The following is a 230686-nucleotide window of genomic DNA, read 5'->3' as shown; positions in this document are numbered from 1 at the left end:
TTGCGTTGTTCTACTGTATCATCATGCCCGTGGGTGAAGTATTCGCCTGGGATAAACTATCCCTGCAAACTAAACCTGTGGAGAGTGAGTGGAATACCCTGTCGCTGCGGGTGTTGCAGATACACCTCTGCCTTGTATATGTTGCTTCCGGTGCTGAAAAAGCTATGGGTATACAATGGTGGAACGGAGAAGCTATCTGGCAGACCCTGATGCAGGCCCAATTCTCCCGCTTTGATATGCGTTGGATGGCCAACTTCCCTTTACTGGCGAAAGTAATTGGCTGGAGTACCCTCGCCCTTGAAATAGGATATCCCTTCTTTATCTGGTGGCGTCGTACGCGTCCTTACGGTTATGTTGCTATCGTATTGTTACATGCCAGTATTGCCATCTTTATGGGGCTGCAGCTCTTCTCTGCTATTATGATCATCTTTAATACAGCAGCCTTCGGATGGCCCTATCTGAAAAGCGCCTACTATTCACTGGTGCAACCCCTGCGGGAAAGAAAGCGGCTGCAAAGGGCAGAATTGCTGGCAACGCACGCTTTTTCCCATGAGTTTGAGATGTAGTATATTCGAAGGAAAGGAGGTGTTGTGTCATGCTCAAAACAATCCTGAAGGCGGACTGTATCCTTGGCGGTGTTACCGCCATTACAGGACTGGTATGCAGTCACTGGTTGTCTGACTTCCTGGGTTTACCGGCTGACCTGATCCTTATTATTGCCATTATTACCCTGGCTTATGCCGGTGTTGCATTAACCCTGGCGCTTCAGCAGGAAGTAATAATTCCCTTACTGAAGATATTGATCTATGCCAACTGGGTATGGGCTTTTATTAGCCTGGGTATACTGTATTACTATAGCCCCGGCGCTACTATCTATGGAGTCATCTTCCTCGTATTACAAGTGATGGTCGTAGGCCTGCTTGCCTACCTTGAAGGGATATATATGCGTGGTTAGCTTAATGCCTTAACCCGGCCACCAGGTTGATCGTCATCGCCACTACAAAGGTGTTTAACAGGAAGGAGATCAATCCGTGCAACAATCCTATACGCCGTAACTTACGTGCACTGATCTCTACATCCGATACCTGGAAGGTCATCCCGATCACAAAGGAGAAGTAGGCAAAGTCTAGGTAGTCCGGGTTAGGCTCCTTTGTAAATTCCAGTCCGCCGGCATGCTTTTTTGCATTATTCTCATCATCATCATAGTAAATATGTGCATAGTGAAAGGTAAACATTGTATGCACCATTGCCCAGGATAACAGGATACCGGCAATAGCTACCGGTACGTACAGCAGCTTGTCGGTTTGCTGCGCTTCGTCAGACAGCATCAGTAGCAATACCATCAGCATACTGGCAAAACAAGCCAACACGATGATAATGAAGACAAAGAGGCGGCTGCCATCCTCTTTTCGGGCATATCTGCGGATATCTTCTACCGTACGGCTGAATAAGACAATCCAGCAGGTAATATTGTAGATAAGGGCAAAAACGTCCCATAACAGGACAACACGTATCAGGGGAGTCAGGGATGCGGCCTGCGTCAGTAGAAAAACGATTCCGGCAATGCCCGCACTGATCAGGACCCGGTGTATGGGATGTAATTTGACAAAGAGGTTGCTCTTCATGGAGGAACAGAATTGTCTTTAAAGGTAGGTTATTAAGAATTAGTGCGCCAGTACCACGCTCCTTTGTCAGGTAGTAATATTATCTTTGCCGAATGAAGTTTGAGCAGTATAATATTTCCGAAGACATTAAAAAGAGCCTGGCAGAACTGGGCTTCAAACGTCCTACGGATATTCAATTTAAGGCGATCCCCTCTATTCTGAAGGGGGATGACGTATTGGCCATTGCGCAGACAGGAACGGGTAAAACGGCCGCTTTTGCTATTCCTGTGCTGCATAAGTTGCAACAATACCATCCTCGTAAAAATAAGGGCGAGGTACGCTGTCTTGTAATGGTTCCTACCCGGGAACTGGCTGTTCAGATATCAGAAGTATTTGAGAATATCGGAAAATACACCAGACTTAATATACTGGGTCTGCATGGCGGCGTAGACCAGGCCCCTCAGCTGAAGAAGCTGGCGCAGGGAGTAGACGTCCTGATTGCAACGCCCGGCCGTATGTTTGATCTTATCAGTCAGGGCTTTATTGACCTCAGCAATACGGGCATCCTGATACTGGATGAGGCAGATCATATGCTGGACCTCGGGTTCATCCGCGACATCCGCGATGTACTGAAGCATTTGCCCCGAAGACACCAGACACTGTTCTTCTCTGCCACCATTGACGCCGATATTAAGGACCTGGCGTATTCCGTAGTAAATAACCCTATCAGGATCCAGATCTCTCCGCAGGACCCCGTTTCTAAAAACGTACAGCATGCCGTAGCTTATGTGGGTATGGACGATAAACGCTTCTTCCTCGAAAGACTGGTGAAAGAGTTTCCTGAAAACAAGATACTGGTCTTTGTACGTACCAAAGTACGGGCAGAAAGAGTGTCTGCCGCTATGGAGCGTGTAGGAATCAAATCTCTGACCATGCATGGTGGTAAGGAGCAGGATAACAGGCTGCAGGTAATGGAAGAGTTTAAAAACGGAGACATTAAGCTGCTGATTACAACAGATGTAAATGCCCGTGGGATAGATATCCCGAATGTGGAGTATGTCGTAAATTACGACCTTCCCGACGTCCCTGAAAACTATGTACACCGCGTGGGTCGTACCGGCAGGGGCGTACAGAAAGGGCAGGCCGTTTCTTTCTGCAGTGATGAAGAAAAACCGGTGCTGGATACTATCCAGAAATACCTGGGTAAAGAGATCACTGTTATGAAAATCGATAAGAATGACTACCGGGAAACAATCAGTTTCTCTGAAGATATACCCAACGACAACTGGCAATTGCTGCTGGATGAACATAACAAGCAGCAGGAACAGCTGAAAAAGAAAAAAAAGAAGAAAAAGTAAGCCGCTATCAGTAGCGGTTTACTACTCTTTTCTGAGCTGGAAGGTTTTCCTGACGATATTATGCGCCAGGTCTTCCATCTTTTTATAGGTTTCCGGAGCAATGTGGTAGTAATATGACTGAAACAGACTGCCTTCAAATGCTTCTTTCTTTTGGATAGAGAAACATAGAGAAATCAACCGGAATACGTCCTGCATATTCCTGTTTTCAACCACCCCCGCCTCTTTTAATACCCTGAATAAAGCTGCCAGCTCCGGCAGTGTCAATGACGTCTGTAGCTTGAAATTCTCAGGCAGGCTATTTAGTTTTTTAGCATGACGGCCTGTGTTGCCTTTACGTCTGGTTTGCAGATATTTAGTCTCTACCAGCAACCACTCCTTCAGCAGTGATATGATGGAAGGGGAGTCGTAGCTATAGGCCAGCCCTGGCTTCACCGGTAGCTGAGACAGCGTCTTATGGATAAATGACAGCAGGTCCAGCTGGGTATGTACGTCTGGTAGTTCCATTAACTGCTGGCTGATATACGACGTGCAGTAGTGGTAATAGTCAGTGCTGTTGAAATTAAGCGTGAACAGCAATTGCTGCAGCGTGCCATGGTCCAGGGAGTTGTCTTCCTGTGCCCAGTGCTTCAGCAATGCCTGCTGTAATTCCCGCAGGAAGTCCAGCTGATAGTAGTTCATCCGGTTGGGGAGCTGCGGATCGAAAGCGTCATAGAGGTTAAGCAGCATCTGTTGTAGCTCCCGGCAGCCTTCATCTTTTTCGTTGAACCAGTTACGGATCACAGAAAGACCGGGATTGATGCGTTGCCGCATCAGTTCCCGGTATACATTTGGCGCGATCGCCATTTTGTTGTAGTACTTGGCATAGGTGAACATAAGGTAGATGATGAGATCTTCCAGCTGATGACAGATGTCGTTGCAGAGGTAACGCCACTCGTCATATTGTACCGGGGCGGCAGTTTCCACTTCCAGCCAGCTGAAAGGCACATCATTGCAAAGCGTTGTGATCTTTTCCTGGCAAATACGCACGTATTTTCTGATAGTGGCTTCACTCACTCCGGCAGCCAGGCATTCATCAAACGCAATGGTAATATCTTCTATAGCGGTAAGGGATTGCCTGTGCATAAAGCTGGCAATTTCATAAACAGCCGGATCATCGGGGCGTGGGGGGTGCTGCAGGCTTTCCAGCAGTTGCTGCAGCGGTAACAATGGCGTTCGCATATACAGGTGGTAATTAGGAATTAGGAATGATGCGTCAGGAATTACACTTATAGTATCAGGATCGCTGAAGTATAGCTATATACAATCTGGGCAGGAGCGTATCAAAGATAAGATCCTGGTTCCTGATGGATAATGCCTGATAGTTTGATGGTTGCAGAAAATAGGCCCAGAGTATGTGGGCCAGGCCGATTTCCTACAGCCGGGTCAACGATCAGCGTAATCGCGACGCTGAAGGAAACAAGTGGTATGAAGCGCCGGATAAAACTCTAATTGGTTACAAAGGGGAATTTTATTCTGTTAACCTCGCATTAACTTATTTCGATCATGAAAGGCTTATCATTGCATCCTGATTGAATTTTTTTAGTCTGTATACATGTAGCCGGGCACTCCTGTCCGGCTAATTCATGTAACATTTTCTGATCAGGCATGTTGGCCCGTTTTCTCTGTTTTTTCTTCATGATATTCCTGTTCCGTATTAATGGACCAGAGATTATCTTTCCCCGTTTCTCCGGCAATGATATTGTCCACAGCAACCATAGCGGTGAGCATGGAATGGTCTGCATTATTGTATTTGTGCATACCATTTCTGCCTACCAGGAAGAGGTTTGGAAAGGTGTTGACATATTTCTTTACTTCATCAAATCTTTCATAAGCGCCGAAATAAGCAGGATAGGTTTTCTCTACACGCAGAACCGTAGAGTCTAATACATCGCTGGCATTGGCTAATCCTATCTTCTGCAGCTCCCGGATGGCAAGTGCGGCGATTTTATCATCAGGCATTTTCCAGAAATCATCTGTTTCATTGCAGAAGAACTCCATCCCTACCCATGCCGTATTCGGATCGTTTACTAGGTAAGGACTCCAGTTATTGAACAATTGCAGACGCCCTACTTTTACATCTTTCTCCTGGATATAGATCCAGGTATCTTTCAGCTGCAGGGGCTTCCATTTACCTGTGCGTTTATCCTGTTCTGATAGGTTCTTCAGTAATATACCCACTGTGATGAAGTCCCGGTATTGTAGTCCGGAGGCAACTTCCTTCACGTTGTGTGGTACATCGGCTTCCAGGCTGGCAATCAGTTCTTTTACCGGCATGGTACTGAAGAAATAGTCGCCTTTCAATTCTATTGTCTGCAGGTCTGTTTTGTTAAAGGCCTCAATAGAGACGATCTTTCCTTCCTGCGCATTCACTGCAATTACGTCATGATGCATCAGGATGGTACCGCCCATTTCCTGTACCTGACGGGCTACTTCTTCCCACAACTGGCCAGGGCCTAGTTTAGGATAAAGGAACTGTTCGATCAGGCTGGTTTCGGTATCTTTCTGGGAGATATCCTGTGATTTCTTCTTCTTTTTAACAGATGATTGGATGGCATGCTGTATAGCCTTACGGATACTTACCCCTTTGATACGCTGAGCGCCCCATTCTGCAGGGATCTCATGACAAGGTACACCCCATACTTTTTCTGTATAATCTTTAAAGAAGAGATTATACAAGGTCTTGCCAAACCGGTTGATCATGAAGTCTTCCAGACTTGTTTCGGGCTTCCGTGGCGATGCCTGTGCCTGAAGGTAGGAAACCAGGATAGAGATGGTGGTGCCTACTCCCAGTTTCCTCAGTGTATCAACAGAAAGCTGAATTGGATAAGTAAAGAACTTACGCAGGAAGTAGATACGGGAAAGCCGTTCCCTTACCAGCATGACTTTATCGCTGTTGGCGGCGGTCACGCTGTCTCCTGGTGCTACCTGTCTGGATTTATTCTGATAGCTGATTGTAAATTGCTCGTTACCAGTGTCCTGTGCCGGTAGTATATTCAACCACCAGTTCATGACACGGTCTGATTTCGAGAAGAAACGGTGACCGCCAATATCCATACGGTTACCTTTATAATTAATGGTCTTTGAGATACCACCAATATCGCCTGACTTTTCCAGGATGACTGGAATGATATCTGTTCTTTTCAGTAATTCATACGCGGCTGTTAATCCGGCGGGACCGGCTCCGATAATAATGGCTTTTCTTTTAACAGGAGCTTCGGTATTTGTTTGTGGTATTAAAATAGGCTGATCCATGGGCTAACTTTTGGAGAGACTCTAAAATGGTAATGACGCAGTTTTCGTACGTTTCAAAGGTATGGGAGGAGGTCAGAAGTGAACTTAGGAGATGAGGAGAAAAACTTTGGAGGGAGGGTAAACGGATAGTAATAAAAAAAAGCTCCTGACGGAGCTTCCTGATAAACAATGCAAAACGATCTTTACATGCTTCTACGTAATGCAGCAATATTACAGTTGTAGTATTTTTCTACTTCACGTATTAGTTCTTCGGTAGTTTTATAACCTGTTAACTGGGCAATGTCCCTGAGTGAAACCGATTGCTGCATCAGGCTATTGTAGGCCAGCATCATTTTTAGCATATGGAGGAAAGCGTGGATACCTACACTAAACTGCTGCCGGAATATCTGTGCAAGTTTCACACCCGGCATATCAAACATCTTTGCTACCTGGTCTGCATTGTTCGCCATGTGCGGATGGTCTACCAGGTACTGGAAGATCTCATGATAAAGCATGCTTTGTGCTTCGTTCGGTATCCTGATCTCGTCAGCCATTGCGTCCTGCATGGCAAAGTTGAGGAATAGGTCCAGGCAGCAGCGCTCCATGAAATGTCTTGCCTGTGACTCTATATAACGGCAGGATATAATGTTCCGTATCAGCATATTACACACAGCATTAATACGGTATGGCTTCTCATTAATAATACTGGAATGCTTATGGATCGTCTTGTTAGACAATGAGTTCAGTCCCGGATAGCGCTGCGCAAGCTGCATAAACGCAGACGGTAATATATTGATATGGAAGGATAATATCTTTTGTCCGGCAAACATCGGTACCCGGTGCATATCTGCATAGAGGTTGAACAGGTTACATTCTTTTTCCTCTAATGTGAATCCGTTTGTTTTAAACGTGACCGCCCGTAGGGTATCCTCATACATAAAGTGCAGTGCCCACAGGTGAAACGGTGCATAAGGGCAAAGCACAATGTCTTTGCGTGCAAAGACATCATGCAGCCACAATGAGAAGGGGCCCAACGGAATATGCTGAGAGAGCATATTATAGTCGTTGTCCTGCTCAAAGTACAAGCCAGCATAAGGTATGATAAGGGGAAGATATTCAGAGGGTATATATGTTGCGGGTAGATATGACTGCTCAAGGCGGTCTATCAATAGTAGTTTGTTCTCCTCAGATAATGTAGGGTACATAATCACGTTTTAACGGTATCTTTTGATGACTACACATGAACTTGACAGTATACCAGACAACAATAGGTGCTAATTTACCGAGGCTGGTTACTGGAACAATGCGATATCGGCGCCGGTTATATCGATGAATTTTATGGGAAAATGTCGCACAACAATCACTACTTCTGTTATAACAGCTAAGCTAACAAATTGAGAAGGGATCTAAGTTAATGAGATGTTAACGAGTGTAAAAAAGTCTGGACCGTTAATCCGGAAAGATAAGTATATACTTCTTCGAGGGTTGTTAATATCTTGTCAGTGTCTTCACCAGGCAGTCCGGCGACGGTCACCACTACCCGCTCGCCTTTTTGTACAGCTGTATACGCCGGATACTCTCTGCTTACTCCAACTTCATAATATCGCCAGCTATGTATATCCGGCATGATCAATCGTATGCTGAACGCGGATAACGGTGCTCCTGCACCCGCTTCAAAACTACCTGTTATCGTTACCGCAGGACTAAACTGCTCATACGTCAGCTCCAATCCCTCCATATCCTCCCAGTCAGTATCAGACGTGATCCTGCAAATAGCCGCCTTCAGCTCAGCAATACGCACACTCTGCACCTGCATGATCTGCCTGTTGTACGCCTCGTAAAGCTGAATGAAATCGTCTATCTGCGCTGCATATTCGTGGAAGAAGCTGGCCAAATTTTCCGGTGGTAACATACCCATTTGTTTAATGAAGTTGGAATAGTCGTTTTTCATAAGTCAGGGATCCATCATTGGTGTACCACTAAACTAATCATTCAAAAATAAAAAGAAGTTAACGCTAGGTTAATGTGAAAGCGGCTCATCATATGATGAGCCGCCGAGGTATTCAGGAGTTAAACGGGGTATTAAATTAGTTCCAGGTTTTTTCGCCGCGTTTCATCTTGTTTAGTGTCTCTTTGAAAACGTCATCTCCAGGATTAACATCCAAAGCCTTCTGCTCCCACTTGATCGCTTCCTGCTGATTGCCTAACTTATGTAGCAGATTGGCATACGTATCAAACAGCTCAGGTGCCTGTGAAGACTCCATGCTATACTGACTCCAGGTCAGTGCTGTCTTCAGCTGATTGGTATCTGTCACATTCTCAAATATCGCCCAGGCAAATGTGTTCAACATGTCTGACGGAACATTACTTTTGTACTTATCCACCAGACGCTGCGCCGCCGGGAAGAAATTACCCCAGTCCTGGTGGTTTACACAATGTACCGCCTGACTAAACAATACCGCTTCCTCTCCTGCTAACCCATACTTTGATGTAATCTGGGATTCCAGCGTTGTCCAGTTAATATCCTTATTCTCGGTTGATACATGTGGCTTGATCTCGCTATTAAATATCAATATCCTTAACTTGTTCTGTATCCTTTCATTACCTATCAGCTGTGCTGCCGCAGTATGATTTTTTAACAGTATCGGGAAACCAGGATCACTGGTCTCATTAGTGAATTTCAACAGGAAATTCAGGTTGCTCAGCGTCACCGGGTTATTCATCTTCTTGATCGTTGCTGCACTCAATTCCGGAATGCTCTTTTCATCCTTTACCCTCACTGCCATTACCGTCAGGTCCCGCAGGAACTCAGGGTCGTTCTTCCCATTCCTGAACTGCTCCAACAAACTGGCATACTGCAGGTCCGGATTCGCTGTATCTGCCACCTTTGCCTGAAATACTCCCGGCGCTGCTGCATAGCTATTCGCCTGCGTCAGTATCTGACTGTGTATCTGACGTAAGTCTTCCGGTGCAATTTTGATCACCTCACGGTCGTAGGTCATCATTCCATTTTCTTCTGTTTCTACGTCGAATGGCTCTGTGTAGATAGAGCCGGACAAGCCCTGGGCTTCCAGTGTGCTCAGCTTCTTTACCATAGAGTCATACTTCAGCTTAAACACGGATGCTGGTACCTGTATATATCCCCATCCTTCCATATCATTCCATTGGTGCTTCAGGGTTGGTACTCTTACGCCACCCCATTCGCCCAGTACCCGTGCTTTACCTGCTAATGCCGGCGGAATGCCAGGGCCAGGATAGTCATGAATATCTGTCATATCACTACTCGCCCATTTCTGGTTCACATCTTCCGGGGAACCGCGGTCATAGTTCTCGCCGGTGTGACCATCTACCACTCTTGAAGGATCTTCCTGTTTCATCCATTCTGTCAGGCGTTTCTGATCATACCGTGCCCAACCTTCGTTGAACAGCACCCAGATCACAATGCTCGGGTAGTTATACAGCTGTGCGATGTTTTCTTTGTTCTCTTTCTCAAATGCCGCTTTTGCCTCCGGCTTATCGCTGGCACAGGTCACCATATCCTGCCATACCAGCATACCTGCTTTATCTGCATGGTAATACCAGCGGGCTGGCTCCAGTTTGATATGCTTACGGATGGTGTTATAGCCCATATTGCGTATGGCCATTACATCAAACTTCAACGCTTCATCTGTTGGCGCTGTATATAGTCCTTCCGGCCAGAAACCCTGGTCCAGCACACCCAGGTGATATACATATTCGTTATTAAGGAACAGGCGCTCCACCCCTTTATCGTCTTTCTTCACTTCAATCTTCCGCATACCGAAGTAACTGCCGATGGTATCTACCACCTTACCCTTGTTCAGGAGTTTTACAGTCAGGTTATACAGGTTAGGCTGATCGGGGCTCCAGAGTTTGGCATCCGGTACAGGCAGGAGCAATGTAGTACCTGGTTTGCCTTTGGTCTTTTTACCGTTGGAGGCGATTGCCTCTACCGTGTAATCGCCGGTTTTGCCAGCTGTCAGTACTTCCAGTTTCAACTGGCCTTTATCAATATCCGGGGTGATGCGGATGTTGTTGATATATGCTGCCGGCACTGTCTCCATCCATACCGTTTGCCAGATACCACTGCTGGCGGTATACATGATGTTCTGGGGATTCAGCACCTGCTTCCCATGCGGATTCGCGCCCTGATCTGTAGGATCCAGCACTGACACTTCCAGTTCATTTGCACCGTCTTTCAGGACGTCTGTAATATCGAAAAAGAAGTTCTGATAACCGCCGGTATGGCCGCCAATCTCTTTACCATTCACATATACTTTCGCATCCCAGTCCACCGCGCCAAAGTGCAGCAGCACTCTTTCATCGCTGCTGACAGCAGGTTTATTGATGCTACGCTTATACCACAGCCGCTGTGTAGGTTGCAACTGCCGCTGTACGCCTGACAAAGCTGACTCAATAGGGAAAGGTACCAGTATCTGACCATCAAAATGAGCAGGCTTTCCGGCATCTTTATCGGTGATGGCATACTGCCACAAACCATTCAGGTTCTGCCATTCGTTTCTCACCATCTGCGGACGAGGATACTCCGGTAATACATTCTGGGGATTTACATCTTTTGCCCATCGGGTCTGGATGCTGACCGGCTTCATCTGCCAGGTGGAATTGTTGGGGACTGTCTGCGCGTAGATGCTGTTATACGATGCACAGAACAATGCAATGGCAGCCACTGCAGTATGCATTCTCTTCATGTGTTGTTGGTTTTTGTGAGATGAACCGGCCTGTCTCGGAGGCCATACAATACTCAGGTGCAAGGGAATAGTTGCACTCACCACTTATTCGTAACAACCATTGAAGATATAACGCGCTTATTTTTTAATCCTGAACTCGTAATATTGCTCTACAGCATCCACCAGCGTGTCGGCATCACTAAAGCCTGCCGCATCTGCAATCACCTCATGCGACCACTGCACCTGATGAAGGGCATTGTATGCCATCATCATCCGTAACATATATGTGAAGTCATGTATGGTCATGGCATAATGCTGCACAAAGCCTTTCTCCAGCTTCGCCATTGGAATATTGAATATCAGTGACAGCTCAGACACTGAACATTGCTTGTGCGGATGCTCTACCAGAAACCGGAATAGCTGCCGGTATTCGTCCTGGTATTCCAGGCTGCTGAAAAGGAAAGGCTCGTCTGCATGTGCTTCCTGTGTGGCAAAGTTCAGCAGCAGTTCCAGGCAGCAACGATAGATAAAGACATGCGCCTGCTGACCTGTATACCTGCAGGTCAATATTTTCTGAATCAACAGGTCGCAAACCGGGTTAACAGGATGCGGCCTCGCATTGACAGCGCTTGTTCCGGTAGTAGACTGACGGGTCAGCAAGGCCCGCAGCTGCGGATATCGCTGTGCCAGCGCCGGCAGAAACGCAGGCCGGATGTTAATATGTACAGACAGTACCTTCGTATTGTCTGCCACTGGAATGCGATGCAGCCCCGGATCGAGGTTGAATAAATTACATTCCCGTTCTTCCAGCGTATAAACGGCTTTCTGTGTTCCTTCCACTACCAGCGTATCCTCATACATAAAATTCAACGTCCATATGTGATAGGGCGTATATGGTAACAGCATTATCCTGTCTTTGGCAAAGATGTCATGCATCCAGAGGGAGAAAGGCCCCACGTTAATATGCTGGGAAAGGATCTCACACTCTTTGTCTCCCCGGAAGTATAGTCCGGCGAAAGGCATGATCAGTTTGAGGTACTCTACTGGCAGACTGCTGGCTGGCACATATGATGGTTTATTCTTCTCGATCAGCAGTAGTTTGTTCGCTTTAAATAAGATAGAATGCATAGTAGTGGTAGTTTACGGTCGGTGTAACAAATGCAGTACGGTGTCTCCCGTTTCAAACCTGTAGTCTATGTTGTCAATTGATTTCAAACGTGTCAGGAATGTCTTCAATGGTTCGTCTTTTTCCAGGCGGGATGTATATGTTCGCTGGCTGGTCGCTTCAGAATCAAGGACTACCCTGATCCGGTAATTCCTTTCCAGTACTTTGCTGACTTCCGCTACCGGTGTGCTCCGGAAGGTGTAGTAACCCTGCTTCCAGGATAATACTGCCATCAGATCCCTGTCCACTATCTGCGGTCGCCGGCCTGGCTGATAACTGACTGCCTGCCCTGGTTGCAGCACGATATCGCCGTCTTTGGTTTGCATACGTATAGCGCCTGTCTCCAGCAGTACCTGTTCTGCTGTGCTATCATAGGTGTTTACATTAAAAGCCGTTCCCAGTACCTGGATGGTACTATTGGGTAACTGTACCCTGAACGGTTGCTGCGCATGCTGGGCTACCTGCAGATAAGCCTCTCCGCTAACATGTATCTCCCGTCTGCTGGTAAATGCCAGTGGGAACTGCAAATGGCTGGCTGCATTCAACTGCACCGTTGTACCATCAGGTAATTGCACGGTATATTCCTTACCCGGTGGTACGCGTATAGTTGCCAGCCGGGCGTCGTCGTTACCTCCCGACCAGGACAATCTTCCCGCTACTTCACGGAAGGAGATCCCGTTCTCTATAAACTGCTGCTGCCCGCTGCCCAATTGATAATAGCTACCATCGGGCAGCTGCAGTACAACAGATTTGAGGGCGAACGATGGGATAGGCTCCGGCGACACTGGCTGAAACGCCGGAAACATTATCTTAGACATCATCAGCGCCAGCAGCAGCATAGCTGCTACGCCTATGGTAGTATTGACAATTATTGTACGCCGCCTGCGCCTCCTGGCTGCAGTAATAATGTGCGCTGACGGCAACTCCTGCGGAAGGGCTTCTACTACTGATTGTATATCAGCTCCTGTCAACGCCGCATGCATACGCTCCCAAAGAGCCTGCGCGGCAGGATCCTGTTCAAGGAGTTTTTTGAGGGTGATACTGTCCTCAGGAGAGATATGCCCCGTCAGTTCTTCCAGTATCAATTGTTCAATGTAGTCGGGATCTACCGGCATGATAATCCTATAAAGTGATAAACACACTTCTAGTAGCTGCCGATGCAAAAAAAGTACTGTGGGAAATTCAAATTTTCTTCAGATGCTGACGCAACACCTTTAATGCCTGCTGTACATGGTTCTTCACCGTCTGTACCTTGATGTTCATAATGCCGGCAATCTCTTTCGATGTCTTCCTTTCAATATAAGACATCTCAAACGCCCTTCTGCTGGTAGGGCTGATTAACGCCATGGCAGCCTGGAGCTGGCTGTTTAGTTCCTTGATCTCTAAGTCGGAAGAATGGGTCACTGATGTATACAAAGCGGCATAGATCTGCTGACGGTTACGCATGCTCACCTCCTTACGCAGCAAGGCCACACACCTTTGCCGCACCGCACCCGCCAGGTATGCCTGTAAACTACCCCTGATAGCCAGCGTAGACCGGTTGTTCCAAAAATAAATCAGCACATCCTGTACCGCATCCTTGGCCGTAGCCTCGTCCTGCAACCTGAAATATGCCTGCAGATATAACATATTAACATAACGATTGTAAAAGGCGTCAAATGCCGCCTCACTGCCCTGCCGGATCAATAGAAATAGCTCGTCTTCTGAATGGTTGTTACTCATTGGACTCATAATAAAGACTCTATTTTCTTTATGAGTAAATGTATCTTAATCTGATACACAGATGAGTTAATTCGTTGTTAAGGAGAAAAAAATAAACACAGGAGTACTTTTGTCTATTTTCTGCTACTTATTATCCAATACCGACATATTCCTTATGGGAATGCCCACATGTGCCACACGCTGTACGCTACTGCTAGTACTGTTTACCTGTTGCCTCTTACAGGTAAAAGGACAGCTGGAACAAACAAAAGTCTCCGTCTCCGGTAAGCAACTGCCCCTTCAGCATATCTTCAACACTATCCAGGCACAAACTAATTTCTACTTCAGCTATAACGCTGATATCGATGTTACGCAACTGATGGATGTACATTTTGTCAATACGCCCCTCAGCATCGTCCTCCATACCATCCTGCGTAATAAATACGCCTGGACGCTCGATGGGCACTCTATCAACCTCAGAAAGCTCCGGCAGCAATTACCCCCTGCCACACCTTCTCCTCCGGCAGATACGCCAAAACTCCTCATCGGAAAAGCACTCGATGAAACGGTCGTTATCGCCTATGGTACTACCACCCTCCGCTTCGCCACCGGCAATCTCACCGCCATCAAAGCTGAAAACATCGCCGGACCTGCCGGCGCTAACATCCTGCTTGCGCTGCAAGGCCGTGTACCTGGTCTGCTCATCACACAAACCGGCGGTATAGGCGGTATGGCGATGAAGGTGCAGCTCCGCGGACAAAACAGTCTCGTTAATGGTACCCAACCCCTTTACATCGTTGATGGCATCCCTTTTAATCCGGTGCTGACCGGCGGACTCGGTTCTTTCATATGGGGTGAAAACGCTTCCGCTTTCAACTTCATCAACCCCGAAGATGTAGAAAGCATTGAGGTGCTGAAAGACGCTGACGCTACGGCCATTTATGGCTCCCGCGGCGCTAACGGAGTAATACTGATCAATACCCGCAAAGGCCGCATTGGTAAAACCCGCCTGCGCCTTAACATCGCCAAGGGCATCACCCACACTGCCCGGAAAGTTAAGCTCCTTAACACTGCCCAATACCTCGAGATGCGCCGTGAAGCCTTCCTCAATGACGGTGTCGCTCCCAACGAAAGAAATGCTCCCGACCTCCTGCAGTGGAACCCTCACCGCTATACCGACTGGCAACATGCCCTCATCGGTGGTACGGGCAACAATACCTCTGCTCATGCGGCTGTTTCTGGTGGTACCACCCATGGCCAATACCTCCTAAGTAGTCACTACCGGAAAGAATCCCTGGTATTCCCCGGTGCCTTCGGTAATACCCGCGGCGGTATGCACATCAGTACCAATACCTGGACTCCCGACAACCGCTTCAACGCGGCCTTTACAGGTAGTTTCCTGGCAGATAGAACCATGCTGCCCGGCTTTGACTTCACCAGCAGGATCATGCTGCCGCCTAATACGCCGCCGCCCTACCTGGAAGACGGTAGCCTCAACTATGCCTGGCTCAATCCTTACATCGCGCTGGTCGGACCCACCTTCGATGCCCATGTTACCAACCTGCTGGCTAATGTCGGTCTGCAATACCGCCTGTTGCCAGGTCTGTCGCTCAAAACCACCATGGGCTACAACTGGCTGACGGGTCGCTCTTCCATCCTCACACCGTTAGCCATCTATCCTCCTGCTATCCGTAATACCCGCACGGGCTCTTCCCGGCTTGCACACTACGAATCTGTCTCCCGCATTATCGAACCGCAGGTAACCTATACGCATGATAAAGCTGACTGGTATATACAGGCGCTTGCCGGTGGCACCCTCCAGGGATATAATGAGTCCCGCGAAACACTCAACGCCGATGGCTTTAAAGATGATGCGCTGCTGCACAATATCTATTACGCCGATACGGTCTATGGTAAAAAGGAAGGTGCTATCTACCGCTATCTCGCTTTATTCGGTCGCCTCAGCCTCCGCTATCACAACCGCTACCTGCTCAACCTCAGCGTACGCCGCGATGGCAGCAGCCGCTTCGGCCCCCGTAAACAGTTTGCGGTCTTCGGGGCTGTAGGCGCTGGCTGGATCTTTACGGAAGAGAAATTTATGCAGCCCCTCCGGCATATACTCAGTTTCGGTAAACTACGTTCCAGCTACGGCACTACCGGTAACGACCAGATAGGCGATTATCAATACCTTGGGCAATATAACCCCACTGACGGCACTTACCAGGATGTGACAGGACTAACCCCCGCCCGGCTGTTTAACGCCGATTTTGCCTGGGAATTGACCCGTAAATCGGAAGCAGGCATTGAGCTGGGCTTCCTGCACGATAAACTGCTCTTCTCTGCCAGCTATTACGTATACCGCTCTTCTAATCAGCTGGTGTCCTATCCCTTGCCGGATATTACCGGGGCCGGAAATATCATTGGTAACCTGCCGGTACTGATCCGTAACAGCGGACTGGAACTTGCACTCACTACGCAACACATCAAACGCCGCCGGTTTGAATGGGCCTCTTCTTTCAACATTTCTTTCTGCCACAATAAACTTATTAACTACCCTGATCCTACTATCCCTATACAATCATCCTTTCAGTTTGTAGAAGGACAAGCCTTGTCTCAGCAATATGTTGCTGATGCCATGGGCGTTGACCCGCTAACAGGCACTTACCTGTTTGCTGATGCCCATCATCACCCCGTGCCGGCGGATAAGGCTGCCGAAACCCACCCGGTAGATGTCATACCTGTATGTTATGGCGGCTGGCAGCACGATTTCCGGCTGGGTAACTTCGGACTGCAACTCCTGCTGCAATTCACCCGCCAGCAGGGTGTCAACACCACTTTCGATCCTGACTATATGCCGGGCTATCAGCGTAACCAGTATGCAGCTGTACTATCCCGGTGGCGGCAACCAGGCGACGTTGCCACTCACCAGCGATATACCCAGCTTACAGGACTGCGCGATAGTTATAAACAGGCTATCTCCAGCGATATGGGTTATGAAGATGCCTCCTATATCCGGTGCCGCTTCATAGAAGCTAACTGGTCGCTACCCGCTGCCCCTTTGGCCCGGTTGCATCTACACGACGTGAAGCTGTACCTCCAGGCTCAAAACCTGTTTACACTCACCCGCTATTCAGGTCTCGATCCGGAAACGCAGTCCAGAACAACCTTGCCGCCATTGCGGGGGCTGGCCTGCGGACTGAAAATAGCGCTCTAAACATATACGCCATGCGATGGAAACATATATTGCTCACCGGAATGCTGCTGCTATGCGGATGTCGTAAGATGCTGGACGTAGGCACACCGATAGACCGTACCACTACCAATGCTGCTTTCGATACAGATGTCAGCGCCGCTGCCGTACTAACCGGCCTCTATTTCACCATGAGCACCAGCGGTGCTTTCATGGGCAATACCGGTATGTCTTACCTCTGTGCACTCTCCGCCGACGAGTTCCTGCTGCAACAGGAAGATCCGCTATCCCTGTCCCTATATCAGAATGATATCCGGACTACGCACGTTCCCTTCTGGCGGGTACTGTTCCAGTGCATCTATGTGGCAAATGCCGCTGTCGAAGGACTGTCCGCCACCACCCGGCTAACGCCGGCCATTCAACGGCAACTACTGGGGGAAGCCCGGTTCATGCGCGCCTTCTGCTACTTCTACCTGGTCAATCTCTTCGGAGAAGTACCCCTCGTAACTACCACTGATTACAAAGTGAACGCCGGCATGCGCCGCACGCCTGTTACCCGCATCTATGCACAGATCATTGCCGACCTGAAAGAAGCCCGGCAACTGCTGGCTGCTACCTACTTCAAAGGCGATATACTCTCTGAAAGCCAGGAACGGGTACGCCCCAATAAGTGGGCAGCTACCACGCTGCTGGCCAGGGTATACCTATACCAGGAAAACTGGGCCGAAGCCCTCGAAGCCGCGACTGCCGTACTGGATAACCGCGATAGTTACAATATGGTCAGCCTGCCGCAAGTCTTTCTGAAAGACAGTAAAGAATGCATCTGGCAGTTACAACCTGCCAACGAAACCTTCACTGATGACGGAGCTCTCTTTATTGACCAACGCCCGGTGCAGATCAGCGCCAGCCTGCTACACGCCTTCGCATACAATGATCAGCGCAAACGCTATTGGCTGAAAGGATCCACATCGCCCTATCCTGCTAAATACCTGGCTGCTGACTTATCTGCTACTGCAAAAGAGTACCTCGTAGTACTACGACTGGCAGAAGTATACCTGATAAGGGCTGAAGCACGTGCGCATACCGGCGACATCTCCGGTGCACGGGCAGACCTGAACGTGATCAGGCATAGGGCCGGATTACCCGTAACAGATGCCGGCGATACCGATATGCTGACAACCCTTATCCTGCAGGAACGCCGTATAGAACTGTTTGCAGAATGGGGCCACCGGTGGATGGATCTGAAACGCACGCGCACCATACAGCAGGTCATGCCGGCAGCAGCAAGGGCGAAGGCTGCAAACTGGCAATCCTATGACGCCTTATATCCTATCCCTGTCAGTGAAAGACTGCTCAACAAAAACCTCTCTCAAAATGAAGGTTATCCGGATTAATCGTTGTCTCCAAAATCACACGTTGCTGTCCTAATTCTTTTCCATTTTAGTAATTCTATCTTAGTGCAAACACATTTTCTTTATGCACAAAGCCAGGATTATTTTAACGTTGATCGCCCTGTTGGCAGTAGCCGGAGGTATTATGTCTTTCAAAGCCGGAAAGCGCATGCAACAGGCAAATCTCTTCTATCCGACTACCGGCGATTTTTTCCATAATGGTGCGTCGCGTAATCTTATGTATGCCTATCTGGCTCCTTACAGGACTTTCCAGACTGACATTCTGGAACCGCCATTGAACATTACCCGTGCCCTGTACACCAGAACAGTACAATCCACCACAACTATCGGCGGCGCTTTCTATTTCATTACTGTAGTAACTGGTGCACCATGGCCTACCCTGGCCGGCATTTATGATGATAATGGTCAATGACCCTTCATCCAGTCCGGCATCGGCTGTCCTTTCAGATAGTGATCAAAGAACTGCTGCTGCCGGACTGAAAAGTCATGCTTATCTTCATTTCTGTACAACTGGTGTCCTTCTCCCGCATACTGGAGCAGCCATACCGGCCGCTGTAAACGCCGCAATGCGGTGAAAAACTCTATGCCCTGTGCAAAGGGTACTGCGTTATCATTGTCATTATGCAGCATCAGTAATGGCGTGTATACCTTATCCGACCGCATCACCGGCGAATTGTTCAGGTACCGCTGCGGACGCTTCCATGGTGGCGTCGCCATCTTGTTCTGCCCCTGCTCATATAAGGGTTGCATCGCTGTACCTGTTAATTTCCTGACAGCGCCATATCCGCTAATGAAATTTACCGGTCCGGCGGAAGCTTGTGCTGCTGCGAATCTCCGCGTATGCGTTATCACATAGTTGGTGACATATCCCCCGAAACTATGCCCCTGCAATCCCATTCTCTTTTTATCTGCCCAAGAGAAACGGGATACATACCGTGCAGCACGTATCACTGCACGGGCGGCACTTTTGCCGGTACGCGTTGCCTTCGTCACTATATGTGGTACAAATACAACATAACCGTTGCTGACGTACCAGGGGATATTAAGCCCACCTTCACTTAATGCCGGCGGTACATACCGATGCAGCTGATCTTTACTGCCCTCATAGTAATGAAAGATGACAGGATACTTTTGCTGCGGATAGAAGTCTTGCGGTGTATATAACAGGCCATGTTTTGTTAATGTAACACGCAGCCAGTTGTATTTCTTCTCCGGATATACTTCCCTCAATGGCAGAAAGGATATAAAGTCTGTTGTGAATAGCAATACCGGACTGCCATCAGCGCGCATACGCGTTATTAACCAGGCAGCAATATCTTTTGCTTTAACGGGTTTATAATGATCCAGCGGATACACCGGCATGTAATACAGGGCGTCTGTCATACCACAATTCACCAGTGTATGCTGCCTGATCCGCCAGTAACCGTTTGCTTTGGTCTTATTGTCAAAAGCAGTTAGCACGTCGGGTGTCAGCATCCTGAATGTCAGCCGGCGTGATTGTCCGCGTGTAAGATGTTCTGCCGGTCGCTTTCCCCGTGGATCTATCGCCCACACCTCCCGCTGTGTATGCATAAATACGGTGCTGTCGCCTGCTGCCCATTGCGCGATGCCAATGCTTTTCATCAGCCGGCGGCTACGGCCTGTGCCTATCTCATAGCTGTATATATAACCATCTGATGGATCATACCAGGTCATGAATTGTTCACCCGGTGAGACGGCCGGCTGCAGTAATAGTTTGTCTGCATTAGACACTACCTGCCGCTGCGTACCGGTATGGGTATCGAACAGGTATAGCGTTGCGGTGCGCTGTTTATTCCAATAGTACTCCTGGTGATGCAGTATGTTTTGCGTAACGATATACCGTCCTCCCTGTTGCCAGGCGATCTGCGTACTATCCGTAGTAACGGGGTACACCCGCTTTGTAGCCAGTATCATCACCATGGTTACCGGCATCGGTGGTGGCTTTTGCAGATAGTAATCCTGATAATGCCAGATACGCAGTTTTGCTGTGGCAGTCGCCTGTGGCCGGGGGAGCTGGTATAGCAGGTGTTTACCATCTTTTAGGAACTGTAATCCGCCGGCACAGTTGTATAGCAGTAAGGTGGTACTATCTGTTAGGGGCTGATAATGCCTGAGATGGCCGTTTTCAACAAATGCCAGTTGTGTGCCGTCGAATGCGATGGCCTGTACAGTCCCGTGCCATACCGTTTTCGTCGTATTGTGCCGCAGGTCTTTCCAGAACAGGGTATCGCTCTGCTGAAGGACGAGTTGATCAAAATGCGCCTGATAAGACTGCACGTTTGGCAGGTATTGTATGCTGTCTCCATCTGCGATGACCAAAGTATCGCCCGGCAGCTGACAAAGGAAATAGTTTGCTGAGAAGGCGGCGTTGAACCCCTGCGGAAAAGTCCGGTAAAAGGAATGGTGTATCGCCTGGTATACCAGGGTATCACCTGCTGTTGGCGAACCATATTGATACCAGCAATAGCGGGCATCATGCCGCAGTGCGTAGTCTGCGGATAGCGTCATCCACGTACGCCAGCTATCATGTGTCAGCGGTGGCAGCTGGGCCTGTACTGTGAGCGGATAGCTGTAAAGCAATATTAAAATACATAAACGGGTTAACACAGTAGTTCTTTTTATGATGTTGAAATAAGTTAGGTTTTAACTATTAACTTTAATTTGTCTGAAAAATATTCTCTATCTCCAAAGTATTGGATGGATCTGGTAGTTTAAATTCCTGCATATTATGAGAATGCAATTCCTGAGATATGTCTATCTGGCAATGTTCACCATGCTGCTGCAATTTATTGCCTTTAAGTATTTTTATCCGTTTCCCAACTTTATGCAGGATTCTTACAACTATCTGCGTAGCGCTACAGAGAATATTGATGCGAATATGTGGCCGGTTGGATATGCGAAGCTGATCCGGTTTGTCGGCTTTTTTACGCATACTGATACGGTCCTTGTCTTTGTACAATACTTTTTCTATCACCTTTGCGCCTTATATTTTTTCCTGACATTGCTGGATCTCAATACTTCCAATCCCTGGACGCGGCGTATCATTTTCTGTTGCCTGTTCTTGAATCCTGCTATTCTTTACCTCAGCAATTATATCACCAGCGACGTCTATTTTATCGGACTTAGCCTGGTCTGGATATCCCAGTTATTCCGCCTGGTGTATGAGCCCTCACGCTGGCTGCTGGCTGCGCATTTACTGGTGTTGGTGCTTGCGTATACCATTCGTTATCATGCGCTGATCTATCCGGTGATCAGTATAACAGTGATCGTATTCTGCCGGTTTTCGGTCCGGCTGAAGATAGCCAGCGGACTGCTGATGATCAGTATGATCGGCGGCTTTATGCTGTATACTGCGGATGCCAATCTGCGTGTAATGGGCGTACGTCAGTTCTCTGCTTTCAGTGGCTGGCAGATGGCAAGCAATGCGGTTTATGCGTATGCACATATGCCCGAAAGACCAGCGCTGGAAGTGCCGGAGCAGTTTACTGTTATCCACCGTAAAGTGACGCATTACCTGGATTCACTGCAACAGGTTCCTATGTCCCAACGACCAGATGGGTGGCCAATGATGGCGTTTTACCTATGGGATCCCGGGTCGCCGTTACAGCCTGTACCGGGTGCAGTGAACATAGCAGATAATGCGGCACATCTACAGCAGATGGCGGTAGTGGCCCCTTTGTACAATGATTATGGTAAATACCTGATCAGCCAGTATCCGCTGCAATATTTCCGGTATTATCTCCTGCCTAATTTTATCCAGTATGCTTATCCGCCGGCAGAGAACCTGGCCGTGTACAACGACGGCCGCGACACCGTATGGCCGGTTGCACAGGCCTGGTTCCACTATCCTTCCAACAAAGTTAATACCCGTTCCGGCAAGCAGGAGCTGCAGATATTTGACTATTACCCTGCGGCGATGGTAGTGATCATCCTGTTTTTTATTTCAGGGTGGATTGCTTACTACAGCGCCGGCGGACCATCATTCGCAGACACCCGTTTCAGAAGTGCTTTGCGGATAGGAACATTTTACTGGATCATACACTATGGTTTTAGTGTGCTGGCATCTCCGGTGGTGCTGCGTTATCAGTTATTGAATATGGCATTAGGATCAGTATTCGGTGTTCTCTTGTGGCAGGTTGCCCGGGATCGGATACGTTCAGTCCGAATGGCAGAACGGCTGCAATTGTAATAGCGCTGCTTTTCACTTTCCAGTCCTGCCCGTACAGATCTGCTGCGAATAAGACAAACAGGGGTGCCTGACTGTCCCGCGTTATCTGCAATTTAAAGTCAAGTGTTATTTCACGGTTCTTTTTAACGGGGCGTATACCGGAGGTGGACTTATGCAATCTGAAGTCCATTTTCTGAAAATCCATCTCAGCGATGGCTACCTGCAATTCATACTTTGCGACGCCTTTGATAGTTTGTACATTCTCATATAAATCAGGATGATATACCCTGATATTAGCTGTTCCGCTGGACCTGCTGACGTCAACGTTTGCAAAAGAGAAGCAGAAGATGTCGTTAAATAACGTCCCGGTATTCAGTTCCAGCTCCCGCAGTAATGTCAGGTCAGTATTGGCGATGGTGCGTTCTCCGGCGGCAGATGAAGTATCAGTACGCAGCAAGGTGCTGAAGCTTCTTGTCAGCATGGTATGTCTGGCGCGATCGTGTACAGGGCCCTGTACACTTTCCATAGCAGTGCGCAGTAATTTGGCGCAGCGTGCCGCGGTGGTGAAGTCCTGCCAGTTGGCGCGTACCTTTTTGAAGGCCGGGTCGGTGGCTAACCTTTCTTTTGAGTGGCCACGGAATTTTTTTAAAGTATGTCTGTTGTTTGTATTCTTTTGCATGATAATAAGTTTTTATTGTAAATAATTTTTGCGTTTATCGGCTGTATTAGCCGGAAATGTGATTCTGTTGAACATCTCGCGGAACCTGCTTCTGATGCCTGTTCCGTACTTCTCTTCCAGTTGTAGGGTATTCAGGGCAGAGGTAACATGGGTGATGATGCCATGTTGCACAAACAGTTCGTACCGGGCCAGCAGTATCTGTTGCATGATATTGCAGGAGGTGCCGTAGTGTTTGGTATTGATCTCTTTACCCAGGTCATCAAAGCAGCAGACAGCCTGTATACTGCTATTTTTGCTGAGGCAATCGTAAGAGTAGCGCATAATGGTCTGGGTACCGGATTTACCGAAGTCCAGTGCTATCTTCGGACAACTATGCACGGCATATTCGTATGGGCTGTATACGATACAGCGCATGAGTTGCATCAGCTGTGTTTTACCGGTACCGATATCTCCACCGAGGAAGATACCTTTGTTCAGATCTATCCTGCATTGACTGGCAACCACGTCATCGCGCAGCATCCAGGCAACGATGGGCACGATAATAGGCAGATCTGGTTTATGCAGCTTGAAGTGTGGTCCGAATAGGCTGCGTCCTTTCTGCTGCAGTCGCCGCAGGATATCTTTGTAATCAAAAGGGCTCGTGATAGAAGCCGGCACGTCTACTGCCATTGTTGTTGTTGTCATTTTGAGGGATATTATTGTACTCGTGATAATTTACCGTTTGGTTTGTTACAGTTTTATATTCCTGTTTAAGAATATGTCCTACATGTGATACCGGTAGTGTATCATTTGCAGACCGCTGTGGTACCTGATCTGGTACACGGGCAGGCGTTTGTGTTGTGTTATGAAACGGTATCATGGTTACGCTGGCAGATTCAAACCTGTTCTTTGACGGGTGGTATTGAATAAAGCCGGCAGCAGTCAGATCTTTCATACAGGCGTAGTATGTTTTTTTTGATCCGATTTTTGCTTTCGCCATCATGACGTCTCGATATATTTTCAATTCATTTTTAAACTTAGCCTGGTTCCACATTCTGAAGAGGGCGAGGTATAAGCTCTGGTGATAGGGCGTAAGCCACTCTTCGCTTTCTGCTTTCGCAAAAAACGTGTTCAGATGAATGATATAATTCATGCCGATATCGTTATGCCGGTAATCCGTAGACAGGCAATGACGTGATTGTACAGCGACAGTCAGCTGCCTCCGGATGATCGGCGCAGTTAATAAATATTATATAGTCGAATAATTGGTGAATCCCTGGTGGTCGTCCGGGGGATGGACGTTTACGCGAGGCGTTGTAACGGCACTTTCAATAGCTAATATAAAAGCGTTGTGAGAGGCCATGGTACAGCCGCCGGCAGTAGTGCCTGCGATTATAGGGATAGTAGTAGGGGTAGGGGTAGTCGTAGTAGCAGGAGGGAGAGGAACAGGGTCAGGGACAGGCGGGAGGTGAGGTTAGCGGTAGCATTGACAGACTGCATCGGCAGTCGCTCGAGGAGATCGTTTAATCGATTTTCATTAGGACAATTGCGCAAGCGCAAGGAAGTTGTCTGTTCCATCTGTTTTGATTTTTTTTATTGTGGCGGTAACCTGTTATTGTTAATGAGCTATTCTGGATAGTTAGTCTATAGTATTCTCTTTGTGCTGATTGCGTTAGCGTTTATTCAAATGGGGAAACCAAACAAGACAGGTTAACGTCCGGTTGATGATAAATAATCCCAACTAAGATACGAAAAAAGGAAGCGCAACCGATCATTTCGCTCACATTTTTCTCAAAAAAATCCGCTGAAAAAGTTTCGTCGCACACTCACCGCGTCATCGTCGCAATGTTGACGCAGTGGCGTCTATTTGGTCGCAGCATATCAGCAATTCGTCGGTATTATTGCACTGTTGACCGGCAATGAAGAGGCAGCGTCCGGGGTAAAAGAGAGACGCCTTTTACTCCACTCTGAATGGCAGGTCGATGGAAAAGTCAGCTGCTGATCCGGAGCAACAAGCGACGAACTAGCGACGGCGAAGCGACGAACAAGTCGCCTCCCGATACTCCGCCAGCAGCATTGTTCATCTTTAAAACTATTAACAATGGCACAATCAACAGATAATGTATTGCTCAAAGGAGCATCCGGAACCATCGGTGATCAGATCACTATCACACGTAGAAAGTCAGGCAAGACCATCATGGGCAAGAAACGCCGCTCCAGCGATCTGCCACCAACAGATAAGCAACTGGTCATCCAGCAGCGCTTCAAAGCCGCTATACAATATGCAAAAGCTGTATTGGCAGACCCGGTAAAGAAGGCTATGTACGCGGCATTTGCAGGCCCCGATCAAAGCGCCTATAACATGGCTATGAGAGATGCCTTTAAAGCACCCGTGGTAGATAGTATTGATACTACCAACTATCAGGGCAGAACAGGTAATCCTGTCATTATACAGGCTTCAGATGATTTCAAAGTAACCACCGTTAAAGTGATCATTCGTACCAACGCAGGCGCTGTCATCGAAGAAGGTGAAGCCACCCTGCAAGATAATGGCCTGGATTGGTTGTACACCGCTACTGTGAATAATGCCTCCTTAACAGGTAGCGTAATTACAGCAGTAGCCGTGGATACACCAGGTAATGAGACATCGAGAGAAAGAGTGTTGTAAGGAGAAGTAGGATGATTTATTTGGGAATAGGCCTCCGCGTGAGCGGAGGCTTTTAGTGTAACAGAAGAAAATGACGATCAGAATGTCGCACAATTAACCTAATTTGTGCCTGATTTCTATAGAAGTTTGCACAAACAGTACACAGGTATGTTTTTTGAGTTAAGAAGGATCCAGACACGGATTTCAGATTGATTATATATGGCAGCAGCAGATCAAATAAAAGGTCTAATAAGATCATTCGCTGAAGGCGATGAAGCAGGGTTTTATGCTACTGCAATGCAAATTGCTGCCTCTGAAGCAAGAAGTGGACACCTAGTACTGGCAAACGAACTGAAGAAGCTGATTGATAAGGCTAAAAGCACTAAATCATCGCGTTTAGGAATTGTAAAACCTTTTCCTATAAGTGCCAGCCAGAAGGAGCTCAATGATCTGTTAGAACTTATTCAACCTCATGAAAGGCTTCAGGAGATGATACTGGAGTCAAAAGTGCAGAAGTCGTTAAGGCGCGTGTTAGATGAGCAACATAAAGTAGAGCTTTTACGCAAGAATAATCTATCACCCAGGAAAAAGTTGCTGTTTGTCGGGCCTCCGGGCTGCGGAAAGACAATGTCTGCAAGAGTATTAGCTACCGAGTTAGGCTTGCCGCTTTTTATTATCCGTCTTGACGGTCTGATTAGTCGTTACATGGGAGAATCCATTGCTAAGTTGCGATTGATATTCGATGCTATGAATCAATTCAGAGCAGTCTATTTTTTTGATGAATTTGATAGTATCGGAACAACAAGAAATCAGCCTAATGACGTTGGTGAAATAAAGCGTGTGTTGAATACGTTCCTGCTACAGATAGAAAAGGACAATTCAAATAGTTTAGTGATCGCAGCTACGAACTTCCCTGAGTCTTTGGATCAGGCACTATTTAGGAGATTTGATGATATTATTCAATTTCCGCTTCCTGATCTTCAAGAAATTATTGCGCTATACCAGAAAGAATTAGCTGATTTTAAGCTTTCAGACACATTCAATATTCAAAAAATTGCTGCAGCATCTGTAGGATTAAGTTATTCAGATGTTCATCGTGTATGTAAAGATATTGTGAAGGATTTTCTTGTCTATGGGCCTGATGAAGTTTCTGAAGAACGTTTAATTATTTATGCTCAGCAGCGAAGACATCCATTTTAAATAAATTGTAACACCTCAAATGCCGTTACGCCACATCATTATCCACGGAAGAACACAGGCATTATCCTATAAAAGTATACAATCGGGTGGACGCTCTATCCCTTTAAAGGGAAGCGTTGATCGCAATAGACATGGAAATGCAATTAGAACAAAATTTAACGCAGCTATAGCTGGATTTCATCCAGATACAGATACTGATTTTGTGTGTCTGGTATTTATTTCGTCGCCAGGCTTTTTGATCGATATCGACAAGCTTGATAAAGGCGATTATAAATTGGCCAATTATAGGATTCTGGATAGACCTTGTCCCGATGGGACGAGCCAGAAAGTGGTAGAGGCTACGGTTTATCTGAATAAAAGGGCAGTTGCTAACTTTTTGAAAAGAGTTAATGATTATATCTACAAGAATACTGTAGAAGGAAACCCTAAAAATCAATCACTTATTGTCAATATTGAGGATATTCAGGCGGCCGTAATAGAAAGTTTCTGGCAGGAGCCGGAGCTTCCGTTTCCCGATCATAATGAAGTAATATGGTGGGAGATGTGGATGGATCGCGATGAAGATGATAATGCAGAAGATCCGCTACTTCCAATCTGGCCGATACTTGAAATGTCCGAAGTATATGTAAGTAACAGGTTCCTCAAATTTCCTGAGCATTTTGTTTATCTGGTCAAAGGAACTGCAAAGCAGCTGGCAAATTCATTTTTGTATACAGATCGACTGGTTGAAATAAGAAAGCCGAGAGAGACCGCCGATTTCTTTACAAGCCTAGAGCGTCAGGATCAGCACAACTGGATACAGCATCTGGCCGCAAGAACTACGACTGCCAGTGAAGGAAATGCAGTGTCGATTTGTCTTTTAGATACAGGGGTTAACACGGCGAATCCGCTATTGTCGAATTTAATTTCTGATAGTAACCTTGATGTGGTAGAACCTGCCTGGACAAAGTATGATACACACCCTGCTGGTCATGGTACTGCAATGGCTGGACTCGCATTATACGGAGATCTCACGGATGCTTTTGATACAAATGATCTGGTGCAGATTAATCATCATTTGGAAAGCATTAAACTAATTGAAAGAGGGTATCAGCATGACCCTCTTTTGTATGGATCAGTTACACAGGAAGCTGTAGCAAGAGCTGAAATAATGAATCCTGGTTTCAGACGCATTGCCTGTATGGCTGTTACGGTTGATGATATGACACATAAAGGGCGTCCTTCTTCTTGGTCATCTGCTATTGATCAGATTGTATTTGGGACTGCTGATAACCCAAATGAAAATACGCTCTTCTTTGTTTCATCCGGAAATTTATACCTGGATGAAAGAATAAACTATCCTTTATCTAATGCAGGTACGTCTATTCATGATCCTGCGCAATCCTTTAACGCGATTACTGTCGGTGCGTATACACTAAAGGACACAATAGATGCAGCAATGCACCCAGGGGCGGAACCTCTGGCGAAAAGAGGAGCCATTGCACCTTCCAATACATCTTCAGAGTCATGGTGTAATGAATGGTGCAGGAAACCTGATATTACGATGGAGGGTGGAAACCAGGCGTTACAAAATGGTAGTGTTATTGATCCTGAATCATTGTTGGTGCTTAGTACGGGTAGTGGTGGCATCGGACGCTCTTGGTTAACAAGTTTTGGAGAAACAAGTGGCGCAACGGCGCTCGCATCTAAATTTGCAGCAGAGTTGTATACCCATTACCCGACCTTATGGCCGGAAACAATAAGAGGATTGATTATACACTCGGCTGATTGGACCCCACAGATGTTAGGGAATAGAGCTATAGGAGAATTAACGTCTGAAGAGAGAGTCAGGTTGATTCGTAACGTGGGGTATGGTGTTCCTAACCTGGAAAAGGCGAAGTATAGTGCTGCAAATTCATTGTCATTAATAGCAGAAAGAAGTTTAAAGCCCTTTAAGCTTAATGGTAGTAAGACAGAACCAGATCAGTTTCATTTGTTTGACTTGCCTTGGCCTACTGATGTATTGCAGGATTTACTGGCTACAGAAGTGAGATTTAAAATTACTCTTTCTTACTTTATAGAGCCTAATCCCGGAAACAAGCAATATGATCTGGCTACCAGTTATCGTTCTCACGGCCTGAGGTTTAAGATGAAAGGTCCGAATGAAAGTTTGGCTGCTTTCAAAGCAAGAGTTAGTAAAGATATGCGTGACGCAACGTATATAGCAGAGGGGAAAGAAAGCTGGATGATTGGAGCTGCGGTAAGAGATAAAGGCAGTATTCATAAAGATATATGGATAGGCACAGCAGCAGCTCTCGCTACCAGGAATGCGATTGCTGTATATCCGGTTTCAGGATGGTGGCGAAACAGGAGAAAGCACAACAGATTTAACCATAGCGTGCGTTACTCATTGATTCTCACAATAGAGACACCCGATATAAATATGGATGTTTATACACCCGTGTTGAACATGGTGAGTATTGAAGTTTAGTGATTCGCTATGAGGTGTGGACAGATGCTGAGACTGTAAATCTCATCACTGCGCTTTATGTATAGTACCTTTTTTCTTACGGCTTTTGCAGCACATACATCTATCAGGATATTTCGTATTCGAGATCTGTTATCAGCTGAGATACAGTCTATGGTGACATTACTACCTGTCGCTTTCGAGCCAGAAGTAATGCCTTGATCTTTTTATATTCAGAGATCGTCACCAGCCAAATTTCAGATGTGCATTGCATCAGTATACTTCCTACTTACCTAATTCCCATTCGCCGCCACTTTAAACCCATAAAAACCTTCCACTTCGCTGATCAGTTCCTCCGTACTCAACCCAACTTTAACTGCGATCTCTCCCGGTTTATAAGTTTGTTGAACGATCATATCAAACGCTGTTATCATCTTCAGCATGTGATGACATTCTTTGATAGGGATAGAGAAATGTGCCAGGAACCCGGCTTCCATTTCTGTTTCACTGATCCGGAATTTCCAGCAAAGGTCATGTAGATCGAAGTGCAGATGCGGGTTGTTACGCATGTAATCGAATACCTGATCATACTTCCGGTTATCAGCGGGGGATATGACGATGGTGCCTTTGTATTGGCGACAGAACAGTCGGAAGAGGTCTGCGCAGCATCTTTCAAGGAACACACCTGCGTAGGTAACGAGGTAGCGGCAGGTCAGTATTTTAGATATAAGTAACCGCGAGAGGGCGCTGACAGGGAAAGGCTGTTTGTTAAGGACCTGGTATCCGGTACGGTTCTGCAGGATGCGTTTGTTGAGTTCCGGGAAGTCTGCAGTTAAGGCCGGCATATATTCCGGGAGTATGTTGATATTGACGGAGAGTGCTTTGGCGTCTTCCTCAAGAGGCAGCTGACTGATGCCGGGTTCCAGGTAGAAGAGGTTACAGGTATCTTCTGCGAGGTGGTAGGGGGATGCGTCAGGCAGCCGGACGTTCAGTCCGCTTTCAAAGAGGAAGTGCAGCGTGTAGAATGCGTGTGGGACGTACGGTAGTATATGTTGTTCCCCGTTGGATATAACATCGTGTATCCAGAGGGAATACGGTCCGAGGATGATGTGCTGGGAGAGTATATATACCTGGCCCTGTTGCCAGCAATGTATGGTGGCAGAGGGCAGCAGTAGTTGCAGATACTCTTCGGGTATCCTGGCTGTATTGGTGTTGCCTATCCGTTTGCCTTCCAGGGGTAGTAGTCTCGCATCTTCTGGTGACAGTGCGGGCATGAGTATTCGGTTTGCATTATAACACGCTGTTTGCCAGAATAGTTCGGACTATTCTTTCTTCGTGGCTTCCCTGATCAGGTATTCCATGAAAAGGAATGCAAAGGAAGTCATGATGAGGATGGGGAACATCTGGAACCGCAGGGCGATGGGGGAGGCAAAGACACTGAAACCGAAGTTGGTCAGCCAGAGGCAGACGACAAGCAGCAGTCCTTTACCGAGCAGGGAGTGCTGTTTATACCCCTGGAGCAGCAGAAACCCTAGCATGCCCAGGAAGAAGATGACGTTCATGGTACCTACCAGGATAGGGTAATAGTTCAGGATGTCTACTTTGAAGTCTTTGAACTTGGTTTCGACCTTATCGCTTTTGTATTCAAACCAGGTTTGGGCGATGGGGTGAACGGTTTCCTGGTTGGTGCTGTAATATTCCAGGAACTCGATGGGAGGCGCGTAGTACTTCAGGGCATTGGGCAGCAGGTAGAACTTGGCAAAGGGGATAGGGTACTGTTTGATGATATACTTGCCGTATTCCTCATATAGAGGCGCTACAGTCGCCCAACGCTTCAGTTCCGGGGCCAGTGTGTCTTTTTTGAATTGATTCTGCATATAAGTCCTTAAAGGGGCTCCTGGGGTCCACATGTAGATGGTACTGGCTACCAGGTCTTCTTCAGGGTGCCGGGGATTACCGACCGTACTATCAAAATATTCACGGATCATACTATCCAGCACCTGGTACTTTTTAGGTACAGGTTTGCGTTCCGCTTTGGGCACAAACTTATAGGCATACATGGCGTTATTGGCCATCTGCCAGCCTGTAAAGGGGGTAAAAATGCTCTTTTTGCTGATCTCGTAGTATTTGTGCTTATTATATTGGATAAAGCTGCCGATCAGGATCACACAGATAACCAGTCCCAGTACCTTTTGCAGGATAGGTTGTCTGGATAGGAGGAAAGCGATACCGGCTATTAAAGGGTAATACAAGGCATTATACCGTACGGTAAAGGCAAGGAACAGTACAATGGCATGGTAGATCATCAGCTTCCTGGAGGGGCGGTAGATGATCCATAGCAGGATGTTAAACCAGGTCAGGCTGAGTGACAGGAATAGCGTGTCGCTGGATACATAGTTGGCCAAGTACAGGAATACCGGGTTGAATAGCATGAATCCGAAGAGGCCAATCCGGGTATATCTGTGAGGGTTGTAGAAGTAGAACAGGGTAAATACCAGGGAGAGTATGCTTGCCTGGAGCATCAGGTACTGGAACACGACGAGCGCCGTATCCGAGTGTGTAAAGACGCTGAACAGGCGGATAAACATGGAATAGCCTACCGGATAAGTATTAATAGACAGGTTCTGGTGGGCGGTCTCCATATAGGCGTAAGAGTCGCCGTTAATGAAGCTGGCATATGGATACAGGTATTTGAAAAAGATCAGTTGGATTAGGATCCCGATAATGGCAGTCCATACGTAGGGGCGGTTATTGGGATCTTTAAATATGTAATCTTTGAGGCTCGGGTTACTCATGGGGAGCTTGATTGTGGTTAACGGGTTTTTTAAAGTTAGGTGGTACGCCGGGACGAATAGTTAGGAGATAAGGACAATTTATGATAATCGCTATCTCCTAACTAATATCCGCGTGAATGCAGTTATATTACCCGTTGTTAACCATCACTACATTATGAAACAGCTACTCCTTTTGTTTGTCCTGGGGCTTGCCAGCTGTGCCCAGGTTCCTGATGCCGCCGATATGCCAAAAGATCCTAAAGCATTACCACCGATCATTCTACTTAAAGGCGATACCGTCTCTAAGTACAGTACAGATAGTCTTGCGAAGGGGCGTCCTACGCTATTGTATTATTACGGACCAGCCTGTTTACCGTGTGATACATTGACACAGAAGATGCTGGCGGCGATAGATACGTTGAAGGATGTGAATATCTTCTTCCTGAGTGCCGGTAGTTTTCACGATGTGAAGTTGTATGAGAAGAAGTATGGGATGGAGAAGTTTCCGAACGTGCAATTAGGGTTGGATTATAATAATACATTCTTCCGGTATTACGGCGGACAAGCATATCCGCTATTGGTATTCTATGATAAGGAGCGGCAGATAAAGCGTGCGAATCTTGGTTCTTTACCAATAGATACCATCCGGGCAATCATTGATAAGTAGTGCTTCTGCTGCAGGCGTAGTAGTCAGTCACCTGCATAATCATGTTCAGGGTATTGGGAAATTCTGTGATGCGGGCAATTTCATCCATGGAAATAACTTGTTTCTGCATCAGGTCATAGATAAACATCATCCTGGACATGTGCATGAAGTCGTGTATAGATACGGCAAAGTGTTGTTTAAACTCAAAGGCCAGTTTCTTGCCGGTTGTATTGAACATATATCCCAGCTGGGTGATTGTATGCTTCTTGAATGATTGTTCGCGGAGATAAGCAAACAGCTGCAGGATATTGTTTGTATTAAGCACGCTATCTACCATTAGCGGCTGATGGGCAGCGGCTTCCTGTGCAGCAACATTCCTTAGGAGGTCTATGCAGATGCGGAAGAGGTAGGGATAGGCTCTTTTAAGGGGGTATTTGCAGGAGAGTAGTTTCTCCATCAGGAAATCGCAGATTGGGTTACTGTGATAGGGATACGTGTTAAGCGGACCGGGATCGTGACGGTTGAGTTTAGTAAGAGGTGCCAATCCGGGAAATTCGTCTATCATTGTCAGCAGGGTATCCTGTCTTATATTGATGTGTATGGATAGGATCTTTTTTCCTGCCGCAATGGGAATACGATGTATACCGGAAGGGAGATTGAAGAGATTAAATTCTTTTTCTTCGAGGAGGTAGCTGGGCGCTTCCGTGTTTTCGAGGTGGAGGCTATCTTCATAGATGCCGTGTAGTGACCATATCTGAGAGGGGATAAATGGACAGACTACTATGTTTTTATTGGCCCATATATCGTGTGTCCATAGTGAGAAAGGGCCGAAGTTAATGTTTTGTGACAGGATTTCACTTTCCCTATCTTCACGGAAGTAGGTGCCGGCAGCGGGTATGATCAGTGATTCATATTCGGCTGGAATAGCTGTTGGCGTGATGTAGGATGGGGTAAGTCTCTCGAACCGCAGCAGCTTGTTAGCACCAGGTAGCGACGTATGCATATATGGTTATTTAGTGTCTATGGATAGACCGGGACCAGATACTTATACTACTTCACGCAGGCGGGTACGGATGACTTTCAGTGCACGGCTGACCTGGTTTTTTACCACTTGAGGCTGAATGTTCATATCCTGTGCAATTTCTTTATGGCTCCAGTCTTGCAGGTATAATAGTTCAAATACTTTTCTGCAGGCAGGTGCGGAGACGTAGGTAGCTGCTTTCCGGATTTGTTGTCCCAGTTCTTTGTTTTCGAGATTTCGTGGAACAGCACTTTCTGCGGAGGTGTAATAAGTATGTGAGACGAACCTGCGGGCTACCTCGTTGCGCCGGCATTTATAAGCATATTGAAGATGTACGGCCCTGGACAGATAGTGTTTCAGGGAGATTGTGATTGCCAGTTCTCTGCGTCGTTGCCATAAAGAAGTAAAGATCTCCTGTACCATATCTTCCGCTTCCTGTTGATTGCGTACTTTGTGGTATGCTTCAGTCAGCAGTTGCGGGCGATACTTTTCGTAGAGTGTAGCAAAAGCGTTTGCATCTCCGTTTTTCACAGACAATAATAGTTCTTCCTCGTGAAATAACATCATTTTACATTCAAAACTGCATAACAAAAAATAAAGGTCCTGTAACGTCACTTAATGTGTAAGACACTGTCATTATCAAAGTAATAATTGAAGTGTCCAGTGAACTCCAGATCGTCCAGGAAATGGCGCATAGGCCTGGATTTGTCGATATACCCTGTAAAGCGGCGTTGGCCTGTATTGGGATTGTCATACACGACAGTTATTCCATACCATCTTTTCATCACCTGGCATAATTCGTCTATAGTCGTTGCCCGGAACACATAAGTACCCACTCTCCATGCTAATAATTCTTCCGCATCAAAACGTTCGACTGCTGCATCTTGACCCTGCTGGTATTTTACAGAGAATCCTGGTTTCAGCATGATCGTTGTGGAATCAGCTTCTAGTTTGATAGCGCCTTTAACGAGTGCGATTTGTTCAAAAGTTTTATCGTAGGTATTGACGTTAAATTCTGTACCGAGTACCTGTACGGTACTTTTGGGGAGGCGTACGATGAACGGTCTTGTAGGGTCGTTAGCGATAGAGAGGTAGGCTTCACCCTGGATAGTGACTTCCCGGGTATTGCCGTCGAAGGTTACAGGGAACTGCATCTGGGAGGCCGAGTTGAGTTGTACTTCAGAGCCATCTGCCAGTTTGATTTTATAGTCTTTTCCGGGAGGAACGATGATAGACGCGAGGCCCTTTCCGGCAGATTTGCCTTTGAGGGAAAGTTGTTTTTGTTGTGCATTGACGGTAAGATCACCTATCTGCACTTGTTGCTGCGTGCTGCCCAGATTAACGACTTCGCCATCGGGCAGCTGCAGTGCAACAGTTTGGAGGGACAATCCATGGACAAATGCCGTAGGCCTTCCGGGCTTTGCAGGCTTGATAAATAGTATGTAGACACTCGGTGCAGCCAGGGCGAGGAGTGCTAAGCTTAATGTTGTGCGTATAACGACGCGTATCCATTTCCTCTTCCGGATCTTTGCCCATACTTTTTCGACGGGCAAATGTTCGGGCAGCAGGGCGAGAAACGCTTGTTCCTCGGGGCCTGAGAACTGATCGTAGATGGTGTTTCGGATAATGCGTGCTTCCGGTTCGTCTTCGAGCAGTTTTTTGAGGGTGGCACTGTCTTCGGGAGTTATGATACCACCCAATTCATCCAGTACCAGTTGTTCTATTTGGGTTTCGTCGATCATAGTAATGAAAGAGTCGAAAGAAACGCCAAAAGGTACTTATGATAAGCTGTGTTTCAGATTCTCGCGCAGGACTTTCAACGCGCGGTGGATATGGTTTTTCACAGACTGGACGTTGATATCCATTTGATCTGCGATTTCTTTGAGGCTTTTTTTGTGGAGATAAAGTTGTTCAAAGGCGAGCCGGCTGGCGGGAGTAATGCTATCTATTGCTATAGCTAGTTGCCGGCCCAGTTCTTTTGTCTCGATGGGCGTGGTGGTGGTGTAGGTATCCGCAAGCCAGGTATATTGTTGTTTTTTACTTCTGGTACTGGTCTTCTTCCTGATCAGGTCGATGCATTTGAATCTTACTACCTGTATGAGGTAAGCTTTTAGGCACTGAGGTGTTTTCAATGACCTGCGTTTGTCCCATAGCCAGCAGAAGACTTCCTGGACAATATCATTGCCCTCATCTTCATCCTGCAGGCGGGTATATGCTTCCATATATAAGCGGCGGCTGTAGCGGCTGAAGATAGTATTGAAAGCGGCTTCGCAGTTTTCCTCCTGTAGGAGGGCGAACAGATGTTCATCGTTGTAACCGTCAAGTGCGTGCATACCAGTGTCAGAATGAATAGTTATACAATAAGCTGTATATGGACTTCAAGGGATAATAATGAGCTTTTGGGGATTTACAGACAATGATGAACGTATTTTGTACACTTGCTAAGCTACTGAATCTCAGATTGTCAGTAGTTAATACGGTGTTAACAGCCCGTTTTTTTTTCAGTATTTAAATTTCTGTTAAATCTGTGGAGTACTTTTTATTTTTCGTTCCGACTGAAGGAAGAGACTCAATGCAAATCATACTAATTAACTGACCAACCAATCATCTGAACTAACTGGCTAATAACTGAACAATTGTCGTGTGAATCAACGGCGCTGATTACTGTATTCTTTATTCGTTGTCAAAAACTAACTCCAACACTTATGCGCATCTCTACGCCTCGCAGTAACCTGCTAGTCAGGTTTTTGTCTGTATTCTTATTTGTTTTCACCTCCGCCTTTGCTGAACTTGACCAGACCGGCAAACAAAAAGTGACCGTCATCGCCGCTGACGCAACACTGGAAAGCGTGTTTAAACAAATCGAGAAACAGACCGGGCTGAGATTTATGTATGCCACTGAAGCCATCGACATCCGCGACCGCATAAGCGTCAACTTCGATAAAGTTGCACTAGATGATGTGTTAGGAGAGGTGCTTGGTAAACGCGGTTTAGAGTGGCTGTATAGAGATGGAGTAATATCGCTAAAACGTGTTATTGCGCCTGTTAGTAAACCAAGCTCCTTCCTCGAAGCACAGATTACACTAAAGGGCAAAGTGATGGACGAAAAAGGTACGCCGATACCAGGTGCGACGATCCAACTTAAAGGGACCACTAAAGGAACCACAACAGATAATAATGGTCACTTTGTGCTTGAAGATGTTCCAGAAGGCGCAATGTTGATTGTCAGTTTCATGGGATTTACAACAAAAGAAGCAAAGGCAATTGCGAACCCAATGAATATCTATCTTGCTGAGTCAGTTAATAATTTGAAGACAACTATTGTAAGGGGCTATTATCGGGAGTCTGAATATTATAGGATCGGAAATGCAACCACAGTTACTGCTGCAGATATTGAGAAGCAGCCTGTCTCGGATCCGTTATTAGCGTTACAGGGCAGAGTGCCGGGCATGACAATTACACAGACTACAGGAGTGCAAGGTGGCGAGGTGAAGGTGCAGATAAGGGGAAGGAATAGTTTGAATAGTGGTGTTGTACCATTATTTGTAATAGATGGGATACCATATTCGCCAGCAATCACTGCACCTGTATTTACTAGTTTTGGTGCAATAGGTAACGTCTTATCTGCCTTAAGCTTCATAAATCCTCGAGATATTGAGACGATTGACATATTGAAGGATGCTGATGCAACAGCAATATATGGATCTCGAGGGGCAAATGGTGTTGTACTCATCACAACAAAAAAAGGGAATATTGGCAAGACCAAAGTTGACTTAAGTTTTACTAGAGGAATAAGTAAGTTAATTCGTAAAAGGCGTTTGATGAATACATCGCAATACTTGCAGATGAGATATGAGGCTTTTCGGAATGATAACGTTATTCCGAGCGCAGATAAATATGATATCGGATTTGCACCTGATCTAAAGGTTTGGGATACAGCCAGATACACTGATTGGCAAAAAGAACTCCTGGGGCAAACAGGATCATACGCTGACCTTCAGGTTTCTGTCAACGGTGGAAATACTAACGTTCAATACTTAATTGCTGGCAATTATCACAAAGAGACAACGATATTTCCAGGGAACTTTTTTAGTGGAAATGGTGGAGCGCATTTTAATATTACTGGCACGTCAACTGATATGAAATTAAGAACATCTTTAACAGGTTCTTATAGTCGTAGGAAAACTAACTTGCCTGGAGTTGATCTTGCCCGGCATGTCAATTTACCTCCTAACGCTCCGGAAATTTACGACAGTGCTGGACGGCTAAACTGGGCTAATTCAACTTGGGAAAATCCATTTTCAAATTTGATAAGTAATAAACTAGATGCTAATACATCAAATCTTGTAACCAGTTTGAATATTAATTATTTTATTGTCCCTAAACTTGCATTATCTGGGAGTTTAGGTTACAACGAACTAAGAAATGATAACTTTTCAGGTTTCTTAATTGCAGGTTCAGCGCCAGAATTCCAATCTGTCACATCCGCAAGGGCTATTTACTCCACAACGCTATCTAAGAGTTGGAATTTCGAGCCGCAATTATCTTATAATGCAAAAATTGGCAATGGAAATTTAAGTGCACTTGCAGGGGCTACTTTATTAGGAAATGACTTTTCGCAGCAAACAATTGTTGCATCTGGAATTCAAGACGATGCCCTTATCCGTAATCCCGCAGCGGCTTCTGAGTACTCAGTTAGGGATTCTAATAGCAAATATAAGTATTTGGCAATTTTTGGAAGGCTAAGTTATATTTTTAGGGATAAATACCTTGTGAATTTTACAATGCGGAGAGACGGAAGTAGCAGATTTGGGCCAAGAAGCCAATTTGCTTCTTTCGGATCTTTGGCTACTGGATGGATTTTTACACAAGAAAAATTTGTTAGCCGCACCTTGCCATTTTTAAGTTATGGGAAATTACGTATGAGTTATGGTACTACTGGTAATGACCAGATAGGAGATTATCAATATCTTGATAGGTATAACTTCCAAGATATGAGATATCATGGTGTAAAGGGATTGGAAGTTATCGGAATATTTAATCCTGATTTCTCTTGGGAACTAACCAGAAAATTTGAGATGGGAATAGAGATAGGATTTCTTAATGATAGAATCTTTTTTTCCAATAGCTTCTATCGTAATAGATCTTCTAAACAGTTAATTGGGTATCCGCTTCCTTCTATGACAGGTGCTGGATACATCACTGGAAATCTACCTGCAGTGATTCAAAATGCTGGACTTGAAATTTTAATTAGATCGAAAAACGTTTCCTCTAAGGATCTCGATTGGACAACCTCATTTAATATCTCATTAAATCGCAACAAGTTAAGATCATTTTCTGGCATAGGCGCAGTGTCCGCAACTGTAGGTAAGTCATTGTCTACGATCGATGTAAATAGGTATTTGGGAGTTGATCCACAAATAGGAACTTACTTATTTTCGGACAAGGATGGGAGTCCAACAATTGTTGAAGGAGCTGCTAGAATTGCATCAATTGATATAAATCCAAAATACAGTGGTGGAATTCAAAATTCCATAAGATACCGAAGTTTTCAAGTTGATTGCTTTATTCAATATGTAAGACAAGTGGGGGCAAGTGGAGTTTTGGATCCCTCTGCTATACCAGGCATGGCTAAAAATCAGTCTACTGCCTTGCTTGACCGTTGGACTCAAAAGGGAGACATTAGTACATATCAAAAATATAGTCAGAACTATGAGTTGATAAATTCGTATTTAGGTCATCTATCTAGTGATAAGGGATATGAGGATGCTTCCTTTATAAGGTGCAAAAACATCTCCATATCATGGACACTGCCGACTCTTTTATTAAATAGAATACATATAGATCATTGTCGGATATATGTCCAGGGACAAAATTTGTTCACATTTACAAAATATTCAGGATGGGATCCTGAAACACAGTCTATGACAGCAATTCCTCCTCTTAGAGTTGTCGCTTGCGGGGGACAGATTACTTTTTGAGTATTATTATTATCTGTTAAAGATTACAACCGATGAGTAAATATATTTTTTTTCTTTTATTAATAGCATTGCTAATTCCAGGGTGTCGAAAGTTTTTAGAGATAGGCAATCCAACTATTGAAATTGTTGCCGATAAAGTATATAATTCTAACACATCTGCGGCTGCAGTTCTAACCGGAATGTATTATACAATTGGTCGGGATGGGAGTTTCGGAGACGGGCAAGGTGGGATATCTTTTCGTTGTGCGCTGTACGGTGACGAGTTAGCGGCCTTAGTTCCGGTATATCATTTCACTGACGAATACCAAAATGCAAAGAGTCCTGATTTCTGGGCAAACCTATTTGGGTTAATATACAGAGCGAATGCAGCAGTCGTTGGATTAAATAAGTCAAATACATTATCGCCTGACATTAAGAAGCAACTCTTGGGTGAAGCCAAATTTCTTCGTGCCTTTTGTTATTTTTATTTAACAAACTTTTATGGTGATGTGCCACTTCTACTAGAGCCAGAATATAGGATAACATCTAGTGCATCGAGGTCAGAAGAATATCTTGTTTACAAACAAATAGTTCAAGATTTGATAGAATCAAAAAGCCTTCTTAGTACTAGGTTTTTAGCTGCCGACATCATTTCAGAAACTGAAGAGCGTGTACGTCCTACTAAATGGGCTGCTGCAGCTCTTTTGTCGCGCGTCTATTTATATAGAAAAGAATGGAGGTCGGCTGAACTTGAAGCTGATACTATTTTGGGTAATTTAATGTTTGATACGGTGTCTGTACATAATGTTTTTATAAAAAATAATCGGGAAGCAATATGGCAGATTCAACCTGTTGACGATCGAAATGGCTTTCTAAATACCGCGGATGCAAGAATTTTTGTATTAAATAACGGTGTCAATTCTCAAAATCCGGTTTGGTTAGGCGAAAATGTAATGAAGGCGTTTGAGGAAGATGATTTGCGATGTAAATATTGGATAAAGTATACAGCAAACGACGCTTTTAAAAAGTATCCATATCCCTTCAAATATAAGAGTTATGATAGAAGCGATATTTCCAAAGAGTATATTAGTGTATTGCGATTAGCCGAGGTGTATTTAATCAGAGCTGAAGCTCGTGCTGAAACCGGTAATATTGTCGGAGGTAAAGAAGATCTAAACATAATCAGACGAAGAGCTGGAATTAGGTTAGCCGAAACCCTTACAAAGAAAGCTTTGTTAGATGCAATTATGCATGAGCGACAAATTGAATTTTTTACCGAATGGGGACATAGATGGCTTGATTTAAAAAGACGTGGGAATCTTAGTAAGGTAATGGAGATTTACGTGCCTTTAAAGGGTGGAATTTGGGTGGCCTATAAAGCTCTTTTTTCCCTTCCGCTGGAGGATATTAGACTGAATCCTAATTTAGTACAAAATGAAGGATATCCAAGTTACTAACCTGATCCGGGTGACTTAATAATGTTCAACTACAAGTGCCCTTTAAATGTTCATGTTAGATAGGATCTGATCAGTGAAGCTAATTAACTCCTTGATCAGATCCGTATTTAATGTTCTAGTGAAACTTGATCCGTATGGTTATGGAATTGTTGTAACCCATCCACTAATTGTTGGACAAGACCTATAAAATATAACCGAAACTCCAGCGATAGTAGTTGAGTATGGCAACGCGCCTAGGGTTGTTTGATAAGCGAGCGTAGTTCCTCGCTCCGGAAGTGCAGTAAAATGCGCGGGATTTACGGTAGAAGAACAAAATGGATTCGCTACAGGAGCCGTAAATGTATACGTACTTCCGTTGATAAGAGTCGACACCAACGTCGTTGTTTTGTAAACTCGGAAATTATTGAATTTACTAGCGTTAAACGCGAATGCAGCACCTAATATTGCAAACGCAGCTATTACTGTAAGCACTATTTTTGCTTTTTTCATAATAAATGGGCTTTTTGGGAGAAAGCTAACCTTGTAATTATATCTACGCTTTTAGTCAATTATTAAATAGGTGGTAGAAGATAACCTAAATAATAATTCTCTGGCCAGATGAGTTTTTTAAATAATTGAGGACAATATATATATCCATAAATTTATTCTTTCTGCGATTGCACTTCTTTAGTAATTATTAAATGCAATCTATATTTGAAACATGCTGTTCATTATATAGCTAAATTAGTCTAAAATGAGAGTTCTGTCCGTAATAAGTCGTGATATTTACACATGCTTATCCAAGATTCGATTTTAGTTTCATTCTTTTTATATGAAGTTTTACGTCGTTAGTTTCTTTATCAAAGATAGATATGATGCACACCACAATATTTACTAACTATAATTTTTATTTAGTAGTTTGGGAATATGTTATTAGTCCCAAACGTAATTGAAGTTGTAGGCTTCCCAAAACTTCGACCATGGGACTTAGAGTTATCAATTGATTTATTAACTTTAATCACATGAAACGAAAGAATTTCACAGAAAGTCAAATCGTATCAGCCCTCAAGCAACAAGAAGGCGGAATTCCAGTTAAAGATATTGCCAGGAACCTGGGGATAAGCGAAGCTACCTTTTACAACTGGAAAGCTAAGTATTGAGGAATGGAGTCAAGCGACGTGAAACGTCTTAAAGACCTTGAATCTGAACACGCTGAGTTGAAGAAGATGTATGCGGAGTTATGTATTGAAAATCGGGCAATGAAGAATCTAATTGAAAAAAAGCTCTAACGCCCCAGGCCCAAAGGGATGCAGTTGATTATCTGGTCGAACAGGGGCAACTGAGTGTCCGCAAGGCGTGTAAAATAGTATCTATCCCACGTAGTACATATAATTATCAGCCAATACCTAAAAATGATGTGGTTGTAGAGGAAGCACTTACAACATTAGTCGAAAAACATGTTGATATAGGATTCTGGCAATCATATTACCGGTTAAGGAACAAAGGATTTACCTGGAATCATAAGAAAATCTATCGCGTGTATACTAATCTTAAACTCAATATGCGAAGGCGAGTCAAGCGTCGTTTACCTGCTCGGGTAAGGGAAGCATTGTTGATACCTGAGTCTCCAAATGAGGCATGGAGCATCGACTTTATGTGTGATGCGCTGGTAGACGGTAGAAAATTCCGGCTTTTGAATGTGATAGATGACTTCAATCGGGAATCATTGGCGATCGAAGTAGACACCTCATTGCCGTCTTTACGTGTAATCAGGGTATTGGAACGGATTTTAGAAACTCGCAGTTTACCTCGTTGTATCAGGACTGACAATGGCCCGGAGTTCATAAGCCATAAGTTACAACAGTGGTGCGAAGGCAAAGGGATCAAGCTAACGTACATACAGCCCGGAAAACCGACCCAGAATGCCTTTATAGAGCGCAAAAATGGCAGCTTGCGTCGAGGACTATTAAATGCATATTTATTCCACAGTTTATCGGAGGTACGTTTTATGGCTGAGGAATGGCGGGCTGACTATAACAGCCAAAGGCCTCACAAAGCGCTTGGATACTTATCGCCCAATGTTTACACTGAGCGGTATTATCAAGAGCAATTAACGAAAAAGCTCCAATCACCCTTGGCCTAGTTTTAAGGGAAGCTTACATTAACATTGGCGAATTTAGATTGAGATAATTAGCCTTGGACTACTTGATAATAGGTTGTGTGTCAGCAATTTATAATTTTATGAAGCGAACGAATACTATGTATATTAGTCTCTCGATATTTGTACTTCATCTCAGTGTTATTCATAAAAGTGATTAAATTAATCGACTTGATTGAATAACTTTTAACAATTTTTCATCCTATATCGAAAATTAAGCGAAGTATGCCTTGGCGTCTTAAGATGATAGAAATCTTGTGCAGTTATAAACAAAATGTAATCTAAAACTGGATGTTATACTGATTTTATTTGCAACAAATTATATAATCCTTAAGGTGTTTACAAAATGAAATATTTGGTTAAGATATTTATTGTGCTAATTCTTTTTACAGGTACCAGCCATAGCATAGCTCAAATAAAAAGGATAGATACTGACGCTATTAAGTCTTGGTTAAGATTGGAAACATATGAAATAAGTAACAACGGTAATTATGTATGGTATAGATATGGGTCAGAGATGATTGGGTCTACATTAGTACTTTGTGATTTAAAGAATGGATCGACACATAAATTTGACAAAGTAAGTTATAGCAAATTTGCTGATAATAATCAGTACTTAATATTTATTAGGAATGCGGAGCTTAATATTTTGTCGCTTAATGGAGGGGCACGACAAACGGTTAATAATGTAAGCCCCGTTGGCTATTACACCACAGGAAATTGGATCAGTTACAATAAAAACGATACGTTATATATCAGAAACCTTATAACAGGCAAGGAAAAAGAGTATATACTAGCAAAATCATTAATATTTGACAAATCTGGGAGCTTAGCTCTTCTAAAATTTCCAAATTATTTAAAGCTTGTCGACTTAATTAATCAAACAGAGAAAGTCCTAACTTACGGCCATATAGGAACTATATCCTTCGATGACGATGGGCATCAAGTTGCTTTTCTTGTTGAAAAAAATGATACTTTATCGATAGGTTATTATCACGTAGGGTTAAAGAATGGAATGTATAAATCTATCAATCCAATTGTGGGGTTACAAGATGCATATGTTGCCTTAAACTCACCATTAACATTCAGTCAAGATGGAAATTACCTGTTCTTTAATGTAAAAGCGAAGGATGGCATTCAAAATAAGGATTCAGTTATTACTGCCCAAGTTGATATTTGGAACTATAAAGACATATTTTTACAATCTCAACAAATAATTGATCTATCAACCTATAAAGATAGAACTTACCAGGCAGTGATAGCCACTAAATTTACAAACAGTAAGGTAATTCAAATAGAAAATGATAGTTTTGAACTGTCTTTCCCTCCTGGTAATAAGTTTGCAATAAGAAACAACGTCTTTAACCGAAGTGAACTATACTGGAACAACGTTAAAATACCTAGCTATCAGTTATTATCCTTCAAAACAAATGAAATATGTATTTTGCCAATCAATGGAAGTTGCGCAACAAATATAATGTTATCTCCAAACGAGATGTTCGTTACATGGTTCGACCAATATGAAGGTGCGTATTATTCATATGAAATATCCTCTAAAAAGGTTACAGAAATAGGCGCTGATGTAAAACATTTCCTAGTTGAAAGAACTATGAACAGAACTTATCCAATTCATTACGGAATAGGAGGATGGCTTAAAGGAGATGAAAGCTTACTAATCTACGATAAATATGACAGTTGGAAAGTAGATCCTAGAGGTAGAAAAAAGAGTTGCAATATTAATAAGTATTATGGCAGAAATAATAATATCGAATTTAGGCTAGTAAAATCTTATAATGAGGGCGAGCGGAAATACATTAACAGAAGTGAAATATTAGAAACTGGATTTCATTGCGATAAAAAAAATAATGTTTTCGCCAAAGCAGACTTAACCCAAAAAAGACTTTCTTTTTTTGAGCCCAAAATTCCTGGTACGTACTATAATCCTATAGTATCTGAATATCCCATAAAAAGATCGAAAGATAAAGAGTTGTTTATTTTATCCTTTCAAACGGATTCTTTTGCACCAAATGTCTGTGTAACTACAGATTTTAAGACGTATAATATTTTGTCTGATATACATCCGGAGAAACAATATAAATGGCTTACAGCAGAGTTAGTTAATTGGAATATAGATAACAATAAATTAGGTACCGGTATATTATACAAGCCGTCTGATTTCGACAGTTTAAAGAAATATCCCGTTATATTTAATTATTATGAATATCGTAGCTATGAACGATATAAATTTTTGGCTCCGGCACTAAGTTCGGGGGAATTGAATATACCATGGTATGTAAATAATGGATATCTTGTTTTTGTGCCTGATATATTCTTTAGAGTTGGATCAACAGCAGAAGATATACTTAAAACTATAACATCAGCAGTACAAATCTTGTCAAGAAGATGTTATATAGACACATCAAAATTAGGATTACAAGGTCACAGCTTTGGTGGATTTGAAACAAATCTTATCATCGCAAATTCTAACCTCTTCGCAGCGGCGCAAGAATCAGCTGGGATTGTTGATCCAGTCAGCTGGTATGGGGATGTAGGATTTGGAGGGAGAAGCCATGCTGCACAGTATGAAGTAGGCCAGTCAAATTTTGGAGCTACACCATGGGATAATGTAGATGTTTATTTGAAAAATTCGCCAATTTTAAAAGCAAAAGACATTTCAACTCCATTGTTAATAATGCACAATAATTTAGATGATGCCGTCTCATTCAAACAGGCACTTCAAATGTTCACAGCGTTGCGACGACTATGTAAGCCAACGTGGCTTTTACAATACGATGGAGAAGATCATACCATAAATCAGACGGATAATAAACTAGACTTTACAATTAGACAACAACAATTTTTTGACTTTTATTTGAAAGATGCCAAGAAGCCTGTTTGGATGATAGAATCCATTCCCGCATCCCAAAAAGGTATCAGATCTGGCTTGTCATATTCTTTGTAATTAATCAATATTGTCCGGGTAAAAAAACAAGTTAAGGCATAAAATTAGGGGGCAAAGCCCCCAATAGTTTATAAGTTTGAGGATGTATCAAAAATAAACGAACGTTCTCAGAATTGCTTAAATGACTACCTGATTCCATTAGGCGCCCGAATAAAAAGAGGCCGCTCAATACTTTTGAGACAGCCTCAATAGTTTATAGGTTTGGGTTACCACATTCAAAACTATAAACTTGGATAAAGATGGAAAATTTACCGGACAGCCGGTATTATCTCGGATATTATCAGTGATATCAACGAAGCTGATATGAGAGGCTGCTCACAAGCATCATAGCAATCGCTATGATAAAAATCTTCCAGATCGCCTACACCTGGTGAGTTTATTATACGGTGTATTTAGCTACTGTAATGGTTTACAGGAGCTGTGTGAAGGGCTGCTGGCTTTGAAGGGAAGCTATCACATCTAGGATTTGACAAGGCTCCAGCAAGAAGTAACCTTTCAGATGTAAACAGCAGTAGAAGCTATTTGGTATTTGCAACAATTTATAAGCAGTTACTTGAGAAGTACCTGGATTTATCTCGGACAGCCGGTTAAAGGGGGTGAGCATAAGTAATCTCAAGATCATTGACAGTAGACCATAAGCTTGTTTGGAGATATTCTGCGTGGGGTAGTCCAAGATTGTACGGGGTACGGCGTAAAGGTGGAATCAAAGCGCATGATATGATGGATGCTTTAGTGGAGTCACCGAGTTTATGCGCATGACACCTGCTAAATTACATGACCGGCAGTTCCTGTTAAAGCTGAAGTTACCGAAGGAAAGCTTTATCGTATTTGATAAGGCCTTTAGTTAAAAGCATTACTGCTTAGTGAAAGTTTCAGAACGATATTTCACTCAGAAAGGGGCGTACAATATACTTTTCAGGAATTTAGAAATTTGCTTAAGGACACGTTTGCAAGGCAAAGTATGAGTCGGAAGGGCAACTGCTGGGATAATGCCGTAAGCGAAAACTTCTTTAAAATACTCAAGTCAGAAACCGGCTATAATAGTGTGTATGACTCAATAAAAGCAGCTAAAGGAGAACTATTCGGGTTCATCGAAATATGGTATAATAGGCAGCAAAGACGTTCCGCGCTCGGTTATCGAGACTATAAAATATATTGTGTAAACAGATAGTCAACTGATCAAATTCGACATCTGTTTTCAAAGATAGTAATATATTGATGGAGCACCAGCCCCCAGTTATGGAGCGGCATGCTCCATTTCTTTTCAATGTTCATTATAGCCAGGTAAACGGCCTTTTGAGCTGATGCATCGTCCGTAAATTGAACTTTGGTCTTAGTATATTTACGGATGCCCCTGTTAAGATTTTCGATGGTATTTGTGGTATACATGATTTTTCGGATCTCCATGGGGAAGTCAAAGTAGCTGGTAAGATTCTCCCAGTTGTTCTCCCAGGATTGGATTGCATGTCTGTATTTGGCTCCCCACTTATCAGAACAAGCGGCTAGCGCATGCTCTGCAGCTGCGCGATTAGGTGCTCCATAAACTTCCTTCAGATCAGCACAAAACTCTTTCCTGTCCTTCCATACCACATATTTACAGCTATTGCGTATCTGATGGACAACGCAAAGCTGAGTAATTGTTTGTGGGAATACGCCTTTTATAGCATCTGTAAAGCCTTTTAAGTTATCAGTGCAGGCAATCAATATGTCCTCGACACCACGAGCCTTTAAATCAGTTAAAACGCTCATCCAGAATGAGGCAGATTCGGTTTCTGCCATCCACATACCTAACACCTCTTTCAATCCATCATTTTTCAGTCCGATCACCAGGTAGATACATTTGTTGATGTATTTACCGTTTTGCTTGACTTTCAGCACTATTCCATCCATCCAGACCATGAAGTAAACAGGTTCAAGCACCCTGTTTTGCCAGCTTTTTACATGCTCTGTGATACGATTAGTTACATTAGAAATAGTACCCTCGCTTACGTCAACCCCATACATCTCTTTGACCTGATCGCTAATGTCTGAGGTTGTCATTCCCCGACTATACATACCAATAATAACCTCTTCCAGCTTATCACTCATCCGCTGCCCTTTGGGGATCAGGACTGGCTCAAACTCACTGTTCCGGTCACGGGGAATATTAAGGGCAAGGTCTCCAAGGGTTTCTGTCTTTATCTTCTTCTTGTAGGATCCATTTCGGCTGTTTCCGGAGTTACGGCCCTCAGGGCTATGTTTTTCATAACCGAGGTGTTCGTCAAGTTCAGCTTTCAACATCTCCTCCACACCCTGCTTAAACAGGCTATTAAAGAAGGATTGAAATTCTTCTTTACTCTTAAACTGCTTGAAAAACTCTTTTGAGAATTGTGGTTCTTGTTTGTCCATGGTACTGTATTCAAAGTTAAAAAATATCGGGGCAAATCCAGCCGCCGTACCCAGCAGGTGTCGTTTCGTTCGGCTCCGCTACGCTCCGCCTCACTTCACGACACCTGCTGGTGGTATTAACTCGATACAGTTGATTATATACTTACACAAAGAATTTTACACTACCCGGTTATCTGGACCTTGAAGAATTTGGCAAATCTATTTTTAAACACGCAACTTAATTATTTGTCCAATTTTTTTATTGCAAATCCAAATCGTATAACGGATAATCAAAATTATTCTCGATCTACTAACTGAATTTTATTTGTGATCTTTAATTTTATCATCATGTTAACCTAACTTCATGTCAAAAGCGACCCAATTATTTCCTCTAGATTTTCTGAAAAAAATGCAATTGGACTCAGAGAGTAAATGGTTATTGCTTACCTCGTCGCTATCGAGTATAATTACTTTGGTATTAATCTTACGGCTTTACCCATACCCCAACTTCCTCCCTGACTCCTACTCCTACATCGACGCTGCCCACAACAACGTCAACATCAACATGTGGCCGGTGGGCTATTCAAAATTCCTCCGTTTCATAAGCGTCTTTAACCGGTCCGATACCGCCCTTGTCATCATCCAATACTTCTTGTTACAATTTTCCATATTGTTTTTATTGTTTACAATCAAGTATCTACTTCAGCCGGGCAAGTGGCTGATGCGCATTATTTTCGCATTACTCATTTTGAACCCGCTCTGGTTGTACATTGCCAACTTTGTGTCCAGTGATGCCTTATTCACGACATTTAGCTTACTGTGGCTAACGAGCCTTTTCTGGCTCTTATACCAGTTTAACTACAAGATGCTGATCTTGCATGCATTGGTACTTGGATTTGTATTTTCTGTGCGTTACAACGCGCTTTATTATCCATTTATCAGCATGCTGGTTATCTTGGTGACGCAAGGCGGATGGAAGGCGAAGGTGCTGAGGATTGCAATTGTATTGCTCCCAGTAACCTGGTTTATTCTATATACCACAATGACTTTCAAAGAAAGAATGGGAGTAGCGACCTTTTCCCCATTTGGTGGATGGCAAATGGGAAGTAACGCGTTATTCATGTACGCCCATGTCCCTCCACAGCGGGATAACGTCCCTAAACAGTTCGTCACCCTGCATAACATTACCGTAAAACACATGGATTCTTTGAATAAGCTGCAGCAACGTCCTGACGGAGAACTTGGCATCTATTACTTATGGGATGAAAAAGCTCCTTTAAAGCTTTATTTAGAGCAGAAGTATAGAAAGGATAGTACGACCCCTTATCTGAAGCGTTGGGCCTCTGTATCGCCTTTATATGGGCAATACGGGGCGTGGCTGATCAAGCAACATCCTGCCGCCTATCTCAAATACTACATCTGGCCTAATTTCATCAATTATTATTCTCCTCCTACCGAGTTCCTGGGTATCTATAACATGGGCAGCGACACTGTTGACCAGGGGGCCGTCGATTGGTTCGGATACAAGTCTAATAAAGTGCATCACTTTTCCAAGAATAAGATCATCATCCTGACATCGGTGTTCCCGCTGCTCCTGGCAATGATTAACGTTATCTTCTTTTTCGGATTTATCGGATTTATTGTGCTCGGCGGGTTCTCAAAAGTGTCACCTTATTACAGGAAAGTCCTCTGGCTAATGGTACTCATCTGGTTAGGAAACCTGGCATTCAGCGTCCTGGCATCGCCCATTGTTCTCAGATACCAGGCATTCCCATTCATCTTTACGCTGACCTTCGCTGTATTGCTAATAGGCTTCGTAATACAGGAAAGCCGCCAGGAGTCGAAACCAATAGCCGAAAACCCACTCCCAGACCCTGCGGTATAATATCCGCTTTCTCCTAACAAATCTGAATAAATACTGTGGTATTTTAGAACAGTTAACCATGACCCGCTAGAGGCGCCCTGTTTTAAATTATCAATACCACATTATGGAGTCTAAAAGAAAAGCCATTATCATAGGTGCAGGTCCTGCCGGATTAACTGCCGCCTATGAGATGTTACAACGTACAGACATCATCCCTATTATATTGGAGAAAAGCGGAGATATCGGTGGTATCTCCAAGACAATTAATTACAAAGGCAACCGCATGGATATCGGCGGACATCGCTTTTTCTCAAAGTCTGACAGAGTGATGCAATGGTGGTTAAATATCCTGCCCCTGGAAGCTGGAAATGACAGCCATACCATCAGCTATCAGAATAAGACCCGACAAGTTGATAGAAAGGACTTCCCAGATATCAAAAGTGATAATCCTGATAAAGTGATGCTGGTCCGTAACCGGCTATCCAGGATTTACTTCCTGCGTAAGTTTTTCACTTATCCCATTACCTTGTCGGTAGAAACATTGCAGAAGCTAGGTGTAGCCAGAACAATCGCTATCCTCATCTCTTATTTATGGGCCCAATTATTCCCTAAAAAGCCGGAAAAGAGCCTGGCTGACTTTATGATCAACCGGTTTGGCAAAACGCTCTACCTGCTCTTTTTTAAAGATTACACGGAGAAAGTATGGGGCGTCCCATGTGATGAAATTCCTGCCGAATGGGGCGCACAGCGTATTAAAGGCGTCAGTATCAGAAAGGCCATCGAACACGCTATTCAGGAGTTGTCCAAAAAGAAAAAGAAAGCTAATGGAGATATCGCGCAAAAGGATACTGAAACCAGCCTGATAGAGAAGTTTTTCTACCCTAAACTTGGGCCAGGACAATTATGGGAAGAAGTAGCACGACAAGTCCAGGAAATGGGCGGTATTATACACATGCATTGCGACGTCAAAAATATCTACACAGAAGATAATAAGGTAACGGCTGTTACAGCTGTCAATAATAAAACCGGGGAAGAAATACGTCTGACTGGAGACTACTTCTTTAGCACTATGCCTGTGAAAGAGCTCATTGGCGGCATAGTAGGTAATGTACCAGCAAATGTAAGTGACATCGCTTCCAGGTTACAATACCGAGATTTTATTACTGTAGGTATCTTATTACGTAAGCTTTCCTTCCTGGATAAACATACTGGTGAGTGGAAACCGCTTAAACTGGAAGATACCTGGATATATATACAAGAGAAAGACGTGAAAGTAGGTAGACTCCAGCTGTTCAACAACTGGAGCCCTTACATGGTTAATGATCCAAATACTGCCTGGGTAGGAATGGAGTTCTTCTGTAATGAAACAGACGACTTCTGGAAACTCCCCGATAGTGAAATAGCAGCCATTGCTATAAGGGAATTGGAAAAGATTGGCTTAGCCTCCACCGAAAACGTCCTGGATAGTACCGTGTTAAGAGTAGAGAAAACCTATCCTGCTTACTTCGGTGCTTATGCCCAATTCGATCAGGTGAGAGCTTATACTGATAAACTGCAAAACCTTTTCCTCGTAGGCCGTAATGGCATGCATAAATACAATAATGCTGACCATTCGATGCTGACAGCCATGGTCGCTGTGGATAATATTATTGAGGGAGTTGTCTCCAAAGATAACATATGGGCTATCAATACCGAGCAGGAGTATCATGAAGAGAAATCAGGAGATGCTGCCCCGGTTGCAAAAGAGCCTCAAAGACTACCGTCATTTAAAGAGTTTCTTTGGGATCTTCCATGGAACAAAGCCCTGATCTGGTTTGCTGCCCTGGCAGTAATTCTTCAATTCCTTTTATATAAGCACTTTTATCCTTCTGCGGGTTTTATTGACGGAGATTCCTATGTATATCTCGAGTCTGCATATGGTAACTTTAATATCAATACTTACCCTATTGGCTATTCCAAGTTCTTAAGGCTTTTTAGCATCATTACGATCTGGGATACCGCTTTAGTAGGCTTTCAGTATCTGTTGTTACACCTGAGTGCATTGATGCTAGTGTTTACCCTTGCATATTTTTACAAGCCAGGTAAAGTGATATTTGGTTTGATATTCTTTGGCATGGTGTTTAACCCGGTGTTCTTCTACATAGCAAACTATGTATCCAGTGATGCGCTGTTTCTAAGCCTGAGTCTTATCTGGTTCACCTTGCTCCTCTGGATATTGCACAAGCCCAATAAACAATTAATTATCTGGCATGCCATCATTATACTCTTAGCATTTACAGTCAGATATAATGCATTGTTCTATCCAATAGTCGCCGCAATTGCCTTTGTCATCAGTCGTCAGCCTTTGCGGATGAAAGTGATAGGAATGATATCAAGCCTTGTTTTAATTGCAGGGTTTATCTATCATACCAGTAATCAATACGATCGCTTAACAGGTATTCGCCAGTTCTCTCCTTTCAGTGGCTGGCAAATGGCTAATAATGCCTTGTACGCATATCGATTCGTACAGGATGAGCCCCCGCCAAACATGCCGGCCAAGTTTAAAGAACTCGACAAAAGAGTAAGGACCTACTTCGATACTACCAGGAATGTCTTTCTGCATCCCCAGGAAATGATGATCGCAAATACCTGGTACATGTGGGATCCAAAATCTCCTTTGCAGCAATTTATGTTTGATAAGTTTCAAAAGGATTCTACTGCGCATATATTGAAGAAGTGGGCTTCCATGGGACCGCTATATTCGGAATACGGGGCTTATCTCATCAAACAATACCCCGTGACATTCACGCAATACTACCTGCTGCCTAATACTATGAAGTATTATGCTCCCCCCGTCGAATTTCTTGATACTTACAATATGGGGAAAGATAGTATAGCTCCTATCGGTCAGATGTGGTTTGGCTACGAATCCAGAAAGTTAAAGACTCACTTTAAAGATTTGAAAGTTACCATTCTTTCATTCTATCCGATTCTGGTTGGTATGATGAATGTCGTATTCATCTTCAGCCTCTTCGGATTCGTGATGCTCAAAGGCTTCCGGTATAACAAGGCGTTATCAATTGGATTGCTTCTAGCCTTTGGCCTCTGGATAGTCAACTTCGGCTTCAGTGTCTTTGCATCACAAATAGCGCTGAGATTTCAGATGCTGCCAATATTAATATTTTTCTCCTTTGGCTTACTGCTGATAGATTATATCTGGAAGGCCGCCAATAATAAAATTGAATAAAAGATGAGAATATTGTTTTTAGCCCTGATAGTAATTGCTATAGTAAGCTGTACAAGACAACAACGTCCTTTACCTAAAGGGATCGATAGAGAATTGCCTGAGTTTACCATCCAGTTGCAGGATACATCGGTAAGATTTAACACTACAAAAATTCCTAAAGGACAACCGGTTGTTTTATTCTTCTTTGGTCCTGATTGTCCCTATTGTCAGTCTATGACCAGAGAACTGGTGAAGCGTATGGATGAGTTCAAGGATACTCGATTTTATTTGGTGACTGTCGCTGACTTCAAAGAGATTCATTTTTATGATACCTTATTCAAATTGGATAAATATAAGAATGTAACTTTAGGAAAGGATGTGAATAGCTTCTTCTTCAACTATTACAAAGCGCCTGGCTTCCCTTATCTGGCTGTTTATGATAAGAGAAAAGAGTTCAGGGAAATTATTTTAGGCGGAGTAAGTATCGATTCTTTAAAGAAGGTGATTAGATCTTGATTGGATTGGAAGATTTAGACTTTCACTCAAGTTAATGATAGTATTAACGAAGAAAATAATCTATACTCCGGTAACTTTAATGTAACATCATTAAGCTAGGGAGTATAGATTATAAATGTAGCTTAAGGTATTGTAGCGCACCATCCTGTTATATCGGGGCAGCTTCTATATAACGTAATGGTCTTCCCTGCTATTACTGTTGTAAAGATTTGTGCACCGATAGTTGTTTTATAGCGAGACGTTGTGCCTATTTGGGGAAGTGTAACGTAGCATCGCGGCGTTACGGTGGATGAACAGAAAGGATTTGCTAACCCAGTTGTAATTGTATATGTGCTACCGTTTATGATAGTCGTAATAGCAGTGGTAGCTCTATAAATTGGCGTTGCATTATATTTGTTTGCTCTAAATGCAATCACGGCACCAGAAATTGATATTAGGCAAATTCCTAATAGTATTAATTTTGCGATACTCATAATTTTAATTTTTTTGTTGGTGTGTATAAAAACGTCCAAATTCAAGCTGTCAGCAGAGGTTACCTCTAAAATCTAGTCCGTATTACAAAATAACTTTCTTATCTATTTTAGGTGTGCATGCTCGTGCTTAACAATATTATCTATACATTTTGTGAGAATAGTAATTAAGATATTCAAATCGATAGCCTAGTCAGGAAATTTCAATTGCGATGAAAATAATTGGTGAATAACTCTAGCCTTCTTCATAACAAATCAGCTTTTTAAGGCAAAAAGCTAACCTTTGTGGTGAACAATAAAAAGTATCTCCCACAAAGATCCCTCAACTCCTTATTCTCTCACATAGTACCCCCTTTTTTCACCTGAGACCCACAGAAATTTCCTCCCCCTTCAACCACCTCCCAAAAAACTCCTCCTGCCGCCGCGTAAAATCCACCTGACTCTCCCAATCATACAACACATGACCTTCCCCCTCATATTCCACCAGCCACACCGGCTTCCCCAACCGCCGCAAGGCATTGAACAACGCTACCGACTGCAAAAACGGTACGGCGCCGTCTTCCTTGTTATGCATCATTAACAGCGGAGTATTAATCTGCTGTGCATATACGACTGGCGATCCCTGGACGTATAGGCTGACGTCCTCCCACGGGGCGGCTCCCTGATTCATCTGACCTACTTCAGAAATGTAGTGGTAGCTGCGACCGCTGAAGCCCAGCCCTCCATGAAGGCCTAGCAGGTCGGCCGGGGCGGCAGACGACTGTGCGGCAGCAAACAGGTTGGAGTGGGCAATGATATAGTTAGTTTCATAGCCGCCGAAGCTATGGCCCTGCAGACCGAGGCGGGCGGCATTGACATAGGGGCGGCTGGATAGATAGCGGGCGGCTGATTCGACGGTGTTGAGTATAGCGGGACCGTTCTGTCCTGTCGGACGAACAATATCAGGTACGAAGACGAGGTAGCCATTGCTGACATACCAGGCGATGGTCAGCGCGCCTGTGCTCAGGCGGACCGACGGGAAAAGGTGCAGCTCGTTGGAACGCTCTTCATAGTATGTGAAGATGACGGGATATCGTTTGTTGGGGTCGAAGTCTTCTGGTTTGTAGAGGATGCCCGTGCCGGTACCGGCTGACGGTATCGGCCAGCGGACCAGCTCCGCCGTCAGCCAGTTAAAGACCTGCTGCGGTTGTATATCTGACAGGGGCTGGAAAGTGTGGAAGTCCGTGGTGAAGACCAGGTTGGGAGCCGACGTAGCATGCTGCTTCTGCAGGATATATATGCCTGCCTTTTTTGCCTTTACCGGCGCGGAAGGCTCAAATACTACCAGGGCGGGAAAGTGATACGCGACCGGCTCCATGGTGGCCGGAGCAATAGCCGTATTCGTACCTAGTTTTACCTGCATAAAGCCATTCCGCTTGTCACTATCCAGACAGGCTATCAATACGGGGTCGTTGAGTTGTTGTGTGGATAACAACTGCGGATATACCATCCGCAGGATCGTCTGATGCTTTACGCCATAGTAATTGGTGATGTTGACAGGAGGAACTTTACCCATTGGGTCCAACTGCCAGATGTCATAAGCGTCGTATACCAGCAGCCGCTGATCGTTTGCCAGCCAGCCGGCACTGCCCGCTGGTTGGATCTCCATCCTGCTGAAAGACTCTTTCGCCAGACAGGCACGTACGCCCTTTGAAATATTCCTGCGGATGCCGGTATGGATCTCATAACTGAAGTACTGTTTTGTCAGTACATCAAACCATACCACGAAGCGCTCCCCCGGAGAGAGCTGTATGCCGGCGACTCTTTGCGGTGACTCCACCACATGCCGCTTGCTGCCATCTGCCAGCGATACCAGGTCGTATCCTTTTACCTGCTTATCATTCCAGTAAGCATCTTCGTCATTGACTACATTCGATACCAATGCATACCTGTCACCAGGCATGCCTACCAGGGAGGTGTCAATGTTTTCCAGCCTTACTAGAGGGCCGCCGGTCACTGGTACCTTTGCAGTAAACGGACTATATTCATCTGGCGCTGTCTGGGATTGCAGCCGTACATCGCGGTAATCCCAGACACGCACTTTGCTAGTAGCCGGTGGTGGAGTGGCCGCTTTGGCTTTCAGAAGCCTGAAGAACACTGATTTGTTGTCTTTGCTGAATTGCAGCCCCATATTTGCCAGATCAGGAAGTGACCCAGGCAAGATGTCACAGGCGCTGTTCATCCCCTTCCGGTAGTACCGCAAACGCACCTCTGGCTGTACGCCACTGGTAAATGCCACCGCCGTATCTGAATGATCAAACAGAACATTGTCACCGCCGCTCATACCGATGGCTTGCATCGTATGCAGGTCTATCCAGAGTAAACTATCCTTCTTATTCAACACCAGTACATCGCCGGCTTTGTTAAACAGCGACGCCCGCACGCCCGTATAACAATACTCCTTTCCATGATGAAGGTCTTTCAGTACCAGTGTGTCGGCCTGCCTGGCTGCCAGCCATTGCCCCGTCCCACGTTCCGGCAATTTGTAATGCGTAAAGCGCTGATCATAGGTGGCGATTGTACCACCCACAGGCAACACTGCCAAGCCCTGTTTAGATACGAATACGAGATGCCGGCTATCTGCCGTAAAGGCGGCATCCAGCACGCCGGTAAAGATCTTGCTGTAATTGCCCTTTACCGCTCTTACTACCAGCGAAGTTCCTGTCAGCTCCGAGCCATACGTATACCACACATACCTGCCGTCATCGGAAATATTATAATGTAATAACGTCTCCCAGCTCTTGTACGTCATATTGGTGATAGGTGGCTTCTGTGCAACAAGAATGTGGTGCAGTACAAGCAGTAACAATATAAGCGTATATCTCATAAATTCCGGGGTAGCTGGATGTTAACAGAAATGTTGACTAGTGATGGTATTTATACTACAATTATTATACCTCTGCTGTTAAATCTCCCCCTATCTCCAAAGCAATTTCCCTTTCTACTGACTAACTTCTACCTTGACATGCTCCACTATTTATAATTATTCTAAACCCATTCCAATTATGAAAAAAGCCAGATTGTTATTAACCGCGCTGATCATCCTGACGCTCACCGCCGGATTCCTGTCCTTCAAAGCCAGCAGATTCACCAGCATGCCTGCCTGGAGATATACGAACATGATTGTCAGTAACGGTATACCTTACTATACTACCAGTATGTTCTGTACTTCCCACGATGCGTCTTATTTCTTTACCAGCTGGAGTCCTTATTTCTCTAATACCTACTTCCAAACGGGCGATCCCGGGGGTAGTCTCTATCTGACTTCTCCCAATGGATGGTATATTACCCTCCGTAGTCAGCCTTGTACGGTATGGGCTACTTACCTGACCACTGCTTTCTAAAAACATGGAAGCCGGGGAATGTTAATCCCCGGCTTTAAATATCTGTTCATTCACCCGCCGCATCTCTGCTGTTTTCATCTTCACTACTTTCCTGTCATACGTCATCAGTCCGTTCTCTTCAGATTCTACGTCATAGGGCTGGGTATAGATCGCGCCGGATAAACCCTGCTGTTCATACCGCCGTAGCTTGTCCATCATGGTGGTATACCTGGCAGCAAATTTATCTGCCGTTACCTGTATATATCCCCAGCTGGTGGCCGGTGCCCATTGATGCCCGGGCGTGGGTACGCGTACGCCGCCCCATTCGCCCAATACCCGCGCCTTGCCCGCAAACGCCGGCGCTATGTAAGGCCCGGGGTAGTAGTGTACATCTGTCACGTCACTGCTGATCCAGCGGTCGCGGAGTGGCGTAGTACTGTACTGGTCGAGGTTTTCTCCGGAGTGGCCGTTGACGATGCGGGAGGAATCGGTTTGCTTCATCCACTCCGTCAGCACCTTCTGATTATACTTGCCCCAGCCTTCATTGAACAATATCCACATCACGATAGAGGGAAAGTGATGCAGCTGCCGCATGTTTTCGGCATTCTCCTGCTCAAACTGCGAGGTGGCATAATAGTCTTCATCCGAGCAGGGCACCATATCCTGCCATACCAGCATACCCAGACTGTCGGCCAGGTAGTACCAGCGGTCCGGCTCCAGCTTTACGTGCTTCCTGATGGTATTGAAGCCCATGTCTTTTACTGCCTTGATATCAAATAATAACGCCTCATCTGTCGGAGCGGTATATAGCCCTTCCGGCCAATACCCCTGATCCAGTACGCCGAGGTGAAAGGTATAGGTGTTATTGAGGAATAACCGGGGCATCCCCATACTGTCCTGCTGTACGGCAATTTTACGCATGCCGAAGTAGCTGCGTACAGAGTCTACCACCTGACCATCTCGCAGGATACGTACTGTCATGTGATACAGGAAAGGATCCGTGGGACTCCATAGCCTGGCAAACGGTACGCCCAGGTCCAGCAGTCGCCCTGCACGTCCCTGGGTACGGCCGGCAATAACATGACCGGCATACGCCGTAACATCGACGGTAATGCCGGTTGTGTCGGAGGTGTTCACCCGCAGATTAAGACAGTCTGCATCAACATCCGGTGTGCTGTATAGATCTGTAATATACGTGGACGGTACTGTTTCCAGCCATACAGTCTGCCAGATGCCGCTGACGGCGGTATAAAGTATCTTCCTGGGTCTTAAGGTCTGCTTGCCGCAGGGGTTAGGCCCCAGGTTAGTGGGATCCAGCACGGTTACCACCAGTTCGTTCTCACCTTCCCGCAGTGAAGCGGTGATATCAAATGAGAAATGCTGATATCCGCCCATATGCCGCCCTAATAGCTGCCCGTTAAGAAACACGGCCGCCCGCCAGTCTACCGCCCCGAAATGCAGCAATACGCGCTTGCCGCCACGGGTATCCGGCTTCCGGATCTGACGCTTATACCATAACTTCTGCGTTGGTAATAATGACCGCTGTACGCCCGATAAGGCAGACTCTATAGCAAATGGTACCAGTATCTCACCTTCAAACTGATCAGGCATCGCGTCATCCCAGCGGGTAATGGCATATTCCCAGAGGCCGTTCAGGTTCTCCCATTGTGACCGTACCATCTGCGGCCGTGGATAGGCAGGCAGTACCTCGTCTGGAGTTACCTGTGCAGCCCAGCGCGTTTGCAATGGCACAGACTGCATCCTCCACCTGCCGGAAAATGAATCGCCCCCACCAAAGGCAAGGGCGATATTAAAATAGGGGAAACAGAGGGTAACAATCAAAAGCGTGCTTTTAAACGGTTTCATTTACCTGGGTTAAGTAAGATTAATGGGAGTACTTATTTCTTTACATATTCAATTGGCATATTACAACTGGTATATGTTGCGATATATGTGAAATGGTAACATCGAAAGAAAAATAGTCCCGGCTAGAAAGCCAGGACGTTGTTTTCCTCAATATACCATTAAATGTTCTTGTCGTATTTGTTAGATCGTTATGGCAACGAAAACGAATAATATTGTTCTTTCTGTCTTAAAGTTACAACGTCGGGTAGCTGTTACAGTTAGGAGACGCAGTATGAACTTTGGTAAAAGAGAATAATTATCTGATAGCTGCCATTCGTAATGCCCGCAAGGGTATGCTCCTTAATTTTTATTAAGAAGATATACTGAAAACAGTAGCGGCAATGCTGTTAGTGTCATAGGGGCTAACCAATGCCTGGCTCCTGATAGCCGGTGGCTCACGAGCTGATACTACTGTTCTTTCTCAGCTCTCTCGGACTCAGACTAAACCGCTTTTTCACCGCGTAAGAAAAGCTTGAATAGTCTGTATACCCAAACTCTTCTGCAAGATCCTGCAAGGGTGTAGTCGTCTCGGTTAGTTTGCGGTAGATGATACGCATCCGCGCATTCTGAAAGAAGTCATATACCGTAATGCCGTGCCGGCTACGGAATATCTCTTCCAGTTTCTTCTCATTCGTACCGGCAAATCTTGCAAGTTGTTTGAGGGTAGGAGGTGATGGTTGCTGCAGATGTTTCAGCAAATGGACCTCCGTACGCTGTCCCCTTTCATGGTCGGCCGCACTCAGGCCGTTGGCATCTGTTAAGTAACGTGAAAGCATATCAAGTGATTCAATGATGAACTCTCCTGTTTTTTGTTCTCTGTATTTTTCGCTGGCCGCTTTGGGTAACTGACGCTCTGTTATGTCTTGTATAATGTTGCGTAGCCGCTCATGGGCTATCATATGCTGATCCAGGAGAGTAATGGTATTTTCATTAGATAATTTATTGAGTAATTCCTGCACTATAGGGAAACTATCCTGATAACTCCGCAGCTCCTCCTTCGGTATCTGGATCTCCAGGGCTACATACAAACCCGGAGATTTAAACCTGATCGTATGCCGGAGCCGCTCCGTAACTATGATGTTCATCTGATGCTGAAAGGTCTCACTTTCCATCCCGTTCAGCTCATAAAACATACTGCCCTTTAATGTATGGTGAAGCAGCAGGTCGTCTACATTTCCCTTTACTTTAAATGCTGTTGGCTTATTAATAATATAATGACTTACCCACGCCTGATAATGGTTGTTCGCCACCTGTTGGAACAGGATGCAGCCAAAGCTGTCACTCACCGCATAATACGGTTTGGTGCCCTGCAGCGTATAGCTGGAATAGGCATCGGGCAGTCCGGGGGTAAACAATATCGGTTGCCCTATTTGGGTTGAAATTGACAATGGTAGGGTCATCGTACTACCAAATTATATCACAATACTGCAGCCTGATTACCAGTCCTTATTTTTTCTTTTTCCGCTTTGCGTAAGTAATTTTCCCTTTTCGTCTGGTTTTTCCCTCCCCGCCACCCGACTTTTGCCGCTTACGCCGGCAAAGAGGCCCTGTGCGGACTGAACCAGTGACCGCCTCCCTGCCATCAGTATGCACGCAATCTTTAACACTTCGTCAGCCATATGGGAAATAATACGCATCCGAACAGCAAGAAAAAAGGTCCATCCTGGAGAAAAAAGCTCAATGCCTGGTTACATCTGTGGCTGGGACTAGCCTCCGGCATCATCGTTTTTATCGTTGCAGTCACCGGTTGCCTCTTCGTATTCCAGAAAGAAATCACCGACTGGGTACACCATGACATCCTGTACGTTACGCCCCGGCAACAGCCGCCGCTGCCGCTGAGTGAATTGCACGAAAAAGCACAGGCTGCCCTCGGTAAAGAGTTTCCTATCAACGGGGTCTATACCTACCGCCAGCCCGACCGCGCCTGGGAATTTATGACCTATGCCGCCGGCGATAAAAACGCCCTTACCATCTTTGGTACCACGGCATACTACAAGGTAGCACTGGTGAACCCCTACTCCGGAGAAATCACCGCTATCCGCGATATGAAAAAAGACTTTTTCATTATCGTGAAATACCTCCACTGGAGCCTCCTGCTGAATGATAAAGTCGGTCAGCCAATCGTAGGCTGGGCTACCTTCATATTTGTCATACTACTTATCACCGGCCTGATACTCTGGTGGCCGAAGAAATGGAATAAGAAGTCCCGCGAACAAAGCTTTAAAATCAAATGGTCCGGCAACTTCAAGCGTGTTAACTACGATCTGCACAATGTTCTTGGCTTCTATGCCATGTTCATCGCCCTGGTGCTGGCCCTTACGGGAATGGTATGGGCCTTCAAATGGTTCCAGGCTACCGTCTATGTAGTGGCCTCCCGCAGCGTAACGCCGCCGCAACATAAAGTGGTAACTTCCGATACCCTCGCATTGCCACTGGCCAATGTAAAGCCGGTAGATGTGGCCTATGCCTCCGCCGTAAAGCAATTCCCCAAAGCGAAGCGCATCGGTGTATGGGCAACCGGCCCGGACAAAGCCGCTACCATCCGCATGTCAGTATACTGGGGTAAAGAAACCTTCTATGACCACGACGATCTGCAATACGACCGGAACACGGCTAAACTGCTACTGCACGAGACCGATAAAGACCGCAATGCCGGCGAAAAGCTCATCGGTATGAACTATGATATACACGTGGGCGCTATCGCCGGACTCCCAGGCAAGATACTCGCTTTCTTCGCCAGTCTGATCTGTGCTACCCTGCCTGTAACAGGCTTCCTGGTATGGTGGAATAAGGGTAAGAAAGAAGCGAAACATAGTAAGCAGCATCATAAAAAGGTCAGACAGCACCAGCCGGAAACTGCGCCCATCATCAGCGTAGTAGAAAACGTCAGCATGAACTAATACACAACTACATAAAAACAAAGCGCTCTGGTATTACCGGAGCGCTTTGTTTTTAGCGGCAAACTTGTTGGGGCCGGATGTGGATGATGCAGGCCGGATGGTGACGGGAAGCTGCTGCCCTTTGGTAGCGGTGGTGATGATCTTCCTGACAATACGCTTGTCTATCCGCTCCAGATGCTGTGCTAACCAGGAGGTATCCATGGCAATGAAATTTGATGTTGACGGGTTGTGTTAACAGTTTAAAGTTACACCCGCTCACCCCCGTCATACAACGAGGGAAACGCTGTTTCTGAAGGGGTGATTTTCCCGTATCACCTCTTCTGCCATCAACCTGCGTATCATCCGGTCCAGCCTTACCGGCTTCTCCTGACCCGTATACTGCCCCAGGCCTGCCTCGTCTCTGTTGTCTGCCAGCAGCCTGAAAAAAGCGGTCGTATCTTTTCTGTCAATAATACCTTTGGAGATGGCATGCCGCATAATTACCTGTACCGGTATACCATACTGTTCCTTAATGCAGATCAGCTCTTCCATAGCAATAGTCGTACGCCGTTGCCCTAATAGCGTTTCCAGCGTATCGCCGGGTAGTAGCATCGCTGCTGCGAATGTGTGACAGATGCTATCTTTGTCTGCATCTGCCGGTACCTGTAACAGCAGCTGGCCTAACTCATACAGGGTATGATACCGCTTCACATCTGCGGGCCGGTCCTCATGCTGTATGATCAGCGGAACCTTGTCCAGCCATGTGCTCAGGGTATCAAAAGTAACAGGGGCATCTACTGCTATCACCCGGATATTATGTGTTTCCAGCATGCCGGCCATGTTGTGTACCGGCTCACAGCCAATGTCCCATTTGTCCAGCAGCTTGGCCGCAATGGATGCAGCTGCGGATTCGTCTGTTGCCGGAAATGTCTTTAGCGGATTGCTGAACCGCACCGTTATATTCAACAGTGATTCCGCCTCCAGTTGCCTTTCCAATACCTGTTTTACCTTTTCCCTGATACTTTCGATCTGTTTGGATGGTATATTTCCTTTACGTGGCAATTCAAATGCCGGCAGCTTAAATACCGGTTGTCCTTCAAAGTAACCTGGTTTAACACCCAAAGCGGCTGATAGTAACAACAGGATCTTGCGGGAGGGGTACATCATCTCAGCTTCGTATTTGCTGAGCGCCTGTTTTGTAATGGAATTGGCAGTTTGGTTGGCAAGGTCCTGCAAAGACCAGCCCTTGATTTTACGTGCGGCTCTTAATCGTTCTCCGAAATGTTGCATACAGTTTAGATTTTGGTCGGGGGTAGTCAACAAACTTATAAATATTTGTTGAAACAGAGAACATAGCAGACACCACCTTTGCTGAATTTAATATCTTTAAAGGAAATACTACTGACTCATGAAAGACCTGCGTAATCTATTACTCCTTGCCTCCCTGGCTGCTGCCTGTAATTCAGGTACGCCATCCGCAGGAAAAGGAGATGACTCAACCGCCATTAAAGCAATTGACTCTGCCGGTCTGGTACGCGATATCAACGTACTCGCTTCCGACGAGTTCATGGGGCGTAAACCCTTTACTATCGGAGAAGAAAAGACGCTCGCCTACCTGGAAAAAAGGTTTAAGGAAATAGGCCTCCAGCCTGGTAACGGCAACAGCTTCCTACAGGAAGTTCCCATGGTAGAGATCCTGTCAAAACCCGACGGAGACCTGCGGCTTAAAGGCAAAAACGGTGATGTGAAGCTCACCTACCTCGACCAGTACGTGGCCGGTACCAAACGTGTACAGGACCAGGTATCTATCAACAATTCCGAGATGATCTTCGCCGGCTTCGGTATCGTCGCTCCGGAATATAACTGGAACGACTATGCCGGATTGGACGTGAAAGGCAAAACTGTTGTAGTGATGGTCAACGACCCCGGTTTCTACGATAGTACTCTCTTCAAAGGAAAAACCCGCACCATGACCTACTATGGCCGGTGGACTTACAAATTTGAAGAAGCTGCCCGCCAGGGTGCTGCCGGTATCCTCATCATTCATGATGTACTGCCAGCCAGCTATGGCTGGACAGTGGTACGCAGCGGCTGGTCCAAGCCCAAGCTGGATCTGCAGACGGCAGACAATAACGCTGGCCGCGCCGCTATCGAAGGCTGGCTCACCCGGGAATCTGCCAAAAAACTCTTCGACCTGGCCGGCATCCCTGATTCTGTAATGAACCAGGCGAAAAGACCCGGCTTCAAAGCCATTCCGCTCGGTGTTACTGCCTCCCTCTCCCTGAAAAATAAAACGCGTAAATCTGTCTCCCATAACGTTGCCGCCCTCCTGCCAGGTACCGAACGGAAAGATGAATATATCATCTACTCCGCGCACTGGGATCACCTCGGCGTGGGCGAAGCAGTAAAAGGCGATACTATCTATAACGGCGCTCTGGACAACGCTTCCGGCGTTGCCGCCCTCCTCCAGCTGGCTACTGCCTTCACCAAAGTACAGCAGCCACCTAAACGCTCTGTACTGTTCCTGGCCCTCACCGGCGAAGAACAAGGCCTGCTGGGCTCTGAGTACTACGCTACTCACCCCATCTTCCCGATCAAATCCACCGTAGCTGATATCAACATGGACGTGCTGAACTTCTTCGGACGAACAAAAGATATCACCATCATCGGTAAAGGTCAGTCTGATCTGGATGACTATGCAGCAAAAGCAGCCGAAAAACAAGGCCGTTACCTCATTCCGGAAGCCAACCCTTCCGGTGGATGGTTCTTCCGCTCTGACCACTTCAACTTCGCCAAAGTGGGCATTCCCTCCCTCTATCCCGGTAGCGGAATGGTCTCCGTAGCACATGACTCTGCCTGGGCCCCCGACCACGCTACCATGTACGGCCGCGATCACTACCATTCACCCTTCGATCAGCTGGATCCTACCTGGGAACTGTCAGGGATGGTGGAAGATGTACGCTTCCTGTTCGATGTAGGGCATACCTTGTCCAACGAAAGCACCTTCCCCCAATGGAAAGAAGGCTCAGAATTTAAGTCAAAAAGATGGCTGATAATATCTTCACCCCTGCTCAGGACGAACAAGGGACGAACTAGCGGCGAAGAAGCGACGGCAAAGCGACGAACACGTAACTGTGTTAAAATAGTATTAGTTTAAGCACAATATGCATGGAGGGACCGGTCATTGAGCAAGGTACAGGTGACGAATATGTCAAATTGCACCCTCCTCAGTTCCTGGTTCCTCCTTCGTCTTTCCTACTGCCCGATTGGAAGATCTGCGTGAATGGCAAAAGGAGGCTGTAAAATGAAGTCATAAGCCTTGTTGCCGTATTGGTATAGGTTGGGCCGTTGCTGCCCGGGAAATCCCCTTTTAATTGCGCTGAACAGTGCTTTGTAACTCGCTACCGGTTCCTGCATCACTTTTTGCAGTTTGGCGGTGAACATGCCATTACCCCACACCTCCATCGCCAGCTCGTCATCCTGGCACGCACCAAACTGCACCACGTAAGCTTTAATATCCTCTTCCCGCGTTATCAGCGGGGCCTGTATACGGTCATATTCGCTCTTATGAGCATTGTATGTACGTACCAGCACATCCAGCGGTGCAACGCGGCTGCGGGTATAAGTAGCAGGATCAGTAATAGCTGTGTTGGTCACCGGACTAGCCGCTTTAGCGACAGAACCCGAATGACAGCTATCAGAGAACAGTAAGATACGCACCCCTTCTTTGAACTGTCCGAAGCAGGCAAACAACTCGTCGTCTATCAGCTGACGGTCATACAGGCACCAGGTTTCATCAAAGCCTGACATGCTCCCGAAATTGTCAGTTTCGTCTTTATTGGCGTCAATTATTGCACCGCCATGACCGGCGTAAGTCAGCAGGAAAATATCTCCTGTCTCTAGTTGTGCTGCCGCATGATGCAAATGTGACAATACCTTATCAGCAGTAGCTTCTTTTGTCAGCAGCGTATGTATCTGTTGAAAACCGGCTTTTTCAGCGATGGATTTATAGACAGCTGCATCTTGCTCACACGCAAACAACTCTCCGTTCCAACCTGCATATTTTGCAGGATCGACTGCATTAATGCCAATGTGCAACGCATAACTTTGTGGTGTCATAACCGGTATAGTTAATGAATTTTCTTTAGCTTGTTGATATTGCGGATGCTGAACTGTTCCGGCTTCTTCTCTGCATCTTTGATGCTGTCTGAGAATTTCAGAATATGTTGCACCGTTTTCCTGACAACAGATGGTGGTATCTGTAACCGGTTAGCCAGGTCGTTGACATCAAGATCCCGATCCAGTTTTTCGATATAATACAATAGCGTGCTGACAGTCTGTGACTTCAGCAGCCGCTCACCGATTTCCTCAGCAGTCTTCTCTTTGCCGATAATCTTCTCTACCACACTGAAGATGCTGGATGTCATGGAGCTTCTTGTCTGCGGTACTGCCTTTTTAGTCTCTGCTGGTTCAGGCAAAGGAGCCGGCTGATAGGAGGTCCAGACCATATCATTGTATAGTTTATCGGTAATGTCTTCCAGCTGACTATCATCTACTATCACATCCGGGTTTCTGATAGACGCCCTGATGATGGCGCGTATACCGGCGAGAAACATACATGGCTCACTCAATGACAGCGCTGGTATGGGGTCCCGGTAATATTGCGCCGACATGATCTGCAGGGCTTTAACGTCTGGCGTATCTTCACCCAGTAGGGCTGGCAGGTATTGGGTTACATTACGGAAAAGCTGTTCTTTGTCGGCCGCCGGATTACTGAAATACACATATGCCGCCAGTAACCCTTTCATCGGTGAAGCCCATTGTCCCTGTTCAAATTCCATCAACACCTTTTCCGGTAAGATGTACACGCCGTTATGGAACTTGTGTCTGAGGCCATCAATCCGGTAATTTCCTTCATCATCATTCACAAATCCCTGTTCCCGTGGTGCAATGAAGATGCTCATAGACGGAAAGATGGGGCCCTGACCGAAGGTGAGAAAAACCTGGGTCTGCCAGTATTGTCCGGCGGTGACTGACGACTGTACACCACTCCTGAACACCTGGAGGGGTATTTCCCTGGCTGGCAATTCATGTGGTGCATCGTCTTCCATGGTACCTGGTAGTCCGCTGTAATGCAGGTAGTAGGTTCCCGGTGATAGTACCGCGTGGAAGGCCATCCATCCGGCGTCCGTATCTTCTTTGATATGTTTGCCCTCCAGCCGGAACAGCACATGACGTTGCGCGTCCAGGAGCGAGAATCCTTGTCCGAGGGACTGCTGCGTATCATTCAGTTCGCGCCGGTTGTCCACATCTGTATATCTGAAGAACAGGAAGATGGCACCGCCCGTTTCGGGGCCATTCTTCACTGTAGGCTGCAGGCTGTAGGTACGTGCGTTGCGGGCATAATACTCGTGTGATGACTGGAATTTATCCGCCACCACTGAGGAGTATACAGGCGGAGTAGGGATCTGTACCTGTGTATCTCCTGTAAGCCTTACATGTTCTTTGATGATATGCCCATCCAGCTTTAGGGTGATGCTGTATAGTCCGGGTTTAAGGGACAGGTCGAGCTGCTCATATCCGCGGGCAATGTCTTCAAGGAAGCCGTTGTATACAGTGAGGTGTGCGAAATCTGCCATCACGCCGACAGCAGATACGGTAAGTTTGTAGGAGGGCGTATCAGAATGCATAGTGCATGGTTTTTAGCGTACCATCTATAGTGATAAATGCGGATGTGCGGGTTGTTTTATTGGTAATCTGATGATAACCTTTACCCAGCGGTACCAGCCAGGTCTCGCCTGCCTGTACAGGTCCTGCTTTGATGTTATTGAGATCGGGTCCGTCCAGGGTGATGTCTCCGGCGGTTTCAAACGTGATGGTCAATACGGTACCGGGTATTCTGCCAGTGCGGTGGATGACGTGGTTCAGTCCATGTTTATTATTCCTGATATCTGAACGTACCGTTTGCGTATGATTGCGTTCATGGGCATAAGATTCTGTCTTTTCACGTACGTAGTCAATAAAACTGGTAATGGTGATATCGCCGTTGTTGTTAACAGCGCCGCCGTTCAGCGCTTCCATGAGGGCGCGCGAGAAATATCCGTGTACCTGCAGGTTACCATTGGCGTTCATCATTCCTTCCCAGGCAGGATTTTCATACTCAGAGGCATAGAGTACGACCGCCATGGTGTTTGCTCCGCCAGCCTGCGGACTACCTAGCATGGAGTGCAGCGGTTTGGTATTGATCTTTCTGTCACGGCAGCAGTCCAGGAAGAAGTAGATCTCCTGGAAGCGGTCCTGTTCTACCAGTAGGTCCAGATATGCTTTGGAGGAAAGAGCAGCATTGTAAAAGCTGGGCGACCAGATAGGCAGGCACATACCATTTACTTCCCAGTTGGCACCGAAGCCGTGACCGGAGAAATAGAAATACAGGCGGCGGGCAGGCCTTGCTTCCGCCATCTGCAGGATGTCATACAGTGCTTTGTCTATAGCCAGTTGGTCTGGAGCGTTGCTGCCCGGGGCAGAAGGGATGAAGAATACGTGTTTGGGATGCATATTGCCGCCATCAGCTTTGATCAGCCAGTTTCTGAGGCGGCAGGCATCTGTGATCGGTGCATGCAGGGGGGCCAGACTTGCGTAGTGACTGACGCCTACAATAATAGCATAATCTTCATCATTGACAGGTAATCCTTTTAACAGATTCTCATTGATAGCCTCTTCACACAGGACGGTAGCCGGTGTTACAGGCGTTTCGGATACTAGCGTGTGAGGGCTCATGGGGTCAGTAGTTTTGCTTTTTGACAAATGTTTGCAGCGTATGGGAGGAATGCCAGTACGGTCTGCATAATGGTGTTATACATCGCTTAATATTTGGGGTATATATATAAAAGTGTGCTATTGAAAATACTCCGTCTCTATATTTCGTTGCTGGGGTGTTGTATCTGCGCATAAAATTAAGCTACTCTGTGCAGGTGAACAAGTTTAATTCAGTCACGAAGCTCCCTTATGTGTTAAGGATAAATGGGTTATGAGCGGCAGGGATGTCTTACAGTACGCCGGCGGCTGATACGCGTGTAGTCATTATGTTAAATGCGCTGGCAGGTATGATAGTGGTGTTATGAAATGATTATTTTACATTGCACCAAGTAAAGCAGTTAAAGTATGAATGGAAGGCCTTCGCTCAGTATTGTGGAATCTATCCGTAACCGCCCGGTGATGTACCTTGGATCAGCCAACAGCTATGGTATCAGGAAGCTGATAAAAACGCTGATCACCGACTATTTAGAGGACGTAACCGGCATATCGGTGATTGAGGTGACCTTCAATCTGGAGAATCACCTCAGCCTGGTAATTTCAGGTACCTCGGTAGATGAACTGCTACATGAGATCGCTTTCTTGTCCGAAATTGCTTCTGGTAAGAATTTTAAAGCCACCTTACTGGTAGCAGTAAGCCGTACCCTGCTGATACGTATTGCTGCGAATGACGAACTCCACGTACTATCCGCTCATGGCGGAGCATACGATATGATCGTTGAACCAGCCAACGGAGAACCCAATTGCATCAAAGTGGATGCCTGGCTGGATCCTGACATCTTTAAACACAGCGACGTAGCCTATATCCCTACTAATATCATGTTACAGCAGCTGGCATACCTCAACCCGGGACTGAAGATCATCAGTCTGGATAACCGGGGCGAGCTGCAGCGGAATGTATTTTACTTCAAAACCGGTATCACAGAGCTATTCAGCGATCTGCTGGATAAACATGACTACGGCAGTGTGAATGCCTGGCTGCCGCTGGAACTGAAGACCGCTATCAATGGTTACATTATCCACATCATCCTGCGCTACCATCATATCTATACTTCTTACCCGGCCCCCTATATCCGCTCGTTTGCCAACAACGAGACAACCAAGCAGCATGGCTCGCTTGTAGATGGTGTTATTAAAGGGCTGGAAGATGCTTTCGAGGAGACCGGCGTACGGGAAGAAGCCGACCTGAAAGTGACGAAGAAACGTATTGGCAAGCAACTGGTGCTTTTTGCGGCAGTCAAAGGCGACCCTATCACTTATGCCGGGGCAGGGAAAGATAAGCTGGATATGCCCGGTTTAAAGAAGGATGTGCGTAAGTACGTGAAGAGAGCCGTACTGAAATACCTGGAGGGAAGTGTGGCCGACAGGAAAAGAGTGCTGAAGAAATTTGAGCGCTAGGAGGGGTGTGAAAATAGGGTAAATCAGTGCCTGGTTATCTATTATGATTGATTGTCAATTGGTTAGGTAGGGTTTTGTTTGCTTTTTTGGCTTGTTTGCGAAACGCAAACAGCGGAAAAAAGCAAACAAGCGAATAGGGATAGCAAAGTCTGCGCACAACTACCTAATCATTTTTAGCTGGATATATTAAGAGAATGTCAATTAGATATTGTGGGAAGAAGTCGCGGTTACTAACATTTTGTCATGTAGGTAACGTATTGTTACTTTTTTCCGGATTCAAAGAATGAATTAACTTGCAATCGTTACCTCAATATTAATTTACTTATCATGAATTTTATCCCCTACCTTTTTCTCTTTACTATTGCTATTGTACCTCTTTGGGCAGAAGCTCAGTCAGGAAAGAAATCAGCTGAACAGACAAAAGAGCCGGTATTTAACGTGTATATGGCGCGATATGAAGATGGCGATGGAAGTACTATATTCAACGAGGATCTGAAAGCTGTCGCTCCTGTAAGCAGTCAGCCTTTTGTTATCATAACTGGCGTGAAGTTTAAGGATTGTGCAAATGGCTTTCCTACTCATGCAGAATTTGACCGTCTATATGTTATATCTGATTCAGTAAGGGCCATCATAGATCCCAGAGGTGATAATAGTCTGGCGGGAACATTTACTTATCAGTGCGAGCGACTTGACTATTATTATGCCAGCGATACTGTCAATCTCCGGCATCAATTGCTTAACCTATATGCCCGTAGCTTCAGTAACTATGAATCTTATGTGAATATTAAGGTAGATAAAGACTGGGATGCTTACCTCAGGTTCCTTTATCCAAATGAGACAATCAGGGAATATATGCGAAATGAGCAAGTAATTCGGAATCTGACAGAGAGTGGAGATAAATTGGATAAGGCCAGACGGGTTGATCACTGGATCTATTTCCTCCGGGAAGAGGACAGACAGCAATTTGAGGCCTATGCCACCAAATTGGGTTTTAGTATAGGTGAAAAGGCGAACAACAAGGACGATCAGGAACGTCCACTAGGTTTGCGGATACATCGTATAGATAAAGTTGATCTTGACACTATTAGCAAATTAACGCTCGAACTTAGGCAAAAGGCTTCTGCGCACAATGGAGATTATGACGGATGGGAGACAGAAGTTGTTAAGTAAGTAATTGCCATAAGACGACATATTGTGCTGTTGTCTTCATGTGAATGAAATTTGTGCTTGGATGCAACAAAGAAATTAGGACGAAAGAGTAACCCATAGATGGAATTATCTATATTTTAACAGATTAGAGGTAGGGAATTTTAGTTGTAGTGGATACTGTGTATCCTTTTATATGTTAAATTGCATATGTCGTACCTTCGATAAGATTACTTAAATCTATTCTGCTAATTACAAACATTCAATTTTTGGATATGTCTACAGTTGCATGTTTCGATGAAAAAGTCCAAGAGACGGTTTCCTCTATTGAACATACTGAAAAGTCTGTTATCCAGGCCTCGGATGAGCATGCGAATCGTCTTATTGATGTAGCTGCTCAGTTACAGGTTACTATTGGCATGCTTAAGCAATTGGTGGATAATATCGAATCGTCTTTCAATAGCTATTCTGAAGCACAAGCTGGTAATATGGTTACGCAAATCTTCCCAATATTCCGGTTATCTGCCAGTCTTAAGGAGGCGCTTCATAAAGAGAACCTGATTGAATCTTTGTCAAATCTTGTGGAAGATTTCGATGCTGAGGTAAAGGATTTGCTTGAGATTACGAATGATTTGTCAAGGTATAAGGTAAATGTGAGAAATGACTTTGATGCTTTGTTCAACCATTAATATTATTTCTGTTGCCAATATTTCGGACTATCACATCGGTTCGTGAGGATTTATCACGTTATAAGAAGAACAATAGTTATAGCAACTGCTACAAGGATCTTTGTGCGTTTTTCAACAGCATGACTATTGATGAAATATATGAACGTCCTCAGATACTATTCAGCGGGGCATCCTTCCGATACTTAAAATCAAGGATCAGTAACTCTAATAATGCAAAGGGCAAAAGCGGTGGGTATAGAATCTACTATTTCGTAGACAGAAGTAAAGAAATAGTGACCATTTTAGGCTTTTACCCAAAAGCTGGCGTTTTTGGGCGTAGTGATCTTACTGACCAGGAGGAAAAGGATCTTATTCATAAGTTTAAAGAAGAACGAGATAACGGTACATTGGTTAGTCATGATATCATAAGGGAATTTGCAAACCTTCAATAAGCCTTGACTAAAGGATGGGTAGGGGAATTGCCCGCACACCAAAACATGAATGAAAAAAGGCTATCTGATATGTGTTCAGACAGCCTCTTCTTATATCTACTTCAATAACTCAATTATCTTCGCAAAGATCTCCGTATTCTCATATACCCCTCTGAAGTCCAGTGAGTGTGGTCCGTAGGCAAACACAGGCACCATCACAGCACTGTGGTCGTTCGTACTGAAGTGTCCATCCACATATCCTTTTGAGATATTACCATCCAGGAGGGACAGTCCGCCGGTTTCATGATCCGCAGTAACGATTACCAGTGTATGCCCATCTTCATCTGCAAACTTCATGGCAGCACCGATAGCTTTATCAAAGTCCATCATCTCCGTAGTTACATAAGATACTACATTCGCATGACCGCCATAGTCTATCTGTGCACCTTCCGCCATGATAAAGAAGCCTTTCTTTTGCTTACGCAGGGAGGCGATAGACTTTTCCAGTGAGGAAGTCAGAAACGCTCCTCTGCCAGTCAGCATAGAAAGCTCGGCCCTTTTATCAAGTAAGACGAATTTATCTGACTGGATGCTGTTCAGTTCACCCAGATCAGTGCTGAAGGTATAGCCTTTTTCCTGTAAGCGTTGGGGCATATTCAGGCCATCTTTACGTTGATTAAAATGTTGCGGACCACCACCTATCAGGATGCTGACAGGGCTTGTCAGGAAGTTGGCAGCAATAGAGTCTTCCATACTTCTGTCAGGCACATGGCCATAGAAGGCGGCCGGGGTGGCATCAGTGATATCTCCTGCACTGATAATGGCACTGTTATAACCTTTTGGAGCGATAATATCGGGAATAGCAGGCAGCTTGACACTGGTAGCATCTACACCGATATAGCGGTTATTGGTTTTCTTACCACTGGCCATAGCAGTACCGCCGGCTGCTGAGTCAGTGATATAGCTGTCATCTGAGTATGTCTTGGAGAAACCGATATTCTTCATTTGCAGGAGATTCAGCTGGCCTCGATTGCCGGTGAAGCCTGCATAGATCTGTGTGAGTCCCATACCATCTCCGATCAGCAGAATAACGTTATTCACTTTGCCCATGCTATCGTTATTCACATAGCGGGCCTTATATAGATTATGTGTAGCGGCAGTGCCGTTGTATTCAAGCTTGTTACGATTGTTCAGGAAGCTGGCCATATCTTCTACCAGATCGGTACCGATATAGTCTGCGCCCATATTCATCTGTGTTTTCCAGGCATTGGCATTGTCTGCCACTCCCCAGAGGCGTACTTTCTTACCCGTCTGGTGTACGCTGTCGATCCAGTGTTGCAGCTGGTCTCTCTCCGCTTTCACAATGATACCTTTACCATTCCAGTTGGTAAAAGTCTTGATGTCGATACTGTACATCGGGATACGTGCTGCCTGTGCAGGTGTATAATTGAAGTTACGTTTCCCGTCAAAATGGATATATGAAGGATATTGTGCCCACAGCGCCGGCGCGGGTTGGTCTCCGCTGATAGTAATGACAACCGTAGCGTTTTTGGTAATAGCAGGATAGCGGTCCAGTATCTTCACCAGTGCTTTCATAGTAGGGATGCCGCTGGTTTTGAAGTCAATCATCAGCTGTAAAGTATCCGTACTATGCTTATAGGCAGTACCGCCGTTATTTTTGATCTGTTCCTGTAAAGGTTGCAGATATAACTTCTCCAGCGTACGTCCTGGCAATATAGCCTCTTCTGTATGAGCGGTAAAGAGTTGTCCGTTACGCTCAAATACATCTGCCTCTATTGATCCGTAATGACGGGAGTAAGCGTTGAGGAATGGAATAGGCTGTTCGTAGTCATTGTGCGAATGTGCGTTGATAGGTGTGTAATTGCTGGTTTGCGCGCCAGCCGCCATTGCACTGCATATAGAGAAGGAAAGTAAGATAGATCTAAGCATGTGTTAAAATTAAATATTAAGAACGAAGGATTAAGCATTAAGTGGCCAGCGGTCTGTGTTCTTCTTGCATGCGTGCCTTGTGAAGTGTTGATAACAACAGGCTTCGGCAGTAGAAGAGCATAGTATCTGAGGTACTTAATACTTAATCCTTCATTCTTAACTAACTATTATTCCCAGCCTTGGTTCTGTTTAACAACCCCATTGCTGCTGATAATTTCATTTCTAGGCACCGGCCATACGTGGTGTACTTCAGGGTTGAAGTTACGTGCAGGCCATATTACAGTACCATTCACGCCATGTAGTGGTTTAGCATAGGTGGCCTTTGCGTCATTCCAGCGTACCAGGTCGAAGTGACGGTTAGCCCATTCTCCCGCCAGTTCAGAACGGCGTTGTTTCTTCAGCTCATTCATGTCAGCGCCGGTTACATCTTTCAGACCAGCACGATGTCTGATCATATTGATCTCCTTGTCTGCGTTTTTACCCTGTTGAATGAGTGCTTCTGCTTTGATCAGCAGCACTTCTGCATAACGGATCAGCGGCAGATTCAGGTCGGTAGCAGGATGATCAACATTAGGACTTACATGTACACCTGCAGGGTAAGAGAATGGTTCCATGTATTTACGGAACTGGTAGCCGGATAAGCTGTTGGTAGAAGCATAGGTCATAGAGTCGCCAGCCAGCTTGAAGCGGTCGCCTGGCTTCAGGATAGTAGCTTCTCTTCTGATGTCGCCAGCTTCATAAGAATCATACAGTTCTTTGGTAGGCATGTAGTAACCCCAGCCATTGAATTTACCCCAGGCTTTGTTCTCCAGCATTACACCCGGCAGGATGCTGCCCCAGCCATTTGGTTCTTTGGAGTTGGAGTATACAGACCAGATGTATTCACCTGTCCAGTTGTTAGCCATAGTGAATACGTCTTCAAATTTATCCAGCAGTCTGTGTTTGCCACTTAAGATAACTGAGTCAGCATACTTTTCAGCATTTGCATAGTCCTTCTTGTACAGGAACATTTTGCTCAGGAAAGCATAGGCAGCCGTTTTATGCGGACGGCCATAGTTATCGCTGGTATATTCGTCGAAGTAAGGCAGGTGAGCAGCAGCCTGTTTTAATTCCTGTTCTATATAGTCATATACAAGGTTCACGTTGGCAGCGCGGGGAATAGGTCTGTCACCGGTCAGGCTATCGCGTTTAACAATAGGTACACCGGCACGTGCATCGCCATAAGTATAGGCCAGTTCAAAGTACATCAGGCCACTGAAGAAATACGCTTCACCCAGGATGCGGTTCTTCAGTTTTTCGTCCATAGGGATAGCAGGTACACGTGCAATCACATCATTGGCACGTTTGATCACAATGTATCTCATCTTCCATTGGCCCTCGGTATAAGAACCACCAATGAAGCTGCTGTTAAAGTCTTTGATATTGTCACCTTCCGCTTTCACACGACCAGTTACCATATCATCGCTGGCATTGATAAACCACCAGTAACCACGGCCATAAAAGTTCTCGTCATCAAACAGGTTATACATGGCATTAGCGCCAGCGATGGCATCACTTTCCGTCTGCCAGAAGTTACCGGGAGTAGGCGCACCCTCGGGGATAATATCCAGTTTTTTGTTACAGGCTGCCAGCAGGGAAAGACCTGCCAGGGAGAGCGTAATCTTTTTTATGAGTTGTTTCATGATAATCTTCGTTTGAGTGGATTAGAAATTAACATTCAGACCTACCATTACACTTTTCGCTTGTGGATAACGGCCTTTATCAATACCATATTCATCCATACCTACCTCAGGATCGAAACCTTTGTATTTGGTGATTGTGAACAGGTTTGTACCGGTTACATACACTCTTACCGCACCTACTTTTGCACGGTTGGTCAGCAATGCCGGCAATGTATAACCCAGAGAGATGTTCTTGATACGCAGATAAGAACCATTTTCAATATACCAGTCAGATGTTCTGCCATAGTTACCGTTAGCATCGGTGCTGATCAGGCGGGTTACGTCAGTATTGGTATTAGTAGGCGTCCATGCATCCAGGATGCCGGTCAGCATGTTAAAGTTGGTACCTACGCTTGGGTTCATGTTGGTATACTTCAGTGCGTTGAACAGTTTATTACCTTGTACGCCCTGTGCAAAGACGTTCAGGTCAAATCCTTTGTAGGCAGCATTCAGACTGAAGCCATAAGAGAAGGACGGGAACGGACTACCAACTACTACGCGGTCATTGTTGTCAATAGTGCCATCGCCGTTTTCATCTACAAACTTACGGTCGCCCGGTTTAGCCTGTGGCTGAATCACTTTGCCTTCAGCGTTTTTGTAGTTGTCAATTTCCTCCTGCGTCTGGAAGATGCCATCAGTTTTGATAACATTGTATGCATATATCTGGTGACCTACACGTGTAACAATAGGGTTCAGCGTACTACGTACGTTTACCTGAGCGCTGGTCAGCACTTCATTACGACCATCTTCCAGTTCAAGCAGTTTATTGTCAATAGCAGTCAGGGTAGCGCCAACACCGTAGGTGAAGTCTTTACCTGCACGACCGTTGTAGTTGATACCCAGTTCAATACCTCTGTCGCGTGCCTTACCCATATTCTTAAACATACCGGTAGTTACACCTGCGGTGCTTGGTGGGGCCACCAGCAGGATCTGGTTTTCGGTAGTTTTGGTAAATACGTCGGCTGTGACAGACAGGCTATTTTTGAAGAAGGCAAGGTCAGTACCCACGTTAAACTGACGGGAGTTAGCCCATTTCAGGTTGGGGTTTGACAATGCATCTTCTGCCAGACCGCTCAGCTGAGCGCCATTAGCACCCATGAAAATGTTTACTTTTCTCAGGTTGATATCCAGTACGTTCTGTTCCAGGCTTGCCAGGTTACCCAGCAGACCGTAGCTCGCACGGATCTTACCGAAGCTCATGATGGCATTTTCAGGGAAGTAGTTCTCTTTTGAGAATACCCATCCACCGGATACAGAGTAGTAGTTCTGATAACGTGTCTGTGGTCCTACCAATGAACTACCGTCACGACGACCCAGTAAAGTCAGCAGGTATCTGCCATCATAGTCGTAGTTTACACGAGCCAGGTAAGATTCCAGCGCTCTTTCCACCTTACCGCTGGTAGGTTGTGTCCATACAGTAGCATTGTCGAAATAGCGGTATACATCTCTCTCGTCACCAAAGCCGCTGGCAGATACTGACAGGTTGGTGATTTCATCATGCTGATAGGTGTAACCAGCTATAGCGGATATGTTGTGTACTGCTTTGAATGTTTTGGTATAGTTCAGTGTTTGTTCTGCCAGCAGGTTGTTTCTGCTTTCAACAGTTTGAACCAGGCCGTTGCTGGAGTTTGCTTTACCAAGCTCCGGTACACGGGTAGTGAAGTTCTTAATATCTCTGAAGTCTTTAGTGAACGCAAAGTTAGAACGGAAGGTCAGGTCTTTGGTCAGGTGTACTTCTGCATAAGGGTTGATCACGATATTATTAACCGGGATCCTGTTGTCCATTCTTTCCAGTGTTGCTACCGGGTTGGCTAAGTCTCCATAAGAGCCTGCATATTTAGGCGGCATGCCACCGTAACCGGTTGCTGTTCGGGCGGGCACGTTACGCGGATACGCCAGGGCAGTGAAGATAGCACCCGTGTACGGGCTGGTCGTATTGGCACCGTTACCATTGTCGTACGTGAAAGAGAGGTTCTCACCCACTTTCAGCCATGGTTTAACCATTGCATCCGTGTTGAGACGGAAGGTATAACGTTCAGCATAAGTGTTCAGCAGGATACCATCATTTTTACGGTAACCGAAGCCCATGTAGTAACGGCCTTTTTCAGTGCCACCCTTTACGCTGACGTTGTAGTCTTTTAACTTACCGGTACGGAAGATCTCGTCCTGCCAGTCAGTAAGCGTAATTTGTCCTTCAGGATGTATATCTGCATTAAAAGCGTCATCCAGTCGGATGCCGGCAGCTGCATAAGCAGCGTTTTCTACATCGGCAAACTGCTTGGCGGTCAGCACATCCATTTTCTTGGCAGCATACTGCCAGCCCATCTTAACATCGGCATTTACAGTAGCAGCGCCTTCTTTACCTTTCTTTGTAGTAATGAGGATCACACCACCTGATGCCCTTGCACCATAGATAGCAGCAGCAGCATCTTTCAGTACGTTGATAGATTCGATATCATTCGGGTTGATTGGTCCGCCGGTGTAGATAGAACCGTCTACTACGGTCAATGCAGATTCACCATTGATACCACCCATACCACGTACATATACTTTAGGTGTAGCAGTCGGGTCTCCACCATTGTTTTGTACGGTCACACCAGGCGCTTTACCCTGTAAGGCTTCACCTACATTGTTCAGTGAGCGGGATGATAATTTGTCCAGCGCCACATCCGCAATAGCACCAGAAACAGTGCTCTTACGTTGTGTACCATAACCCACTACTACCAGCTGGTTCAGGTTCATGCTGTTTTCAACCAGTACTACCTGGAAGGTACGCTGCTGTCCAACAACGATTTCCTGTGTTTTAAAACCGATCATGCTTACCACCAGGATCAGTTGATTCACCGGAGGAGCTACTGACAGTTTGAACTGACCAGCACCATCGGTATTCATACCAGTGCTGGTACCTTTAATCATAACAGTAGCACCGATCAGCGGACCGTTCTTGTCTGCCACAGAACCGATCAGGGTTACTTTCTCCTGCGCCTGCTGTGTAGCGGTTCCTATATTATTGGACGGAGTAGCAGCAGCGCTGTCATAGATCAATACGGTATTATATTTCTCTTCAAATTTCAGGGAGGACTGACTTAATAAATCCTGCAGGATGCTGATAACAGATTTCTTCTGGTAGGTTTCAGCATGTACCTGGATTTTCCGCAGCGCAGCTTCATCATAAGCAAAGCTGATCTGCGCTTTTGATTCCAGTTGTTTCAGTGCAGCAGAAAGACTGCCTTGCTGTACCTGGAAACGCTGTAACACTTTTTGTAACGCCTGTGAGCCGAACGGCGATGCGAATGCCGTTGATGCCAGCACGAGCAGCGACAGCCCTGTGAGGAGCACTGCACGCAGCCGTGATGAGAACTGTAGTTTGTCTTTTTGCATATATAGCTGTGTTAAAAAATTAGTCATTAAGAATTAGTACTGAAGAATTGGTTAGCGTGAATGTTGTAACTGTTTTCATGTTTTATTATAGCTGTATGGATTTATTCATGACGAATGATGTATTGTTTGTTGCACCTTAAATGAGCTGTTATTGCTGTAAATGTGCTGCTACAGATACCTGGCAATTTCCTGACAGACATCTGTGCCTGCATGAATGCGCTATTACTTACAATAGCATGCTGTACGTTCTGCTGCTGTCTCGTCAGACAGGCAATACGTATTGGTCAGGCTGTAGATAGGAATCAGCGTTTTATTACTGATGTTTGCTTTCTACATGCACTTGTCCTTTATCCATTGTGAAATGAATCTTCGGTTTATAACTGATCCTCTCGACCACTTCCAGGACCTCCTGCAGAGTCATGCTGGCAGGTATGTGCAAATTGTAATTGCCCTGGTTGACGTCCAACGTTGTTGTGGCAGTAATGCCGTATTGGTGTTGGATAGTAAGTAATAACTCCTGTAAAGTTGCATTACGTAACACGATCTTTCCATTGGTCCATGCAAGAATGTCTGCTGTAGCGACACTATCTTTTTCAATTGATTGTTCACGGAATGTTAGTCTCTGTGATGGTCCTAATACAGCTGTAGTAGCTCCTTCCCTTGCTACCTGTACTTTGCCGGTTGCGACTGCTATCCTGGAGATGTGCAGGTTGTTACTGGCCTCTATAGTAAAGGATGTACCGAGTACAGTAGTGCGAACGCCACTGTTATCAACTACGCTGAACGGACGTGTGTCTTTAACAACATCAAAGAAGGCTTTTCCTTCTGTTATTTTTATTGGTCTTGCGTCATCAGGAAAATGCGCAGGAAATTGGATAGTACTGTAAGGACCTGCTATTGCCACCGATTGATCAGGCAATGTGATCTTCTTTAATTGTCCACTGTTGTTTGTTACTGTTTGCCATACAATTGTGGTGTGTGGTAACTGATGGCCGCGACTTACATAACGCTGTGCGAAATAGCCTGTAACTGCAAGAGGTATTATTACTGCCGCAACCCGGGTCAGCTTTAGCCCGATACGGCGGTAGCGGCTTATTGGTGCTGGCCATATATGGTGCTGCATATTACGTTTGTACTGTGCCATTTCATTAGCAGATAATGCTGGCAAAGTATCATCAGCTTCTAATGCATCCATCCATTTGTACAGCAAAGCCTCTTCTTCAGGAGAGCAGACGCCTTGCCGGAATTTCTCCAGTAATAATAATAATGTCCCTTTGTCCAAACTGTTCTATGGTTTAATTATAAGACACGGCGGGCGAAGTTAATAACTATTGGATAGACGGGCTTAACAATTTGGTAATATAGCTGTAATAATCACTTAAATACCAGCTAACTGTTACTTAATTACCAATTCCTGATTCAGGATTATTCAAAGATAGTTTTGAGTCTCTGAACAGCTGTATTGATCTGGTTCCTGACAGTTTGTTGGGACCTGCCCATCTTACAGGCGATCTCGGCAACAGATAGTTCTTCTATACGATGCAGGTAAAATACGTCCTTCATTTTTTCAGGAAGGAGGTTAATGGAATGTAATAGTTGTTGTTCGGTTTCTTTAAGGTGTAGAAGAGCGGCGGAAGAAGGAGCGTCGGTATCAATTACCTGGGTAAAGAGGTCTACATGTTTCTGATAGACATGTTCATCACGAAGGGCATTCAGTAGTTTGTTTTTAAGTGCGCTGCGCAAATATGGCAGGATGGCAGTTACTTCGGGTAGGGTGTCATGTTTTTCCCAGAGATGGATGAAGAGACTTTGTACACTATCCTGGGCAAGTGAGTAATCTCTGGTGATCTTTGAGGCATAGGTGAAGAGGGGCTCCCAGCATTCCTCGAATAGCTGGCGGAAGGCGGTTTCATTACCTTGCCGGATGGAACTCCATAAAGTGTGTTGACCTACTTGTGACATATTGTACAGTGCCGCAAAGTTATTAGATGTTACGAACTGCTGTATCTGCCCTGAATTATGAAATTGTTAAGCAGCGGGTATAAAAAAGTCCCGGGTGATGTACCCGGGACTAATAGCTTGATTGTATAGGGGGATATTTACATGGCTGCCAGCTGTACTTTCTGTTGCAGTTCAATGACATTATCCCGGAATGCGTTATCTGTATCCATCAGGTCTTTTACAGTCTGACAGGAGTGGATCACAGTAGTATGATCGCGTCCGCCAAAATGTTCCCCAATAGTTTTAAGAGAGTTCTTTGTAAATGACTTGGCCAGATACATAGTGATCTGTCTTGCCTGCACTATCTCACGTTTACGTGTTTTCTGTAATAACTTATCATAAGGCACATCAAAGTATTCGCAGACCATTTTCTGTATACTTTCGATGGTAATTTCCTTAGAAGAGGTTTTCACAAAAGACTTGAGTACACGTTTCGCCAGTTCCAGGTCAATCTCTTTTCTGTTGAGTGACGACTGTGCCAGCAGAGAGATGAGTGCGCCTTCCAGCTCACGTACGTTAGTCTGTATATTATAGGCAACATACTTGACTACTTCCTTTGGCATCTCCAGACCATCGTTACGCATTTTCATCTCAAGGATTTCCATACGTGTTTCAAAGTCTGGCATTTGCATATCGGCGCTCAGTCCCCAGCGGAAACGGCTTAGCAATCTTTCCTGTAGACCATCCAGGTCTTTAGGTGATTTATCTGAAGTCAGGATCAGCTGTTTACCGGATTGATGCAGATGGTTGAATATGGCAAAGAATGCATCCTGTGTTTTTTCAGCACGGGCGAAAAATTGTATATCATCTACAATCAATACATCAATTAACTGATAGAAGTGAATAAAGTCATTGATGATACTGTTTTTAGAGTGGTCAATGAACTGATTAATAAACTTCTCTGCACTGACGTAGAGCACAGCTTTATTAGGATGTATACGTTTAACCTCATTCCCGATTGCTTGCGCAAGGTGGGTTTTACCAAGACCTACAGAGCCGTAGATAACAAGGGGGTTGAATGAAGTACCGCCTGGCTTTTCAGATACAGTTTTACCTGCTCTGCGGGCAACGCGGTTACAGTCACCTTCTATATAAGAGTCAAATGTATAATGAGGGTTCAGCTGCGAATCTATCTGTACGCGTTTGATACCTGGTATAACAAATGGATTCTTTACAGGGTTCTGTATAGTTAACGGAAAATCTACTTCGCTGTCCTTCTTATTTTTGGTAAACTGCCCAGGCATGTTTACTGTTTTTGGATGCTGATGAGGTGTGCCGTTTTCAACTACAATTCGATACTCGAGCCTTGCGTCTTTTCCCAGTTCTCTTTTAATCGTCTTACCTAGTAATCCCACATAATGTTCTTCAAGGTATTCATAAAAGAATTGGCTTGGTACCTGAATGGTTAAAACATTGTTTTCAAGCTGGATGGGCTTAATTGGTTCAAACCAGGTTTTAAATGGCTGCCATTCCACAATATCCCTAATTATATTAAGACACCTTTCCCAAACTTGTTCGCAAGTTTTATTCATTGAGCTAATGTAAATTAATGTTGTTCTTAAATTAAGGATTGTTCTCGAATTGTAAATCTTACCAACGTGGGGGGTTGATAGATTTTCAGACAGGACGACGAATATCAGTAGAAAATGTTGAAAAAAAAAATTTATCTCCCCTTGTTTTTATTTCGCTGATAACAGTTTGTCACCTGTGTTTTTTCGCTGTTTTTACTCTCTTTTTTGTGCTTGTTTTTTTGCCATGTTAATATGATGAAAGTCAGTACTGCTCTGCTTTGATAGACAGGCTTTTCCAGTTGACATTAACTTGTTTGCCATAGATATGTGTACTTACTGATAAAATACTATTGTGTGCAAATGCAAGCAAATTTTGATCACCTTTTGTGATCGTTTATGATCTTCCGAAATGTTGATAATTTCATTGCGGGGGTGCAAAACTATGTTAGTAATTGCATTTAAAAAAATGTCCTTTAGGTTAGCAAATTCCATGCAAAATTATTATATACGCGCCCGTGCGTTAACACGCCCATGTTTATAACTGCCTGTTTTAAATTTTATTGTCTCGGATTGCTGCTAAAAAACCTATCTTTGGCCCTCTGAACAGCTAAAAATTTTTATATGAGTTTTGAAATAACCGGAAAACTGATCGTGAAGTACAATACGATGCAGCGTAGCGAAACCTTTAAAACCAGGGAGTTCGTTATCGAAAAGTCTGATGATATCAATGGCCGCGTTATAAACAACTACATCAAGTTCCAGGCGGTACAGGACAGAACTGCCATTGTAGATCGCTTCAACGAAGGCGAAACCGTTAAGGTTTACTTCAATATCAAAGGTACACGTTGGGAAAAAGATGGCAGGGTGAACTACATCACCAATCTGGACGCATGGCGCATGGAATCTGTTGTTGCAGGCGGACCGTCTAATGATCCAATGCCTAACTATAATACTTCCCAGGAAATCTCTTCTGGTGGTCAGGCTGATGATTTACCATTCTAATTTGCGGTTGACAATAACAACTCATTAACAAAATAACTGAAAACGGATACCTGAAATACGGGTATCCGTTTTCAATTGTTGGGATAACTACCTAACCATCCTAAGTATGATACAACAACTCTCGCTCAAACTGCTGCCTTCTCAGGCCGCGTCTGATACTAGCATTATCGCGGAAGCTGCTGCCGCTCTCGGTATAAAGCCCGCTGCCATCACTGGCTTCCATCTCATCAAGCGTTCTATTGATGCCCGCTCCAGACAGGCTTACTTTATGCTCACCATCAAAGTGTTTGTCAATGAACCCTTTCAGGAAAGAGAACGCATCATACCCATATATGATACACTGCCTCCCGATGCGCCACAAGCCATCATAATAGGAGCCGGCCCCGCCGGATTATTCGCTGCCTTACGCCTGGTAGAAGCAGGTATCAGGCCTATCGTACTTGAACGTGGGAAAGATGTCAGAGCAAGAAGGAGGGACCTGGCTGCTCTTAACAAAACAGGTATCGTTAATCCGGAGTCCAACTACTGCTTCGGTGAAGGCGGAGCCGGTACCTACTCAGATGGGAAATTGTACACACGCTCCAATAAGCGCGGCGATATCAACCGAATACTCAGCATCTTCGTACACTTCGGCGCTACTGAAAAGATCATGTATGAAGCACACCCGCATATTGGCACTAATAAACTGCCTCATATTATCGTGGCTATGCGCGAACAGATCATCAATAGCGGGGGAACAGTGTTATTTGAACAGAAAGTGACTGATATAATGACAGTCAATGAACAGGTGACAGGTGTAAGGACTGCCAGCGGACAAACATTCGAGGCATCTCAGATTATACTTGCTACTGGACACTCTGCCCGTGATATATTCCGCTTGCTACATGAGAAGGATATATTGATTACTGCTAAACCTTTTGCACTGGGTGTACGTGTGGAACATCCACAATCGTTGATAGACAGTGCCCAGTATCATTGCCCTACCAGAAATGAATATCTGCCACCAGCTAGCTACAGCCTGGTAGAACAGGTGGACGGTCGTGGTGTATTCTCTTTCTGTATGTGTCCTGGTGGTATTATCGCACCCGCATCTACAGATCCGGGTGAACTGGTGGTAAATGGGTGGTCTCCCTCACGACGCGATAACCCCTATGCTAACTCGGGTATGGTAGTCACTGTAGATGAATCGGATTTCCAGCTATTTGCTGACAAAGGCCCGTTAGCTGCCATGTATTATCAACAGATGGTAGAGCGTACTACCTTTACTGCTGGTGGCGGACAATTTGTAGCGCCCGCTCAGCGAATGACTGATTTTGTCCACAGCAAGGTGTCCTCAACGTTGCCTTCCTGCTCTTACTTGCCCGGTGTCAATAGTACCAATCTGCGTGACGTCCTTCCTGTTAGTGTGCACAGCCGGCTGGCGGAAGCCTTTAAAGCCTTCGGCCGTAAGATGAAAGGCTACTATACTGCTGATGCCATACTGGTAGCTACTGAATCCCGTACATCCTCTCCTGTACGTATTCCACGGGAAGACGATACACTTATGCATCCACAAATCAGCGGACTCTATCCATGCGGAGAAGGCGCTGGCTATGCTGGTGGGATTGTGTCAGCTGCCATGGATGGTGAACGTGTTGCAGAGCGTATTATTGCTTTCTATCACAGGTAGTGTCCGTTTTGTCACACTTTTTAGAAAAGTGAAAATGGGATAACTATCATTGCTGAAAGATTTTATCCTTATGAACCAGCTCAGAAAAATAGAACTTGGTACTGCTACAGGAATATTCCTGTTGATCATCTTCGCTTTTTTATACAGGAGCGTTACCTCTAACGTATTTGATCTGCAACATGAATACGGGTACAAGTTCGACAGGTACCACCAGGTATTCGATTATTATAAACATTACCTGTTACCATTGCTCTTACACATTACAATTGTGTACCTCGCTTTTGTGAGTGTTAATACCTGGATTATGCCCAGGTTCTTTGAGAAAGGTAAATGGGAGACGGGTACGGTGCTACTCTTAACTACCTGTTTGCTTGTCTTTGTTACGGTAATGGTGGCTAACACCTGGCATGATGGTTACCTCTTTGGGGTGTATAAAACCGTAAGGGGTGTCCATATGCATTGTGCAAAGTCTGCATTCATCATCACGGTCTTCTATACAACCCTCTATGCTCTATACTATGCCACCCGGCAATTGTATATGCATCAAGTACATCCTAAGATCGTTCATAAACCGTGGTTTGGACAAGTTGTCTCTGAGTTGATCGTTATGCTGGTCATCCTGGCAGTATTCATTATTGGTACACCAGGAAATAGTGCGTTGAAAGCCGGATTGTCCATATTAACCGGCATCTTTATCGCAACAACATACTTCATTTCACAGTACCGCCTGCTACCACGTTATGCTGTACATCAAAGTAGTCGCAGATTAATACGTGAAGCCGCATTTTCGTTTCTGACGATATTTGCGTTATTACCTTTCTTCGCTATCATATGGCATAGACATCCTGAAGTCTCCTTGTTATTGTGCTTTTGCTTCTACGGAGCTGCGTTGTTCATAGTATTGCCTTTTTCCTACTGGCTGTTTAACCTTCGTCAGTCGCGTAGCGATACTATTATGGGACTGCGAAAGGCTTTAACTCAGTCTGAAACCGGACTGGACTTCCTACGCTGGCAAATAAATCCTCACTTTCTCTTCAATGCGCTTAATACATTGTATGGTACTGCGCTAATGGAAAAAGCACCCGCTACCAGTGAAGGCATTCAGAAACTGGGCGACATGATGCGCTTTATGTTACATGATAACCTGTTGGAACGTATTTCCCTCTCTAAAGAGATTGCCTACTTAGAAAACTATATTGCCTTACAACGTTTACGTGTACAAGGCGCTACTGGCATCTTAATAGAAGTCAATATTGAGGATACCCACTGTGAACACGAAATAGCGCCTATGCTATTGATCCCTTTTGTAGAAAATGCCTTTAAACATGGTATTAGTCTGCGTAACAAGTCACGCATTACTATATCTTTATCATGTACGCCTGAAAAGATCTACTTTGACGTATATAACTCTGTTCATGCAGCCAGGGGGGCAGAAGTAGAGAATGATAGTATGGGAATAGGATTGCATAATGTAAAGCAGCGCCTGGCATTGCTGTATCCTGGTAAACATGACCTGAGCCTGCGTGAAACCACAACAGAATATTTTGTTCACCTTACTATTGATGTTGTATGACACTCACCGCTATTGCCATAGATGATGAACAGGTCGCATTGTCAGTAATACGTACTCATGCATCGCAAGTGCCTTTCCTGCATATCAAAGCATATTTCACAGATCCGTTTGAAGCGCTGGAATACCTTCAGCGTGAAACAATAGACCTGCTCTTTCTCGATATCCGTATGCCTGATATCTCGGGATTGGAACTCATGACCACTTTACCCGGGGCTCCTATGGTGATATTCACTACCGCTTACTCAGAACATGCGGTGCAAAGCTTTGAACTGGATGCACTGGACTATCTGCTGAAGCCTTTCTCTTTTGAACGTTTTCTCAAGGCCTGCAAGAAGGCCAGCGCATTACAGGAACTAATACAACAACGCCGGCAGTCAGCCGTAGCAGCTCATATTATGGTTAAAAGTGGTTATGAACAGCACAAGGTGCTGCTGGAAGATATCCTCTATCTTGAAAGTGCCGGTAACTATATCAGCTTTGTACTAAAAGATAAACGCATCCTTTCCCGGCTGTCCATGCAGGAGGCGCTTGCATTACTGCCTCCTGACAGGTTTACGCGCGTACACCGGTCATTTATCGTAGCTAATAATAAGATAGATAAAATGGATAGAAGCAGTCTGTACATCGGCAGTGCTGCAATAAATATAGGAGCTGCCTATGGAGTGGCAGTTGCCGAAAATATAAAGCTGTCCCAGGGCCGTTCTTAAAACCTACCCTGGTAATTCACTACTACCGATTGCCTGTGTATACCCATATGCCGCCTTTCATCCTTCTGCTTGTCTAACCCTACTTACCACTCCTTTCATACTACTGCCTCTCGCCCTTAGCCCACCCTTCTACGTTTCTTATTTCCGATTATTATCTTACCTGCATCTCATATAATTTTTTTACATTTAACTATGAACCTCATCGAAATAAGACACCTCCGTAAAGACTATGCTACCCACAAAGCTGTAGACGATATTAGTTTTGTTATACCTAAAGGCAGCATATTCGGCTTACTCGGACCTAACGGGGCCGGGAAAACCACCTTGCTGCGTATGATAACCGGTATTTTCTATCCGGACAGTGGCGACATCCTGTTCAATGGGCGTCCTTTTGATCCGCATACCGATATACATAGCATTGGCTATATGCCGGAAGAAAGGGGGCTGTACAAGAAGATGAAGGTAGGAGAGCAAGCCCTGTACCTTGCACAGCTGAAAGGTATGTCTGAACGGGACGCAAAGGCCAGGATCAAATACTGGTTTGACAAATTTGAGATCAATAGCTGGTACAATAAGAAAGTAGAAGAGCTAAGTAAAGGAATGCAGCAAAAGGTCCAGTTCATTTCAACTGTTATGCACAATCCTGACCTGCTGATCCTGGATGAACCTTTTTCTGGTTTAGACCCAATCAATGCCAATCTTATCAAGCAGGAAATCTTTGACCTCAGTAAGAATGGTACCACCATTATATTCTCCACACATAGAATGGAACAGGTTGAAGAGATCTGCGACCGTATTGTGCTGGTTAATCAAGGTAAGAAACTATTAGATGGTGAAGTAAAGCAAATCAAACAGGATTTTAAACAACACCTCTATCGCGTAGGATTTGGCGTAATGCCGAACTTTGCACAGGTTGCCACCTACCACTTCTCCATCGTCAATACTGAACCGCTGGCATATACAGTTAAACTCAGTGAAGGTAGTACCACCAATGATATCCTGGCACACTTCATTAATCATAATATTCCTATCACCTCCTTCCATGAAATATTACCTTCTATTAATGAAGTATTCATACAGCAAGTAACATCTATCACCGGACATGCGCCACAATCAGCAACGGCCAATGAACCTGCAGTAGCATCTTCCAACTCCTGATTCCTAATTTGTCAATTCTAACTCTTTTTCTGTATGAATAAAATCTGGCTCATAATAAAACGAGAATTTATTACGCGTGTGAAAAAGCGCACCTTCCTGATTGTAACATTGATGGTGCCGCTGTTTTTTGCAGCAATGATCGTTGTACCAATATTAATCGCTACTAACACCAAAGAGGAAAAGCGCATTGCAGTGATTGATGACAGTCATCTGTTTAACAACCGTTTCCCTGATGATAAGGGTGTATACTATAAATACCTGGTCAATACCAATATTGATACCTTTCAACATAAATACGCGGACTATGGTTACGCCGGACTCCTGTACATTCCAGAGCTGGATATTGACCGTCCGGCGGGCATTACTTACTATAGTAATGCACAACCCGGGTTATCCGTCGAAAGCAAACTTACCCGCAGGGTCAACGACCTGATAGAAGAAGAGCGCCTTAAGAAGGCGAATATAGACGCCGCACAACTGAAAGCTGTTAAGTCTGATATCACGATTGATTTCCAAACAGGCGAAGAAGGCCGTAAGGGTAGCGCTGCTGTAGCTTATGGCGTAGGATATGCGAGTGGATTTATCATCTACATCATCCTGATGTTCTTCGGCATGTCTGTAATGAGAGGCGTTATGGAAGAAAAAGTAAGTCGCATTGCAGAGGTGATGATCTCCAGCGTGAAGCCTTTCCAGCTGATGATGGGCAAAATCATTGGTATTGCTGCTGTAGGATTACTACAATTCCTGATATGGGTGGCACTCATTATATGCGTACAACTGATACTACCACTGTTTATATCTACCGACGCCGTCAGCGCTATGAATGAAGGCAATACTATGATGCAAAGCGGTAGTAGTGCTGCAATGATAGAGGCTATGGAAAAGATACAATTCATTATGGGAAGCATCAACTGGACAGCAGTGATCAGTTGCTTTGTCTTCTATTTCCTGGGTGGTTACCTTTTCTACTCTGCTTTATTTGCGGCAGTAGGTAGTCTGGTAAATGAAGACCCTACAGATGCTCAGGCGCTGACATTCCCTATCACCTTGCCGATCATTATCGGTATTATGGTAATGGTATCTTCTGTACAAAATCCTTCCGGTAATGTTGCTTTCTGGGGTAGTATTATCCCATTCACCTCGCCCATGGTTATGATGGCGCGTATTCCTTATGGTGTACCAGGTACGGTATCTTATTGGGAGCTTGCTCTATCTATGAGTTTATTAATCATCGGCTTCCTGTTTACTACCTGGATGGCGGGCAAGATCTATCGTACGGGTATACTCATGTATGGTAAGAAGATTACCTGGAAGGAAGCTCTGAAGTGGGTGACGAGGAAATCGTAATATTTATCAGTAATATATCTATGAATTTCAGAAATTTATTTGGGGGCAGGAAATCCCGGAAAGCGGCAATTCACAATGTATCTTTTACAGATTTTGGCTGGACCAAGCGCCAGGAAAGCGATGCTGAGATATCATGGGTGCACCCGTCTTATCCTGCTGTTCTTTCTATTAATTACTTTCAGTTGCCCCCCGACGTTCCCTATATGGCGGATGTCAGTGAACTGAGGACATTCTATCGAAATATGGTAATACAGTCCGGAGGTGGCTTAATACAGGTAGATGTTGCAGAGATAAAAGGAGTTCGCAGTATAATTACGCTCTTTAAGATGCCACGTGAAGGCAATGGCATCCATTATATCGGTGCTATAACAATTCCATTTCACGATTGTAGCTACGTGGTTAAGATACAGGCGGTTGAGGACGGACCTACAGGAATGCGAGAGGCGATGATCGCTCCGCATTTAATAGAGCAGGGCACTATTACTGTTGATCAGGATGGCGTGAAGGGATGGGCTGCTGATCCATATGATTCAACAATCATAGATGGCTTGCTGATGAACCTTTCGGAATCTATAACATATGACGAGCAGTTTGCACAGCATCCGCTAAGTATAGTGCGGAACCGGATGCAGGAGCTGATTAACAGTATACAGATTGCGCAGACATTAGTCTGAGATTGTCATTGATTTAATCGCTTATTCGTCAGAATAAACTCTTCCCATATTTCCCTGACAACATCTCCGGCAGGTTTAAGTGCATGAATCAGTGCACTTACCTGCCCGATCTCAAGTTCTCCTTCTTCCATATTCCCTTCAAACATGCCTGCTTTCGCACGTGCGCGTCCTAATAATGTTTTAAGTGCCTCTATATCTGCGCCATTATCTTCGGCTGCTTTTATACTATGAAAGAAGTTGTTTTTCAACAGTCTTACCGGCGTCAGTTTCTTTATGGCCAGCATTGTATCACCTTCTTTAGCGTCGATGACTGCCTGCTTGAATTGCGGATGAGAGGATGCTTCGGGGGTAGCTACAAAGCGGCTGCCTATCTGTACTCCTTCCGCACCTAATGCGAAGGCTGCTGTCATAGCCTTACCGGATGCAATACCTCCTGCCGCGATAACTGGTATGCTTACCTGTTCACATACCGCCGGAATCAATACCATGGTGGTAGTCTCTTCTCTTCCGTTATGGCCGCCGGCCTCAAACCCTTCCGCCACAACGGCGTCTACGCCTGCAGCTTCACTTTTAGCGGCAAACAATGCGCTGGATACAACATGTACGACGGTGATACCTGCTTGTTTCAGTACCGGTGTCCATATTTTAGGATTGCCAGCGGAAGTAAATACGATAGGTACTTTTTCTTCTATGATGATATTGATCAGCTGATCGATGTCAGGGTAGAGTAGCGGAATATTCACGCCGAATGGTCTATTGGTAGCCTGTCTGCATTTTTGTATGTGTGTACGCAGTACATCGGGATACATGCTGCCTGCACCGAGTAATCCGAGGCCGCCGGCATTGCTAACAGCACTGGCTAGTTGCCAGCCGCTGGCCCATATCATGCCTGCCTGGATGATGGGATATTCAATGTGGAATAATTGGGAGATACGGTTCATGGAATGAAAATAAGCTAAAAATATCAGGCCAGTAGCAGTTGTGTGTTGTTGCTACTGGCCTGATAGTGAATATGGGTTATCCCAGATCTATTTCTGTATTATCGCCGATATTGAGGCTTTGGCTTAATCCGCGGATATTGGCATCACTACCAATGAGCGATGATTTCAATACCACTTCATAAAGATTACTGAAAGAGCCGATAATAGAATCTTTTACGATAGAGTAATTGATTACAGTATTATCGCCGATGGCCACGTTAGGACCGATGATCGAATTTTTGATACTACATCCTTCTGCAATACTCACTGGCGGTATAATGATCGTATTTTCATATGCCTGTGTTGGATTGTTATCCATTTTGTATTTGCTGAGCAGGATCGCATTTGTTTCAAGCAAAGTTTCCTTACGGCCGCAATCAAACCAGTTGCTCACCTTAAATGTCTTGAAGGTCACCCCATGTTCGATCATACATTGCAGTGCATCAGTCAGCTGAAATTCGTCATGCGATCTTTTCTGGTGGAGGATATTTTGTTCCAGGCACTCATATAGCTGCGGTGTTTCCTTGATCTTGTACACACCTACTAATGCCAGATTTGACTTAGGTATCTGTGGCTTTTCCACTACCCGGATGATATTGTTCTCTTCACTCAGTTCAGCTACTCCAAAGTTCCGGGGATCGTCTACTTTCTTCAGCCCCAGCATAGATACCGGCGATTCTATCAGTTCCTGGAAGTTACCTTCACAGATGGTGTCGCCCAGTACAATCAGGATCTCATCGTCCTGCACGACCTGCCTGGTAAGGAGTATCGCATGTCCTGTACCCTCGCGGCTGTTCTGCTGCACGAAATGGCAGGTCAGGTGAGGGTACTTCTGTTGTACGTAATGCTGGATCTTATCGCCCAGATAACCGATGACAAACACAAATTCGTTAATGCCGGATTCTACCAGCTGATCAATGATAATACTTAATATCGTTCTGCCCGCGAGGGGAATTAATGCTTTCGGCTGTGTATATGTGTGAGGTCGTAGCTTGGTGCCGGCACCGGCTACAGGTATTATGGCCTTCATGTACGCAGGTTAGGTTTAGTAATCTCGTTGTCGTACCGAGGGCGTGAAGGTAGAACAAAAAAATATAATAGTCCAATAGGACTGATCTACAGGATGTTAGATGGCCAATCCCTGTACACATCATCCGGTAGATAAGAGATATAACGATTATTGTCTATGACTTGCGCCCTTTGCCAGTATTTATGACTGAGTAAGTAGGCTTTTGTAGCAAAAAAAACTATTGCTCTCCGTACAATGACTATGCACTATTCACAATTTCGATTACCTTTGCTGCAAATTTTCAAAGTATCATACAATGCAAAGAGATCTGCAAATATTTAATATCATCAGCCAGGAGCTGGAACGTCAGCGTCATGGTATAGAATTGATCGCTTCTGAGAACTTTACCAGTCTGCAGGTAATCCAGGCGATGGGCACCGTTCTGACCAACAAATATGCAGAAGGGTATCCTGGCCGTAGATATTATGGTGGCTGTGAGATCGTTGACCAGAGTGAACAACTGGCGATTGACAGGGCAAAACAGATCTTCAACATTGAGTATGCCAACGTACAGCCGCACTCCGGCGCTCAGGCAAATGCGGCAGTAATGCTGGCTATCCTGAAACCAGGAGATAAAATACTAGGTCTGGATTTGAGCATGGGTGGTCACCTCACCCACGGTTCTCCGGTGAACTACTCTGGTAAATTATACGAGCCGTTCTCCTACGGTGTAAACAGAGAAACCGGTCTGATCGAGTATGACAAAATGGAAGAAATCGCACTGAGAGAAAAGCCACAGCTGATCGTTTGTGGTGCTTCTGCTTACAGCCGCGACTGGGATTATAAACGCATCCGCCAGATCGCTGATCAGGTAGGCGCATTTGTACTTGCTGATATCGCACATCCTGCCGGTCTGATCGCTAAAGGGTTGCTGAACTCTCCGTTCGAGCATTGTCATTTCGTAACTACCACTACTCACAAGACTCTCCGTGGTCCTCGTGGTGGTATGATCATGCTGGGTAAAGACTTTGAAAATCCATTTGGCCTGAAAACGCCAAAAGGCGAAATCCGCATGATGAGTTCTCTGATCGATACCGCTGTATTCCCAGGCATCCAGGGTGGTCCGCTGGAGCACGTGATCGCAGCAAAAGCAGTATCTTTCTATGAGATCCTGTCTGACGAATACGGTGTATACGCACAACAGATCATCAAAAACGCACAGGCAATGTCCAAAGCATTCGTTGAGAAAGGATACCAGATCGTTTCCGGCGGTACTGACAACCACCTGATGCTGATTGATCTGCGTAACAAAAATATCTCCGGTAAAAAAGCTGAGCAGGTACTGGTAAAAGCTGACATCACTGTCAATAAAAACATGGTGCCTTTCGATGATAAATCTGCTTTCGTTACTTCCGGTATCCGCGTAGGTGTACCAGCTATCACTACCCGTGGTATGAAAGAAGAACACATGGGACAGGTAGTATCCTGGATCGATGAGTTGCTGATGGATGCAGATAACGAAACAAAGATTACCCAGGTGCGTGGCGCAGTGAACGACTTTATGAAGCAATTCGTACTGTACCCAGAGCTGTAACTCATGCCTGGAATCAGGAAATATGCAGCAGCAATTGCCGCATTCCTGTTCTGACTAAAGAAGACTTTCCAACAGTCATAAAAAAAGCTGCGGAGATAATCTCCGCAGCTTTTTGTTTTATGATTTGCGCAGCAATGTCGGCACACTATATCTTTACATTGACTATTACTACAGCACTCGACATTAACTTGCTATTGACCAACACTTCCTTGTGGCCAGCCCCGTACTTAAGGTCTTTATTCTGCTAATCTCCGCCCATGCCGGCCTCAATCGTCTCCTGTTCTTCCCCTTCTGTAATAGACTTGGCAAAATGCCTGATATCTTCATTCCTGATCTTCTTAAAGCCTACTATAGATTTGCCCATCCTTGGAATCAGTGAATACCCCCACGCCTGGAACATCTGGTCGCTGATATCCGAGTGGCACAGCGGCATCCCATTTACAGGATCAAATACAACAGGTACATGTACCTCCATGCTAGGTGCATTCTTGTCAAAAGTAGAGAATACGCCTGCCGGCACATATGCTACAATCGTATTGTCGTAGATGTCAGTCCGTACCAAAGCCTCAAGTTCAGGCAGCGTTACATACCTGATTGGAAAAGGATAGTCTTTCTGGGCAATTTTCGCTTCAAATGTTTCATCCAACCATTCTTTACACAGCACCAGGGTTTTCCCCTTCATCAATACCGCATTATGTTTAACCTTTTTCTGCAGTATCGTGTTAGTCTTTCCTTCCAGTTGCTCATTAAATACAAATGTAGCCAGTCGTAAGCCTACTGCCAGATCTATGAAGTCAGGGAAGCTGTCAGACATATTCTGTATGTAAAAAGGGGATTGCGGATTGTTTTCAATAAATGTCATGTTAATCACCGGGATGCTCAGATCTTTAGGATCTTTCTGCCAGGATAATGGTGCTGTGTAGGTACGCGTCATCTTCGCATAACGGCTTTTTACGCCTGGTTTAACATGCAGCGACTGAATGTCCATCACAATGCTCGTCCTGTCATTCTTCTTCCTGATCTTTTCAATCTCTTTCTCCGTTCGCACTTCAATGGTAGCGCTACCATTTACGGTCCAGAATTGCCTCACTGCTTCAGGGAAATCCTGATTTAATTGTCGGATTGATTGCTTGTAAGCGTTTGCCATTTCAGGGGAAGTACGGCCGAGTTGCTTTAGGATCTTCTTATCAGGTTTTTCTTTCACCACAATGATTCTTGTTCGTTTCTTCATCTTCTCCAGGTCTTTCGTCTTCACGAACTGAGCAGATGCCGTAATCGCTGAAAATAAAAGGCTTAAACAAAGCACAACTGCTATAGGGCCTTTCATAGGGGATATATTTATTTAAACCACTTGAGCAAATATAGCTTATAAAATAGTCTTAATGTGTAGAATTAGCTCGACAAAGTCAATATTCAATCAGTAATTACTCATTCTGTATAGCCCTTAAATGAGTACTAATACTGCGCTTCCTCCAGTCGCCCGCCGGTTTCAAATTTTTTATCGCATGATTACCAGCACCTTTTCACCAAATATCACCTTCCGATCAAAAAAACTTTTGGGAATTTAAAAATCCGGTCTACATTTACAGTGTACTAGGTAAGTAGTACACTAAATCACTAATCTATGATATCTATCCAGAATCTATCATTCAGCTACAGGAAGAACAAGCCCCTGTTCGAGCATCTGAATCTGCAGCTGGAGGCCGGACACATATACGGATTGCTGGGAAAGAATGGTGCAGGTAAATCCAGTCTCCTCAAACATATTGCAGGTCTGCTCTTCCCTGACGCCGGCCATTGTAAAGTGTTAGGCTATGAATCACGCTACCGCCAGCCCGCCTTTCTGCAAAACCTCTTCATGGTACCAGAAGAGTTTTATTTGCCACAGGTAAGCATTAAAAGTTATCTCAGTACCTATGCTCCCTTCTATCCGCTGTTTGATAAAAAAGCATTCTACAACTACCTGGAAGAATTTCAGATACCTACAGATCAGCGTCTTACAGATATGTCCTACGGACAAAAGAAAAAAGTACTGATCAGCTTCGCCCTCGCTGCGAATACTAAAATGCTGATTATGGATGAACCTACCAATGGCCTGGATATCCCTTCCAAAAGCCAGTTCCGCAAAGTCATTGCTGCTGCTGTCAATGACGATAAATGCATCGTCATATCCACCCACCAGGTACGTGATCTGGATAACCTCATTGATAGTATCGTTATCATAGATAACCATAAGATCATCTTCAGAGAATCCGTTGAAACTGTTACCGACAAACTGCTTTTCAGGAACGTCAGCAATATCGCTGATGCAGGCAATGTACTGTTCTCCGACAGCTCCATCCGTGGGCATGCCATCATCACCGAAAATGAAGGCGCTGAACATAGTCGCATAGACATGGAACTCCTCTTCAATGCCGTACTGGATAAGCCGGAACGTATCACTAAAATCTTCAACTAACCCTGCAAGAGACTTATGCAAACCAATAACATTTTTAGCGCTGTCCGGTTCGGATTATACATGCGGAAACACCTGTTGGATAATTACCGCATGTATGGTATGTCTGTCATTGTACTGGCAGTACTCTCCCTCGTCATACTGCTGATATCTTCTACTGATAATTTCTCCGTCACTACCAGTGGTATACTGCCCGTGTTTTTCATCGGTATGTACATCACCGGACTGATATTCACCAGCCTCAGTTTCCGTGAACTTGGCAGCAAACAACAGGGTATCGATTACCTGCTGTTCCCTGCATCTCACCTGGAAAAATTTGTTACTACACTGCTGATCACTACCATCGGTTTCCTGGTCATCTATCACCTGGCGTTTTACTGTAGTTACCAGATCCTGGATTTTATCTACTACACAAAAAGAAACGCGCACATCCACAATGACCTTGCGCATTACATGAGAGAAACCCCCTGGGAATACATCTATTTCGGATGGTTTGCCGCACAGGGTTTCATGTTATTAGGCGCTATCTATTTCCAGCGATATAGCTTCATCAAAGTAATATTTCTGCTGCCTATATTTCTCTTTTTACTATACCTCTTTAACTCCGTTTTCGCCATAATTTTCTTTGGTGGGAAACTGCATGCCTGGTATACACACGCACCCTTTGTTGGCGTGCAGGTGATGACAGGAAACGGTGATGAGAATACTATTTTCGACTTCCTGATCATACCCGAGAAATTACAGCACATATTTCTCTTTATGTTCAAATACCTGCTGCCGCCTATACTCTGGACACTCGCCTTTGCACGTCTAAGAGATAAGGAAATCTAACCAGTATAGCATCCATCAAAAAAGTCATTTATGGAGTTTAAAGAAACACAGGCAATATATCTGCAGATCGCTGATTACATGTGTGAGCAGATATTGCTGGATAAGTGGAAACCGGAGGACAGGGTTCCTTCTGTAAGAGAGCTGGCAGTGCAACTGGAAGTGAATCCCAATACAGTTATGCGTACCTGCGAGTATCTGCAGCAATATGAAATCATTTACAATAAAAGAGGGATCGGTTATTTCGTGGCAACCGGGGCATCCAAAAAGATCAAACAGCTGAAGAAAGAACGCTTTATGGCGAATGAACTACCACAGTTCTTCCGTAGCATTTATCTGCTGGATCTTGAACTGGACGAGCTCAAAACGCACTACGAGAAATTTAAGAAATCCCATTTTAAGTAATTCATTAAAAAGATAATTATGAAGACCAGTTATAAATTATTTCTTGGTTTTACAGGATTGCTTGTACTCATGATGCTGATAGCAAACATAGTAGTATGGGCAAACTTTAAAAACGGTTATTCCGGCAAAGGGCCTATTCAAACAGCAGTCAATGCCGCCAACAGAACTATGAAGCTGCCTGCTTTCAAAGTACTGAAATTGGAAGGGATCGACGAGCATCATTTCCCGGTAATTAAATCTGATTCAAACGAGATTGTTTTTTCAGAGGCTATAGATAGCTCCTTTGTATACAGCATTCAGAATGATACACTGTTTCTCAATTTGGGAGACTATAACCTATCTACACTCCGGTGTACACAGCTGAATAGCGTTATTGTAGCAAAGGGCAGTGTGTTCCTGCAGGAATTTAATCAGCCCTTACTGGATGTTTCCATAGGCAAAGGCTGTACGGCTATGCTGCAACAGGTACAATTTGGCAGATTGACGGTGGCCGGCGGAGAAGAAAGTACGCTCAGGATATATGAGAATATGACCAAAGTCGATTCACTGACGGCTAATCTGGGTACGAATAGCATATTTGAATCTGAGAATGTGCCTTATAAATACCTGGAACTGGACATTGACAAGCTGAAAGAACTGAACATGACGGGCGCTTCTTTATCCAGTATGAAACAGATCAGATAAACGATTATTCTATAACAATAAGACAAAAGGCTATGTTGACAGGGGCTTGCTTTCCAGCAGGCCTCTTTTCTTTCGTAGCAGGCCATAAAACAGACAAGCCGGGATCATCGTCCCGGCTTGTTTATAATGATATCTGTTCAGTTTAAAATTGGGTAGCCAGCCAGGCCATGGTACCAATACCTACTTCGATAGCGCTTTCGTCTACGTCAAAAGTTGGGGTATGTACGCCGGAGGTGATGCCCCGGGCAACATTACCGGTACCTAAGCGGAAAAAGCAGGCTGGTACGATCTGGGAATAGAAGGCAAAGTCTTCAGCGCCCATACGTACTTCTGTATCTTCTACATTGGGCAGTCCTAGGAAGTCTTCCGCCAGGGAACGGGCCTTACCTGTAACCGCCTCGTTATTATACAGGCAGGGATACCCTACCAGTATCTCTATATCGATGTCTGCACCCATGGCATGTGCCAGTTCAGTTGCCTGTTTTTTGATAATATCATGTGCCTTAAAGCGCCATGTCTCGTCCATCGCCCGGAAGGTACCCATCAGTTTTACTTCGCTGGGGATTACGTTGGTGGTGTATCCGCCATTAAAAGCACAGATGCTGAGTACGGAGGGGGAAAACGGGTTATTATTGCGGCTGATGACCTGTTGGAGACTTACCACGAGGTGAGAAGCCACCAGGATCGTGTCTACAGTCAGGTGTGGCAGTGCTGCGTGTCCACCTTTCCCTTTGATGGTGATATAGATCTCATCAGCGCTGGCCATGTACTGTCCTGCGCGGAAACCGAGTTTACCGGCTTCCATGGTAGGCTGTACGTGCATGCCTAGTATAGCATCAGGACGCGGATTTTCCAGTGCGCCTTCCTGTATCATGAGGCTGGCTCCGCCGGGGTGTTTTTCTTCTCCCGGCTGAAAAAGGATTCGGATAGTTCCTTCAAATTCATCTTTCAATTCTTGCAGGATGCGGGTAGCGCCCAGCACACAGGTGGTGTGTACGTCGTGTCCGCAGGCATGCATTACGCCGGTATTGAGTGATTTGTAAGGCACGTCATTGGCCTCGGTGATAGGCAGTGCGTCAATATCAGCTCTTAGAGCGATGGTTTTGGAAGATGGGTTTCTACCTTCGATGGTAGCGATAATACCGGTACCAGCAATACCGGCAGTATAGGAAACGCCAAATTCATCCAGCTTCTGCTGAAGATATTTGGAGGTTTCATATTCCTGGAAGGATAATTCAGGATGTGAGTGGATGTGACGGCGGATAGCAACGAACTCCGGCGCATATTGGCGCGCCAGTTCTTTAATACGATTCTTCATTACCGGCTTCTTTCTCAGGTGACAAGTTAATAATGGCAGGTACTACAAATACGCCTCCCGGGAAGCTGGAGCTCATTTTCTCCCTCAGCTCAGCTGCTTCTTCACGGGTTTTAAAGTCACCGATGCGCACCTTAAAGTAAGGGGCCTGATAATCCATATAGGTACGGTAATCAGGGAATAATTGCATAGCACGGGCTTTCACATCATTTGCTTCATTCCTTTTATTGGTAGAAACAACCTGTACCCTGAAGCCCGGTTGGTTACGGATAGCAAGTGTATTGATGTAGATCTGTTTTTTGATCAGCAGGTCCAGCCGGCTGTCTTTCACTACTTTTACCCCACCGCTGCTGGCAACAGTTGCCTCCTGGGCCATAGCCAGTCCTCCGATGAGCAGTCCGGAGAATAATAATATTAAGTGTTTCATATTCATACTTTTATCCCTTCACGAGGGCCACGCCGTTACTTGTTCCGATCCTGGTGGCACCTGCATCTATCAACTCCTTAGCGAAGTCAAAGGTACGAATACCGCCGGAAGCTTTTATCTGAATATTTGCCGGCAGGTTTGCCCTCATCAGTGCTACTGCTTCTACTGTTGCTCCTTTTTCGGCATACCCGGTAGAGGTCTTTACAAAATCCACCTGGTACCTGGCGTACAATTCACAGCATTTTATGATCTCTTCTTCCAATAATATGCCACTTTCAATAATCACCTTCAGCACCTTCCCCTTATTACGGATGATCGGCATAATGGTCGCAATCTCTTTCTCCAGATATGCCCAGTCCTTATTCTTTATCGCCAGAATGCTGGCTACCATATCAATTTCGTCTGCACCATCCACGATGGCCAGTACCGTCTCAGCTACCTTAGCCTCGATGGCCGCATATCCGAACGGAAACCCGGTAACGGTGGCCACCTTCGTTGTAGTACTACCTACAAAAGTCTTTGCCAGCTTAACGAAAGGCGGAGGGATGCACACGGCTGCAAAATCATGTTCTACCGCCTCCATGCATAAGATCTTTATATCTTCAAGTGTAGTCGTTGGTTTCAGGACAGTATGGTCGATGTATCTGTTGAGTTTCATTGTGACTGGTTTCGTGTACGAAAGTAAGGGAAATCTGGAAATCAGGGGGGAATCGAGGGCGGCAGGCAGGATTGTGCATAAATTGAGGTAATTTATTTTTAGTTGACATACCCAGGTATAGGGAGTGAATATCCAATAGGTTATTTTTGTTTTATGACTGCAAACGAAACCAGAAAAGGCGTTTATTTTTCAGAATTGACATTGAGAAATGTTAAATGTTTCAGAGAGCGGGTTAGTCTTAACTTCCTTAATACAGATCAGAGTAGCTGGCGGAAATGGACAGTTATTCTGGGCGATAATGGAGTAGGGAAAACCACTTTGTTGCAGGCATTGGCAAGCCTTCAACCTTTGGAGAGAGAGGAGCAAGGCGGAAATGATCTGATCAGGTATAAGTTTGAGTACAAATACGTGACCCGGCTTGTTGGGATTGACAAAGGAGATATATGGGCAAGGGTATACGGTAAAGACGTTCAATCTGAAGAAGACCATCATTTGTATGACCTGAGTACTAGTTCGGTAGGTGATGGTAAAGGGAACAGGATGCCCGTATTATCCTATTTTATTGAGGAAAGTATAGCAGACCGGCTGGTGATTTTCGCCTACGGAGCTAACAGGGTAATGGGCGATTCTTCTTTGACAGATGATATAAGTATCAAAGGTTCCTTGTTATTTGATGAGAAAGAGACCTTGATCAATGCTGAGGAGTGGTTATTGCAATTGGACTACGCTGCCAGCAAAGATTCTATTATAAAGGAACTCGCAGTCAAGAAGAGAGATCAGGTAAAAGCAGCGCTTATCGAACTGCTTCCGGATATTGCTGATGTCAAAATTCTTGATCCAACTATTGATCAGCTCAAACCAAGTGTTGCCTTCCAAACCGCCTTCGGCTGGTTTAATATTCATGAGCTAAGCCTCGGCTACCGCTCGATGATTGCCTGGGTGATTGATCTTGCTGCCAGGATGTTCGCCCGTTATCCCAATAGCACTAATCCACTGGCCGAACCAGCCATTGTACTAGTAGATGAAATTGACTTGCATCTTCATCCTAAATGGCAACGTAACATCTTCAGATATTTATCAGAGCGATTCCCAGCCACGCAGTTCATTGTTACGGCGCATAGCCCATTGATAGTACAAGCTGCTCCGGAAGACGCCAATCTGGTTGTGCTACGCAAAGAAGGAGATACAGTAGTAATTGATCAGGAGATTGAAAATGTCCGAAAATGGCGTATTGATCAGATCCTCACCAGTGACCTATTCGGTTTAGATAGTGCCCGTAATCCGGAAGTGGCGAAGAAGATGGAGGAACGTACCGCATTAATCACGAAAGCAACATTAACTGCGGAAGAGGAGGCAACGTTGAACGAATTGAATGAGTTTGCACAATCCATCCCTACGGCTCCTACGCCTACAGATATTGAAGCGATGGAACTTATTCGTAAAGCAGCAGCTTATCTTAAAGAGAAAAAAGACACTGAACAATAAATGATACAGATCGTCAGAAAGACGGCCTTACCTGTTCCTGCTATACTTCAGCAAAGAGGTCGTGAGGCTACTGATGCGTTGCTTGAGCGCCACAATAACGGAGAACGAAATTTTGCTTCTAAAGTTGATTTCGACAGCAAAATCTACGGACATCACACAGTAAAGAATGCACTTCGGGATGCCCAAAGCCACAAATGTTGCTTCTGTGAATCCAGGATTAGCCACATCAGTCACGGAGATGTAGAACATTACCGGCCCAAAACTGCATGGGTACAGGACAGTGAACCATTTAACCGACCAGGCTATTACTGGCTGGCATACGACTGGGACAACCTGCTACTATCATGTCAACTTTGTAACGAACGTCACAAAAAGAATTATTTCCCGCTACAAACCCCGTCAAACAGGGCGCTTTCTCACCAGAGCAATATCAGCCTGGAAGAACCTCTATTTATTCATCCCGTCTTAGAAGATCCTGCCCGATTTATCACATTCCGGGAGGAAGTAACAGTAGCAATTAATGGAAATGACCGGGGAACGGTCACGATTGAGAGATTAGGATTAACAAGACCAGCACTTAATGAGAGTCGCCGTGAGATACTGGCATTAATAAGAACTGTATATGACATGGCGAAAGGTTTTCCGGAAGCTCATCCTGAAGGAAAGCAAGAGGCCAGGGATCTCGTCAAACGATACTACGATGAAAGCCAGGTTGACGATACCCAATACGCCGGTATGCGAAGAGCTTTTTTCCAGCAGCATCCACTGGAAAATTTGTAATCCTTAATCAAAGAAGCGGTCATCCGCCGGCAAAGAAGCGGTCATACGCCGGCAAAACAAAATACACGCACAAGCTGTACAACACCGATTGAATACAATAAAAAACAGCTCATTTTACAGGCAGCTGCGTGCAACACTAGCCGGTGCAGGTGGAGATCGCTGGCCTTAGTTGTTTGAAGTACCGCTCAGCCCATGCACCCAGGGGTTTAATCCATCCTCCTCCGCGAAACTGACCCTCCTGAAGCCCCATAGCAAGGAGACTTCAAAGAACTGCAGCCAGTGGTCCCACCTGCCTCCGGCGACTACCGCCCACGCCCGTCCCTCAGCCACCCTAAAACAGCAACGCTTCCCACACCTGCCGCCAAACAAAAAAGGACGCCTGTAAGGCGCCCTTCCCGTAATATCTCAACAGTACCAGATTAGAAATCCTTCCCGTGACATTGCTTATATTTCTTACCACTACCGCAAGGACAAGGATCATTCCGCCCTACTTTCGGCCCTGCCTTCACAGGTTCCTGCTTCACATCTTCCGCCTGTGCCGCAAACTCTTCCGCTACTGCTGCATCACCACCATCAAACTCCTGGTGCGTGGCACGCATACGGCTCATATCAGTTTTCTCTTCATGCGCCTCACGGATCTGCTGCTGTGCCAGCGGCGGACGTTGATGCACTACTTCCTGCTGCTGTTGCGGCGGACGGTTATCTTCCTGTACCGGTATACCACAACGGCACAAGAATGAAACGATCTCACGGTTAGTGTCTGCATTCAGACCTTTGAACAGGTTGAAAGCCTCGAATTTATAGATCAGTAATGGATCTTTTTGTTCAAATACGGCGTTCTGTACTGACTGTTTCAGATCATCCATTGCACGCAGGTGTTCCTTCCATGCATCGTCAATCAGTGAAAGAGTAATGCTGCGCTCCAGGGCGTTGATAGTCTCAAAGCCTTTGGTGTCAACCACTTTCTGCAGATTAGCCAGTATGTTCATACCTTTCTTACCATCAGTGAATGGAATAGAGATATTCTCAATATGATGTCCCTGTTCACGGTGGATCTGCTCAATCACCGGCAGTGTATGTTGTGCCAGTTCAGCTGTTTTATGCTCGTAGTTTTCTTTAGCCTGCTGGTAAATACGGCCTGCGAGTGTATGTACATCTGTACGTGTCAGTTCTTCCTGTGCAATATCTGTTTCGATACCGAAGTTGAGGATCACATCCAGTTTGAATGCTTCAAAATCGCCACTGTCTTTATGGGTAGTAACGATGTTCTCTGCTACGTCATAGAATGAGTTGTCGATGTCAATGGCCAGACGTTCGCCAAACAAAGCGTGGTTACGTTTATTGTAAATAACAGTACGCTGTTTGTTCATCACGTCATCGTATTCAAGGAGACGCTTACGGATACCGAAGTTGTTTTCCTCTACTTTACGCTGCGCTCTTTCAATAGATTTGGTGATCATGCTGTGCTGGATCACTTCACCTTCTTTATAACCCATACGGTCCATCAGACCAGCAATACGGTCAGAGCCAAACATACGCATCAGGTCATCTTCCAGCGATACGAAGAACTGTGAAGTTCCCGGATCTCCCTGACGTCCCGCACGACCACGCAGCTGACGGTCTACACGACGGCTCTCATGGCGCTCAGTACCGATGATCGCAAGACCACCTGCTTCTTTCACTCCAGGGCCGAGTTTGATATCCGTACCACGACCTGCCATGTTGGTAGCAATGGTCACCGCACCTGCCAGACCTGCTTCTGCTACGATCTGTGCTTCACGTGCGTGCTGTTTCGCGTTCAATACATTATGAGGGATCTTCTCGAAGGTCAGCATCTTACCCAGTAATTCGGATACTTCTACGGAAGTAGTACCTACCAGCACCGGACGGCCAGCGCCCTGTAATTGCTTGATCTCTTCTATTACCGCCCTGTACTTATCACGTTTGGTTTTGTATACCAGGTCTTCCGCATCTTTACGGGTGATAGGCAGGTTGGTAGGGATGGTTACCACATCCAGTTTGTAGATTTCCCAGAACTCGCCCGCTTCTGTAGTCGCTGTACCGGTCATACCAGCCAGTTTGTGATACATACGGAAGTAGTTCTGTAAGGTAACGGTAGCGAATGTCTGCGTAGCAGCTTCTACTTTCACATTTTCCTTTGCTTCAATCGCCTGGTGCAGACCGTCGGAGTAACGACGTCCATCAAGTATACGACCTGTCTGCTCATCTACAATTTTCACTTTCTCATCCATCACCACATACTGCACGTCTTTATCGAAGAGTGTATATGCTTTCAGCAACTGCTGGATGGAGTGTATACGTTCAGATTTCTGTGCGAAATCCTGTAACAGTAATTCTTTCTTATGCAGTTTCTCATCTGCATTCAGTGTGCTCTTCTCAATCTCTGCTATCTCAGAACCCACATCCGGCATGATGAAGAAGTTAGGATCTTCACCGGTACGGGTAATCAGCGCAATACCTTTTTCCGTCAGGTCAACACTGTTATTCTTCTCGTCGATGCTGAAGTACAGTTCCTCATCTACTTTCGGCATCTCACGTTGCTGGTCAGCAATGTAGTAGTTCTCTGCTTTCTGCAGCAATACTTTAATACCTGGCTCACTCAGGAATTTAATCAGCGCACTGTTCTTAGGTAAACCACGCCATGCACGCATCAGGGCCAGACCACCAGTTTTAGGATCGTCTTTACCTTCAGCAATCAGTTTCTTCGCTTCTATCAGGTACTGGTTAGTAGCTTTACGCTGTGCTTCTACCAGCGCCTGAATACGCGGCTTCAGCGCATGGAACTCCTGCTCTTCACCACGAGGTATCGGACCAGAGATGATCAACGGTGTACGCGCATCATCGATCAATACGCTATCCACCTCATCCACCATAGCATAGTGGTGTTTGCGTTGTACCATCTCGTCCGGACTATGCACCATGTTATCACGCAGGTAGTCAAAGCCGAACTCGTTATTTGTACCGTAAGTAATATCCGCGAGGTAGGCATTCCTACGCTCCGGTGTATTAGGCTGGTGTTTATCTATACAATCAACAGTAATACCCAGGAACTCAAACAGCGGACCGTTCCATTCAGAGTCACGACGTGCCAGGTAATCATTCACCGTTACGATGTGTACACCCTCTCCCGCTAACGCGTTCAGGTATGCCGGCAGCGTAGACACGAGTGTTTTACCCTCACCAGTCGCCATCTCAGAGATTTTACCCTGATGCAGGGCAATACCGCCGATCAGCTGTACATCATAGTGTACCATGTTCCAGGTCACCGTGCTGCCTGCTGCCGTCCAGCTGTTTTTCCAGGTCACATTGTCACCATCAATTGTCACATAGTCCTTCCTGACTGCCAGCTGCCTGTCCAGCGGCGTAGCAGTAGCGGTGATGGTAGGTAACTGAGAAAGGCGGCGGGCCGCTTCTTTTACAACGGCAAATGCCTCAGGGAGAATCTCACTGAGTACACCTTCCAGTTGCGTATCACGTTCTTTCTTAAGTTTATCTATTTCCTGATAAATAACGTCTTTCTGAGCTACGTCATGCGTGTCTTCAGCAGCTGCTCTCTTCTCTGCGATCGTCTGGTCAATCTTTGCCAGATGAGCGCCGATACGCGTGCGGAACTCCTGCGTCTTGTTACGCAGCTGATCTACAGTAAGGGATTGCAGTTTTTCATACGCCTCATTGATCTGCTTCACTACCGGCTCGATAGCTTTGATATCTCTCTCCGACTTGTGCCCGCCAAAAAGTTTAGTTAAAAAACCTAACATGTTGAGTTTATTACGAATGATTGTTAAAACAGTTGTACAGTCAAAGACGATAGTCCTATCGTGCTGACTACCTTACCCAAATATTGTGCTTATGCTACACCCGATGACAAGCTGTCAGGCTCTCCCGGCATTGGCAAGGCCTGTAAAATTAGGAATTATTTGCACATAGTGAAGGCTAAATGCTGTATTGTGGCAGCAGGATGTGAATTTTCACTGGAATCCTGTATGGAAAAGGCCTCCACGTTGCCAGAAAGTCAATTTACAGTGCAGATCAGCCGCCCCCATGCGGATGGGGTGGCTTTAAATGTTAAAATAGTGTTATTTAATCCCACCATAAAAAGATACTCTTCGTATCGAGGAGCTCGGCTGCCAGATTTTCCACTGTCCCCGCTCCATGCTCTGACAAATCAGGACAAAACTCATACACCTGCCCCGCAAATGCCAGCGCCTCTGATGGGTTCAACTGGTCCAGATGTATCTCTATCCAGTCAGTATCTGCCCCCGTAATTTCAAATGACTGCTGCCGACGCCACTCCTGCAACTTCGTCAGGATGCTGTCGTTGCTGATATCATAATTGAAGCCGTTCGTCGCCCTGAAACGCACAATGTCCAACTGGTCCCGCGTTCTCAAAATAGCATACCTGTCAGGCGCTGTACCAAAGTTCTCCTCCGATTTAAATAACAGGTAACCCTGCTGCCTCAACCCCGCCCTTAATCTTTCATAATCCTGACTGTTCTCCGTATTCACTTCATACTCAAATTCTAACGCATCCGCCAGTCCGGTTACGCTACGCTCCTTTGCGGAGGTAGGCGCTAACCTGTTTATCTTACCTGAAATGGTCTCTCTTACTGCATCAATCACTGTATGATCATACTGCAAGGTATCAGCCAGTGCATAGTCTTTTGCCAATAAAGCACGCTTCTCCTTACCCGCTGCATTACAGCCATGGATCACACTTGCCAGCAATAAGAATAGTAGGATTCTGTTCATAGGTCATCACGAATATTAAATAAAATTACGAAGTAAATAAGGAATTAGAAACGGCAGGTCATCTATCAATTCCTGCGAAGGAAAGTACTACTACATCATTAGTACGCTGCCAATCCCTGAAAGGATTGAATCGTTCACGTCAGCATGAACGACTCAATCCCGGCAAAGAAAACTACTGCTATATCAGCTGTTATGTACCCTGCAATTACTGCATCAGGCATCATACATACAGCTTACATACCTGAACAACTGACAAGGAAAAAGCTGTTGCTGCGAATGGCAGCCACTGACATTGACAGTCTAGCTGTCATTAATAGAAAGGTGCTAAAATACTATCAGTTTACGCAGATGAAGACCCCTGCCTGAGACGGTAGAGAAAAAAGGGTAGTTTGTAACTGATTCAAAAACAATAAGTCATATACGTGGACTATTCCTCGTACACTTACGGACGAACAAGCTTCGAACAAGGGTAGAACAAGCTTCGAACAAGCGACGAACAAGCACGCCACTCGTCCGTTAAAATGGTAATATTATTTTGCGCTTTCAGACTGTAGCCTGAAGCCATCTTGATAACCATCCCCCCTCATTATCAACTGTGCAGGCATCACCGGCGCACAGGGTAACTCCGTATCCCAGCATAAACTGGTCGTCGTTGTTACGGCAACAGCCCCCGGCGTACGGTTGACGGTTGTACTGGTATAAGGCGTGGGTGTCAGCCACCAATTGCTGTGTGGAACCGGTGCTACCAGCCCATCCCTGATAAATACGCTGGTTAAATGACGCCCCAGGCCAATTGTTCCTGCCTGCAATAATAAAGTAGTAACAATGGTCATTGCAAATAAGTGCTTGTACGCAATTGCAGGCGCATACAGCGCTATTGCAATAATCACCAGCGGAGCCAGATAGCTGTACCCAAACCTGGGATCAGGCGCTTGTAATATCCAATATACAAAGCCCAGCAACAGAAACGCAAGCAGCGGCCATACACCTGCCGGTAGTCGCTTTCTGCGAATGAAGATCAGTGGAATAGCAGCAGTTGCTGCCAGTATCAGTAACTTGTCGTATATACGCACACTCTCCTTAAACCAGCTGATATAATGTTGTGAAAAACTCTCCGACATAAACCGCGTTTCATCTACCATACGGTAAAAGGCAAAAATGTGGATATCCTTTGTAGTAGCGCGTATTACGCTGACAGGTACTGCCCAGTCCAGCTGAAAGAAGTCAGGCAGCGCAATAGGAAATAACAGGTAACCAGTCAATATCACATTCCTGATGATCCACGGTAATACTATCACTACCGCCACACCGCACAATGCGGCCAGCTGTATATACTGCTTACGCTGTAACACCTGCCAGTACAGTACTGCAGGCAGTATCAGGATCGGGATAACAGATACTTTTATGGTGATGAGAAATACAGGTGCCAGTAATAAAAATACGCTGTTATCTGCGGCTAACTGTGATTGCCCTTTTATACTGTGTTCCATCCATACCACTATCAGCAAACAACTAACATAATACACCACCATATCCGCCGCAGGCGCAGTTGTATTATACACACAGAATTGCGGCATACTGATCATCACCAGCATACCTGCTTTCAGATAAGTCATAAACCGGGTATCCTGCTTGCCTGGCAACAGGTAAGCGGCTGTCAGCAGATATAATATACCATTGATATGATTGCCCGGAATGCCGGTGAGCCAGGAGAAATTGAAGACGGCAGATAATACATGCCAGTGCGAATTAAAGCCAAAACGCTCATGCAGATTGGCCAGTCCGGGCACCACTTTATATTGTTGCATCCACTTGATGAAAGGGGCATAGTATAACCCTTCATCATAAGATAACGACTGTTGGGAGGAGATATACAATACATACAAAGCCGCTATACCCATGAACAGTATACTACCTTTACCGGCAGTTTTCGCCTGTGTAAGATATGCGGATAGCTGTTGATGGATGGCTGCACGCTGAAAGAAATAACCGCATAGCCCTCCCGCCAGCAGTATACTGTGCGCCGCTCCGGCCAGTGGCAGGAAAAACGTGAGGATGGCTGCAGGTATAGTCATGGCAAGACTGCCGGTCAGCGTGACCAGCGAGAAATGCGGAGCAGCATGACTGTTATTAAGTAACCGATTGATGAACCGTTGCAACGTATATCCATACAGGAAAGATAGTATAATGATATACAGGAACTTAACGAACAGGAATGCCATAATGGTTTATTTATTGATATCGACAGTTCTTTTCTGTCTGCAGAAGATGTTGTATTTCAGGATGCAATAGATCGCACGGAAACCATCCTTATAATTGATCTTTTTACCTTCCGCATACGTACGGCCATAGTAAGCGATACCTACTTCGTAAATACGGATGCCCGGCACACGACTGATTTTGGCAGTCACTTCCGGTTCAAAACCGAAACGGTTTTCCTTCAGATCGATCTGCTTGATGATATTGCTGCGAAACAGTTTATAGCAGGTCTCCATGTCCGTCAGGTTCAGGTTGGTCAGTGCGTTGGATAGGAACGTCAGCACTTTATTCCCGATTGTATGCCAGAAGAAAAGGATACGGTGAGGGCCATCACCCATGAAACGGGAGCCGTATACCACATCGGCTACGCCTTGCAGCATAGGTTTTAACAGGCGGTTGTATTCTTCAGGATTATATTCCAGGTCTGCATCCTGTATGATGGTGAAATCGCCGCTGGCATGCTGGATGCCGGTGCGTAAGGCAGCACCTTTTCCTTTGTTTACCTCATGACGTACGTATTGCAGTTTTGCGGTAGGATAGGCGGCACGGAATCGGGCTACTTCTCCACCGGTATTGTCTTTGGAGAAATCATCCACTACCACCAGCTCTTTCTGTACATCGCCGGCTAATGATACTGCCTGGACCCTTTCCAGTATATCATATATATATCTTTCTTCATTGTAGGCCGGGATGATCACGGAAAGCAGGTACTGTGACATATTGACAATTTTCATTCTCTGCGGCTATATCGCCATAAAGTGGTGCAAAGAAGCAAAAAAAGTATGTAGAAAAAAAATATTAGTCGCCCCTATGAAATGGAAAAAAAATAATTTTATTAACTACCGTTTAACACTATCATTTGTTACAACACTTTACCTTTACATTATTAGGGTTTTCATAGGATAGTAAAACAAGAGCCGGATAGTCTTATTTGGCTCTTTCTTTTTTTATAACTATCTGTATTTTAATACTTTGTTACCTTTCCCTTTCCCACTCATTTTTCAGTCTCCACTGCTACGGTTTCGTATGAAAAAAGCGCATTTGTAACACATTAGTAGGACAATTACAATCCATTTCATAAGGGTTCCTACCTATTCCGTTCATCAAAATATCACACGAAAATGTGGCGGGAGTTTTCTACATTTAAGATTTTGCGGAATAGTCCGGTTGTAAAGCCTACAGGTCTCGCTTAAATAAGTAAAATGCCCGGGGTATTACCCTCCCTGGGTGTCATTTTACCGCTAATATTGATTGTTGCCTGTACTTTTTTATATATTAGACTCCGGAAAAGCCGATGTGGAGTGAGACAGACGGTGTGAAAAACTACAGAACCTCCCTGCTTGTTCCACGTTACAAAGTCTTTAAGACAACTCAAAACCTATAAAGAATAAAACGTTTTGCCAATGAACCGTAAGTTAAGAATGGGAATGATCGGGGGCGGTAAGGATGCCTTCATCGGTGCTATACACCGTATTGCTGCCAATATGGACGGCCTGATTGAACTGAAAGCCGGTGCGCTGAGTGTAAATCCTGAAGTGGCGATGGAGTCAGGGAAGATATTATTCCTGGATCCTGCCCGCACCTACACGGATTATAAGACCATGCTGGAGAAGGAAGCCGCCCTGCCTGAGAGTGAAAGACTGGATTTTATCACTATCGTAACGCCCAACTTCGCACACTTCGAGCCTGCGATGCTGGCACTGGACAAAGGTTTTAACGTGGTAATTGAAAAGCCGATCACTTTTACACTGGATGAAGCTAAACAGCTGAAAGCCAAAGTGGAAGAAACCGGCCGTACCCTGTTGCTGACACATACCTATACCGGGTATCCGTTGGTGAAACAGGCACGTCGCATGGTAGCTGATGGCGTTCTCGGCAAGATCCGTAAGGTTTGGGTAGAATACCCACAGGGCTGGCTGAGCCGCGCTACAGAAAAAGATAGTGCCGGCGCTGCCTGGAGAACAGATCCTAAACGCTCCGGTAAAAGCGGTTGCTTTGGGGATATCGGTACACATGCCGCTAACCTGGCTGAGTATATCAGCGGACTGAAAATAGAGAAACTTTGCGCTGACCTGAACATCTTTGTAGAAGGTCGTGCCCTCGATGACGATGGTGCTGTACTGCTCCGTTTTGACAATGGCGCTGCCGGTGTCCTGATGGCATCCCAGGTAGCAGCAGGTGAAGAAAATGCCCTGAAGATCAGAGTATATGGCGAAAACGGCGGCCTCGAATGGGCACAGCATGAACCTAATACCCTGCTGGTAAAATGGCTGGATAAACCAACCGAAATATATCGTGCCGGTAACGGTTACGGTGGCTACCAAAGCAGCTATGCCGTTCACAATACCCGTACTCCAGGCGGTCATCCGGAAGGATACCTGGAAGCATTCGGTAACCTGTACCGCAACTTCGCCCTGACCCTTCAGGCTAAGATCGATGGCAGAACTCCTGCTCCTGAAGCGCTGGACTTCCCTGGCGTAGATGATGGTATCAGAGGTATGGCATTCATTGACAATGTTGTCAGATCCAGCCAGAGCACTGAGAAATGGACAAACTTTGAGATCTAAAACTTACTAGCATGAAAACCATAAAAGGTCCCGGTATATTTCTTGCGCAGTTCCTTGGTGACGCTGCGCCTTTCAATACACTCGAAGGTATCTGTAAATGGGCAGCCGGTTTAGGGTTTAAAGGTGTGCAGATCCCTACCTGGGATACCCGCATCATTGACCTGCAAAAGGCTGCTGAAAGTAAAACATATGCAGATGAGATTAAAGGCATCGTAAATGCTGCCGGTCTGGAAATTACTGAACTGTCCACGCACCTGCAGGGACAGCTGGTAGCTACCCATCCTGCATATAACGAACTGTTTGACGGCTTCGCGCCAGCTGATAAAAGAGGTAATGCCGCTGCCCGTACCGAATGGGCGGTAAATCAGCTGAAATATGCCGCTAAAGCCAGCCAGCACTTCGGACTGAACGCACACGCTACCTTCAGTGGCGCACTGATGTGGCATACCGTGTATCCGTGGCCACAACGTCCCGCCGGACTGGTTGAAACAGGCTTTCAGGAACTGGCTAAACGCTGGTTACCTATCCTGAACGAGTTCGATGCAAACGGGGTAGACCTGTGTTATGAGATTCACCCGGGAGAAGACCTTCACGATGGCGCTTCTTACGAACGCTTCCTGGAAGCTACCGGCAATCATAACCGTGCCTGCCTGCTGTACGATCCGAGCCACTTCGTGTTGCAATGCCTGGACTACCTGCAGTATATCGATATCTACCACGAAAAGATCAAAGCGTTTCACGTAAAAGACGCTGAGTTCAACCCGACTGGCCGCTCCGGTGTATACGGTGGCTATCAGGGCTGGATCGATCGTCCGGGAAGATTCCGCTCCCTGGGTGATGGTCAGGTGGATTTCAAAGCTGTATTCAGCAAACTGACCCAGTACAACTTCAGCGGCTGGGCAGTAATGGAATGGGAATGCTGCATTAAACATCCGGAAGACGGAGCCAGAGAAGGCGCACCGTTCATCCAGGATCATATCATACGCGTAACAGAAAAAGCGTTTGATGACTTTGCAGGCGGTGGCGCAGATGAAGCATTAAACAGAAAGGTGCTCGGTATTAATTAATTAGGAAGCAAGAAGCTGGAATGAGATATCCCGGCAGACGTAACCAGGTTGTACTGCTTGTTTTATTGTCTGTGAAGAATAGCTGATTTCAGTTCTTACGTTCATCACTTAGTACTTGAATCGTTTTTTTAATAAAAGTATATTCGGCGTAATCAGGGGTGGGATGATGGCCCAAATACAGATTCCTGATTACCCCATGGGTCATTTCTAAAAATATAAACACTAATTAAGATGAGAATGCGTTTTCTGGCGCCTGTTGTTTTGAGCGTTGTTCTGCTGGCCTCCTGTGGTGGTGGTAACGAAAACAAAACTGAAAAGAAAGATGAATCAGCTGCTACCAGTGAAACTCCGGTAGACAACTCAATGGTAACTCCCGGCGCTGCTGAAGCTGCAGCCTCCAAAGGAGCTGGCCTGATTGAGCAGAAAGACTGTAAAACCTGCCATAAAATAGACACGAAACTGATCGGTCCTGGTTACAAAGAAGTAGCCCAGAAATATGAAGCGACTGAAGCTAACATCGACAAACTGGCTGATAAGATCATCGCTGGTGGTAGCGGTAACTGGGGTGAAGTAGCCATGACTCCTCACGCAGATATCTCTAAAGATGACGCTAAAGAGATGGTGAAATACATCCTCTCCCTGAAATAGTGAGATAACAGTCGCTGATATTTTTGGTCTCTCAGCTTTCTATAAATTAACTATCATATATAGCCGGTAGTTGTTGTTCGTATGCCTCCACGCATCCGGTACTGCAACTGTCGGCTATAAAAACTCAATTTGCAATGAAGCACATTATTCCCGTTCTGGCACTCAGTCTGCTAACTCTCTCTGCATCCGCTCAACAACCTAATACCCTCACCGCTAAAGAAAAGAAAGCGGGATGGAAACTGTTATTCGATGGTAAAACCACTCAAGGCTGGCACACTTATCTGCAAAGCGAAGCAAGTCCTGCCTGGAAAGTGGAAAATGGCGCGCTGGCACTCGACCAGGAAGCTAAAAAGAATGGTGCTCCCGGTGGAGACCTGGTTACCAACGACGAGTTTGAAAACTATGAGTTATCACTGGAATGGAAGATCTCTGAAGGTGGTAACAGCGGCGTTATCTTCGGCGTACACGAAGATCCGCAACTGAAAGCTACTTACCTGTCCGGTCCTGAAATGCAGGTGCTGGATGATGCCAAACATCCTGATGGTAAGTATGAGAAACATAACTCCGGAGATCTTTATGATATGAAGAAATCCACTAAATATGCTGCAAAACCTGTAGGCGAATGGAATGTGGCTAAGATCCGCAAGAAAGACGGTAAACTGACTTTCTGGCTCAACGGTGTGCAGACAATCGAGACTACTATGGGTAGCGACGAATGGAAAACACTGCTCGAAAACAGTAAATTCAAAAACTGGAAAGCGTTCGCTCAGTATCCAAAAGGTCATATCGCCCTGCAGGACCACGGAGATGGCGTATGGTATCGTAGTGTAAAAATCCGCTTACTGTAATACCTTTCCAATATGCAAGATATCCACGTGAGAAAAACAACTACTGATAAATTACGGACTGCGAACGCAATTGCATGCGTAGTCCGTAATTTGTCTTTTATGGCAATAGCATTGCTGCTGACGGTCTGCTTCCTGTTTAACAGTCAGCCGGCAGCGGCCAAAAAACGCCTTCCGCGACTGCTCGTATTCTCCAAAACCGCCGGTTTCCGGCATGACTGTATCCCGGCAGGCAAGATAGCTATGATTAAACTGGGACAGGCACACGGATTTGAAGTAGATACTACGGAAGATGCTTCCGTTTTCAACACTAAAAACCTGAAACGTTACGCTGCTGTATTATTTTTGAATACCACCGGCGACGTGCTGAATAACGAGCAGCAGTCTGCTATGGAAGGATATATCCATAATGGCGGTGGCTACATGGGTATTCATGCCGCTACCGATACTGAATACGGATGGCCATGGTATAACAAACTGGCAGGTGCCTGGTTTACCAGTCACCCGGCACAGCAAAATGCTACCCTGCTGGTAGTAGATCGTAACCATGAGGCTACCCGGCACCTGGAAGAGAAATGGGTACGCTGGGATGAATGGTACAATTTCAAAGACCTGAATCCTGATGTACACGTATTGATCAAAATAGACGAAAGCTCTTACAAGGGTGGAGAGAACGGTGGCAACCATCCCATGAGCTGGTACCACGACTTTGAAGGGGGAAGAGCCTTTTATACAGAACTGGGTCATACCAAAGAATCCTATACAGATCAGGCATACCTGCAGCATGTTATGGGCGGACTTCGCTACGCGATGAATCTGAAGACTAAAAAGTAAATGCGTAATCCCTACTGCCGGAAAAGGGAGGAAGAAAGTTGATCCGTTCCGGCATACAGTATAAATCAATATAAAAACATCATGCAAATCAGGTACGTAATGATTATGCTGGTATTACTCGGTACAGTAATTACCGGCTGCCAGCAGAAAACCCGGCCCGGTAATCCCAGAGTACTGGTATTTACCAAAACAGCCGGTTTCCGGCATGCATCCATCCCCGCCGGGATCCAGGCTATTCAGAAACTGGGTAAGGAAAACAACTTTGAGGTAGATACTACAGAAAATGCCGACTACTTCACCGAAGACACACTGCAGAAATACGCTGCTGTAATATTCCTCAATACCACCGGCGATGTACTGAATAACTACCAGGAAGCCGACTTTGAAAGATATATACAGTCCGGCGGTGGCTTTGTAGGTGTCCATGCCGCTACTGATACAGAATACGAATGGGGCTGGTACGGCGAACTCGTAGGCGCTTACTTTGATAACCACCCTGCCGGTACACACAAAGCCAAACTGACGGTAAAAGATAAATCCTTCATCGCTACCGCTACGCTGCCTGATTCATGGGAACATACCGACGAATGGTATAACTTCAAAAAGATCAGTAAGAACACACATAAACTCATCACTGTTGATGAAAAGACCTATGAAGGAGGGACGAATGGTCCTGAACATCCTATCAGCTGGTACCACGACTTTGATGGTGGCCGCGCCTTCTATACTGAGTTAGGACATACCAATGAGTCCTACACCGAACCAGAGTTTCTGGCCCATGTGCTCGGTGGTATTAAATATGCCATCGGCAAAAACAATATCCTGGACTATGCCCAGGCAAAGACATTACGTGTGCCTGAAGAAAACAGGTTCACTAAAAACGTACTCATTACAGGCGAGTTCTTTGAACCTACTGAAATGACCATCCTCCCTGATCTCAATATCCTCGTTGCTCAACGCCGGGGCGAGATCATGTACTTCAACCAGTCTACCCGCAAACTAACACAGGTTGGGGCATTGCGTGTATATCACAAAACTGAAGTGCCTAACGTGAATGCAGAAGAAGGTATACTCGGCCTGGCCGCTGACCCTGAATTTGCAAAGAATCACTATGTATATGTATACTATTCTCCGGTGGATACTTCCGTGAACAGGTTGTCCCGCTTTAAGTTTGAGAATAACGTACTGGATACTGCTTCTGAAAAGATTATCCTGCAGTTATATTCACAACGTAACATCTGCTGCCATACCGGTGGTTCTATCGCCTTCGGTCCCGGTGGTTTATTATACCTCTCTACCGGCGATAACAGCACACCGTTTGACGAGCCGGGACAGAAATACGTAAATAACGGTTATTCCCCGTTGGATGACCGTCCAGGCCACCTGCAATATGATGGTCGCCGTACATCTGCCAACAGTAATGACCTCCGTGGTAAGATCCTGCGTATAAAGATCAATGCCGACGGTACTTACGGTATCCCGGATGGTAACCTGTTTAAGCAAGGTACACCGAATACCCGCCCCGAAATCTTCGCTATGGGTACCCGTAACCCGTATCGTATTTCGGTAGATAATAAGAACGGTTACCTGTATTGGGGTGAAGTAGGCCCTGATGCCAATGATGATAATCCGGAACGTGGTCCGCGTGGTTATGACGAGATTAACCAGGCTAAGAAGCCCGGTAACTTCGGTTATCCGATGTTCGTAGGTAATAACTATGCATATCACCTGTATGACTACGAAACAGGCAAAAGCGGTCCGGCCTTCGATCCGGCCAAGCCTGTGAATAACTCCCGCAATAATACCGGTATAAAAGAGCTGCCACCCGCACAACCAGCATTTATCTGGTACCCATATGCAAAGTCGCCCGACTTCCCGTCAATGGGCAGCGGAGGCCGTAATGCCATGGCAGGACCGGTATACTATAATGAGTTCTATCCGAAGGAAACCCGTTTCCCGGATTACTATAATAACAAGCTGTTTATCTATGACTGGGTACGCGGCTGGATAAAAGCGGTCACCTTTGACAAGGATTATAACCTGTCAAAGACCGAAGACTTCATGCCTAATACCAAGTTCAATGCGATCATAGATATGGAAATGGGACCGGATGGCCGCATTTACGTACTGGAATACGGTAACGGCTGGTTCAGCAAAAATAAGGATGCCGGCCTGGCGCGTATCGATTACAATGGCGGTAACCGTGCCCCTCTTGCAGAAATACATGCAGATAAACTTTCCGGAGGCCTGCCATTTAAGGTAAAACTGAGTGCTAAGGGCTCTTCTGACCCTGATGGCGATCAGCTGACCTACATCTGGTACCTGGGCAATGGCAACAGGAAAGAGACGAAAGAGCCGGAAACGGAAGTAACATATACCACTGCGGGCGATTATGCCGTATCAGTAGAAGTACTGGATAATAAAGGGGCCAGCACCCGTAGTAAAGGTATCGAACTGTATGCAGGCAATGAGACACCAGCAGTGAAAATCAACATTACAGGTAATAGCATGTTCTACTTCTCCGGCAAACCGGTGAGCTATAGCGTGAATGTAACCGATAAGGAAGATGGCTCATCCGCTGATGGCAAGATAGACCCGGCCAACCTGTATGTAAGATATGAATATATGGAAGGCAGCGATAAGGCAGCTGTTCCGCAGCAGGGCCACCAGATAGTTACAGGCGCTATTGCGGGTAAGAATATCATGGAAGCCAGCGACTGTAAGACGTGTCACAAGACAGACGAGAAGTCTATCGGCCCGAGCTTCAAAGATGTAGCTACTAAGTACAAGGATGATCCAAAGGCAGCTGATTACCTGGCCAGTAAGATTATCAATGGAGGCGGTGGCGTATGGGGAGAAACAGCGATGTCTGCGCACCCTTCCCTGTCACAATCAGAAGCGCATCAGCTGGTGGAATATATCATGTCTGTGGGCGGCGTGAGCAAGCAGGAACCGTCTTTACCGCCAACAGGTGTTGTAGATCCTACAGCAGGTAAGATGGAGAAAGCCAACGGTGTATTATACCTTATTGCTACTTATACAGATAAAGGTGGTCCTGGCATCAAACCAATCACCGGGTCAGATGCAGTTGTATTGAGAAATGCAAAGATACCGGCGCATGCGTTTGACAAGTCTGACGCCGTGTCTACCTTCGAGTTCAATGGTCAGAAACTCCTGATCCCAACTGCCAACGGATGGGTGACCTATAATGGCCTGGACCTGACAGCAGTAACAGGCGTTAACATCATCTACTTCACACAGGAGCCGTTGAAATACGGATACCTGGTAGAGATGTTCCTGGACAAAGCAGAAGGTACCAAGCTGGGTGAGGCTATCATTGGCGTAGGAGCGAAAGCAATGGCCCCTAACAATGCGAATGTGTCATTTGCACCCATCACAGATGGAAAGAAACACACATTGTATGTACGCATTAAATCCGCTGATCCGGCTGAGAAGGGTAATCTGGGTATTACGAACTTCCAGCTGCTAAGTAAGTAAAAAGTATTGTTCAGATAAACGAAACAGGCTATCTCTGGTAAGAGGTAGCCTGTTTACGTTTGTGGATGTATAATAGTAAGATTATGCTTTCTTTCTTGCTGCGTAGAAGTAGTTGATCAGTAATACAACAATCAGCAGGAAGAGGCCGAAGAACTCACGGGTTTCTTCTATCCATGGTTTGGTAGCTTTCATACTGCCGGCAATATTCTCACCATGATGTTCTGTGGCCCAGTTGATCACGCCGTTTTTATCAAAGAAGAGGTACGCGGCATATACCAGATACAGGAAGATCCCGAAGATGTATGTCTTTTTGTAGAAACGTCCGCTGGCAGCAAGCAGGCAACATCCTGCACCAAACAGGTAGATAGGCACCCATATATACGGATCAGGATCATTGTATTGTAATCCGGCGAAAATGATGAACAGTATACCCCAGATGATGTTGAATATTTTCATAGAAAAAAAATTATCTGCTATCGCACGAAGATACTTGATATAAGATAGAAAATATATACCTTTACCCCCGTATTCCTTATTGTTCACTTCTAAAATTACAAGGAATCATGACAGAACGTATTCACATATCGCCCTTTTCGCACGCTGCCTAGTCAGGCATATCTTCCTTTATTATTTACTGGAAAGCGGATATACTTTGATGATTCTTCATCATTTGTATAACCAATGCCTTTATGCACCGATTGCAGTAGCAGACTATCGTCTGATAGGTATTTCTATGCCTGTTATACAAACATAGTATGTCAATGCTATAACCGGCATTGCTGTTCATCAGCAGCATGTTACTGTATATTTGTACAGGTCAGCGTATACACTGCACATGCGGAAAGGGATAGCTGTTATTAATACCGTTCATTACATACAGAACGGCATGTTACATATCAATTACAACTTACCCGTATGGGCAATTTACGCACGAAAGAACTGAGTAAGATCGGTTATACAAATGACCGTGCAAGAAGTCTGGTCATTAATACAGTTTCAAAACATTTTAAGCATCATACAAAAGAGCAATTGCTGGCATTGCTGGCAGCTGTGAAAGAGACGCCGGCACAATACCTTCAGGATGAAGTGCTGGGTAAAATAGCAGCTACATTTATCAGTGATGAACCCGAATGCCATCACCAGGAGTTTAGCCTGCTGGAGCAAACCGGCAGACTGAAGATCTATGGTGGAAAAGAGATAGAACATGGTGCCAAAAAGCAGATGGAAATAGCCATGTCGCTGCCGGTAACCGTACAGGGCGCACTGATGCCCGATGCACATACCGGATATGGCTTACCTATTGGCGGAGTGCTGGCTACAGAGAATGCAGTATTGCCATATGCCGTAGGCGTGGACATTGGCTGCCGGATGGCTTTATCCATCTTTGACGAAGGAGAAAGCTTCCTCAAGCGGTATGCCTACCAGATGAAGACCGCTTTAAAAGATTGGACGCACTTTGGTATGGAAGGCGGACTGGAAGTCATGCAGGAACATGACGTATTGGATAGTCCGGCGTTTCAGGCAACAGACATGCTGCGCAAACTGCAGGCAAAAGCCGCAAGGCAGCTGGGTAGTTCCGGCAGTGGTAATCACTTCGTGGAGTTTGGTATGATATCATTGTCAGCCGATAACTCACTGGGCTTGCCCGCAAAGGACTATCTGGCTTTATTATCACATTCCGGTAGCCGGGGTCTGGGCGCAAATGTAGCCATGCATTACACCAAAATAGCCATGGATACCTGTAAGCTGCCAAGAGAGGCGCAGCAGCTGGCTTGGCTGGATATGAACAGCGAAGCAGGGCAGGAGTACTGGTTAAGCATGCAGCTGGCCGGCGACTATGCCAAGGCCTGCCACGACAGAATACATGCTAATCTGGCAAAAGCACTGGGCTTACAACGCCTGGCTATTATAGAGAACCACCACAACTTCGCCTGGGAAGATACCCTGCCGGATGGCCGTAAGGTGGTCATACACCGTAAAGGGGCTACACCTGCGCACAAGGGTGAACTAGGCATCATCCCGGGTAGCATGACTACTGCCGCCTACCTGGTGTCAGGAAAAGGCGAAGAGCAGGCGTTATATTCTGCCTCCCATGGTGCAGGCAGGGCAATGAGCCGCAAGCGGGCCAGGGAGAGCATGACCGTCTCCGGATTGAAGAAGATGCTGGCGTCGGCTAATGTGACTTTAATAGGCGGTAGTGTAGAAGAGAATCCGATGGCCTATAAAGATATAGAAAGCGTGATCGGTGCACAGCAGGATTTAGTGGCAATAGAAGGGAAATTTCTGCCACGTATTGTAAGAATGTATAAAGAATAACAGATGAGCAAGTCAATTATACAGGTAACCTCCGGCAGAGGGCCTGAAGAATGTACAAGGGTAGTGGCCAGAGTGGTAGAGATCATGATGAAAGAGGCCCGTCAGCAGGGATTGGAGATCGCGCTGCTGGAAAGCAAAAAGGGGAGTCTGAAAGGTACCATGTTGTCGGCTATGTTGCTTGTTAAGGCAACAACACCTGCCAATAAGGGTATACTCAACACCTTTATCGAGGGATGGCGCGGTACCATCCAGTGGATTGCCCAAAGTCCTTACAGAAAGTTTCATAAAAGGAAGAACTGGTTTGTCGGCGTAGAAGTGTACGATGTACACCAGCAGGTGAAATGGGATATAAAGGATGTGAAACTGGAATCGTGCCGGTCTTCCGGCCCCGGAGGGCAGCACGTCAACAAGGTCGAAACAGCAGTAAGAGGCACACACCTGCCGTCAGGAATACAGGTACTGGCGATGGACAGCCGTTCGCAGCTTCAGAACAAGCAGCTTTGTCTTGAAAGACTAGCGGCAAAATTCACGGCCTGGCAGCTGGAGCAGCTGGTAGCCAGACAACAGGATCAGTGGCAGGAACATAATGAGCTGGAGAGAGGTAGTGCAGTAAGAGTAATTACTGATAAGCTCTGATAATCAGGAATGGAGAGCCAGGAATCAGGTACCGGAATGCAGGCGCGTCTCCATTTACCTGATCCTGCATACCTGGTTCTTCATTCCAGATATCTGATACCTCCATCTGATATAGCACTGATATTTTTTTATTAAAACCTGATTAAAAATTTACCCTATGTCTTGCTTAAATTAAACGAATGTGTTACCTTGTTATGCAGTTAACGTTAGAAATTTTAGTGTGTGTTTAAAGTAACCAAGATCTATTTCCATGTTTATCAAAGTTTTAATGTTAACACGTGTATGAAACAACTAAACTGTAGTCTTTAAAAAACTGTGTGTACCGCTTTTCCCAAAACCAATTTGCAAGGATGTATTATATACTGAGCTGCCCAGCAGTATCAGTAACAGAATGGCTTTGACCTGAAGTGAGGAGTTATATATTGTCCCTTTCAGACCAGGATATTGATTTAACCCGGTCATTTTTCGTGCCTGTACCTGCCAACGTTGTAGAGTATAGGCCCGCCAGGCTTTTTATTAACCAAAAAAACGTTTCACGTTATGAAGAGACATGTCTACCGCACATTTGCGTGCTGCTGGCTGTTGTTGTTATTTGCCAGTGCCGCATTCGCCCAGACTAAGATCATCGGTAAGGTCACCGACAAAGTATCCGGGAATCCGTTGCCCGGAGTAACAGTGGCAATTAAAAATTCTGCCAGGGGTACCGCCACAGACCCGGCAGGTAATTTTACTATCTCAGCTAAATCAGGTGAGACGCTTGTATTTTCATTCGTAGGTTATACCCAGCAGGAGTTTGTACTCGGCCAGTCAACCAATGTAGAAATCAGTCTCGAAGAGAAAGTAGGTTCTCTTGATGAAGTGGTAGTAACCGGTTATGCTACACAGAAAAAGAAAGACCTCACAGGCGCTGTTTCTGTTGTAAACGTTGACCAGATCAGCCGTCAGCCCACTGCTCAGGTGAGCAATCAGTTACAGGGCCAGGTATCCGGTATTACAGTACTGGGTTCCGGTCAGCCGGGACAAGAGCCGCAGGTGCGTATCCGTGGTGTGAACACCTTCGGTAACAACACCCCGTTGTTTGTTATTGATGGAGTACCTACACAGAATATCGCTGACCTGAACCCCAACGACGTTGCATCTATGCAGGTACTGAAAGATGCGGGATCTGCATCTATCTACGGTGCAAGAGCAGCCAACGGCGTTGTAATTGTTACAACCAAACGCGGTAAAGCCGATGGTAAAGTACGCGTTACCTACGATGGTTACTATGGTACACAACGTCCTAAAGGTGGTAACGTATGGGACATCCTCAGTTCTCAGGAAATGGCCGAACTGAAATGGATGGCGCTCAAAAATACCAATCCAAATGTTGTGTATAACGACGCATTGTATGGTTCAGGTACTACACCAAGACTGCCTGACTATATCGCACCAGGTGGTCTGATGGAAGGAGATCCGGCAGTAGATCCGTCAAAGTATTTTGTAGATCCTAACTATAAATCACCTTCTGACCTGGATAAATTCTACCGTATTACCAGGGCTAACAAACAGGGTACAGACTGGTTCCATGAAATATTCAAACCTGCATATATCACCAGCCATAACGTATCTGTTGGTGGTGGTGGAGACCAGGGTTCTTATTTCCTGTCCTTTAACTACTTCGACCAGAAAGGTACACTGCTCAATACCTACCTGAAACGTTACTCTATCCGTTCTAACAGCCACTTTAATGTAGGTAAGCATGTACGTATTGGTGAGAACTTAGCTTTCTCAGTAATGGACAACCCCCGTATCGATGCATTAACAGAAGGTAGCGGTATCGGTATGGCGTTCCGTGAGCAGCCAATTATTCCCGTACGCGACATCAACGGTAATTTTGCAGGTTCCTTCAGCACCAATGGCGCTCAGTTAGGTAACGCCCGTAACCCTGTTGCGCTACAAGATCGTATCAGGAATAACAAAGGTCTGATCAACCGTTTACTCGGTAGCATGTATGCAGAAGTGGACTTCCTGAACCATTTTTCATTCCGCACAACCTTCGGTGGAGAAATCTATTCAGGTTATACCCACGAGTTTACTTTCCCTGAGTACGAAAATGCGGAAAATGATAAAGTAAACTCTTACACTGAAACGTCTGCTAATATCCGTAACTGGACCTGGACAAACGCCTTGACCTATTCACAAACTTTCAAGGATGTGCATAGCCTGAAAGTAGTAGTAGGTACAGAAGCTTTCGATAACCGCGGACGTGTATCAACAGCGAATACGCAGAACTATTTCAGCTTCGATCCTAACTTCACGAATCTGGGTAGTGGTACCGGAACCATGAACCACGCCAGTACTGTTAACACAGACGGCTTGTTCTCTTTATTCGGCAGATTGGATTACAGCCTGATGGATAAATATCTGCTCGGTGCAGTAGTACGCCGCGATGGTTCCAGCCGCTTTGGCGCTAACTATCGTTATGGTGTGTTCCCTGCTGTCAGCGCAGGTTGGCGTATCTCTCAGGAAGCATTCCTGAAACAGGTATCCTGGATCGCAGACTTAAAGATCAGAGGAGGATACGGTATCATGGGTAACCAGCTTAACGTAGACCCTGCCAACGCATTTACCCAGTATGGTCTGAACAAAGGATCTTCCTTCTATGACATCGGCGGTACTACCAATACATTGAACTCTGGCTTCTTCCGTACTTATATCGGTAACCCGAATGCAAAATGGGAGAGCAATATCAATATGAACATCGGTATCGATGCGACCCTGTTCAAAGGCAAACTGGAAATCACTGCAGACTACTACCAGAAACGTGTAGAAGATCTGCTGTTCAAACCAGAGCTGGCGGCAACAGCAGGACGTCCTACCCCTCCTGATGTGAATATCGCGGAAATGAAAAACCACGGTATAGACCTCGGCATCAACCTGGTGAATGTGAATCTTACAAAAGACCTGCTCTTAACAGTAGGCGCTACCTTCACCAGCTACTCTAATAAGATCCTGAACATCTCCGGCGATGCGCCATACTTCGATCTGGAAGCGCGTCGTTTCAATGGTAACTTCATCATTCGTAACGCTATCGGTCATCCTATCTCCAGCTTCTATGGTTATAAGACTGCCGGTTTCTGGAACACTGCTGAAGAAATTGCTGCAGCCAATGATCAGGCACAGAAAGCTACCGGTAATGCGAATGCAGTTTATCAGACAGGTATCGGCCTTGGCCGCTTCCGCTACCAGGATACCAATGGCGACGGCATCATTACTGAGGCTGACCGTACCTTCCTTGGTAACCCAAGCCCTGATTTCAGTTATGGTCTGAACATCGAACTGAAATACAAAGGCTTTGACTTCACCGCCTTCTTCTATGGCGTACAGGGTAACCAGATCTGGAACCAGGTACGTTGGTGGACAGACTTCTATCCATCATTTGCAGGTGCAAAGAGCAAAACAGCACTGTATGATTCCTGGAGACCTGATAACATGAACGCAAAAGCACCAATTCAGGAAAATGAGGGTTCATTCAGTACCAACACTGTTCCTAACTCCTTCCTCGTAGAAAATGGTTCTTACCTGCGTGCAAAGAACATGATGTTAGGTTATACACTGCCAAGATCAGCGTTAAACCGTGTAGGTATTGAGAAGTTCCGTATCTACGTTCAGGCAGCTAACCTGTTTACCATCACCAAATACACCGGTATCGATCCGGAAATTACAGGTACTACACAGGCTTTCGGTCTGGATGAAGGAGCTTATCCAAATCAGCGCCAGTTCCTGGTGGGCGTTAATGTTGGCTTTTAATATCGACCATTGTTAACGTGAAAGGATCACTTATTGAGGATATTAAAACATTAAAAATGAAAAGACAATTCTTGACATCAAAATATATAATCGTTGCAGCAGTAGTTGCCGGCGGGTTGTTCTTCGATGCCTGCAGCAAAAGTTTCCTAGAACGTGAGCCACAGGGTTCTCTTACCAGCGGTACCGTATCAACCAAGGCTGGTATAAATGAGTTGCTCATCGGGGCCTATGCGGCTTTGGATGGTCAGCAGCAGGACGTAGCAGCTATCGGTGGCGGCGGCCCATGGGAAGCTGCTCCTAGTAACTGGATATATGGTAGCGTTGCAGCAGGTGATGCACATAAAGGTAGCGATGCTACCGACCAGCCACCCATCAGCCTTATTGCTACCGGCCAGTTTGATGCCAGCAACGGATTCTTCAACACAAAATGGAAAGTGTTATTCGACGGTATTTCCCGTGTGAACGTTATACTGTCATTGTTACCCGATGTAACAGATATGACTGACGCCGAGAAAACACAGGTACAGGCAGAAGGTCGTTTCCTGCGTGGTCACTACTATTTTGAACTGAAGAAGATGTTCAATAAAGTGCCATGGGTAGATGAAACACATATCGATGATTACAAACAGCCAAATAACGTAGATATCTGGCCTAACATAGAAGCAGATTTTAAATATGCTTATGATAATCTGCCAGCCTTACAGGCCCAGGTAGGCCGCGCCAACAAATGGGCAGCTGCTGCTTATCTGGCTAAGACCTATGTATATCAGAAGAAATGGACAGATGCCAAACCGGTGTTTGATCTGATCAAAGAACAGGGTACTACGCCAAAAGGTACGAAATATGCGCTGACCGACAGATTTGAAGATAACTTCGATTCTGAAACTAAAAACAACTCTGAGTCTGTATTTGCTATTCAGATGTCTGCGAATAACGGTACCGGTCAGATCTCCAGTGGTAACCAGGGTGAAATGCTGAACTTCCCTTACAACAGCCCATTCGGTTGCTGCGGATTCTATCAGCCAACCCAGGACCTGGTAAACTCTTATCGTACAGATGCTGCCGGACTTCCTTACCTGGATGATTATAACACCTTCCCGGTAAAAAATGATATGAAGATACTGTCAAGTGCTCCGTTTACACCGGATGCAGGTAACCTGGATCCACGCCTTGACTGGACCGTAGGTCGTCGTGGTATTCCGTTCCTGGATTGGGGTAATCACCCTGGCCGTAGCTGGGTGCGCGATCAGGACTATGCGGGTCCGTATGCGCCTAAAAAGAACGTATACTGGCAGTATAACCAGGACAAATACAAAGATCCAAACTCCTGGGCTCCAGGTTCAGCGATCAACCTGGTGTTGATCCGCTATGCAGACGTTCTGTTAATGGCTGCAGAAACTGAAGCTGAACTGGGCAACCTGGAAGCCGCACAAACTTATGTCAACCAGGTGCGTACCAGGGCTGCAAATCCAAAGACTGCCGTATACCGATATACCAACGATTCAAACCCAATGGGCGGTTTCTCTACCACGCCGGCTGCTAAATATGTAGTCGCTAACTATCCTGCAGGCAGATTCGCTGCAGGTGGTAAAGACTTCGCTTTGAAAGCGATCCGTTTTGAACGTAAGCTGGAACTGGCTATGGAAGGTCAGCGTTACTTCGACATCGTTCGCTGGGGTATCGCTAACGCCGAAATGACCAAGTTCTACTCTTATGAGTCTAAGATCACCACTGACCTGAACGGCGCTAAATTCATTCCTAACCGTAATGAATATTATCCTGTTCCTCAGCGCCAGATAGATCTGAGCCTGAAGAGCGGTGAAAGAACACTCGAACAGAACCAAGGCTACTAATCAATAGTCAGCTTCACTGTATATCGAAAAAGAGAGGCCCTGCTACCAGGGTCTCTCTTTTTTTAATAACCTGCTTATCTTAGCTGTACAAGAATATTTCCCTTCGTGAAAAAACTACTCATTTTTCTGCCTGTCTTATTTGCCTGTTCATTATCCCAACAGGAAAAAGGCAAGCTCCTTTCTGACAAATATTGTGGCAGCTGTCATATGCCTGTTGCTCCTGCAATGCTGGATAAAATCACCTGGACAGAACATGTGCTGCCGGCAATGGCCCCTAAGCTGGGCATTGGCGTGTGGCAGGGCAGCGGTTACTATGTGAAGCCCGGCGCGGGTACAAACATCAGTATTGAGGACTGGAATGCCATTGTAGCCTATTATCAGGAATTGGCTCCGGATAAGCTTACGCCGGCGAAAATTCCCCAGCCACTTGCAGAAGACCTTCAGCTGTTTGACGTACAGCCAGCGCATGCAACAGACTCTACCTATGAAGTGCAACTGCTGACAATAGGCGAAACCAAGTTGCAACTGGTTAAACTGGTCAGAGACCAGACAGCTCTCTCACTGCGGGAAAGCAAGGAACTGGTAGATGCTGCACCCAGTACAATCAAGACCGGACTCTCAAAAGAAGCTGCTGCCGACCTGAAACAGCAACTCGAAGCTGCCGGAGGTACCGCTACCATTATCGGCAAGCAACAACCGCAGATCGCGACCACTACCATGGTGGCTGTTGATCCGTATACGGGTTCTTTATATTCCTCTGCCGAATATGGCGCAAGTCTCTATAAGTGGGATAGCCTGCTTCACCCGCAACCCCTGATCCGGCTGCAATCGACCGCTGTTGATATGAACTGGCGTGCACCAGGCACCGCGCTGCTTACCTGTATCGGTAGTATGCGCGCTGTCGATATCCCCCAGGGAATGCTGTGGGAAGTCTATCCCGATAAACCCGAGGCGGAACAGGTGAAGACTATCGGCATGGGATTGCCAAGGCCTGTTCAAAGTATTGCGGCAGATTTTAACAAAGACGGCCGCACAGATTACCTGGTGTGTGGGTTCGGGCATGACTTCGGCGGCTTGTACGTACTACAGCAAACAGCGGCCGCTGATTATAAAAAACAGCCTGTATGGGAAGTGCCGGGCGCTATCCATTCGGTGGTAGAGGACTTTGACAAAGATGGCTGGCCCGATATCATGACGTTGTTTGCCTATGGCGATGAAGGCCTTTGGCTGTTCCTGAATGACCACAAAGGTGGCTTCACACAAAAGCGCATACTGCGTTTCCCACCGGTGTACGGCTCCACCAGTTTCCAGGTGGTGGATATGAATAAAGATGGACTGCCGGACATCCTATATACCTCCGGAGATAATGGCGATTTCTCTATGGAATTGAAACCGTTTCACGGCGTGTATATCTACCTGAACAAAGGTGACTTTGAATATGAGCAATCCTGGTTTTACCCGGTTAATGGCTGTACTAAAGCAATTGCTGCCGATTTTGACGGAGATGGCGATCAGGATATTGCCAGCATCGCCTTTTTTGCGGATCTAAAAGACAGACCGGCCGAAAAATTCATCCTGTTCCGGCAGGACGGCGCTGGTAAGTATAGTCCGCATACTATCAGCCAGCTCAAAGACGCCGGCAGATGGATATGTATGGATGCAGGAGATATAGACCGCGATGGAGACCTTGATATTGTGCTGGGTAGTTATTCCAGAGGTTTTATCATACAGGAGGGCGTACAGCCCGGCTGGGATGTTAATATGCCACTGGTTGTACTCCGAAATAACTCAAAATGAGTTGTTTATACTTCCTTTCTTTAAAAATAGTACAGAGGAGACCAGATTTTTGATCATTCGATTGCAGTTGTAACAAATAATTGATTATATTGCATATGCAATGTCAGGCAAAAATCTAAATCTATGCTGCTTAAACTGATAGTTTAGCCCACGTATAGTATTTCTATTTCCCTGTAATCAACAACGACATATTTCAGACAATAATTGCCGCAGAGTTATTGTTATCAAAATACTCCTGATTGAACTGATCAGGTTTTAGAATGGCGGAAGGAGAGGCACAAGGTGCCTCTCTTTTATTTACTGCACCATCCATCATACTTTTTCACTTTTTTTAATACTTAATCTGCTAACTTTAGCACAAGATAAATTAGCCCGGGTGATGGAACAAGCTTATTACCACGATAGGAATAAAACCGAAGCGTTATTATTTGATATTATCAGACAAAACAGTACAGAGAAGGCACTCGGCTGGTTACAGGAGCAGAAAGAAAAACTGGGGGACCCTGTAAACGTTCAGCGTTTCAACCTAACCTTTTCCGCAATTCCAAGGTTTGCCGGCAGACAAGTCATTCAAACGGAACAGCCATTGATCCAACTGGCTGAAGGTATCACACTTTTCATACATGGTTATACGTTAGACAGGCTTGTACGCCTCTGGTGGTTGCTGCACTTACCTGCTACAGACAGGTCATTGTATGTGAAAGTAATCGAAGGATTGTTTGACGCCGCCGATATGAATGAACTGGCGGCTCTCTATAGCGCCCTGCCCCTGCTGGCATGGCCGGATGCATGGATATTCCGCACAACAGAAGGTATCCGTTCTAATATTGGTCCGGTACAGGAAGCAGTCATGCTGCATAATGTGTATCCTGCCCGCCATCTCGAAGAGCCAGCATGGAATCAGCTGGTCATGAAGGCATTCTTTACCGACAAACCTATCCATCTTATTGCCGGCCTGGACGAACGAGCCAACAGCCAGCTGGCAGCCATATTAACAGATTACGCCCACGAGCGATGGGCCGCAGGCAGAAAAGTACATCCTTTGTTATGGAGACTGGTAGGCCCTTTCATCACTGAAGAAAACTTTGCTGATATTCAGCGGGTATGGCATTCAGAAGTGAATACAGACAGGGAAGCAGCTGCGCTCGCCTGTGCATCAAGTACATATGCACCCGCCAGGGAATTGCTGGAGCAGTCTGCCACGCTAAAAGAGGAAATTGCCGGGCAAAAGGTAACATGGGAGACAATTGCCGCACGAATAGCATAAACGTGTATCACACCTTCAAGGTATATAATCTTAACTTGCGAAACGGAAACCTCAGCCCGCAGTAGCAGGTTGTTCATTTTACAGGTCTCAATTAAATAGTAAAAGACATGTGTTGTAGTCATGAGCTAACAGGTAGAGAATTTCAACCTATCACAACATCTTCCTCGTATATGGAACGCATAAAAGGTATGCGTTTTTTCGATCCACATGTACATATGACATCCCGCACTACCGACGATTATCAGGCAATGGCTGATGCCGGTGTTGTTGCGATCATTGAACCGGCTTTCTGGCTGGGTCAACCACGTACAGGTGTAGACACTTTCAGGGATTATTTTAATAGCCTGATCGGATGGGAACGCTTCCGTTCCTCACAATTTGGTATTAAACATTATTGCACTATAGGACTCAATTCCAAAGAAGCTAACAATGAGCGGTTAGCAGAAGCTGTAATGGAAATACTGCCGTCTTTCCTCTACAAAGAAGGCGTAGTAGGTGTAGGTGAGATTGGTTTTGACGATCAGACGCCGGCAGAAGAAAAGTACTACCGCGCACAACTGGAACTCGCTAAAGAAGCAGGCCTGCCTGTACAAATACATACTCCTCACCGGGACAAGAAAAAAGGGACACAGCGTAGCATGGACATTGCGCTGGAACATGGACTGGATCCAAAGATGATTATCGTTGACCACAACAACGAAGAAACAGTCAAAGAAGTGCTCGACCGCGGTTTCTGGGCCGCTTTCACCATCTACCCTTTCACTAAAATGGGTAACGAGCGCATGGTAGAGATCGTAAAGCAATATGGAAGTGAACGGATTATGGTCAATTCAGCAGCAGACTGGGGCATCAGCGATCCGCTGGCTGTACCCAAAACTGCGGCCCTCATGCACGAAAGTGGTATTGACTTGAATGATATTCATTTGGTAACTTTCCGCAACGCTATCGCTGCTTTTGCACAAAGTGGACAAATAGAAGAGGCTGACTTTGATACAGTTAAAGATGTAGATCAAAGTTTGAAATTTAACGGAAGTACAGTGCTGCGTGGTGGTCAGCAGCCAAGAGTTGATAAACAGTCTAATATTATTAGATAAACAGTTACAAGCAGACAATACGAATGACCGGTACCTGTACGATTGCAGAACATTGCTGCACTCTTACACGATCGGCATGCCGTATTATTTGCCTGGAGAAAACCCGAACCGGTGAATTATATTATAAGCAAGTTAGTAGGATATTTACGTTTAATGCGCCCCGCCAACATAGTAACTGCCGTAGCAGATATTCTGGCGGGCATCGCTATTTCCGGTTTCCTCGGTTCTGAAGTAGCCAATTACCTGGATCATCTGCTGCCTGTTGCCTGCATGTGCCTCGCCACAATAGGCCTGTATGGTGGCGGTGTGGTATTCAATGACATAATGGATGCAGAACTGGATGAGGTAGAACGTCCTGAAAGACCCATACCCAGCGGTGTCATATCGCTGACACAGGCGATCGTATTAGGAAGCTACCTGTTGCTGGTAGGCATACTGGCCGCATTTACCGTAGGACGTATTACCGGATTCCTGGCCCTGGGAATAGCTGCCTGCGCTCTCATATATGACAAATGGGGAAAACATCAGTCCTGGGGACCTGTCAATATGGGCCTGTGCCGCGGATTAAACCTCCTGATGGGCATTAGTATAGTAATACCTGCCCTGGAAAAGTACTGGTGGATTGGATGCATACCCGTACTCTACATCGCAGCAGTGACCGCCATCAGCAGAGGAGAAGTACACGGGGGAAATACACGTACCCTGCGCATTACCGCAGTCTGTTATGCACTGGTCTACGGCACCATCCTGACATTGGCCGCCATTAACGGCCATCTGATCGCCGCCCTTCCCTTTGTGATACTATTTGCAGTCATGATCAATCTGCCTTTATACAAGGCTATTAAAGACCCTTCCGGGCCTAATATAGGAAAGGCTGTAAAAGGAGGCATCATAGCACTCGTTGCCATGAATGCCGCCTGGGTAGCTGCCTTTTCCACCTTGCCGCATGCTTTGCTGGTACTGATCCTATTGCCGGTATCATTACTCATATCCAAAGCATTTGCAGTGACCTGATCACCTCTTCCACTCGTCATTCGCAATTCGACAATAGCAATTTATTTTTGTACATTGACAGTCGCTTGAGGCTGTAGATGGCGCGAATACCCCCTATCGGGGTCAATTCGAAGTTTGGACGAACAAGCGACGAACAAGCGACGAACAAGCGACGAACAAGCGGCGAAGATGATTATTAAACGAAACACCAGAGCGATTATCCATGGAGTTTATTCAACAGACTTTTAGTGTAGATTATTCTTTTAAGGTTTTTTTTACCCGCTACCTTTTCAATCCAACCAACGCTGAGTTCAGCAATTACCTGATCTCGCAGACTACTCCAGGGCTTACCAAGAAGCTGCTTTTCATCGTAGACGACGGCGTAGCCAAAGCGCATCCGGCGCTTGCAACGGATATAGCAACATATTTACAGCAGATAGAAGGATTCAGAATTGCAGGAGAGGTAGTACTTGTGCCAGGTGGCGAAGCCTGCAAAAATGACCAGGACCTGTTTTACCGTTTGATAGACCTGGCAGATAGTCAGGGTATTGACCGCCACTCATTTATAGTAGCGATCGGTGGCGGCGCAGTACTCGACCTCGTAGGCATGGTAGCAGCCGTGTCACACCGGGGTGTACGGCATATCCGTATACCAACTACTGTTCTCTCCCAGAACGACTCCGGCGTAGGTGTGAAAAATGGTATTAATTACAAGGGAAAAAAGAACTTCCTCGGTACCTTTGCTCCTCCGGCAGCAGTGTTCAATGATGCGGAGTTTCTGACCACATTGCCTGCAAAAGACTGGCGATCCGGTATCTCTGAGGCGGTGAAAGTAGCATTGATAAAAGATGCCTCTTTCTTTGAATGGCTGGAAGCAAACGCAGCAGCCCTTGCCGGCAATAACCTGCCGGTAATGCAGGAACTGATATACAGATGTGCTGCGCTGCATATGGCACATATCGGTGGTAGCGGAGATCCTTTTGAAAGCGGTTCTTCACGTCCGCTGGATTTTGGTCACTGGAGTGCGCATAAGCTGGAGCAACTGACAGACTTTGATCTACGTCACGGCGAAGCAGTTGCTATAGGTATTGCGGTGGATAGTGTATATTCTTCCCTGCTGGGTTGGATAGATACCGCTGCCGCCGACAGAATTGTACAGTTGCTGGTCAAACTGCAGCTGCCGGTATACCACGAGTTACTGGAAATGAAAGACGGAGCACCATCGCCCGTTATAAAAGGCCTGCAGGAGTTCCGGGAGCACCTGGGTGGCCGCCTCACCATCTGCCTGCTGAAAGCAATCGGTGTAGGCGCTGAAGTACACGTGATAGATGAAATGTTATTGAACGAAGCTGTACAGCACTTAAAAGTGAACTATGCAATTAGCTGATCATTCTCATTTAACCTACTGCACAAATATCCATCCGGGAGAAAGCTGGAGCGCTCACTTCGAGCAGCTGAAGCAGTACATCCCGGCAGTAAAGCAGGAAGTTTCTCCTGATAAACCTTTTGGTATCGGATTGCGCCTTTCCAATACCGCCAGTCTCGAACTCAGCAAGGAAGAAGCCCTCAGCGAATTTAAAGCCTGGCTCGAAACCCAGGAATGTTATGTGTTTACAATGAATGGCTTCCCCTACGGAGGTTTTCACCATACCGTTGTAAAAGATCATGTACATACTCCTGACTGGACTACCTCAGACCGGGTACTGTATACTATCCGTCTGTTCCGCCTGCTGGCAGCCTTATTGCCCGAAGGTATGGAAGGCGGTATCTCAACAGCACCCTTGTCCTACAAGTTATGGCATGTACGCTGCGAATCTGAGCAGGCCGCTGTGATGGAAACTACTACCCTGCATATCTTACAGGTAGTGGAACAGCTGGTACGCATCCACCGTAACGGCGGACCGTCCATGCATCTTGACATAGAGCCTGAGCCAGATGGTATGATGGAAAACACGCAGGAGTTCCTGGATTGGTACCTGCATTACCTGTTACCACTCGGTATTCCTTTCCTGGAAGATAAATTTGGCATCAGCGCAGAAGAAGCGGCAACCGCCATCAGAAATCATGTGCAGCTCTGCTATGATGTATGCCACTTTGCACTGGTATATGAGTCAGCGGAAAATGTCCTGCAGCAATTAAAGCAGCATGGTCTGAAAGTAGGTAAGCTGCAGATCAGCGCAGCCCTGAAAGCAGCCATGCCTGAAGATGCAGCAACACGGGAAGCCGTTGTGGATGCCTTCAGGGAATTTAATGAGCCTACCTATCTGCACCAGGTGATTGCCCGTAAAGACGACGGGCTGCTGCACTATCCTGATCTGCCGCAGGCGCTGGAAGATGCAGGAAATCCCGCAGTTAAGGAATGGCGTTCACATTTTCATGTACCTGTATTTGTTGGTACGTTTGGCGTATTATCATCTACAAGATCAGATATAGAGCAAGTATTGCAATTACAACGGAAACAACCTTTCACACAACATCTGGAAGTTGAAACATATACCTGGGGCGTTTTGCCTGCTGAACTGAAGTTACCTATGGACAGATCCGTATCAAGGGAGCTGGGCTGGGTATTACAGCAGCTGGAATTGCCTGCGAGGTAATAGTTTTCATCCCATATCCTAATGCAGCCGCCATCATGAAAAAAACAGTAGTAATTGATGTAGTAGGTTTATCTTCCTCCCTCATAGGTGTACATACACCTTTCCTGCAGGAGTATGTAAAACGCAGGCACTTATCCAGTATTAAGCCGATGGTGCCGGCCGTGACAACAGCAGTGCAAAGTACCTATGTTACCGGTCAGTGGCCTGCCGAACATGGTATCGTGGGCAATGGCTGGTACGACAGACAAGACAGTGAAATAAAGTTCTGGAAGCAGTCTAACAGACTGGTTGAAGCTCCTAAAATATGGGATAAAGCCAAACGGCTGGATCCAACCTTTACAGTCTCCAAAATGTTCTGGTGGTACAATATGTACTCAACCGCCGATTACTCCGTCACCCCTCGTCCGCAGTACCTGTCAGACGGCCGTAAAGCGCCTGATTGTTATGCACATCCTGCATTACTGCGTGATCATCTGCAGCGCGAGCTGGGTACCTTCCCGCTGTTCCAGTTCTGGGGGCCGGGAGCCAATATCAAATCTACCCAATGGATAGCAGATGCCTCTGTGATGACAGACGACATGTATGATCCTACACTGACATTGATATATCTGCCTCACCTGGATTATTGTTTGCAGAAATTCGGGCAGGATTTACCCCGTATCAGCAAAGAGTTGGGTGAGATCGATGCAGTATGCAGGCAGTTAGTAACGTTTTATGAGAAAAAAGGAGCGGAGGTAATCATTTTATCAGAATATGGGATCACGAATGTAAATAACCCTATTCACCTGAACCGCCGTTTCCGTGAAGAAGGACTGATCGAAGTGCGTGTGGAGAGAGGCACCGAACTGCTGGATGCTGCAGCTTCAAAAGCATTCGTAGTAGCCGATCACCAGATAGCGCATGTATATGTGAATGATCCTTCGGTATACAAGAAAGTACGCAGTATTGTTGAAAATACACCTGGCGTAGAGCTGGTGCTGGACAGAGCCGGCAAACGTGCGCATAACATGCATCATGCACGTAGTGGAGAGCTGGTACTGGTAGCAGATGCCAATAGCTGGTTCACATACTACTACTGGCTGGATGATACGCGCGCACCTGATTTTGCCCGTCTGGTAGATATTCACCGCAAGCCAGGATATGATCCGGTAGAGATGTTCATGAATCCCGCTGATCCGCTTATTAAGCTGAAGGCAGGTTTTAAGTTGCTGAAGAAGAAACTGGGCTTCCGTTATCTCATGAATGTGATCCCGTTGGATGCTACGCTGATAAAAGGCTCTCACGGGCGTCTTTCTGAGAACAAAGCATTCCATCCGGTACTTATTACCGGAAACGAGCCTGCAGGTCAGGAAGTATTGGCAACAGATGTCTACGGGGTTATCTGGAATGCCTTGAACAGGAACAGTCAGTAAGCAGGATAAAGGAATGAAGCCTTATAATAAAAGGATGTCTCAATATACAGAGACATCCTTTTTTTGTGCGGATGCGGCGTCTGTTCAGGAGTGGTCATTGCTTTTCTAGGTGTTCTGTAGGCTCATTCCCATATTATTCCACGCCCATTGTTTACGTTGTTTATTTCCGGTTCTGTGCTGCTATTTTTGTTTTCTTCGTATATTTTAGAAACGTCTTTCATGAAATACCTCGTATTGTTTTTTTTCCTCATCACGTCGCTGGCTGCCGCATCCCAGGACACCTCCTATCTTCATTCATTCAATAAATCACGTATGCAGAAAACCAGAACAGCGATGTTTGTTCTGGGAAGTTGGGGAGTGGCAAACCTCGCAACAGGCTTGATTGGCAATAGTACTGCAGGTGGCGAGGCAAGATATTTCCATCAGATGAATGCGGTATGGGGAGCGGTTAATCTGGGTATTGCAACAGCAAGTATACTGGGTAGCAGGAAGCTGCATCCGGGTAAGTACAACTGGCAGGGCAGTGTGCAGGAGCAGCATAAAGTGGAGAAGATATTTATGGTCAATGGAGCGCTGGATCTGGCATATATGGCCGGCGGGCTTTATCTGCGGGAACATGGCAAACGAAAGCTGACAGGCAAAAGCCATGACAGGTTCAAGGGATATGGTAATTCATTGCTGATGCAGGGAGCTTTCCTGTTGCTGTTTGATGGCGTCAATTTCGCTATACATCATAGTCATGGTAAAGGGTTGTTTGAACGATTTGGTGAGTTACAGTTAACCGTAGCGCCCGGGGGGATGGGAATGGTGTATCAGTGGTAAAAAGGATGTTTTTTACCTTTTATAGTGACTTTATGCAAAACATAGATTTAGTAGGCTTTATAGGTTATAGACAGGTCTAAGCCGCTACAGGCAAATTCATTACCTGTGGTTATCCTCAATAACTTTTAGTAATGGCCCGGGTAGCGGCAGAATTTTGTTAGACCCGCGCCAGCACTGTACTTTTGGACTGTCCTTCCGTTACAACATCGATGTTACACAAACAAGGATACCTGTAATTCACATTATACCAACCATCATTAGTTAAGCCAGCTTGCCTTAACACCAGGCCTATTTGCTGAAGGAAGTCTATGTTTACATTATTGCAAGGGACCGATTATATGGTCGTACTAATTATTGGCCTTATTGTAGGCTATTTGTCCGGTTTATTGGGCAAGGGAGGTAGTGCAGTCAGCACACCGGCTTTGCAGATATTCGCGGGCGTAAATCCGTTTTATGCGTTAGCTTCACCATTGCCGGCAGCTATCACCAGTACTATCTCTGCTACTGCCGTTTATAGCCGTCAGAAACTGTTCAACCGCAAGGTGATTCTACTGGGTGCATTGTTTGGTATTCCTTCTACGCTGCTGGGCGCTGTACTGAGTAAATTTCTGCCAGGTAAGACACTGATGATAATGACAGCAGTGTTCATTGTATCCATTGGCGGGTCTTTGCTGTATTCCTTTCTGAAAAGGAAGAATGCCGGTGAAGAGGCCGTAACAGAGGAGATAACGCCTGCACATCATAAGATGATCATTATCGCATCGTTGGGTATAGGCTTCTTATCCGGCTTACTGGCCAATGCCGGCGGCGTGCTGTTCAGTTCATTCTTCATCAAGAAACTGCGTATGCCTATCAAGCAGGCGCTGGCCTGTTCTATCGTATTATCTGCGTTATTATCTGTACCTGGGGCACTGGCACATTGGTGGCTGGGGCATATAGATTGGAACATTGCGTTACTATTGTCACTTACGGCTATACCATCTTCATATCTGGGAGCTAAGACGGCAGTCAGGATGAAGTCTCCTTTGCTGGAGAAACTGTTTGCCTGCACGCTGATCGTGTTTGGTGTATATGATATTATTTACACGCTGATGAAATAATTCAGGTTGCAGAAGCTATTTTGTTAGGATGTCATGCCTTTAATTATTGCCTTCAAACAAGGCAAAATGAGAGCTCCGGAGCTATAGCCCGGGGCTTTTTCATTTAAGGTGCTTAAATCGCCTGAAACGACTGTTTATGAAGATTGCATGGCTGGGGTGTAAGGTCTGTTCCCAGTAAGAATAGGCAAACAGGTATAAGAGGGGGATGTGTACTACCTGTTGCTTGTGGCGGTGGCTTTGTTCTGGTGATTTGACAGCTTTTACTAGGAAACTAATTGCATAGTTATAGTATCAGGTATAATACTAGCAGTAACCGGCAAACAGGTATAAGAGGGGGATGTGTACTACTTGTTGCTTGTGGCGGTGGCTTTGTTCTGGTGATTTGATAGCTTTTACTAGGAAACTAATTGCATAGTTATAGTATCAGGTATAATACTAGCAGTAACCGGCAAACAGGTATAAGAGGGGGATGTGTACTACTTGTTGCTTGTGGCGGTGGCTTTGTTCTGTTGATTTGACAGCTTTTACTAGGAAACTAATTGCATAGTTATAGTATCAGGTATATCACTAGCAGTAACCGGCAAACAGGTATAAGAGGGGTATATATACTACTTGTTGCTTGTGGCGGTGGCTTTGTTCTATTGATTTGACAGCTGTTACTAGGAAACTAATTGCATAGTTATAGTATCAGGTATATCACTAGCAGTAACCGGCAAACAGGTATAAGAGGGGTATGTGTACTAATTGTTGCTTGTAGTGGTAGCATTGTTCTGGTGATTTGCGTCATTGTTAAAAAAGACCAATTGCATAATTGTATTATCTGGTTCCTCACTAGACGTAATCATCAAACGACTACCAAAGATGGATGTGTAATTGCTGTCGTTTAAATTGACGGCTCCTATACTTTATTTTAAGTCACCTGGTCAGTGGCGGTGGGAGCAGGGTAGAGCGTATGGCAGCCCCTGATTAAGGGGCAGCAGGTGATGGGTAGGGTATAAAACACAAGAGAGGTTGCAGCAGTGCTACAACCTCTCTTGTTAATACGGTAATATCTCAGGGCGCTGCCAGGCGCTACGCGCAGACCACTATGTCTATATACAGCACCAATGCATTAGCAGCATTTTAGACTCTTTCTTTCAGGATTTGCGTCCTTTCTTCAGGAGGTAAGGTACTTACCACAAGATCATACGCATTCTGTAATAACGATTGTAATTCCGGTACCGGAAGTGTGTCAAGAGACTTTATCTGTACCCAATGATAACGTGCCAGTCCAGGGGCAGGCACTATGTCTTGTTGGGAAATAAGGCGATGGAAGTCCTCCAGCCGGCATTTCAAGGATACCTGGTGCGGAGCTGATTTGCTAATCATGCAAAAGAGCTTTTCTCCCACGGAGAACCGCAGATCTTCGTCCCATTTCTCTTCCTGTGTTACAGCAGGAAATGCGAGACAGTAGTTAAGGGTCATGTCAAACATAATACTGGCAGCTTAAAAGTTAAAAAATCGTTTGAGTGGAAATTATAAAAGCTCAATCGAAAAAAAGAAACAACAAATAATGGTAAAAGGTTTGTTTAGTTGTCTTCTTACTCCAGCTATTTTGCCAGACATGCAGGTCTGTTCCGGATATGTTGTTTAAGTTGTGTACAGCCGATAAAACCAACCTAAAACCTTTAAGGTTCCCTGACTTTTATCAAATTATTCCTACTATAAATTTAAGTATCTTTTCTCAAACAGTAATGTATATTTTTAGTTCATAACTGATTGAGACAAGTATATAAATGGATAGTCCATAGATAATAAGCGCCGGAATGCTCATAGTTCAAAAAAGAACTATAAGTCGGTGATTATCTGCTATGGACTATCCGATACTGATTGTCAGTTACTTAAATCTTCTGGCCATTTTCTCTTCCAGTAAGCTGAGAGGTACACAACCATCCTTCAACAATTCATCATGGAAGTTTTTAATACTGAATCCAGTAGTTTGACTGTATTTACGACGCAGTTCCCTGATCTTGAGCTCGCCTATCTTGTAAGAAAGTGCCTGACCAGGAATTGCCATATACCGCTCAATCTCGGCTACAGCTTCCTGTTCACTGAGTGGTTCATTATCCATCATATACTTAATAGCCTGCTCCCTGCTCCAGCCTTTCGCATGCATGCCGACATCCACGACCAGTCTGATAGCGCGGTGAATCTCATCCGAAAGGTGTCCGAAGTAGCTGTAAGGATTGGTATAAAGACCTAGTTCGGTACCTAAACCTTCGCAATAAAGAGCATAACCTTCTCCATAGGAACCGATCCAGGTGAAGCGGCGGAATTTAGGCAGCGAATCATTCTCCTGCTGGATAGACGTCTGGAAGTGGTGACCAGGAATAGCCTCATGTAGGAAGAGGCACTCCATGCCTGTATAATTGAAGCTTTTAGCGTCCAGAATAGGTACATAAAACACCCCTGGGCGGCTACCGTCTGTACTGCCCGGCATATATTCAGCACTGGCTGATGCTGCGCGAAATGCTTCCGTCTGACGTACCTCAAATTTCGTTTTGGGCAGGGTTCCATATAGTTGCTTTACAGCAGGCATGATTTTCTGCTCAATACTTCTGAAGGAATCTAGTACCTGTGAAGGTGTCGAGAATATCCTGAACTGTTTATCCGTACGGATGAGGTTAAAGAAGGCCGGCAGGTCACCTGTAAATCCGACGCTGTTCTTAACAGAATCCATTTCCTTCCGGATGCGGGCAACTTCTCTCTCACCGGTAGCGAAAATCTCATCCGGACTCAGGTCTGTGGTTGTCCAGTATCTTATCAGGAAGTTATACAGTTCTTTTCCGCCCGGCACACCACTAATGCCGCTGGTGCTCCTTGTTCTTGGCAGATATTCCTTTACAAAGAACTCATGCAGTTTTGCATAGGCCGGCAAGGTATATTGTTCAATCGCGGTAGTGTAGGCAGTCCGGAGGCTGCGTTGCTCAGCCGTGTCGAGATCAGCAGGCAGCAGGCGAAGGGGAGTATAGAATACGTTGCTGGTATCTTTCTTTGAGAGATCTGCCAGCTGTGGTACTACTTTAACGGCCAGCGCTTTTGGCAATACATATCCTAAAGACATACCCCGGCGCATGTTTGCTATCGCAGTATCGCTCCACTCGGAAAAGCTTTTCATTCGTTGAATGAACTTTTCATAATCTGCTTTGTTCTTAAACGGCTGTGCGCTTGTGCCTGAACCGAATTGGGGTAATGTTAGTGTAAGTCCCCAGAATTGCTGAATGGGCATCAGGTTGTCGGGAAACCGGAGACCTTCCCGGCTGATAGCGACTTCTCTTTGCAGCATAGCATAACTGATAAGATCATTGTTGTTCAATGCTGCTGTATCAATGCCTTGCAGGGCTGTCTGGTAATGACCATAAAAACTGTCCAGTCTCGAACGGAAACGCTCGCTGATGTCTATTTGTAACAGACCATCAAACTGATGTTCTCCGTTCATGGTCGCTTCCATGGGAAATAACTCCATTTTTCCGTCGTAGTAATGTTGCACAAGCTGATGGAGAGAATCGGCTGTGCCAGTACTATCAGACTGTTTTGCCGGGCCTGAACAGGCAGCTGTAAACAGGGTGATAGCAAGTAATAAGGCATTGTTTTTCTTTAACATGTTGCGCGATTAGATGATGTTGATATATATGTTGCACCATTTAGTTAGTAGTACATACTATTTATAAGGAAAGAATAAACATAAAAAAAACACTCCGAAGAATCGGAATGTTTTATATAGAACAGTGAACAATGAAAACTCTTTAATCGATTGATAGTGCCGTGAATAACAGGACAAGTAATTGATTCCGTGATACTTCTGTAACACAATGCCTCACAACGGAACTTACTTTTATCAACCCGTCTGCCTGGTATCATCCAGCAAACGAATGCAAAATTAGTTTAATTAACAAAGTTAAAATGTTAACCTATCTTAAATTTTTGATTTTTATACTACGAAATGACACTGTATTGCCGTGATCCTGTAATAAGATGTGTCCTTCAGGCCATAATCCAAAGTTATTCCAATTTTTGTACTTACTGATCGCTACAAGGTCTTTAAATTCCTTAGACCCTCTTTCGTACTCAAGCATTTTGAAGCCATTCAACCAGTGTTCCACATGATTATTGGGATATACAATTATACGCCCTTTATTCCATTCTCCAATTTTCTTTATGGCAGCCTTGTTCAGGGTAGTATTCTGACGAGTCATCAGGTCATACAGTGAAGACAAGGTTCTGTTACCATCGCGGCCTAGCTTTGCATCAGGGTGCTTCTCATCGTCAAGTACCTGAAATTCAAGTCCGATAGCAGATTTGCCTTTGGTGTCATAACTCTCTTTTACGAAGTATTTTACGCCGCTGTTTGCTCCTTCAGTTAGTTTGAAGTCAAATTCCAGCTCAAAAGCGCCAAATTCCTTAGTGGTAACGATATCTCCGCCTGAACCCATTTCATCGCCATTAGACTGGTGAATGGTTAGTTCGCCGTTGTCTATAGACCAGCCTTTCGACGGGAATTTATCCTGATTTACCCTGCGCCAGCCATCAGAAGTTTTGCCGTCCCAAAGTAGTGTGAAGCCGTTTTTCTTTTCCTGGGCAGAAATGTTATTAGGCAGATTATTAACAACAAATATCTTGTCGTAAGGAGTGTATTGAGAAGGAGCAGGATTCTCTTGTATGCGGATATTACGCCAGTGTATCTGTTTGCCTTTATCGTCTTCTTTGTAGATCTGGTGCACCTGTAAAGCAATAAAGCCTTTCAATGTCGCACTATCAATGAGGTGTGCGCAGGCAACGCCATTTACCCAGGTACGTATCTCTGCCCCGCGGCATTCTATGCGATACTTGTTCCAATCATCTTTCTTGAAGGCAGGTTTAGCATCCGGGTTCAGTTCCAGCGGATACAGCCAGCCACGGCGCGCTTCATCATAAATACCTCCACTCCAGGCACGGTCGCTCGGATCGACTTCCATCTGATACCCGTGTACACGGCCATTATTGTAGTCAGGCTTGCTTTCACTGCGGAATTGGATACCATAATTCATTGGTGCATCCAGCTTCAGTTCCAGTTCGAGAATAAAATCGCCGTAATCTTTTGCAGTTGCGAGGAAGGAGTTTGGGCTACTGGCAACAGATGTGCCTGTGATCATCCCGTTTTTTGCATCATAGATAGCAGTACCGTTAACTTGTTTCCAGCCATCCAGATTCTTACCATTGAACAGATTTTTCCATTCAGCTTTCTTCTGGGCCATAGCAAAGCTGCTTATAAGCATGGCACTGCATACCAATAACGTGTTTTTCATAACCATAGACCTAAAGTACTCTTAAAAGTAGTTAATGATAATGTTTTATTCAACCGATTGCACATTTTTTATGATAAGCGGTATTATTTCGTGTTGATTTTATGCAATCGTTTGCAATTTATGACTAATCTCCTTAACTTGTACTACCCCATTCCCTGAAATTCACGTTAGAAAAACCTGATGAATCTTATAACTTATTGCTTTTCAGGGAGGTGTATTCCGTTACAAGTTTAAAAATTCCACGCATGAGAAACACGTTGTCGAAAGTAGGCGGCTTTCTGCTATGCCTGCTATTCTGGGGCACCATCATCCGTGCCCAATCCATTCCGATCAGAGGGAAAGTGACTGGTCCGGATGGTAGCCCAATAATTGGAGCTACAGTCGCTATCAAGGGGCAAAAAACAGGCACGGTAACAGACGTTATGGGCGCTTATAAGCTACAGGCTCCGGCCACCGCCACCCTGGTGGTATCATTTATAGGCTTCCAGCCTAAAGAAGTGCCTGTTAATAACAGAGCAGAACTGGATGTAAAACTAGAAGAAGATCAGAAGAAATTAGAAGAGGTAGTAGTAGTAGGCTATGGTCAACAAAAGAAAAAAGATGTGACCGGCGCTATTTCCTCCATTAACAGCAAGACTATTATGGAAGTGCCTGTCACAAACGCGCAGCAGGCATTACAAGGTCGTACACCTGGTATTGATGTAATAAACAACAGTAATAAGCCAGGTGATGAACCGCGTGTAAGGGTCAGGGGAACCCGTTCGTTGTCAGCCGGAAACGATCCGCTCTATGTGGTAGACGGTATCCCTTTCGCAGGTAATCTTAATGATATTAACCCCCAGGATATTGCCTCCATGGATGTGCTGAAGGATGCATCCGCTACTGCTATCTACGGATCCCGGGGAGCTAATGGCGTCGTGCTTGTCAGTACCCGCAAAGGTAAAGTAAGCGCTCCCCAGGTAACCTACAGCGGGGTATATGGTATTGTCAACACCCTGGGCAAAACCGATATGATGGATAGCCAGCAGTACCTTGCCATGAAACGGGAAGCCAACCGCGCTGCCGGCCTGTATGATGATAATAACCCCGATGCTTCTGACGCTAAAATATTTACCGCTACAGAAATTGAGAATATCAAACGGGGCGTCAATACTGACTGGCAATCTCTCATGCTGAGTCAGGGCTGGCAAACCCGTCACGGGATAGGTGTAAGCGGTGGTACAGAAACTACCAAGTATGCTGTAACCGGCGGTTACTTCAAAGATCAGGGGGTACTGCAATTGCAGAGCTATGAACGCTATAACCTCCATATGGCTATCGATCAGATGATTGGCAAACATGTACAGATTGGCGCTTCCTCACTCGCTACCTATAGTATGCGTAAGGGCGGTACCTACAATGGAATGAGTGCCTCCCTCAAGATGCTGCCGATAGCAGATCCTTACGACGCCGAAGGCAAACTGATTACCTATCCAACATCCGATAATCAGCAACCCAATGCCTTGTTGGACTATGAAGATGGTAATCGTGTGGAAAGACTCAGTCATATCCGCTTCTTCAATAGTCTGTATGGCGAGATATCACTGTTTGACGGTCTGAAATACCGCCTCAATGTCGGTACAGACGTATTTCAGAACAATTACGGCCTATTTCAGAGTAAGAAAAACACTGATCTGCTGATCGGTGGTGGCGATGCGACTGCTACCAAACAGGGACAACTGATATGGGCCTATACTATAGAAAATCTCCTGACCTATAATAAAACCTTCAATAAACACTCCCTGAATATTACTGGACTCTATAGTGTACAGCGTCAGCGTGAAGATTCTTCTTCTGCATCTGTAAGAGGTATTCCGGTAGAATGGCAGGAGTATTATAATCTCGGACAGGCAGCTACCGTTACCGGCATCAGTGGTTTGCTAGGTACCTGGACAATTCTTTCCTATATGGGTCGTGTTAACTATGGTTTTGATGACCGTTACCTGGTTACACTGACCTTACGTGCGGATGGTTCGTCCCGCTTTGCGCCCGGCAAAAAATGGGGCTACTTCCCCTCTGTAGCATTAGGCTGGAATGTGACCAGTGAAGACTTTATGAAAGGCGTATCCTGGCTGGAAAACCTGAAAGTGCGCGGTAGCTATGGCCGTATCGGTAATACGGGTATACCTCCCTATGCTACACAGGGGTTGCTAGGCCGTACGCCTTACTCCTTTGGCAATAAAGGTGTGACCGGGTTTTCTCCGCTACTACTGCGTAATCCTAATCTGACCTGGGAGACCACGGCCTCTACCAATATCGGTATTGACTTTAGCCTCTTCAAAGGACGCATTACCGGTAGCATGGATGTATATAAACAAAAGACAACCGACCTTTTGCTGCAACGCTTCCTGCCATTCAGTAATGGCTTTGACGCTGTACTGGAAAACCTGGGGGTTACCCAGAACAAGGGTATTGAAATAGGGTTATCTACTGTAAACGTACAGACGCGAAGTGGATTTACCTGGTCAATGGATGTGAACTTCTATATGAACCGGGAAAAGATTCTCTCACTGGGGGCCGGTAAGATGCAGGATATCGGTAATGGCTGGTTCGTAGGTCAGCCCACCTACGTGTATTACGATTATAAGAAAGTAGGTATCTGGCAGGATCAGGCGGCCGCACAGGTATACAAACAACGTCAGGGTGAAATACAGTTGGCTGATCTCAACAATGACAAAAAGCTGGATGATAAAGACCGTACCATCCTGGGCGCGCCTCAGCCGAAGTGGTCAGGTGGTATGACGCAGCGTTTCTCTTATAAAGGTCTGGACCTCTCAGTAGTTGCTTTTGCACGTATGGGAAGTATGGTAAGAAGCGACTTCTACTCTAGTTTCAATACGCTCTTCGGCCGTTATAATAACTTAGACGTAGACTACTGGACACCAACCAATCCTACCAATAACTTCCCACGTCCGAATGCTAACCAGGAACGTCCTAATAACTATAATACCCTGAGCTATTTCGACGGCTCATTCTTTAAGATCAGGAACATCACTTTAGGCTACTCCCTGCCTGAAAGCCTGATGAAACGCTGGCAAATGGAAGCACTACGATTCGCAGTGGATATTAAACAACCATTGATTCTCGCGCCGTACAGACAAAAGTATAAAGGTATTGATCCGGAAGACGTTAACGTTATCGGGGTGGACGCTCCTGCTACCTGGATGTTACAGTTCGGTGTCAATGCTACCTTTTAATGCAATAAAATAATAGTTATGAAAAACATATGCTTGTACCTGTTTGTATGCGTATGCATCGTAACAGGATGCAATAAAATGCTGGATGAAAAAGTAGTATCCTCCGTGACAGATGAATTTTATAATACGCCCGCCGGTTTTACCAATATGGTCAATGCAGGTTACGCCGGTTTACGTAGCTTCTACAGCACCGAGCGGGGTATGACGGTCACTGTATTTGGTACTGATACTTATACCAATGGCTCAGATGGTGATTTTAAGTACACCAACCAGTATACTTCACAGCTGGATGGCCGCTATCCTCACCTGCGTGAAATATGGAATACTTTCTATCAGGCAATCAACGCCAGCAATGCTGCTATCACAAGGGCCGACAAGATCCCGGATATCGATAGTACAGTGAAACGTTCTGGCGTTGCCCAGGCCCGCTTCTGCCGTGCAAACTATCACTTCATCCTCTTACAGTTGTTTGGTGCAGTTCCTTTACGGCTCACTGAAAATACCGAGATCGTTACTGAGGCATACCGCGACCCTGTACCAGATATCTATAACGCCATCATCGCTGACCTGCACTATGCTGCGCAGGTACTGCCAGCTGAACAAAGCGAGTGGGGAAGGGCTACTAAACCTGCTGCAGAACATCTCCTGGCAAGAGTATACCTGACACGTGCGACGTCTGAAGCTAAAGGTGCAAATGACTATGACAGTGCTGCGGCCTATGCTATGAAAGTGATCAATAATTACGGTATGTCCCTGTTGCCCGACGTAGGCCAGGTATGGGCACAGGGTAAAGAGAATAATGCAGAAACTGTATGGGCTGTACAATATACTACCGACGTATTATACAACTCAACTGATAACAATGCCAGCCGCTTCTTCCTGATGCAGTATGACGTATTAGGTGGTATGAAGCGCGACCTGGCCAATGGTACGCCCTGGAAGCGCTTCCGCCCTACCAAATTCCTGCTGGATACCCTGTATGCTGACAGAGTACACGACACGCGCTATGAGAAGTTCTTTACCAACGTATGGTATGCAAACGCCGGTAGTGCAAAACTTAAGATAGGTGATACCTCTGTGTTCATGCCGGGATATGACGTACCAGATGCGGTGATTGCGACTAAGAATTATCAGCTGGTACCTCCGCGTAACTACACCGAAAGATTATATCCTTCGCTGAATAAATTCGCTGATGCATTACGCCCTGACAATCAGGCTTCCGGTGTGCGTCCATTTATTGCTTACCGCCTGGCAGAAGACTATTTTATCGCTGCCGAGGCTTTAATGTATACAGGTAACAGGACAAAGGCTATCGAGTACCTGAATACGGTGCGTATGCGTGCGGCAAGGGTAGGGGCTACCGAAGAAGAAACCACCGCCCATAAAGAAGCTATGAAACTTGCTGAGTCGCAACTCTCCATTGACCTTATCCTGGACGAAAGAGGCCGTGAACTGGTGGGGGAGCAGCTACGATGGTTTGACTTGAAACGTACCAATAAACTGCTGGAGCGTGTACGACTACACAATCCGCAGGGTGGTCCGAATATAGAACCTAAACATTTACTACGTCCTATTCCACAGGATCAGATTGATAGAACAAGCAATGAGTTTCCGCAGAATCCCGGGTATTAAGCCTGCTATGTAATGGCTTTTCCTGATTGCATGGTTTTAGCCCGGTTAACGGCGGGTTCCTGGTTGACGCAATAAGACGCTACGATCCCCTATTATAAGCAATACTCCGGTAGTATAATCCATGCTACCGGAGTATTTTTTTTGTTAACTTTAAATACTTCACCCCCTAAAGTCCCCCAGTAATGGCACAACAAAAGATACTTTTCCTGACAGGAGACTACGCAGAAGATTATGAAACAATGGTTCCTTTTCAGATGATGCAGATGGTTGGGCATACCGTACATGCTGTATGTCCGGATAAAGCAGCAGGCGACAAGATCATTACCGCAATACATGACTTTGAAGGAGATCAGACGTACAGCGAGAAGCGCGGACACTATTTTGTACTGAATGCCTCTTTTGCAGATATACAGGTCTCCTCTTACGACGCCCTGATGATAGCAGGCGGACGTGCTCCGGAGTACCTGCGACTGAATGCAAAGGTGATTGATCTGGTAAAGCAGTTTGCTGCTGCCGACAAACCCATCGCGGCTGTGTGTCATGGTATACAGATCCTGACGGCCGCCGATGTGGTACGTGGCAAAACACTGACAGCCTATCCGGCTGTTGCTCCGGAAGTAACAATGGCCGGAGGTACCTATGCTGCGGTTAATATCGATGAGGCAGTGACTGACGGTAAACTGGTTACTGCTCCGGCATGGCCCGCACATCCTCAATGGATAGCCGCATTCCTGAAAGTATTGGGTACCAGAATAGAATTATAAACATCGCCCGTCGTATACATACCAAACGGGCTGATAATCATAGTTAATAGATACATACGAATGAGGTATTTATATATTTATTATATAAAAGTGCCTCATTTTTTTTATTTTTGGTAGCATAACCAGCTACCTATGAAAAAGTGTCCTATCCTCGTGTGCCTGTTAGTTGCTGCTATTGCCGGAAATGCACAGGCATTGACCTCCGCCGCCCTGGCCGGAAAAGATACCCTTTCACTTGTAAGAATTGAGAAAGCAGGCAAATATGGCTTTAATGATACCTCCGGTAACGTGGTAGCTGCACCTGTTTACGATGCTATCGGCCCGTTTCAGGACGGACTGGCCATCGTCAGGAAAGGCAATAAGTCAGGTTACCTGTTGCCCAACGGAAAAACGTCTTCACTGAAGTACGACTCTGCCTGGGTAAGGGAAGGCCGCTACCATATGGTGAAGCTCAATGGTCGTACCGGCATGCTGGATCACCAGGGAAAAGAACTGGTATCCCCCAGATATGATGATGTTAAAGGTATACGCGATGGCTACATCTCAGTACTGTCAGCCGGCAAATACGGTGTAATGGACCCTCGCGGTAAAATAATATTGAAGCCTGCATTCGAGCGCCTGGGTTATGTTACTAATGGTACCATGCTGGTATATATTGATGGTAAGTGCGGTCGCGCTGACCTGGTTAAAGGTAAGGTCATTATGACCCCCTATGAGAAGGTAGGCCCTTTTCGCGATGGAATGGCCTGGGTAAGGCAGGACAAGAAGTTTGGCTTTATCAACCAGAAAGGCGATCTCGTTATTCCACTGATATATGATTGGGTAGGTAACTTCAATGAAGGCATGGTGGCAGTTGCTACTGAAAAACGTTATGGCTTCATTAACAAGCGGAACGAAGTTGTTATTCCACAGAAATACGATAAAGCCTACACTTATACCAACGGTAAGGGCATGATCAGACTAAACGGACGGGTAGGTTATGTAGATAAGGATGGCAACGAGACCTGGGCCGAAATGGCGCAATAAGTAACTAACCCCCTACCTGCCAAAAAAAACTAAACTATCGCATCATCATGCGGTATTAGACTTGTTTTTTATTACCTTTGCAGCCAAATTGAAAAGCCCCAACGGGTCTAATTTACATTCAAAATAAAGTAATACATATAACATTATGTCCGGTCAGCTTAAAGAAGTACGCAACCGTATAAAGTCAACACAGTCTAACCTGCAGATCACCAAAGCCATGAAAATGGTAAGTGCTGCCAAGCTGCGTCGTGCACAGGATGCTATCTTGCTGATGCGTCCTTACGCACTGAAACTGCAGGAAATGTTGCAGAACATCGTTTCCAACAGTGAAGGAAGCATTGATCTGGCCCTGGCCGCTCAGCGTCCTGTTGAAAAGGTACTGTTGATAGTGATTACATCTGACAGAGGATTATGTGGCGCTTACAACTCAAACCTGATCAAAATGGCTAAGCTGGTGATCCGCGAGAAATACGAGGAGCAATTCGCCAAAGGCCACGTTGAAATACTGCCTATCGGTAAAAAAGGGTATGAGCATTTTGCAAAGAATGGTTACAGACTGAACGACACCTTCTGGCAGCTGTTCTCTCACCTGGACTTTGAACACGTAAAACAGGCCGCCGCTTTCGCAATGGAAGGTTTCGTAAATGGTGACTATGACGCCGTTGAAATCATCTACAGCGAGTTCAAAAATGCTGCTACTCAACGTTATGTGGCTGAACAGTTCCTGCCGGTAGCACGTGTGGAAGAGACTGACGCACAGGCAGCTAACACCAGCCGCGCAGACTTTATCTTCGAGCCTGAAAAGAAAGCCCTGATTGCTGAACTGATGCCTAAAATCCTTAACACACAGCTGTATAAAGCTATGCTGGATGCCAACGCTTCCGAGCATGGTGCACGTATGACCGCTATGGATAAGGCTACTGAAAACGCTAACGAACTGCTTCGTTCTTATAAGATCTCTTATAACCGTGCACGTCAGGCGGCTATTACTACCGAGCTGACAGAGATCGTGAGTGGTGCTGCAGCACTGGAAGGTTGATCTTAAGCAACTTATACACATTGAATTGACATCGAAAGATTTTGATTTCACCATAAGAGTCAAAGGCTGTATTTTCGGCCTTTGACTCTTTTGTTTTGCAGGCGTGGTAAAGGCTTCCGCCTTTTCTGCACCGGATACCGGACACTGAACACCGCACCATGGAAATTTCACAGATCATACCGCATATAGAATCGTTGATATTCGCCGCAGACAGGCCCCTGCCACTGCTCGATATACTCGACCTGCTCAACAACGCCCTGGCCTTCCTTGAAGACCGCGCTACACTAGAACAGGTAGAGGCCTCCCTCGAGGCTATCAAAGAGAAATACAGCACCGAATTTTATGCTTTTGAGGTAAAAGAAAGTGGCGGTGGCTACCAGTTCCTTACTAAAAAGGAATACTACCAGACCGTCGCTCAGCTGAATGGCGATAAATTCCTGAAACGCCTCTCTACTGCCGCCCTCGAAACACTGGCAATCGTAGCCTATAAACAGCCAATCTCCAAAGGTGAAATTGAACACATCCGCGGCGTAAGTACCGATTATTCCATCCAGAAGCTCCTGGAAAAAGAACTGATCGTTATCACCGGACGTAGTGAGAACCTGCCTGGTAAACCGCTCCTATACGCTACCTCCAAAGCCTTTATGGACTACTTTGGCCTCAACTCACCCAAAGATCTGCCTAAACTGAAAGAGGTGTTCGATGACGAATCCATCCAGCCAACCCTTATCGGACTGCAAAATGATGCCGAAACAGACGAAGATGGCCACAATATGGTCGTGTCAGAAACCGGCGAACTCGTAGAACAGGACACTCCGGCCAATGAAGATCCGCAGTCTTCTTCTGCAGGTAACGCCGGCCAGCCAGGCCCCGCTGCCAATAACAAAGACGGTAAACCTGCTGATATGCAGGCCAAACTCTTCCTCCCTTTCGGCGATGAAGAAATACCTGTGCAGGACGATAATCAGGAGGCCGGTTCTCCTGATGATACTTCACCATCACCAACTTCAGACAATACTTCCGATACGTCAGCAGCCTCCACTGATGATGCTGGAAATAATGAGCGCCCTGCTCCAACCATGGACGAAGCCCTGGCCGAAGAGGAGGATACTACCTTCGGCACGCCTTCCCTGACTCCGGATGAACAGGAAGCAGACGAATCTGTTACTTATGCCACAGACGAAGAACTGGCTGCATTTATGGAGTCAGCCGCTGACCTGGGCCCCAAGGGGGATGACGATGAGGACGAAGAAGAAGATGATGAGGACGAGGATTTAGACGGGGAAGACGAAGAGCTCGAGGACCACGACGACGGTGAAGAGGATGAAGATGATGACGATGAGGACGACGAAGAAGACGGTGAGGACGAGGATTTAGATGACGAAGACGATGAGCTGGAAGACGACGCCGATAGCGAAGAAGATGAAGAGGATGACGATGAGGACGATGAAGACGACGCCGACGACGAGGACCTGGATGACGAAGACAGCAGGCTGGAAGATGATGAAGACAATGACGGAAACGACGATAACGACGGCTCCGATGACGAGCCAGACGGTGACAACAACCGTAAAGCTAACAACAGAGACAAAGACGACGAAGAACCCGGCGACGACGATATCAAAGACGAAGACTTCAACCTGGATGACGATTTCAATGACGAAGACGGCTTCGACGACGATGAGGAAGATGATGACGACAATAATAGAAGGAAATAAGTACAAAAAGCCGGCTGATCCTATTGAATGGATCAGCCGGCTTTTTTATTGGTAGCAGCCGGAGAATCACCTTTGTCCAGTATACCAGGCTATTCCGCTACGTGCCCTCTGGCGGTAACTCCTGCTGCTTAATTTTTGGTACCCAGTTCTTTTACCGATATCTCTTTCCACCTTACCTTGATGCCTCCGCCGGAGTGTATCTGCAGCGCTATCTGTCCGGTAGCAGCCCCTATCTTGTCATCTTTCAGGGTGATCATCTCGTGGCCGTTCAGGATAGTGGTCACGTTATCGCCCTTTACAATCACTTTCATGGTGTTCCAGTCGCCTTGTTTCAGGTATTGCTCTTTTTCGGGAGCCGGCTTTATCAGCCATCCACGGCCGTAAGATTCATAGATGCCGCCGGTATGGCTACCCGCAGGCGCTACTTCTGCCTGCCAGCCGGTGATCTTGGTTCCTTCAATTGAAGAGTGGAAGAATACGCCGCTGTTGCCATCGGCTTCCTGTTTAAAGGTAACCGTCAGTTCAAAGTCTTTGAATGACTGGTCGGTGGCCAGGTAGCCGTATTCTTTGTCAGGACCGCTTTCGCAGACAAGCGTCCCGTTTTCGACATACCATTTCTCAGTTCCATACACTTTCCAGCCATCCAGGTTTTTACCATTAAAGAGTGATTTTTGCTGCGCAAACGTGAAATTGCTGCCAACGAGGAGGGCAGCCAGGAGAAGGAATCTTTTCATTTTTCAGAACGGTTTTAGGGCTGCCGGGAGCAGCCAGGTGACGTGTTACGTTAAATGTAATAAATGAATGCCGTTTATGCCAGTGCTGATAGGGTGAATGGTATAAAAAGAAAAGGCGTCCCTGTCTAAGGAACGCCTCTTATAATAGGTTTTACAGTTGCCGGTTTAGCGGGCTACGTTTACAGCGCGCTTTTCACGGATCACAGTCACTTTAATCTGACCAGGATACTGCATTTCTGTCTGGATCTTATTAGCGATCTCGAAGGACAGGCGGTCAGCATCATTATCTGTTACTTTATCACTTTCTACAATTACACGCAGTTCACGGCCTGCCTGAATAGCATATGCCTTCTCTACACCATCATGTGCAAGTGCCAGGTTTTCCAGGTCTTTGATACGTTGCAGGTAGCTCTGCATGATCTCACGACGCGCACCCGGACGCGCACCGCTGATAGCGTCACAAGCCTGTACAATCGGAGAGATCACATATTGCATTTCCATCTCGTCGTGGTGAGCGCCGATAGCGTTAACGACAGCAGCATGCTCGCCATATTTCTCAGCCAGCTTAGCACCCAGCAGGGCATGGCTCAGTTCAGTTTCCTCATCAGGTACTTTACCAATATCGTGTAGCAGACCGGCACGTTTCGCTAATTTCGGGTTCAGGCCTAGTTCCGCTGCCATAACAGCACAAAGATTAGCGGTTTCTTTAGAGTGCATCAGCAGGTTCTGACCATAAGAAGAACGGAAACGCATCTTACCTACCAGGCGGATCAGCTCTTTGTGCAGACCATGAATGCCCAGTTCAATAACGGTTCTTTCACCGATATCCATCACCTGTTCTTCCAGTTGTTTCTTGGTTTTTTCTACTACTTCTTCAATACGTGCAGGGTGGATACGACCATCCTGTACCAGACGCTGCAGGGACAGACGTGCTATTTCACGACGTAACGGATCAAAGGAAGAAAGTACAATTGCTTCAGGGGTATCGTCTACAATCAGGTCCACACCGGTAGCTGCTTCAATTGCACGGATGTTACGACCTTCACGACCAATGATCTGGCCTTTAATCTCATCACTCTCCAGGTTGAATACAGTGATGGCATTTTCAATAGTCTGCTCAGCAGCTGTACGCTGGATAGACTGTATAATGATCTTCTTCGCTTCCTTGTTCGCTTTCAGTTTCGCATCCTCGATGATCTCCTGGATGTGTGCCAGCGCTTGTGAACGCGCTTCTTCTTTCAGGCTTTCAATCAACTGGTGACGAGCTTCTTCAGCAGTCAGGGCAGCCACTTTTTCAAGGCGGCGGATGTGTTCCTCCTGGTGTTTTTCCAGCTCGGTGCGTTTTACTGCAACCAATTCCATCTGGCGATTCAGGTTTTCCTTGATCGCTTCATTCTCCTGCATCTGCTTCTGGAGATTCTCAGTTTTCTGTGTTACCGACTGCTCTTTCTGCTTGATGCGGTTCTCTGCATCAGCTAATTTCTGGTTACGTTGTAATACCTCTTTCTCATGCTCACTCTTCAGCTGGATAAACTTCTCTTTCGCTTCCAGCAGTTTGTCTTTCTTCAGATTCTCTGCGGTAAGTTGTCCTTCAGCGACTATTTTCTGTGCCTGTAATTCAGCCTCCTGTATTTTATGCTGTGTGTTTTTGGCAAATATCACCTTACCTAACAAAATACCAATGATCAATGCCACTACTGCAGCTATTGTCGATATTAAAGTAACTTCCATACAAATTTTTTAATACTTGATTTATGTTGCATTCCTGGCCGCGTCCCATTCCGTGGAAAGGTAAAGGGTTGAGAACTTGATTCGCGAAAATACAAAAAAGAATGTCCGAAACGACGGGATGATACGTTGATATGCAGTTGTGTGGGCACTTACAGGAAAAGCCTATATACAATAAGTGGATAAAGTATTGATTATCTTGTTAGTATGTGGTCTCTTAATTTTAATACGTTACTATCTGCTAATCTACTTTTTCAAAATATTTTGTGCAACACGGCAACAATTAAGAATTATGAATCAATAACTAAGAGTTAAAAAATCAGGTTTGTTGCAGCGCTTCCTTACCGCCCTTACTCGAGCTGTACCTACGGTATCATACCGACTGCATTTACAATAGCGCTTCCCATTAGTTACACCAGATATGTGCTCCTCCTACATCAGCCACACCATTTACATCACTTCACCAATCTCTGGTCAGACACTGCCATCTGAATTATACAGACGTATATATCTTTCAGTACCTGTATGGTGATTGGTCAGTAAACACACGCCGGGATTCGCCATTCAACTATAAACCTCTGATGCTTCACTCCTACGTTCTGAATTTATAATTCACTTCAGCGAGCTGTCCAGCAAATCTTCGAGATGCTGTAGCTTTTCTTCCAGGAAAGGTGCCAGGCCGATCTGGATCTTACCACCACTCGTAACGGGATGGGTTGCGTACATGATAAGGACCATCGCAATATAATCCTGAAGGTCTTTACCTGCATACGCAGTCTTAAATTCTATGATCTTTTCGTTCACCTCCTTCATGGTACGGCGTACTTCCTCTTCCTCTTCCGGTTTAATCTTAATGCGGTACGACCTGTCGGCCACCACGATATTAATGGGAATCAGCAGTTCCATGTTGGGATTGTTTTTTACTAGCTGTTTAATAGTGCAATACAACGATCAATTTCTTTAATATAGTCATTGATCTTATTACGCATTTCCTTCCTAAATTCTTCATCAGCTGCTGCATCAGCCGGTAATCCCTGCCCCGTTGCACCCGCCATTTTCGTCAGGTGTAACTTGTTTTCCAGCGAGGCGATGGTCTCCTGCTGGACGGCCAGTATATCTTCCTGCTCCTGCAATTGCTCTTTTAACAATACATTTTCAGCCTGCACCTGCTGGAGCTTTTTCAACAACAGGTGAAGCTTATCATCAATCCTTTGTATGTATTGCTCTAAAGCCAAATCTCTTGTGAATTACAGATGACGAATTACAATTTATGAATGAAAAGGCTCTCTGTTTAAAACGGCTGCCGGATTACAAACGGTTGTTGTCCGCCCGAAATCCGGCTGCCGCGTGTATCGGACTATTTTCTGATTTCAGCTTGTAATTGACCTTCAAACGCTTTGACCAGTTTATCCATTACTGCATCAATTTCTTTATCAGTAAGGGTCTTTTGGGCATCCTGGAAGGTGAAACTAACGGCATAAGACTTCTTATTTGCACCTAGTTTCTCACTCTCAAATACGTCGAAGAGATTCAGTTCCTGCAGCAGCGAAGACTTCACTGTCTTAGCGGCAGCTTCTACCGCTGCAAATTTCACCTGTTTGTCCAGCACCAGGGCCAGGTCACGGCGAACCGCAGGGAATTTTGGGATTTCTTTGTAAAAGTTATCGCTTTTTTGTAGTAATCCCAATACAATATTCCAGTTGAAGTCGGCAAACCATACCTGCTGCTTAATGTCAAACTGTTTCAGCTTCTGTGTACTGACTGCGCCCAATGTTACCACTGGTTTATTCTTCACACTGATCTGCCAGCCCTGTTGCAGACTATCAGTCGTTGCCTCTGACCATTGCAGGCCAGTGATGCCCAGCTGACGGAACAGATTCTGTACATACCCTTTCAGGAAGTAGAAGTCAACCGGTTCAGCCTTGTGCATCCAGTTCTCCGAACGCTTCTGACCTGTCAGATACAGGCTCAGATGCGCTGTCTCTTCATATTTACCCTGCTCCTGAACGGCGTATGTGTTGCCAAATTCAAAGAACATCAGATTATCATTACGACGGTTCAGGTTGTGCGATACACTCTCCAGACCTGTTTCCAGCATAGACGGACGCATTACATCCAGGTCAGCACTTAGGCTGTTGATCATCTTCACCGTACGTTCCAGTACTTCCGGAGTAAAATATTTACTATTAGTAATGGAATTGGTGAATATCTCATTAAATCCGTTGGCTGCCAGGTAGTTAGCTGCTTTCTCACGCACTTTTTCCTTGTCAGGCTTCGGATTAGCTGCCGGCGTAATCAGTACCTGGGATGGAATTTCAATATTGTCCAATCCATCGATACGCATCACTTCCTCCACAATATCCGCAGGGATACTGATGTCTGGCTTACTGTAAGGTACGCTTACCCGCAGCTTTTCTGCATCACGCTCCAGTATATCAAAGCCCAGACTGCTGAGGATGTTAACGATTTTATCCTCCGGATAGTCCTTACCGCTCAGTTTACGGATATAAGACCAGGTGCTGGTTACTGCTGTCTGCTGCTTCGGCGTAGGGTAAACATCTGTCACTTCAGATGCCACCTGGCCACCTGCCAGTTCGCAGATCAACGCAGCAGCTCGCTGTAGTACATATACCGTACCGGAAATATCAACCCCCTTCTCAAAGCGTGCAGCAGCATCTGTACGTAAACCATGACGGAATGAGGTAGGGCGGATACTGGCCGGGCTAAACCAGGCACTTTCCAGAAATATATTTTGGGTAGTGTCTGTTATGCCAGATTGCATACCGCCGAATACACCCGCGATACACATTGGCTCGCTATTGCCGTTACAGATCATCAGATCTGCCGCGTCCAGCTTACGTTCTTTTTCATCCAGGGTCACAAAGGGAGTACCTTGTGGCAGATTTTTAACAATCACCTTTTTACCAGTGATAGCATCTGCATTAAATGCATGCAGCGGCTGACCGGTTTCATGCAGGATGAAATTGGTGATGTCTACAATATTATTAATAGGTCTGACACCGATAGCCAGCAGTTTATTTTTGAGCCATTCGGGTGACGGTGCAATGGTTACTCCGGTGATGGAGAGGCCGCTGTACCGCGGACAAGCATCCAGATTTTCAACTGCTACGCTGATCGGGTAGGCAGTGGCCGCTTTGGGTAAAGCCGGTAAAGCAGGAATCAGCGCTTTGTATTTTGATGTGTTCTCTGTGTTATTCAGGTAGGCACATACATCTTTTGCTACGCCGAGGTGGCTCATAGCGTCCATCCTGTTGGGCGTGAGTCCGATTTCATATACCCAGTCCTGTACAGGTTTAAACACCTCTCTTGCCGGCGTACCAGGTTGCAGGGAGGCATCGAGTACCATGATACCGGCATGGCTGCTGCCTAGGCCGATTTCGTCTTCTGCGCAGATCATACCATGACTTTCTTCTCCACGGATCTTTGCTTTCTTCATCGTCATTGGTTCTCCGCTGGCAGGGTAGATAGTGGTACCGATGGGCGCAATCACTACTTTTTGTCCTGCGGCAACGTTAGGTGCGCCACAAACGATGTGCAGCGGTTCGCCCTGGCCGGTATTGACGGTTGTCAGTCGGAGTTTATCGGCATTGGGATGCTGGGCTACTGTAAGTACTTCGCCGATCACCAGTCCTTCGAGGCTGCCTTTTACTGACTCGAATTGCTCCAGGCTTTCCACCTCAAGACCTATGCGTGTTAAAATCACAGATAGTTCCTCCGGTGTGGGTTTAACCGGCAAATAGTCACACAGCCAATTGTACGAAATAGTCATTTGTAAAATTATATAAGTGCGTAAAGTTAGTGTAATTCATGCATAGTCCCTAGGTAGCAGAGCGGAATCATCTATGACGTGGAAAGATTGCTGCCAGGTAGGCTGGGAGTATTTACAGGCATCGATCAGTCAAATATTCCCGCTATACTACAAGGGTAGTCCAAGGGTAGTCCAAGCGACCTCCAAGCGACCTCCAAGCAACCTCTAAGCGACCTCCAAGCAAATTTAACCATCAGGGCACCTGCCACCTGCTTGGCAAACCCTAAAATATTCCTTACTAAAATGGAAACACTGTTAGCCTTATGTAATGGTAATTATTTTCCCGCCCTCAGGGGTGTATTTCAGCCATCAGATAACTCAATGAGACCGTGTACTGTAGAGCTGCTGAAGTCGTGCAGGACAGGCGGCTTTCCCAAACCAGCAAACCTTATGTGTGAAACTTTTTTACACATATATTGTGAATATCTGCACCTTTGTATGGGGATTGTGTGCATATGTGGTGGATAATGTTTCCATAGTCAGTGCATAACTGCCATTTTGCGGGTGCGTAACATGTGCATGTCACCTTATAAATTATATCCCGAGGCAAACTTTAGAAAATGAAAAAATGCGGTTACCTTAGTTTTTACGGCCCAAAAAAGTTTACAATTTCATAAAATGTCAATAGCTGAGCTGGTACAATTAAATTGTAATGATAACTAAGGAAGCCACGACGTATAACTTTTTGATTAACAGACTAATCACAAAATATATAGATGGATCTCAATCTTAAGAAGGACCGCAACGTACGGCGAAAACCGTCCGTTGACGTATCTACCATGATGTACGGCAAGATTCCTCCGCAGGCAAAGGAGATGGAAGAGGCCGTATTGGGAGCCATTATGTTGGAGAAAGGCGCTTTTGACACGGTAGTAGAGATATTGAAAGGTGAATGTTTTTATGTAGAAGCACATCAGAAAATATTTACGGCAATGACCCGCCTGGCTGGCAAATCCATGCCGGTGGATATCCTGACCGTAGTGGAAGAACTGCGTTCCATGGGCGAACTGGAAATAGTGGGAGGCCCTTATTATATTACCCGGTTAACCAACATGGTGGTTTCGTCCGCCAATATAGAGGCGCATGCCCGTATCATTCTGCAGAAATTTATCCAGCGTGAACTGATCCGTATCTCCGGTGAGATTCTGAGTGAATCTTATGAAGATACGGCCGACGTGTTTGACCTCCTGGACTCCGCAGAAAGTAAATTGTTTGAGGTGACCAATAATCACCTGCGCAAGAACTACGACAGTATTGACCGCGTATTGGTCAACACCATGAAACGTATCGAAGACCTTCGTAATAGAGGCGACGATATTACCGGTGTGCCTTCCGGATTCCCGTCACTCGACAAAGTGACCTACGGCTGGCAATCTACGGATCTGATTATTATCGCGGCACGTCCTGCGGTAGGTAAGACCGCCTTCGCCCTCAACCTGGCCAGGAATGCAGCACTGCATCCCCGGTTCCCGAAAGGAGCAGCGGTGTTCTCACTGGAGATGTCCTCCGGACAGATCGTTCAGCGTATCCTGTCTGCCGAGTCAGAGATAAAACTCGAAAAGATCACCAGAGGTAAACTGGAAGAATACGAGATGAAGAAGCTGATGACCCACGGTATAGAACGCCTGGCAAAAGCGCCCATCTTCATTGATGATACACCAGCTCTCAACATCTTCGAGCTTCGTGCTAAAGCCAGAAGGCTGGTACATAACCATGGTGTAGGCGTAATCATCATTGACTACCTCCAGCTGATGAGCGGTAGTGCAGATGGTAAAAACAGTAACCGTGAACAGGAGATCAGTAAGATATCCCGTGACCTGAAAGGGTTGGCAAAGGAATTACAGGTACCTATTCTCGCCCTGTCCCAGTTGAGCCGTGATGTGGAAAAGCGTAAAGATGGTAATAAAATGCCTCAGCTGAGTGACCTCCGTGAATCTGGCGCGATCGAGCAGGATGCCGACATGGTAATGTTCCTGTACCGCCCCGAATATTACGAGATCAATACCAACGAAATGGGCGAATCCAATAAAGGGGAAACACACGTTCGTATTGCAAAACACCGTAACGGTCAGCTTGATACTATTAAGCTTCGCGCCATCCTGGAATTTCAGCGTTTTGAGGATGATGGTAGCCTGGAAAACCCTGGTGGCGGCAGCAGCAATGCATTCGCAGGTATGCGTAACCACGATGCCGGCGGTAGCGACGAAGCAAAGCTCTACATCCAGAAAGGCTCCAGGATGAATGATATGAACTTTGACGAAGGGTTTGAAGATGCTCCTTTTTAACTAATCAGATTTATAATAATACTGAAAGGCGCTCCTTCAACACGGAGCGCCTTTTTTAATTTCCCTTATCGACATGTTGTGGACTAAATATCGTCAGTACTATAAAGACAATTTCCAACTGGCCTATCCGGTAGTAATATCCCAGCTGGGACATACCATGGTGGCCTTCTCTGATACCGTAATTGTCGGGCATACCGGCGATGTGCCCCTCGCTGCAGTTGCACTAGGCAGTAGCCTGTTTTCTATTTTTATGGTGGTAGGAATCGGTATGTCCTACGGACTTACACCGCTTATCGCACAGGAAAACGGACGGAAAAACCTGTCCCGCTGTGGCTTCCTGTTACGTCACAGCCTGGTGATCAACCTGCTGCTAGGAATATTACTATCCGCTTTTATTATCATCGGTAGTAATCACCTCGATCTGCTAGGACAGGAAGAAGATGTACGGGTGATGGCCAGACCGTTCCTGAAACTGCTCGGGATATCCTTCTTCCCCCTCATGGTATTCCTGACCTTCAAACAGTTTGCAGAAGGATTAGGCTTCACGCGTCAGGCGATGAATATCAGCATTATTGGTAACCTGTTGAACATAGCTATCGGCATCACACTGGTATATGGATTGTTTGGAGCACCTAAGATGGGTGTAATTGGTGTGGGCATCGCTACGCTGACAGATCGTGCCCTGATGGCCGTCGCAATGGCCTGGTATGTACTGAGCTCACCCCGCTTCAAAGAATACCTGGTCGATTTCAGACAACGATATCTTTCTGCGGATGCATTGAAGCAATTACTGGGTATCGGCACACCCGTAGCATTACAGTACATTTTTGAAGTGAGCGCTTTCAGCGGAGCTATTATTATGGCAGGATGGATCGGCGCACGGGAACAGGCAGCGCACCAGATAGCTATTAATCTGGCATCCATTACTTACATGATGGCCAGTGGCATTTCAGCAGCTGCCGGCATCAAGAGTGGTAATCACTTTGGTGCCGGACAATGGCGCGAACTCCGTTCCTCTGCCATCGCCAGTTACCACATGGTACTGGTCATGATGGGGATTACCGCATTGATTTTTATGCTAGGCTGCCGGCTGTTGCCATTAATGTATATCCGTGATACCGCCGTGATAGATATTGCCGCTCACCTCCTGATCATTGCCGCCTTTTTCCAGTTGTTTGATGGTACGCAGGTGGTAGGTCTGGGTATACTGCGTGGCCTCGGCGATGTCAGAGTGCCAACCATTATTACCTTGTTGGCTTATTGGGGATTGGGACTGCCTGTCGGCTATCTGCTGGGCATCCATCTGGATTTTGGCGTTCAGGGGATCTGGTGGGGATTGCTGCTTGGATTACTAGTGGCTTCTATACTGTTATTCTTCCGTTTTCAGCATAGGACGAAGGCTGTTTTGACGAATGCCGTATTGAAATGATATAGTCTATTTCATATTGATCTAATTTATTGATAATCATAATTTTATTTGTTTTCTGGGATGGGTTTGCTGTAACTTTGGAAGCAAATTACATGATTATGGAAAATGAACAGCTTACGGAGCTGGTAACGGCAGTTAATTCACTGACGACAGAGTTCAGATCGTTCAAAACAGATGTCAGTCATCGCTTTGATCAGGTAGATGTACGGTTTGATACCATTGAGCGGGAAGCAGCATCTTTCAGGAAGGAAGTCGCGGCTCAGTTTACGGCAGTAGACGGACGTCTTGACCAGGTGGACATACACCTCAATAAGGTAGATGCCCGTCTTGACAAGGTAGATGCCCGCCTGGATCAGATGGATGTCCGTTTTGATAAGGTAGATGCCCGTCTTGACCAGATGGATGTCCGGTTTGATAAGGTAGATGCCCGTCTTGATCAGATGGATGTCCGCTTTGATAAGGTGGATGCCCATCTTAAACAGGTAGATGCCCGTCTTGATCAGATGGATGTCCGCTTTGATAAGGTGGATGCCCATCTCAAACAGGTAGATGTCCGCCTTGATCAGATGGATGTCCGGTTTGATAAGGTAGACGCCCATCTTAAACAGGTAGATGCCCGCCTTGACCAGATGGATATCCGTTTTGATAAGGTAGATGTCCGCCTTGACCAGATGGATATCCGCTTTGATAAGGTAGATGCCCGTCTTGACCAGATGGATGTCCGCTTTGACCAGATGGACAAACGTCTTGAGAAAGTGGAGCAGGAAGCGATAGCCTTCAGAAAAGAAGTTACTGCTCAGTTCAAATTGATAGATGCCCGCTTTAACAAAATCGAGTTGCGTCTTGATAGGGTAGAAGAGCAAGCGACAGCATTTAGAAAGGAAGTAGCTGCGCAGTTTAAAGTAATTGATGCCCGCTTCGATAAAATAGAAGCTAAACTGGATGTAGCAATTGCTAATCTGGAAGGCGTAACCAGTGTATTACGCGGTGTAGTCATTAACACTAAAGGATGGGAAAGTCAGATGATGGTGGTAAATGAGCGTCTGCTGACTAACGAGGCCGACATTGACAGCATTGCAACATATGTCCCTTTCCGCAATCCTGGCATACCTAATATTAACTAGCTCAAGTACCGGACGTTATCAACCTAAGATGTAATTTTAACCGCTGAATAAATAGCGTAAAAGCCTTCACTGCCGTGGAGGCTTTTTGCTTGTGACCCCATCTAACTTATCCTTCCTTACCCGATATTTGCAAAAAAAACGGGCAATCATGTTTTATGCGAAAGATATCACTCCGGCAGCCGGGCATTATACAATGGATGAACCTACCTCCAAATACTGCATCCAGGTGCTCAGGCATGAGCTGGGAGACGAGGTGTTACTGACAGATGGCCGGGGTGGTAAATATGTTACCGCTATCACTGATGATAACCGTAAAAAGTGTGTAGTCCAGGTCAAACAATACCAGCTGATTCCCCCGGTGCAGTCGCCCGTTCGTATTGCTATTTCTTTCACTAAGAATACATCCCGTATTGAATGGTTCCTGGAAAAGGCAACTGAAATAGGTATGCAGATGATCATTCCACTTATCAGTCAGCGTACAGAGAAAGAGAAGTTCCGTGCCGACCGTTTTGAGAACATCCTGGTATCTGCTATGCTGCAATCCCAGCAGTATTATCTCCCGGAGCTCACCGCGCCGGCCAGCTTTGAATCCTTAGTACAGCAACCTCCCGCACAACAGTTATTGATTGCACATTGCCTTCCTGATCAGAAGACGCATCTGTGGCAGGGTATGCAGCCAGGGAAAGACAGTTTGCTGCTTATAGGGCCGGAAGGCGACTTTACCCCTGAAGAGATCCGGCTTGCCCTGGAGAAAGGTTTCCTGCCCGTCTCACTTGGCGATAACCGGTTACGTACCGAAACGGCGGGAGTAGTAGGCTGTACGATGATGAATGCAGTAAATGCGACGCAGTCCTGAGAAGGGGAAAGAAGGTTGCTATACAAGTGTGCGAATGAGCTGTTCTACGTCAACACCTGTTATATGACGATATTATCTATTTCCGGCCTTCCCGGACATGGCAGGGCCTGCATTTATTTACAGGTATAAAAGAGGACAACAAAGGGGGAGTTAGTAGAATAAAACCCTGTGCCTTATTGGTAGAGTGACGTAATAATTGTATATTACACAATTATAAGGGTATGTAGAACAATGTAACGTCTTTATACTTTTTTCACGGTGAAAAATAGCTACTTCCATCCGGATTCCACTTACACGGACGAACACCTGTGGGATATGATCAGGAATGACTCCGTAGACGCTTTTAACGAAGTGTACAACCGCTATTGGGATGTCCTGTTCCAGGTGACGAAAAAGCGCCTGCAGGTCAAGGAAGTGGCGGAAGAAATAGTACAGGATACATTTATTATCCTCTGGGAAAAGAGACATCACATAGAGATCTCGGTACTGAAGCATTACCTTTTTGCTATTACCCGTTATGCTGTATTCCATTACATGGCCCGGCAGCAGACCATTGCCTCCCGTATAAAAGTATTATCTCATACACCGCAGTTATCCGGTACCAATGCTTCCGCCGGTGCTGATATTGAGAGCCTCGTTAATGACAGGTTGCTGCTCCAGCTGATTGAGACGATTGCCGGCGAATTGCCGGAGAAAAGCAGGCAGGTGTTCCGCTATAATAAGCTGCTGGATTACTCCATCTTACAGGCTGCACAAAACTTTGATATCTCTCCCAAAACAGCCGAAGGGCACCTGACTAAAGCCTTGAAACTACTGCGCGTGAAGCTGAATACCTTGTATAACATCCTGCTTTGACCAGTATTATTTTGACAGTATATACCCTGCCTGGCTCTCGCGTATCTTCTTCAGAAAAATATTTTAAAATGAGCAAGGGTAAAATGTCAGTTCAACACTCTATAATAATATACAATACTGAAGCCGATGTCTGATGACTATATCCGTTCCCTCGCACGTAAGTGGCTTGACGGTACTGCTACAGAAGATGAAACAGCAGCGCTGATGCAATGGTACGGCAAGGAAGAAGTACGCAACTACAAACCCTTCCGGTGGATAGGGGTTGCCGCTACCCTGTTGGTGCTGGCTGGTTTATGGTGGCTGATGCAAAAGCCCAACGAACGGAAGATGGCAGTATACGTACCACGGGAGCAGCAGCATAAAATTGTACTGCCTGATAGCTCTGTAGTATGGCTGAATGCAGATAGTAAACTCCAGTACCGGGAGGATACCTTGATAAGAGAAGTTACGCTGACCGGAGAAGGTTTCTTTGACGTCAATAAACAGACAAAGCCGTTTGTGGTCAGGGCCGGTAAATGTATTACCACTGTACTCGGTACCGCCTTTAATGTCAGGGCCTACCGGAACGAAACAATAGCAATTACCGTAGCTTCCGGCAAGGTGCAGGTACAGGATGAGAAGAAGCAGATTACAGTGCTGACTGCCAATAAGCAGATCACGCTGGATAAGACAACTGTCGAACGTACGGTGGACGCAAATGTAGCTCAGGCCTGGCTGCACGGCAGGTTTGAGATAGACAATGAGACTTTTGAAACAGTGTGCAATACATTAAGCAGAAAGTATGGAGTGTCATTTCACTTTGAGAATGACGAACTGCGTAAATGTACCTTTATAGCCAGCTTTGATGAACATGCCACTTTGGAGAGGATACTAGGCCTGTTATGTAAGATCAATAATTCCACATTCCGCATTAGTGAAGATCAGCAGGAAGTATACATCAGCGGACAAGGGTGCAGTCTATAATTTCACGAACTATAAGTAATCCCGTTATGAAACAAACAAACAGCTTTCCAGGTAACACCACATAATGCATTCCTTCCGGCAAGGAACAGGAAAACATAGCGCTGTCTGCATCAAAGTCTGCAAACCATACATGCAAACACACGCTACGGCTTTGTATTCTATTACATCATACAAAATGCATTTAAAGATATGAAATACTCCGGTATTTTGTCAGGGATGCCTATGCGCCCATCCCGTCAGATATATTGTTTACCAGATCTCTTATTTAAGCTGATGCGTACTGTGATTATGATAATGATGGTGCTCTGCACAACCACATTACTGCTGATGGCCCGTCCCTCCAGCGGACAGGATCTCAGTACCGTAATGCTGCAGCTGAACGCCAAAGAAGGCAAACTGGATAAAGTCCTGAAGCGTATAGAAACACAGGCACCCTTCTATTTTATTGTTGATGGTACATTAGCCAGCACCATCCCTACACCCGCACTGGAAGGTAAAAAGCAGTCCCTTAAAGACCTGCTGGATGCTATCCTGCTGCCCAATGAACTCGTGTATGTACAGGATGGTCATTATATCATTATCAAAAAGAAGCCTGTATCTGCTGCCATGCAGGCCGCTGTAGCCGGTATACCTGTTCCTGCAGGTATGGCCAAAGTAATTACCGGTATTGTAACTGATGAAAAGGGACAGCCCCTGCCAGGTGTAAGTGTAGTAGTAAAATCATCCCGCGTAGGTACTATGACCAATGATAAAGGGGTGTTCTCTCTCGAAGCAAAGAATGAAGCTGATACACTGCAAATCAGCTATATAGGTTACCGTACCCAGGAAGTAGTGGTGAATGGCCGCAGCCAGCTGAATATACAACTTGCCCTCAGCGAAAACTCACTCGCAGATGTAGTCGTTATCGGTTATGGCAGCGTGCGTAAAGGCGACCTGACCAGCGCTGTCGCTACCGTGAAATCAGAGAACTTTGTCAAAGGGAATGTGCTGGATGCCGGTCAGCTGTTACAGGGGAAAGTAGCCGGCCTCTCCATTGGTACTCCCAGCGGAGATCCTACAAGCGGCTCGCAGATACTACTGCGTGGAAACACAACCCTGCTTGGCGCTAATGCCAATCCGCTGGTATTGATAGACGGTATCCCCGGTGATCTCAAAACGGTAGCACCTGAAGATATAGAATCAGTAGATGTACTGAAAGACGGTTCTGCTGCTGCTATCTATGGTACCAGAGGTACCAACGGTGTAATCATCATCACTACCCGCAGGGCAAGCAGTGCCTTCAGTAACGCGGTGGACTACAGCGGTTATGTAAGTACACAGTCTATAGCCCGCAAGCCGGATATGCTGACTGCGGATGACTATCGCAAGCAGATTGCTGATGGTATAAGAGACGCTTCCTGGAATCAGGGTGGTAATACCGACTGGCTAAAGGAAATCTCACAAACGCCGCTCACGCATGTACATAACCTGACCTTCCGAGGCGGTAATAACAAGACTAACTACCTCGCCAATGTGAATTACCGTTCCCTGGAAGGTATTATGAAAAAGTCTGACAACAGGACCTTCACAGGTCGTATAGATATTAATCACAGTATGCTTGATGATAAGCTGCGTATCAACCTGGGTATGCTGAATGCCAACAATAAGTATACTACTACCGGTGATGGCTTCAGCTTTAATGGTTATACCTACCGGCAGGCCATGATTCGTAACCCTACCTCTCCCGTACGTGACTCATTAGGCAACTGGTATGAGCAAACAGGGCTGTTTAACTATGAGAACCCTGTGTCCAGGTTATATGAGAGCGATGGCCGTAATACGTCCCAAAATTCGCGTTTAAACGGGTCGTTGACACTCTTGCCTGTCGAAGGGCTGAAACTGTCTGCATTGTTCTCTTATACGCGTTATAATGAAGATAGAGGGTACTCTGAGACCAAGCGCCACATCTCTACCCTCAGAGATGGCCGTAACGGATATGCTTCCGTTGGTAGTACACAGTCTATTGACAGGTTGATGGAACTGACTGCCCAGTATAACGCAAACGCCGGCAGACATAAGTTCTCCCTACTGGGTGGTTACAGCTACCAGGAGAATGAGTTCAATACCAACTGGATGCAGAACTGGGACTTCCCGACTGACCGGTTTACCTACAACAATATTGGTATCGGACAGGCATTAAAAGAAGGACTTGCACCTCAGTATAGCGAAAAGAGAGAAACTAACCTGATCGGCTTCTTTGGAAGGGCTACCTATAGCTATGATGACCGTTACCTCTTGATGGCCAGTCTGAGGCATGAAGCTGCCAGCCAGCTATATGGCACTAAACAACCCTGGGGTACCTTCCCCGCTGTTTCTGGTGGATGGCGCATCAGCAATGAAGCATTCATGAAAGACCAGCGACTGTTTGATGATCTGAAACTCCGCGCAGGCTATGGCGTTACCGGTACACAGCCTACTGACCTGTTCCTGGGGGTAGCTATTCTCAGCTATGGCAGCTATGTATATTCCAATGGCGTCTGGATACAGACGCTCGGACCTTCACAGAACCCCAATGCCGATCTGCGCTGGGAAGAGAAACATGAGTCTAACTTCGGACTGGACTTCTCCATGTTCCAGGGTAGGGTAAGTGGTACCGTAGACTACTATATCCGTCGTATTAATGGCTTATTATATGACTACCAGGTGCCTAGTCCGCCGAACTTATACCCTTCTACCCGGGCAAATGTGGGTAAGATGGAGAATAAAGGTCTGGAAGTACTGGTTAACTTTATTCCTGTCAAGACAAGAGATTTTGAATGGAACAGCAGTGTGAACTTCTCTACCAACACCAATAAACTGCTGAGTCTTTCCAATAATATCTATAAAGCTACTAACAACTACTTTACCACCGGTGGTACAGGAGAACCTATCCAGACGTTCACACATATTGTGAATATCGGCGACGATATTGGTGACTTCTATGGCTTCAAGGTAGTAGATATCTCAGACGATGGTAAGTGGATCTATGAAGGCAGAGATGGAAAGCCTGTCAATTACGAAGACTACCAGCATGCGTTTGAAGATAAAAGGGTATTGGGGAATGGTTTGCCAAAGTACTACGCAGGATGGAATAACAACTTCCGGTATAAGAACTTCGATCTGAATATCACTATGCGCGGCGCATTCGACTATCAGATACTGAACTACCAGCGTATGTACTACGAGAATACTGGTCTGCAACAATACAACCGCTTCAAATCTGCCTACGATAAGATTTATGGCAAGGCTGTGTTAAGCAAGGATATGCCACTGGAATTTAACAGCCACTATGTGGAAAACGGCGATTTCTGGAAGGTAGATAACATTACCCTCGGCTATAACTTCCGTAATTTGAAATCCAAGTACCTGCATGCAGCAAGAGTATATGTCTCTACGCTCAATACTTTCGTGATCACAGGTTATAAGGGAATAGATCCGGAGGTAAACAGGCTGGGACTAGCCCCCGGCAACGATGAGCGGGATAAATATCCTTCTGTAAGAACATTTACTGTTGGTGTAAACATGAGTTTCTGATCCGTTAATTCTTACTGTTATGAAACAAACTGCAAAAAAGATATTACTGGCTATGCTCATTATGTTGTGTGGCTGTACCAAACTGAAAGATGATAGTTATAACCAGATTATAGCCGGGCAATTTGATCCTACTGCACAGGATCTTGCTTCATTGGTAGGTGCTGCTTATGTGAACTGGCGTATTGTACTCAATGCCTGGAATGGGTATGCCCGTATACAGGAAGCTACCTCCGATGAAGCGGTAGTACCGGCCAGGCCTAACGGCTGGGTGGATGGTGGTATCTATCGCCGCTTGCATGAGCATAAATGGACCTCGGATGATGATGTGACTATCAATACCTGGAGCCGCTCATTTGCCGGCATTACCAATTGTAACCGGGTGATCTATCAGCTCGAATCAGGCAGTATACCTGTCACCAGTGGTAAAGAAGAAACCCTGGCTGAACTCAAGGTATTGCGTGCTTCCTACTACTATGTGCTCTGCGATGTATATGGCAATGTGCCTATTGTTACCCAGTTCGATGTGCCGGACGGTTTCCTGCCAGAGCAGCGTACTCGCAAGGAAGTATATGACTTCATCATCAAAGAAATAAAGGATAACATTGCTCTGTTAAGCGATAAGAATGACAGAACTACCTACGGTAAATTTAATCAGTGGGCTGCTTATACCTTATTAGCTAAGATGTATCTGAATGCTGAAGTGTATACCGGTACTGCCGCTTGGGATGAGTGTATCACGGCCTGCGATGCCGTCATTAACTCAGGAAAAGGGTTTATACTGGAGCCTGTACAGCGTAGTGTATTTGTAACGGATAATGAGAACTCGAAAGAGATCATCTTTGCACTACCTTTTGATGAGACATACGTTACTGACTGGAATGCTTTCGATATTCATATGCAGACATTACAACCTGCTAATCAGGCTACCTATAACCTTAAGTCCACCCCCTGGGGCGGTATCTGTGCCATTCCCCAGTTTATAAACACCTTCGATACTGATGATGCCCGCTATCGTGACAACTGGATCAAAGGTCAGCAATACAGTGCTGCCGGCGAGCCGCTGAACTGTACTATGGGCGCTTATACAGGTAAGCCGCTGGCATTTGTTAATGAAGTTCCCGGGATAGACCTTTCAGAAGAAATACATGGTTTCCGCCTGGGTAAATTTGAGTTCAAACAGAAGGCGAATGTTCAGCTCAGCAATGACTGGCCATTGTTCAGATATGCAGATATTTTGATGATGAAGGCAGAATCCCTGTTACGTAATGGTAATGCCGGCGCAGCAGCTGCACTGGTTACCCAGGTAAGACAACGCAACTTTACCGAACATCCTGAAAAGGCACTGGTAACCGGCGCAGACCTCATGAAAGGTAGTTCCTATGATTATGGTTTACGTAACCATTTGTCAGAAACCAAGGAAGGCGGCGCTAACATTCAATACGGTCGTTTCCTTGATGAACTGGGTTGGGAGTTTAACCAGGAAAACCGTCGCAGACAGGACCTTATCCGCTTCAAAGTATTTACAAAGAAAGCCTGGTTCTCTCATTCGCCCAATGGAGACTATCGTACCCTATTCCCCATACCACGTATTGAAATCAATAAGAACGGAAATCTGCAACAGAATACTGGTTATTAATATAAAGTTTATGAAGAAACAATTGCTGACATTAGCGCTGCTGTATACATTGCCATTGTGTGCACAGCAGGCCGACTATCCTGTGAGGGGTGTAGATTTTACTGCTGTGAAGTTAACAGACAGCTTCTGGCTGCCACGCATCCGGGTCAATCACGCAGTAACTATCCCGGCGTCTTTTGCGAGATGCGAAAGTACAGGTCGTGTGAAGAACTTTGATATGGCCGCTGCCAGAGAAGGTAAGTTCTGTACAAAGTTCCCTTTTGACGATACGGATATCTATAAGACGATAGAAGGCGCTGCATACTCTATGGCTGTAACGCCGGATAAAAAGATGGATGCGTATGTCGATTCACTGGTCACTATTGTTGGCAAAGCGCAAGAACCGGATGGTTACTTGTATACCGCCCGCACAATAGATCCTGCTCATCCGCATGAGTGGTCAGGCGCTGAGCGCTGGGTAAGAGAGCATGAACTGAGTCATGAGTTGTATAACTCCGGACATATGTTCGAGGCTGCCAGTGCGCACTTCCTTGCTACTGGCAAGCGTAACTTCCTGGACATTGCCTTGAAGAATGCCGATCTGCTGGTAAAGACATTCGGCCCTGGAAAGAGAGGCGTTGCACCTGGCCACGAAGTGGTTGAAATGGGACTGGTACGCCTGTACCGCATCACTGGTAAAAAGGAATACCTGCAACTGGCCAGGTTCTTTATTGATGAAAGAGGGAAACGCCAATATAATCCGAAGAGTAGAAATCAGTGGGAGAATGGTAAGTACTGGCAGGATCAGGCACCTGTAGTTCAGCAATCAGAAGCAGTCGGACATGCTGTAAGAGCCATGTATCTGTATGCTGCCATGGCGGATGTAGCTGCCCTGGAAGGCGATACTGCCTACCTCCATGCCATTGACCGGATATGGGATAATATGGCTACCAAAAAGATATATGTCCAGGGAGGTATCGGCGCTATTCCTGAAGGAGAACGCTTCGGAGAGAACTATGAACTGCCTAATGCAACCGCCTATAACGAGACCTGTGCCGCTATCGGCAACGCCTTCTGGAACGAACGCATGTTCCAGTTACATGGCGATGCCAGGTATATTGATATGTTGGAAAAGGTATTGTATAATGGTCTGATATCAGGTGTCGGACTGGATGGGAAAACTTTCTTCTATACCAATGCTATGCAGATCAGAAATGGTGTACATCATCATAGCCAGGAGCCTACCCGTTCAGGATGGTTTGAATGTTCCTGTTGCCCGACTAATATGGCCCGCTTCCTGCCCTCATTACCCGGATATATTTATGCTCAGAAGGCACGAGAGGTATATGTGAACCTCTTTGTCAGCAGCACAGCTAATTTACAGGTAGAGAAACAGAAAGTTAAGATTGTACAAACCAATAATTATCCCTGGGCAGGAGACTTGCGCTTTAGCATTGAGCCATCATCTGCGACTGAGTTTACATTGAAATTGCGCGTTCCTGGATGGGCCAGGGAGGAGGCAATTCCTGGTGGCTTATACCAGTTTGCAGATAAAGACCAGCAGCAGGTGATCATCAAAGTGAACGGTCAGCCTGTAAATTATCAGCTGGAACAGGGATATGCTGTTATCAAAAGGAAGTGGAGCAAGAAGGATAACGTAGAAATGCAACTGCCTATGGAAACCAAACAGGTCGTTGCTGACAATAAGGTGAAAGACGATATTGGTAAAGTGGCTATCCAACGCGGTCCCTTAATCTATTGCGCTGAATGGAAAGATAATGACGGCCGTACCAGTAACTTGTTACTCCCGGCTGTACTCCAGCCCGAGCTAAGAAAAGACTTGTTTAACGGCGTAGTCGTACTGAAAGGTCAAGGTAAGAGTATTAACGTCGATCAGCAGCAGCAGCAAGTCTCTACTACCAGCAAACAGGTAACGCTGATCCCATATTATGCATGGGCTAACAGAGGTGAGGGTGAGATGAATGTATGGTTTCCTGCTAAGCTCAAAGACGTTGAGTTGCTGAGTAACTAGGTATCAGTGAGTGGTACTGTTTAAGACTACAATGCAGTCGGATGCTTAAGTATGAATGTAGTATACGCAGATTATAAAAAGAAAAGAGGCGTTTCTTACTAAGAAACACCTCTTTTCTTTTTGTAATAAATGCTACCAGTTGTTATACCTGTAGACCAAGTTATCTTATGTCATTGCCCATGCTTACCGTTGTCGTGGCTTACATCTGCGCTGATTGGATCTTACATGTTCGCCAACCGGTCATCGTACGCGCTTCCATTGCTGCTGCAGCACCCCGTCCTGTTACTTTATTACTAACTTTTAAGTCCTTCGCAGATCTTCTTTACAATAGCTGGTCCCTCATATATGAAGCCTGTATATACCTGTACAAGCGATGCGCCTGCGTCCAGTTTCTCTTGTGCGTCAGCGGCGGTGAAGATACCGCCCACCGCTATAATAGGTACAGTTCCGTTGGTTTGTTTGTGAATATACCTGATTACCTCTGTCGCTTTCTCTTTTACAGGTAGCCCGCTGAGTCCTCCCGCGCCGATCGCTTCTACGTCGGCTGCTGGTGTTTTAAGGTTAGACCGGTCAATTGTTGTATTAGTTGCTACAATACCCGCCAGTTTAGTCTCCTGTATGATTTCAATGATGTCATCCAGCTGACTGACAGTCAGATCCGGAGCTATTTTGAGCAGGATCGGCTTTGGTTTTGTCTTCTGGTTATTCAGTGTCTGCAGGTGATGCAGTAATTGTTTCAGTGGTTCTTTTTCCTGTAAAGCACGCAGGTTAGGCGTATTTGGGGAACTAACATTCACCACGAAGTAATCTACCACGTCAAACAGTGCGTGAAAGCATTTCTCATAGTCGCTGATAGCTTCTTCGTTAGGTGTGATTTTGTTCTTACCGATATTCCCACCGATAATGATATCTGACTTCCTCTTCTGCAGGCGTTTGGCCGCTGCGATAGCACCCCCGTTGTTGAAACCCATACGGTTGATCAGCGCTTTATCTGCCGGCAGGCGGAAGAGGCGCGGCTGGTCATTACCTGGCTGAGACACCGGGGTGACAGTCCCGATTTCCACAAAACCGAAGCCCAGGCTGGCCAGTTCGTCTGTGAAACGGGCATCCTTGTCAAAACCGGCGGCTAGTCCAACCGGGTTTTTAAAGGTCAGTCCCCATAATTGCCTTTCCAGTCCCTGTCGTTTCGGCTGACAGAAAGAGTGGAGGATATTCTTTCCCAGGGGAAGCTTATGCATAATCTGCAGGCCGTTCATCACCTGGTAATGAATGCTTTCCGGAGGAAAGCGGAAGAGTATTTTCTTAATAAGATTGTACATGCGGGCACAAAGATAAATAAGTTAACCAATAACAGATAGACTGCTCTGGGTTAGGAATAAAGTACTACTGAAAATCCTGTATAGAATGATAGTCAGGTGATAACACAGCAAAACCAGGTATATATTATATCTTTACACCGCTTTTGAACAATGCTGGACCGCCAAACATTTGAAGATATCTTTAGAGCACACCATGCCGCTTGTCTCGCCTTTGCCGTTCATTACACTGGTAATGTACACGAGGCAGAGGAAGTGGTGCAGCAGGTATTCCTGCGGCTGTGGGAGAAGAGAGCGGTGATAGATATCACCGGGGCTACCCGGTCCTACCTGTTAGCTGCTATACGCAATACTGCTATCAGTAACTGGAGGAAAGAAACGGTCAGACAGCAAAAGGAGCAGGCAGCCGGTCACCTGCGGGAGGCAGATATTCATGTACAGTCTCCTGTATGGGAATTGGAACGGCGCTATCAGCAGGCCCTGGAACTGCTACCCGAACGTTGCCGGGAAGTATTTATACTCAGCCGTCAACAGCAATTGAAATACCATGAAATTGCTGCTGTAATGAATATTTCGGTGAAGACAGTGGAAAACCAGATGGGGAAAGCACTAAAGATTATGCATAAGGAGCTGAAAGACTACCTGCCCCTCATCTTGTTCTTATAATGAAATTTTTACTCCTATCATAGGGGGAAATTCTGCTAACCTGCGTCCTGTTACGGTACAAGAAAGGTCTGCTTTGGCTGCCTTGATCTGTTTAAAATACTACAAACTGTTTAATGACTAAACTATATGCTGATGAGGCATTATATGCCTTGCTATGTAAATACGTGCTTGGTGAGGCAGATGCGACTGAGCGCCAATGGGTAGAAGAATGGCTGAAAAGCGGCCCTGACCACCCGGCCCTCCTGGCTTCCCTGGAAAAATTGCTGAAGGATACGCCTGCCATCCAGGTGTCCTTTGACGATACGGAACGCGCCTGGCAGTCTCTCAGCTCCAGGATGGGCGGTCCTATCGCTGTACATAAAAGACGTAGCTGGTGGATGGCTGCCGCCGTACTGCTCATTGCTGCGGGAACAGGTCTATGGTGGCTCGCTGCCCGTAGCAATAGAATGCAACGATATGCCGGTCCCGTAATAGCCCACCTCAAAGATGGCTCTACAGTGCAGCTGGAAGAAAAAGCCCTGCTACTGGTACAAGCTGGTTTCGCAAAAGGCCGGCGCAAGGTCACACTGGAAGGAAAAGCCCTGTTCACTGTAACGCCGGACGCCGCTCAGCCGTTTATAGTAACATTGGGTGAAAGAACTATAAAAGTGCTGGGTACCCGCTTCACCGTCGAAGCAGCTGGTAAAGATGGCCCCCTGCGGATACATGTAGATACCGGGGAAGTGATGGTCACTGACAGTAGTATCAAAGATAGTGTGATATTATCTGCCGGTATGATCCTGGAACAACAGCAGGATAAGGCACCCTTCCGCATAGCGTCGCACGTAACAAATGCCGCTACCAGACAGCTGGTATTTACCGATACTCCGCTGTCAGAAGTATTACAGACCGTCAGTCTGATTTATAATATACACCTCTCGGCAGATAGCACCTTGCTGCTACTACCGGTGACTGCCACCTTTACCGGTGAAACTGCCGAAAATATACTGGCATCGCTCGCATTTATGACCAATGCTACTGTGCATAAAGAAGCCACCGGAATGGCACTAAAGAAGTAAAATGAATAATATTTACAACATTAAAAAGAATGATGTCACTGTTTGGTAGATTCCTGCTGGGGATGCTCCTGATCAGCATTACTGTGCAGGCGTCAGAATGGGATTGGCGCACCAGAGTCAGCGTAGTCGTAACAGACCAGCCGCTGGAAACGGTATGTGTAATACTCGAAAAACAATATGGCATCCATTTTTCCTATAGCCGTAACATTGTTGATCTCACTCCGTCTGTGAACGTAAATGTTCAGAACAAACCTCTGAAGAAAGCCCTGGAGGAAATTTTTTCTCCTTTCAACATTCACTTCGCACGAATTGGCGATCAGATTGTCCTGACGGTCAGGAACACGCCGACCTATACCGTCAGTGGTTATGTACAGGATGCCCGCTCAGGCGAAAAGCTGATCGGCGCAACTGTCTACTCTCCGACATTACAGATAGGGACCACTACCAATCAGTTCGGCTTCTTCAGTATCACGCTTCCCCACGACAGCGCCGGACTGTTCTTCTCCTATATTGGCTACGAAACCGGCAGATTACCTGTCCGTAAAAGCGAAAAAGCACCGGTCATTATCCCCTTACAGCCGCGTAGCAGCCTGCCGGAAATAGTTGTGGTAGATTCCAGCCGCCAGCATGCAGAACATCTCAACTTTAACCGGTTAAATGTATCTGCTGCTGCTATCAAATCCATGCCACGCCTGCTGGGAGAAGCAGACGTTATGCGTACAATCGTTGCGCTGCCGGGTGTTTCCGGCGGGCTAGAAGGCGCAGGGGCACTGTATGTACGCGGTGGTAGCCCCGATCAAAACCTGATACTGCTGGATGGTACGCCGATCTTTAACGTGTCTCACCTCTTTGGGATCTTCTCTGTATTCAATCCGGATATCGTGAAGAACGCCGATTTCTATAAAGGTGCATTTCCCGCCCGCTATGGGGGCAGACTCTCCTCCATCGTGGATATCTCTCTCAAAGATGGCGATATGCAGCAATATCATGGTGAGGCGGCTATTGGCCTCATTGCTGCCAAAGCAATGGTGGAAGGTCCGATTAAAAAGGGCCAAACCTCCTTCCTCGTGTCTGCCCGTCGCTCTCACGCGGGAACGTTGAATGACATTATCCTTAATACATCCGCAGAGAACACGGACAGCAAAGCCTACGTATATTTTTACGACGCTAACCTGAAAGTCAACCACATCTTCTCACCCCGCGACCGTCTATACCTCAGCGCTTACGTCGGACAAGATAAACTTAGTGTCAGGTGGGAAGAGAAACAGGAGAATACCGGCTCAAACACTGGTTACTATGGTGATAGCCGCTCTAATTTCCTCTGGGGAAATTATACCAGCACGCTCCGATGGAACCATGTATTCGGACCAAAGATGTTTGCCAATGTTACAGGCAACTATTCGCAGTACTACTTCTCTACAGATTACAAGTATAATTACAAGCCTGTCAATTCACCCGATACCGCTGTATTGTCAGGAAAATACTACTCGCGTATCCAGAATGCAGTTGGTAAGATTGATTTTGAATACAGACCACAGCCAAAGCATACCATCAAATTCGGTACGGGTGCCATTACCCACATCTTTACTCCGGGTGTATCTGTATTCCAGGATAATGGTAAAGGACAACCTGCCGTGGATACTACCTATGGGGATGTATCCACTATTGGACAAGAGCTGCTGCTATATGGTGAAGATGAATGGCATGCATTACATAATCTCTGGCTGAACCTGGGCATACATGCTTCAAGCTTCCTGGTAGATGGCCGCTTTTACAGTTCCATCCAGCCCAGGTTAGGCGCGCGTTACCAGTTGCCACGCCGATGGGTACTAAAAGGTTCCTACACACATATGAACCAATACCTGCATCTGCTGAGCAATAACGGGGCTAACCTGCCTACAGACCTATGGGTACCGTCTTCAGGTAGCGTGAAACCAATGTTCTCCCGCCAGGGTTCCTTTGGTATCTCCAAGACAAGCAGATATGGCATGTATGCCCTGTCACTGGAAACCTACTATAAAACCATGGACCATGTCATCGAGTATAAGGGTGAAGCTGCTTCCTTCACCGGGGCGGGCAGAGACTGGGACGAGATTGTGGATGTAGGCAAAGGACGTAGCTACGGTGGTGAACTGATGCTGGAAAAGAAGAAGGGTACTACCCGTGGATGGATCGGATATACCCTGGCCTGGTCTGACAGAACCTTCCCCAGTGTCAATAACGGAAAGACCTTCCCTTACAATTACGACCGTCGTCATGACCTGGAAATCGTCATTACCCAGAAGCTGGGTAAACACTGGGAGCTGTCTGCCAACTGGGAATATGCCAGCGGCAGGCCCCTCACATTGCCCACCGCCAGCTACGAAGGTATAGGCGAACCTTCCCCTTACGATCCGCCGGAAAATGACCCGATCCTCGATCATCTCGGAGAAAGGAACAAGTACCGCACCGCCCCCATGCATAGGCTGGATGTAAGCGCTACTTATACTAAAAAGAAGAAGCTGTGGACAAAAAGCTGGACTTTCAGTTTATACAACGCCTATAATCAGCAAAACCCATTCTATTATTCGATCGACACCGACAGGCAGAAACAGGAACGGTATCTGGCACAGGTCAGCATTCTTCCCATCCTGCCAAGTGTGACTTATGCAATTAAATTCTAAATGAACCGTATGCGTCCTTTAATAAATATTGCCGTATTAGTCATTGCCTTCACGGCCTGCCGCAAGGAATCCAGGATTGATATACCTTATCAGGGAGACAAGATCGTGCTGAATAGCCTGATCCAGCCCGATAGCCTGATATATTTCAGAATTACCAGGAGTAAGCCCGTAAAGGAATACCAGAACCTTCAGTTTCCCGAAATAAAAGGAGCAGACATTACCCTGCTGGAGAATGGGAAAAGACTGCCTGCGCCGGTATGGAAAGTGATCAACGGGAAGGGGTATTACGTGTCTCAGGCATTCGCCCAGGCAGGTAAACAGTATGCCGTAAGAGTGGCATATGACGGTCTGACCAGTGTGCTGGCGGCAGATAGTACTCCCGGACATCCTGAGATCAGTGACGCGTTTGCACAAAAAACTGCCAACAGGGTAAGGTTTACCCTGCGGGATAATGCAGCCGAAAGAAACTATTACAGAATACGCGTGTACAACGCCGATACTGTCAATGGTATCGTCACACCTATGAAACGGGATACCGTAAAATTCCGACTCGATCCCTCCTTTAATAACAACTTCTTCGATGTGATCGGCAATACCTACTATAGCGAAGTGTTGCTGAAAGATGACCGGATCAGCGGTAAAGAAGTACAGTTTGTACTACAGACAAATAAACAGGTAACCGCTTCCTACATGATGGTAGAAGTCAGCAATCTGACAGAAAGCGCCTATAAATACCTGGATAATACCTTTGCACAACGACTGGAAAACAGGCTCGAATTTTCCCTGCAGCCGGTGGATATCTATTCCAATGTAACGAACGGATACGGTATCATAGCAGGAGTGAACGCCAGGGTGCTTTCATTTGCAGTAGAATAACAACAATGTCACTTCTCTATCTGGTATTTCAGTATGATATCGTTGAGTTTACACGATAGCTTCACACATTCCGAAATAATGGTGTTTTCAAGTTCGGTGTAACCTGCAGATTCCAGGTGGTAGATCTGAGGATATATGGACGACATCAGCTCTTTAGAGGCAGATATCAGGCCGTCCTGCAGATTCACAAGTTGCTGTTGCTCCTGCATCGCACTCTGATAGTATGGCGATAATGGATTTAGTATTTCATCCCAATCCATGGGTATTAATTTTTCCGGTGATAGGTAATATATAAACAACAACAGGGGAAACTATTTAGTTTAGCCCTTCACCCAACTTCCTGAAGAAATATTGAATGTCATAGATATTTCCTTTTGCGTAAAGATTGTCATAAAATTTTCCCGATTCGATTAGTTTGTTACATTTCTGTGACATAATTTTACACCACTCAATTACTCCGCCGCACCTGTCAGTCCATTTCTGATATATCCTTATATCATTTCTTGACTGCCAGCAATTCATACTTATTTTTTCATACTGGTAAAACTATGCCGGGAAACTGTGAAGTTCCGTAACGGATATCCTATGTCCATACCGTACTTCTCCGGGTCCCGCACCTGATAACTTATGCTAAGATCTTGCCTGAGCATGGCGGAGTAAAAATGCTTACGGTAAGCGATGGTTGGCCCAAACCCCGGGTAGGGTCAACCATTAATTTTCTTCCAGGAATTTTAATCATCCTTATTTATTCAAAACTTATGATGAATCATATGCGGGTACGTGTAATGATCGTATCCTTCGCTGCCTGCCTGCTGGCAGTACTGAACGTTAGTGCCCAGAAACGTATCGTTTCGCTCAACGGCGCTGTTACTGAGATTGTATGTGCACTGGGATTTGAAAAATCATTGGTAGGCGTAGATGTGACAAGTACCTATCCTGCCGCTATGAAGCAGGTACCTAAAGTAGGACACAACCGTAATATTTCTGCCGAACCAGTACTTGCCCTACAGCCCGACCTGATCCTGGCTACTGATAATTTTATTCAGCCTGCAGTCATCGACCAGTTCAAAGGTGTAGGTGTAAAAACCGTGCAGATGAAACAAGACTTCTCCATTGCCGGTACTAAAAAACTGATCACTGACGTTGCCGCTGCTCTGAACGTTCCGGACAAAGGCGCTGCACTGGTAAAACAACTCGAAAAAGAACAGAAAACCCTGCACGTTGCGGCCCACCAGAAAAAGGTGCTGTTCATCTACGCACGCGGTGCCGGCACCATGATGGTGGCCGGTAAAGAAACACCGCTTGACAAAATCATTGCCCTCGCAGGTGCACAGAATGCTGCCAATGGCTTCAAAGATTTTAAACCTCTTACGCCGGAAGCGCTCGTAACCGCTAACCCCGATGTCATCCTGATGTTTGACGACGGTCTGAAAAGCATGGGTGGCGTGGATGGCCTGCTGAAAGTACAGGGTGTAGCCCAGACGAATGCAGGTAAACAGAAGAAAGTGATTACTATGGATGGGCAGTTGCTGACCGGTTTCGGACCACGCGTGATTCAGGCCGTGCAGGAACTGTCTGCGAAGCTGAACTAAGTCAAATGAATGTATCCAATATAAAACGTATCAGCAGTATTACCATCCTCAGCATACTGCTTCTCATCGTAATACTGCTGGCCACAGGTACCGGCGCTATGCACATGTCTCCTCTACAGGTGCTGGCTATTCTGCTCGACAAAGCCGGCATACACCTGCCGGTAGCCTACGAAGAAAATATGCCCGGCGTACTCTGGATGATCCGCCTGCCCAGAGTAGTACTCAGCGTACTCATAGGGGCTGGCCTCGGACTTGCAGGTGCCTCTCTTCAGGGACTGTTCCGTAATCCATTGGCAGATCCCGGATTAATAGGCGTCAGCTCCGGAGCATCTATGGCGGCCGTTGTCATGATCATGGTACAAAACCAGCTGCTCGCTTTTGAGCATACTCCTGTATTAAACTATTATGCACTGAACCTCGCTGCATTTGCTGGCGCGATCATTACTACGCTGCTCATCTTTCGCATTGCACGTTCCGGCGGACAAGCAGTAATATCTACGCTCTTACTGGCTGGTATTGCTGTAAGGGCCCTATGTGAGTCAGTCACAGGTATGATGACCTATCTGTCCAATGACCAGCAGTTACGTAGTATCACTTTCTGGTCATTAGGTAGTCTGGGTGGCGCTAACTGGTACACAGTAGCCGGTGTCGCTCCATTTATCATCATTCCGATGATATTACTGCCCCGCCTCGCTCCGGCTCTAAATCTGCTGGCCCTCGGAGAAAGAGAAGCAATGCATAGCGGCGTACGCGTACCCCGGCTCAAAGCCTTACTGATCGTACTGGCTACCATGGCTGTCGCTGCCGGCGTGGCTGCTGCCGGTATCATCGGGTTTATCGGATTGATCGTTCCTCATATTGTAAGACAAATAGCCGGTCCTGATAACAGGATACTGATACCCGGCGCTGCACTGTCAGGCGCTGTGCTGCTAACCATCGCCGATCTGCTGTGCCGTACCATCGTAGCTCCTACTGAACTGCCTGTTGGTATTATCACGGCTGTTATAGGTGGACCATTCTTCCTCTGGCTGATTATTAAAGAAAAAAGGACTCTACTGGCATGATGCTGCATGTAAATGATATATCACTTTCCCTGGGAAAAGCACAGATCCTGCGAAATATAAGTATGGATGCTGCTGCCGGAGAACTATGCGTAATCATGGGTGCCAATGGCGCTGGTAAGTCTACCCTGCTCAAGGTCATAGCAGGAGAGCATATGCACTACCAGGGACATGTGCTGCTGGCAGGCAATGAACTGAAGTCTATGCCCGTAGCTGCGCAAGCCAGCACAAGAGCTGTATTGTCTCAACAGCTGACCCTGAATCAGGCCTTTACGGTGGCAGAGGTGGCGAATATGGGCCGTTTCGTATACAGCACACACCTCTCTTCTCTGGATAAAGAAATCGTCACCTATGCCTTAAAAACCATGCAGGTGTGGAACCTGCGGGATAGAACATATCCGACACTATCCGGCGGACAAAAACAACGTGTGCAGATGGCCAGAGTGCTGGCTCAATTACTCGAAGCGCCCGATCTGCATACTACTGATTACGCCGGAAAGAAAATGCTGCTATTAGACGAACCTGTAACCGGTATGGATATACTTCATCAGCAATTATCCCTGCAACTGGCTACTACGCTTGCCGCCAGCGGGGTGCTGGTAGTAGCTGTACTACATGATTTTCAACTGGCGGCAGCCTTCGCCAGCAGGCTGTTACTGCTAAAAGACGGTACGATATATGCACAAGGCTCCGTAGAAGAAATACTGACGCCCGCTCACATTAAAAACTGTTTCGGTGTGGATGTTGCCGTACTCGAACACCCGCACTGTCATTATCCGCTGGTGGTAACCGCCGCTGCCGACGGCCTATTTAAATCACCTGCCGAAGAGGCAATAAACGTATTGTAATCCAATGAATGCAACTGCGACTCCTGCATTGAAAGAACAATGGCTGAACTTCCGTACTCAGCAACCTAAAACAAGAATCCGTGATGCAGCTGCACAGCTGCAGGTAAGTGAAGGTGAACTGGTTGCTGCCTGCACCGGAAATACTGTTAAACACCTTACCAACGACTTCCCAGCGCTTATACAGGCAATGCCCGCACTAGGTAAAGTAATGGTGCTGACCCGCAATGAGCATTGTGTGATAGAACGAAAAGGCATCTTTGAAATCATCAATACAGAAAACAAACACGTCGGTACTGTATTAGGAAAAGATATTGACCTGCGTATGTTCTTCTCCCGCTGGAAGTATGCCTTCGCCTTAGATAACGACGATACTATCGGCTTCAAGAAATCTATCCAGATCTTTGATGCCCAAGGCCACGCCATCATGAAAATATTTGCATTAGAACAAACGCACGCTGCTGCATGGGAGAAAGTAATCACTGATTTCTCTGCCATAGAACAGCCAGCTGCCATCACAGCAGCTCCTGCGCCCGCTGCAACTGTATATAATGATGCGCAGGCAGATACCACTGCCTTCCTCGAAGGTTGGGCTGCCCTGCAGGATACACACGACTTCTTCCCGCTGCTGATGAAACACAAGCTGTCAAGGACAGGCGCACTCAAGCTCGCAGCTGGTAAATTCACTTACCCGGTCGGCGCAGATTGTGTTAAGACTTTACTCAACGGTGCTGCTGCTACCGGCCTGGAAATAATGGTGTTCGTCGGCAACCCCGGTAACATCGAAATCCACACCGGCCCTGTGGAGAAGATCCTTGAAATACCAAATTGGATCAATGTCATGGATGAAGACTTCAACCTACATCTAAGAACAGATGCCATTGCCCAAAGCTGGATCGTGGAAAAACCCTCTGCTGATGGTATCGTTACTTCACTCGAAGTATTCGACGCCGCTGGTGAAATGATCGCTCAGTTCTTTGGCAAACGTAAACCTGGCAGTCCGGAGTTAAGTGAATGGAAAGAACTGGCCCGGAAAATCAGAACAAATAATTAGCAGTTACCAGCAAGCAATCAGCCATTCACCTATTGCAAGGTATGCTGCTGATGGCCTGATAAACTATCACAAAGATCATTTATTGTTTCCTTCATATGAGAGGCGCTTCAGTTCTGAGCGCCTCTTTTCCTGTTCCCTACTCATCAGTTTTCGTCACCGCTAATGCCGGCTGCTTCCTATTAATATCTGCATCATTACTACTATGACAAGCCGGATTGTTTTTCCCTTTTTTGTAAATCGTTTTCCTCTTTCGAGCATGTACACTGTGCACAACATGCTACTTTTGATCTGTGCAAAAGAGTATTTGATATTTAAATTTTATGCTGAACTCATTTGTTGTTTGTCAGCTCCAAAAGATATTTATACCATCCTCGAAAACCCTTTATCCGTGATGTATGTCTGCCATTGCCGGCAGTGTTTACACTGCCTGGCGATACAGATGGCAACACCCACCCTTTAAACAATCTTTATGTGCTCGATCAGACCATTGTGTAACAAGAATAACGCGCATATCAGTCATTGCGCAAATTGCCAGACAGTCTATATATGGCATAATAATCTGTTGCTGAACTTCACTCCGCAGGACTTCCAGTTGTTTTATGAAACAATGCAGCAACAGGATTTCTATGATTGCAGCGTTACCTTTCCGGATGGTGAAGAAAGAATCATTGTACATTCTCCATGCAGAGATATCAGCTTTACTTTTAACCTGCAGGAATGGCTTGATATGAAAGAAGCTATGAATGAGGCCATCCTGCTGCAACAGGTCTACGATCTGATCCGATAGCATTTTTCCTTTTCGCGTAAATCTTTTTCCTGAATAGATAAACGCATTTGTTCGCCGCATGCTTACCTTGCATGCATTATTTACTCCGCCAGAAATCCGGTATTATACGATTACTGCAATCTCCGCCGCAGCTTGTATAGTACTATAGCATTATTTTTTTAACCGGTATATGCCTGTCAGGGTTGTTGTATTCATTGTGAATATCACGACAGGAATTTTCATTTGATAACTTTTAGGGGTCAATGCTACTATACTTTATGAGGTCACAATTCATTGTGTTCGGACTGTCTATTGCCTTGTGTAATAGTGCATGGGCGCAGTCCGGGGAAAAGACAGCGACGGTCAATGCTATAGCTGATTCAATACATCTGCGAGATGTAGTGATAACCGGTCAGTATGCACCGCAATCCCTGAAACAATCTGTATATCAGGTCAGAACTATTTCAAGCGAATATATTCAGTTGCGCGGCGCTACTAATGTACTCGGTGTGCTCGATAACCAGCTGGGGATACGCTTCTCCAATGATGCTACACTTGGTGAAACGGATGTGGAAGTGATGGGTATGTCAGGTACGAATGTGAAGATATTACTGGATGGTGTACCACTGGTTGATAGAGGGAGCACCCGGCAAAGTCTTTCCCAGATAGATGTTAACACTATCGAAAGAATAGAGATAGTCGAAGGTCCGATGTCAGTCGTATATGGTACAGATGCATTGGCCGGTGTAATCAACATCATCACGAAGAAATACCAGGGTAAAGATCAACTTTCTGTTACTGCGCGCATACAGGAAGAAACTGTTGGTAAAGAGTATAATTTCCTTAGTGGAGAGGGCTCGCATAATGCGAATATCGGCATACAATGGGGACATAAAGGCTTCTTCGCCGGTGCTGGTATCACCAGAAATGATTTTGGTGGATGGAGCGATTCCCTTACCGGACGCAGGAAAGCATGGAAACCTAAAGATCAGTTGGTCGCCAATGGCTCCTTTGGATACAGTAACAAACAACTGAAAGTATGGTATCGATTGGATTATCTCAAAGAAGATATTCTCAGCCGTGGTGACATCAACTATGATAATGGTAAGGCTACTGATCAGCAGTATACCACTGACCGCTATACACATCAGGCGCAGGCAGTGTGGCAGCTGAATAAGGATCTAAGCGTAAATGCAACTGCCTCTTATCAGGATTATAAGCGTGTCACGCGTACTACTATCAAAGACTTCACTAATAACTCGGAAGTACTTGCCCCGGATGCCGGTGCGCAAGATGTATCCAAGTTCAATACACTCTTCTTCAGAGCAACAGCTCAGTATAATCTGTCACCAGTATGGTCTTTCCAGCCAGGTGTGGAATACCGTCGTGATGGTTCTGCCGGACAACGTATTCTGGGTACGCCGCATATCACTGATTACTCCGCATTTCTCTCTGCAGAGATTAAACCGGTGCATTGGTTGAATATCAGACCAGGTGTGCGGTTAAGCGAAAACTCTGTATATGATGCACCTCCGGTAATACCATCCATCAATACAAAGTTTGCGCTTCGCAATGACCTCGATCTGCGACTATCATATGCCCATGGTTTCCGCGCGCCTGCACTCAGAGAGCTATATTTTTACTTCTTTGATGCCAGTCATTCTATCAAAGGTAACAACGAGCTGAAAGCAGAATACTCCAACAGCGTCACCGGCTCTGTAAGCTGGCAGGCTATACAGAAAGGCCCTGTCAAAGTGGGTGTAACAGCTACTGGTTTCTACAATGACTTCAATGACAGGATCGATCTCGCCACCATCAACGGTTCAGATACCTCTACGTATGTCAATATCAGTAAGTTTAAGACTACCGGCGGAACCATCAGCACATTACTGAACTGGAAAAATCTGGAAGTAAACGCCGGCTTTTCCTATATCGCCCGGTACAATCAGTTTGCTGATGATGAAACCTACAATAAGACAAATCCAACGCCACAGTTTACCTGGACGCCTGAAGTGAATGCAAATATTACTTACCGCTTCAGAAAGTTAGGCGCTGCGCTGAATCTATCCTATAAGTTCAACGGAGAGAGACCCGCATACGAAGAAGTCACTACTACCGCTGCGCCGGCATTTGTACATGAGATCAGAACACAGGCATTCCATCAGGCGGACCTCACGGCTACTAAAAATATTACCAGGTATCTCATCGTAAATGCAGGTGTGAGAAACCTCTTTGATAATACGAATATTAATAACTCAACACTCACCAGCGGACAAGCACACACTACCGGAGGCGTGTTACCTATGTGGTATGGCAGATCCTACTTCCTTGGGTTAAGCTTTAACTGGAACAGAAACAAATAACTATTGCTCAAATAAATACAATCAAACTAAAATGGCTATGAAATTAAGCAGACTTTTCCTCGTACTTGCTGTCGGATCAGGTTTATTCACTTCATGTAGTAAAGACGAGGACACTACCGTAGTTATACCTCCTTCTGATGGTTCTCAGCTTACGCTGAACGGCGGCGGTGGCACTGGTTCCCCTAATACGGTATATGTAGACTTCAGCTCAGATTCAACCGCTACAAGAGTCCGTGGTAGCTGGAACCTTGGCTTCTACGGTGGTGCAGAATATCGTGTTACCCTGAATAGCTTCACCGCTATCAGTGCGGTAGCAATCAACAAAACAGATATCAGCGCTGTAAATATTGAAGATACTGCTGGTGTGAATCTGGCTATCGGACTTGGTTCCGGCAACTTCAGCATGATTGATGACGTGTATGGCGATCTGACTAAAACAGCGATCGCTGAAATATCTGCCACAGAGGCAAACAATAAAGTGTACCTGGTTAAACCTGAAAATGCAAGTGCAACAGATCCTGCTACCTGGTACAAAATCCGTATCACCCGCAGCGGCAACGGTTATGCTTTACAGTATGCTAAGCTGAAAGAGACTACTATCAAAACAGCTACTATCAACAAAGACAATAACTTCAACTTTACATTCTTCTCTCTCGATAACGGTGCTACTGTGAATGTAGAGCCCCGGAAGGCTGATTGGGATATTGCATGGTCTTACGGCGCTTACACCGCAGGTCCTATCCCATACTTCTTCTCTGACCTGGTAATCACTAACCAATATGCTGGGGTGACTGCTGCTAAAGTAGACAGCACTGTTGTTAGTTATAATAACTTCACCGAGGCGAACATTGCAGCACAGACTTTCTCTGACAAGCGTGATGCCATCGGCAGCAGCTGGAGAGCAACTACCGGTGCAGGTATCTACAAAAACTTCTTCTATGTAGTAAAAGATGCCAATGGTAACTACTACAAACTGAAGTTTGTGAGCATGGGTATCGGCGATGGCGGTACAAGAGGTTATCCGGTGATCGAGTATAAACTTGTTAAATCAGCCAACTAAGATTATCAGCTGGTAACCTTTGGTAATTATTATAGTGGAAAATATTGTTTTCTGCAAGTGAGGGGTGCTTCTTTTAGAAGTGCCCTTTGTTATCTTTAAAATGTAATAACATCTATGCGCTTTGATTTAATATCAACCCTGTCCGAGAGCATATCATTTATACACTTGGCTATTAATACATAAGCCAGCCTTGAATAATGCGTTTTATAGCAGCAAGAGCATGCATAGGTTATACACAGGTTATCAATGTGTCATCCGTCATAATTAGCAGGTGTCTCATCGCTGGATAAGGAAAAATAGTCGCTTATACCGGGACGGACTGTGAAGCTCCAAGCGACCTTGTAGCGACCTCCAAGCGAGCTCCAAGCGAATAGGCAGGTTAGCCGCCTTTACAAAAAGAAGAGGGCGCATCATGAGAATGATACGCCCTCTTATATTATCTGAACAGTTTATTGGTAGTATACTTAGAGTCCTACTGATTTTACAGTTTTGATAATCCTTGCTGCTACTTTGTATGGATCTGCAGCAGAGTTAGGACGTCTGTCTTCCAGGTAACCTTTCCAGCCTCTTTCTACAGTGGCAACAGGTATACGGATAGAAGCGCCACGGTCGGATACACCATAGCTGAAATCGTGGATAGATGCAGTTTCGTGCAGGCCGGTCAGACGCAGGTGGTTGTCTGCTCCATATACGTCGATATGTTCTTTTACAACAGGTCTGAAAGCTTCACAAACTTTGTCGTATACCGTTTTGTCGCCGGCAGTTCTCAGCAGGGTGTTAGAGAAGTTAGCGTGCATACCGGAACCGTTCCAGTCCAGGGTACCTAATGGTTTACAGTGCCAGTTAATGGAAACACCGTATTTCTCACCGATTCTTTCCAGCAGGTAACGGGCGATCCATATCTGATCACCTGCATCTTTAGCGCCTTTGGAGAAGATCTGGAACTCCCACTGACCAGCAGCTACTTCGGCGTTAATACCTTCTACGTTCAGACCTGCTTCGATACAAACATCCAGGTGTTCTTCCACGATGTCGCGGCCGAAGGCATTGTTAGTACCTACAGAGCAGTAGTATTGGCCCTGCGGATGAGGAAAACCATTATCAGGGAAACCTAAAGGTTTATTGCTGCTTGGGTTCCAGAGGAAATATTCCTGCTCGAAGCCAAACCAGAAATCGTTATCATCATCTTCAATGGTAGCGCGGCCGTTGGTAGGATGTGGCGTACCATCTGCCTTCAGTACCTCACACATTACCAGGTAAGCGTTCTTTCTCTGAGGATCTTTTACGAAGAAAACCGGTTTCAGCAGACAGTCGGAAGAACCGCCTGGTGCTTGTTTAGTAGAGGAACCGTCAAAGCTCCACATGGAAAGTTCTTCCAGTGTACCGTTAAATTCTTTCTCTACTTTAGTTTTACTTCTCAGGCTCTGAGTTGGATAGTTACCATCCAGCCAGATGTACTCTAATTTTACCATTGACTAATTGATATTTAAATGTTTGTTCACTTTGGCAAGCGATCAATTTTGGCATTGTGGTGCTGTTATCCCCTAAATACTTCCCTTTATTTAGTGTGGTCGATCTGCGATGCAAAGAAAGTTATAAATGTTGTTTTTAGCTATAATCACCTTCCTTTTTACGGTGTTTGATTGCAGGAGTTGGTGATTTTGGTGCAAATTTGTGTAAAAAACTGATATAGTAGGTAATATTAGTTTACATAGTTTTAATTATAATATCTTTTAAACTGGGTTATTGTACCTCTGTATTTTTTTCGTAATTTCAATAACCTGTACTATCCTACAGGTCAACTTAAAACCACTCCGGTGAAAAAGAGCACTTCCCTGATACTGTCGTTATCGATGTCCATGTTATGGTTTGCCTGTAAAAAGGACGCCCAGACCGATCCGCCACCTACACCTGCAGAGGGTACGCGTGAGCAGCTGACGCTGGACTCTATATATCTGTATGCCCAGCAGGTCTACCTATGGTATGATGCGCTGCCGGCATATGATGTGTTTAACCCAAGACAGTATGCTACCGGTGGGAATGTATTGCAGAATTACCAGCGGGAGTTATATACCCTGACACAGCTGAAAACCAATCCGATAACCGGGGAGGCTTATGAATATTCCGGTATTCCGGGGCATCCGAAGTATTCATTTGTGACGGAAGAAAGCCTGGATGGCGGCAGGCAGGGAACTGTGGATCTGAATGATAAAGGGGATGATCTGGGCATCGGATTATCTGCTAATGGCAATACAGATGTACGGGTACGCATCGTTCATCCGTCGTCGGCAGCTGCAAATGCTGGTCTGACACGGGGTATGAAAGTACTGGCCATCAATGGTACACGTGTTACGCCTAACTCGGGTGCGTTCATTGAGTCAGCCCTGGCCCAGTCTACTGCATCCCTGACCGTTGAAAAGGCCAATGGTAGTACAAGTACCGTAACCCTTACTAAAAAGAATTATACTACATCAGCTGTGCTGAAATCGGCTATTCTGAATGCCGGGGCACAGAAGGTGGGCTATATAGCTTACAGCCGTTTCTCGAATTTCAACGTAACAAAGGCTGCCCTGGATCAGGCATTCAGTCAGTTTACCGCCGCAGGTGTTACTGCCATGGTAGTAGACCTGCGCTATAATGGAGGGGGGTATACACAGACTGCTGAGTACCTGGCTAATCATATTGCTCCGGCCTCTCTCAATGGAAAAGTGATGTATGTAGAGTACTTTAATGACCTGCTGCAAAACGGGAAAGCGCCTATTCTGAAGCAGCAGTTATACCGGAACAGTGCGGGGGAACTTGTCATGTGGAACGGTCATTGGGCCACCTATGCAGATCTTGACTATTCAGTGGCAGGTAATACGTTTAAGTTTGAAGATGTAGGTACATTGAATACGGTGAAGCAGGTGGTATTCCTTGTAAGTAATAGTACTGCGTCAGCCAGTGAACTGGTGATTAACAGCCTGAAACCACATTTGCCTGTAAAACTGGTTGGGCAGACTACTTATGGAAAACCGGTAGGTTTCTTCGGGCTGCGTATTGATAAGTATACGGTGTACTTGTCCAACTTCTCTATGAAGAATGCTGATGGTTTTGGAGATTTTTTCCATGGACTGGAAGTAGATATTCCTGCAAGCGACGATGTGACACACGACTTTGGAGATCCATCAGAAACCTCGCTGGCAGCGGCATTGAATTATATACAGGGGCATCCTTCCGGCCGTTCAGGAGAGATCAGGCCAGTACAACACATGGGTCCGCCTTCTTTTAACGGGATGATTGAGACAAGGTTAAAACTTCGTTGATATTTCCTTATATCGTAATGTTTTTTCCCGATTTGATCAGTCAATTAGAATAGCTGCTGTTACCTTTGCAACAGCTTCCTAATTAAAAGTGCTGTTTGTTTACCCCGAAAGCAGACTTCTTTAGCAAAACATAAGTTTCTTAACATTATAAGTCCTTAATGGTCTCGTCTCCTAACCGGAGGCGAGACCCAAGGCACAAATCCCACTTTCACTGACTGTTTTGCAAGTTTATTTAAGTAATTTTAGCCGTTATAAATAGAAAACTGGATGATCAATAAGGTGCTACGTAGCAGGAAATGTATACTGGTGGCCGACGATGACGCAGATGACAGGGAGCTAATCAAAGTTGCTTTTGAAGAAAGTGGTGCAGATGCCGAACTGCGTTTTGTCGAGAATGGAGAAGAATTGATGTTTTATCTGAACAGACAAGGGAAATATGCTGATGAGGAAAAGTATCCTTTTCCAAGCATCATTCTACTGGATCTGAATATGCCGCGTAAGGACGGACGTGAGGCTTTACGGGAAATAAAGGAACATATAAACCTGAAATGGTTGCCTATAATTATCCTGACCACATCTACTGAGGCTAAGGATATTTCAAAATGTTACGAATTGGGAGTCAATAGTTATACTATCAAGCCTGCTAATTTTTCTGATCTGGTAGCGTTTACCCGCATGCTGCACACCTATTGGTTTACAGTCGTTCAGCTACCGTAGAAATCTTTCCACATGGATCAGACGTTTATTCACCGTACTTTTAATTACTCTTGACAAATAATAACGGAGTATAATAATGATCGAACTGTTAAGGGAACGTACGGCAAAACAACATCAGGAACTTGAGCGTGTGCTGATTCCCAGCATTAAAGCTGTGAATACACCTGAATCGTATGCCAGTCTGTTAGAACTTTTTTATGGCTATTACTATCCGCTGGAGCAGCATATAGCAGCTCATATGGATAGGACATTTCCGGGAGGCTTTGAACTGAGAAGAAAAGCCTCCTCTATACTCGATGATATCGCGGCCATTCGTAAAGCGCCTGCCACTCAGCCGGTTTGCTGTACTGATATACCCGAAATCACGGATAATGCGCAGGCATTGGGCGCAATGTATGTATTAGAAGGGTCCACGCTGGGAGGACAGGTGATTTGTCAGATGCTCCTGCGAAACCTCCAGGCACCGGAACTTCCACAGGCATTATCGTTCTTTAATGGCTACGGCGCTGATACCCAGTCTTACTGGGATACCTTTGTACATTACCTCCAGGGGTACAATGGTACCGAACAACAACAGCAAAGGATGCTGGAGGCTGCTGCCACCACTTTTGAGAAGTTTAAATTGTGGGCGCTCAGCCGGCAGGGACAATAAACAAATTCAACAACCCGCTTATTCCCCTTTTATATGCAAAAAAGGAATTTTGACTCTACCTTTTGTGGTAGCGTTCCGCTTCATCAGATCAATCTGATACAGCCCTATGGTATGTTGCTGGTTGTAAGACAAGCAGATTACAGGATTGTTCAGGTGAGTGAAAATATTACAGCAGCTATTGGTAAGCAACCTGTTGATATCGTAGAGACTATGTTATCCGACTATATCCCGGAAACACAGATGAAGGAATTGCACCGTAAGCTGGAGGAGGGATTGGTAAATAAACTGCCATTTACACTCTCCTTTACCGGAGACCAGGGAACAAAAGACTATCTGGCCATCGCCCACCTGTCTGCAGAAGCGATGATCCTGGAAATAGAAGAACTTGGCGACGCCGGAGAAGATCATTCGTTTATAGATATATACCAGCAGCTGAAGTATGCTATGGCTGCCATCAATGCCACCAGGTCTATCAAGGCGGCCTGTGAAACAGCGGCTAAACAGCTGAAGGAACTGTCTGGCTTTGATAAGGTAATGGTATACAAGTTTGATCAGGATTGGAATGGTACAGTACTGGCAGAAGAGCAGGAAGAAGGTATGGAGTCGTATCTCGGCCTTACATTCCCTGCGTCTGATATTCCACGTCAGGCCAGGGCCATGTACCTCGACAATCCTTACCGCATGATTCCTAACAGGGAATATGTGCCTGTGAGCCTTTATCCGGTTATCAACCCGCTGACCAATGCCTTTACAGACCTTTCCGGATGTAACCTCCGCAGCGTACCGGCTGTACACCTTGAATATATGAAGAACATGGCTATTATGACATCCATGTCCTGCCGTATTCTGAAAGACGGACAATTGTGGGGATTGTTCTCATGCCACCACCGCACTGCGTACCGGTTGCCATATGAAGGAAGGGCCCTGTTTGAGTTACTGTCAGACATTATTGCCGCACATATTCAGTCCCTTTCCTATAAGGAACAAAGCGATGAATACACGAAACTGCACGATATCCACACCCGTCTCATAGAGCAGGTATTTACAACTGGCGAACTGGGGAATGGATTACTCGAAAAGGAGGCCAGTGTACTACAATTGCTCAATGCATCGGGGGCAGCCTTGTTGTTTAACCGGAGATTAGATACGATTGGAAAAGTGCCGGGTAAAAATGAACTAAAGGACCTGTTCCTCTGGTTACAAAGTACTGCCTCCTCCCAGGTATTCCAGGAGCTGCACCTTGCAGGCAGTTATGAACCGGCTATCCATTATGCAGATATTGCTAGCGGTATACTGGTAATTCCAGTACAGCCTAGTAAGGGGGAATTTCTGGTTGTCTTCCGTCCTGAGGTAGTCCAGGAAGTCAATTGGGGAGGTAACCCGAATGAAGCAATACGATTTGAGAAGGATAATATACAATACCATCCACGTAACTCATTCAGTATCTGGCAACAGACAGTCCGCAATACGGCCCTCCCCTGGAAAGACACCGAAATCCAGATGGCAGGGTTACTTCGTAACTTCCTCCTCGAGTTCCTTATCAAAGGGTTGGACTAATGCCAGTTGATTTGGTATGATAATAGTTATGGTTAAATAATTGAATGAAGAAAGCGAACTACATAGTAGCGATAGGAGCCTCTGCTGGTGGCCTGGAAGCCATCCACGAATTCTTTGATAACATGCCGGAATATGGCAATCTTTCGTTTGTCATCATTCAGCATCTGTCTCCCGATTATAAAAGCCTGCTGGTGGAACTGGTTTCCAAACATACCAACATGCAGGTAAGAGAGGTAGAGGAAGATATGGCAGTCGAAAACGACTGTGTCTATGTTATTCCGAATAACAAAGAGATTATTATAGAGCAGGGACGTCTCAGACTGGTACAAAAGCCAGTCGAGAAAGCTCCTAATACGGCTATTGATACTTTCCTCTTCTCACTAGCAAAAGATAAAGGTCGTCATGCAATTTGTATCATCCTTTCCGGAACCGGAACAGATGGTACTAAAGGTGCTGCCGCTGTAAAGAAGGCAGGTGGTATGGTCATGGTGCAGGATCCGGAAACTGCGAAGTTTGACGGAATGCCCAGAAGTGTGATTGGTTCAGAAAATATGGATTATGTACTGGCACCGGAGTTTATGCCCGGTGAAATTTATAACTATATCCAGGACATGCCAGTACAGGTGTTTAACGGGAAGATCGACGATGACATGTTGACTGAGATCTTCCAGTTAGTAAGAGAGCATAGCGGACAGGATTTTAATCACTATAAACCACCTACCATCACACGGCGTATTGCTAAGCGGATGGCCCAGTTTAATGTGAAAAGCCTGGAGGAGTACGTGCAGCTGCTCCGGCAGAGTGAAGAGGAAAGTAAAGCGCTGGCCAGGGATTTTCTGATAGGCGTTACCCGCTTCTTCAGAGATAAAACGGCCTACGACATACTCAAAGATCAGGTGCTTTCACGCCTTGTGGAAGAGAAGGAAGAAGGCGCTATCATAAAAATATGGGTGACCGCCTGTAGTACTGGTGAAGAAGCATACTCTCTTGCAATGATACTCGATCAGTGTCTGCAGGAAAAGAGTAAGTGGCTGGACGTTAAAATATTTGCAACAGATATTGATAGTAACGCTATCGAATTTGCTGCCCGAGGCACCTATCCTGCTTCTATCGCAAAAGAAGTAGAACCCACCTTACTTAAGAAGTACTTCATCAAAGAAGATAAACAATATACAGTAGCGCCGCGACTGCGTAAGCAGATCGTATTTGCCCGGCATAATATCCTGAAAGATCCTCCTTTCATCAAAAATGACCTGGTTACCTGCCGCAACATGTTGATCTATATGGAGAACGTGTTGCAGAAACAGGTGTTATCCTCCCTTCATTTTGCGTTGAATACCGGCGGTTATCTGTTCCTGGGCCCCAGTGAGTCAGCTTCGCTGATCCGTGGTGGTCTGGAAGAGATACACCAGAAATGGAAGATCTATAAGAAGACAGATAGCTCCCGTACATCACTCCCGGATAATCTATATAGTCCGCTGGAATATATCCGCCAAAATCGTGACTTGCGTGTCAGTAACAATGGACGTACCACGATGGCTGAAAAGAAGAGCAATAACCTGCAGGAAGACTTCCGGGAGGCTATGGCCGAGGACTTTGGCTTTGCGGCTATATACATCGATAAGTCATACGAGATACATGAAGCATTAGGTAACTATAAGAAGTACTTATCACTTCCAGAGAAGAAGCTGCACCTGAACCTGATGAAGATGGTACCCAGTGACCTGTCAATGGCGCTGAATATCGCCTTGCGGCAAGCATGGACTTCTGCCAGGAAATCTGAAGTGAAAGGAATAAAGGTTAGTACGCCGGATGGCGTTCGTGTTGTCAATCTGCTGATTAAACCAGGGCCTGCCAATACAAATCAGCATACCATGATCGTCTTCCAGGAAGATCATGACAGAACAGGGCCACATGAATCTCCGGATACGCATGCACAGCCTGCAGACGTTAAGGAACACATTATGTCCCTGGAAGCGGAACTCAGTGAGACCCGTACTAATCTTCAGATGGCAATAGAAGGGTTGGAAACTTCCAACGAAGAACTACAATCCAGCAATGAAGAACTACTCTCCGCCAATGAGGAACTGCAGTCCAGCAACGAAGAGCTGCAATCACTCAATGAGGAACTGCATACCCTGAATACGGAACATCAGCTGAAGATCAAAGAACTGATAGAGCTGAATGACGATATGGATAACTACTTCCGTAGTACGGATATCGGTCAGGTATTCGTTGACTCCCATCTGCGTATCCGTAAGTTCAATCAGGCTGCTATTAAAATGATCAATCTGATTCCGTCAGATATAGGTCGCCCGATCAATCATATCTCTACCAACATCCAGCAGGATAGTATGATTGAGGATATCCATAACGTGATCAGGGCAAAGCGTACAGTAGAAAAAGAGATGGTACTGAGCAATGGCAATATGTACCTGATGAAGATATTTCCTTACATCCGGCAGGATAAGCAGACGGATGGAGTAGTAATCACCTTCGTGGATATTACTGCTATCAAGGAACTTGACATGCTGTTGAAAGGTGTGTTCAATGCCAGTACAAATGTCATCCTCGCATTTAAACCTGTGAGAAATGAAGTAGGCGTAGTGGCTGACTTCCGCCTGCTGGCATCTAATAGTGAAGGCTTACGTTTCCTGGGCAAAGATGTAACTTCTCAGAAACATCCTTCTATGAAGCAGGCTATGCCGCAATTGCTGGAACACGGTCTGTTTGAGAAGTATGTACAGGTAATAGAATCAGGCGAGATCCTGCAGACAGAATTTCACATAGAAGACGAGCAGCACGACAACTGGTATGAAATGTCTGGTGTGAAAACGCAGGATGGTAATATGGTAATTACCTGCTCGGATGTTACCGAGAAAAAAGATGCAGAAGACCGCTTGCGCAGAAACTATAATGAGCTGGTACAGGCCAGAGAAAGTCTGCGTAATCTCAATAGCGACCTTGAAAATAAGGTACTGGAAAGGACACGTGAACTCACCATGAGTGAAGAACGCTTCCGCCTGGTATCCAAGGCTACCAACGATACCATCTGGGACTGGAGCCTTACCAATAACAGCGTGTGGTGGAGTGATAACTTCTATGTTATCTATGGCTATGAGAGGGAAGGTTCTGACAGCCGTACCTTCTGGCTGGAGAACATCCATGCTGAAGACAGGGATAAGGTGAGAAACAGTATTTCCAGGGCTGTAAACTCTAAACAAAGTCAATGGACAGAAGGGTACAGACTGCGTCGTGCGGATGGCACCTACGCACATGTACTCGACAGGGGATACCTGCTGCTGGATGAATACAATACGCCATACCGTATGCTGGGCTCCATGATGGACGTAACCAACCTGCGTCAGGCAGAGGAACAGGTAATTGCTAACAAAGAGGAAAAACGCTTCCTCGCTGAGGCAATGCCGTTAATACTCTGGACTTCCGAGGCGGACGGACATATCAACTTCGTCAACGAGCAGTTTGTTATATACACCGGTAAATCACTGGAGATATTGCAACAGGAACAGTGGGAAAGTATCATTCACCCGGATGATATTGCTAACTGGCAAACCAGCTGGAATTATGCAGTCAAGGATAAGCAGGACTTTTCATTGGAAATGCGTATTCGGGACAAAGACGGTGCTTACCATTGGTTCCTGCATCGTACCAGGGTGCAGAAAGATATGGAAGGACGTTCCAGTGTGCTGGTAGGTACCAGTACCGACATCCATCAGCAGAAGATGGCTGCCGAAATTATGGAACAGCGTATTGAGGAACGTACGCTTGAACTGAAGCAGGCCAATGAAGATCTGGAAGCAAGTAACGCCGAGTTGCAACAATATGCCTTTGTAGCTTCTCATGACCTGAAAGAACCTTTGCGCAAGATCCATATGTTTGGTAACATGTTGAAAGACAGGTATCAAGAGAATTTGGAAGACAAGGCAAAGGACTATCTGAACCGTATTATCAGTTCCTCATCCCGTATGGCCAGCCTTATTGATGACCTGCTGCGCTTCTCCCGTTTATCGCAGGCAAGCTTCTTTGAACAGGTGGATCTTACGGTGATCGTCAAGGAAATACTCTCTGATCTTGAAATACTTATACAGGAGAAGAACGCCAAAGTATCCGTTACACAGCTGCCGGTTATAGAAGCTGTACCGGGACAATTACGGCAGGTCTTCCAGAATCTGTTAAGCAATGCCTTCAAATTCTCAAGAAAGGATGTACAACCAGTGATCTCAATCCGGGGTAACCGCATCAAAGAGAAGCGGTTTGATAGCCCGGGAGACCCGGAAGGGCCATTTGTCTGCGTTTCCATATCTGACAATGGGATAGGCTTTGATGAGAAGTACCTGGATAAAATATTTGTACTCTTTCAGCGTCTGCATACGAAAGATAAATATGAAGGTACCGGTATCGGATTGGCCGTTACCCGTAAGATCATTGATAAACATAATGGTTTGATCACCGCCTATAGCCGTGAGAAAGAAGGTGCTACGTTCACTATTATCCTGCCCGTGAAGCAAGACCAACGAGCTGGTTAGGGTATTTATCATAAAAAAAAATATATAAGGGGAATAGTCGTATTTTTGGGCGCTATTTCAAACTAATACCTAGCCATGACAAAAAGAGTATTATCCGTTTTATGCGGCATTGTTGCTTTCTCATCTGCTTTCGCCCAAACCAAAAACCTTGTAGGTGTTGCGTCTTTCAAAAGTAGTGGTAGGACTGAATACGTGACGGCTATACAGAATACTGTATATGATGCTACCTTAAAAGTGAGAGGTTTTTCTTTGATGGAAAAAGATAAGCTTGAACAGATCAAAGCAGGAGTAGGACAACCCAATCCCGACGCCGGTGCGCTGGCTCATGCAAAATCACTGGGCGCACAGTACATTGTGACGGGTAACATCCTGAAAGCCAATGTAGACACGAAACCATCTGATCTTCCGTTAGGCATTACCAATGTCACTACTTCAGAACTACTGTTTGACATCGCTATCGTGGATGTTAACTCCGGTGAAGAAGTGGCCACTTCAAGATTCACAGCTGGCGCTAAAGGCAAACGCGCCTTTGAAGATGCGATGAAGGAACTGACACCGGGTATCGAAAAGTTTATCCGTGAGAACCTGAAAACACCGGTATCTATCGCACAGATTGAAGAGAAGAATAGTGCAGGTGAAGCTATCCGTGTATTGATTGTTGCAGGTAGCCTGTCTGGTCTGCAGGAACATGACGAGTTCCGTGTATATGAAGTTACCGACCTGACTGTTGATGGTAAGAAGATGCACAGAAAGAAAACTCTTGGTAAAATAGCTGTGGCAAAAATAGAGGACGAAAACTTCTCTATATGTCTGGTAAAAGAAGGCGGTGCTGCTATCGCAAAGAAAGTAGAAGCAGGCGCTAAAATCAAGTGTGAGATCGTTACTGAATAATCAGTTTACTGAATATAAAGAGGGCTGCAGGATCACTATCCTGCAGCCCTCAGTTATTTTATGCCTGCTGTGCATACACACAACAAGACCAGATCACAGCGGTTTATCTTCCATCTGCTGAATAATATTCTCCACTTCTGCTTCTGTTGCCCGCAGGCGCGCCTGACAGAAGGTAATTAATTCGGAAGCACGTTTCACTCTTGCCGCCAGTACATCTACAGAAACGGATTCCGTTTCTATTTCCCTGGCGATCTGTTGCAGTTCTTTGTATGCTGCTTCATATGTCAGATTAGTATCCATCGGTTGTCGTTTTAGAAGTAATAGTTGCCTGCACGCCTGCATCTGCCATTTGCACAGTGATCTCGTCTCCGGCAGATAATTGTGCTGCGCTGGTAATGATCTTTCCTTTATGCTGCACCATCGCAAAGCCTTTCTGTAATAAAGATGCCGGACTCATGATACGTACCACTGTTTCATGATGCGCCAGCTGCTGTTGCTGGTGTTGTATCAGCTTGCGGGCAAATACCTGTATATCTTTACGGATATGCAGCAGTTCCTGCTGTTTGCCGGCTGTTACCTGACCAGGTTTGGTCAATAGCTGCCCGGATAACTGTGTGATAGCATGACGCTGTTTTAATAACAGGTGCAGGGCTTTTTGAGGTATGACCTGTCTTGCCCGGGTTAAACCCTCCTTGTGGTAAGTCAGCAGGTCTCTCGATCTGTTCATAATACCTGCATGTAAAGAGGACAGCTGTTGATGTCTGCCTGAAAGCATCTGCTGCATGCGGATGATAAGCTGGCTTTGCTGTGTCAGCAATGTCTCTTCAAAGCTGCGGTTATGTGCAATGATAAGTTCTGCTGTACGGGTAGGAGTTTTAGTCGCTGTATGTGCCAGCATATCAGTAATAGTCTCATTTTTCTGATGGCCGATACCGGTGATAATAGGTACCGGGAAGCCTGCTACTGCTTTACCCAATACAAACTGATCAAACAACAGGAGGTCTGTCTGTGCGCCACCTCCACGTATGATCACTACAGCATCATATTGCTTGTGGGAGGCTGTAATGGCAGATAGTTGTGCACATACCTGTGTCGCATTCGCCTCTCCCTGCACGGCTGTGAAATAGTTATCAGTATAAAAGGCGTATTTGTAGGGATTGTTCTGCAGGGTATGCATGAAGTCCTGATAACCCGCAGAGGAGGCAGACGAGAGAACTGCTATACGCTGTATAACAGGATTAAGCCTTAGTCCTTTGTTGAGGGTCATATAACCTTCAGGCGTTCTCTGAACAATGTCTGCACAGTCAGTCAGCAGCCGTTGTAACGTAGCCTGTTTCTGCTGTTCAAGCTGTCCGATGGTAAAACTGGGGTCAATATCTATCAGGGACAATTTCAAGCCATATATCGCATGAAACTCTACGGCGACACGTACCAGGACCTGCATGTCATTGGTAAACCGCTGACCGGTTACATTCTCAAACTCCTTGATACGAATACTTCCGTTGCCCCAGGCGGTAGCAGATATCTTGGCAGTCAGCTGATGACTGCGTGCGTCTTTCTCTACCAGGTCAAAGTAGTGGTATCCCTTGGCAGGATAGAAGGAGTGACTGGTGATGTCAGCTACCACCCAGTAACTTTGTCCTGAAAAAGCATTCCTGATAGTCCCCTGAATACCCGTCGCAAGCTGTGATAACGTTATGTAATTTCTGATTTCCAAAGCAGACACAAAGGTACATAAAAACAGCCGCCTGGAAAGGCGGCCGGTATTCTAATTCCACGTTATGAAAACAATTTAAAAGTAGTTCTGGCTACTTTTCTATTATAGCAATATTAGTAACTGTAGGCACTAAATCGGTTAATGAGAAGTTAAGCAGTGGAACATTAACATTTCCTTATCGCTCGTACTATTTTGCTTTTCCCGATGTGCAACGTCTCACATTACCACGCTAACTGCCTACCTGATTCTCCGCAAATACAGCTTTGGCCCTTTCGTCCCCTTTCCTGATATATGGTCGTATAATCAACCTGTTGCCTTTATCAAAAGTGAACAGGTTCCATATCCAGTTGGTCAGCACAAGCAGCTTATTACGGAAGCTTACCAGGAAGTTCACATGTACAAACAGCCATATGAACCATGCAAGCCTGCCGCCCAGGTGAATATTTCCCGGGAGATCGCCTACTGCCTTACCTCTGCCTATAGTAGCCAGTGATCCTTTATCAAAATATTTGAAGGGTTTAACCGTCTCATTTCTATGAATAGCGTGCAGGTTTTTACCGATATACTTTCCCATCTGTATGGCAGGCTGTGCTACTCCAGGATGTCCTTTTGGATAATCTTCCAGCTTCATCAAAGCGATATCGCCGATAGCAAATACATTTTTGCTACCAATTACACGACAATTAGGATCTGTGAGTAAGCGTCCTCGTTCTGTCCATTCTGTGGGTATACCGGCCAGTACTTCGCCGGTTACACCTGCGCTCCATACTACCAGGAATGACTTGATCTGCTCTCCTGTTTTAAGGGTAATAGTTTCTCCATCATAGTCCTGTACCATCACCCCCAGTTTAATAATGACGCCCATCTTCTCAAGGTCGCGCTGTGCACGGGCGCTGGACTTCGGATGCATTGGTGGTAATACCCTGTCCAGTCCATCCAGCAGATATATCTTCATCTTACTGAAATCAAGTGCCGGATAGTCTTTCGGTAATACATTCTTCCGTAGTTCTGACAATGCTCCCGCCATCTCCACACCTGTAGGTCCTGCGCCTACCAATACTACATTCAGCATATGGTCGGCAATGGCAGGATTACCATTCAGGCTGGCCCATTCAAACAGCTGCATCAACTGACTGCGCATATTCAACGCATCGGGTACAGTTTTCAACGGTAACGCGTAACGTTGCATATTCTCATTCCCGAAATAGTTTGTTCTGGCACCTGTAGAGATAATCAGATAATCATATTGCAACGGCCCTGCCGATGTGTTAATAGTATTCGTCTGGGTATCCACGGATAATACCCGCAGCATTCTGAAGTGAAAGTCTTTTGTATTGTGGAACAGATTTCTAAGCGGCCCTGCTATAGCATCTGCCTGTAATGCAGCTGAAGCTACCTGGTATAACAACGGCTGAAAAGTATGATAGTTATGTTTATCGAATAATACAATCTGGAACTTGTCGTCCGGAAGGCTTTTCGCTGTGTTCAGTCCGCCGAATCCGGCACCTACTATTACTACCCGGGGCTTGGTAGTGGGCGGAATATTCAAAGTGATCTGCCTCATCTGTTCCATAATACAATGATTTTGTATAGCCTGTGCGACCCAAAAACCATGCCCCTGCACTACGATGTTAATGTGTTAAACTGCGGCGTTCGCCTATCTGCTGGCGCCACATTGCATAGTAAAGGCCCTTTTGCTCAAGTAAAGCATCGTGTGTGCCTGTCTCAACGATCTTCCCCTTCTCGAGTACATAAATGGTATCAGCATGCATAATTGTGGACAACCTGTGTGCGATGAGAATATTTAGTTGCTCTCTTCTGGCAGATATATTCCTTACAGTATCGGTAATGGCTTCTTCTGTTAGCGAGTCAAGCGCTGATGTTGCTTCATCAAAGATTAATAGTCTCGGATGGCGTATCAATGCTCTTGCAATGGAAATACGCTGTTTTTCGCCGCCTGACAGCTTTAAACCGCCCTCGCCAAGTATCGTATTCACTCCATGAGAAGAACGCGCCAATAACTGCGTACAAGAGGCTTTATGCAGTGCTTCCAGCATCTCGTCCTCTGTTGCATCAGGTTTTACAAACAGCAGGTTGTCTCTTATCGTACCTGCAAACAGCTGCGTATCCTGCGATACGAATCCTATCTGCCGCCGCATCTGGTTAAAACGTATCTCTCCGGAAGGTATATCATTAAAGTAAATCTGTCCTGACACCGGCTGGTATAGTCCCAGCAGCAATTTTACAAGTGTTGACTTACCCGACCCTGATGGTCCTACAAAAGCAATTGTATCTCCCATAGCTGCACTGAAGCTGATCCCGTCCAGCGCATGCTGCGTGGCTGTCTGATGTTTGAATACAATATCCGTAAAGCGGATGCTCTCCAGTGTACCCAGTTCAACCGGACTAGCCGGTTTCTCCTCAACAGGTTTGTGCATCAGCTGATCAAACATCTGTAGGGAACTCTCTGCTTCACGATAGAAGAGGATGATATTGCCTAATTCCTGCAGCGGACTGAATATCGTAGCGGATATAAACTGCATGGCAATCAGTTCACCAGGGCTGAGTACCTTACGGAAGATCAGCCATAGCAATATAAACAAGATGGACTGCCTCAATACATTCAGGGTAGTACCCTGAATAAAGGAAAGTGTTCTGACCTGCTTTACCTTCCGGATCTCCAGGTCATATATGTTCTTCGTAAACGTCCGTAGCCGGCGTATTTCCGGAAAAGTCAGTCCGAGGCTCTTCACCAGCTCTATATTACGTAGCGACTCAGTAATAGACCCCGACAGCTTAAGCGTCTCTTTATTAATAGAACGCTGTATCTGCTTCATTTTCCGGCTTAGCATCCCTGTCAATGTGCCAAGTATTACTACTCCTGCGAAGAATACAGGTACCAGCGCCCAATGCTTGTTAATAGCATACCATATCAGAAAACCGATACCTACCAGTGAAGAAAACAGGATATTAATAAATGCATTAATAAAACGTTCTGTATCTGTACGTACTTTCTGTAATAGTGCTACGGTCTCACCACTACGTTGTTCTTCAAATTCCTGGTAAGAAAGACGCAGTGTTTGTTTCAATCCATCATTGAACACCTGCATACCAAAACGCTGCACTATCAGGCGCATCACAAAGTCCTGGAAGGATCGGCACAATCTTGCCAGCATAGCCACGCCAATCGCTATTGCCAGCCAGAACAACACTCCATTCACCAGTTCATCCTGAGACCTGTTACCCGGGTGGAGTGCATAATCGTCTATGATCTTTCCAAAGATCATCGGATCTATCATGGTGGCTAACTGGGCGAGGCCGGCCAGCAAAAGGCACAAACCAATCATCCAGCGGTGGGGACGCATATAATTCCAGAAGATCTTCATGCCCGGAAAGGCGCAAAAATTGCACCACTAGGGGCTAACACGCATATTTGGCAGTCGGATATACCCCTCAGTTCCAAAAATCAGCAGCTAGGGCATGCGATTTGCATTACAGTGAGAAAAAGTTATGGAAAAACGGGTTATCGGGATGCTCCTGACCTTTCTGGGTATAGCTGGTCTGATAATGGGTGCCGTGAGCTTTATGAACAGTTCCGGTGGTACGAAGAGCATCAAAGGAATTATCATCTATTCCATACTGGGAGCAATTTTTTTCTTTGCGGGTATAGGTCTGATACGCAATACCAAAGACCGCCCATCCTGATAGGTCTGTCCTCCTGCCATCCCTGATTTGTTAACTGCACCCGTCCGGTTGTAAGGAAGGTATTGTCTTTCCTTACGCCGGCAAGCAGTTGCTTCTCCTGCTGACCTGCTGAAATGAGGAGTGCTGTCTGATATCCAACCTATTACACATCCATTGTTACCCCATTCCCATCAATTATCTGCTAATCCGCTCTCCCCCCTTGCTTTTTTCACAATCACAGTGTAATTTAGACATATATGTATTCGGATCAATAGGATATGCACACCCTTGCATACCGCCTCCATCCCGTACATAATATCCTTTACTTGTTATGATTTTATAGTAGATATTTTATCAATCCAAAGAAAGCCTGTATCCCCTGAATCTGTGTAACTGAGCTATATCGCGATATGAAAAACAATGCTGGCTTCATTCTGGGGAACACTGGCGCAATGATATAACCCTTACCTCATGGAAAGACGTATTTTTTTGAAACAGGCATTCGTTTCAGTAGCCGGTACTGCATTAATACCCGGTATCGCTGCCGGCCGTTCACTATGGGAAGAACAACCGCCCCTGCTGATTGACACCAAAGTACAGGGACGTGCCTTCTCTCATTTCTGGAGCAGATGTATTGGCGCTGGCAGAGCGGGCGAAGTATTACATACCGCCTCTCCCTGGCTGGAACAACTGCAATTTGCAAAGAAATACTGCGGCTTCCGGTATTGCCGCCTGCAAGGTATCTTTCATGATGATATGTCCGTATACCAGGGAGGCGTTTACAACTGGCTACGTATTGATGAAGTGATAGACCGTATGCTGAAAGCCGGCGTCAAACCATTCATCACTCTTAGCTTCTTCCCTAAAGATATCGCTGGTGGCAGCGCTACCGCCTATTGGTGGAAAGCTAATGTTGCACCGCCGGCAGACTTCTACAAATGGACTACGCTGGTTACCGGCTTCGCCAAACACTGTTTGGATAAATATGGACCTAATGAAGTCAGTACCTGGTACTTTGAACTCTGGAATGAACCTAATAACAAAACTACCTGGGCCGGTACCAAAAGCCAGTACTTCGCCATGTATAAAGCAACTGCCCAGGCACTGAAAGGTGTTTCTCCGCAACTGCGCATAGGTGGTCCTGCAACCGGTAACTTCGTAGGCGACGGCCGTTTTGATGGAGAAACCGAAGATGCATCCAGAATAGCTGTTACATCCCCCGATCCCGATACCCTGCAATGGAAAGGGGTATGGATAGAAGACTTCCTGGAATATTGTAAACGTGAACAATTGCCAGTTGACTTTATCTCCACACACCCATACCCGACAGATATCCCATTTAATAACAATAAAGGGATTGTCCGAAACGCCGACGCTACATTAAAAGATCTGCAATGGCTAAGAACTATTGTCGATAAAAGTGCCTTTCCTAAAGCAGAAATACACCTCACCGCCTGGAACTCCAGCTCTTCGTCCAGAGATACCATGCACGATGCCCTACCTGCGGCTGCTTTTATCATAAAAGCCAACGCTGACAGTATCGGACTGGCAGATGCATTGTCATATACATCCTTTACTGACTGTGGGGAAGAAGGCGCAGGTGGACAACAATTCTCCGGCGCAGGCGGACTACTCAACTACCAGGGTATTCCCAAACCTGCCTTCCATGCCTATCGCATGCTGCACGCCCTGGGCGATGAATTGCTCTATAATAAAGACGGCATTATCGTTACCCGGCACAAAGATTCGCAGCGCCTAACCGCTATCGTATACAACTATCCGGCTACAGTTAAAACAGCTCCTCCTTTCGGTGCTGCAGATGTGGCAGAAAATATCATCAAACAGGGAGAACCACGGGACTTTAACTTCAAACTGATCAATACTAACAAAGATGCCCGCTTCAATGTAGAAATACTGGATAAAGAAAATGGCAATGCGCTTTTCCACCTGAAACAGGCCGGCAACCCCGATACGCTATCTCCTGCTCAGCTGAAAACAATGCAGCAGCTGGCCATGGCCGTCAGAGAAGAACAGGTACTTTCAAGCAATACAGGCGTACTTTTAATCGGTAAAACCCTGCAACCATGGGATGTTATGCTGATTGATGAAACCATCAGCTGATAAGCAATAATCAGGCATCAATAAGCAGGAAGCCTGAGCCGGCAGCCCTAATTCCTGATTACTCATTCCTGGTATTGTTTTTTTACTGTATTTTGGACACTCATTAAACGATTCCGACTGTTATGAAAGCAAAACTAACCCTGCTGTTCTTCAGCATGCTTCCCGTATTTGTCCATGCACAGCAATCCCTCAAGCTATGGTACCGGCAGCCCGCAGGCGATGTCTGGACTGCCGCATTACCCGTAGGTAATGGCCGCATTGCCGGAATGGTGTTTGGTAACCCCGCTGAAGAAGCTATACAACTGAACGAGAGTACTGTATGGTCAGGCAGTCCTAATCGTAATGAAAATCCCGAAGGACTCGCGGCCTTACCCAGGATCCGCCAGCTCATCTTTGACGGTAAGCAGAAAGAAGCACAGGAACTGGCTGCTGAAAAGATACAGACAAAGACTTCCAACGGACAAATGTACCAACCTGTAGGTACCTTACACCTCGCATTTCCGGGACATCAGCAGTATAAAGATTATTACCGCGAACTGGACATTGAAAAGGCAGTGGCTACTACCAGCTATACAGTAGATGGTGTAAAATATACACGCGAAGTATTTGCATCAGTACCCGCACAAACCATTGTCGTTCGCATCAGTAGCGATAAACCTGGTGCTATTGACTTTTCCGCCTACCTCACCACTCCGCAGAAAAATGCTGTAGTAAAAGCCAATGGAAAAGATCTAACGGTGAATGGTATGACCGGCGCGCATGAAGGAGTAGAAGGGAAAGTGAAGTTCAATGGTATTGCCAGGGTAATAGCAACTGGTGGAAGCGTGGCCAACACTGATACTGCCATCACTGTAAAGAATGCCAACAGTGCCCTGGTCTTCATCTCCATGGCGACAAATTATGTCAACTACAAAGATCTGAGCGCCGATGCTGCAAAGCGTGCCGCTACCTATCTCAATGCTGCAGTAAAGCAACCATATCCTACATTGCTGAAAGCACATATTGCCGCTTATCAGCGTTACTTTAACAGGGTGAAAATTGATCTGGGTAGTTCAGACGCTGCAAAAGAGCCAACTGATGTCAGACTGGTTAATTTCTCTAAAGCATACGATCCGCAGTTTGTCTCGCTGTACTTCCAGTTTGGCCGCTACCTGCTTATCTCCTGTTCGCAGCCAGGTGGCCAACCGGCTACTTTGCAGGGCCTGTGGAACAACCTCATGACGCCCCCATGGGATAGTAAATATACCATCAACATTAATACTGAAATGAACTACTGGCCGGCTGAAAAGGATAATCTGCCGGAAATGCATGAACCACTGGTACAGATGATAAAGGAACTGTCTGTCACCGGGCAGGGTACTGCCCGTACATTATACGGTGCCAGGGGATGGGTAGCGCATCATAATACTGATATCTGGCGTATTACAGGTCCGGTAGACCGTATCTTCTATGGTATATGGAGTATGGGAGGAGCCTGGCTGGCACAGCACCTGTGGGAAAGATACCTATATAATGGTGACAAGCGCTATCTGGCAGATGTATACCCTGCCATCAAAGGCGCTGCCCTGTTCTTTGTCGATGATCTTGTAGAAGATCCCAAGCGTAAATATCTTGTCATCAATCCCGGCACTTCTCCGGAGAATGCACCCTCTACACGCCCTGGCGTATCGTTTGACGCAGGATGCACTATGGATAACCAGATTGTATTTGATGCATTCAGCGCAGCTATCAGCGCGGCTGAAATACTGGGAAAAGATGCTGCACTGGTAGATACGTTTAAAACCATGCGCAGTAAACTGCCTCCTATGCAGGTAGGCCGGCACGGGCAGCTGCAGGAATGGATAGACGACCTTGATAATCCAGAGGATAATCATCGCCATATCTCACACTTATACGGGCTATATCCATCAGCACAGATCTCTCCTAACCGTACACCGTTACTGGCCAGCGCAGCCAACACCACATTGCTGCAAAGAGGCGATGTATCCACCGGGTGGAGCATGGGCTGGAAAGTGAACTGGTGGGCACGATTACAGAATGGTGAACATGCACTGAAGCTAATTACTAACCAGCTTAGTCCGGTAGGTAAACGCGGCGGAGGTACCTACACCAATCTTTTTGATGCACATGCGCCTTTCCAGATTGACGGTAACTTTGGCTGTACTTCCGGTATAACAGAGATGCTGATGCAAAGTCATGATGGCGCTATTTATGTGTTACCTGCCCTTCCTCCGCAATGGAAAACCGGCAGCATACAAGGACTGCGTGCAAGAGGAGGCTTTGTGATAGAAGACCTGGCATGGGCAGACGGGAAGATTACCAGGCTGGTGATCAGATCTACCCTTGGAGGCAATTGCCGCATCCGTAGCAGCGTGCCGCTGAAAGGAGCAGAGCCGCTGAAGAAGGCAACAGGTGAAAACAGTAATCCTTTTTACTATGTAACACCGGTAGCAACTCCGCTGGTACATACCCAAACAGTTGCTCCGCTGGAGATCGTTGCTGCTGACAACTACGATGTGGCTACCGAGAAAGGTAAGACCTATCGCTTTACAGTGTTATAACTGAAAATATGATAATAGCTGAAGGTGTGTCTGTACAGGACACACCTTTTTTTATGCCTTTCATTCCCCCGATTCTTTGAAGTTCATAATAATTCCTTTGTTTTTACCAACTGCTGAATGGTATAATCTTCCCACCTTTGTATTCTTCAGTAAACAAGTATGATATGGCATGGTACTACGCGCATATCATATTGCAGGAAATGTACACGACGATCCATAAACAGCGCATGACAGCAAGGTTAGCCGGGTATACTTATTGATGCATAAAGGATGGTTTGCAAAAACCGATGTAACAATATTCACTCACAATTTCAGGATTGATTTTAAAACGTAAGAACATGGCAACAAGCACAAAGAATCTGACTTACCGTTTAGGTGGTCAGCTGGAGATCAACCGTCTTGGTTACGGTGCAATGCAATTGACAGGAACAGGCGTATTTGGAGAGGTAGCAGACCGTGAGAACGCAAAGAAAGTACTGCAGGCTGCCGTAGCCGGCGGTGTTAACTTTATCGACACAGCGGAAGCATATGGGCCGAAGTTAAACGAAACACTGATTGCAGATGCATTGCATCCATATCAGAAAGGGGTAGTAATCGCTACGAAAGGCGGATTTCAACGTCCGGGCCCTAACAAGTGGGTACCTGACGGCCGTCCCGAATTTATCCGGGAGAATATTGAAGGTAGTCTGCAACGCCTGAAAGTTGATACCATTGATCTCTGGCAACTGCACCGCTTTGATCCGAAAGTGCCGGTAGAAGAAACACTGGCGCCTGTCGCGGACGCTGTAAAAGCCGGTAAGATCAGGTATGTAGGCTTATCAGAAGTAGATGTTGCGCAGATTGAGCGTGCGCAGAAAGTGCTCCCGATAGTATCTGTACAGAACCTGTATAACCTGGGCAACCGGCAATGGGAAGAGGTACTGGATTATACAACACAGCATAATCTGGCCTTTATTCCATGGTTCCCGCTGGCTTCCGGTCCGGATACACTGGCAGAAAAGATCAGCAAGATTGCTGAGAAATACAATGCAACAACCGCTCAGATTGCGCTGGCGTGGTTACTGCAACGTGCAGATAATATCCTGCTCATCCCGGGCACCAAATCTATTCAGCACCTGGAAGAAAACCTGAAAGCGGCTGATATCGAACTGACTGAGGAAGAGTTTGAACAACTGTCCAGATAATCACATCTGATTGTGTTAAGGCTGTCTGTCCCTCACTACAGGGATAGGCAGCTTTTTTATTGTAAGTATCCCCACTGCTCCTAAAAACCGGGAAAAGTACTTAAAGACCGAGAATAGGGACAACCGGAATGTGCCCGATCTCAGACATATTTGTAACTGTAAATCCAGACAGGTATGATCAGAACACCGGGAACTCATAGAAGTAGTTTGCCAACCCATTCCCCATATAATATTCCTGTAACAACAGGAGACTTTTCACCTCTGCCCATACGGGTGTATAGCCGCGTTAGCCGTGATTGCAACAACTGTATCACGCCGCATCGGCGGGACTTCTACCAGGTATTAATGATCACAAAAGGAGAAGGAATGCTGACAGTAGGGGCGCGCTCTTACTATATTGATGAGCCGGTATTGGTACTCATTCATCCCGCAGATGTCATCTCGTGGAAATCTCTGTCTGTCATACAGGAGGGATTCGACTGTCTTTTTACCCGCCGGCTGCTGGATGAATTTCCTTTGTTAAAAACAACCATCGAAAAGTACCAGCTTTTTGATACAGGTTGCAGGAATATTATCCGTCTTGCAGCTGCGGACATGCATTCGCTGAATAGTATCTTCAGCAGTATGCAGCAGGAAGAATTAACCGGCAACCCTTTACATGCAGATGCGATGCAGACATATCTGCAGCTATTGCTGATACAATGCGCAAGGATCACAGACTTTAAGGCACCAGACCATGTATCAGATGAAGACCGTTATGTGCATGCGTTTTTCAGTCTGCTTGAAAGAGAAATCACGAATGTACATTATGCTACTCCTATAGCTATGAAAACGGCTAAAGAGTTTGCTGCTAATCTGCATGTGCATCCTAATTATCTGAATAGCTTGTTGAAAAAACGTACGGGGTTAAACATAAGTACACATATTCGTAACCGTTTGTTGGAAGTGGCCAAGCAGTTGCTGTTGCAAACTGACTGGACCTTGCAGGATATAGGCTATAGCATTGGCTTTGCAGAGCAGCCTAATTTTAGTTCTTTCTTTCGTAAAAATGCCGGGATGACACCGGCAAGTTACAGGAAGATGTCTTTTGGTAATAAGGAAGTAAGCAGCAGGAATCAGCTATTGATGAGCCGTCAATCAGCATAGTATTACTCGCTGATGCTGACAGGATGTTGCTCGCCATGGCTGATTCCTGCCTGTTACTTATTGTCCGGTGTTTAGTTGATAATTTCATTCGCTGCCTCTTCGATCACGGCAGCTACTTCTTCCGGATGAGAGATGAATACAACATGACTGGCTTGAATCTCTGTCACTTTTGCGCCGGAGCGTTTAGCCATTTTATATTGTAGTGAAGGAACGATGCCTTTATCTTCTGTGGTGATGATGGCATATGATGGTTTCGTCTTCCAGGCTGCATTTTTTACTGGTGTAGTAAAGCAGGATACGGCAATGGCTCCGTGTGAGGCGTACATAAATGCTGCTTTTTCTTTAGACAGATCAGCACAGAAGCCCGCATGATATTTTGCTTTTTCGTAGTAGATAAAGCCTTTTTCATCAGGATTCATAATACCATTTTCCGGCGCGATAGGTTCACTTTGTACCAGGTCAAAGGTTGATTCATTTACCTCCGGTTCAAAGGCCGCAACGTATACAATGCCTGCTACTTTTGGTGATACGCCTGCTTCAGTAACAAGGGTGCCGCCGTAGGAGTGTCCTACCAGTAATGTCGGGCCTTCCTGTTTGTCAATAGCATTGTTCAGCGCTGCAACATCTGCTTCCAGTGACGTCATCGGGTACTGTAAAACAGTGATGTTATAACCTTTAGGAGCAAGTATATTATATACGCCTTCCCATCCTGAGCCATCGGCAAAAGCGCCGTGTACAAGAATAATGTTTTTAATTGCAGAAGTGTTCATTGTTGGTGTCGTTTTAATAATACAAAGTTGCAGCAGCAGCAGGTGATTGTTTATAGCAATATCAAATCCGGCGTATATGAATTTCAAATATTGTCAGTTTTTTCCATTTTAGCTTTCCGATACTTACATCATTTTAATACTATAATACTTACATCATTTGCGCCTGGGTGATATAACAACAGCGCGATATGCTGGCCCCGCTATAGTGAGGTGCTGCCTGCGGTATTATTGCTCTACATCACGATACTGTCCACGTGTACGAGTCTGGGTATACTGATGGTTATGGCAGGATGTTTTTTCGGTTTAAACAGGGTTTATGTTTCATGTTATCGGATCACCAGAAGGTCACCAAAAGGTCACTTCGATATCCCGGGGATATTGAGGTGACCTTTTAGTGACCTCTTGACGCCTGGTTGGAATGAATAATAAGGCGATAACAAACCGATACTTTTTCATAGTAAAATCTGGAAATTATAAAGGGAAGTGGCTATTGCTGCGAATGTGTTGCACCCGCGTATAGCTATTACCTTTTTGTTGCGCAGGCAGTCTGCAGTGAATATGAGCACCGATAGCGCTACGGATTGCAGGACTGGTATATTGTTGCTATGAAAGCAGCCGGTGCATGGGTATCGGAAGTCAAATATTTCGATTAATAACAATAAGTATTGTTTTTACCGTTTTTTATGTTTACTTTTTTTGCCTGTTTAGAAATACGTTATGATGAATCCACGGCTCCACAAAAACTCACAATAAAAATTTCACATGTTTTCTTATCCTGTTAGAATAGCTTTAATTGCTGCCCTTGGCGGCTTCCTGTTTGGTTTTGAGACCGCAGTGATATCCGGCGCTGAAAAAACGATTATGGAATTATGGTCGCTCAGTCCTTTTTGGCTGGGCTTTACAGTAGCTTCCAGTCTGATTGGTACAGTACTGGGCTCGCTGGTAGTGGGTATGCCTGCCCGTATTCATGGGCGGAAGAAGGTATTGCTGGTAATAGCGGCGCTGTATATTGTTTCTGCTATTGGTTGCGCTTCGGTATCTGCCTGGCTGTTGTTTGTATTGTTCCGATTTGCAGCAGGTGTGGCCGTAGGGGCTTCATCGGTAGTAGGTCCTATGTATATTTCGGAGATTTCTCCGGCCCATCTGAGGGGACGCCTGGCGGGATCTTTTCAGTTGAATATTGTAGGCGGGATATTTATTGCTTACCTGACCAATTTCCTGTTTGTAGATATGGGCGATGACTCCTGGCGCTGGATGCTGGGTGTAATGGTGGTGCCCGCTGCATTGTTTGCTATATTGTTACGTACTATTCCGGAAAGTCCGCGCTGGTTGATACTGAACAACCGGGAAGCGGAGGCAGTACCGGTTATGCGTCGTTTGCAGGAACCGGATGTAGACGGGGCGATCAGGGCTATTAAGGAGTCGGTGAAAACACATCAGGAGAAGTTGTTTCAGAAGAGGTATGCGAAGCCTATTATTTATGCAGTATTGCTGGCCATGTTCAACCAGTTGTCGGGTATCAATGCCATTCTGTATTATGCGCCGCGCATTTTTGAACTGGCAGGTTTTGATAAGGCAGAAGCTTATCTGCAACCGGTGTATATTGGGGCGGCTAATCTGCTCTTCACCTTGCTGGCGATGACGGTGATTGATAAGTTTGGCCGGAAGACATTGCTGGTGATCGGTTCGGTAGGCATGATTGTATTCCTTGGACTGACGGCATATGCATTTCGTGATCCGGCCAATCTGGGTGGTAATGTGCTGATCTATCTGATAGGATATATTGCATTTTTTGCCTTTTCACAAGGAGCTGTGATCTGGGTGTTTATATCAGAGATATTTCCTAACTCCGTGCGTTCCCAGGGAGGGGCATTGGGTAGTTTTACTCACTGGATTATGGCAGCTATTATTTCGTGGACCTTTCCGATTATCGTGTCGGGTAGTGAGATGGGCGGCTTCTATTCCTTTGTTTTTTATAGTGTTATGATGTTGTTACACTTGTTATTTGTCTGGAGGTTGATGCCGGAAACGAAAGGACGTTCATTGGAAACGATTCAGAAAGAGCTGGGTATAGATTGATGTGGCATACATTTGTTGCGGAAGGCTATTGATATGCGTATTTCTTAGGGTGACGGGGCTTCCTTTTTTAAGGGAGAGTGGTATTGAAAGGTAGGAGAACAGGAGAGAAAGGGGATTAGTATGATGCGGGATAATGCATCTTGTTCATACTGTCTTTTGACCGGTCATCCCGAATAAGTTTATACAGCAGTGGCACGTCATCAGAATTTCCTAATTTTAGTGAAAATCAAAATCAAACCAAAAAAACAAGCATGAAGCAATTATTAGCAGCCTTACTGTTTTCCCCGTGTGTTGTGTTAGCTCAGAAGGGGGATTTTGTAATTAAAGGCAAGGTTGGGAATCTGAATGCGCCTGCGAAGGTGCAGCTCGTATACCGTAATGCTGGTGTTGAAGTGAGAGATTCTGCGGAAGTGAAAGACGGTGTATTTCAATTTAAAGGAGCTATTGAAGAACCAGGTCAGGCGATGATGGTGTTAAAACATCCGACACCGCCGGTAGATCCACGTTCCAGAGATATGATTATATTCTATGTTGAGAAAGGAACCATTACACTGAATAGCCCTGATTCATTGAAGAAGGTAACATTCAGTGGTTCTGCGCTGAACACGGATAACCAGCAGTTACAGGAGGCGCTGAAAAGTGTTGGAAGCCTGTACCAGGAGCTGAATAATGAATATATGGCGGCTGACGAAGCAAAGCGTAACAGTCAGGAGTTCCAGCAGTACCTGGACCAGAAGCTGGCGGTAATCCGTAATCAGCAGGGTATTGTTTATAAGGGTTTTGTAGCTAAGCATCCTAAGTCGCTTGTAAGTCTGGATGTGATACAGCAGTATGCTAATGATGCGGCTGATAATATCCCTCAGCTGGACTCTATGATAAACAGCCTGGATCCGTCACTGACAAAAACGAAGAATGGTCAGGCGCTGACTAAGCTGATTAATAGCTGGAAAGCAACAGTAGTTGGTGCAGAAGCGCCGTTGTTCACTCAGAACGACACATTGGGTAAACCAGTGAATCTGAAAGACTTCCGTGGTAAGTATGTACTGGTAGATTTCTGGGCTTCCTGGTGCCGTCCGTGCCGTATGGAGAATCCGTATGTAGTGGCAGCTTACAATCATCATAAAGATAAAGCGTTCACTATTGTAAGCGTATCGCTGGATCAGCCTACCGGTCGTGACGCCTGGATCAATGCTATTCATAAGGATGGGTTGACCTGGACGCATGTATCTGACCTGAAGTTCTGGGATAATGATGTGGCTAAACTGTACGGAGTAAGATCTGTTCCGCAGAATTTCCTGCTGGATCCACAGGGCAAGATCGTTGCTAAGAACCTGAGAGGGGAGGAGCTGGATAAGCGTCTTGAGGAATTACTAAAATAAGAGCAGGGTGTTGCTGGCCGGCATACTATTGTAATGGCAGCATGCATTCGCAGAGATAAAAAAGTCCATAGCAGCCATATCGGAGCTATGGACTTTTTGAATTATGGCAGGAGAGATCATTTTAAAATATAATCAGATGAATGTTTTTATAGAAGATAAGGATATTGCGTGGGAGCATCCGGATCCGGGAATACGTAGGAAGGTGATGGCTTATAATGAGCAGCTGATGCTGGTGAAGGTGGAGTTTCAGCAGGGGGCGGTAGGCGCATTGCATGAGCATTACCACTCACAGATGTCGCATGTGGAGAGTGGTGTATTTGAGATTACGATTGATGGGGAGAAGAAGGTGCTGAAAGCGGGAGATGCTTATTATATTCCGCCGCATGTAGTGCATGGGGCATTGTGTCTGGAGCCAGGAGTATTGATTGATGTGTTTAGTCCGTACAGGGAGGATTTTGTGAAGCGGGAGGGCGTTGAGCGGTAGTTGTTAGTGGGATGGCTGCCTGGGTAGTCGGGTAGGGAGCAGGCATTAACGGGAGAGATTATCCTATTGCTGTGACATTACAGTGACAATTTGTAATTTCGTTGTAAAGGCTGGTGGATGTCAGTTAACAAGGAGGGAGAGTGAAGGTGGAGCTTTATAAGGTGGATCAGGCGTATAGGCGTGTGTGGCTTTATCTTTTTTCTGGTGAAGGGTATTGGTTGATGAAGTAAGAGGGGTGCCGCGGAGGGGGAGTGTGTGGACTGAGGTATGTTTAAATTTAGGGCAGGTTAATGTGTGCACAGGAAATTCAGTATTTTTATTCCGTTCATTACTTCACTTAAAAAGCGAATTATATGTTGTCACAAAGAATGCAGGAAGCCCTGAACCGTCAGGTCCTCATGGAGGCACAGTCATCACAGGCATACCTTGCAATGGGCAGTTGGGCGGATATTCAGCCCGGTCTGAAAGGCGTAACGAAATTTTTCTTCAAACATAGTGATGAGGAACGTATGCACATGTTGAAGCTGATTCATTATATCAATGAGAGAGGCGGTTTTGCGATTGTGCCTGCGCTTGCTCAGCCGGTATTAACGTTTGTATCGCTGAAGAAGGCGTTTGAGGAGTTGTTTGCGCATGAGGTGAAGGTGAGTGAGGGTATTAATGAGTTAGTGGATATTTCATTGCAGGAGAAGGATTATGCTACGCACAATTTCCTTCAATGGTATGTAAATGAGCAGATTGAGGAAGAGCGTCTGGCCAGGGAGTGTAATGATAAACTTGAATTAATAGGTGATGATAAGAGTGGTTTATACCTTTTCGACCGTGATATTATGACTATGGAGCAGTATTAAGCTGACAATCAACTAATTAACTGCCCGTTTTGCGAAAGCAGGACGGGCTTTTTTGTGCCTGTTTTTCTGATGCTTTTTTAGAATGTATGAGAGATAATATATATTATAATTAATTAATTCAGAAAGTTTTATTATTTTTATTTGCCATATACTTTTACTACATTGCCGTCTGAAATATAAGGAAAAGTTAGAATGCAAAAGGAGGTTAATATAAATGATCTATGGGAGCGCATCACAAAGGATAGCGACTCAAAGTCATTTGAGGTTTTTTTCCATGAACTAAACCCCAGGCTCGTGAAGTTTTGCACAATGTATGTTCAGTATCAGCAGGTAGCGGAAGAGATAGTGTCGGATGTTTTTGTAAAGTGCTGGATGGACCGCGTGAAGATGCAGGATGTGCAGAAGCCTGAGACTTATCTTTTTATTGCTGTTAAGAATCATGCTTTAAATTATAACAAGCGGTTTTCCAGTGTTCAACTGGTAAACCTGGATGATCATGAGGGGGGTACACAGTTAATGACGAGTGCTTCTCCGGAGATGGAGCTGGAAAAGAAGGAGTTGCTTTTCAGGATGGATCAGGCCATCTCTTCACTTCCCCGCCAATGTAGTATTATATTCCGGCTGGTGAAGGAGAATGGTATGAAATATAAGGAGGTTGCAGAGATCCTGAATATTTCTCCGCGTACCGTGCATACGCAGATGTTGCGTGCGATGAAGAAAATGACTGTAGCAATGGAGCCTTATCTGAAAAAAGCCGCCAGGCAGGCTCCGGGTAGTACCGCTGATAGTATTGTGACGGCTCTACTGACAATATGGATATTTATGGGTAATTAACCCTTAATATTATATGTTAAAAAAAATTTTAAACCTTGTACGCATAACAGGCCTGAAATGTTGTCTTATATGCAAAGGGTTATTCCAACGGACAATGAGTGAACGTTTTTTTGAAATTGTTATAAAGGACCTGGCTGGTGATTCAACACCTGAAGAAGGCCAGGAACTGAAACATATCATGAGTGAGGATGCTGTCTCTGCAAGACAGTATGAACTGTTCCGCATGTACTGGGCCCAGAATCATCATGATCATATCGATAACAGGAGACTGTTCTCAAATGTGCAGATGCGTATAAGTGAGCTGGAGAAAGAAGCAGGGAGTGATAATATGCAGCCGCTGATGACGCCAGTACGCGGAAAAGGTCGCCTGGTATGGATATCTGGAGTTGCTGCCGCAGTAGCGCTCCTGATTAGTGCTGGTGTATATTATTATAAGTCACAGCACGAGCCGCTGATTGCCAAATTCACCTCTAAGGGTGAAAAATCCACTTTTATGCTGGATGATGGTACCAGGGTAACACTGAATGCAGACAGTAAGCTGGAATATGCAGCAGGGTTTCCGGAAAAGAACAGGGAGGTATACCTGACCGGCGAGGCTTTCTTTGATGTACACGGAGACGCGCAGAAGCCATTTATTATTCACACTAATAAAATGGATATCAGGGTATTAGGTACGGCTTTCAACGTAAAGTCTTATCCTAATGAAGCTTCTACAGAAGCCACACTGTTGAAAGGTGCAATTGAAGTGAGTGTGACCGACAATCCGGATGAAAAGATTATTCTGAAGCCGTCACAGAAGGTAGTAGTAAGCGACTATGATTCAACGCGTAAGAAGTCAGTATCCCTGAAGGATGTAGTACCATCTCTGACAACAATGACGTATTTCCGCCAGAAAGATACCATGATCATGGAAACTTCCTGGTTACAGAATAAACTGACGTTCCAGAATGAAGACTTTGAGACATTGGCCAAGAGGATGGAACGCTGGTATAATGTAAGCATCCGTTTTAACGGAAATCATAAAAAGCAGCTGAGATTTACCGGTATTCTGGAGGGCGAAACAGTAGCAGAAGCATTTAATGCTTTGAATCTGACTGAAGATTTCGCTTTCAAAATAGAAGATTCGACGATTGTAATATATTGATGCAGAGAGACAGGAAGAAGATTTCAAACGATTAACATTATTCCTTTCAAACATTGAAAGGTGAGATGAGAACCCTATGCAGCCGATACCTATGTCAAACACTATGACTATACCTATGTATTCGCTCTTTCATTTCACCAGAAACAAAGTATTAACGCCTAAAATTTTGTCTATGGGAAAAGAGATTGATTACTAAATAATGCGGGCACTGTTTTTAAGCGGTACCCGCGGTTCAGAAACGAATATCCTTTAATGAAGGTTTTGAACAATCCTGAAATTTGAAAGACTTTAATCACCCTTAACATCTAAGTTATGATTTCTATCCTACGCCCCAGAGGCGTAAAGATCCCTTACGGGCTTTTAAAGCCAATGCTACTTATGACGGTAGTACTGGGATTGGTAGCAGCTACCAGTCTACGGGTACTTGCAAATGCTACTGCTGCGACCAAAATCACGCTTAATCTCCGCGATGTGGAATTTAAGAAAGTGCTGACTGTAATAGAGAGCCAGAGCGATTATCGCTTTATGTTCAGTAACAGGAACATTCCTAGTGACAGTAAGGTAGACATTAACGTGAAAGATGCGCAGATCACTACTGTGATGGACCTGATTCTGAATAACTCTGGTTATACTTATCAGGAACTCTCTAATAACCTGATCGTGATTATGCCTAAAGGCGCACAGCTGAAGGCAATCAAAGTTATCGGTAAAGTACTCGACCAGACCGGCGAAGCGCTGATCGGGGCTTCTGTTAAGATAAAAGGAACCTCTGACGGGGTGGCAACAGATGAAAATGGTGCATTCACCATCAGTGTTCCGGATGACGCAGTACTGTTAGTGTCTTATGTAGGTTTTAAAACACAGGAGATTCCTGTAAATGGTAAAACTGCTATTACTATTACACTTCAGCCAAACGACAGAATAATGAACGAGGTGGTGGTAACGGCGCTGGGTATCAAAAGAGAGCAGAAAGCACTCGGATACGCAGTAAGTACTATCACGTCTGAACAGATCACTGCTGCCGGCGCTACCAACTTTGCATCTGCATTGTATGGTAAAGCTGCTGGTGTGAAAATCACTACCGCTCCTGGTGGTGCTACCAGTGCGGTGAATATCCAGATTCGTGGTGTGAACTCCCTCAACTATAATACACAACCCCTGTATGTAGTTGATGGTGTGCAGATCAGGAACAACAACGAAAAAGGTGCAGCTGGTACAAACAATGCTGATTACTGGGCAGATAACCGTATCCGTGGTAACGGTATCCTGGATATCAACCCGGCAGACATTGAAAACCTGACAGTATTGAAAGGTGCGAGTGCTACCGCATTGTATGGTTCTGATGCGGCAAGTGGTGTGGTAGTAATCACAACAAAGAAAGGTATGAAAGGTAGAGGTCTGGGCGTTGACCTGAACTACTCAAATACTGCAGAAAGAATTGCTTTTGCTCCTGAATATCAGAATGTGTATGGACCGGGCTATGACCGGACAAGTGCCGGTGCGAATGCAAACGCAGCAGGTTGGGTTCCCATTGGAAACGACGGAACAGTAAGGCCCTACTTTAGGGCCTATGGTCAGTTTGGGCCGAAAATGGAAGGACAGCTTGTACCCTGGTGGGATGGTAGTATGCATCCATATTCACCCCAACCCAACAACTATAATCAACTCTTTCAGAAGGGATACAATTCAAATTTGAATGTATCCCTTTCGAATATGACAGAAAAAGCGAATTACCGCTTCTCTTACACCCGTAACGACTATAAAGGCGTACAGATTGGTGGAGATCAGCAGCGTAATACCTTTAACCTGAATAGTACTATCAAACTGCATAACAAAGTGAGCCTGGATGTTGTGGGTGGTTACGTAAATACCAAGATCACGAACAGGCCAATGCAGATGGCGCGTATCTTCAATAACTTCGGTGGTTTCTTCTCCCGTGCTGAAGATATGGCCGTTGTATTTGACAAGTACAAAACAACAAAAGGTTACAAATTCGTTCCTTGGGACCAGGTGCAGCTGAACCCGGATGAAGCCCTGAAATACAATATCCGTGCGACTGACCTGCTGGATTTCCTCTGGCAGCAGCTGCGTAACCAGGAGATTGAAAAACAGGACCGTCTGTTATCCAGCGTAACCCTGAACGTAGATCTGGCAAAAGGATTAAGATACCGTACACGTGTCGGTAATGACTTCACCAGCATCAACACTGAAAATAAACAGTTTAACGAAAAGCCAATCGCGTTTAACACCGGTTCAAGTACTGGTGGTTATACCGTTTCTAAAGGTCGTTACAGCATAGTTTACAGTGACCAGTTATTGACTTATGCAAGAGACGAAGAAAGCAGAGTGTTTGGTTACTCCGTGAGCGCTGGTTTCCAGACGCGTAAGGAAACCTACAGTGACCAGCGTTCCGCTACCAATGGCGGTCTGGTAACTGCAAACTGGTTCAGTATCAACAACTCTTATAACATTCAGAATACTTCAGAGCAACGTAGTGGTTCATTTAAATACGCTTACCTGGGTATCATGAACCTGAGTTATATGAACTACCTGTTCCTGGAAGGTACTGCCCGTCAGGAGTCTTCCTCAACACTGCCTCATGGTAACAATACCTACTTCTATCCATCTGTGAACACGAGCTTCATCTTTACAGAAGCATTTCACCTGCCAACCATCATTAACTATGGTAAGGTACGTGCTTCCTATGGTCTAGTAGGTAACGCGCCTCCTCCGTTTGAGTCAAACGTTACTTATACACAGAAACCAATTTCTACTGTAACAGGATCAGTGCCATTACTGGTTGCCCAGAGTAACTATGGTAACGAAGGCCTGAGACCAGAGCGTAAGAAAGAGTTTGAGTTTGGTACCGAGGTGAAAATGCTGAACAGCCGTATCGGTTTTGACATCTCTTATTATAACAGTAAAGTGACCGACCTGTTAATGCGTCTGAACGTTGCTGTAAGTAACGGTGCTAAAACAAGGATCACTAACGTAGGTGAGTTGCAGAGCCATGGTATTGAGGTAGCTTTAACCGCTACTCCGATCAAAAATAAGTTAGTGTGGAATACCCGTCTGAACTTTGCGAATAGCGTATCTACCATTAATCAGCTGACAGAAGGCGTTGACCAGATCGTAATGCTGTATGCAGCAAGAAACGGTCTGAAAGTAGTAGCAGAAAAAGGTCAGCCGATCGGTAACATTTATATGTTCCCTCGTAAGACAGACGATAAGGGTAACTTCGTTATCACCGCAAATGGTCTGTATGACGTAGATATCACCAAGTACCAGAAAATGGGTAACCTGTTACCTACAATCGTAGGTGGTTTTGCTAATACTATCAGCTATCATAACCTGACACTGGACTTCATGATCGACTACCGTTTTGGTGGTAAGATCGTTTCTACTCCGATAAAATACCAGACATCAGCAGGTATGTATAAGAGCACACTGTGGGGTCGTGACGAAGAGAATGGCGGTTTGCCATACTACCTGAATGCTGCCGGTGAAATGGTACAGTTACCTAGCCACAATTCAATTCCGCCAAACGGTCCTATCTATCATGACGGTATAATACTGGATGGTGTGACTGCTAATGGTGAGAAGAATACTAAAATGGTACAGGCAGGTTATTACTACATCAACCAGTTTGGTGATGCGGTAAGTGCATGGAACGAGCCAGCTATCCAGAAGAACGACTACGCCAAACTGCGTGAAGTTGTACTGGGTTACAACATCTCTAAAACAGCAGCAGCTAAACTGCGTCTGCAGAGTCTGCGCATGTCCCTGATCGGAAGAAACCTGTTCTATGTATACAGAACACTGAAAAATATCGATCCTGAGGCTCCAATGGGTAGTAGCTGGTTAAAACAAGGTATCGATGAAGGTTCCTCCGGTGCAACCCGTAGTTATGGTTTCAGTATTAACGCCAGCTTCTAATTAATAAATGTGACTTGTTACAAACAGTTATGATTATGAAAAAAACATTAATAAAAATAGGTTGTTTTGTCGCGCTGTCAATTGGTATAGCGGGATGTAAGGGCCAGCTTGATGATTACTACGTAGACCCTGATAAAACAACAAATCCGACTATAGAAAAACTTTTCTCTTCCATCCTGGACAACAACCGCGCAAGGCCTAACTATAGCGAAATGCGTGAGATTGCCCTGCCAATGTGTGCGGCATACTGCCAGACTGCTGCCTGCGACAACAAGGAAGAAAGATGGATTCAGACAGTAAACCCGGTGGAAGCACTGTGGAACGACTATTATACACCAAGCAACCAGGGTACAGATATCAACTATAATACCGGTAATGGTGTTATGGCTCAGTATCGTACTATGCAGCGCCTGTACAATAACCTGCCACTGGATGAGCGTCCTAACTTCAACATCTTCATGATGGCCGGTAAGGCGTTACTGCTTGACCAGACAGCACAGATGATTGATATGTTTGGCGATATTCCATACACCCAGGCAGGTTCACTGGATATGAACAATACTATCTCCAACGCAGCCTTCCAGAATCAGAAAGAACTGTATGACAGTGTTCTGATCGGTTTGAAGGATATCTCTGAGTGGTTTGCAGCTACTACGCCTAACGCGGTGGCAGCAGCATCTTTCAGTGCACAGGATTATCTGATGAAAGGTAGTATTGACAAATGGCGTCGTTATGTAAACTCTCTGCGTTTACGTTACCTGATGCGTATCTCCAGATCTGATGTTGATGAGGCAAGAGCAAAAGATGAAATCGAAGACATCCTGGGCAATCCGATCTTCTATCCACTGGTAGATGGTGATTTTGTAGGTGATAACTACAATCCTGCGAATACCGATATCCTGTTATATCAGCTGACTAACTACAATAACCAGCCGATGAACTCTTTTACAGAGATCAGAGCGCAGATGGCTCCGGAGTTTATGCTGAATAACGTAATGATACCTGCCAATGATCCGCGTATTCCTTTCATGTTTGATAAAAACACCCGTAAGGATGGTACGCCTAACAGATGGTACGGAGCAATGAAACAGACAGAAGTAAACCAGGCCGATAGTATGTTCAACTACTCAATCTGGGATTCTACTACTTACCTGACAAACGCAAAGCTGCCAGGTATCTATATGTCTGCTTCTGAAGTTAACTTCCTCAAAGCAGAAGCTTTTGAGCGTTGGGGGTTATCGGGTGGTACTGCTCAGCAGTCTTATGAGTTGGGTGTTCGTCAGGCAATTGCATTTATCAATTTCCTGCACAACATCAACCCTAACCAGATTGAGCCATTGACACAGCCTTCTACTATCACAGTATCTAACTACCTTTCTAATCCGTTGATCGCCTATACCGGCACATCGGCTAGTAAGCTTGAAAAGATATATACGCAGAAATGGCTGCACTTTAACGTATTACAGTCTCGCCAGGCATGGGCTGAATGGCGTCGTACCGGTTATCCGAGAATCAATATTATACCTGCGACACGTCCGGGTTATGAGATGCCTCCAAACAGGTTCATGTACCCTGCGAGTGAGATTGCATACAACTCAAGCTATGAGGCTATAAGAAACAAGGATACACGCGAAGCTAAAATATTCTGGATGGGAGAATACTAGACAGGATGTAAGAATTATAATTTAGATGGGGGGCAAGGCCACAAAGCTAACAATGGCAGACATTGTTATCTTTGTGGCCTTGCCAATTATACAGGTCTCATATGATGAAAAAGTACATGCTCACGGCAGCGCTGGTAATGACGACATTACTGGTTGCCACCGCACAACGTAAAGCTACCCTTATCAGGGATGGATTTATTATGGATAATCCGCCGGTCCCTGCGGCACATGCTTCTACTATCACTCCGCTGCCTGACGGCGATCTGCTGGCTTCCTGGTTTGGAGGCAGCAGAGAAAGCGCGCCTGATGTAAGTATCTATACTGCCAGATTCCATAAAGGGAAATGGTCTGCCCCCCAGCTGGTAGCAACTGGTATTATAACTGACAGTACACGTTTTGCTGCCTGGAATCCGGTGTTGTTTACCACAAAGGCAGGTAGAGTACTCTTATTCTACAAGGTTGGCCCTAATCCGAGGGAATGGTGGGGAATGATGGTCTCCAGCACTGACAACGGACATACCTGGTCTGCCCCCGAAAGACTGCCTGATAGTATACTGGGACCAATTAAGAATAAGCCTGTACAACTGGCAGATGGAACCATCTTACACCCTTCCAGCACAGAAAGTCTAGATGAAAAAGACTGGCACATTCATGTGGAGCTGTCAGACAGTACCGGACATAACTGGAAGCGGGTAGCTATTGACTGTGATACATTCGGGGTAATTCAGCCTTCAGCCTTGTTTCATAAAGGTAACCGGCTACAGATGCTTTGCCGCAGCAGACAGAATGCTATTGTACAGACCTGGTCTTCAGATAATGGGCTTACCTGGTCTCCGCTCACTAAACAGGACATGTTGAACCCTAATTCCGGGATAGATGCAGTAACTACTTCTAATGGGATGCAGGTGCTGGTCTATAATCCTGCAGTGGCGGGCAAAGACTGGTGGAATGGCAGGAATGAACTGCGTGTGGCAGTCTCCAAAGACGGCGAGCACTGGAAAGATGTTTATGTACTGGTAAAAGAACCTAAGGGTGAGTTCAGCTACCCGGCGGTAATTGCTACGAAAGATGGGTTAATCCATGTAACCTACACTTACGATCGCAAGAATGTAAAGCATGTGGTATTGAAATTATAACATATGTATGCAGGTAGTTGTTGATGCAGCGGAGTTTGAAATGAAGGAGAAGATATAGGGAGCTGGCCTGCGCATGATTATCCGCCGCGAGCTACCTGCTAATAATAACAGCTACACTTGGAATAGTATAAACAAAGCGATATAGGATTACCGGATATGTGTGCAACCACCTGTCCATGTGGCGGAGGGTGATATGACTGAAGATCTGTAAGGTTTGGGCCTGCGTATTATTGTCCGGGAGGAATAACCGGCCGGTAA

166 protein-coding genes and 2 pseudogenes (1 of these 168 running past the window's edge) are annotated in these 230686 nt (G+C 45.7%); 106 read left to right on the top strand and 62 right to left on the bottom strand.

The window, feature by feature from the left end; all coding sequences use genetic code 11:
* Positions 1-566, top strand: the 3' portion of a protein-coding gene (locus K1Y79_RS27910) for an HTTM domain-containing protein (RefSeq protein WP_220253511.1). The gene continues 394 nt to the left of window position 1, outside the view; only the last 566 of its 960 coding nucleotides appear in the window; its start codon lies off the left edge, out of view; its stop codon occupies positions 564-566.
* A 29-nt stretch (positions 567-595) separates the two neighbouring features.
* The gene (locus K1Y79_RS27905; protein ID WP_220253510.1) at positions 596-955 is read left to right on the top strand and encodes a hypothetical protein; all 360 of its coding nucleotides are present in this window, start codon (positions 596-598) and stop codon (positions 953-955) included.
* 1 nt (position 956) lies between these two features.
* Here the strand turns inward: K1Y79_RS27905 and K1Y79_RS27900 are convergent, their stop codons facing one another.
* The gene (locus K1Y79_RS27900; protein ID WP_220253509.1) at positions 957-1625 is read right to left on the bottom strand and encodes a DUF1345 domain-containing protein; all 669 of its coding nucleotides are present in this window, start codon (positions 1623-1625) and stop codon (positions 957-959) included.
* A gap of 92 nt (positions 1626-1717) precedes the next feature.
* Between K1Y79_RS27900 and K1Y79_RS27895 the strand changes: the two genes are divergently transcribed.
* Complete coding sequence (locus tag K1Y79_RS27895; RefSeq protein WP_220253508.1) at positions 1718-2962, top strand: DEAD/DEAH box helicase; 1245 nt, start codon at positions 1718-1720, stop codon at positions 2960-2962.
* 21 nt (positions 2963-2983) lie between these two features.
* Here the strand turns inward: K1Y79_RS27895 and K1Y79_RS27890 are convergent, their stop codons facing one another.
* From K1Y79_RS27890 to K1Y79_RS27855, 8 genes are all read right to left on the bottom strand, one after another.
* Positions 2984-4180 carry a hypothetical protein gene (locus K1Y79_RS27890; RefSeq protein WP_220253507.1) on the bottom strand — a complete coding sequence of 399 codons (1197 nt, stop codon included), beginning with the start codon at positions 4178-4180 and terminating at the stop codon, positions 2984-2986.
* 420 nt (positions 4181-4600) lie between these two features.
* Complete coding sequence (locus K1Y79_RS27885; RefSeq protein WP_220253506.1) at positions 4601-6253, bottom strand: NAD(P)/FAD-dependent oxidoreductase; 1653 nt, start codon at positions 6251-6253, stop codon at positions 4601-4603.
* A gap of 182 nt (positions 6254-6435) precedes the next feature.
* Entirely contained in the window at positions 6436-7437 is a 1002-nt protein-coding gene (locus K1Y79_RS27880; protein WP_220253505.1) for a helix-turn-helix domain-containing protein, read from the bottom strand.
* Between the two features lie 206 nt (positions 7438-7643).
* Positions 7644-8183, bottom strand: a complete 540-nt coding sequence (locus tag K1Y79_RS27875; protein WP_220253504.1) for a hypothetical protein — start codon at positions 8181-8183, stop codon at positions 7644-7646.
* A gap of 136 nt (positions 8184-8319) precedes the next feature.
* Positions 8320-10959, bottom strand: coding sequence for a glycoside hydrolase family 2 protein (locus tag K1Y79_RS27870; RefSeq protein ID WP_220253503.1), 2640 nt, complete (start codon positions 10957-10959; stop codon positions 8320-8322).
* Positions 10960-11076: 117 nt separating this feature from the next.
* The gene (locus K1Y79_RS27865) at positions 11077-12066 is read right to left on the bottom strand and encodes a helix-turn-helix domain-containing protein (RefSeq protein WP_220253502.1); all 990 of its coding nucleotides are present in this window, start codon (positions 12064-12066) and stop codon (positions 11077-11079) included.
* 12 nt (positions 12067-12078) lie between these two features.
* Positions 12079-13218: a FecR family protein gene (locus K1Y79_RS27860; RefSeq protein ID WP_220253501.1), complete on the bottom strand. Its 1140-nt coding sequence runs from the start codon at positions 13216-13218 to the stop codon at positions 12079-12081.
* 67 nt (positions 13219-13285) lie between these two features.
* A complete protein-coding gene (locus K1Y79_RS27855) occupies positions 13286-13825 on the bottom strand; it encodes an RNA polymerase sigma factor (protein WP_220253500.1) in 540 nt (179 codons plus the stop codon).
* A 154-nt stretch (positions 13826-13979) separates the two neighbouring features.
* Between K1Y79_RS27855 and K1Y79_RS27850 the strand changes: the two genes are divergently transcribed.
* The 3 genes from K1Y79_RS27850 to K1Y79_RS27840 all read left to right on the top strand — a co-directional run bounded on the left by K1Y79_RS27850 (position 13980) and on the right by K1Y79_RS27840 (position 18818).
* A complete protein-coding gene (locus tag K1Y79_RS27850; protein WP_220253499.1) occupies positions 13980-17018 on the top strand; it encodes a SusC/RagA family TonB-linked outer membrane protein in 3039 nt (1012 codons plus the stop codon).
* An 11-nt stretch (positions 17019-17029) separates the two neighbouring features.
* Positions 17030-18388, top strand: coding sequence for a RagB/SusD family nutrient uptake outer membrane protein (locus K1Y79_RS27845; protein ID WP_220253498.1), 1359 nt, complete (start codon positions 17030-17032; stop codon positions 18386-18388).
* A gap of 82 nt (positions 18389-18470) precedes the next feature.
* Positions 18471-18818, top strand: coding sequence for a hypothetical protein (locus K1Y79_RS27840; protein WP_220253497.1), 348 nt, complete (start codon positions 18471-18473; stop codon positions 18816-18818).
* On the opposite strand, the gene K1Y79_RS29465 is transcribed toward K1Y79_RS27840, so the two are convergent.
* Positions 18812-21034, bottom strand: a complete 2223-nt coding sequence (locus K1Y79_RS29465; RefSeq protein WP_220253496.1) for a S9 family peptidase — start codon at positions 21032-21034, stop codon at positions 18812-18814. The genes K1Y79_RS27840 and K1Y79_RS29465 overlap by 7 nt on opposite strands.
* 121 nt (positions 21035-21155) lie before the next feature.
* On the opposite strand from K1Y79_RS29465, the gene K1Y79_RS27830 reads away from it, so the two are divergent.
* Positions 21156-22616, top strand: coding sequence for a hypothetical protein (locus K1Y79_RS27830; RefSeq protein WP_220253495.1), 1461 nt, complete (start codon positions 21156-21158; stop codon positions 22614-22616).
* A 670-nt stretch (positions 22617-23286) separates the two neighbouring features.
* Here the strand turns inward: K1Y79_RS27830 and K1Y79_RS27825 are convergent.
* The 3 genes from K1Y79_RS27825 to K1Y79_RS27815 form a co-directional block, all read right to left on the bottom strand.
* A complete protein-coding gene (locus tag K1Y79_RS27825; protein WP_220253494.1) occupies positions 23287-23958 on the bottom strand; it encodes a hypothetical protein in 672 nt (223 codons plus the stop codon).
* On the bottom strand, positions 23903-24406 hold the full coding sequence (locus K1Y79_RS27820; RefSeq protein WP_220253493.1) for a hypothetical protein: 504 nt from the start codon (positions 24404-24406) through the stop codon (positions 23903-23905). Before K1Y79_RS27820 ends, K1Y79_RS27825 begins: the two co-directional genes overlap by 56 nt.
* Positions 24407-24645: 239 nt before the next feature.
* A complete protein-coding gene (locus tag K1Y79_RS27815; protein ID WP_220253492.1) occupies positions 24646-24831 on the bottom strand; it encodes a hypothetical protein in 186 nt (61 codons plus the stop codon).
* A 523-nt stretch (positions 24832-25354) separates the two neighbouring features.
* Here K1Y79_RS27815 and K1Y79_RS27810 point away from each other — a divergent pair.
* The 3 genes from K1Y79_RS27810 (at position 25355) to K1Y79_RS27800 (ending at position 29570) form a co-directional block, all read left to right on the top strand.
* Positions 25355-25921, top strand: coding sequence for a hypothetical protein (locus K1Y79_RS27810; RefSeq protein WP_220253491.1), 567 nt, complete (start codon positions 25355-25357; stop codon positions 25919-25921).
* A gap of 198 nt (positions 25922-26119) precedes the next feature.
* Positions 26120-27100, top strand: coding sequence for an AAA family ATPase (locus tag K1Y79_RS27805; RefSeq protein ID WP_220253490.1), 981 nt, complete (start codon positions 26120-26122; stop codon positions 27098-27100).
* A 19-nt stretch (positions 27101-27119) separates the two neighbouring features.
* Complete coding sequence (locus K1Y79_RS27800; protein WP_220253489.1) at positions 27120-29570, top strand: S8 family peptidase; 2451 nt, start codon at positions 27120-27122, stop codon at positions 29568-29570.
* 269 nt (positions 29571-29839) lie between these two features.
* Here K1Y79_RS27800 and K1Y79_RS27795 read toward each other — a convergent pair whose 3' ends face one another.
* Positions 29840-30820, bottom strand: coding sequence for a hypothetical protein (locus tag K1Y79_RS27795; protein ID WP_220253488.1), 981 nt, complete (start codon positions 30818-30820; stop codon positions 29840-29842).
* Between the two features lie 48 nt (positions 30821-30868).
* Positions 30869-32341, bottom strand: coding sequence for a hypothetical protein (locus K1Y79_RS27790; protein WP_220253487.1), 1473 nt, complete (start codon positions 32339-32341; stop codon positions 30869-30871).
* 154 nt (positions 32342-32495) lie between these two features.
* On the opposite strand from K1Y79_RS27790, the gene K1Y79_RS27785 reads away from it, so the two are divergent.
* A complete protein-coding gene (locus tag K1Y79_RS27785; protein WP_220253486.1) occupies positions 32496-32987 on the top strand; it encodes a TlpA family protein disulfide reductase in 492 nt (163 codons plus the stop codon).
* Here the strand turns inward: K1Y79_RS27785 and K1Y79_RS27780 are convergent.
* The 4 genes from K1Y79_RS27780 to K1Y79_RS27765 are packed head-to-tail and all read right to left on the bottom strand — an operon-like array spanning position 32974 to position 36320.
* Positions 32974-33969 (bottom strand): hypothetical protein, encoded by a 996-nt coding sequence (locus tag K1Y79_RS27780; RefSeq protein ID WP_220253485.1) that lies wholly within the window; start codon positions 33967-33969, stop codon positions 32974-32976. The genes K1Y79_RS27785 and K1Y79_RS27780 overlap by 14 nt on opposite strands.
* Before the next feature lie 42 nt (positions 33970-34011).
* A complete protein-coding gene (locus tag K1Y79_RS27775) occupies positions 34012-34554 on the bottom strand; it encodes an RNA polymerase sigma factor (protein ID WP_220253484.1) in 543 nt (180 codons plus the stop codon).
* Positions 34555-34598: 44 nt separating this feature from the next.
* Complete coding sequence (locus K1Y79_RS27770; protein WP_220253483.1) at positions 34599-35729, bottom strand: FecR family protein; 1131 nt, start codon at positions 35727-35729, stop codon at positions 34599-34601.
* Between the two features lie 36 nt (positions 35730-35765).
* On the bottom strand, positions 35766-36320 hold the full coding sequence (locus K1Y79_RS27765; RefSeq protein WP_220253482.1) for a sigma-70 family RNA polymerase sigma factor: 555 nt from the start codon (positions 36318-36320) through the stop codon (positions 35766-35768).
* Positions 36321-36692: 372 nt separating this feature from the next.
* Between K1Y79_RS27765 and K1Y79_RS27760 the strand changes: the two genes are divergently transcribed.
* From K1Y79_RS27760 to K1Y79_RS29615, 6 genes and pseudogenes are all read left to right on the top strand, one after another.
* The gene (locus K1Y79_RS27760; RefSeq protein WP_220253481.1) at positions 36693-39968 is read left to right on the top strand and encodes a SusC/RagA family TonB-linked outer membrane protein; all 3276 of its coding nucleotides are present in this window, start codon (positions 36693-36695) and stop codon (positions 39966-39968) included.
* A 32-nt stretch (positions 39969-40000) separates the two neighbouring features.
* Positions 40001-41404 carry a RagB/SusD family nutrient uptake outer membrane protein gene (locus K1Y79_RS27755; protein WP_220253480.1) on the top strand — a complete coding sequence of 468 codons (1404 nt, stop codon included), beginning with the start codon at positions 40001-40003 and terminating at the stop codon, positions 41402-41404.
* Positions 41405-42405: 1001 nt separating this feature from the next.
* Positions 42406-43526 (top strand): annotated as a pseudogene (locus K1Y79_RS27750) (IS3 family transposase).
* A gap of 370 nt (positions 43527-43896) precedes the next feature.
* Complete coding sequence (locus tag K1Y79_RS27745) at positions 43897-46503, top strand: alpha/beta hydrolase family protein (RefSeq protein ID WP_220253479.1); 2607 nt, start codon at positions 43897-43899, stop codon at positions 46501-46503.
* A gap of 325 nt (positions 46504-46828) precedes the next feature.
* A pseudogene (locus tag K1Y79_RS29620) lies at positions 46829-46966 on the top strand (hypothetical protein); the annotation flags it as partial.
* Positions 46967-47464: 498 nt separating this feature from the next.
* Positions 47465-47674 carry an IS3 family transposase gene (locus K1Y79_RS29615; RefSeq protein WP_220253478.1) on the top strand — a complete coding sequence of 70 codons (210 nt, stop codon included), beginning with the start codon at positions 47465-47467 and terminating at the stop codon, positions 47672-47674.
* Between the two features lie 8 nt (positions 47675-47682).
* Here the strand turns inward: K1Y79_RS29615 and K1Y79_RS27730 are convergent, their stop codons facing one another.
* Entirely contained in the window at positions 47683-48891 is a 1209-nt protein-coding gene (locus tag K1Y79_RS27730) for an IS256 family transposase (protein WP_220253477.1), read from the bottom strand.
* Between the two features lie 658 nt (positions 48892-49549).
* On the opposite strand from K1Y79_RS27730, the gene K1Y79_RS27725 reads away from it, so the two are divergent.
* From K1Y79_RS27725 to K1Y79_RS27715, 3 genes are all read left to right on the top strand, one after another.
* Positions 49550-50755 carry a hypothetical protein gene (locus K1Y79_RS27725; protein WP_220253476.1) on the top strand — a complete coding sequence of 402 codons (1206 nt, stop codon included), beginning with the start codon at positions 49550-49552 and terminating at the stop codon, positions 50753-50755.
* 103 nt (positions 50756-50858) lie between these two features.
* The gene (locus K1Y79_RS27720; RefSeq protein WP_220253475.1) at positions 50859-53960 is read left to right on the top strand and encodes an FAD-dependent oxidoreductase; all 3102 of its coding nucleotides are present in this window, start codon (positions 50859-50861) and stop codon (positions 53958-53960) included.
* Between the two features lie 3 nt (positions 53961-53963).
* A complete protein-coding gene (locus tag K1Y79_RS27715; RefSeq protein ID WP_220253474.1) occupies positions 53964-54455 on the top strand; it encodes a TlpA family protein disulfide reductase in 492 nt (163 codons plus the stop codon).
* 828 nt (positions 54456-55283) lie between these two features.
* Here K1Y79_RS27715 and K1Y79_RS27710 read toward each other — a convergent pair.
* Positions 55284-57791 carry an alpha/beta hydrolase family protein gene (locus tag K1Y79_RS27710; protein ID WP_220253473.1) on the bottom strand — a complete coding sequence of 836 codons (2508 nt, stop codon included), beginning with the start codon at positions 57789-57791 and terminating at the stop codon, positions 55284-55286.
* 178 nt (positions 57792-57969) lie between these two features.
* On the opposite strand from K1Y79_RS27710, the gene K1Y79_RS27705 reads away from it, so the two are divergent.
* Positions 57970-58308, top strand: coding sequence for a hypothetical protein (locus tag K1Y79_RS27705; protein ID WP_220253472.1), 339 nt, complete (start codon positions 57970-57972; stop codon positions 58306-58308).
* A 21-nt stretch (positions 58309-58329) separates the two neighbouring features.
* Here K1Y79_RS27705 and K1Y79_RS27700 read toward each other — a convergent pair whose 3' ends face one another.
* The gene (locus tag K1Y79_RS27700; RefSeq protein ID WP_220253471.1) at positions 58330-60153 is read right to left on the bottom strand and encodes a glycoside hydrolase family 2 protein; all 1824 of its coding nucleotides are present in this window, start codon (positions 60151-60153) and stop codon (positions 58330-58332) included.
* A gap of 434 nt (positions 60154-60587) precedes the next feature.
* A complete protein-coding gene (locus tag K1Y79_RS27695; RefSeq protein ID WP_220253470.1) occupies positions 60588-61592 on the bottom strand; it encodes a helix-turn-helix domain-containing protein in 1005 nt (334 codons plus the stop codon).
* Between the two features lie 219 nt (positions 61593-61811).
* Between K1Y79_RS27695 and K1Y79_RS27690 the strand changes: the two genes are divergently transcribed.
* A complete protein-coding gene (locus K1Y79_RS27690; protein WP_220253469.1) occupies positions 61812-63092 on the top strand; it encodes a PepSY-associated TM helix domain-containing protein in 1281 nt (426 codons plus the stop codon).
* A 33-nt stretch (positions 63093-63125) separates the two neighbouring features.
* Here K1Y79_RS27690 and K1Y79_RS27685 read toward each other — a convergent pair whose 3' ends face one another.
* Both K1Y79_RS27685 and K1Y79_RS27680 read right to left on the bottom strand, forming a co-directional pair.
* Positions 63126-63293 (bottom strand): hypothetical protein, encoded by a 168-nt coding sequence (locus K1Y79_RS27685; protein ID WP_220253468.1) that lies wholly within the window; start codon positions 63291-63293, stop codon positions 63126-63128.
* A 63-nt stretch (positions 63294-63356) separates the two neighbouring features.
* Positions 63357-64361 carry a helix-turn-helix domain-containing protein gene (locus K1Y79_RS27680; protein WP_220253467.1) on the bottom strand — a complete coding sequence of 335 codons (1005 nt, stop codon included), beginning with the start codon at positions 64359-64361 and terminating at the stop codon, positions 63357-63359.
* Between the two features lie 118 nt (positions 64362-64479).
* On the opposite strand from K1Y79_RS27680, the gene K1Y79_RS27675 reads away from it, so the two are divergent.
* Positions 64480-66228 carry a M28 family metallopeptidase gene (locus K1Y79_RS27675; RefSeq protein ID WP_220253466.1) on the top strand — a complete coding sequence of 583 codons (1749 nt, stop codon included), beginning with the start codon at positions 64480-64482 and terminating at the stop codon, positions 66226-66228.
* Between the two features lie 98 nt (positions 66229-66326).
* On the opposite strand, the gene K1Y79_RS27670 is transcribed toward K1Y79_RS27675, so the two are convergent.
* From K1Y79_RS27670 to K1Y79_RS27660, 3 genes are read right to left on the bottom strand one after another with little or no spacing between them, the layout of a single operon-like run.
* Positions 66327-67190 carry a caspase family protein gene (locus tag K1Y79_RS27670; RefSeq protein ID WP_220253465.1) on the bottom strand — a complete coding sequence of 288 codons (864 nt, stop codon included), beginning with the start codon at positions 67188-67190 and terminating at the stop codon, positions 66327-66329.
* Positions 67191-67201: 11 nt separating this feature from the next.
* Positions 67202-68761: a hypothetical protein gene (locus K1Y79_RS27665; protein ID WP_220253464.1), complete on the bottom strand. Its 1560-nt coding sequence runs from the start codon at positions 68759-68761 to the stop codon at positions 67202-67204.
* Positions 68751-69848, bottom strand: a complete 1098-nt coding sequence (locus K1Y79_RS27660) for a caspase family protein (protein WP_220253463.1) — start codon at positions 69846-69848, stop codon at positions 68751-68753. The genes K1Y79_RS27665 and K1Y79_RS27660 overlap by 11 nt, the downstream gene beginning before the upstream one ends.
* A 384-nt stretch (positions 69849-70232) precedes the next feature.
* Between K1Y79_RS27660 and K1Y79_RS27655 the strand changes: the two genes are divergently transcribed.
* The 3 genes from K1Y79_RS27655 (at position 70233) to K1Y79_RS27645 (ending at position 73117) form a co-directional block, all read left to right on the top strand.
* Positions 70233-71282, top strand: coding sequence for a DNA topoisomerase subunit B (locus K1Y79_RS27655; RefSeq protein ID WP_220253462.1), 1050 nt, complete (start codon positions 70233-70235; stop codon positions 71280-71282).
* Positions 71283-71609: 327 nt separating this feature from the next.
* On the top strand, positions 71610-72452 hold the full coding sequence (locus K1Y79_RS27650) for a DUF695 domain-containing protein (RefSeq protein ID WP_220253461.1): 843 nt from the start codon (positions 71610-71612) through the stop codon (positions 72450-72452).
* Positions 72453-72703: 251 nt separating this feature from the next.
* Positions 72704-73117: a hypothetical protein gene (locus K1Y79_RS27645; protein ID WP_220253460.1), complete on the top strand. Its 414-nt coding sequence runs from the start codon at positions 72704-72706 to the stop codon at positions 73115-73117.
* Positions 73118-73644: 527 nt separating this feature from the next.
* Here K1Y79_RS27645 and K1Y79_RS27640 read toward each other — a convergent pair.
* The 6 genes from K1Y79_RS27640 to dnaA form a co-directional block, all read right to left on the bottom strand.
* On the bottom strand, positions 73645-75477 hold the full coding sequence (locus tag K1Y79_RS27640; protein ID WP_220253459.1) for an alkaline phosphatase: 1833 nt from the start codon (positions 75475-75477) through the stop codon (positions 73645-73647).
* 167 nt (positions 75478-75644) lie between these two features.
* Positions 75645-77159: a RagB/SusD family nutrient uptake outer membrane protein gene (locus tag K1Y79_RS27635; RefSeq protein ID WP_220253458.1), complete on the bottom strand. Its 1515-nt coding sequence runs from the start codon at positions 77157-77159 to the stop codon at positions 75645-75647.
* Positions 77160-77180: 21 nt separating this feature from the next.
* A complete protein-coding gene (locus K1Y79_RS27630) occupies positions 77181-80579 on the bottom strand; it encodes a SusC/RagA family TonB-linked outer membrane protein (protein ID WP_220253457.1) in 3399 nt (1132 codons plus the stop codon).
* A gap of 313 nt (positions 80580-80892) precedes the next feature.
* The gene (locus K1Y79_RS27625) at positions 80893-81861 is read right to left on the bottom strand and encodes a FecR family protein (protein ID WP_220253456.1); all 969 of its coding nucleotides are present in this window, start codon (positions 81859-81861) and stop codon (positions 80893-80895) included.
* A gap of 143 nt (positions 81862-82004) precedes the next feature.
* Positions 82005-82541 carry an RNA polymerase sigma factor gene (locus tag K1Y79_RS27620; RefSeq protein WP_220253455.1) on the bottom strand — a complete coding sequence of 179 codons (537 nt, stop codon included), beginning with the start codon at positions 82539-82541 and terminating at the stop codon, positions 82005-82007.
* 137 nt (positions 82542-82678) lie between these two features.
* Entirely contained in the window at positions 82679-84112 is a 1434-nt protein-coding gene (dnaA, locus tag K1Y79_RS27615) for a chromosomal replication initiator protein DnaA (RefSeq protein ID WP_220253454.1), read from the bottom strand.
* A gap of 600 nt (positions 84113-84712) precedes the next feature.
* Here dnaA and K1Y79_RS27610 point away from each other — a divergent pair.
* The 7 genes from K1Y79_RS27610 (at position 84713) to K1Y79_RS27580 (ending at position 92221) form a co-directional block, all read left to right on the top strand.
* Entirely contained in the window at positions 84713-85093 is a 381-nt protein-coding gene (locus K1Y79_RS27610) for a DUF3127 domain-containing protein (protein ID WP_220253453.1), read from the top strand.
* A 106-nt stretch (positions 85094-85199) separates the two neighbouring features.
* Complete coding sequence (locus K1Y79_RS27605) at positions 85200-86762, top strand: NAD(P)/FAD-dependent oxidoreductase (protein WP_220253452.1); 1563 nt, start codon at positions 85200-85202, stop codon at positions 86760-86762.
* Positions 86763-86832: 70 nt separating this feature from the next.
* Positions 86833-88335 carry a sensor histidine kinase gene (locus tag K1Y79_RS27600; RefSeq protein ID WP_220253451.1) on the top strand — a complete coding sequence of 501 codons (1503 nt, stop codon included), beginning with the start codon at positions 86833-86835 and terminating at the stop codon, positions 88333-88335.
* A complete protein-coding gene (locus K1Y79_RS27595) occupies positions 88332-89042 on the top strand; it encodes a LytR/AlgR family response regulator transcription factor (protein ID WP_220253450.1) in 711 nt (236 codons plus the stop codon). Before K1Y79_RS27600 ends, K1Y79_RS27595 begins: the two co-directional genes overlap by 4 nt.
* A 192-nt stretch (positions 89043-89234) precedes the next feature.
* Positions 89235-90200, top strand: coding sequence for an ABC transporter ATP-binding protein (locus tag K1Y79_RS27590; protein WP_220253449.1), 966 nt, complete (start codon positions 89235-89237; stop codon positions 90198-90200).
* A 33-nt stretch (positions 90201-90233) separates the two neighbouring features.
* Positions 90234-91547 carry an ABC transporter permease gene (locus K1Y79_RS27585; protein ID WP_220253448.1) on the top strand — a complete coding sequence of 438 codons (1314 nt, stop codon included), beginning with the start codon at positions 90234-90236 and terminating at the stop codon, positions 91545-91547.
* 20 nt (positions 91548-91567) lie between these two features.
* A complete protein-coding gene (locus tag K1Y79_RS27580) occupies positions 91568-92221 on the top strand; it encodes a hypothetical protein (RefSeq protein WP_220253447.1) in 654 nt (217 codons plus the stop codon).
* Positions 92222-92226: 5 nt separating this feature from the next.
* Here K1Y79_RS27580 and K1Y79_RS27575 read toward each other — a convergent pair whose 3' ends face one another.
* Positions 92227-93162 carry an NAD(P)H-dependent flavin oxidoreductase gene (locus K1Y79_RS27575; protein WP_220253446.1) on the bottom strand — a complete coding sequence of 312 codons (936 nt, stop codon included), beginning with the start codon at positions 93160-93162 and terminating at the stop codon, positions 92227-92229.
* Positions 93163-93238: 76 nt separating this feature from the next.
* Entirely contained in the window at positions 93239-94231 is a 993-nt protein-coding gene (locus K1Y79_RS27570) for a sugar phosphate nucleotidyltransferase (RefSeq protein ID WP_220253445.1), read from the bottom strand.
* A 295-nt stretch (positions 94232-94526) separates the two neighbouring features.
* Between K1Y79_RS27570 and K1Y79_RS27565 the strand changes: the two genes are divergently transcribed.
* Positions 94527-95804 carry a serine hydroxymethyltransferase gene (locus K1Y79_RS27565; RefSeq protein ID WP_220253444.1) on the top strand — a complete coding sequence of 426 codons (1278 nt, stop codon included), beginning with the start codon at positions 94527-94529 and terminating at the stop codon, positions 95802-95804.
* Positions 95805-96048: 244 nt separating this feature from the next.
* On the opposite strand, the gene K1Y79_RS27560 is transcribed toward K1Y79_RS27565, so the two are convergent.
* Complete coding sequence (locus K1Y79_RS27560) at positions 96049-97131, bottom strand: hypothetical protein (RefSeq protein ID WP_220253443.1); 1083 nt, start codon at positions 97129-97131, stop codon at positions 96049-96051.
* A gap of 297 nt (positions 97132-97428) precedes the next feature.
* On the opposite strand from K1Y79_RS27560, the gene K1Y79_RS27555 reads away from it, so the two are divergent.
* The 4 genes from K1Y79_RS27555 to K1Y79_RS27540 are packed head-to-tail and all read left to right on the top strand — an operon-like array spanning position 97429 to position 100176.
* Positions 97429-98262, top strand: coding sequence for an ABC transporter ATP-binding protein (locus K1Y79_RS27555; RefSeq protein WP_220253442.1), 834 nt, complete (start codon positions 97429-97431; stop codon positions 98260-98262).
* Positions 98263-98277: 15 nt separating this feature from the next.
* Positions 98278-99090 carry a hypothetical protein gene (locus K1Y79_RS27550; RefSeq protein WP_220253441.1) on the top strand — a complete coding sequence of 271 codons (813 nt, stop codon included), beginning with the start codon at positions 98278-98280 and terminating at the stop codon, positions 99088-99090.
* Between the two features lie 30 nt (positions 99091-99120).
* Entirely contained in the window at positions 99121-99492 is a 372-nt protein-coding gene (locus K1Y79_RS27545; protein ID WP_220253440.1) for a GntR family transcriptional regulator, read from the top strand.
* Positions 99493-99510: 18 nt separating this feature from the next.
* On the top strand, positions 99511-100176 hold the full coding sequence (locus tag K1Y79_RS27540; protein WP_220253439.1) for a hypothetical protein: 666 nt from the start codon (positions 99511-99513) through the stop codon (positions 100174-100176).
* A 142-nt stretch (positions 100177-100318) separates the two neighbouring features.
* On the opposite strand, the gene K1Y79_RS27535 is transcribed toward K1Y79_RS27540, so the two are convergent.
* Genes K1Y79_RS27535 through deoC form a run of 3 tightly spaced genes read right to left on the bottom strand, consistent with a single transcriptional unit; the run spans position 100319 to position 102576 of the window.
* Entirely contained in the window at positions 100319-101494 is a 1176-nt protein-coding gene (locus tag K1Y79_RS27535) for a M20 metallopeptidase family protein (RefSeq protein WP_220253438.1), read from the bottom strand.
* The gene (locus tag K1Y79_RS27530) at positions 101478-101918 is read right to left on the bottom strand and encodes an SPOR domain-containing protein (protein WP_220253437.1); all 441 of its coding nucleotides are present in this window, start codon (positions 101916-101918) and stop codon (positions 101478-101480) included. The genes K1Y79_RS27535 and K1Y79_RS27530 overlap by 17 nt, the downstream gene beginning before the upstream one ends.
* A 10-nt stretch (positions 101919-101928) precedes the next feature.
* Positions 101929-102576, bottom strand: a complete 648-nt coding sequence (gene deoC, locus K1Y79_RS27525) for a deoxyribose-phosphate aldolase (RefSeq protein WP_220253436.1) — start codon at positions 102574-102576, stop codon at positions 101929-101931.
* A gap of 153 nt (positions 102577-102729) precedes the next feature.
* Here deoC and K1Y79_RS27520 point away from each other — a divergent pair, with 153 nt between their 5' ends.
* Both K1Y79_RS27520 and K1Y79_RS27515 read left to right on the top strand, forming a co-directional pair.
* Entirely contained in the window at positions 102730-104061 is a 1332-nt protein-coding gene (locus K1Y79_RS27520) for an AAA family ATPase (RefSeq protein ID WP_220253435.1), read from the top strand.
* Entirely contained in the window at positions 104062-104841 is a 780-nt protein-coding gene (locus K1Y79_RS27515) for an HNH endonuclease family protein (RefSeq protein WP_220253434.1), read from the top strand.
* Between the two features lie 419 nt (positions 104842-105260).
* Here K1Y79_RS27515 and secA read toward each other — a convergent pair whose 3' ends face one another.
* Both secA and K1Y79_RS27505 read right to left on the bottom strand, forming a co-directional pair.
* Positions 105261-108620, bottom strand: a complete 3360-nt coding sequence (secA, locus tag K1Y79_RS27510) for a preprotein translocase subunit SecA (protein WP_220253433.1) — start codon at positions 108618-108620, stop codon at positions 105261-105263.
* A 322-nt stretch (positions 108621-108942) separates the two neighbouring features.
* Positions 108943-109611 (bottom strand): DUF4253 domain-containing protein, encoded by a 669-nt coding sequence (locus K1Y79_RS27505; protein WP_220253432.1) that lies wholly within the window; start codon positions 109609-109611, stop codon positions 108943-108945.
* Positions 109612-109755: 144 nt separating this feature from the next.
* On the opposite strand from K1Y79_RS27505, the gene K1Y79_RS27500 reads away from it, so the two are divergent.
* A complete protein-coding gene (locus tag K1Y79_RS27500) occupies positions 109756-109977 on the top strand; it encodes a hypothetical protein (protein WP_220253431.1) in 222 nt (73 codons plus the stop codon).
* A 164-nt stretch (positions 109978-110141) separates the two neighbouring features.
* On the opposite strand, the gene K1Y79_RS27495 is transcribed toward K1Y79_RS27500, so the two are convergent.
* Positions 110142-111833 (bottom strand): LIC_10190 family membrane protein, encoded by a 1692-nt coding sequence (locus K1Y79_RS27495; RefSeq protein WP_220253430.1) that lies wholly within the window; start codon positions 111831-111833, stop codon positions 110142-110144.
* Positions 111834-111839: 6 nt separating this feature from the next.
* The gene (locus K1Y79_RS27490; protein ID WP_220253429.1) at positions 111840-112589 is read right to left on the bottom strand and encodes a glycosyltransferase family 2 protein; all 750 of its coding nucleotides are present in this window, start codon (positions 112587-112589) and stop codon (positions 111840-111842) included.
* A 684-nt stretch (positions 112590-113273) separates the two neighbouring features.
* On the opposite strand from K1Y79_RS27490, the gene K1Y79_RS27485 reads away from it, so the two are divergent.
* The 6 genes from K1Y79_RS27485 (at position 113274) to K1Y79_RS27460 (ending at position 121329) form a co-directional block, all read left to right on the top strand.
* Positions 113274-114437, top strand: a complete 1164-nt coding sequence (locus K1Y79_RS27485; protein WP_220253428.1) for a Gfo/Idh/MocA family protein — start codon at positions 113274-113276, stop codon at positions 114435-114437.
* An 11-nt stretch (positions 114438-114448) separates the two neighbouring features.
* Positions 114449-115504: a sugar phosphate isomerase/epimerase family protein gene (locus K1Y79_RS27480; RefSeq protein ID WP_220253427.1), complete on the top strand. Its 1056-nt coding sequence runs from the start codon at positions 114449-114451 to the stop codon at positions 115502-115504.
* A 231-nt stretch (positions 115505-115735) separates the two neighbouring features.
* On the top strand, positions 115736-116152 hold the full coding sequence (locus K1Y79_RS27475; protein WP_220253426.1) for a c-type cytochrome: 417 nt from the start codon (positions 115736-115738) through the stop codon (positions 116150-116152).
* Positions 116153-116286: 134 nt separating this feature from the next.
* Positions 116287-117000, top strand: coding sequence for a 3-keto-disaccharide hydrolase (locus K1Y79_RS27470; RefSeq protein WP_220253425.1), 714 nt, complete (start codon positions 116287-116289; stop codon positions 116998-117000).
* A gap of 99 nt (positions 117001-117099) precedes the next feature.
* Positions 117100-117831 (top strand): ThuA domain-containing protein, encoded by a 732-nt coding sequence (locus tag K1Y79_RS27465; RefSeq protein ID WP_236059892.1) that lies wholly within the window; start codon positions 117100-117102, stop codon positions 117829-117831.
* A gap of 81 nt (positions 117832-117912) precedes the next feature.
* A complete protein-coding gene (locus tag K1Y79_RS27460; protein WP_220253423.1) occupies positions 117913-121329 on the top strand; it encodes a ThuA domain-containing protein in 3417 nt (1138 codons plus the stop codon).
* A gap of 81 nt (positions 121330-121410) precedes the next feature.
* Here K1Y79_RS27460 and K1Y79_RS27455 read toward each other — a convergent pair whose 3' ends face one another.
* Complete coding sequence (locus K1Y79_RS27455; RefSeq protein WP_220253422.1) at positions 121411-121785, bottom strand: transmembrane 220 family protein; 375 nt, start codon at positions 121783-121785, stop codon at positions 121411-121413.
* 459 nt (positions 121786-122244) lie between these two features.
* Between K1Y79_RS27455 and K1Y79_RS27450 the strand changes: the two genes are divergently transcribed.
* Both K1Y79_RS27450 and prfH read left to right on the top strand, forming a co-directional pair.
* On the top strand, positions 122245-123645 hold the full coding sequence (locus K1Y79_RS27450) for an RtcB family protein (RefSeq protein WP_220253421.1): 1401 nt from the start codon (positions 122245-122247) through the stop codon (positions 123643-123645).
* A 3-nt stretch (positions 123646-123648) separates the two neighbouring features.
* A complete protein-coding gene (gene prfH, locus K1Y79_RS27445) occupies positions 123649-124281 on the top strand; it encodes a peptide chain release factor H (RefSeq protein WP_220253420.1) in 633 nt (210 codons plus the stop codon).
* Here prfH and K1Y79_RS29370 read toward each other — a convergent pair.
* Positions 124265-124387, bottom strand: a complete 123-nt coding sequence (locus K1Y79_RS29370; RefSeq protein WP_262903205.1) for a hypothetical protein — start codon at positions 124385-124387, stop codon at positions 124265-124267. The genes prfH and K1Y79_RS29370 overlap by 17 nt on opposite strands.
* 434 nt (positions 124388-124821) lie before the next feature.
* Here K1Y79_RS29370 and K1Y79_RS27440 point away from each other — a divergent pair, with 434 nt between their 5' ends.
* From K1Y79_RS27440 to K1Y79_RS27390, 11 genes are all read left to right on the top strand, one after another.
* Positions 124822-128073, top strand: coding sequence for a SusC/RagA family TonB-linked outer membrane protein (locus K1Y79_RS27440; RefSeq protein ID WP_220253419.1), 3252 nt, complete (start codon positions 124822-124824; stop codon positions 128071-128073).
* A gap of 56 nt (positions 128074-128129) precedes the next feature.
* Positions 128130-129926: a RagB/SusD family nutrient uptake outer membrane protein gene (locus K1Y79_RS27435; protein ID WP_220253418.1), complete on the top strand. Its 1797-nt coding sequence runs from the start codon at positions 128130-128132 to the stop codon at positions 129924-129926.
* A gap of 105 nt (positions 129927-130031) precedes the next feature.
* A complete protein-coding gene (locus tag K1Y79_RS27430; RefSeq protein ID WP_220253417.1) occupies positions 130032-131723 on the top strand; it encodes a ribosomal protein L7/L12 in 1692 nt (563 codons plus the stop codon).
* Positions 131724-132102: 379 nt separating this feature from the next.
* Positions 132103-132990, top strand: coding sequence for an EboA domain-containing protein (locus tag K1Y79_RS27425; RefSeq protein ID WP_220253416.1), 888 nt, complete (start codon positions 132103-132105; stop codon positions 132988-132990).
* A gap of 170 nt (positions 132991-133160) precedes the next feature.
* Positions 133161-134084, top strand: coding sequence for a TatD family hydrolase (locus K1Y79_RS27420; protein WP_236059891.1), 924 nt, complete (start codon positions 133161-133163; stop codon positions 134082-134084).
* A 153-nt stretch (positions 134085-134237) separates the two neighbouring features.
* Complete coding sequence (gene eboC / locus K1Y79_RS27415; protein ID WP_236059890.1) at positions 134238-135098, top strand: UbiA-like protein EboC; 861 nt, start codon at positions 134238-134240, stop codon at positions 135096-135098.
* A gap of 202 nt (positions 135099-135300) precedes the next feature.
* The gene (locus K1Y79_RS27410; RefSeq protein ID WP_220253413.1) at positions 135301-136464 is read left to right on the top strand and encodes a 3-dehydroquinate synthase; all 1164 of its coding nucleotides are present in this window, start codon (positions 135301-135303) and stop codon (positions 136462-136464) included.
* Positions 136451-137674: a metabolite traffic protein EboE gene (gene eboE, locus K1Y79_RS27405; RefSeq protein WP_220253412.1), complete on the top strand. Its 1224-nt coding sequence runs from the start codon at positions 136451-136453 to the stop codon at positions 137672-137674. Before K1Y79_RS27410 ends, eboE begins: the two co-directional genes overlap by 14 nt.
* 35 nt (positions 137675-137709) lie before the next feature.
* Positions 137710-139086 (top strand): alkaline phosphatase family protein, encoded by a 1377-nt coding sequence (locus K1Y79_RS27400; protein WP_220253411.1) that lies wholly within the window; start codon positions 137710-137712, stop codon positions 139084-139086.
* Between the two features lie 219 nt (positions 139087-139305).
* Positions 139306-139908 (top strand): DUF6992 family protein, encoded by a 603-nt coding sequence (locus tag K1Y79_RS27395; RefSeq protein WP_220253410.1) that lies wholly within the window; start codon positions 139306-139308, stop codon positions 139906-139908.
* Positions 139909-140246: 338 nt separating this feature from the next.
* Complete coding sequence (locus tag K1Y79_RS27390) at positions 140247-141008, top strand: sulfite exporter TauE/SafE family protein (protein WP_236059889.1); 762 nt, start codon at positions 140247-140249, stop codon at positions 141006-141008.
* A gap of 1122 nt (positions 141009-142130) precedes the next feature.
* Here K1Y79_RS27390 and K1Y79_RS27385 read toward each other — a convergent pair.
* The 3 genes from K1Y79_RS27385 to K1Y79_RS27375 form a co-directional block, all read right to left on the bottom strand.
* Positions 142131-142481 carry an MmcQ/YjbR family DNA-binding protein gene (locus K1Y79_RS27385; protein WP_220253408.1) on the bottom strand — a complete coding sequence of 117 codons (351 nt, stop codon included), beginning with the start codon at positions 142479-142481 and terminating at the stop codon, positions 142131-142133.
* Positions 142482-142884: 403 nt separating this feature from the next.
* Entirely contained in the window at positions 142885-144651 is a 1767-nt protein-coding gene (locus K1Y79_RS27380) for a DUF885 domain-containing protein (protein ID WP_220253407.1), read from the bottom strand.
* Between the two features lie 307 nt (positions 144652-144958).
* Positions 144959-146281: a 3-keto-disaccharide hydrolase gene (locus K1Y79_RS27375; protein WP_220253406.1), complete on the bottom strand. Its 1323-nt coding sequence runs from the start codon at positions 146279-146281 to the stop codon at positions 144959-144961.
* 296 nt (positions 146282-146577) lie between these two features.
* Between K1Y79_RS27375 and K1Y79_RS27370 the strand changes: the two genes are divergently transcribed.
* The 6 genes from K1Y79_RS27370 to scpB all read left to right on the top strand — a co-directional run bounded on the left by K1Y79_RS27370 (position 146578) and on the right by scpB (position 155747).
* Entirely contained in the window at positions 146578-149568 is a 2991-nt protein-coding gene (locus tag K1Y79_RS27370; protein WP_220253405.1) for a SusC/RagA family TonB-linked outer membrane protein, read from the top strand.
* 18 nt (positions 149569-149586) lie between these two features.
* On the top strand, positions 149587-151200 hold the full coding sequence (locus K1Y79_RS27365) for a RagB/SusD family nutrient uptake outer membrane protein (protein ID WP_220253404.1): 1614 nt from the start codon (positions 149587-149589) through the stop codon (positions 151198-151200).
* A gap of 182 nt (positions 151201-151382) precedes the next feature.
* Entirely contained in the window at positions 151383-151964 is a 582-nt protein-coding gene (locus tag K1Y79_RS27360; protein ID WP_220253403.1) for a DJ-1/PfpI family protein, read from the top strand.
* A gap of 132 nt (positions 151965-152096) precedes the next feature.
* A complete protein-coding gene (locus K1Y79_RS27355; RefSeq protein WP_220253402.1) occupies positions 152097-152990 on the top strand; it encodes a WG repeat-containing protein in 894 nt (297 codons plus the stop codon).
* 145 nt (positions 152991-153135) lie between these two features.
* Entirely contained in the window at positions 153136-154029 is an 894-nt protein-coding gene (atpG, locus tag K1Y79_RS27350; RefSeq protein WP_220253401.1) for an ATP synthase F1 subunit gamma, read from the top strand.
* 158 nt (positions 154030-154187) lie between these two features.
* The gene (gene scpB / locus K1Y79_RS27345; protein ID WP_220253400.1) at positions 154188-155747 is read left to right on the top strand and encodes an SMC-Scp complex subunit ScpB; all 1560 of its coding nucleotides are present in this window, start codon (positions 154188-154190) and stop codon (positions 155745-155747) included.
* A gap of 128 nt (positions 155748-155875) precedes the next feature.
* Here the strand turns inward: scpB and K1Y79_RS27340 are convergent, their stop codons facing one another.
* The 5 genes from K1Y79_RS27340 to pheT all read right to left on the bottom strand — a co-directional run bounded on the left by K1Y79_RS27340 (position 155876) and on the right by pheT (position 161999).
* Positions 155876-156481, bottom strand: coding sequence for a 3-keto-disaccharide hydrolase (locus tag K1Y79_RS27340; protein WP_220253399.1), 606 nt, complete (start codon positions 156479-156481; stop codon positions 155876-155878).
* 165 nt (positions 156482-156646) lie between these two features.
* Positions 156647-158212: a ribonuclease Y gene (gene rny / locus K1Y79_RS27335; protein WP_220253398.1), complete on the bottom strand. Its 1566-nt coding sequence runs from the start codon at positions 158210-158212 to the stop codon at positions 156647-156649.
* A gap of 609 nt (positions 158213-158821) precedes the next feature.
* Entirely contained in the window at positions 158822-159115 is a 294-nt protein-coding gene (locus tag K1Y79_RS27330; protein ID WP_220253397.1) for a cell division protein ZapA, read from the bottom strand.
* 17 nt (positions 159116-159132) lie between these two features.
* Entirely contained in the window at positions 159133-159444 is a 312-nt protein-coding gene (locus K1Y79_RS27325; protein WP_220253396.1) for a hypothetical protein, read from the bottom strand.
* A 122-nt stretch (positions 159445-159566) separates the two neighbouring features.
* Positions 159567-161999 carry a phenylalanine--tRNA ligase subunit beta gene (gene pheT, locus K1Y79_RS27320; protein WP_220253395.1) on the bottom strand — a complete coding sequence of 811 codons (2433 nt, stop codon included), beginning with the start codon at positions 161997-161999 and terminating at the stop codon, positions 159567-159569.
* Between the two features lie 755 nt (positions 162000-162754).
* On the opposite strand from pheT, the gene dnaB reads away from it, so the two are divergent.
* From dnaB to K1Y79_RS27275, 9 genes are all read left to right on the top strand, one after another.
* On the top strand, positions 162755-164323 hold the full coding sequence (gene dnaB, locus K1Y79_RS27315) for a replicative DNA helicase (RefSeq protein WP_220253394.1): 1569 nt from the start codon (positions 162755-162757) through the stop codon (positions 164321-164323).
* 73 nt (positions 164324-164396) lie between these two features.
* Positions 164397-165752: an MATE family efflux transporter gene (locus K1Y79_RS27310; protein WP_236059888.1), complete on the top strand. Its 1356-nt coding sequence runs from the start codon at positions 164397-164399 to the stop codon at positions 165750-165752.
* A gap of 98 nt (positions 165753-165850) precedes the next feature.
* Positions 165851-166876, top strand: a complete 1026-nt coding sequence (locus K1Y79_RS27305) for a coiled-coil domain-containing protein (protein ID WP_220253393.1) — start codon at positions 165851-165853, stop codon at positions 166874-166876.
* Positions 166877-167024: 148 nt separating this feature from the next.
* Positions 167025-167732 (top strand): RsmE family RNA methyltransferase, encoded by a 708-nt coding sequence (locus tag K1Y79_RS27300; protein WP_220253392.1) that lies wholly within the window; start codon positions 167025-167027, stop codon positions 167730-167732.
* A 258-nt stretch (positions 167733-167990) separates the two neighbouring features.
* Positions 167991-168587 (top strand): RNA polymerase sigma factor, encoded by a 597-nt coding sequence (locus tag K1Y79_RS27295; RefSeq protein WP_220253391.1) that lies wholly within the window; start codon positions 167991-167993, stop codon positions 168585-168587.
* A gap of 126 nt (positions 168588-168713) precedes the next feature.
* Complete coding sequence (locus tag K1Y79_RS27290; protein WP_220253390.1) at positions 168714-169550, top strand: FecR family protein; 837 nt, start codon at positions 168714-168716, stop codon at positions 169548-169550.
* A gap of 273 nt (positions 169551-169823) precedes the next feature.
* The gene (locus K1Y79_RS27285) at positions 169824-173102 is read left to right on the top strand and encodes a SusC/RagA family TonB-linked outer membrane protein (protein WP_236059886.1); all 3279 of its coding nucleotides are present in this window, start codon (positions 169824-169826) and stop codon (positions 173100-173102) included.
* Between the two features lie 19 nt (positions 173103-173121).
* Entirely contained in the window at positions 173122-174738 is a 1617-nt protein-coding gene (locus tag K1Y79_RS27280; protein ID WP_220253388.1) for a RagB/SusD family nutrient uptake outer membrane protein, read from the top strand.
* Positions 174739-174748: 10 nt separating this feature from the next.
* Positions 174749-176749 (top strand): glycoside hydrolase family 127 protein, encoded by a 2001-nt coding sequence (locus K1Y79_RS27275; protein ID WP_220253387.1) that lies wholly within the window; start codon positions 174749-174751, stop codon positions 176747-176749.
* A 293-nt stretch (positions 176750-177042) separates the two neighbouring features.
* Here K1Y79_RS27275 and K1Y79_RS27270 read toward each other — a convergent pair whose 3' ends face one another.
* On the bottom strand, positions 177043-178068 hold the full coding sequence (locus K1Y79_RS27270; protein WP_220253386.1) for a quinone-dependent dihydroorotate dehydrogenase: 1026 nt from the start codon (positions 178066-178068) through the stop codon (positions 177043-177045).
* Between the two features lie 150 nt (positions 178069-178218).
* On the opposite strand from K1Y79_RS27270, the gene K1Y79_RS27265 reads away from it, so the two are divergent.
* The 4 genes from K1Y79_RS27265 (at position 178219) to K1Y79_RS27250 (ending at position 183328) form a co-directional block, all read left to right on the top strand.
* A complete protein-coding gene (locus K1Y79_RS27265) occupies positions 178219-178731 on the top strand; it encodes an RNA polymerase sigma-70 factor (protein ID WP_220253385.1) in 513 nt (170 codons plus the stop codon).
* Positions 178732-178844: 113 nt separating this feature from the next.
* A complete protein-coding gene (locus K1Y79_RS27260; protein ID WP_220253384.1) occupies positions 178845-179789 on the top strand; it encodes a FecR domain-containing protein in 945 nt (314 codons plus the stop codon).
* Between the two features lie 29 nt (positions 179790-179818).
* On the top strand, positions 179819-182452 hold the full coding sequence (locus tag K1Y79_RS27255) for a carboxypeptidase-like regulatory domain-containing protein (RefSeq protein WP_220253383.1): 2634 nt from the start codon (positions 179819-179821) through the stop codon (positions 182450-182452).
* A 9-nt stretch (positions 182453-182461) separates the two neighbouring features.
* Complete coding sequence (locus tag K1Y79_RS27250; protein WP_220253382.1) at positions 182462-183328, top strand: DUF4249 domain-containing protein; 867 nt, start codon at positions 182462-182464, stop codon at positions 183326-183328.
* Between the two features lie 8 nt (positions 183329-183336).
* On the opposite strand, the gene K1Y79_RS27245 is transcribed toward K1Y79_RS27250, so the two are convergent.
* On the bottom strand, positions 183337-183588 hold the full coding sequence (locus tag K1Y79_RS27245) for a hypothetical protein (protein ID WP_220253381.1): 252 nt from the start codon (positions 183586-183588) through the stop codon (positions 183337-183339).
* Between the two features lie 498 nt (positions 183589-184086).
* Here K1Y79_RS27245 and K1Y79_RS27240 point away from each other — a divergent pair, with 498 nt between their 5' ends.
* The 7 genes from K1Y79_RS27240 to K1Y79_RS27210 all read left to right on the top strand — a co-directional run bounded on the left by K1Y79_RS27240 (position 184087) and on the right by K1Y79_RS27210 (position 192069).
* A complete protein-coding gene (locus tag K1Y79_RS27240) occupies positions 184087-184920 on the top strand; it encodes a heme/hemin ABC transporter substrate-binding protein (protein ID WP_236059885.1) in 834 nt (277 codons plus the stop codon).
* A 5-nt stretch (positions 184921-184925) separates the two neighbouring features.
* Positions 184926-185984 (top strand): FecCD family ABC transporter permease, encoded by a 1059-nt coding sequence (locus K1Y79_RS27235; RefSeq protein ID WP_220253380.1) that lies wholly within the window; start codon positions 184926-184928, stop codon positions 185982-185984.
* Positions 185981-186829 (top strand): heme ABC transporter ATP-binding protein, encoded by an 849-nt coding sequence (locus K1Y79_RS27230; protein WP_220253379.1) that lies wholly within the window; start codon positions 185981-185983, stop codon positions 186827-186829. The genes K1Y79_RS27235 and K1Y79_RS27230 overlap by 4 nt, the downstream gene beginning before the upstream one ends.
* Before the next feature lie 4 nt (positions 186830-186833).
* The gene (locus K1Y79_RS27225; RefSeq protein WP_220253378.1) at positions 186834-187880 is read left to right on the top strand and encodes a hemin-degrading factor; all 1047 of its coding nucleotides are present in this window, start codon (positions 186834-186836) and stop codon (positions 187878-187880) included.
* 469 nt (positions 187881-188349) lie between these two features.
* Positions 188350-188667 carry a DUF6686 family protein gene (locus tag K1Y79_RS27220; RefSeq protein ID WP_220253377.1) on the top strand — a complete coding sequence of 106 codons (318 nt, stop codon included), beginning with the start codon at positions 188350-188352 and terminating at the stop codon, positions 188665-188667.
* A 257-nt stretch (positions 188668-188924) separates the two neighbouring features.
* Positions 188925-191009 carry a TonB-dependent receptor plug domain-containing protein gene (locus tag K1Y79_RS27215; protein ID WP_236059883.1) on the top strand — a complete coding sequence of 695 codons (2085 nt, stop codon included), beginning with the start codon at positions 188925-188927 and terminating at the stop codon, positions 191007-191009.
* A 37-nt stretch (positions 191010-191046) separates the two neighbouring features.
* The gene (locus K1Y79_RS27210) at positions 191047-192069 is read left to right on the top strand and encodes an HmuY family protein (RefSeq protein ID WP_220253375.1); all 1023 of its coding nucleotides are present in this window, start codon (positions 191047-191049) and stop codon (positions 192067-192069) included.
* Positions 192070-192533: 464 nt separating this feature from the next.
* Here K1Y79_RS27210 and K1Y79_RS27205 read toward each other — a convergent pair whose 3' ends face one another.
* On the bottom strand, positions 192534-193541 hold the full coding sequence (locus K1Y79_RS27205; protein WP_220253374.1) for a glutamine synthetase beta-grasp domain-containing protein: 1008 nt from the start codon (positions 193539-193541) through the stop codon (positions 192534-192536).
* Between the two features lie 345 nt (positions 193542-193886).
* Between K1Y79_RS27205 and K1Y79_RS27200 the strand changes: the two genes are divergently transcribed.
* From K1Y79_RS27200 to K1Y79_RS27175, 6 genes are all read left to right on the top strand, one after another.
* Positions 193887-195374 (top strand): S41 family peptidase, encoded by a 1488-nt coding sequence (locus K1Y79_RS27200; protein ID WP_220253373.1) that lies wholly within the window; start codon positions 193887-193889, stop codon positions 195372-195374.
* Between the two features lie 267 nt (positions 195375-195641).
* Positions 195642-196091, top strand: coding sequence for a response regulator (locus tag K1Y79_RS27195; protein ID WP_220253372.1), 450 nt, complete (start codon positions 195642-195644; stop codon positions 196089-196091).
* 76 nt (positions 196092-196167) lie between these two features.
* On the top strand, positions 196168-196743 hold the full coding sequence (locus K1Y79_RS27190) for a biliverdin-producing heme oxygenase (RefSeq protein WP_220253371.1): 576 nt from the start codon (positions 196168-196170) through the stop codon (positions 196741-196743).
* A 33-nt stretch (positions 196744-196776) separates the two neighbouring features.
* The gene (locus tag K1Y79_RS27185) at positions 196777-198300 is read left to right on the top strand and encodes a GAF domain-containing protein (RefSeq protein WP_220253370.1); all 1524 of its coding nucleotides are present in this window, start codon (positions 196777-196779) and stop codon (positions 198298-198300) included.
* 44 nt (positions 198301-198344) lie between these two features.
* Positions 198345-202847 carry a CheR family methyltransferase gene (locus K1Y79_RS27180; RefSeq protein ID WP_220253369.1) on the top strand — a complete coding sequence of 1501 codons (4503 nt, stop codon included), beginning with the start codon at positions 198345-198347 and terminating at the stop codon, positions 202845-202847.
* 75 nt (positions 202848-202922) lie between these two features.
* A complete protein-coding gene (locus tag K1Y79_RS27175) occupies positions 202923-203738 on the top strand; it encodes a hypothetical protein (RefSeq protein ID WP_220253368.1) in 816 nt (271 codons plus the stop codon).
* A gap of 93 nt (positions 203739-203831) precedes the next feature.
* Here the strand turns inward: K1Y79_RS27175 and xseB are convergent, their stop codons facing one another.
* The 4 genes from xseB to K1Y79_RS27155 all read right to left on the bottom strand — a co-directional run bounded on the left by xseB (position 203832) and on the right by K1Y79_RS27155 (position 208841).
* Complete coding sequence (gene xseB / locus K1Y79_RS27170) at positions 203832-204038, bottom strand: exodeoxyribonuclease VII small subunit (RefSeq protein WP_146304932.1); 207 nt, start codon at positions 204036-204038, stop codon at positions 203832-203834.
* The gene (xseA, locus tag K1Y79_RS27165; RefSeq protein ID WP_317197509.1) at positions 204028-205464 is read right to left on the bottom strand and encodes an exodeoxyribonuclease VII large subunit; all 1437 of its coding nucleotides are present in this window, start codon (positions 205462-205464) and stop codon (positions 204028-204030) included. The genes xseB and xseA overlap by 11 nt, the downstream gene beginning before the upstream one ends.
* Positions 205465-205684: 220 nt before the next feature.
* Entirely contained in the window at positions 205685-207028 is a 1344-nt protein-coding gene (locus K1Y79_RS27160; protein WP_220253366.1) for an NAD(P)/FAD-dependent oxidoreductase, read from the bottom strand.
* Positions 207029-207086: 58 nt separating this feature from the next.
* Positions 207087-208841 (bottom strand): ABC transporter ATP-binding protein, encoded by a 1755-nt coding sequence (locus tag K1Y79_RS27155; protein WP_220253365.1) that lies wholly within the window; start codon positions 208839-208841, stop codon positions 207087-207089.
* A 124-nt stretch (positions 208842-208965) separates the two neighbouring features.
* On the opposite strand from K1Y79_RS27155, the gene K1Y79_RS27150 reads away from it, so the two are divergent.
* From K1Y79_RS27150 to K1Y79_RS27130, 5 genes are all read left to right on the top strand, one after another.
* On the top strand, positions 208966-209160 hold the full coding sequence (locus tag K1Y79_RS27150; protein WP_220253364.1) for a hypothetical protein: 195 nt from the start codon (positions 208966-208968) through the stop codon (positions 209158-209160).
* Positions 209161-209610: 450 nt separating this feature from the next.
* Positions 209611-211260, top strand: a complete 1650-nt coding sequence (locus K1Y79_RS27145; protein WP_220253363.1) for a GH39 family glycosyl hydrolase — start codon at positions 209611-209613, stop codon at positions 211258-211260.
* A 122-nt stretch (positions 211261-211382) separates the two neighbouring features.
* Positions 211383-213821, top strand: coding sequence for a glycoside hydrolase family 95 protein (locus K1Y79_RS27140; protein WP_220253362.1), 2439 nt, complete (start codon positions 211383-211385; stop codon positions 213819-213821).
* A gap of 338 nt (positions 213822-214159) precedes the next feature.
* Positions 214160-215005, top strand: a complete 846-nt coding sequence (locus K1Y79_RS27135; RefSeq protein ID WP_220253361.1) for an aldo/keto reductase — start codon at positions 214160-214162, stop codon at positions 215003-215005.
* Positions 215006-215179: 174 nt separating this feature from the next.
* On the top strand, positions 215180-216151 hold the full coding sequence (locus K1Y79_RS27130; protein WP_220253360.1) for an AraC family transcriptional regulator: 972 nt from the start codon (positions 215180-215182) through the stop codon (positions 216149-216151).
* Between the two features lie 71 nt (positions 216152-216222).
* Here the strand turns inward: K1Y79_RS27130 and K1Y79_RS27125 are convergent, their stop codons facing one another.
* A complete protein-coding gene (locus tag K1Y79_RS27125) occupies positions 216223-217008 on the bottom strand; it encodes an alpha/beta hydrolase (protein WP_236059881.1) in 786 nt (261 codons plus the stop codon).
* Positions 217009-217683: 675 nt separating this feature from the next.
* On the opposite strand from K1Y79_RS27125, the gene K1Y79_RS27120 reads away from it, so the two are divergent.
* The 9 genes from K1Y79_RS27120 (at position 217684) to K1Y79_RS27080 (ending at position 230428) form a co-directional block, all read left to right on the top strand.
* Positions 217684-219000, top strand: coding sequence for a sugar porter family MFS transporter (locus K1Y79_RS27120; RefSeq protein ID WP_220253359.1), 1317 nt, complete (start codon positions 217684-217686; stop codon positions 218998-219000).
* Between the two features lie 251 nt (positions 219001-219251).
* Positions 219252-220379 carry a TlpA disulfide reductase family protein gene (locus K1Y79_RS27115; protein WP_236059879.1) on the top strand — a complete coding sequence of 376 codons (1128 nt, stop codon included), beginning with the start codon at positions 219252-219254 and terminating at the stop codon, positions 220377-220379.
* A 136-nt stretch (positions 220380-220515) separates the two neighbouring features.
* Positions 220516-220863 carry a cupin domain-containing protein gene (locus K1Y79_RS27110; protein ID WP_220253358.1) on the top strand — a complete coding sequence of 116 codons (348 nt, stop codon included), beginning with the start codon at positions 220516-220518 and terminating at the stop codon, positions 220861-220863.
* 353 nt (positions 220864-221216) lie between these two features.
* Complete coding sequence (locus tag K1Y79_RS27105) at positions 221217-221714, top strand: ferritin (protein ID WP_220253357.1); 498 nt, start codon at positions 221217-221219, stop codon at positions 221712-221714.
* A 192-nt stretch (positions 221715-221906) separates the two neighbouring features.
* Positions 221907-222548, top strand: a complete 642-nt coding sequence (locus K1Y79_RS27100) for an RNA polymerase sigma-70 factor (protein WP_220253356.1) — start codon at positions 221907-221909, stop codon at positions 222546-222548.
* Positions 222549-222642: 94 nt separating this feature from the next.
* On the top strand, positions 222643-223692 hold the full coding sequence (locus K1Y79_RS27095) for a FecR family protein (RefSeq protein ID WP_220253355.1): 1050 nt from the start codon (positions 222643-222645) through the stop codon (positions 223690-223692).
* Positions 223693-224004: 312 nt separating this feature from the next.
* Positions 224005-227628: a SusC/RagA family TonB-linked outer membrane protein gene (locus tag K1Y79_RS27090; protein WP_236059877.1), complete on the top strand. Its 3624-nt coding sequence runs from the start codon at positions 224005-224007 to the stop codon at positions 227626-227628.
* A 35-nt stretch (positions 227629-227663) separates the two neighbouring features.
* Positions 227664-229292, top strand: coding sequence for a SusD/RagB family nutrient-binding outer membrane lipoprotein (locus K1Y79_RS27085; RefSeq protein WP_220253354.1), 1629 nt, complete (start codon positions 227664-227666; stop codon positions 229290-229292).
* Between the two features lie 101 nt (positions 229293-229393).
* Complete coding sequence (locus K1Y79_RS27080) at positions 229394-230428, top strand: sialidase family protein (protein WP_220253353.1); 1035 nt, start codon at positions 229394-229396, stop codon at positions 230426-230428.
* The last annotated feature ends 258 nt before the right edge of the window (positions 230429-230686 follow it).

Origin of the sequence: Chitinophaga rhizophila (assembly GCF_019492185.1) — a bacterium.
Classification (GTDB): Bacteria; Bacteroidota; Bacteroidia; order Chitinophagales; family Chitinophagaceae; genus Chitinophaga; species Chitinophaga rhizophila.
The sequence above is the reverse complement of the archived record's forward strand: the minus strand, read 5'-3'. Positions and strand labels throughout refer to the sequence as shown.

Coding starts and splice junctions, on each gene's coding strand:
- K1Y79_RS29615 (WP_220253478.1), top strand. CDS start 47,465: ATGAGTCGGAAGGGCAACTGCTGGGATAATGCCGTAAGCGAAAACTTC.
- K1Y79_RS27730 (WP_220253477.1), bottom strand. CDS start 48,891: ATGGACAAACAAGAACCACAATTCTCAAAAGAGTTTTTCAAGCAGTTT.
- K1Y79_RS27235 (WP_220253380.1), top strand. CDS start 184,926: ATGAATGTATCCAATATAAAACGTATCAGCAGTATTACCATCCTCAGC.
- K1Y79_RS27575 (WP_220253446.1), bottom strand. CDS start 93,162: ATGAACCGTATCTCCCAATTATTCCACATTGAATATCCCATCATCCAG.
- K1Y79_RS27850 (WP_220253499.1), top strand. CDS start 13,980: ATGGGAATGCCCACATGTGCCACACGCTGTACGCTACTGCTAGTACTG.
- xseB (WP_146304932.1), bottom strand. CDS start 204,038: ATGGATACTAATCTGACATATGAAGCAGCATACAAAGAACTGCAACAG.
- K1Y79_RS27340 (WP_220253399.1), bottom strand. CDS start 156,481: ATGAAAAGATTCCTTCTCCTGGCTGCCCTCCTCGTTGGCAGCAATTTC.
- K1Y79_RS27855 (WP_220253500.1), bottom strand. CDS start 13,825: ATGAGTAACAACCATTCAGAAGACGAGCTATTTCTATTGATCCGGCAG.
- K1Y79_RS27210 (WP_220253375.1), top strand. CDS start 191,047: ATGAAATTAAGCAGACTTTTCCTCGTACTTGCTGTCGGATCAGGTTTA.
- K1Y79_RS27590 (WP_220253449.1), top strand. CDS start 89,235: ATGAACCTCATCGAAATAAGACACCTCCGTAAAGACTATGCTACCCAC.
- K1Y79_RS27815 (WP_220253492.1), bottom strand. CDS start 24,831: ATGGAACAGACAACTTCCTTGCGCTTGCGCAATTGTCCTAATGAAAAT.
- K1Y79_RS27555 (WP_220253442.1), top strand. CDS start 97,429: ATGATATCTATCCAGAATCTATCATTCAGCTACAGGAAGAACAAGCCC.
- K1Y79_RS27600 (WP_220253451.1), top strand. CDS start 86,833: ATGAACCAGCTCAGAAAAATAGAACTTGGTACTGCTACAGGAATATTC.
- K1Y79_RS27080 (WP_220253353.1), top strand. CDS start 229,394: ATGATGAAAAAGTACATGCTCACGGCAGCGCTGGTAATGACGACATTA.
- K1Y79_RS27895 (WP_220253508.1), top strand. CDS start 1,718: ATGAAGTTTGAGCAGTATAATATTTCCGAAGACATTAAAAAGAGCCTG.
- K1Y79_RS27220 (WP_220253377.1), top strand. CDS start 188,350: ATGTGCTCGATCAGACCATTGTGTAACAAGAATAACGCGCATATCAGT.
- K1Y79_RS27710 (WP_220253473.1), bottom strand. CDS start 57,791: ATGAGATATACGCTTATATTGTTACTGCTTGTACTGCACCACATTCTT.
- K1Y79_RS27845 (WP_220253498.1), top strand. CDS start 17,030: ATGCGATGGAAACATATATTGCTCACCGGAATGCTGCTGCTATGCGGA.
- K1Y79_RS27645 (WP_220253460.1), top strand. CDS start 72,704: ATGTCTACAGTTGCATGTTTCGATGAAAAAGTCCAAGAGACGGTTTCC.
- K1Y79_RS27830 (WP_220253495.1), top strand. CDS start 21,156: ATGAGAATGCAATTCCTGAGATATGTCTATCTGGCAATGTTCACCATG.
- K1Y79_RS27230 (WP_220253379.1), top strand. CDS start 185,981: ATGATGCTGCATGTAAATGATATATCACTTTCCCTGGGAAAAGCACAG.
- deoC (WP_220253436.1), bottom strand. CDS start 102,576: ATGAAACTCAACAGATACATCGACCATACTGTCCTGAAACCAACGACT.
- K1Y79_RS27780 (WP_220253485.1), bottom strand. CDS start 33,969: ATGCATACGTCGCTACCTGGTGCTAACAAGCTGCTGCGGTTCGAGAGA.
- K1Y79_RS27795 (WP_220253488.1), bottom strand. CDS start 30,820: ATGCCCGCACTGTCACCAGAAGATGCGAGACTACTACCCCTGGAAGGC.
- K1Y79_RS27535 (WP_220253438.1), bottom strand. CDS start 101,494: ATGAAGAATCGTATTAAAGAACTGGCGCGCCAATATGCGCCGGAGTTC.
- K1Y79_RS27820 (WP_220253493.1), bottom strand. CDS start 24,406: ATGAATTATATCATTCATCTGAACACGTTTTTTGCGAAAGCAGAAAGC.
- K1Y79_RS27695 (WP_220253470.1), bottom strand. CDS start 61,592: ATGACCCTACCATTGTCAATTTCAACCCAAATAGGGCAACCGATATTG.
- K1Y79_RS27195 (WP_220253372.1), top strand. CDS start 195,642: ATGATCAATAAGGTGCTACGTAGCAGGAAATGTATACTGGTGGCCGAC.
- K1Y79_RS27395 (WP_220253410.1), top strand. CDS start 139,306: ATGAAATACCTCGTATTGTTTTTTTTCCTCATCACGTCGCTGGCTGCC.
- K1Y79_RS27450 (WP_220253421.1), top strand. CDS start 122,245: ATGGGCAATTTACGCACGAAAGAACTGAGTAAGATCGGTTATACAAAT.
- K1Y79_RS27570 (WP_220253445.1), bottom strand. CDS start 94,231: ATGAAGGCCATAATACCTGTAGCCGGTGCCGGCACCAAGCTACGACCT.
- K1Y79_RS27095 (WP_220253355.1), top strand. CDS start 222,643: ATGAGTGAACGTTTTTTTGAAATTGTTATAAAGGACCTGGCTGGTGAT.
- K1Y79_RS27135 (WP_220253361.1), top strand. CDS start 214,160: ATGGCAACAAGCACAAAGAATCTGACTTACCGTTTAGGTGGTCAGCTG.
- K1Y79_RS27700 (WP_220253471.1), bottom strand. CDS start 60,153: ATGAAACCGTTTAAAAGCACGCTTTTGATTGTTACCCTCTGTTTCCCC.
- K1Y79_RS27715 (WP_220253474.1), top strand. CDS start 53,964: ATGAGAATATTGTTTTTAGCCCTGATAGTAATTGCTATAGTAAGCTGT.
- K1Y79_RS27530 (WP_220253437.1), bottom strand. CDS start 101,918: ATGAAACACTTAATATTATTATTCTCCGGACTGCTCATCGGAGGACTG.
- K1Y79_RS27250 (WP_220253382.1), top strand. CDS start 182,462: ATGCGTCCTTTAATAAATATTGCCGTATTAGTCATTGCCTTCACGGCC.
- K1Y79_RS27765 (WP_220253482.1), bottom strand. CDS start 36,320: ATGCACGCACTTGACGGTTACAACGATGAACATCTGTTCGCCCTCCTA.
- K1Y79_RS27115 (WP_236059879.1), top strand. CDS start 219,252: ATGAAGCAATTATTAGCAGCCTTACTGTTTTCCCCGTGTGTTGTGTTA.
- K1Y79_RS27265 (WP_220253385.1), top strand. CDS start 178,219: ATGCTGGACCGCCAAACATTTGAAGATATCTTTAGAGCACACCATGCC.
- K1Y79_RS27860 (WP_220253501.1), bottom strand. CDS start 13,218: ATGCCGGTAGATCCCGACTACATTGAACAATTGATACTGGAAGAACTG.
- K1Y79_RS27800 (WP_220253489.1), top strand. CDS start 27,120: ATGCCGTTACGCCACATCATTATCCACGGAAGAACACAGGCATTATCC.
- K1Y79_RS27280 (WP_220253388.1), top strand. CDS start 173,122: ATGAAACAAACTGCAAAAAAGATATTACTGGCTATGCTCATTATGTTG.
- K1Y79_RS27175 (WP_220253368.1), top strand. CDS start 202,923: ATGACAAAAAGAGTATTATCCGTTTTATGCGGCATTGTTGCTTTCTCA.
- K1Y79_RS27100 (WP_220253356.1), top strand. CDS start 221,907: ATGCAAAAGGAGGTTAATATAAATGATCTATGGGAGCGCATCACAAAG.
- K1Y79_RS27400 (WP_220253411.1), top strand. CDS start 137,710: ATGAAAAAAACAGTAGTAATTGATGTAGTAGGTTTATCTTCCTCCCTC.
- K1Y79_RS27085 (WP_220253354.1), top strand. CDS start 227,664: ATGAAAAAAACATTAATAAAAATAGGTTGTTTTGTCGCGCTGTCAATT.
- K1Y79_RS27470 (WP_220253425.1), top strand. CDS start 116,287: ATGAAGCACATTATTCCCGTTCTGGCACTCAGTCTGCTAACTCTCTCT.
- atpG (WP_220253401.1), top strand. CDS start 153,136: ATGTCCGGTCAGCTTAAAGAAGTACGCAACCGTATAAAGTCAACACAG.
- K1Y79_RS27465 (WP_236059892.1), top strand. CDS start 117,100: ATGGCAATAGCATTGCTGCTGACGGTCTGCTTCCTGTTTAACAGTCAG.
- scpB (WP_220253400.1), top strand. CDS start 154,188: ATGGAAATTTCACAGATCATACCGCATATAGAATCGTTGATATTCGCC.
- K1Y79_RS27110 (WP_220253358.1), top strand. CDS start 220,516: ATGAATGTTTTTATAGAAGATAAGGATATTGCGTGGGAGCATCCGGAT.
- K1Y79_RS27485 (WP_220253428.1), top strand. CDS start 113,274: ATGAACCGTAAGTTAAGAATGGGAATGATCGGGGGCGGTAAGGATGCC.
- dnaB (WP_220253394.1), top strand. CDS start 162,755: ATGGATCTCAATCTTAAGAAGGACCGCAACGTACGGCGAAAACCGTCC.
- K1Y79_RS27690 (WP_220253469.1), top strand. CDS start 61,812: ATGGGAAATAATACGCATCCGAACAGCAAGAAAAAAGGTCCATCCTGG.
- K1Y79_RS27205 (WP_220253374.1), bottom strand. CDS start 193,541: ATGGTAAAATTAGAGTACATCTGGCTGGATGGTAACTATCCAACTCAG.
- K1Y79_RS27790 (WP_220253487.1), bottom strand. CDS start 32,341: ATGAGTAACCCGAGCCTCAAAGATTACATATTTAAAGATCCCAATAAC.
- K1Y79_RS27185 (WP_220253370.1), top strand. CDS start 196,777: ATGCAAAAAAGGAATTTTGACTCTACCTTTTGTGGTAGCGTTCCGCTT.
- K1Y79_RS27370 (WP_220253405.1), top strand. CDS start 146,578: ATGAGAAACACGTTGTCGAAAGTAGGCGGCTTTCTGCTATGCCTGCTA.
- K1Y79_RS27410 (WP_220253413.1), top strand. CDS start 135,301: ATGGAGTTTATTCAACAGACTTTTAGTGTAGATTATTCTTTTAAGGTT.
- rny (WP_220253398.1), bottom strand. CDS start 158,212: ATGGAAGTTACTTTAATATCGACAATAGCTGCAGTAGTGGCATTGATC.
- K1Y79_RS27155 (WP_220253365.1), bottom strand. CDS start 208,841: ATGAAGATCTTCTGGAATTATATGCGTCCCCACCGCTGGATGATTGGT.
- K1Y79_RS27885 (WP_220253506.1), bottom strand. CDS start 6,253: ATGGATCAGCCTATTTTAATACCACAAACAAATACCGAAGCTCCTGTT.
- K1Y79_RS27630 (WP_220253457.1), bottom strand. CDS start 80,579: ATGCAAAAAGACAAACTACAGTTCTCATCACGGCTGCGTGCAGTGCTC.
- K1Y79_RS27595 (WP_220253450.1), top strand. CDS start 88,332: ATGACACTCACCGCTATTGCCATAGATGATGAACAGGTCGCATTGTCA.
- eboC (WP_236059890.1), top strand. CDS start 134,238: ATGCGCCCCGCCAACATAGTAACTGCCGTAGCAGATATTCTGGCGGGC.
- K1Y79_RS27665 (WP_220253464.1), bottom strand. CDS start 68,761: ATGCATTCTGATACGCCCTCCTACAAACTTACCGTATCTGCTGTCGGC.
- K1Y79_RS27720 (WP_220253475.1), top strand. CDS start 50,859: ATGGAGTCTAAAAGAAAAGCCATTATCATAGGTGCAGGTCCTGCCGGA.
- eboE (WP_220253412.1), top strand. CDS start 136,451: ATGCAATTAGCTGATCATTCTCATTTAACCTACTGCACAAATATCCAT.
- K1Y79_RS27875 (WP_220253504.1), bottom strand. CDS start 8,183: ATGAAAAACGACTATTCCAACTTCATTAAACAAATGGGTATGTTACCA.
- K1Y79_RS27190 (WP_220253371.1), top strand. CDS start 196,168: ATGATCGAACTGTTAAGGGAACGTACGGCAAAACAACATCAGGAACTT.
- K1Y79_RS27460 (WP_220253423.1), top strand. CDS start 117,913: ATGCAAATCAGGTACGTAATGATTATGCTGGTATTACTCGGTACAGTA.
- K1Y79_RS27605 (WP_220253452.1), top strand. CDS start 85,200: ATGATACAACAACTCTCGCTCAAACTGCTGCCTTCTCAGGCCGCGTCT.
- K1Y79_RS27755 (WP_220253480.1), top strand. CDS start 40,001: ATGAGTAAATATATTTTTTTTCTTTTATTAATAGCATTGCTAATTCCA.
- K1Y79_RS27565 (WP_220253444.1), top strand. CDS start 94,527: ATGCAAAGAGATCTGCAAATATTTAATATCATCAGCCAGGAGCTGGAA.
- K1Y79_RS27270 (WP_220253386.1), bottom strand. CDS start 178,068: ATGTACAATCTTATTAAGAAAATACTCTTCCGCTTTCCTCCGGAAAGC.
- K1Y79_RS27305 (WP_220253393.1), top strand. CDS start 165,851: ATGGAAAATGAACAGCTTACGGAGCTGGTAACGGCAGTTAATTCACTG.
- K1Y79_RS27150 (WP_220253364.1), top strand. CDS start 208,966: ATGGAAAAACGGGTTATCGGGATGCTCCTGACCTTTCTGGGTATAGCT.
- K1Y79_RS27890 (WP_220253507.1), bottom strand. CDS start 4,180: ATGCGAACGCCATTGTTACCGCTGCAGCAACTGCTGGAAAGCCTGCAG.
- K1Y79_RS27375 (WP_220253406.1), bottom strand. CDS start 146,281: ATGGCCCAGAAGAAAGCTGAATGGAAAAATCTGTTCAATGGTAAGAAT.
- K1Y79_RS27760 (WP_220253481.1), top strand. CDS start 36,693: ATGCGCATCTCTACGCCTCGCAGTAACCTGCTAGTCAGGTTTTTGTCT.
- K1Y79_RS27425 (WP_220253416.1), top strand. CDS start 132,103: ATGGAACAAGCTTATTACCACGATAGGAATAAAACCGAAGCGTTATTA.
- K1Y79_RS27825 (WP_220253494.1), bottom strand. CDS start 23,958: ATGACAACAACAACAATGGCAGTAGACGTGCCGGCTTCTATCACGAGC.
- K1Y79_RS27255 (WP_220253383.1), top strand. CDS start 179,819: ATGATGTCACTGTTTGGTAGATTCCTGCTGGGGATGCTCCTGATCAGC.
- K1Y79_RS27390 (WP_236059889.1), top strand. CDS start 140,247: ATGGTCGTACTAATTATTGGCCTTATTGTAGGCTATTTGTCCGGTTTA.
- K1Y79_RS27140 (WP_220253362.1), top strand. CDS start 211,383: ATGAAAGCAAAACTAACCCTGCTGTTCTTCAGCATGCTTCCCGTATTT.
- K1Y79_RS27215 (WP_236059883.1), top strand. CDS start 188,925: ATGAGGTCACAATTCATTGTGTTCGGACTGTCTATTGCCTTGTGTAAT.
- K1Y79_RS27130 (WP_220253360.1), top strand. CDS start 215,180: ATGATCAGAACACCGGGAACTCATAGAAGTAGTTTGCCAACCCATTCC.
- K1Y79_RS27775 (WP_220253484.1), bottom strand. CDS start 34,554: ATGATGTTATTTCACGAGGAAGAACTATTATTGTCTGTGAAAAACGGA.
- K1Y79_RS27225 (WP_220253378.1), top strand. CDS start 186,834: ATGAATGCAACTGCGACTCCTGCATTGAAAGAACAATGGCTGAACTTC.
- K1Y79_RS27840 (WP_220253497.1), top strand. CDS start 18,471: ATGCACAAAGCCAGGATTATTTTAACGTTGATCGCCCTGTTGGCAGTA.
- K1Y79_RS27500 (WP_220253431.1), top strand. CDS start 109,756: ATGAACGACTCAATCCCGGCAAAGAAAACTACTGCTATATCAGCTGTT.
- K1Y79_RS27900 (WP_220253509.1), bottom strand. CDS start 1,625: ATGAAGAGCAACCTCTTTGTCAAATTACATCCCATACACCGGGTCCTG.
- K1Y79_RS27440 (WP_220253419.1), top strand. CDS start 124,822: ATGAAGAGACATGTCTACCGCACATTTGCGTGCTGCTGGCTGTTGTTG.
- K1Y79_RS27545 (WP_220253440.1), top strand. CDS start 99,121: ATGGAGTTTAAAGAAACACAGGCAATATATCTGCAGATCGCTGATTAC.
- K1Y79_RS27435 (WP_220253418.1), top strand. CDS start 128,130: ATGAAAAGACAATTCTTGACATCAAAATATATAATCGTTGCAGCAGTA.
- K1Y79_RS27540 (WP_220253439.1), top strand. CDS start 99,511: ATGAAGACCAGTTATAAATTATTTCTTGGTTTTACAGGATTGCTTGTA.
- K1Y79_RS27680 (WP_220253467.1), bottom strand. CDS start 64,361: ATGCAACATTTCGGAGAACGATTAAGAGCCGCACGTAAAATCAAGGGC.
- K1Y79_RS27145 (WP_220253363.1), top strand. CDS start 209,611: ATGGAAAGACGTATTTTTTTGAAACAGGCATTCGTTTCAGTAGCCGGT.
- K1Y79_RS27580 (WP_220253447.1), top strand. CDS start 91,568: ATGAATTTCAGAAATTTATTTGGGGGCAGGAAATCCCGGAAAGCGGCA.
- K1Y79_RS27495 (WP_220253430.1), bottom strand. CDS start 111,833: ATGGCATTCCTGTTCGTTAAGTTCCTGTATATCATTATACTATCTTTC.
- K1Y79_RS27770 (WP_220253483.1), bottom strand. CDS start 35,729: ATGATCGACGAAACCCAAATAGAACAACTGGTACTGGATGAATTGGGT.
- K1Y79_RS27380 (WP_220253407.1), bottom strand. CDS start 144,651: ATGTTAAAGAAAAACAATGCCTTATTACTTGCTATCACCCTGTTTACA.
- K1Y79_RS29370 (WP_262903205.1), bottom strand. CDS start 124,387: ATGGAGGTATCAGATATCTGGAATGAAGAACCAGGTATGCAGGATCAG.
- K1Y79_RS27870 (WP_220253503.1), bottom strand. CDS start 10,959: ATGAAGAGAATGCATACTGCAGTGGCTGCCATTGCATTGTTCTGTGCA.
- K1Y79_RS27490 (WP_220253429.1), bottom strand. CDS start 112,589: ATGTCACAGTACCTGCTTTCCGTGATCATCCCGGCCTACAATGAAGAA.
- K1Y79_RS27240 (WP_236059885.1), top strand. CDS start 184,087: ATGATGAATCATATGCGGGTACGTGTAATGATCGTATCCTTCGCTGCC.
- K1Y79_RS27865 (WP_220253502.1), bottom strand. CDS start 12,066: ATGCATTCTATCTTATTTAAAGCGAACAAACTACTGCTGATCGAGAAG.
- K1Y79_RS27655 (WP_220253462.1), top strand. CDS start 70,233: ATGAATGGAAGGCCTTCGCTCAGTATTGTGGAATCTATCCGTAACCGC.
- K1Y79_RS27635 (WP_220253458.1), bottom strand. CDS start 77,159: ATGAAACAACTCATAAAAAAGATTACGCTCTCCCTGGCAGGTCTTTCC.
- K1Y79_RS27180 (WP_220253369.1), top strand. CDS start 198,345: ATGAAGAAAGCGAACTACATAGTAGCGATAGGAGCCTCTGCTGGTGGC.
- K1Y79_RS27675 (WP_220253466.1), top strand. CDS start 64,480: ATGAAAGACCTGCGTAATCTATTACTCCTTGCCTCCCTGGCTGCTGCC.
- K1Y79_RS27290 (WP_220253390.1), top strand. CDS start 168,714: ATGTCTGATGACTATATCCGTTCCCTCGCACGTAAGTGGCTTGACGGT.
- K1Y79_RS27120 (WP_220253359.1), top strand. CDS start 217,684: ATGTTTTCTTATCCTGTTAGAATAGCTTTAATTGCTGCCCTTGGCGGC.
- K1Y79_RS27330 (WP_220253397.1), bottom strand. CDS start 159,115: ATGGAACTGCTGATTCCCATTAATATCGTGGTGGCCGACAGGTCGTAC.
- prfH (WP_220253420.1), top strand. CDS start 123,649: ATGAGCAAGTCAATTATACAGGTAACCTCCGGCAGAGGGCCTGAAGAA.
- K1Y79_RS27245 (WP_220253381.1), bottom strand. CDS start 183,588: ATGGATTGGGATGAAATACTAAATCCATTATCGCCATACTATCAGAGT.
- K1Y79_RS27515 (WP_220253434.1), top strand. CDS start 104,062: ATGATACAGATCGTCAGAAAGACGGCCTTACCTGTTCCTGCTATACTT.
- dnaA (WP_220253454.1), bottom strand. CDS start 84,112: ATGAATAAAACTTGCGAACAAGTTTGGGAAAGGTGTCTTAATATAATT.
- K1Y79_RS27650 (WP_220253461.1), top strand. CDS start 71,610: ATGAATTTTATCCCCTACCTTTTTCTCTTTACTATTGCTATTGTACCT.
- K1Y79_RS27365 (WP_220253404.1), top strand. CDS start 149,587: ATGAAAAACATATGCTTGTACCTGTTTGTATGCGTATGCATCGTAACA.
- secA (WP_220253433.1), bottom strand. CDS start 108,620: ATGTTAGGTTTTTTAACTAAACTTTTTGGCGGGCACAAGTCGGAGAGA.
- K1Y79_RS27455 (WP_220253422.1), bottom strand. CDS start 121,785: ATGAAAATATTCAACATCATCTGGGGTATACTGTTCATCATTTTCGCC.
- K1Y79_RS27660 (WP_220253463.1), bottom strand. CDS start 69,848: ATGAGCCCTCACACGCTAGTATCCGAAACGCCTGTAACACCGGCTACC.
- K1Y79_RS27520 (WP_220253435.1), top strand. CDS start 102,730: ATGACTGCAAACGAAACCAGAAAAGGCGTTTATTTTTCAGAATTGACA.
- K1Y79_RS27300 (WP_220253392.1), top strand. CDS start 167,025: ATGTTTTATGCGAAAGATATCACTCCGGCAGCCGGGCATTATACAATG.
- K1Y79_RS27810 (WP_220253491.1), top strand. CDS start 25,355: ATGGCACAATCAACAGATAATGTATTGCTCAAAGGAGCATCCGGAACC.
- K1Y79_RS27670 (WP_220253465.1), bottom strand. CDS start 67,190: ATGACACCACAAAGTTATGCGTTGCACATTGGCATTAATGCAGTCGAT.
- K1Y79_RS27310 (WP_236059888.1), top strand. CDS start 164,397: ATGTTGTGGACTAAATATCGTCAGTACTATAAAGACAATTTCCAACTG.
- K1Y79_RS27560 (WP_220253443.1), bottom strand. CDS start 97,131: ATGAAAGGCCCTATAGCAGTTGTGCTTTGTTTAAGCCTTTTATTTTCA.
- K1Y79_RS27420 (WP_236059891.1), top strand. CDS start 133,161: ATGGAACGCATAAAAGGTATGCGTTTTTTCGATCCACATGTACATATG.
- K1Y79_RS27260 (WP_220253384.1), top strand. CDS start 178,845: ATGACTAAACTATATGCTGATGAGGCATTATATGCCTTGCTATGTAAA.
- K1Y79_RS27355 (WP_220253402.1), top strand. CDS start 152,097: ATGAAAAAGTGTCCTATCCTCGTGTGCCTGTTAGTTGCTGCTATTGCC.
- K1Y79_RS27505 (WP_220253432.1), bottom strand. CDS start 109,611: ATGAACAGAATCCTACTATTCTTATTGCTGGCAAGTGTGATCCATGGC.
- K1Y79_RS27620 (WP_220253455.1), bottom strand. CDS start 82,541: ATGTCACAAGTAGGTCAACACACTTTATGGAGTTCCATCCGGCAAGGT.
- K1Y79_RS27275 (WP_220253387.1), top strand. CDS start 174,749: ATGAAGAAACAATTGCTGACATTAGCGCTGCTGTATACATTGCCATTG.
- pheT (WP_220253395.1), bottom strand. CDS start 161,999: ATGACTATTTCGTACAATTGGCTGTGTGACTATTTGCCGGTTAAACCC.
- K1Y79_RS27285 (WP_236059886.1), top strand. CDS start 169,824: ATGCGTACTGTGATTATGATAATGATGGTGCTCTGCACAACCACATTA.
- K1Y79_RS27880 (WP_220253505.1), bottom strand. CDS start 7,437: ATGTACCCTACATTATCTGAGGAGAACAAACTACTATTGATAGACCGC.
- K1Y79_RS27640 (WP_220253459.1), bottom strand. CDS start 75,477: ATGCTTAGATCTATCTTACTTTCCTTCTCTATATGCAGTGCAATGGCG.
- K1Y79_RS27480 (WP_220253427.1), top strand. CDS start 114,449: ATGAAAACCATAAAAGGTCCCGGTATATTTCTTGCGCAGTTCCTTGGT.
- K1Y79_RS27160 (WP_220253366.1), bottom strand. CDS start 207,028: ATGGAACAGATGAGGCAGATCACTTTGAATATTCCGCCCACTACCAAG.
- K1Y79_RS27585 (WP_220253448.1), top strand. CDS start 90,234: ATGAATAAAATCTGGCTCATAATAAAACGAGAATTTATTACGCGTGTG.
- K1Y79_RS27805 (WP_220253490.1), top strand. CDS start 26,120: ATGGCAGCAGCAGATCAAATAAAAGGTCTAATAAGATCATTCGCTGAA.
- K1Y79_RS27550 (WP_220253441.1), top strand. CDS start 98,278: ATGCAAACCAATAACATTTTTAGCGCTGTCCGGTTCGGATTATACATG.
- K1Y79_RS27105 (WP_220253357.1), top strand. CDS start 221,217: ATGTTGTCACAAAGAATGCAGGAAGCCCTGAACCGTCAGGTCCTCATG.
- K1Y79_RS27385 (WP_220253408.1), bottom strand. CDS start 142,481: ATGTTTGACATGACCCTTAACTACTGTCTCGCATTTCCTGCTGTAACA.
- K1Y79_RS27360 (WP_220253403.1), top strand. CDS start 151,383: ATGGCACAACAAAAGATACTTTTCCTGACAGGAGACTACGCAGAAGAT.
- K1Y79_RS27705 (WP_220253472.1), top strand. CDS start 57,970: ATGAAAAAAGCCAGATTGTTATTAACCGCGCTGATCATCCTGACGCTC.
- K1Y79_RS27475 (WP_220253426.1), top strand. CDS start 115,736: ATGAGAATGCGTTTTCTGGCGCCTGTTGTTTTGAGCGTTGTTCTGCTG.
- K1Y79_RS27785 (WP_220253486.1), top strand. CDS start 32,496: ATGAAACAGCTACTCCTTTTGTTTGTCCTGGGGCTTGCCAGCTGTGCC.
- K1Y79_RS27610 (WP_220253453.1), top strand. CDS start 84,713: ATGAGTTTTGAAATAACCGGAAAACTGATCGTGAAGTACAATACGATG.
- K1Y79_RS27685 (WP_220253468.1), bottom strand. CDS start 63,293: ATGGATACCTCCTGGTTAGCACAGCATCTGGAGCGGATAGACAAGCGT.
- K1Y79_RS27090 (WP_236059877.1), top strand. CDS start 224,005: ATGATTTCTATCCTACGCCCCAGAGGCGTAAAGATCCCTTACGGGCTT.
- K1Y79_RS27905 (WP_220253510.1), top strand. CDS start 596: ATGCTCAAAACAATCCTGAAGGCGGACTGTATCCTTGGCGGTGTTACC.